The 230,686-nt window shown below is 51.8% G+C and carries 182 protein-coding genes, 2 tRNA genes and 1 pseudogene (2 of these 185 running past the window's edge); 96 read left to right on the plus strand and 89 right to left on the minus strand.

Going from position 1 to position 230,686, the window contains the following annotated elements:
• The 11 genes and pseudogenes from hoxE to ACOQPM_RS18190 all read left to right on the plus strand — a co-directional run.
• Positions 1-263: the 3' portion of a bidirectional hydrogenase complex protein HoxE gene (hoxE, locus tag ACOQPM_RS18140; RefSeq protein WP_420631672.1), read on the plus strand. Its footprint begins 244 nt before the window's first position; 263 of the gene's 507 nt are visible here — the last part of the coding sequence; the start codon falls outside the window, past its left edge; it ends in the stop codon at positions 261-263.
• The gene (nuoF, locus tag ACOQPM_RS18145) at positions 253-1,899 is read left to right on the plus strand and encodes an NADH-quinone oxidoreductase subunit NuoF (protein WP_420631673.1); all 1,647 of its coding nucleotides are present in this window, start codon (positions 253-255) and stop codon (positions 1,897-1,899) included. The genes hoxE and nuoF overlap by 11 nt, the downstream gene beginning before the upstream one ends.
• Positions 1,896-2,624 (plus strand): bidirectional hydrogenase complex protein HoxU, encoded by a 729-nt coding sequence (gene hoxU / locus ACOQPM_RS18150; RefSeq protein ID WP_420631674.1) that lies wholly within the window; start codon positions 1,896-1,898, stop codon positions 2,622-2,624. Before nuoF ends, hoxU begins: the two co-directional genes overlap by 4 nt.
• Entirely contained in the window at positions 2,621-3,154 is a 534-nt protein-coding gene (locus ACOQPM_RS18155; RefSeq protein ID WP_420631675.1) for an NADP oxidoreductase, read from the plus strand. The genes hoxU and ACOQPM_RS18155 overlap by 4 nt, the downstream gene beginning before the upstream one ends.
• 92 nt (positions 3,155-3,246) lie before the next feature.
• On the plus strand, positions 3,247-4,671 hold the full coding sequence (locus ACOQPM_RS18160; protein WP_420631676.1) for a Ni/Fe hydrogenase subunit alpha: 1,425 nt from the start codon (positions 3,247-3,249) through the stop codon (positions 4,669-4,671).
• A gap of 121 nt (positions 4,672-4,792) precedes the next feature.
• On the plus strand, positions 4,793-5,242 hold the full coding sequence (locus ACOQPM_RS18165) for a hydrogenase maturation protease (protein ID WP_420631677.1): 450 nt from the start codon (positions 4,793-4,795) through the stop codon (positions 5,240-5,242).
• Between the two features lie 117 nt (positions 5,243-5,359).
• A tRNA-Asp gene (locus tag ACOQPM_RS18170) sits at positions 5,360-5,432 on the plus strand.
• A gap of 214 nt (positions 5,433-5,646) precedes the next feature.
• Entirely contained in the window at positions 5,647-5,889 is a 243-nt protein-coding gene (locus ACOQPM_RS18175) for a hypothetical protein (RefSeq protein ID WP_420631678.1), read from the plus strand.
• The gene (locus tag ACOQPM_RS18180; protein WP_420631679.1) at positions 5,868-6,368 is read left to right on the plus strand and encodes a hypothetical protein; all 501 of its coding nucleotides are present in this window, start codon (positions 5,868-5,870) and stop codon (positions 6,366-6,368) included. Before ACOQPM_RS18175 ends, ACOQPM_RS18180 begins: the two co-directional genes overlap by 22 nt.
• Before the next feature lie 160 nt (positions 6,369-6,528).
• Positions 6,529-6,732 (plus strand): hypothetical protein, encoded by a 204-nt coding sequence (locus ACOQPM_RS18185; RefSeq protein WP_420631680.1) that lies wholly within the window; start codon positions 6,529-6,531, stop codon positions 6,730-6,732.
• 50 nt (positions 6,733-6,782) lie between these two features.
• Positions 6,783-7,094, plus strand: a pseudogene (locus tag ACOQPM_RS18190) (hypothetical protein); the annotation flags it as partial.
• Here ACOQPM_RS18190 and ACOQPM_RS18195 read toward each other — a convergent pair.
• The 3 genes from ACOQPM_RS18195 to ACOQPM_RS18205 form a co-directional block, all read right to left on the minus strand.
• Complete coding sequence (locus ACOQPM_RS18195) at positions 6,983-8,122, minus strand: potassium channel family protein (protein ID WP_420631681.1); 1,140 nt, start codon at positions 8,120-8,122, stop codon at positions 6,983-6,985. The pseudogene ACOQPM_RS18190 and the gene ACOQPM_RS18195 overlap by 112 nt on opposite strands.
• Positions 8,123-8,697: 575 nt before the next feature.
• Positions 8,698-11,532 (minus strand): glycosyltransferase family 39 protein, encoded by a 2,835-nt coding sequence (locus ACOQPM_RS18200; protein WP_420631682.1) that lies wholly within the window; start codon positions 11,530-11,532, stop codon positions 8,698-8,700.
• Positions 11,529-14,450: an ArnT family glycosyltransferase gene (locus tag ACOQPM_RS18205; RefSeq protein WP_420631683.1), complete on the minus strand. Its 2,922-nt coding sequence runs from the start codon at positions 14,448-14,450 to the stop codon at positions 11,529-11,531. Before ACOQPM_RS18205 ends, ACOQPM_RS18200 begins: the two co-directional genes overlap by 4 nt.
• Before the next feature lie 213 nt (positions 14,451-14,663).
• Between ACOQPM_RS18205 and ACOQPM_RS18210 the strand changes: the two genes are divergently transcribed.
• Both ACOQPM_RS18210 and ACOQPM_RS18215 read left to right on the plus strand, forming a co-directional pair.
• Positions 14,664-15,815 (plus strand): 30S ribosomal protein S1, encoded by a 1,152-nt coding sequence (locus tag ACOQPM_RS18210; protein WP_420631684.1) that lies wholly within the window; start codon positions 14,664-14,666, stop codon positions 15,813-15,815.
• A gap of 217 nt (positions 15,816-16,032) precedes the next feature.
• Positions 16,033-18,525 (plus strand): ATP-dependent Clp protease ATP-binding subunit, encoded by a 2,493-nt coding sequence (locus tag ACOQPM_RS18215; RefSeq protein WP_420631685.1) that lies wholly within the window; start codon positions 16,033-16,035, stop codon positions 18,523-18,525.
• 74 nt (positions 18,526-18,599) lie between these two features.
• Here ACOQPM_RS18215 and ACOQPM_RS18220 read toward each other — a convergent pair whose 3' ends face one another.
• Entirely contained in the window at positions 18,600-18,986 is a 387-nt protein-coding gene (locus tag ACOQPM_RS18220; RefSeq protein ID WP_420631686.1) for a LysM peptidoglycan-binding domain-containing protein, read from the minus strand.
• Between the two features lie 385 nt (positions 18,987-19,371).
• Here ACOQPM_RS18220 and ACOQPM_RS18225 point away from each other — a divergent pair, with 385 nt between their 5' ends.
• On the plus strand, positions 19,372-22,026 hold the full coding sequence (locus tag ACOQPM_RS18225) for a protein kinase domain-containing protein (RefSeq protein WP_420632425.1): 2,655 nt from the start codon (positions 19,372-19,374) through the stop codon (positions 22,024-22,026).
• A 22-nt stretch (positions 22,027-22,048) separates the two neighbouring features.
• Here ACOQPM_RS18225 and ACOQPM_RS18230 read toward each other — a convergent pair whose 3' ends face one another.
• Entirely contained in the window at positions 22,049-22,324 is a 276-nt protein-coding gene (locus ACOQPM_RS18230) for a hypothetical protein (RefSeq protein WP_420631687.1), read from the minus strand.
• A gap of 81 nt (positions 22,325-22,405) precedes the next feature.
• Between ACOQPM_RS18230 and lysW the strand changes: the two genes are divergently transcribed.
• Genes lysW through ACOQPM_RS18255 form a run of 5 tightly spaced genes read left to right on the plus strand, consistent with a single transcriptional unit; the run spans position 22,406 to position 27,690 of the window.
• Entirely contained in the window at positions 22,406-22,576 is a 171-nt protein-coding gene (gene lysW / locus ACOQPM_RS18235) for a lysine biosynthesis protein LysW (protein WP_420631688.1), read from the plus strand.
• A 6-nt stretch (positions 22,577-22,582) separates the two neighbouring features.
• Positions 22,583-23,491, plus strand: a complete 909-nt coding sequence (gene lysX, locus ACOQPM_RS18240; RefSeq protein WP_420631689.1) for a lysine biosynthesis protein LysX — start codon at positions 22,583-22,585, stop codon at positions 23,489-23,491.
• Complete coding sequence (gene argC, locus ACOQPM_RS18245; protein ID WP_420631690.1) at positions 23,481-24,509, plus strand: N-acetyl-gamma-glutamyl-phosphate reductase; 1,029 nt, start codon at positions 23,481-23,483, stop codon at positions 24,507-24,509. Before lysX ends, argC begins: the two co-directional genes overlap by 11 nt.
• Positions 24,510-24,541: 32 nt before the next feature.
• Positions 24,542-25,372: a [LysW]-aminoadipate kinase gene (locus ACOQPM_RS18250; RefSeq protein WP_420631691.1), complete on the plus strand. Its 831-nt coding sequence runs from the start codon at positions 24,542-24,544 to the stop codon at positions 25,370-25,372.
• Positions 25,369-27,690, plus strand: a complete 2,322-nt coding sequence (locus tag ACOQPM_RS18255) for a [LysW]-lysine hydrolase (protein ID WP_420631692.1) — start codon at positions 25,369-25,371, stop codon at positions 27,688-27,690. Before ACOQPM_RS18250 ends, ACOQPM_RS18255 begins: the two co-directional genes overlap by 4 nt.
• On the opposite strand, the gene ACOQPM_RS18260 is transcribed toward ACOQPM_RS18255, so the two are convergent.
• From ACOQPM_RS18260 to hemH, 5 genes are all read right to left on the minus strand, one after another.
• The gene (locus tag ACOQPM_RS18260) at positions 27,676-29,145 is read right to left on the minus strand and encodes an O-antigen ligase family protein (RefSeq protein WP_420631693.1); all 1,470 of its coding nucleotides are present in this window, start codon (positions 29,143-29,145) and stop codon (positions 27,676-27,678) included. The two genes, ACOQPM_RS18255 and ACOQPM_RS18260, sit on opposite strands and share 15 nt — an antisense overlap.
• The gene (locus ACOQPM_RS18265) at positions 29,145-29,453 is read right to left on the minus strand and encodes a hypothetical protein (RefSeq protein WP_420631694.1); all 309 of its coding nucleotides are present in this window, start codon (positions 29,451-29,453) and stop codon (positions 29,145-29,147) included. The genes ACOQPM_RS18260 and ACOQPM_RS18265 overlap by 1 nt, the downstream gene beginning before the upstream one ends.
• Positions 29,454-29,478: 25 nt before the next feature.
• The gene (locus ACOQPM_RS18270; RefSeq protein ID WP_420631695.1) at positions 29,479-31,851 is read right to left on the minus strand and encodes a glycosyltransferase family 39 protein; all 2,373 of its coding nucleotides are present in this window, start codon (positions 31,849-31,851) and stop codon (positions 29,479-29,481) included.
• A gap of 105 nt (positions 31,852-31,956) precedes the next feature.
• Positions 31,957-33,276, minus strand: a complete 1,320-nt coding sequence (locus ACOQPM_RS18275) for a hypothetical protein (protein WP_420631696.1) — start codon at positions 33,274-33,276, stop codon at positions 31,957-31,959.
• Positions 33,277-33,572: 296 nt separating this feature from the next.
• A complete protein-coding gene (hemH, locus tag ACOQPM_RS18280) occupies positions 33,573-34,664 on the minus strand; it encodes a ferrochelatase (protein WP_420631697.1) in 1,092 nt (363 codons plus the stop codon).
• Between the two features lie 399 nt (positions 34,665-35,063).
• On the opposite strand from hemH, the gene ACOQPM_RS18285 reads away from it, so the two are divergent.
• Positions 35,064-36,140, plus strand: a complete 1,077-nt coding sequence (locus ACOQPM_RS18285; RefSeq protein ID WP_420631698.1) for a hypothetical protein — start codon at positions 35,064-35,066, stop codon at positions 36,138-36,140.
• Positions 36,141-36,158: 18 nt separating this feature from the next.
• Positions 36,159-37,277, plus strand: coding sequence for an SEC-C metal-binding domain-containing protein (locus ACOQPM_RS18290; protein WP_420631699.1), 1,119 nt, complete (start codon positions 36,159-36,161; stop codon positions 37,275-37,277).
• Positions 37,278-37,281: 4 nt separating this feature from the next.
• On the opposite strand, the gene ACOQPM_RS18295 is transcribed toward ACOQPM_RS18290, so the two are convergent.
• From ACOQPM_RS18295 to ACOQPM_RS18340, 10 genes are all read right to left on the minus strand, one after another.
• The gene (locus ACOQPM_RS18295) at positions 37,282-38,481 is read right to left on the minus strand and encodes a glycosyltransferase family 4 protein (RefSeq protein ID WP_420631700.1); all 1,200 of its coding nucleotides are present in this window, start codon (positions 38,479-38,481) and stop codon (positions 37,282-37,284) included.
• A 104-nt stretch (positions 38,482-38,585) separates the two neighbouring features.
• The gene (locus tag ACOQPM_RS18300; RefSeq protein ID WP_420631701.1) at positions 38,586-38,930 is read right to left on the minus strand and encodes a hypothetical protein; all 345 of its coding nucleotides are present in this window, start codon (positions 38,928-38,930) and stop codon (positions 38,586-38,588) included.
• 22 nt (positions 38,931-38,952) lie between these two features.
• The gene (locus ACOQPM_RS18305; RefSeq protein ID WP_420631702.1) at positions 38,953-39,888 is read right to left on the minus strand and encodes a glycosyltransferase family 2 protein; all 936 of its coding nucleotides are present in this window, start codon (positions 39,886-39,888) and stop codon (positions 38,953-38,955) included.
• A gap of 55 nt (positions 39,889-39,943) precedes the next feature.
• Positions 39,944-40,723, minus strand: coding sequence for a TatD family hydrolase (locus tag ACOQPM_RS18310; protein ID WP_420631703.1), 780 nt, complete (start codon positions 40,721-40,723; stop codon positions 39,944-39,946).
• Between the two features lies 1 nt (position 40,724).
• On the minus strand, positions 40,725-41,186 hold the full coding sequence (locus ACOQPM_RS18315; protein WP_420631704.1) for a PaaI family thioesterase: 462 nt from the start codon (positions 41,184-41,186) through the stop codon (positions 40,725-40,727).
• A 111-nt stretch (positions 41,187-41,297) separates the two neighbouring features.
• Entirely contained in the window at positions 41,298-42,716 is a 1,419-nt protein-coding gene (locus ACOQPM_RS18320; protein WP_420631705.1) for a phosphoglucomutase/phosphomannomutase family protein, read from the minus strand.
• Between the two features lie 80 nt (positions 42,717-42,796).
• Entirely contained in the window at positions 42,797-43,771 is a 975-nt protein-coding gene (gmd, locus tag ACOQPM_RS18325) for a GDP-mannose 4,6-dehydratase (protein ID WP_420631706.1), read from the minus strand.
• A gap of 152 nt (positions 43,772-43,923) precedes the next feature.
• Entirely contained in the window at positions 43,924-45,672 is a 1,749-nt protein-coding gene (locus ACOQPM_RS18330; protein ID WP_420631707.1) for a DNRLRE domain-containing protein, read from the minus strand.
• A gap of 3 nt (positions 45,673-45,675) precedes the next feature.
• Positions 45,676-48,690, minus strand: coding sequence for a PQQ-binding-like beta-propeller repeat protein (locus ACOQPM_RS18335; RefSeq protein WP_420631708.1), 3,015 nt, complete (start codon positions 48,688-48,690; stop codon positions 45,676-45,678).
• A gap of 393 nt (positions 48,691-49,083) precedes the next feature.
• Positions 49,084-50,001, minus strand: coding sequence for a hypothetical protein (locus ACOQPM_RS18340; protein ID WP_420631709.1), 918 nt, complete (start codon positions 49,999-50,001; stop codon positions 49,084-49,086).
• A 96-nt stretch (positions 50,002-50,097) separates the two neighbouring features.
• On the opposite strand from ACOQPM_RS18340, the gene ACOQPM_RS18345 reads away from it, so the two are divergent.
• Positions 50,098-50,370: a PqqD family protein gene (locus ACOQPM_RS18345; RefSeq protein WP_420631710.1), complete on the plus strand. Its 273-nt coding sequence runs from the start codon at positions 50,098-50,100 to the stop codon at positions 50,368-50,370.
• Between the two features lie 6 nt (positions 50,371-50,376).
• The gene (locus ACOQPM_RS18350) at positions 50,377-50,868 is read left to right on the plus strand and encodes a lasso peptide biosynthesis protein (protein WP_420631711.1); all 492 of its coding nucleotides are present in this window, start codon (positions 50,377-50,379) and stop codon (positions 50,866-50,868) included.
• 65 nt (positions 50,869-50,933) lie between these two features.
• On the opposite strand, the gene ACOQPM_RS18355 is transcribed toward ACOQPM_RS18350, so the two are convergent.
• Positions 50,934-52,622: an ArnT family glycosyltransferase gene (locus tag ACOQPM_RS18355; RefSeq protein ID WP_420631712.1), complete on the minus strand. Its 1,689-nt coding sequence runs from the start codon at positions 52,620-52,622 to the stop codon at positions 50,934-50,936.
• 9 nt (positions 52,623-52,631) lie between these two features.
• Between ACOQPM_RS18355 and asnB the strand changes: the two genes are divergently transcribed.
• Both asnB and ACOQPM_RS18365 read left to right on the plus strand, forming a co-directional pair.
• Entirely contained in the window at positions 52,632-54,494 is a 1,863-nt protein-coding gene (asnB, locus tag ACOQPM_RS18360) for an asparagine synthase (glutamine-hydrolyzing) (RefSeq protein WP_420631713.1), read from the plus strand.
• Between the two features lie 90 nt (positions 54,495-54,584).
• Positions 54,585-55,337 carry an endonuclease/exonuclease/phosphatase family protein gene (locus ACOQPM_RS18365; protein ID WP_420631714.1) on the plus strand — a complete coding sequence of 251 codons (753 nt, stop codon included), beginning with the start codon at positions 54,585-54,587 and terminating at the stop codon, positions 55,335-55,337.
• Positions 55,338-55,380: 43 nt separating this feature from the next.
• On the opposite strand, the gene ACOQPM_RS18370 is transcribed toward ACOQPM_RS18365, so the two are convergent.
• From ACOQPM_RS18370 to ACOQPM_RS18395, 6 genes are all read right to left on the minus strand, one after another.
• On the minus strand, positions 55,381-56,685 hold the full coding sequence (locus ACOQPM_RS18370) for an HlyD family secretion protein (RefSeq protein WP_420631715.1): 1,305 nt from the start codon (positions 56,683-56,685) through the stop codon (positions 55,381-55,383).
• Positions 56,686-56,831: 146 nt separating this feature from the next.
• Positions 56,832-58,208: an HlyD family secretion protein gene (locus ACOQPM_RS18375; protein WP_420631716.1), complete on the minus strand. Its 1,377-nt coding sequence runs from the start codon at positions 58,206-58,208 to the stop codon at positions 56,832-56,834.
• Between the two features lie 150 nt (positions 58,209-58,358).
• Entirely contained in the window at positions 58,359-59,387 is a 1,029-nt protein-coding gene (locus tag ACOQPM_RS18380; RefSeq protein ID WP_420631717.1) for a dihydroorotate dehydrogenase-like protein, read from the minus strand.
• Positions 59,388-59,465: 78 nt separating this feature from the next.
• Entirely contained in the window at positions 59,466-63,056 is a 3,591-nt protein-coding gene (gene nifJ, locus ACOQPM_RS18385; protein WP_420631718.1) for a pyruvate:ferredoxin (flavodoxin) oxidoreductase, read from the minus strand.
• Between the two features lie 251 nt (positions 63,057-63,307).
• Complete coding sequence (gene ppdK / locus ACOQPM_RS18390; protein ID WP_420631719.1) at positions 63,308-66,064, minus strand: pyruvate, phosphate dikinase; 2,757 nt, start codon at positions 66,062-66,064, stop codon at positions 63,308-63,310.
• A gap of 502 nt (positions 66,065-66,566) precedes the next feature.
• Positions 66,567-68,504 (minus strand): ABC transporter ATP-binding protein, encoded by a 1,938-nt coding sequence (locus ACOQPM_RS18395; RefSeq protein ID WP_420631720.1) that lies wholly within the window; start codon positions 68,502-68,504, stop codon positions 66,567-66,569.
• 110 nt (positions 68,505-68,614) lie between these two features.
• On the opposite strand from ACOQPM_RS18395, the gene ACOQPM_RS18400 reads away from it, so the two are divergent.
• Both ACOQPM_RS18400 and ACOQPM_RS18405 read left to right on the plus strand, forming a co-directional pair.
• A complete protein-coding gene (locus ACOQPM_RS18400) occupies positions 68,615-68,761 on the plus strand; it encodes a hypothetical protein (protein ID WP_420631721.1) in 147 nt (48 codons plus the stop codon).
• Positions 68,762-68,949: 188 nt separating this feature from the next.
• Positions 68,950-69,198, plus strand: a complete 249-nt coding sequence (locus ACOQPM_RS18405) for a zinc ribbon domain-containing protein (protein WP_420631722.1) — start codon at positions 68,950-68,952, stop codon at positions 69,196-69,198.
• A gap of 71 nt (positions 69,199-69,269) precedes the next feature.
• Here ACOQPM_RS18405 and ACOQPM_RS18410 read toward each other — a convergent pair whose 3' ends face one another.
• Positions 69,270-69,578: a hypothetical protein gene (locus tag ACOQPM_RS18410; protein WP_420631723.1), complete on the minus strand. Its 309-nt coding sequence runs from the start codon at positions 69,576-69,578 to the stop codon at positions 69,270-69,272.
• Between the two features lie 208 nt (positions 69,579-69,786).
• Positions 69,787-70,677, minus strand: coding sequence for a hypothetical protein (locus ACOQPM_RS18415; RefSeq protein WP_420631724.1), 891 nt, complete (start codon positions 70,675-70,677; stop codon positions 69,787-69,789).
• 231 nt (positions 70,678-70,908) lie between these two features.
• Between ACOQPM_RS18415 and ACOQPM_RS18420 the strand changes: the two genes are divergently transcribed.
• The 3 genes from ACOQPM_RS18420 (at position 70,909) to ACOQPM_RS18430 (ending at position 74,276) form a co-directional block, all read left to right on the plus strand.
• The gene (locus ACOQPM_RS18420) at positions 70,909-72,264 is read left to right on the plus strand and encodes a DHHA2 domain-containing protein (protein ID WP_420631725.1); all 1,356 of its coding nucleotides are present in this window, start codon (positions 70,909-70,911) and stop codon (positions 72,262-72,264) included.
• Between the two features lie 50 nt (positions 72,265-72,314).
• Complete coding sequence (locus ACOQPM_RS18425; RefSeq protein WP_420631726.1) at positions 72,315-73,514, plus strand: McrC family protein; 1,200 nt, start codon at positions 72,315-72,317, stop codon at positions 73,512-73,514.
• Positions 73,515-73,637: 123 nt separating this feature from the next.
• Complete coding sequence (locus ACOQPM_RS18430) at positions 73,638-74,276, plus strand: sulfotransferase (RefSeq protein WP_420631727.1); 639 nt, start codon at positions 73,638-73,640, stop codon at positions 74,274-74,276.
• 62 nt (positions 74,277-74,338) lie between these two features.
• On the opposite strand, the gene ACOQPM_RS18435 is transcribed toward ACOQPM_RS18430, so the two are convergent.
• The 5 genes from ACOQPM_RS18435 to ACOQPM_RS18455 form a co-directional block, all read right to left on the minus strand.
• Positions 74,339-75,292, minus strand: coding sequence for a hypothetical protein (locus ACOQPM_RS18435; RefSeq protein WP_420631728.1), 954 nt, complete (start codon positions 75,290-75,292; stop codon positions 74,339-74,341).
• 342 nt (positions 75,293-75,634) lie between these two features.
• The gene (locus tag ACOQPM_RS18440) at positions 75,635-75,946 is read right to left on the minus strand and encodes a DUF1360 domain-containing protein (RefSeq protein WP_420631729.1); all 312 of its coding nucleotides are present in this window, start codon (positions 75,944-75,946) and stop codon (positions 75,635-75,637) included.
• A gap of 14 nt (positions 75,947-75,960) precedes the next feature.
• Entirely contained in the window at positions 75,961-76,953 is a 993-nt protein-coding gene (locus ACOQPM_RS18445; protein WP_420631730.1) for a hypothetical protein, read from the minus strand.
• Between the two features lie 97 nt (positions 76,954-77,050).
• The gene (locus tag ACOQPM_RS18450) at positions 77,051-77,734 is read right to left on the minus strand and encodes a hypothetical protein (protein WP_420631731.1); all 684 of its coding nucleotides are present in this window, start codon (positions 77,732-77,734) and stop codon (positions 77,051-77,053) included.
• Positions 77,735-77,874: 140 nt separating this feature from the next.
• On the minus strand, positions 77,875-79,248 hold the full coding sequence (locus ACOQPM_RS18455; protein WP_420631732.1) for an AfsR/SARP family transcriptional regulator: 1,374 nt from the start codon (positions 79,246-79,248) through the stop codon (positions 77,875-77,877).
• A 440-nt stretch (positions 79,249-79,688) separates the two neighbouring features.
• On the opposite strand from ACOQPM_RS18455, the gene ACOQPM_RS18460 reads away from it, so the two are divergent.
• Entirely contained in the window at positions 79,689-82,064 is a 2,376-nt protein-coding gene (locus tag ACOQPM_RS18460) for a heavy metal translocating P-type ATPase (RefSeq protein WP_420631733.1), read from the plus strand.
• 86 nt (positions 82,065-82,150) lie between these two features.
• Here ACOQPM_RS18460 and ACOQPM_RS18465 read toward each other — a convergent pair whose 3' ends face one another.
• From ACOQPM_RS18465 to ACOQPM_RS18490, 6 genes are all read right to left on the minus strand, one after another.
• Positions 82,151-82,654 carry a hypothetical protein gene (locus ACOQPM_RS18465; RefSeq protein WP_420631734.1) on the minus strand — a complete coding sequence of 168 codons (504 nt, stop codon included), beginning with the start codon at positions 82,652-82,654 and terminating at the stop codon, positions 82,151-82,153.
• Positions 82,647-83,066 (minus strand): hypothetical protein, encoded by a 420-nt coding sequence (locus ACOQPM_RS18470; RefSeq protein WP_420631735.1) that lies wholly within the window; start codon positions 83,064-83,066, stop codon positions 82,647-82,649. The genes ACOQPM_RS18465 and ACOQPM_RS18470 overlap by 8 nt, the downstream gene beginning before the upstream one ends.
• A gap of 21 nt (positions 83,067-83,087) precedes the next feature.
• Positions 83,088-84,245 carry a M20 family metallopeptidase gene (locus ACOQPM_RS18475; RefSeq protein ID WP_420631736.1) on the minus strand — a complete coding sequence of 386 codons (1,158 nt, stop codon included), beginning with the start codon at positions 84,243-84,245 and terminating at the stop codon, positions 83,088-83,090.
• Between the two features lie 69 nt (positions 84,246-84,314).
• Positions 84,315-84,920 (minus strand): YdcF family protein, encoded by a 606-nt coding sequence (locus tag ACOQPM_RS18480; protein ID WP_420631737.1) that lies wholly within the window; start codon positions 84,918-84,920, stop codon positions 84,315-84,317.
• A 2-nt stretch (positions 84,921-84,922) separates the two neighbouring features.
• A complete protein-coding gene (locus ACOQPM_RS18485) occupies positions 84,923-85,516 on the minus strand; it encodes a shikimate kinase (protein WP_420631738.1) in 594 nt (197 codons plus the stop codon).
• Between the two features lie 20 nt (positions 85,517-85,536).
• Positions 85,537-86,238 carry a hypothetical protein gene (locus ACOQPM_RS18490; protein WP_420631739.1) on the minus strand — a complete coding sequence of 234 codons (702 nt, stop codon included), beginning with the start codon at positions 86,236-86,238 and terminating at the stop codon, positions 85,537-85,539.
• A 323-nt stretch (positions 86,239-86,561) separates the two neighbouring features.
• Between ACOQPM_RS18490 and ACOQPM_RS18495 the strand changes: the two genes are divergently transcribed.
• Positions 86,562-87,506 (plus strand): IS110 family transposase, encoded by a 945-nt coding sequence (locus ACOQPM_RS18495; protein ID WP_420627234.1) that lies wholly within the window; start codon positions 86,562-86,564, stop codon positions 87,504-87,506.
• 168 nt (positions 87,507-87,674) lie between these two features.
• On the opposite strand, the gene ACOQPM_RS18500 is transcribed toward ACOQPM_RS18495, so the two are convergent.
• Together ACOQPM_RS18500 and ACOQPM_RS18505 are read right to left on the minus strand one after the other, a co-directional pair.
• Positions 87,675-88,598, minus strand: a complete 924-nt coding sequence (locus tag ACOQPM_RS18500; RefSeq protein ID WP_420631740.1) for an alpha/beta hydrolase — start codon at positions 88,596-88,598, stop codon at positions 87,675-87,677.
• Complete coding sequence (locus ACOQPM_RS18505) at positions 88,588-89,838, minus strand: M20/M25/M40 family metallo-hydrolase (RefSeq protein WP_420631741.1); 1,251 nt, start codon at positions 89,836-89,838, stop codon at positions 88,588-88,590. The genes ACOQPM_RS18500 and ACOQPM_RS18505 overlap by 11 nt, the downstream gene beginning before the upstream one ends.
• 263 nt (positions 89,839-90,101) lie before the next feature.
• Here ACOQPM_RS18505 and ACOQPM_RS18510 point away from each other — a divergent pair, with 263 nt between their 5' ends.
• Both ACOQPM_RS18510 and ACOQPM_RS18515 read left to right on the plus strand, forming a co-directional pair.
• Complete coding sequence (locus ACOQPM_RS18510; RefSeq protein ID WP_420631742.1) at positions 90,102-91,691, plus strand: gamma-glutamyltransferase; 1,590 nt, start codon at positions 90,102-90,104, stop codon at positions 91,689-91,691.
• An 80-nt stretch (positions 91,692-91,771) separates the two neighbouring features.
• The gene (locus ACOQPM_RS18515; RefSeq protein WP_420631743.1) at positions 91,772-92,149 is read left to right on the plus strand and encodes a response regulator; all 378 of its coding nucleotides are present in this window, start codon (positions 91,772-91,774) and stop codon (positions 92,147-92,149) included.
• Between the two features lie 123 nt (positions 92,150-92,272).
• Here ACOQPM_RS18515 and ACOQPM_RS18520 read toward each other — a convergent pair whose 3' ends face one another.
• Positions 92,273-95,206 carry a clostripain-related cysteine peptidase gene (locus ACOQPM_RS18520; protein ID WP_420631744.1) on the minus strand — a complete coding sequence of 978 codons (2,934 nt, stop codon included), beginning with the start codon at positions 95,204-95,206 and terminating at the stop codon, positions 92,273-92,275.
• Positions 95,207-95,356: 150 nt separating this feature from the next.
• On the opposite strand from ACOQPM_RS18520, the gene ACOQPM_RS18525 reads away from it, so the two are divergent.
• Positions 95,357-96,493 carry a DNA cytosine methyltransferase gene (locus ACOQPM_RS18525; RefSeq protein WP_420631745.1) on the plus strand — a complete coding sequence of 379 codons (1,137 nt, stop codon included), beginning with the start codon at positions 95,357-95,359 and terminating at the stop codon, positions 96,491-96,493.
• Here the strand turns inward: ACOQPM_RS18525 and ACOQPM_RS18530 are convergent.
• Complete coding sequence (locus ACOQPM_RS18530) at positions 96,450-97,166, minus strand: hypothetical protein (protein ID WP_420631746.1); 717 nt, start codon at positions 97,164-97,166, stop codon at positions 96,450-96,452. The two genes, ACOQPM_RS18525 and ACOQPM_RS18530, sit on opposite strands and share 44 nt — an antisense overlap.
• A gap of 3 nt (positions 97,167-97,169) precedes the next feature.
• Positions 97,170-97,400 carry a helix-turn-helix domain-containing protein gene (locus tag ACOQPM_RS18535; RefSeq protein ID WP_420631747.1) on the minus strand — a complete coding sequence of 77 codons (231 nt, stop codon included), beginning with the start codon at positions 97,398-97,400 and terminating at the stop codon, positions 97,170-97,172.
• An 89-nt stretch (positions 97,401-97,489) separates the two neighbouring features.
• Between ACOQPM_RS18535 and ACOQPM_RS18540 the strand changes: the two genes are divergently transcribed.
• Positions 97,490-97,711, plus strand: a complete 222-nt coding sequence (locus tag ACOQPM_RS18540; RefSeq protein WP_420631748.1) for a GNAT family N-acetyltransferase, cg3035/Rv0428c family — start codon at positions 97,490-97,492, stop codon at positions 97,709-97,711.
• A gap of 175 nt (positions 97,712-97,886) precedes the next feature.
• Positions 97,887-98,111 (plus strand): GNAT family N-acetyltransferase, encoded by a 225-nt coding sequence (locus ACOQPM_RS18545; RefSeq protein ID WP_420632426.1) that lies wholly within the window; start codon positions 97,887-97,889, stop codon positions 98,109-98,111.
• 29 nt (positions 98,112-98,140) lie between these two features.
• Here the strand turns inward: ACOQPM_RS18545 and ACOQPM_RS18550 are convergent, their stop codons facing one another.
• From ACOQPM_RS18550 to pyrE, 5 genes are all read right to left on the minus strand, one after another.
• Positions 98,141-98,770 carry a response regulator gene (locus tag ACOQPM_RS18550; protein ID WP_420631749.1) on the minus strand — a complete coding sequence of 210 codons (630 nt, stop codon included), beginning with the start codon at positions 98,768-98,770 and terminating at the stop codon, positions 98,141-98,143.
• The gene (locus ACOQPM_RS18555) at positions 98,767-99,957 is read right to left on the minus strand and encodes a sensor histidine kinase (protein ID WP_420631750.1); all 1,191 of its coding nucleotides are present in this window, start codon (positions 99,955-99,957) and stop codon (positions 98,767-98,769) included. Before ACOQPM_RS18555 ends, ACOQPM_RS18550 begins: the two co-directional genes overlap by 4 nt.
• 105 nt (positions 99,958-100,062) lie before the next feature.
• Positions 100,063-100,767: a CPBP family intramembrane glutamic endopeptidase gene (locus ACOQPM_RS18560; RefSeq protein ID WP_420631751.1), complete on the minus strand. Its 705-nt coding sequence runs from the start codon at positions 100,765-100,767 to the stop codon at positions 100,063-100,065.
• Positions 100,768-100,945: 178 nt separating this feature from the next.
• On the minus strand, positions 100,946-103,696 hold the full coding sequence (locus ACOQPM_RS18565) for a GNAT family N-acetyltransferase (protein ID WP_420631752.1): 2,751 nt from the start codon (positions 103,694-103,696) through the stop codon (positions 100,946-100,948).
• 178 nt (positions 103,697-103,874) lie between these two features.
• A complete protein-coding gene (pyrE, locus tag ACOQPM_RS18570; RefSeq protein WP_420631753.1) occupies positions 103,875-104,477 on the minus strand; it encodes an orotate phosphoribosyltransferase in 603 nt (200 codons plus the stop codon).
• Between the two features lie 119 nt (positions 104,478-104,596).
• Between pyrE and ACOQPM_RS18575 the strand changes: the two genes are divergently transcribed.
• From ACOQPM_RS18575 to ACOQPM_RS18630, 12 genes are all read left to right on the plus strand, one after another.
• Complete coding sequence (locus tag ACOQPM_RS18575; protein WP_420631754.1) at positions 104,597-105,814, plus strand: trans-sulfuration enzyme family protein; 1,218 nt, start codon at positions 104,597-104,599, stop codon at positions 105,812-105,814.
• 75 nt (positions 105,815-105,889) lie between these two features.
• Positions 105,890-108,364, plus strand: coding sequence for a GcvT family protein (locus ACOQPM_RS18580; protein ID WP_420631755.1), 2,475 nt, complete (start codon positions 105,890-105,892; stop codon positions 108,362-108,364).
• A 69-nt stretch (positions 108,365-108,433) separates the two neighbouring features.
• On the plus strand, positions 108,434-109,675 hold the full coding sequence (locus ACOQPM_RS18585) for a hypothetical protein (protein ID WP_420631756.1): 1,242 nt from the start codon (positions 108,434-108,436) through the stop codon (positions 109,673-109,675).
• A 266-nt stretch (positions 109,676-109,941) separates the two neighbouring features.
• Entirely contained in the window at positions 109,942-110,445 is a 504-nt protein-coding gene (locus ACOQPM_RS18590; protein WP_420631757.1) for a hypothetical protein, read from the plus strand.
• A 28-nt stretch (positions 110,446-110,473) separates the two neighbouring features.
• On the plus strand, positions 110,474-113,059 hold the full coding sequence (locus ACOQPM_RS18595) for a tetratricopeptide repeat protein (RefSeq protein WP_420631758.1): 2,586 nt from the start codon (positions 110,474-110,476) through the stop codon (positions 113,057-113,059).
• Positions 113,060-113,195: 136 nt separating this feature from the next.
• Positions 113,196-113,447, plus strand: a complete 252-nt coding sequence (locus ACOQPM_RS18600) for a hypothetical protein (protein ID WP_420631759.1) — start codon at positions 113,196-113,198, stop codon at positions 113,445-113,447.
• Between the two features lie 89 nt (positions 113,448-113,536).
• The gene (locus tag ACOQPM_RS18605) at positions 113,537-114,490 is read left to right on the plus strand and encodes an AAA family ATPase (protein WP_420631760.1); all 954 of its coding nucleotides are present in this window, start codon (positions 113,537-113,539) and stop codon (positions 114,488-114,490) included.
• Positions 114,491-114,492: 2 nt separating this feature from the next.
• Positions 114,493-115,470: a DUF4129 domain-containing protein gene (locus ACOQPM_RS18610; protein WP_420631761.1), complete on the plus strand. Its 978-nt coding sequence runs from the start codon at positions 114,493-114,495 to the stop codon at positions 115,468-115,470.
• A 3-nt stretch (positions 115,471-115,473) separates the two neighbouring features.
• Complete coding sequence (locus ACOQPM_RS18615) at positions 115,474-116,121, plus strand: hypothetical protein (RefSeq protein WP_420631762.1); 648 nt, start codon at positions 115,474-115,476, stop codon at positions 116,119-116,121.
• Complete coding sequence (locus tag ACOQPM_RS18620; RefSeq protein WP_420632427.1) at positions 116,121-117,398, plus strand: DUF58 domain-containing protein; 1,278 nt, start codon at positions 116,121-116,123, stop codon at positions 117,396-117,398. Before ACOQPM_RS18615 ends, ACOQPM_RS18620 begins: the two co-directional genes overlap by 1 nt.
• A gap of 80 nt (positions 117,399-117,478) precedes the next feature.
• On the plus strand, positions 117,479-118,006 hold the full coding sequence (locus tag ACOQPM_RS18625) for a hypothetical protein (RefSeq protein ID WP_420631763.1): 528 nt from the start codon (positions 117,479-117,481) through the stop codon (positions 118,004-118,006).
• Positions 118,003-118,731 (plus strand): carbon-nitrogen hydrolase family protein, encoded by a 729-nt coding sequence (locus ACOQPM_RS18630; RefSeq protein ID WP_420631764.1) that lies wholly within the window; start codon positions 118,003-118,005, stop codon positions 118,729-118,731. Before ACOQPM_RS18625 ends, ACOQPM_RS18630 begins: the two co-directional genes overlap by 4 nt.
• A gap of 66 nt (positions 118,732-118,797) precedes the next feature.
• Here ACOQPM_RS18630 and ACOQPM_RS18635 read toward each other — a convergent pair whose 3' ends face one another.
• The 3 genes from ACOQPM_RS18635 to ACOQPM_RS18645 all read right to left on the minus strand — a co-directional run bounded on the left by ACOQPM_RS18635 (position 118,798) and on the right by ACOQPM_RS18645 (position 121,429).
• Positions 118,798-119,529, minus strand: coding sequence for a sulfotransferase family protein (locus ACOQPM_RS18635; protein WP_420631765.1), 732 nt, complete (start codon positions 119,527-119,529; stop codon positions 118,798-118,800).
• 32 nt (positions 119,530-119,561) lie between these two features.
• Positions 119,562-120,482: an aminotransferase class IV gene (locus tag ACOQPM_RS18640; protein ID WP_420631766.1), complete on the minus strand. Its 921-nt coding sequence runs from the start codon at positions 120,480-120,482 to the stop codon at positions 119,562-119,564.
• A gap of 92 nt (positions 120,483-120,574) precedes the next feature.
• Positions 120,575-121,429 (minus strand): aminotransferase class IV, encoded by an 855-nt coding sequence (locus ACOQPM_RS18645; RefSeq protein WP_420631767.1) that lies wholly within the window; start codon positions 121,427-121,429, stop codon positions 120,575-120,577.
• A 256-nt stretch (positions 121,430-121,685) separates the two neighbouring features.
• Here ACOQPM_RS18645 and ACOQPM_RS18650 point away from each other — a divergent pair, with 256 nt between their 5' ends.
• The 6 genes from ACOQPM_RS18650 to ACOQPM_RS18675 all read left to right on the plus strand — a co-directional run bounded on the left by ACOQPM_RS18650 (position 121,686) and on the right by ACOQPM_RS18675 (position 131,857).
• Positions 121,686-123,404, plus strand: coding sequence for a DUF3352 domain-containing protein (locus ACOQPM_RS18650; protein WP_420631768.1), 1,719 nt, complete (start codon positions 121,686-121,688; stop codon positions 123,402-123,404).
• 302 nt (positions 123,405-123,706) lie between these two features.
• Complete coding sequence (locus tag ACOQPM_RS18655) at positions 123,707-127,279, plus strand: lamin tail domain-containing protein (protein WP_420631769.1); 3,573 nt, start codon at positions 123,707-123,709, stop codon at positions 127,277-127,279.
• A gap of 218 nt (positions 127,280-127,497) precedes the next feature.
• Positions 127,498-128,028 (plus strand): hypothetical protein, encoded by a 531-nt coding sequence (locus ACOQPM_RS18660; RefSeq protein ID WP_420631770.1) that lies wholly within the window; start codon positions 127,498-127,500, stop codon positions 128,026-128,028.
• 210 nt (positions 128,029-128,238) lie between these two features.
• Entirely contained in the window at positions 128,239-130,149 is a 1,911-nt protein-coding gene (gene dnaK / locus ACOQPM_RS18665) for a molecular chaperone DnaK (protein ID WP_420631771.1), read from the plus strand.
• A gap of 97 nt (positions 130,150-130,246) precedes the next feature.
• Positions 130,247-131,206: a DnaJ C-terminal domain-containing protein gene (locus ACOQPM_RS18670; protein WP_420631772.1), complete on the plus strand. Its 960-nt coding sequence runs from the start codon at positions 130,247-130,249 to the stop codon at positions 131,204-131,206.
• 165 nt (positions 131,207-131,371) lie between these two features.
• The gene (locus ACOQPM_RS18675) at positions 131,372-131,857 is read left to right on the plus strand and encodes a DUF2062 domain-containing protein (RefSeq protein WP_420631773.1); all 486 of its coding nucleotides are present in this window, start codon (positions 131,372-131,374) and stop codon (positions 131,855-131,857) included.
• On the opposite strand, the gene ACOQPM_RS18680 is transcribed toward ACOQPM_RS18675, so the two are convergent.
• Positions 131,841-132,092: a GlsB/YeaQ/YmgE family stress response membrane protein gene (locus ACOQPM_RS18680; protein ID WP_420631774.1), complete on the minus strand. Its 252-nt coding sequence runs from the start codon at positions 132,090-132,092 to the stop codon at positions 131,841-131,843. The two genes, ACOQPM_RS18675 and ACOQPM_RS18680, sit on opposite strands and share 17 nt — an antisense overlap.
• Before the next feature lie 701 nt (positions 132,093-132,793).
• On the opposite strand from ACOQPM_RS18680, the gene ACOQPM_RS18685 reads away from it, so the two are divergent.
• Both ACOQPM_RS18685 and ACOQPM_RS18690 read left to right on the plus strand, forming a co-directional pair.
• Positions 132,794-133,240 (plus strand): CBS domain-containing protein, encoded by a 447-nt coding sequence (locus tag ACOQPM_RS18685; RefSeq protein WP_420631775.1) that lies wholly within the window; start codon positions 132,794-132,796, stop codon positions 133,238-133,240.
• Between the two features lie 103 nt (positions 133,241-133,343).
• Entirely contained in the window at positions 133,344-134,237 is an 894-nt protein-coding gene (locus ACOQPM_RS18690; RefSeq protein ID WP_420631776.1) for an alpha/beta hydrolase, read from the plus strand.
• A gap of 6 nt (positions 134,238-134,243) precedes the next feature.
• Here the strand turns inward: ACOQPM_RS18690 and ACOQPM_RS18695 are convergent, their stop codons facing one another.
• Entirely contained in the window at positions 134,244-135,467 is a 1,224-nt protein-coding gene (locus ACOQPM_RS18695; protein WP_420631777.1) for a hypothetical protein, read from the minus strand.
• A gap of 225 nt (positions 135,468-135,692) precedes the next feature.
• On the opposite strand from ACOQPM_RS18695, the gene ACOQPM_RS18700 reads away from it, so the two are divergent.
• The 8 genes from ACOQPM_RS18700 (at position 135,693) to ACOQPM_RS18735 (ending at position 146,666) form a co-directional block, all read left to right on the plus strand.
• On the plus strand, positions 135,693-137,255 hold the full coding sequence (locus ACOQPM_RS18700) for an efflux RND transporter periplasmic adaptor subunit (protein ID WP_420631778.1): 1,563 nt from the start codon (positions 135,693-135,695) through the stop codon (positions 137,253-137,255).
• An 80-nt stretch (positions 137,256-137,335) separates the two neighbouring features.
• Positions 137,336-138,967, plus strand: a complete 1,632-nt coding sequence (locus ACOQPM_RS18705) for an efflux RND transporter periplasmic adaptor subunit (protein ID WP_420631779.1) — start codon at positions 137,336-137,338, stop codon at positions 138,965-138,967.
• Between the two features lie 65 nt (positions 138,968-139,032).
• Positions 139,033-139,698, plus strand: a complete 666-nt coding sequence (locus ACOQPM_RS18710; RefSeq protein ID WP_420631780.1) for an ABC transporter ATP-binding protein — start codon at positions 139,033-139,035, stop codon at positions 139,696-139,698.
• Between the two features lie 75 nt (positions 139,699-139,773).
• On the plus strand, positions 139,774-140,994 hold the full coding sequence (locus ACOQPM_RS18715; protein WP_420631781.1) for an ABC transporter permease: 1,221 nt from the start codon (positions 139,774-139,776) through the stop codon (positions 140,992-140,994).
• 92 nt (positions 140,995-141,086) lie between these two features.
• Positions 141,087-141,800, plus strand: coding sequence for a response regulator transcription factor (locus ACOQPM_RS18720; RefSeq protein ID WP_420631782.1), 714 nt, complete (start codon positions 141,087-141,089; stop codon positions 141,798-141,800).
• Positions 141,797-142,897 carry a sensor histidine kinase gene (locus tag ACOQPM_RS18725; protein WP_420631783.1) on the plus strand — a complete coding sequence of 367 codons (1,101 nt, stop codon included), beginning with the start codon at positions 141,797-141,799 and terminating at the stop codon, positions 142,895-142,897. Before ACOQPM_RS18720 ends, ACOQPM_RS18725 begins: the two co-directional genes overlap by 4 nt.
• A 200-nt stretch (positions 142,898-143,097) precedes the next feature.
• Positions 143,098-144,423 (plus strand): DUF58 domain-containing protein, encoded by a 1,326-nt coding sequence (locus tag ACOQPM_RS18730; RefSeq protein WP_420631784.1) that lies wholly within the window; start codon positions 143,098-143,100, stop codon positions 144,421-144,423.
• A complete protein-coding gene (locus ACOQPM_RS18735; RefSeq protein WP_420631785.1) occupies positions 144,420-146,666 on the plus strand; it encodes a transglutaminase domain-containing protein in 2,247 nt (748 codons plus the stop codon). The genes ACOQPM_RS18730 and ACOQPM_RS18735 overlap by 4 nt, the downstream gene beginning before the upstream one ends.
• 12 nt (positions 146,667-146,678) lie before the next feature.
• On the opposite strand, the gene ACOQPM_RS18740 is transcribed toward ACOQPM_RS18735, so the two are convergent.
• Both ACOQPM_RS18740 and ACOQPM_RS18745 read right to left on the minus strand, forming a co-directional pair.
• Complete coding sequence (locus ACOQPM_RS18740; protein ID WP_420631786.1) at positions 146,679-147,212, minus strand: transposase; 534 nt, start codon at positions 147,210-147,212, stop codon at positions 146,679-146,681.
• Positions 147,213-147,282: 70 nt separating this feature from the next.
• Positions 147,283-148,005 (minus strand): histidine phosphatase family protein, encoded by a 723-nt coding sequence (locus ACOQPM_RS18745; protein ID WP_420631787.1) that lies wholly within the window; start codon positions 148,003-148,005, stop codon positions 147,283-147,285.
• Positions 148,006-148,211: 206 nt separating this feature from the next.
• Here ACOQPM_RS18745 and ACOQPM_RS18750 point away from each other — a divergent pair, with 206 nt between their 5' ends.
• Both ACOQPM_RS18750 and ACOQPM_RS18755 read left to right on the plus strand, forming a co-directional pair.
• Positions 148,212-148,982, plus strand: coding sequence for a TetR/AcrR family transcriptional regulator (locus tag ACOQPM_RS18750; protein WP_420631788.1), 771 nt, complete (start codon positions 148,212-148,214; stop codon positions 148,980-148,982).
• Positions 148,983-149,031: 49 nt separating this feature from the next.
• Positions 149,032-151,707 (plus strand): phosphoenolpyruvate synthase, encoded by a 2,676-nt coding sequence (locus ACOQPM_RS18755; protein WP_420631789.1) that lies wholly within the window; start codon positions 149,032-149,034, stop codon positions 151,705-151,707.
• 6 nt (positions 151,708-151,713) lie between these two features.
• On the opposite strand, the gene ACOQPM_RS18760 is transcribed toward ACOQPM_RS18755, so the two are convergent.
• Positions 151,714-152,457 carry a DUF427 domain-containing protein gene (locus tag ACOQPM_RS18760; protein ID WP_420631790.1) on the minus strand — a complete coding sequence of 248 codons (744 nt, stop codon included), beginning with the start codon at positions 152,455-152,457 and terminating at the stop codon, positions 151,714-151,716.
• A 259-nt stretch (positions 152,458-152,716) separates the two neighbouring features.
• Here ACOQPM_RS18760 and ACOQPM_RS18765 point away from each other — a divergent pair, with 259 nt between their 5' ends.
• Both ACOQPM_RS18765 and ACOQPM_RS18770 read left to right on the plus strand, forming a co-directional pair.
• Positions 152,717-154,582, plus strand: a complete 1,866-nt coding sequence (locus tag ACOQPM_RS18765) for a tetratricopeptide repeat protein (protein WP_420631791.1) — start codon at positions 152,717-152,719, stop codon at positions 154,580-154,582.
• On the plus strand, positions 154,575-154,952 hold the full coding sequence (locus tag ACOQPM_RS18770) for a response regulator (protein ID WP_420631792.1): 378 nt from the start codon (positions 154,575-154,577) through the stop codon (positions 154,950-154,952). The genes ACOQPM_RS18765 and ACOQPM_RS18770 overlap by 8 nt, the downstream gene beginning before the upstream one ends.
• A gap of 85 nt (positions 154,953-155,037) precedes the next feature.
• Here ACOQPM_RS18770 and mscL read toward each other — a convergent pair whose 3' ends face one another.
• Positions 155,038-155,406 (minus strand): large-conductance mechanosensitive channel protein MscL, encoded by a 369-nt coding sequence (mscL, locus tag ACOQPM_RS18775; RefSeq protein ID WP_420631793.1) that lies wholly within the window; start codon positions 155,404-155,406, stop codon positions 155,038-155,040.
• 128 nt (positions 155,407-155,534) lie between these two features.
• A complete protein-coding gene (locus tag ACOQPM_RS18780; protein ID WP_420631794.1) occupies positions 155,535-158,687 on the minus strand; it encodes a DNA polymerase III subunit alpha in 3,153 nt (1,050 codons plus the stop codon).
• Between the two features lie 176 nt (positions 158,688-158,863).
• Here ACOQPM_RS18780 and ACOQPM_RS18785 point away from each other — a divergent pair, with 176 nt between their 5' ends.
• From ACOQPM_RS18785 to ACOQPM_RS18805, 5 genes are all read left to right on the plus strand, one after another.
• A complete protein-coding gene (locus ACOQPM_RS18785; RefSeq protein ID WP_420631795.1) occupies positions 158,864-159,295 on the plus strand; it encodes a pilus assembly protein CpaE in 432 nt (143 codons plus the stop codon).
• A 31-nt stretch (positions 159,296-159,326) separates the two neighbouring features.
• Positions 159,327-159,827: a hypothetical protein gene (locus ACOQPM_RS18790; RefSeq protein WP_420631796.1), complete on the plus strand. Its 501-nt coding sequence runs from the start codon at positions 159,327-159,329 to the stop codon at positions 159,825-159,827.
• Between the two features lie 24 nt (positions 159,828-159,851).
• Positions 159,852-161,240 carry an L-seryl-tRNA(Sec) selenium transferase gene (gene selA / locus ACOQPM_RS18795; RefSeq protein ID WP_420631797.1) on the plus strand — a complete coding sequence of 463 codons (1,389 nt, stop codon included), beginning with the start codon at positions 159,852-159,854 and terminating at the stop codon, positions 161,238-161,240.
• Positions 161,241-161,266: 26 nt separating this feature from the next.
• Positions 161,267-162,280 carry a tRNA (adenosine(37)-N6)-threonylcarbamoyltransferase complex transferase subunit TsaD gene (gene tsaD / locus ACOQPM_RS18800; RefSeq protein WP_420631798.1) on the plus strand — a complete coding sequence of 338 codons (1,014 nt, stop codon included), beginning with the start codon at positions 161,267-161,269 and terminating at the stop codon, positions 162,278-162,280.
• 134 nt (positions 162,281-162,414) lie between these two features.
• Positions 162,415-164,532 (plus strand): GAF domain-containing protein, encoded by a 2,118-nt coding sequence (locus tag ACOQPM_RS18805; protein WP_420631799.1) that lies wholly within the window; start codon positions 162,415-162,417, stop codon positions 164,530-164,532.
• A gap of 103 nt (positions 164,533-164,635) precedes the next feature.
• Here the strand turns inward: ACOQPM_RS18805 and ACOQPM_RS18810 are convergent, their stop codons facing one another.
• Positions 164,636-172,027, minus strand: a complete 7,392-nt coding sequence (locus ACOQPM_RS18810; RefSeq protein ID WP_420631800.1) for an SDR family NAD(P)-dependent oxidoreductase — start codon at positions 172,025-172,027, stop codon at positions 164,636-164,638.
• 188 nt (positions 172,028-172,215) lie between these two features.
• On the opposite strand from ACOQPM_RS18810, the gene ACOQPM_RS18815 reads away from it, so the two are divergent.
• Positions 172,216-173,325, plus strand: a complete 1,110-nt coding sequence (locus ACOQPM_RS18815) for a LysM peptidoglycan-binding domain-containing protein (protein WP_420631801.1) — start codon at positions 172,216-172,218, stop codon at positions 173,323-173,325.
• 49 nt (positions 173,326-173,374) lie between these two features.
• On the opposite strand, the gene ACOQPM_RS18820 is transcribed toward ACOQPM_RS18815, so the two are convergent.
• Positions 173,375-175,357 (minus strand): ATP-binding protein, encoded by a 1,983-nt coding sequence (locus tag ACOQPM_RS18820; RefSeq protein WP_420631802.1) that lies wholly within the window; start codon positions 175,355-175,357, stop codon positions 173,375-173,377.
• Between the two features lie 189 nt (positions 175,358-175,546).
• Between ACOQPM_RS18820 and pepF the strand changes: the two genes are divergently transcribed.
• Positions 175,547-177,364, plus strand: a complete 1,818-nt coding sequence (gene pepF / locus ACOQPM_RS18825; RefSeq protein ID WP_420631803.1) for an oligoendopeptidase F — start codon at positions 175,547-175,549, stop codon at positions 177,362-177,364.
• Positions 177,365-177,397: 33 nt separating this feature from the next.
• On the opposite strand, the gene ACOQPM_RS18830 is transcribed toward pepF, so the two are convergent.
• Positions 177,398-178,453 (minus strand): hypothetical protein, encoded by a 1,056-nt coding sequence (locus tag ACOQPM_RS18830; protein WP_420631804.1) that lies wholly within the window; start codon positions 178,451-178,453, stop codon positions 177,398-177,400.
• Complete coding sequence (locus ACOQPM_RS18835) at positions 178,453-179,889, minus strand: MBOAT family O-acyltransferase (RefSeq protein WP_420631805.1); 1,437 nt, start codon at positions 179,887-179,889, stop codon at positions 178,453-178,455. The genes ACOQPM_RS18830 and ACOQPM_RS18835 overlap by 1 nt, the downstream gene beginning before the upstream one ends.
• 66 nt (positions 179,890-179,955) lie before the next feature.
• Here ACOQPM_RS18835 and ACOQPM_RS18840 point away from each other — a divergent pair, with 66 nt between their 5' ends.
• Positions 179,956-181,359 carry an MFS transporter gene (locus ACOQPM_RS18840; RefSeq protein WP_420631806.1) on the plus strand — a complete coding sequence of 468 codons (1,404 nt, stop codon included), beginning with the start codon at positions 179,956-179,958 and terminating at the stop codon, positions 181,357-181,359.
• Between the two features lie 79 nt (positions 181,360-181,438).
• Positions 181,439-183,478 carry an AMP-binding protein gene (locus ACOQPM_RS18845; protein WP_420631807.1) on the plus strand — a complete coding sequence of 680 codons (2,040 nt, stop codon included), beginning with the start codon at positions 181,439-181,441 and terminating at the stop codon, positions 183,476-183,478.
• Between the two features lie 29 nt (positions 183,479-183,507).
• On the opposite strand, the gene ACOQPM_RS18850 is transcribed toward ACOQPM_RS18845, so the two are convergent.
• Positions 183,508-184,341 carry an IS982 family transposase gene (locus ACOQPM_RS18850; RefSeq protein ID WP_420627622.1) on the minus strand — a complete coding sequence of 278 codons (834 nt, stop codon included), beginning with the start codon at positions 184,339-184,341 and terminating at the stop codon, positions 183,508-183,510.
• Positions 184,342-184,505: 164 nt separating this feature from the next.
• On the opposite strand from ACOQPM_RS18850, the gene ACOQPM_RS18855 reads away from it, so the two are divergent.
• The 3 genes from ACOQPM_RS18855 to ACOQPM_RS18865 all read left to right on the plus strand — a co-directional run bounded on the left by ACOQPM_RS18855 (position 184,506) and on the right by ACOQPM_RS18865 (position 185,762).
• A complete protein-coding gene (locus ACOQPM_RS18855; protein ID WP_420631808.1) occupies positions 184,506-184,946 on the plus strand; it encodes a pyridoxamine 5'-phosphate oxidase family protein in 441 nt (146 codons plus the stop codon).
• 100 nt (positions 184,947-185,046) lie between these two features.
• Positions 185,047-185,361 (plus strand): type II toxin-antitoxin system Phd/YefM family antitoxin, encoded by a 315-nt coding sequence (locus tag ACOQPM_RS18860; protein WP_420631809.1) that lies wholly within the window; start codon positions 185,047-185,049, stop codon positions 185,359-185,361.
• A complete protein-coding gene (locus tag ACOQPM_RS18865; protein ID WP_420631810.1) occupies positions 185,358-185,762 on the plus strand; it encodes a type II toxin-antitoxin system VapC family toxin in 405 nt (134 codons plus the stop codon). The genes ACOQPM_RS18860 and ACOQPM_RS18865 overlap by 4 nt, the downstream gene beginning before the upstream one ends.
• A gap of 6 nt (positions 185,763-185,768) precedes the next feature.
• On the opposite strand, the gene ACOQPM_RS18870 is transcribed toward ACOQPM_RS18865, so the two are convergent.
• The 5 genes from ACOQPM_RS18870 to ACOQPM_RS18890 all read right to left on the minus strand — a co-directional run bounded on the left by ACOQPM_RS18870 (position 185,769) and on the right by ACOQPM_RS18890 (position 192,455).
• The gene (locus ACOQPM_RS18870) at positions 185,769-187,094 is read right to left on the minus strand and encodes an aspartate aminotransferase family protein (RefSeq protein ID WP_420631811.1); all 1,326 of its coding nucleotides are present in this window, start codon (positions 187,092-187,094) and stop codon (positions 185,769-185,771) included.
• Positions 187,095-187,234: 140 nt separating this feature from the next.
• Positions 187,235-188,803 carry an aldehyde dehydrogenase family protein gene (locus tag ACOQPM_RS18875; protein ID WP_420631812.1) on the minus strand — a complete coding sequence of 523 codons (1,569 nt, stop codon included), beginning with the start codon at positions 188,801-188,803 and terminating at the stop codon, positions 187,235-187,237.
• Between the two features lie 206 nt (positions 188,804-189,009).
• The gene (locus ACOQPM_RS18880) at positions 189,010-189,585 is read right to left on the minus strand and encodes a histidine phosphatase family protein (protein ID WP_420631813.1); all 576 of its coding nucleotides are present in this window, start codon (positions 189,583-189,585) and stop codon (positions 189,010-189,012) included.
• A 50-nt stretch (positions 189,586-189,635) separates the two neighbouring features.
• Positions 189,636-191,024 (minus strand): C39 family peptidase, encoded by a 1,389-nt coding sequence (locus tag ACOQPM_RS18885; protein WP_420631814.1) that lies wholly within the window; start codon positions 191,022-191,024, stop codon positions 189,636-189,638.
• Positions 191,025-191,114: 90 nt separating this feature from the next.
• Positions 191,115-192,455, minus strand: coding sequence for a C39 family peptidase (locus tag ACOQPM_RS18890; protein ID WP_420631815.1), 1,341 nt, complete (start codon positions 192,453-192,455; stop codon positions 191,115-191,117).
• Between the two features lie 66 nt (positions 192,456-192,521).
• Here ACOQPM_RS18890 and ACOQPM_RS18895 point away from each other — a divergent pair, with 66 nt between their 5' ends.
• Both ACOQPM_RS18895 and ACOQPM_RS18900 read left to right on the plus strand, forming a co-directional pair.
• A complete protein-coding gene (locus tag ACOQPM_RS18895; protein ID WP_420631816.1) occupies positions 192,522-192,701 on the plus strand; it encodes a hypothetical protein in 180 nt (59 codons plus the stop codon).
• 86 nt (positions 192,702-192,787) lie between these two features.
• Positions 192,788-193,282, plus strand: a complete 495-nt coding sequence (locus ACOQPM_RS18900) for a universal stress protein (protein ID WP_420631817.1) — start codon at positions 192,788-192,790, stop codon at positions 193,280-193,282.
• Positions 193,283-193,378: 96 nt separating this feature from the next.
• Here the strand turns inward: ACOQPM_RS18900 and tilS are convergent, their stop codons facing one another.
• Both tilS and ACOQPM_RS18910 read right to left on the minus strand, forming a co-directional pair.
• Positions 193,379-194,842 (minus strand): tRNA lysidine(34) synthetase TilS, encoded by a 1,464-nt coding sequence (gene tilS / locus ACOQPM_RS18905; RefSeq protein ID WP_420631818.1) that lies wholly within the window; start codon positions 194,840-194,842, stop codon positions 193,379-193,381.
• Positions 194,843-194,893: 51 nt separating this feature from the next.
• Positions 194,894-194,976, minus strand: a tRNA-Leu gene (locus ACOQPM_RS18910).
• A 383-nt stretch (positions 194,977-195,359) separates the two neighbouring features.
• Between ACOQPM_RS18910 and ACOQPM_RS18915 the strand changes: the two genes are divergently transcribed.
• The 10 genes from ACOQPM_RS18915 to ACOQPM_RS18960 all read left to right on the plus strand — a co-directional run bounded on the left by ACOQPM_RS18915 (position 195,360) and on the right by ACOQPM_RS18960 (position 206,473).
• Entirely contained in the window at positions 195,360-196,193 is an 834-nt protein-coding gene (locus ACOQPM_RS18915; protein WP_420631819.1) for a DUF4388 domain-containing protein, read from the plus strand.
• 98 nt (positions 196,194-196,291) lie between these two features.
• Positions 196,292-196,834 carry a GTP-binding protein gene (locus tag ACOQPM_RS18920; RefSeq protein ID WP_420631820.1) on the plus strand — a complete coding sequence of 181 codons (543 nt, stop codon included), beginning with the start codon at positions 196,292-196,294 and terminating at the stop codon, positions 196,832-196,834.
• A gap of 248 nt (positions 196,835-197,082) precedes the next feature.
• Complete coding sequence (locus ACOQPM_RS18925) at positions 197,083-197,901, plus strand: alpha/beta fold hydrolase (protein WP_420631821.1); 819 nt, start codon at positions 197,083-197,085, stop codon at positions 197,899-197,901.
• Positions 197,901-198,539 carry a V4R domain-containing protein gene (locus ACOQPM_RS18930; protein ID WP_420631822.1) on the plus strand — a complete coding sequence of 213 codons (639 nt, stop codon included), beginning with the start codon at positions 197,901-197,903 and terminating at the stop codon, positions 198,537-198,539. Before ACOQPM_RS18925 ends, ACOQPM_RS18930 begins: the two co-directional genes overlap by 1 nt.
• A 21-nt stretch (positions 198,540-198,560) precedes the next feature.
• Positions 198,561-199,847, plus strand: a complete 1,287-nt coding sequence (locus ACOQPM_RS18935; protein ID WP_420631823.1) for a multidrug transporter — start codon at positions 198,561-198,563, stop codon at positions 199,845-199,847.
• 92 nt (positions 199,848-199,939) lie between these two features.
• A complete protein-coding gene (locus tag ACOQPM_RS18940; RefSeq protein ID WP_420632428.1) occupies positions 199,940-201,076 on the plus strand; it encodes a shikimate dehydrogenase in 1,137 nt (378 codons plus the stop codon).
• Positions 201,077-201,095: 19 nt separating this feature from the next.
• On the plus strand, positions 201,096-201,989 hold the full coding sequence (locus ACOQPM_RS18945; protein WP_420631824.1) for a response regulator: 894 nt from the start codon (positions 201,096-201,098) through the stop codon (positions 201,987-201,989).
• 86 nt (positions 201,990-202,075) lie between these two features.
• A complete protein-coding gene (locus ACOQPM_RS18950; protein WP_420631825.1) occupies positions 202,076-205,165 on the plus strand; it encodes a GAF domain-containing protein in 3,090 nt (1,029 codons plus the stop codon).
• Between the two features lie 46 nt (positions 205,166-205,211).
• The gene (locus tag ACOQPM_RS18955) at positions 205,212-205,613 is read left to right on the plus strand and encodes a response regulator transcription factor (protein ID WP_420631826.1); all 402 of its coding nucleotides are present in this window, start codon (positions 205,212-205,214) and stop codon (positions 205,611-205,613) included.
• Between the two features lie 71 nt (positions 205,614-205,684).
• Complete coding sequence (locus ACOQPM_RS18960; RefSeq protein WP_420631827.1) at positions 205,685-206,473, plus strand: alpha/beta fold hydrolase; 789 nt, start codon at positions 205,685-205,687, stop codon at positions 206,471-206,473.
• A 513-nt stretch (positions 206,474-206,986) separates the two neighbouring features.
• Here the strand turns inward: ACOQPM_RS18960 and ACOQPM_RS18965 are convergent.
• The 16 genes from ACOQPM_RS18965 to ACOQPM_RS19040 all read right to left on the minus strand — a co-directional run bounded on the left by ACOQPM_RS18965 (position 206,987) and on the right by ACOQPM_RS19040 (position 227,343).
• Entirely contained in the window at positions 206,987-207,163 is a 177-nt protein-coding gene (locus tag ACOQPM_RS18965) for a hypothetical protein (protein WP_420631828.1), read from the minus strand.
• Between the two features lie 283 nt (positions 207,164-207,446).
• Entirely contained in the window at positions 207,447-209,093 is a 1,647-nt protein-coding gene (pgm, locus tag ACOQPM_RS18970) for a phosphoglucomutase (alpha-D-glucose-1,6-bisphosphate-dependent) (protein WP_420631829.1), read from the minus strand.
• 205 nt (positions 209,094-209,298) lie between these two features.
• Positions 209,299-211,911 carry a tetratricopeptide repeat protein gene (locus ACOQPM_RS18975; protein WP_420631830.1) on the minus strand — a complete coding sequence of 871 codons (2,613 nt, stop codon included), beginning with the start codon at positions 211,909-211,911 and terminating at the stop codon, positions 209,299-209,301.
• Positions 211,912-212,014: 103 nt separating this feature from the next.
• Positions 212,015-212,941 carry a hypothetical protein gene (locus ACOQPM_RS18980; protein WP_420631831.1) on the minus strand — a complete coding sequence of 309 codons (927 nt, stop codon included), beginning with the start codon at positions 212,939-212,941 and terminating at the stop codon, positions 212,015-212,017.
• 83 nt (positions 212,942-213,024) lie between these two features.
• The gene (locus ACOQPM_RS18985; RefSeq protein WP_420631832.1) at positions 213,025-213,885 is read right to left on the minus strand and encodes a hypothetical protein; all 861 of its coding nucleotides are present in this window, start codon (positions 213,883-213,885) and stop codon (positions 213,025-213,027) included.
• Positions 213,886-213,932: 47 nt separating this feature from the next.
• Positions 213,933-214,586, minus strand: coding sequence for an ABC transporter substrate-binding protein (locus ACOQPM_RS18990; protein WP_420631833.1), 654 nt, complete (start codon positions 214,584-214,586; stop codon positions 213,933-213,935).
• Positions 214,567-215,697, minus strand: coding sequence for an endolytic transglycosylase MltG (gene mltG / locus ACOQPM_RS18995; RefSeq protein WP_420631834.1), 1,131 nt, complete (start codon positions 215,695-215,697; stop codon positions 214,567-214,569). Before mltG ends, ACOQPM_RS18990 begins: the two co-directional genes overlap by 20 nt.
• A 138-nt stretch (positions 215,698-215,835) precedes the next feature.
• On the minus strand, positions 215,836-216,267 hold the full coding sequence (gene ruvX / locus ACOQPM_RS19000) for a Holliday junction resolvase RuvX (protein ID WP_420631835.1): 432 nt from the start codon (positions 216,265-216,267) through the stop codon (positions 215,836-215,838).
• Positions 216,264-216,818 (minus strand): NUDIX hydrolase, encoded by a 555-nt coding sequence (locus ACOQPM_RS19005; RefSeq protein WP_420631836.1) that lies wholly within the window; start codon positions 216,816-216,818, stop codon positions 216,264-216,266. The genes ruvX and ACOQPM_RS19005 overlap by 4 nt, the downstream gene beginning before the upstream one ends.
• Positions 216,819-216,991: 173 nt before the next feature.
• Positions 216,992-218,569 (minus strand): baseplate J/gp47 family protein, encoded by a 1,578-nt coding sequence (locus ACOQPM_RS19010; RefSeq protein WP_420631837.1) that lies wholly within the window; start codon positions 218,567-218,569, stop codon positions 216,992-216,994.
• A 64-nt stretch (positions 218,570-218,633) separates the two neighbouring features.
• Positions 218,634-221,318: an alanine--tRNA ligase gene (alaS, locus tag ACOQPM_RS19015; protein WP_420631838.1), complete on the minus strand. Its 2,685-nt coding sequence runs from the start codon at positions 221,316-221,318 to the stop codon at positions 218,634-218,636.
• A gap of 326 nt (positions 221,319-221,644) precedes the next feature.
• A complete protein-coding gene (locus ACOQPM_RS19020; protein ID WP_420631839.1) occupies positions 221,645-222,796 on the minus strand; it encodes a hypothetical protein in 1,152 nt (383 codons plus the stop codon).
• 18 nt (positions 222,797-222,814) lie between these two features.
• Positions 222,815-223,798, minus strand: coding sequence for a lipoate--protein ligase (locus tag ACOQPM_RS19025; RefSeq protein WP_420631840.1), 984 nt, complete (start codon positions 223,796-223,798; stop codon positions 222,815-222,817).
• Positions 223,799-223,922: 124 nt separating this feature from the next.
• A complete protein-coding gene (locus ACOQPM_RS19030) occupies positions 223,923-225,161 on the minus strand; it encodes a peptidoglycan DD-metalloendopeptidase family protein (protein ID WP_420631841.1) in 1,239 nt (412 codons plus the stop codon).
• 187 nt (positions 225,162-225,348) lie between these two features.
• Complete coding sequence (locus tag ACOQPM_RS19035) at positions 225,349-225,891, minus strand: hypothetical protein (RefSeq protein WP_420631842.1); 543 nt, start codon at positions 225,889-225,891, stop codon at positions 225,349-225,351.
• A gap of 618 nt (positions 225,892-226,509) precedes the next feature.
• Positions 226,510-227,343, minus strand: a complete 834-nt coding sequence (locus ACOQPM_RS19040; protein ID WP_420631843.1) for an IS982 family transposase — start codon at positions 227,341-227,343, stop codon at positions 226,510-226,512.
• A 427-nt stretch (positions 227,344-227,770) separates the two neighbouring features.
• On the opposite strand from ACOQPM_RS19040, the gene ACOQPM_RS19045 reads away from it, so the two are divergent.
• The 3 genes from ACOQPM_RS19045 to ACOQPM_RS19055 all read left to right on the plus strand — a co-directional run bounded on the left by ACOQPM_RS19045 (position 227,771) and on the right by ACOQPM_RS19055 (position 230,523).
• The gene (locus ACOQPM_RS19045) at positions 227,771-228,562 is read left to right on the plus strand and encodes an ABC transporter permease (RefSeq protein WP_420631844.1); all 792 of its coding nucleotides are present in this window, start codon (positions 227,771-227,773) and stop codon (positions 228,560-228,562) included.
• Between the two features lie 101 nt (positions 228,563-228,663).
• Complete coding sequence (locus ACOQPM_RS19050) at positions 228,664-229,473, plus strand: ABC transporter permease (protein ID WP_420631845.1); 810 nt, start codon at positions 228,664-228,666, stop codon at positions 229,471-229,473.
• A gap of 63 nt (positions 229,474-229,536) precedes the next feature.
• On the plus strand, positions 229,537-230,523 hold the full coding sequence (locus ACOQPM_RS19055) for an ABC transporter ATP-binding protein (protein ID WP_420631846.1): 987 nt from the start codon (positions 229,537-229,539) through the stop codon (positions 230,521-230,523).
• Between the two features lie 53 nt (positions 230,524-230,576).
• On the opposite strand, the gene ACOQPM_RS19060 is transcribed toward ACOQPM_RS19055, so the two are convergent.
• On the minus strand, positions 230,577-230,686 hold the 3' end of the coding sequence (locus ACOQPM_RS19060) for a DUF2268 domain-containing protein (protein ID WP_420631847.1). Its footprint extends 793 nt past the window's final position; 110 of the gene's 903 nt are visible here — the last part of the coding sequence; its start codon lies beyond the right edge, outside the window — the gene reads right to left on this strand; its stop codon occupies positions 230,577-230,579.

Here is a 230,686-nt window from a genome sequence, read left to right on the forward strand (position 1 = left end):
CGGGCAAACATAGCTGCGTTGTTTGCACTGGTACCGCCTGCTACATCAAGGGTGGGCCAAAGCTGCTGGCTCAAGTCGAGGAGAGTTACGACATCAAGCCAGGTGAGACAACGGCAGATGAGCAACTGTCGTTGCTAACGGCTCGCTGCGTCGGCGCGTGCGGATTGGCTCCGGTGGCGGTGTTCGATGGCGAAGTTCTCGGCAACCTAACACCGTCCAGAACGTTGGAAACCCTGCGGAGGTGGTCAAACAATGATGTATGAACGATTTGAAAAGATAACAGCAAAAGAGCAAGCTGCCACTGCCAAATTAGATCACACCGTTCAGGTTTGTGTGGCGGCTAGCTGTCTTTCTGCCCAAAGTGATAAAGTTCTGGAATCGGTACAGGCAGAACTGAAGGAAGGGAATCAAAAAGGCTGCCAAGCCAAAGGCGTAGGCTGCATGGGGCTTTGCTCACGTGGCCCGCTGGTAAATGTGCTGCACAAGGATGAATCGCTGGGCGAAACTTTGTACCAGGATGTGACAGCAGACGACGCGCCAGCCTTGGTAGCAGCCACGTGCGCGGGCGAACGGCTGAATGAGCGCGTTTGCCAGACCGATGTCCCTTTCTTCCAGCGACAGACCAAAATTGTGTTGGAAAACAGCGGCCGTATAGACCCTGAACGCATCGAAGAGTATGTGGCGGTTGGCGGGTATGAGGCATTGCTAACGGCCGTTACCGAAATGACCCCCAGCGATGTAATTGACGAAGTGCTACGCAGCGGCCTACGCGGGCGCGGTGGTGGCGGCTACCCGACTGGCCTCAAATGGACTACCGTGGCCAAAGCCGATGCCAATCAGCGCAAATATGTCATCTGCAACGCAGACGAGGGCGACCCCGGTGCCTTCATGGATCGCTCTGTGCTGGAAAGTGACCCCCACCGCATATTGGAAGGAATGGCACTAGCTGGCTACGCCATTGGTGCCCGCAAAGGCTATATTTATGTACGCGGCGAGTACCCGCTGGCTGTGGCACGGTTGAAGAAAGCGATCAACCAGGCGCGGCGGCTCGGCGTGCTGGGCGACGGCATTTGCGGAACCACCTTCAACTTCCAAATTGAAATTCGCTTGGGTGCTGGTGCATTTGTTTGCGGTGAAGAAACAGCACTCATTGCCTCGGTAGAAGGCAAGCGGGGGCAACCCCGCCCCCGGCCACCCTACCCCGCCGAACTAGGCTTGTGGGGTGAACCAACGCTCATTAACAATGTAGAAACGTTTGCCAACGTCGCGCCCATCGTCCGCAACGGTGGTAATTGGTACGCAGGCATCGGCACAGATAAAAGCAAGGGAACCAAAGTGTTTGCTCTGGCAGGCAGCATCGTCAACACAGGTCTCATCGAGGTACCAATGGGCATTCCTCTCAAAGAAATTGTCTTCGAGATTGGTGGTGGCATCCCCGGCGGGCATCAGGTGAAGGCGGTGCAAACTGGCGGCCCATCGGGCGGCTGCATTCCCGCCAAATACTTTGACACCCCTGTTGATTATGAGTCGCTCGTAAAGCTTGGCTCCATCATGGGGTCAGGTGGCATGATTGTAATGGATGAAACGTCTAACATGGTGGACGTCGCTCGCTTTTTTATGGAGTTTTGCAAAACAGAGTCGTGCGGCAAATGTGTGCCATGCCGGGTAGGCACAGTGCAAATGTATGATTTGCTCGACAAAATATATCGCGGTGAGGCCACCAGCCACGATCTTGAGCTGCTGGAAAAGTTGTGTACGATGGTGCGCGAAATGAGCCTGTGCGGTTTAGGGCAAACGGCACCCAACCCGGTGAACAGTACGCTGCATTATTTCCGCAATGAGTACACCGATTTACTGCGCGACAAAAATGAAATGGAAACGGCAGAGGTGCAATCATGAGACGATCCCGCATTATCACCTTCAAAATTGACGGGCAAGATATTGGTGCGCGTGAAGACGAAACCATCCTGGAACTAGCCCGTGAAAACGGCATCAGCATTCCGACCCTCTGCTACCTCGAAGGCGTATCGGCTTATGGGGGCTGTCGGCTGTGCATGGTCGAAATCAAAGGCTCCAATCGTCTCTTCCCGGCCTGCACCACCTACCCAGACGAGGGAATGGAAATCGTTACCAACTCAGACAAGCTAAAAACATATCGCAAACAAACAGTGGAGCTGCTCTTTTCTGAGCGCAACCATATTTGCGCCGTTTGTGTTTCTAACGGCAACTGTGAACTGCAAGACAAAGGGTACGAGCTAGGCATGACGCACGTCAGCGTTCCCTACCTGAACCCAAATTTGCCCGTAGATGCCAGCCATCCTTACTTTGGCCTGGATCACAATCGGTGTATCTTATGCACCCGCTGCGTGCGCGTATGCGACGAGATTGAAGGCGCCCACACCTGGGACGTGATGGGGCGTGGTGCCGAGGCTCGCATTGTGGCTGACCTAAACCAGCCGTGGGGCGAAGCACAAAGCTGCACGAGCTGTGGCAAATGTGTACAGGTTTGCCCCACTGGGGCACTGTTTGAAAAAGGCACGTCGGTAGCCGAAATGAGCAAAAAGCATGAGTTCTTGCCCTACCTGCGTCTGATGCGCGAAGGGCGAAACGGAGGTGAACAATGAGCAAGGCAAAAATGGCTACCGTCTGGCTAGATGGCTGCTCTGGTTGCCATATGTCTTTCCTGGACATAGACGAACGGCTAATAACCGTTGCCAAACTGGCCGACTTATTGTATAGCCCGTTGGTTGATACGAAAGAGTTCCCGGAAATGGCAGACGTGACGCTGGTGGAAGGCGCAGTGAGCAGCGAGGAAGATTTTGAAAAAATCAAGAAAGTGCGGGCTCATACCAAGATTTTGGTGGCGTTGGGCGACTGTGCCGTGACGGCAAACGTGCCGGGAATGCGGAATCCGTTCAAACCAGAGGCGTTGCTAGACCGCGCTTACATGGAAAATGCAGATGAGAACCAGCACATTCCGGTGAAAGTGATTCCACCATTACGCGAGATGTCCGTGCCCATTCACCAGGTTGTACCAGTAGATGTGTTTGTTCCCGGCTGCCCACCCTCTGCGGATACCATTTTTTATGTGGTCACAGAGTTGCTGGCCGGGCGTGAGCCAGACTTGACCGGTATGACGCGGTTTGGTGCGTAAAATGTAATTGGGTAATTTTGTAATCAAGTAATTGGCCTACCCAATTACTCAGTTTCCTAATTACGCAATTACTCATGATAGGATAAATTTCTATGAGTAAAACAATCACAATTGACCCTGTAACTCGCATTGAGGGACACAGCAAAGTTACGATTCAACTGGGTGACGATGGTAAGGTGGCAGACGCACGGTTTCATGTAACTCAGTTTCGTGGTTTTGAGAAGATGACGGAGGGACGGCCGTTTTACGAGATGCCTGCCCTCACCGCCAGAATTTGTGGGATATGCCCCGTGAGCCACTTGATGGCCTCTGCCAAGACAGGTGATGCTTTATTGGCGGTAAAAATTCCAGAAACGGCCGCAAATCTACGCCGCATCATGAATCTGGCCCAAATCATCCAATCCCATGCGCTTAGTTTTTTCCATCTTTCTTCGCCAGACTTTGTGATGGGCTTCGATGCTGATCCCGTGGAGCGCAACATTTTTGGCGTGATGCAAAAGCAGCCAGACCTGGCCAAAGACGGTATTGCCCTACGTAAATTTGGACAGTCCATCATCGAGCTGTTGGGCGGCAAGCGAATTCATCCGGCCTGGGTCGTGCCTGGGGGCGTCAGCGCCCCCTTAACAGATGAGCATCACAGCAGCATCATGGCGCTAGTACCAGATGCTTTGGATCGCATCCAGCGCACGCTCACTTGGTTCAAGGACATTTTCGGCAACTTCGATCCTGAAATTCGTAGCTTTGCCAATTTTCCCACGCTCTTCATGGGTTTGGTTGGGCCGGATGGCGAACTGGCAATGTACGATGGCAAGCTGCGGATTGTAGACGCGGTGGGCAACATTGTGGCCGACCAGCTAGACCCAACCAAGTATGCTGACTTTATTGCGGAAGCCGTGGAGCCAGACTCTTACTTAAAGTCACCGTTTTATAAACCAATGGGCTACCCTAACGGTATCTACCGCGTTGGGCCGTTGGCTCGGATGAATATTATTTCTCGCTGCGGTACGCCGCTGGCAGATCAGGAATGGGCAGAGTTTCGCATGTTGCAGCGCGGGGCGGTATTGAGTTCATTCCAATACCATTACGCACGTTTGGTTGAAATTCTATATTGCATCGAGCGCATTGAGCAGCTACTAGGCGATCCAAGCATTTTGAACAAGCACGTGCGTGCTCATGCAGAGCCAAATGCGTTTGAAGGCATTGGCACGTCTGAGGCACCGCGCGGTACGTTGATGCACCATTACAAAATTGATGAAAATGGGCTGATTACCTGGGTGAACTTAATAATTGCTACGGGACACAATAATTTAGCGATGAACAAAGGCGTGCTGCAAGTAGCTCGTCAATTCATCCGTTCGGCAAAAATAGAAGAACCGATGCTAAATCGAGTTGAGGCGGTCATCCGCACCTTCGATCCCTGTTTGAGCTGCTCGACACATGCCGCTGGACAGTATCCGCTGGATGTGCAGTTGTTGAGCCCAGACGGGGAGCTGATTGACTCGGTACGGCGCGGGTAAGCTGGGGTTGGTATTCAGTGATCAGTATTTGGTGATCAGAGAACGGTAAGAGATAGGCGAGGTAGGTGGCTTACAGGTAAAGCGAGGATAGTTGCCGCGCTCTTTTTTTCCTGAAGGTACGATGGACGAAACGATTGTTGTTGGCATTGGCAATCCGCTACGCGGGGATGATGGTATTGGCTGGGCAGTGGTGGATAGGCTGTTGACAGAGCCATTTGAGGGAATTACGGCCGTACATACGCATCAACTTTTGCCAGAACTTATAGACCGATTCCACGAGGCGGCACAGATAATTTTTGTGGACGCTAGTATGGTTGGGAAGCTAGGAAATGTCACGGTAACGGCCGTTTCGCCCGCGACGGATGGAACAACCGCCAGCCATCATCTGCATCCGGGGGTGTTGTTGGCGTTGGGAGTGAAACTGTACGGCCGTATGCCGCCTGCTCATCTCGTTACCATCACCGGACACAACTTTGGCTATCGGGAAGAATTATCTACACTCGTGGAGCAAGCAATCCGGGTCGCCATCAGTCAAATCAAGCAGCTCGCTGGCGTTCCCACATCTCTTTAATAGGGAACATTTCCCCTAAGAGCATGTTTACATTTTGAGCCAGAAAAAAACTGAGTGTTTTGCATCAAATTTTTGACAGTTTACCTAACATTTGCTATCATCTCGTTCGCTTAATTAGGGGGCGTGGTGTAGTGGTTAACACGCTGGCCTGTCAAGCCAGAGATCGCGGGTTCGATCCCCGTCGCTCCCGTAGAGTCCAAAATACAATAAAAGTCCTCGAACATTCGAGGGCTTTTTTGTTTCAGCCGATCGCGGGAACAACCATCTTCGCTCCCGCGATCAATGATTCTTCAACTTAATATTCGTTCTTCCTGTCTATTGCTGCCTCACTTCGCCCACCTTATCTGTTTACGTTAAACTAAAAGGCGATACAAGTGTCCAGCCATGTTTGAAAGCGAGAGTCTATGTTTACCACGGATCAATTGCTAGATCGCATCTTTCGTGACCCCAAAGTCAAATACAAATTAGACCTGTTCACAACCCAAGAAAAGAAACGCTTGCAGATGTTCGAGAAGAACGGCCGTGTCCGCATTCGCTGCATGGTACGGGATCGGGATTATATTGCCAAGTCAGAGGAAGTGGTGCGGCAATTGATGATGTACGCGAGCCGATTCGCAAAAAGGATTTGCAGCCAGCAGAGGATTTAATTGACCTAGTGTTGCAAATGCAGGAAGAGGTTTTAGCCAGTGCAAGCGTGGACGTGTTTGAAGAAGTTTTCAAACTCTTTTTTGTAAAAGTCTGGGATGAGGAAAATGCTTCCGATGATCCCAATGATGACAGTTCCATTTGCCGCTTCCGCGTGACGGCCGATGAGCCAGAAAAGCAATTTGACCGTTTAGAGGCTTTGCTAGATGAAGCCTGCGATACCAACGTGTACCACATGAGCAGCTTAGACCCGCGGGAGTGGAGGCGGGACTCCAACTACCAGAAAAACGTTGCCAACAAATCATTCGACATCATCATGACCAATCCGCCGTTTGCCGGGACAATTCGCCACCGGTTCCCAGATTGGGAGGCTGAAATGGCTTTGTGGCCAGAAATGATCGCCACCCTCGTTGACTTCGGTCTGTCACGCAGCACAGCCCAACGGCTGGTGGCGAACCCCATGTCACGCAAGATATGGTAAATCGCTGGGTGCATTATTGCTAGCTACGCGGCCGTAGTAGCCGACACGGCAACAATGCCTTCTTCATCACCCGCCTCCCCCGCAACGACATCCCCGCACCCTCCTGGGGTGCATTACGCCGCTTGGAAAATTATTTGCAACCACAGCAGGAGACCACGCCATGAGCAGCTACGATTTAGATCAACTTCTCCGGCTGTGGTCAGCAGAAAAACTCACCAATGAACAAGCCATCGGCCAAATCTTGTTGCAAATTAAAGCACTAACCAAGCGCATCGGCGACCTGGATGAGGAACAGGAGCAAGCACGTCGAGCAGCAAAATTGACGATTCTGTGTATCTCGGCCGACACATTCAACGCCAAATGATTCTAAAATTTCTTTGACAAGTTGAAAGAGAGTAGTCTGGCCGCGAATTTGCCCACATTCATCCTGAAGGTAGTTTACATGCGCCTTTACCCTATGAGCGTGCTTTGGAAGTTGCCAAAAAAGGGTGGAGCGGACGGCATCCGTGGACAGATGAACGAGAAGGGTGGGATGGGCTAGTGATGCTTTTTATGCCCCAATCTATGAGTGTGCAAAGTTTTCATAGCTGTGGCTCCTGTGGTTCATACATCTTTCATTTAAGGTTATTGCCGATGACGATTAGGACATCATCAGCATGGATCACCTCTTCTGGCGCTGGCATATGCCTAAATTCCCCATTGCGGCGAATGGCAATGACAAGTTGAGCCAATTTTTGTCTTAATTCATCTGCTGTCCAGCCAACAATATCTGGATAGTCACGCACATGCATATCGCCAAACCGCAGGTTTTGACTCTGCTGAAAAAGCATATTGTCCCAAAATTCGGCCGCATCATGGTCGAGCATATTTGAAGCGAGATTGAAGCCCCCCATTATATTGGGTGAAACAACCCGATCCGCTCCAGCTAAATAGAGGGTGTGCATATTCATTTCATCCCCAGCGCTGCCAACAATTCGCAATTTTGGATTATTTAGCCGTTTCCCCATATCTCTGGCGCTCAGAATAATCGTTGTGTTGTCTCGGTCATCTTCCATGGCTGCCACAATGCCATAAGCACGATGCACGCCAGCCGTCCGCAGCTGTTGTTCTTCAGTTGGGTCTTCGAGCATGTAAAGAATCCCCGTGTCCCGTGCCAGCTCATCAATGCTCATGCGCTCCTCAATGCTCCAATCTACCTCTTCCAGGCTTTCATAGTGGCGAATCCTTTTATCAACGTAGGATTCGTGCATCCAGAGCAAAGCACGTTTGAGCTTTTCTTCATCTGGCTCAATGATGACAAATGGAAATTGGCGGCGCTTAAATTCACCTGCCGCCCGATTGCCAATAATGCTGCCCCCGCAAACAATAATGTGATCTGACAATTTTGATATTTCGTTCATACGTCGCTCGAATTTTCTTTTTTCACGATTTTGTTGTTGCGTTTCAAATAGAACCGCCGCCGCGCTTGAAATGGCATACCCTGCCAAGCCGATGGCGAAAAGAGTAAAGAAGATGGCAAAAATACGGCCGCTTTGTGACTGAGGTGATAGATCGCCGTAGCCGACTGTCGTGATGGTGATGATGGTGGCATAAAGCGAATCAAATAATGTCCATTCTTCAAGGATTGAATAGACAACCGTTCCAATCAATATTAGTAGCAAAAATGGCAGTAGCAAAGGGAGTAAGCTTGAACGATGTAGCTGTTTCACTTCGCCCAAGACAGAACTGATTGAGGCAACAATCCAAGTTAACATCTATTGAGTTTATATAAGTTTGGCGGGATAGGCACGCTTTTATGCGTTCAAATAACGTGAAGGGCACAACAAACTATATCATGGAAGGTATCAAGCAGCAGCCCAATCACAATAATCATCGTTTCATAATGCTCCAATCAACGTTTCGTCACGTAATCGTCGCTGAGGGGAAACGGCCGCCGAATGAAACGACTCTCAAGCGAAAGCGATCATTTGACAAAATGGGCTTTCTGGAGCAGGCACATCTTCAATCCTTGATGTTGTATTCGGGGTTTCTGAAGAACGTCGCCCTTCGGCTGTTAGTCCCTTATCTGAAGAAGAACTAAAAGCCTACTTTGGAACGACCAAGCCAACTCACGAAATTATCATTGAAACAGATGAATATTACCATGATCTCCATCGTGGTGAAGGCATTTATATCATTGTATATATGCGCTTTGGATTGCCCGTCCCAACCAAGGTGAAATCCAAGTGTCGCTTGATTTCCTCAACGGAGAAGCTCCAGTTGATTTGAACCACATTTTTGGCATAGGTTCCTGCTGCTGGTATTGGGAACGCACCGATTCAGAGTAGCTTTACTCACCTACAACGGTTAGTGGCACAGGGAGAGCGAAAGCGTCACGGCCGTTTGGCAGCGTTAATCTTTCACCCGTAGCTGGATCATACAATCCCACAATAATTTGACCTTCTCCGGTGAAGTTCATTTCTCGCCAGCGCAGTTGGTGGGCATCCTGAATGTACTCACCTTCAACCCAGCCTGTGGTGGGGCGGCGGCCGTTGTTTGGGGCGGCATCGTGTTGAGCAACGAGACGGCCGTCTTCGACCGCCAGCACCTGGGCAAACACCGTGTAGCTCACCGGCTCTCCTGTACCCAGCGCTTGCCAATACAGCGTCAGCGGGATGGGCTGGCCTGTAGGCACCTGCGTGGGCGGCGGATCAACACCCACCAGCCGCGCCACGTCACCAAAAGTCACATCTAGCGGCACCTGTGGCGCGGGTGGCACAAAGGTGCGCTCATCCACGATGATTTGCACCTCGCCTAGGGCAAAGCTGGTGTCGCCTAATTCCGCAAAGAGCGTTGCTGCGCCAGAAACGGCCGTTGCAGGTACAGTCATCAAACGCTGTTCCCACACAAATTCACCAGCTCGCCACAAATTGGTAGGGTACTGATCCTGCGAGGGTGCGCTGTCATCTTGCGCTAGCGGCTGGCCATCCTGCCGCAGCACAAAGTTGGGACGCAAATCGGGCAGCGGCTGGCTACTTTGCCAACCAAGCTGCACGCCCAACGCCTGCCCTGGTCGCAAAAATGTAGTGGTGAGCAAAACGTGGGTTAACTGCAAGCCATCCGCCAGTTGGAGCGGTTCCGGCAGCGGCGGGTAGGGGTGCTCTGCGCCGTAAACGTGGGCTTGGTTGGGCAACGACCGTTCCACCTGCACCTGCCCCAACAACAGATTTTGCCCCAACGGTGTGCCTTGATTGTTGATAAAGTCCAATGTCTGCACTTCCCCCCGAACGATGTAAACGCGCAGGTTGACATTGTAGGCCAGCGGCGGCGTGCCGCGCTTGAACGGCACAAAATGGTACGTGGTCACAACTTCGCCCACCTCCCAGCGGTTGGTGGCACGGCCGTTGAGCGTTACCAACTGATCATCCCGGTCAGCCAGCTCAAGCCCCGTACTGTCTGTCACGTCCAGCACAATGGCATAGTTATGCGTCACCGAAGCCAAAAGCTGCCATTGCAGAGCCACCGTCACGCCATCGGCAGCGGTGGCGGTGGGCACCACCCAGCTACCGAGAAAAGAAACGTCACCGAAACGGCCGTCTCGCGGCAGCAATTCCGGCTCAGTCACAGGGCGATCCAGCCGATACTGGCTCAGTGTCAAATCATCCACACGCCAGCGCCGTACCAGGTTACCTGCGCTTTCCAATGCAAACGGTACCATTCCCTGCCAATCGTAAAAATTGTCAGCGTAATCCACCGTGTAAACGTGCGTGGAGCCAGCAGTCCAGTTCGCCAAATCAAGCCACGTTTGTTCCTGATGAAAAGCATCGGCCATCTGAATCGGTGCGTCGCCGTCGTACACAAACGGCATGCTCCAGTCGGTTAGCGGCACCAAAATCAGATCGGATGGCTCGGTCTCGGCTTCCAAAATGGCGGCGATTTGGCGCATGTCGTCTTTGGCAAATGCGGGGTCAAAAAAGTAATGTTGCAGCCCCCAGCCAGAAATCCAAATGAAGAGAACGGCCGTCACCAGGCGCATCCCGTTCGCCAAAAAGGCAGGCAGCGTCCGCGCGCCAATGCGAGGCGTAAGCAAATAGGCTAGCAGCAGCAAAAAACCATAGGCAAACATAGCGATGTAGCGCGGATGAGAAAATGAACGCAGCAGCCAGAGCGAGAAACTCAAAAACAGCGGCAGCAACCAAACCGTAAATAGCCACACCCCCCACTGATTTTGCCGCTGTAGCCAAACCCACACCAGCAGCAGCAGAATTAGCACAATCAGGCCAATGGCGGCCAACTGGACGCTCGGCTTCGCCAGCACATTCACCAGGCCAGTTAGATGAAAGCCCCAAACCTGAGGCAGCACAAAATCCCACGCTGGCGGCTGGTCTGAGATGTTACCCAGGTTGCTGGTGGCCCCTCCGCTGAGACGGTTGAGGAGAACGGCCGTTACCCAGGGCAAACTCGCCAATCCCACGCCTACCTGCATCTTGAACCAGTTCCTCAAAGCAGGGGTTTGCCGCGAATTACGCGAATTTGCGCGAATTTTTTGCGATAATTCGCGGCCACTCGCTTGAAATCCTGAAGGTAACAAAAATCTGGCAAGCAGCCAACCATTCACAAAAATCAACAAAAAGAGTGTGTTGTAGTGCAGGTGCAGTGCCAGCCACTCAGCCAAACCAAACGCTAACCAGATTCGGCGCGTCGGTTGTTCAAAGGCAACGCGGTTTGCTAGCAGCAACAAAAGCAGGTACGTCAGTGGCAAAAAGGCGTAAACCCGCACTTCCTGCCCGTACACCACCGAGAGTGACCAAACGGCCGTTAGCACCATGCCGATTACGGCCGTTCGCTGTCCAAACCAATCCCGCAGCACCGCATACACCAGCGCCACCTGCAAAAAGCTAGCCAATGCGGAAAAATAACGTGCCGCAAACGGCGTTGTTCCCGTCAGCAACACCCAAATTTTGAGCAGGAAGAAATAAAGTGGCGGGTGAATGTTAGCCGCGCGATTGGCGGCAATCTCGGCAAAGCTGGCCGTGGCTAAATGTAAGCTGATGCCCTCGTCCCACCACAAACTTTGGCCGTCTAGCAAAAAAATTCGCAACCAGAAGGCAGGCAGCAAAATCAACAGCAGCAAAAACAAACGCTGCAGCTTGCTCATGCCGGAGGCTGTGGCCAGTGTCCTCACCGCGCCACCTCTAGCAATGGCAACACAAATTGGTCACTGGGCAGCACCGTGCCATCTTCTGCCAAAATGGGCAGACGCAGACCGGTGGCTACCTTATACAGCCCCAGTACGATTTGGTAGCTGCCCGTCGGGGCATCGTCTGGCAGTTGAATGGCATATTCATCTATGATCACCTGGCCTGCGGCCCAGGTGTTGCTGGGCAAACCGCCCGGCCACTGATCCCCCTGAACCACAATTTGGCCATCCGGCCCCACAAAATGCACAAATGTAGAGAAAATTCCAACTGTCTGGCGGTCTGCCTGCCAATACAAAGTTAGCTGAATGGGGTCACCAGGGCTTGTGCTGGGCAAAGTCGAAGTAACGGCTGTTCTCGCCTGCAAATCGTAACCGCGCAATGAAATCAAATCGCCAAAGCGCAGCAAAACCGGCTGGCCAATATCGTCTGGCAGACTAAACAGACGGTCTGGCGATACCACACTCATCGTGCCTAAACTGATTAGTTCTGAGAGGGAACGGCCGTTGCCATCCAAAATGTCTACACGAAGATCGTGTGGCCCTGCTGCCAACTCTGCCGGAACCGCCACACGGTATTTTTCATGGATCACCTGCCCGGGCCGCCACAGCGCTGTGTCGAAGCGACTTAGTGGAAGCGTCATCAGCGGCAACTCATTGGCCCAAAACTGAAGCTGAAGGTCAGCGGACAGATCAGCCAACCCCTGCCAATATAAATCCACTGTGAAATTGCTCGCCGCTAGGATGCTCTCTGGCAAATCAGCTTGCCCTAAGAAAAGCAAAGTATTGTCCAGCAACGGTTGTGGTTCCGACTGAAGCGACAGCGGTGCGGTTTGGAAGAGTGGCGCGGGGACAACATCCAACTCGGCGATGGGTTGCACCACGCCTGCAAAACGGCCGTCTGCCCCCACCACGGGCAGCTGCGCCCCACTTTCATCGGCAAACAGGGATAGCTCCATACGGTATTGAGCAGGCAGCAAACCAGGCGGCAATTCCAGCGGATAGTGCCAGATAGGTTGCTCATCCGCCTGCCAATCTTCCGGGTAAAAATAGATTTCATTTAACAGCGGCATTTCCAGTTGTAACCAAAGCTGGTCGTTTTCATCCAGTAGGCGGATTTGGACGTTGAAACGGCCGTCTGTCGGCTGCACCAACTGCCACTGCACAAAAATATCCAGTTGATCATCTTGAACGGCCGTACCCGCAGCCAGCAACTCAATCTGCCCACCAAACTGAACTGTCTGCGCCCGCCACACAATTTCTGGCTCAATTGGATCATTATTTGCATAAATCCACGCCTGAATCTCGCCATCGTACCGAATACAATGAACTAATCTTGGCCCCGAACAAGGATTATAACGAAAGTGATCTACTTGTAGATTGGCTAATGTACCCACAATGAAATCAGCTTCTTGCCGATTATTCTCGACATTTATTAAAGTGCGGCCAGGGAAAAATGGGGCAAAAGCCGGGCCAATGCTCACAACGGCCGTTTTCTCCGCTACACCAGGCTGTTCAGCCAGCCACTGCGCGGCTGCGCTCACTCCTTCCCCCCAGCCCAGCGGCATGATGTGTTTGGCCGTTAGCGTTCCACCCGCAAGTGGATTATAGGCATTGAGCAAGTAGGGAACGGCCGTAAGCAAATACACCAGCGCAGCAGCGCTCCCGCCAACCACCACATGCCGCGTCAAGGACGGCCGTAACCGGAGCAACTGTCCCCAACCCAACGTACCCAGCAGATAAAGCAGCGGAAGCGCAGGTAACAGGTAACGATCATACTTTTTGGTCGCTTGCGCCAGAACAATAATGAAAAAAATCGGCCAGAATAGGGAAATCCACAGAAACGGCAGTTGCCACCAGCCTGTGGGCAACTGCTTCCAGCGCAGGCCAAACAAAGCAGCCAACAGCAGCCCCGCAAACGGTATCGGGTTCAGCCGAAACAGCAGCGCCACCGGATAAAAAACAGAACCGTGTTCCTGCTTATAAAAACCGGCAAAAAACGTTCGCGGGAGAGCTTCCTCAGTTTCATGAAAAATAGTGCTAATAATTGTTTCATAACTGCCTGCAGGATCTGCCCATAAAGCAGGCAGCAACACAAACTGAATCGCTATCATGGCTGCCAGCCAAATCAGCCCAAGTGCCACGCTCCTTCGCCACTGGACTCGCCAAGCCAGCAACGCTACAACAAATGCCAACCCAGCAAACGGAATCAACGTTAGCCCCGCCGATTTGGCTAAAATGGCACAACCAGCCGCCGCTCCAGAAACGGCCGTAAACAGTAATGGGACGCGGATGGACGCGGATGGATGCGGACTTTTTGGGCTGGTTAGGGCAATTGCTAAGGCAAGAAGAGAAATTGTGGTGAAGGTGGTCAGCAGACCATCCACATGTAGCAAGCCAGACAAACCCGCCACAAATGGATCGAGCGCCAGCAAACCTGTTGCCACCGCCGCCGCCCAGTCACCTGCCAATCGCCGCGCCAGCCCAAAAATGGCGAGCAATCCCAAACTATTGACACCTGCTACCGCAATGCGCCCAGCACTCAAAAAGGTGGCTAGTTGGGGAAATGCGGCCGTATTTTCCGGGGCCAGCCAAGCCAGATGGGTAATCCAATCATAAACGGCGATGTCAGTCGGCCGTAGCCATAGCTGCACCTGAATCCCTAACGCCCCAAACCAGGTGGTTAGCACCCCCGGATGCCCCGTGGTCAACGTAGCCACCCACTCACCCTGCCCCAACGCCTGATGGAACAGCACCGAACGATGCACCCAATTGAGCTCGTCGGGCGTAATGTAGTTACCCAATGCCGCCAAACGTGGCAAAAGCGCAGCCACAAATAGCAAAATTGAAAAAATGGTGGCTTGGCGGGAAGATAACGGCCGTTGCCACTGCAAGAACAGTTTCATTACCACAATCATATCCCAAAGCGGGTTAGGTGGATACTTATTTTGTGGGGGCTAGATGGGGAGAAACGGCCGTTGCGGAAATATCACCAACCATTTCATCTGTTACCATATGAACATCATTAACAGGAGTAATGTTATATTGCCAGCAACATCAAACCCAGTATAATCGGAGAAAATGCCCAAGTGGTAAATTGAAAGTGAGGATGAAGAGTTTTGAGTGACAATGTAGCAAATTTAGGAGGGGGCGAAAAAAGCCACCCAATGGAATTCCTGTTGGCCGAGGAATTAAACTTACCCTCAATTGGAGAAACACGACAAGGATGGGTAATTGAACATCGTAACAATGCAATATTGATTGATATCGGCGCCAAGTCTGAAGGTGTGATTTCTGGTTCCGAATTGCAGCAGATGGATGACGAAACCCGTGCACTGCTTTCTGTTGGTAATGAGGTGTCTGTTTACATCGTCAATACAGAAGACCAATACGGCAATGTCATTGTCTCGTACGCCAAAGCGGCAGAAGAGCTTGACTGGAATAAAGCAGAAGCGCTGATGGCATCGCAGGATGTGTATGAAGGCAAGGTCATTGGCCAAAATAAAGGCGGTCTTTTGGTTAAATTAGGTCAATTGCGCGGATTTGTACCCAACTCCCAAATTAGTCGCCGTCGCAACTATGGCGAAAAACAAAATGGCAAACTTACCAACAGCATGATTCAAACCAAAGTCATTGAGGTAGATCGTAAGAGAGGCCGTTTAATCTTATCTGAGAGAGCTGCTGAAAAAGAAGCCCGTCAAGCCAAACGTGCCGAAATTTTAGGGAAGCTCAGCGAAGGCGATGTCCTGAAAGGGCGCGTTATCAATTTAGCAGATTTTGGGGCATTTATTGACGTTGGCGGCGTTGAAGGCCTTGTTCATTTATCAGAACTTAGCTGGAAGCGTGTAAACGCCCCGGCAGACATCCTGAAAGTTGGGGATGAAGTAGAAGTTTATGTTCTCAACATTGATGAAGATCGCGAACGGTTGGCACTGAGCCTGAAGCGTATGGAGCCAGACCCGTGGACCATCATTGATGAGTATTATTCCGTCGGGCAGTTGCTAGAAGCAACCATTACCAAGATCACTAAATATGGTGCCTTTGCCCGGCTAGAAGATGATTATGCCCTGGAAGGTTTGATTCATATCTCAGAGTTGTCTGAGAATCATGTGAATCACCCGCGAGATGTAGTACAACCTTCTCAAACGGTAACAGTCCGCATTATTCGTGTGGATAAAGACCAACGACAGTTGGGCTTGAGCATAAAACAAGTTGTTTCTGACAAGTTCGTTGAGGCAGACCTGGAAAAATTAACAACTATCCAGGAGTAGTGGGAAATAGTGGGGAGCCGTACACAGTAACATAGTATTGGAAACGGCCATCGCTACTAACACTGGAAAGTTGTTCACCCAGTCTGCAATCACGAATGTGAATAACCTATTCCAAATTGCCTTTAAATTTGTGAATGGGCCTAAAGTAACCGTTCGATTTCGATACGGCAGTGTAATCTTTATATCGAACGGTTACCAAGAACCGAGGTGAGCACCGGTGAACTCTAAAAATTGGGAACGTTTTACACAACGCGCCAGACGCGTTTTGAGTTTAGCTCAAGAAGAAGCTGAACGTTTAAATCACAACTACATCGGCAGTGAACATGTCCTCATTGGCTTGCTGCGTGAAGAAGGTGGCGTCGCGGGGCGTGTGCTGCGTGAACTAGGTCTGGATGCAGTGCGCGTTCAGGCAATGGTCGAGCGACTGTCAGGTGGCCCTGGCACCCGAACCCCCTTCACCAAAATTGAACTTTCCCCTAGTACCAAGCGCGTTTTGGAATTAGCCGTAGAAGAAGCCCGACGAATGGGGCAGCATTACATCAGCACCGAGCATTTGCTGCTGGGCTTGGCACGGCAAAATGAAGGCTTGGCGATTGATGTTTTGCGTAAATTTGGCATTAGCGCAGAGCAAATTCGGCGGCAAACCCGCCGCATGCTGCGCGAAAGCCCAGTTGCAGCTAGCGAAAGTAGCAGTTCCACTCCCCGCCGTGCTGCCAAGAAAGAAAAAAGCAAAACCCCAATGGTGGATCAATTGGCAACAGACCTGACCGCTCTAGCAGAGGAGAATAAGCTAGACCCAGTTATTGGCCGCAGCATGGAAATCGAGCGGGTTATCCAAATATTGGCACGTCGCACCAAAAACAACCCAGCGCTCATTGGGGAGCCTGGTGTTGGCAAAACTGCCATCATCGAGGGTTTGGCCCAACGCATCATAGACGGCCGTGTCCCCGACATTCTCCATAACAAGCGAGTCTTGCAGCTAGACGTAGGCAGCTTAGTGGCTGGCACCATGTACCGAGGTCAGTTTGAGGAACGCCTCAAGCGCGTCATTGAAGAACTTAAATCCAGCGATGCCATCATGTTCATAGACGAGGTGCATATGCTGGTTGGGGCCGGTTCTGCTGGCAGCTCTGTAGACGCCGCCAACATTTTGAAACCTGCGCTGGCGCGCGGTGAGTTGCAAACGATAGGCGCCACCACGCTGGAAGAGTACCGCAAATACATTGAAAGTGACGCTGCTTTGGAACGTCGCTTCCAACCCATTCATGTAGACGAGCCAACTCCTGAAGAAAGCATTGAAATTTTGCACGGCATTAAAGGTGCTTACGAAAAGCATCACAATCTTTTTATTACTGAAGAAGCAATTGAAGCGGCCGTTAATCTTTCCACACGGTATGTCACCGACCGCTTTTTGCCAGACAAGGCCATTGACCTGATAGATGAAAGCGCATCACGGGTTCGCATGTATCGCGTTCCGCAACCTGCGGACATTCGTGAAGCCTATGACACGCTGCGAGACCTCCGCACCGAGCGAAAAATTGCAGAGGATGAACGCCGCACCGAAGACGTGATGCACCTAAATGAACGTGAAGAAGAAATTCAGCGTCAACTAGATCAGCTACGCGCCGGCAGTGCTGAACAAGAGAATTCAGTTAGCGTAACGGCCGAAGATATTGCTGAAGTTTTGTCCATGTGGACCGGCATTCCGATTTACCAATTTACCCAGGAAGAGTCAGCCAGGCTGCTGGAAATGGAAGATGAATTGCATAAACATATCGTCGGGCAGGGCGAGGCAATTGAAGCGATTGCTAAAGCTGTTCGGCGAGCGCGTGCTGGTTTAAAAGACCCACAACGCCCAATTGGCTCTTTCATTTTCCTCGGCCCAACAGGCGTGGGGAAAACCGAACTCACGAAGGCATTGGCCAAATTCCTGTTTGGCAGTGAAGATTCACTTGTGCAGCTAGATATGTCTGAATTTATGGAGCGGCACAATGTGGCTCGACTGGTTGGTTCGCCCCCAGGATACGTTGGCTATGAAGACGCTGGGCAGTTGACGGAAGCGGTGCGGAGACGGCCGTATTCCATTGTCGTCTTTGATGAAATTGAAAAGGCCCATCCTGAAACGTTCAACATTTTGCTGCAAATTATGGAAGAAGGTCATCTGTCTGATGCCAAAGGGCAAAAAATCAACTTCCGCAATACCATCATCATCATGACCTCCAACGTTGGGGCAGACACCATTCGGCGTGGGCCAAACCTGGGGTTTGCCTTTCAGCGGGATGACGCCCAGGTTGAGCAAGAGCAGCACCGCGAAATGCGTAAAACGTTGATGGACGAGCTAAAACGGCAGTTCCGGCCTGAGTTTATCAACCGGGTGGACAGCATTGTGGTGTTCCGCCAACTAAGCAAAGAAAATATTCGCCAAATTGTAGATATTATTCTGAGCGAAGTGAATGAGAGATTACTTGAGCACGAACTTTCAATTAGTGCCACTGATGCAGCCCGCGACTGGCTGGGTGAACATGGCTATGATGCTGAATTTGGAGCACGCCCTCTGCGCCGGCTTGTTCAAACTGAGGTGGAAGACCGTTTATCTGATGCTGTTTTAGCAGGTCATTTTACTAATGGTGATGTGGTAACGATTGACGTGGAAGACGATGAAATCGTTTTGAAAAATGTGGAAGAAACGGCCGTACCCGCCACTTCGTGATTTAGCACATAAAACGGTACAAAGATCAAAAAAGCCCTGGCGCTGATGCCAGGGCTTTTTTGATTTGTCATCAATTACTCGCAGGGCGGAATGTAAAGCACCTGCCCCACTTCAATTAAATGATAGTTGTAAATCCGATTTGAATCTGCCAAAAACTTGGTATCCACGCCGTACTTGGCAGCAATTTGGCTCATTGTTTCGCCAGCCTGCACAATGTGGAGCGTGCGGGTGCTAACGGGCGAAATATGCCCTGCGCGGCCCATTGGCTCTGGCGTAAATGTTGGTGGCAATGTAGGCGTGGCCGTCACTTCTACTCTAGGGGCCTCCTCCTCAGGTGATTCGGAATCCTGAGCCACCTCATTTTCTTCAGCACCGTCACTGCCACCACCAACACCTGGCAGCTGCGAGCAAGCAACAGTTGCCAATGCAAGAAGTAAGATAAAAAGTAAAATTTTACGCATGATGTCTCCTCATTTGTCTTGCAGAAGCCACATCCCTAGAAACCCCTGCTAGAAAAATGCCCCAGCTCATTCTGGGGTACTACAAAAATGCAGAAATGTTATGTCGCAGATTGTCTCAAAAATCAGATCAGTTAAACATAATCTTAATTATTATAGCAGAGACAATCCAATTTTTGAAGAAGCAATAATAACCTTAAGGTAACATAGCCATAATTAACCTAATGGGAGCCGCAAAAAAATCCCTATTAGCATAAAATTCTCACAAATTTTCTGGCTATTCTCCCTTTTTGGGCAGCATATTAGGACGGATGTACTAAACATTTACGTGAATAAGTCGCAAATACCCATTGTGTCTTGTCTGGCAGCGTCATTATAATTTTGCATGATGATACCTAAAACGATCGGTCGTTACCGAATCAAAGCAGAACTCGGTCGTGGCGGGATGTCAACAGTGTATCTGGCACATGATCCCCGTTTTGAGCGGGATGTTGCCATCAAACTGCTGCCTCTCGAGTTACTTCACCAACCCACCTTCCGTCGCCGTTTTGAACGCGAAGCTAAGGTCGTTGCTTCGCTGGATCATCCTGCCATCGTGCCAGTATATGATTTTGGCGAAGAGGAAGGCCAACCTTTCTTGGTGATGCGCTTTATGACGGGTGGCTCTTTGGGGGAACGGCTCAAGCAAGGGGCCATTTCTATTGCGGAATCTGCTCGCATCATGACCAAGCTGGCACCAGCGCTCGATGAAGTTCATCTGCATGGTGTCATTCACCGCGATCTCAAGCCTAGCAATATCCTTTTTGATCAGCGCAATGAGCCGTATATTTCTGACTTTGGTACAGCCAAGCTGAAGTACGCCCATACCAAGTTAACAGACACCGGGGGAGCAGTAGGCACCCCGGCTTACATGAGCCCAGAGCAAATTCAGGGAGATGGTGAGCTAGACGGCCGTTCCGATATCTACACGCTTGGGGTCATCCTGTTTGAGATGCTGACAGGCAAGCACCCATACCAAACCAATACACCTATTGCCGTGGCTGTTAAGCATATGTTTGAGCCGGTTCCCAGCCTACAAGATATGGAGCCACACTTGCCGCCCGCCTGCCAGGAACTCATCGTGCAGGCAATGGCCAAGCAGAAGGAGTATCGGTTCCGCACGGCCGTAGAGTTTGCCCAGGCGCTAGAAAAAGTGTCTGAAACAGTTGAAGATACCCACAAGCTAACATTGGCTGAAAAAGCACCTGGCCAACGTTTTGCGCTCATTATTGCCAACTATGAGTATGATGATCCGACGCTAGCGCAGCTGATCAAACCAACTGCCAATATTCACACCCTGGCCTACGTATTGCAGAATCCGGCCGTTGGCGGCTTTGTGGAAGTTAACACGCTCATCAACGAATCTGCCGATGGGGTGCGACGAGCCATCTCCCAATTTTTTGCCGATCGCAACAAAGATGATTTGCTGCTGCTCTACTTTATGGGGCACGCAGCTTTGGGAACGCGCGGGCAGCTGTACCTGACGGTAAAAGATACTGAACATGAGCTGCTTCGCGGCACGGCGATTCCAGCTCGTTTTATTGCGGATGAGATGGACAATAGCCTGTCTGAACAGCAAATCCTGGTGATGGATTGCTACTACAGCGACACCGTACCTTCTGAATCGGCAGGAACGATTGGCCGAGATGTGAATACATCAGATACGTTTGCTCATAATGGGTTTAAGCGTGTGGTGGTAACGGCCAACGACAGCACGCAGTACAACTGGGCAAAGGGCAATGTGCAAGGGGATGCCGAGCCATCCTTGTTTACTGAACATTTTGTGCAGGGGCTGTTGAGCGGCGCGGCAGATTCTGACCACGATGGCAAAATCACCATTGATGATCTGTTTGCCTACGTGAAGCAGCAGCTCACGGCATCGGTGGCAGACAAACCGTCGCAGGTGCCGCGCAAATGGGTACCGTATGCCTACCAGGATGCGTCTGATTTGGTGATAGCCTGCAATCCAAATTATGAGATTGCTCAGGTGATTGAACAGGAACATGGTTCTGCGATTATGCCAAGCGTTGTTCAGGAAAGGAGTGCGTTGGTGAAACGGCCGTATCTCCCCCTCTCCAAATTCACACAGCGCCCGGCCTTGTGGCTGGCTGGGTTGGCTTTGCTGGCCACGGCTTTTGTGGTGCTACTGGCGGGGCAACCGTGGCGTGTTGAAGCAGGTGATTTGGCGACCAACAATGCAACCAGCAGCACAGCTGCCATTGTGCAAAGCGGCACAACCAATCTGGGAACCACAACCACTAGCAGTAACGGCGTTACGGCGGTTGAAACCAAAGCATTGGCAACAGAAACAGCAACCAACCCGCCACCTACACCAACTGCCGAGCCAACCTCGCCACCTACGGAAACGGCTACTTCACCAACGCCTACTGACGAGCCAACAGTTGCGCCGACGGCCACGGTAATCACAGCAACCAGCGAAAGCGAGCAATCTCAGGTAACGGCGTTGCTCTCCTCTAGCCTGTACGTTAGCCCAAACAGCAATTCACAAGAAATTACGTTTGTTGGCGTGGGAGAAACCGTCACCGTGCTGGGGCGTTCCGAATTTGGTGAATGGCTTTACGTACAAAACGAAGCTGGGCAAGAAGGGTTTGTGTATGCGCCACGACTGGGTTGGGCGGGAGATTTTGAGGCGTTAACCGTTGTCACAGGAACGGCCGCTTCTAACATAACAACCAGCACATCCGGCAGTAGCTGCTCTGGTGCTGCTTGCCCAATACTCACCATGAACCTGTACCCGTTGCCCGGCACGCGCTGCGAAGTGGATGCCAAATATCGCACCGTTTTTATTGAGGGGATCGGCGGAAACGGCCGTTACACCTATTACTGGAACGATCAGAAAGTGGGTGGCCCCGTTAGTGAAGGGTTTGCCTTTGAAGTACAAAGCAATGATGGGGCTGCGGTTATTGGCATAGGCAAAATCATTTCTGGTGATGGCCAAATTGTAGAAATGGAACTGTTTGTTGGTGATTTTAGCTGCAATTAGTTGACAATATCATCTCACCTTGTTAAACTGCCGCCCGATGAAGATAAAAATGAGCACAATCACCTTGAAAAAGGCAAAGAAGCAAAACGGAGACCAAAACGTCGTCTGGTAGTTGTGCTTGCTTTGTAAAGATTGTTAGCGCCCCACCGATGACGGTGGGGCGTTTTTTATTTATCCAAAACAAAACTGAACAATGAATCAGCAAATTATCATCAAGAAGCAAAACAAGAAAAACAAGCCAAAGCAATTTTGGTGAGTCTTGTTTGCTGCAAATTTGTTGCAAAAAAAATGTCTTCACAGGCGGGCTTACCAGAAAAAGGTGAGGCCGCTTTTTTATTTTTATGGCGAATGAAGCCAAAACAAACTGGAGGTTTAAATCATGAATAACGTCAATTGTGTGGAATGTGCAGGGGAAGTAGAGGTCGCTGATGATGTGATGGTTGGTGAAATCGTAGAATGCCCAGAATGTGGGGCCGAGCTAGAAGTTATTGGCACCAACCCTCCTGCGCTGACCCTTGCGCCCGAAGTTGAAGAAGATTGGGGGGAATAGCGAATTATGCGCGTCGGCATTTTATTTTCACGAATCAGGTTAGAAGAAAAGCTAATCGTCCAGGCAATTGAGGCACGCGGCGTTTCTTACGAGATGATCGATGTGCGCGATGCCGTGTTTAACCTGAATGACCCGTCGTCCTGGGAACGATACGATGTCATTCTGGAACGATGCGTTAGCCATTCGCGGGCGCAGGCGGCACTGCAAATTTTGGGTAGCTGGGGGATTCCATGCGTGAACAATGCCCATGTAGCCCAGGTTTGCGGCAGCAAGCTAGAAACATCGCTGGCGTTGGCTGCCGCTGGCATACCTGTGCCTCAAGTAAAAATTGCCACAACAGAGGCTGCTGCACTGGAAGCGATTGAGGAATTAGGCTACCCGGTTGTGCTAAAACCAGCCGTTGGCTCCTGGGGGCGGTTACTGGCTAAGGTGAACGATCGGGAAGCGGCAGAAGCAATTTTGGAACATAAAAGTACGCTTGGTTCCTATCAGCACTCTATCTTTTACATTCAGGAGTATATTGCTAAACCAGATCGGGATATTCGCAGCTTTGTAGTGGGGAATGAGACAATCTGCGCCATTACCCGCCACTCGGCTCACTGGATTACCAATACGGCGCGGGGAGGCTCTGCCGTAAATTGCCCAGTCACGCAAGAGATAGATCACCTGTCGCAGGCGGCGGCTCAGGCGGTGGGCGGTGGTGTGGTGGCGGTGGATTTGCTGGAAGATGCAAACGGCCGTCTCCTCGTCAACGAAGTCAATTACACAATGGAATTCCGCAACAGCATTCAGCCCACTGGCGTGGACATTGCGGCGCGCATTGTTGACTACACCTTACAACTGGCTGATGAAGGAGTCCGTGCGCCAATTGGCACAGTACCTGCCCTAGCCAATGGGGGCCACTATGAGCGTTAGGGTTTCAATCGTGGGCGGCTCTGGCTATGTGGGGGGCGAACTACTGAGGCTGCTGCTGGGCCACCCTCATGTGGCCGTGCAGCAGATCACCTCTCAGCAGCACGCGGGACGCTTTGTGCATGGGGTGCATCCTAATTTGCGTAGCGCAACGCGGCTCAAATTTAGCCCTATCGAGGCGCTAGAGCCGTGCGATCTGCTGTTTTTGGCCTTGCCGCACGGCCGCGCTGCGGCACAAATCGAACAGTTTGCCGCCCTAGCCTCACGCATTATTGATCTCTCGGCAGATTTCCGTTTGAATGACCCGGTGGCGTATGAAGCCCGGTACGGCCGTTCCCATCCCGCTCCCGAATGGTTAAGCAAATTTGTTTATGGTTTGCCAGAGCTACACAGAGATTCACTACGCGAAGCAAATTATGTGAGCGGGGTTGGCTGTAATGCAACGGCCGTTAATTTGGCTCTGGCTCCTTTGGCTCGTGCAGGACTCATCCAGCAAGCGGTCATCGAGGTGAAAGTGGGATCTTCTGAAGGCGGCAACAGTTTTAGCGCGGCCAGCCACCACCCGGAACGAAGCGGGGCATTGCGCTCGTTTGCTCCCACTGGCCATAGGCACCAGGCAGAAATGATCCAGACGTTAGGGGACTTTGAACTGCATTTTTCGGCAACGGCCGTTGAACTGGTGCGCGGCGTTTTATGCACGGCACACGTTTTTTTGAGCCAGAATTTGGATGAAAAAGAGGTTTGGCAGCTCTATCGGACAACATACAAAAACGAGCCTTTTGTGCGTATTGTCAAGGAGCGCAAAGGCATCTACCGCTACCCAGAACCCAAAATTCTGGCAGGCAGCAACTTTTGCGACGTGGGCTTTGCCAAAGACGAGCGTAGCAGACGGCTGGTAGTGCTGAGTGCCATTGACAATTTGATGAAGGGGGCAGCGGGAACGGCCGTTCAGGCCATGAACCTGATGTTGGGCTACCCAGAAACGACGGCTCTCACTTTCCCTGGCCTCCACCCAATTTGAAAAAATCTATAGCTGAGTTAAGGAGAATAATTATGATTATTGTGAAAGTTGGCGGCGGCGAAGGGATCAATTACGACGCTGTTTGCGACGACATCGCCCAGCTTTGGCGCGAGGGGCAGCAGCTTATTTTTGTACACGGTGGCTCACATCGCACCAACCAAGTAGCCGAAGCATTAGGCCATCCGCCTCAGTTTGTTACCTCCCCCTCCGGTTACACCAGCCGCCTGACGGATCGAGCCACGCTGGAAATTTTCCAGATGGTATATTGCGGTCAAATCAACAAAACGTTAGTAGAGCGACTGCAGCGGCGCGGCGTGAACGCGGTGGGATTGTCTGGAATTGACGGCCGTATCTGGCAAGGTCCGCGCAAAAAAGTGATTAAAGTGGTAGAGAACGGCCGTATCCGCGTCTTGCGGAGCAACCTTACTGGCAAAGTCACACAAGTGAACCACAGCCTCCTACAAAACTTGCTACACGCAGGCTGCTTGCCCGTACTCACCCCACCTGCCATCAGCTTTGATGGAGAAGCAATGAACGTGGATGGAGATCGCGCTGCTGCGGCCACTGCTGCAGCCTTCCGTGCTGATGAACTGCTTATCCTCTCCAATGTCCCCGGCGTTCTGCGCCAATTTCCCGATGAAAACAGTCTCATCTCCCAAATCAGTGCCGACCAGATTGAGTGCGTGTCCAAAGAATTTGCCGAGGGGCGAATGCGTATCAAATTGTTGGGGGCGCGAGAAGCGGTGACTTCTGGTGTGCGGCGCGTGGTGTTGGGGGATGCGCGGGGCAGGCAGCCAATTTTACGTGCGCTGGATGGCCTGGGAACAGTCATCATTCCAACACAAGCAGAGGAAGCAGCATGAACAATATCTTTCAGCAAGAAGACAGCTTTGGCAGCGGCGTTTACGCAAAACGGGAAACGGCTATTGTGCGCGGGAGCGGCGCAACAGTTTGGGACGAAAACGGCCGTTCCTACCTTGATTGTGCTGCAGGCATTGGCGTAGCCAACGTTGGCCACTGCCACCCGCAGGTGGTAGCAGCTATCACCGCCCAGGCCAGCCAGCTCATCACCTGTCAGGAGATGTTCTACAACGACCAGCGTGCTCAGTTCCAGGCACAGTTGGCTGCTACACTGCCCGGCAACCTAAACCGCGTTTACCTGTGTAACTCCGGTACCGAGGCGATAGAAGCGGCCATCAAATTTGCCCGTCTTAGCACCAGACGCCCCGGCATTGTAGCTGCAATGCGCGGCTTTCATGGGCGAACGCTTGGTGCACTTTCCGCCACGCACAACAAAAAGTATCGCCAGCCGTTTGAACCGCTAGTGAGTCATTTCAGCCATGTGCCGTTCGGTAACAGCTCCCGGCTCGATGCGGCAATTACGGAGCAAACGGCCGCTGTCATTCTGGAAATAGTGCAAGGCGAAGGGGGTGTTCAGCTGGCGACGCCTGGCTTCTTTCACCGGGCGCAACAACTCTGCCAAGAGCGGGGAGCATTGTTGATTATTGACGAAGTGCAAACGGGATTCGGCCGTACCGGGGAACTATTTGCCTGCGAACATTATGATTTGGTCCCTGACCTCATCTGCTTGGGCAAGGCAATGGCTGGCGGGATGCCGATGGGAGCAGTGGGTATCGGCTCGCGCGTGCAAAATTTGGCACCAGGGCTGCACGGTTCCACATTTGGTGGGAATCCTTTGGCCTGTGCCACAGCAACGGCCGTACTCAACATCCTCCAGCAACCTGACATAGCCAGCCGCGCCGCCAAGCTGGGCGACCAGTTCCGCCACCAAATTGAAGCACTCAACCTGCCGCTGGTGCGTGACGTGCGTGGCCTGGGTCTTATGATTGGTATTGAGCTTCGCCAGCGAGCCATGCCCTATGTCCAGGCACTCATGGACAAAGGCATCGTCGCCCTGACAGCCGGAAGCACTGTCATTCGGCTGCTCCCCCCTCTCACTATCACTGCCGAAGAGCTGGATCGAGTGGTTGTTGCGCTGGAGCAAGTTCTGGCAGCCAAAAAAAGAAGCAGCGGTGCTGTGGCCGGTCTTCTGACCGTGCCATCGAGTGTCTCGGCGAGGACGTCGGCCACAGCAGCAGATCAAGCAGTCTCGCTAAAAAACGACGTGGGAGCGGTAGGATTTTTACGGCGGCTGGTGGAAATTCCGAGCTTGTCTGGTGAGGAAACGGCCGTTGCCAACTTCCTCATCCAGCAAATGAACCAATCCGGCTTCACCGCCTACGTAGACGCCGCAGGCAACGCCGTCGGCGAGCGCAGTTGCCCGAATGCGGCTGGGCAAATCACACAGGAAATTGTGCTGCTGAGCCATATGGATACCGTCCCTGGCGACATTCCCATGCGGCAAGAAGATGGCAAACTGTACGGCCGTGGCAGCGTGGATGCCAAAGGACCACTGGCCACCTTTATTATCGCCGCAACCCGCGCCAATCTGCCACCCGGCACGCGCCTCATCGTGGTTGGCGCGGTGGAAGAAGAGTCTGCCACCTCCAAAGGAGCCAGGTTTGTTGCCAGCCAATACCAGCCAACAGCCTGCCTGATCGGCGAACCCAGTGGCTGGGACGGCATTACTCTTGGCTACAAAGGGCGGCTGCTGATTGACGCTTGCTTTACCCAACCCATGAGCCACACTGCCGGAGCCGATTCTGGCGCAGCCGAGCTGGGGCTAGAGTGGTACAACAACATTGTAGCGTACATCAACCAGTTCAACGCCGAAAAACCGCGCCTGTTTGACCAACTGCTGCCCTCCGTCCGTGAGCTGCACACCAGCAGCGACGGGCTGGAAAATCGGCTGGAGATGAAGCTGGGAATTCGGCTGCCGCCTAATTTCGATGTGACCATCTTTGAACGTTGGCTGCGGGAAGAGGCGGGGGATGCTGGCACGATACGCACCTACGGGTATGAAACGGCCGTTCAAAGCAAACGCACCAATCCATTGGCACAGGCACTCAATCGCGCCATTCGGCAGGCTGGAAGCGTCCCAACCTACAAGCACAAAACAGGCACGTCAGACATGAACGTGGTAGAGCCAGTGTGGAACTGCCCCATTGTGGCCTATGGGCCAGGAGATAGCAAGCTAGACCACACGCCAAACGAACACATCATCATCGCTGAATATTTGCAAGCCATTCAGGTACTGGAGACAATGCTAACCAATCTTTGATTGCGAAAGGCCAAGGCGGGTAACGGCCGTTGCCAATCCTACCAGCAGCCAAAACGCCGTCACCGCGTGGTGAAACTCTAAATTAAAGAGGTAATGGTCAAAAATGCCGGCGGCCAATCCACCGACGATGGCAGCGTGCAAGCCCAGCCAGAGCGCGTCTAGCTCCTCATTGGCCTTCAATATGTTTCGATGAGACAGGCCATAGAAAAAGAGCGTGCCAATGACCGCAAAGAAGGCCAGCAGCCCCACAACACCCATCACCTGGGCAATGGTCAGGTAAACATTGGCCACACCCAGGTAAATATCAATGTCTGGCGTACCGGCAAAACCAACGCCAATGAGGGGATACCGTCCGATGAGCGTCAGCGCATCCTGATATTCGCCAAAACGCATTTGGGTCGCCAAATCTTGCCCCTGAATGCCCTCGACGAACCGTTGGATGTAGGTTTGAGCGACGGGCAGCAGTAACAACAGCAAGCCACCACCCAGCATGTAAGGAATGAGTCGTCGGTAGCGCAGGATGGCAATGAAGCCCAAGCCTGCCGCTAGCCCAAACATGGCTCCGCGTGAAAACGTCAGCACGACACAGATGAAAATGGAACCAACGATGCTCCAGGTGAGCCAACGGGGGAACAACGGCCGTTTTGCCACCAACTGCGGCCCTGCCAATGACCCAATCATCAAGAGCAGCCCACCCAGCACGTTCGGATCCACCGAGGTGCTGATGGCTCGTTCAGATAGCTCTGGGTTCTCTTCGATGTAGCGAATGACCCAGCCACCTGGGTAGCCAACCCGTGTGAGGAAATTGAGGATGGTGTTGGTTGTATCTTCCGGCAAGAGCCAGAAAATGATGCCCAGAACGGCCGCACCAGTCCCAGCCAGCAACACCACCTTCACCATGCGCTCCAGCCGCACCTGCGTGCGACAATAATCCACAATAATGAAGACAAAGCCTAAACTCAACAGCAGCTCAGCAAATTTTCGCAGCAGCGTAGAGGTGAGCGTCCCGTTACTCAAGCCAAAAATGAAGGCAAAGATGGCCACCAGCATGAAAACAAGCAGCGGCAAGGCGATGGGCGCAGTCACTAAATCCCGCTGCGCCCCAGTGACGATGCCCAGCAGCCAAACGCCAACCACCGCCCCCAGTGCCAGATCAAGAAACGTGGGCGTGAGACCGATGTCTACGGGTAGTGTGGCAAATGGGAGCAAGCACACCACAGCCACCACGCCCCAAAAGCCAATCTCGATGTCTCGCAAAACGATGTAGGCGGTGACAATGGCGATAATAAATGCAGCCCCAGCCAGCGGCCCGCCAAAACCGAGAATGACACCGCCGAGAACGGCCGTTCCACCCAGCAATGCCCCCAACGCCCACCTGGATTTAGTGGGATTGATCGCGTCGGCGTTTCGGAGCCATCGTTTTTGGGGTTTAGGTTCCTGCGTGACGGTTGCCATCAATCAATAAATCCTTCTGCCTGCAACCGCTTGTGCGACTGCTCAATTGAGTTAGCGAGTTCAGCTTCAATACCGTAATGAATTGCCAGGGTAAGCGCACAGCGCAGCACGTCCTGCACCTCTTTGGCCAGCTTGATTGTATCTGGTTCGCCCAATTTTTGCCGCTTGACGCCGCTATTCTCAAAATGATTTACCTGCGATGCCAACTCGCCACACTCTTCCGCCAGGCGCGTCATCATTTGGAACGGATCATTACCATCGGGGAATCGCTTCATGAGACCGTGAGTGATTTTGTACAGTTTTTTCATAATTTGTAAGTTAGTGCCTGGCACTTTAGTCGTTGACGCGCAACAATGTCAGGCGCAGAAAATCGTCAGTGGGACGGCCGTCTTCCGCAATAATTTGCAGGCGATTAAACTGGCCATCGTCCACCGTGTACAGGCCGATGATGACGGGGTACACCTTACTTGGCGTGTCTGGGCTAAGAGGTAAGGACATTTGCACGGTTTGCAGCTCACCTTCTGCCCACGAAGACGTAGGTTGGCCTAAATCCTGGCTGGCCCAGCGGGTGGTGTCATCATCCACAACTTGGGCAAAAATGGTGTAGTCGGTGGTTAACGGCCGTTTTGCCCGCCAGTACAAAGTTAAATCCACAGTTTCACCGGCTGCCGCTTGCCGGAGGTTCAGTTCAAAGCCAACCAATTCCAGCTCATTGTCAAAATTAACTAAGGTCGGATTTGGCACATCACCAGCCGCAGGCTCTAAAGTAAGCGTAGCCAGCACCACCGAATCTGCGCCGTCGGTTAGGGGCAGGCGCTCAAAATTGGCAAAATCGTATAGACCAACGGTGAGCTGGAGGTTTGCGGGAGCAACGGCCGTTTCCGGAATCACAAGCTGGTAATGGTTAAAAATCGTCTCGCCCGGTTCCAGTAGCGAGGTAGGCCGCAAACCCTGATCTAAAAACATATCCCGCTGGGCAATGGGCACGCCAATGACTGGATCATTTAGATGCACAAAGACGCTCCAGTTGCGATCCATTGACTCTAAAACTTCCCATTCCAACAGCAGATCAACCGTGTCTCCGGGCTGGTAGGTGGCTTTTTGTTGGGCTACGGCTACTTCGGCTGCGCTCAGCACAGGCGTTTGCCCAATCTCGTACCCCACCAGCCGCAGCTTGCCATCAAAAGTGGCATTCATTGGCTGCTGTTCCAACCAAGGGGCTGCCGTCTGATGATGTGCGTAGGCGGGGCGAATCCAGGCAAGCGGAGCCAATGCTGCCAACACAAAGAGGAACCCCGCCACACCCAAAATGAGCCGCTGACCAAATCTACGCGGCAGCCAGCCAATCAGCCCCGCTACCAGCAGCACGTTAATGGCCGACATTGCCGTAAACACCAGCCGCCCTTGTGACGACCAGGTAGTCGTTGCCCATTGGATCAGCCCTACAATGACAGCGGCCATAAAAAGCAGGCAAACGACAAGAGCAAATTTTGCCGCAACGAAATTTAAGAGATTGGAGATGAGAGACTGGAAACTAAAACCGGTCTCCAATCTCCAGTCTATAATCTCTTTTACAAAATAAACCACAAACCCTAAAACCCCTACAACCACCACGCCATTCAAAACATGATAAAGCCACAATGGCATGGGCACGTTGACGCCGCCAAACAAGCCCCAGTAAGAGAGCATGAAGCCCCAGCGTTCGCTCCACAGCTGCGCCAATGAGGCAGGATGCGCCCGCTGCCCCAGGACAGCAATAAAGGCATTCCAGCCCAAAAAATCGCCATACAGCACAATATTGCGCCAATACCACCAACCCGCAATTAAAATAACCGGGATGAGAAGGATGAGGAAGGAAACGGCCGTCCGCCCCAACATCCTCGCAATCTCTCCCCAAAACTTTTCTCCGTTCCCCTCTGTGCCTCCTCCGTGCAACTCCGTGTTTCTCTTTCCCCAATTAGCAATAAAAATCGCTCCCAACGCCAGCGGCAGCAACGCAAACGCCCCCTGCTTCGTCAGAATCGCCAGGCCGATGACCACACCAATTTTCAAGTAAGCAGTTCTCCGCTGACTTGCCGAATACTGTTTACTGACCGCTCGTATCATCAACAAAACCCCTAACGAGGAGAGTGGAATCGCTAAATTATCATTGTTCACCGCGCCGCTGATGAAGAGAAACATGGGCGTGAAGGCGTTGAGTGCAGCCGCACCCAGGGCAATTTCTGGCCGGACGAGAGCCAGCTCTTTGCCGATGAGATAGGTTAGATAAACGGTAGTCGCGCCCAGCAATACCGAAAAGAGACGCACAATTCGCACCGCCAGCAGCGTGCCTTGCCACGGGCTCCAGGCTGGGTTTTTGATGGTGAGGTTGATATTGCCATCGGCGGTGAGGATACCGTTGTCTACATGCGGATTTTCCCAGCGGACGGTTTCCATATCGTTAGTATCTATCCAAAAGGTGAGCGCTGCGCCGAGATAGTAGTAGAGTGGTGGCTGGCTCGCTTCTTGCTTCCAGGGGCCAGCCTGGGCGGGGTCAAACACCTGCACCGGCAGTGGATTGCCGTCGGCCAAATGGCGGATCATGGGATAGTGCCAAAGCTCGTCTGAGGCTTCAAAAACAGGGGTAACGAGGGCATACATCCCGCCCAAAATGATAAATAGCCCCAGAATTAGGCGTAACCAGCGTTTTTCTTGTTTCTCTTCCATCGCGGCTGATTGTACCTATCTGGGGCTGTGCCGCCACCTGCGTTCAGGCTACTTTTTCGGTACGGCCGTTTTTTCAGTAATCAGTATTCAGTGGACGGCGATCAGTTAGGGAACGGCCGTCCAGGTTACTAATTGCAAATCGGGGGGCAAGTTTAATGGCTGCAACGTGCGGCTGCCCAGATCAAATTGCTGATCGCCGAAGAGGATGGTACGGCCGTCTGGTGCAAAAAGGGTGGGTTGTGTTAATTCAATCAAACCAGCCACCGTTACAGTGCCATCTGCCAGACTTTCAATGAGCAGTTCGCCGGGGCTAACAAAACCATCAGCCGGTTGCCCCAAACTACGCACCGTCAAAAATGCGTCTGAGGCAATGGATTGAATAACGCGCTCACCAGTAAAAATAATAACCTGACCACTACCCAAATGAACATACGCGGTGCGATAATTCCATGCTTCTGAACTTGCCGTCGCCAAATCGCCTTGTGGAAATATAAGGCCATAAATCAGCAGATTGTCGTCGCCGACCCAGCGCATCGGCGGGATGTAGTTGTGATCGGCGGCAGAGAGGATGAGGTTGGGAATGGTGACGGCCGTTTGCCTCTCCAAATCAAACACCGCCACACCGAACTCGTATTCGTCAGGCACGTAGCCATCCCACAATTGGTAATTCTTAATCTGCCAGACCAGAAAACGGCCGTTGGGTGAAAATGTTGGATTACGCAATGAATATTGGGGATCGCCCAGCAACGGTAAACCATAATCGGCAGGATCAAACGGCCGTGCGCCCAACTCAAACTCATACAGCCACCCTTGCCCAGCAATATCAAAGGCAATCTGCTCCCCAGTAGGTGAAACGGCCGCATCGGTAAATTGCTGCAAAGCCGAGCCAAACTCAGGGATAAGCATCGTCGTTTTTAGAGCATCCAAATTTACAAGCGCGGGTAATCCGCCGCCAAACCAGGCATTTACATACGCTTGCGTTGGCGCGATGCTCAACAACGCCCACTGGGGTTCCTCCTCCCGCCAATCTCGCAGACGCGCATCAGCCAGCGGCTCAGAGAAAATTGGCCGACTTTCTCCTTGAACCAAATCCCGCAAATAGAGAAGATTATCGTTGAAATCCGTATAGATGAGATAACGGCCGTCTGGCGAAAAACTCAGCACATTGGTCTCAGGCTGCTCAAAGAGGGTGGCCAACTGACCGCTGGTATCAATGCGAAAATAGACGCCATCCTGTGAAAAAATCATGCCTGGCAGCAAATCATAAGCAGGTGCTGGCGTGGCAGTTGGCAAAACAGTTGCTTCATGGGTTGGTGTTGCTGCAGGCAGGGCGGTTGGTTGCAGGGTTGAACTGCTCGCTGGCACCACTGTGGCTGTTGGCAAGGGTGTGATAGTGGCAGGAACGGCCGTTTCTATCAAACTCACTGCCGCTGGCAAAGGTTCTGTAGCCTCTGGTAAACAAGCAGCTACGAACAGAAGGAACAAAAGTGGGAGAAAGATGCGTCGTCTCATCTTCTCACTTTACTCAATTAGAACACGCCAAGATGTACGGCCGTACCACGTTATTCCTGCGTTTGCTTGGCAGGATTGGCTAAATTAGCTCCTATCCGAATATTAGCCACAGAGAACACAGAGAGTTTTGAGGCGACGGTTTGTCTCTCAGATTTCTCTTTTTCCTGCTTCGGCTGCGCTCAGCACAAGCCTGTGGCTTTTTCAGATTCTTAGGGAAATACGTCCGCTTTCACCCCGGAACCGTTCTGATGGTCAGCAGGGAGCTTCTCTGGTGGCACTGCCCATCCTTGCAAATGCTGCTGTGCCAGAGCCGTAAATAATGCAATTTGAGCATCGCTGTCGTTGAGGCAGGGAATGTATTGATATTGCTGGCCGCCCCCCTCTAAAAAGCCATCCCGATTTTCCACCGCCATCTCTTCCAGCGTCTCCAAACAGTCCACGGCAAAGCCGGGGCAGATCGTATCCACGCTTTCCAGACCATCCTCCGCCCACTGCACCAGCGTTTTGTCGGTGTATGGTTGCAGCCACTCTTCTGGGCCAAAGCGGGATTGAAAGCAAACCTGGTATTCCTCTTGGCTCAATCCCAACTTTTCGGAAACGAGCTTTGCTGTTTTTTGGCAAAAGGATTGATAGGGGTCGCCTTTTTCAGCGTAACTTTTGGGGATGCCGTGGAAGGAGTAGAGTAGCTTGACGGAGCGGCCGTTCTCCGCCCAAAACGCCTGAATCGAATCTGCCAGAGCCTGGATGTACAGGGGGTTGTCATGGTAGCCCGTCACAGTGCGAAGCTCCGGCATCCAGCGGTAGCGGCGCAGTTCGTCAAACACTATGTCGTAAATGGTAGCGGTGGTAGTGGCGGAATATTGCGGAAAGAGCGGCAAAACCAAAATGCGCTGGACGTTGGCGGCGCGGAACTCTGCCAATTTTTCTGCGATGGATGGACGGCCGTATCGCATCGCCAATGTTACTCGAATCGTGTCGCCGCAGGCTTCCTGCAAGTTCGTCTGTAGCTTGTCGGCAATATTCTGCGAATAAATTAGCAGCGGCGCTCCGTCTTTCGTCCAGATGGATTCGTACAGCTTGGCAGACTTTTTAGGGCGCACATTGAGGATGATGCCGTGTAAAATTGGTTTCCACAACCAGGCGGGCCATTCAATGACGCGCGGATCACCGAGGAATTGGCGCAGGTACGGCCGTAACGCTTTTGCTGTTGGTTCCTCTGGCGTTCCCAAATTCACCAGCAATATGCCAATCCGCTGCGGCTGTTCATGGTCATAAGCCGCTCGTCCGATGTACTTTCCCATCCCTGTCCTCTTCGCAAATTGTGACAATAAACCGTCACAATTGTGATTAATTCTATGCAAATCTACCCATTTTTGGCTATTCTACTCAGAGTAAAAGGAGGCGTCAACCACAATTAGAAACAAAGGAGGAATGTCATAAATTCCACATGACCATGATAGTAAACAGGCTTGAATGTCTAAAAAGAGCACAGTGTTCCCTGAAGTTCGGCCTCATCATATAGGGTTAAGATCACTCTTACTGGAACATGGAAAAGCTTGAGAGATATTGCATATTCCTTTAAACTATTTTGAAGGAATTTTCTCTTTTTGTTAGTTAGACAACACTCAAAACAGAATTCAATTTTTCAACAACTGACTATATCCTCAATAAGGTAATAGATTCTTGACGGATGATTGAAGATGAATGTAACCAACACACAAGAAGTATTGAATTTAATTGATACTGCTCTAAGAAATAATAACCCACAGCAAATAGGAGAAGCCCTAGCAACGCTATCTAAATTAGAACCAGATAGATGGATAACGCTTCTTCATATAAATAATATTATCCCTGATGCCGATCAAAGAAACACAGAGTTAGCAGAGATTTTACCAATATTATTAGAAGGCCTGGCTTACGCAATGGCGGAACCAGGGTTTCCACTTGACGGTTTTACAAATCTTCTTTATCCCTTGCTTACACTAAATATTTCATTTTCATCAATTTCCAAAAGTCTTAACAGCCTGAATGTATGGGAAAAACCTGTCATTAATCTAATCGCTCGTATTGTAGGATTTCTAGAAGATCAAACTGACATTGCATTGGATCGGTCCAGCAAAATAACCGGCAAGAATGGATATCATGACACTAGATTTCTTTTAAGCGATGAAATAGATACGGTTTTTAATGGTCCAATGACGAATGTCGTAGCAGGATATGAAGAACACTGTGAAAATCTTCAACTCATCTTGGCGTATTCGATCTATCGGTACCGCACAGATTATTGGGGAGAAATCAAGATAAATAGAACTCCTTATGAAGATATCGAATTTTCCAAATTAGTCACCCTTGCAAGCATATGGAGAAGATACAAAGATCTGTGGGCAAAAACAAAATACTTTGGCTGGCGCGCAATCAAAATAAAGGGTATGGAAAATGAAATTCTGTTTATTCCCAAAGATGAAGAAGAGCAAATCCGATTTGAGATTGGGGGCATTCGAGCCCAATTTATTTTTGCAGAAATTTCAAGTTTCAGTTTATCAGCTGGCTTAGACCAATCTTTTAGCGACAACTATGACATTTTAAGCAAACTTGCTAATAACATAAACCTACCCAAAGTTGGCAAGCCGTGGAAGATCGAGCTTGACTCACAGATCTTCAAGAAAGTGACAAGTAACCTTTGGGATAAATTTTATTGGGAGACTATTTTTCAAATTGCCTATTTTCAAAAAATCATTGATTTAGTTCAAGTTGGGAGCAGAAAAAAACATATATAGTGGGCAGTTTATTGGAATTTGATCAGCGTACTAAGAATAATTGCTACAGTTTTACATATGCATTTAAGAGCCAAATTTCCAAATTTTGATACACAATCACCATTGCAAAAAATAATACTAATTGAAGCTATCGCACTTGCAGATTTCCTCTCTCAAAACACAGAATATGATAGTGAAATCTGTGCAACATTCATTGATTTGATTACCTTCAACCCTAAATTGCGATACATTGAGATTTGGGATACTCCGCTTATTAAAGCGGGCAAAGGTCTTTTATTCCTATCACCAGCCTTAATTTCTAATGGCAATCCAGTGCGTGCTGCTGAAAATTTCATATCGGAATGGAATGCACCTCTCTTTGACAAGCGGGGAAAGGTACTTGAGCAGGATCTATTCGAGTACCTATTGAATATACCCAAACTCAAAGTTCAACAAAATGTTAAGTTTATAAGTAATGAATCTCAAGAAATCGAATGTGATTTGGTTATATGGTGGGAAAAAACCCTCATATTAATCGAGGTCAAATGTAGAAAGTCAATATATTATCCATACGATGCCTTTCAAGCAAAACAACAAATTCAAAAGGCCATTGACCAGTTAGTTACACGTAAAGCTGCTATTTTGAATAACTGGGCTACTTTTAGCAATGCTGCATGCGACTTACTATTGCCGGAAGAAGTTGCCAACGATATAAAGTTAATCGCGGTCACAAACAACCCGCATTTCACTGGATGGCATGTAAATGATGTAATCGTAACAGACATATTTTGTCTCAAACGCTACTTTTCCAAAAACGAGATAGAAGCTTTTGTCGAAGGAGAAGCCATTGCGACAGTTGGACATATCAGAAGCTCTGAAAAGCCAACAGTCAAAGATCTTGTTTCGTACCTCAAGAATCCTCCCCAAGTACAAGTAGTGCGAAATGGTTTAAAAATAGACCCGTTACTTATACCAGTCGTTAAGGAAACAGACCCAACAATATATTCATTCCATATGAGCTATTCACCAGAGAGTTACGATTTGGGTGTAACAAGAAAAAAACTCACATCTGCCTCAGATAAAAAAGTGCGGCGAAATGATCCTTGTCCCTGTGGTAGTGGGCTAAAATACAAAAAGTGTTGCGCTTCTAAAAAATAAATTTTTAGAAACCATTACTAAGTAAGGTCTGGAAAAACACGGCCGTTTCCGCCGCAATCTTCTCCCAGCTAAACTGATCCGCTAACTTAGCCGCCCCATGCCCTAATTTTTCTCGCAATTCTTCGTCGTTGGTGAGGGTTTGAACGGCCGTTGCCAATGACCCCACACCTCCCACAGGCACCAAGTAGCAAGTTTCGCCGGATTGCAGCTGCGGCGTCGGTGTCGTGGGCGTGGTGGTGATGAGCGGACGGCCGTGTGCCAACGCCGCCATCAGCGTACCGCGCCGCAGGGAGGCACCATCCCGGTACGGCATCACCAGCATGTCTGCCGCCTGCAAGTGGGCCGACACCCGCGCATCGCTTAAAAAGCCAGTCCAATGCACCCGCTCATTTAGCCCCAGGCTCTCAATTTGCCTCCGCAGGCCGTCTAAAAATGCCTGGTTGTTGGCATTGTCGCTAGCACCAGTTTGCCCGCCGATGAAGATGAGATGGAAACGGCCATCTAGCTGCGCCAACGCCTCAATTAACACATCCGCCCCTTTGCTCTCATTCAAAAATCCAAAATAGCCCAACAACACAGCCGGAGGTTTAAGCCCCAGGCGACTGCGAATTTCGTCAATTTCGATGTGGTTGGTGGTGTGGGCGGTGATGTTACTGCCGATAGGAATGTTTACGACAGGAGATTGGAGATTGGAGATTAGAGATTGGTGGTCGGCGGGGTTGGTGGTGATGACGCCATTTGCTGAGCGTGCCAGGAAGTTTACGGCCGTTTGCCGCAGCCGCCCAGCTTTGGGGAACAAGTAAGGTACCCGAAGATCGTGGAAAGTAACGGCCGTTTTCGCCACATTTTTCAGCCGCCAGGGAAGAAAATTAATCGCCGCGCTGTTCATATTGTAAGCTGCTGGCTGGTATTGGATGTTCACCACATCCAGCTCATGTCGCAGCACAATATCGGCAATGACGGCCAGCGATGGCCAGCGCCAGCGGTTCAGCCGAGGATGCAGCTGGGCAAAGTCAATGGCAATTGGTTCCAGAGCCGAGGTGAATGTACGTGGTGCGTCTGGCGGACGGGCTTCCCGGCTGGTGATGATGTGGACGGTGTGACCCAGTTGGTGCAATGCTTTGGCCAATTCGGCCGTAAATGCCCCCACACCCCCCTCCATCGGTGGGAATTCCCCTGTTACCAACCCAATCTTCAAACCCATATTTCTGTATAAAATCAAAAATTACGCAAATTCAACAGATAAAAAATCTGAGCAATCTGCGTAATCTTTGAAAAACAATCAAAAATAGAAACAATAGTAGCCGTTTAGAACAGTTCGTAATGCTCAATGGGGTGGCCGCGCCAGCGCAATAGAGAGAGTGCATAAGTGCGGCGCAGTGAGACAAAGTCTGCTTTTTTGTAAAGCTGCCCTTTGCCTTCAGGCGAGGGCAGCTTGCCGTCTACCACGCTCATCAACGCTTTGTCACTCAGAGCGTTAAGGCTCAACAGATCTTTATGGAAGGCGGCTGGCACTTTACTGAGCGAAGGGGGCATACCGCTTTTAATACATTGCACGACGACCTCTTCGATGGGCCACTTACAGGCATCGGCAATTTGCTTCAGTAAATTGTAATCTGTGGCTGATAATTCCAGCGTAACCTTCTTTTTCATTCTGTCACCTCAAGAAAATGTTTCAATACCCTGCTGGTCGTAGCCCAGAACGTAAAACCATCCAGTAGGCTTTTACCCGCTGCCAGCGCAACTGCCGTTTATGCCCCACTGCTCCCTTAATGGCCTCCAAACTTAACTGCCAACCATAGCTTGCCAATAAAAACAGTCGCAAAATTGTTGCCGCAAAACGGCCGTGATATTTGCGAAAGTAGCGTAATTTGGCGCGATTAAAGTTGATGTGTCGGTGCGTTACCGCCTGCTCGCTGCTCTTGCCAGATAGGTGTGTTACTTGCACTTGCGGATAGTATACCACTTGCCAGCCCGCTTCGTGAATCCTACGACAGTAATCTAGCTCTTCGGAGTACATGAAGTAGGCTTCATCTAGGCCGCCCACTTGCTGAACCACCTCTTGCCGCGTTAGCAAACAAGCGCCCATCACCCAATCTACAACGGCCGTTTCCGCATCACCAACATCTCGCACATAATAATCATCTAAAACAGATTGCGGCGCATATGGTTGCAACCAGGTACTCTCAAAAAAGGCGGTACGCAGCGTGGGAAAGCGGCGGCGGGACGATTGCACCGTGCCGTCCTCATTCAACAGTTGCGGCCCCACCACGCCCACCTGCGGATTTTGCTCCAGGTAAGTCACCATCTTGGCCAGCGCATCCTCGTGAACAATGGTGTCGGGGTTGAGGAGAAGGATGGTACGGCCGTTAGCCCGTTCCAGCCCCAAATTATTCCCACGCGGAAAGCCAACATTCTGCTGGCAAGCAACCAATTCAACCTGTGGAAACTTTTCCGCCACTATCTCTGGGCTGCCATCCGACGAAGCACTATCTACCACAATGATTTGTAACGTCAGCCCCGTCTGCGCCAGCACAGAGCGCAGGCAATTTGCCAGCAACGCCCGCACGTTCCAGCTAACAATGATGATCGACAAGTCGGGTTTGGTCATCGGTAATCCGTGAACGGTAATCGGTGAACGGTAATCGGATACGGATTACTGTTTACTAATTACCGATTATTGGAAAAAGCCTCCTGGCGTTTTCATTGGTTTGCTGGGCAAAGACGACCGTTTCCACACCACGTTCCTGTGCCAACCGTTCGGCTACATACGCGACGTAAGCCGGTTCGTTCCGCTTGCCCCGGTATGGGTGCGGCGTCAAGAACGGCGCATCTGTCTCCACCAAAATGCGGTCATCCGGCACTTTTTTAGCAATCTCGCGCAGGTCACCTGCTTTTTTGAAGGTGACAGGGCCGGTAAATCCTAAATAGTAACCAAGATCGAGGGCGGCAACGGCCGTTTCCCAATCGCCAGAAAATGAGTGCAGCACACCAGGGTTCTCACGCCCCACCAGCGGGGAGTCCGCCAACATCTGAATTACGTCCACACTCGATTCCCGGTTGTGAATAATCACGGGTAAGTTTAATTCAGCCGCTAACTCAAGCTGCAAACCCAACGCTCGCTTCTGTACCTCCTTCGGTGATTTGTCCCAGTAATAATCCAAACCAATTTCGCCAATCGCCACCACTTTGGAATGTTGCGCTAAATCACGCAGCACGCCAATCCAGCTATCCTGCCACCCCGCCGATGAGTTCGGATGAACACCGACGGCCGCAAAAATGCCGTTATACTTTTCTGCCAGTGCCAAAACAGTGCGGCAATTTTGCAAGTCCAGCGCAGGCACAATAATTTGCAACACGCCAGCATCCGTTGCACGCTGCACAATTGCGTCTCGGTCTGCATCAAAACGGTCAAAATCCAGATGGCAGTGGGTGTCTATGAGCAATCTATTTGCCCCAATTTTCTGGCAAACGCACGGCAATCACTTCGCCCCGCACGCAAACTTCGCCTTCCGCCAGCAAATCAATTGCCACAACTACTTTGCGCGGCTTAATTTCTCGCACCGTACCACGAAGCTCCAACTCTGGCCCCAACGGCGTGGGGCGTAAATAATCTACTTTTAGCGATCCGGTAACAAAGCGCACAGGCGGCTCAGAGTCAATATCTCGGTCTTCGGCACGGGCAGCAGCGGCAGCGGCCGTTCCCGTCCCGTGGCAATCAATCAGCGAAGCCAGCAACCCGCCGTACACATAACCTGGCACGGCCATGTGCTCCGGGCGCGGCACAAACCGTGCCACCGACTGCTCGCCATCCCAGTAGCTTTTTATTTGCAGGCCGCTTTCGTTCAAACGGCCGCAACCATAACAGTAGCTCGTATCTTCCGGGTAATAATCCTGAAACGCTTTCATCTTTCACCAACAAAAAACAAATCACGAATTTATCGAATAAACGAATGACACGAATCTTTTTATAATATTCGTGTCATTCGAGAGATTCGTTCTATTCGTGGTTAAATAATTCTAGCGCAAACCCGCCAGCTTCATCCCATCCTCCAGGATGGCCTGCACCTTGTCCTCATAAGTCGTTTCGCAGTAAACGCGAATGACAGGCTCCGTGCCGCTAAAGCGCACCAGCAGCCAACCGCCGTCTTCCATCACAAATTGGTGGCCGTCAATCGTCACGATCTCCGTCACCTTCAAACCGCCAATGGTATCGGGGCGGGCACTGGCCACGTTGTTTTGGATTTCTGCCTTACGCTCGGCGTCAAAATAGGTGTCAATGCGGTTGTAAAAATGTGCCCCCACCTTATCAAACAAAGCCGCCAGCAGTTCCGATGGCTTCTTGCCCGTTTTCATCATCATGTCCAGCATGAACAACCCAGCCAAAATACCATCCCGCTCTGGCACATGCCCCTGGAACGCATAGCCGCCGCTCTCTTCGCCACCAATCAGCGCGTCTACTTCTACCATTTTAGGGGCGATGTATTTGAAGCCCACGCCCGTTTCATGCACAGGCACATCGTACAGCTTGCCCAGCTTGTTGAGCATTTTGGTAGTAGAGACTGTTTTAACAATGGGCCCACGTTCGCCGCGTACCTCCAGCAAGTAGTAACCCATCAGACCGTACACGCGTAGCTGATCCATGAAGTTACCGTTTTCATCGCCAAAACCCACGCGATCCGCATCGCCGTCGTTGATGATGACTACGTCGGCTCCCGCTTCCTGGGCAAAGCTCAGACCGTGATCTACGTTGGGCGGAATCGGTTCAGGGCGGGTCATGTAGGGGAAAATTGGGTTGCGCTCGTTGTGGACTTCTTTCACGGTGGTTTTGCCACCAGCCAGCAGCCGCGGGAACCAGCCAGCGCCGTTGCCCCACATGCAATCTACCAAAATTGTGAAGCCAGCCTCTTTAATCGCTTCGATATCTACCAGCCGATTTAGCTGGGCGATGTAGGCGGGGGCGGCGTCGAAAATCTCAACCAGCCCCTGCTTTTTGGCGGCTTCGAGCTTGGTGGTTTTTACGGCCGTAATCCCTGGTATTTCTGCCTCAATCTTCTTCAAATCATGGGGAGGAATCGCCCCGCCATTCACATCTCGCACCTTAAAGCCGCAATCCCAAGGTGGATTATGGCTGGCGGTGATGTTAATGGCACCAGCCGCCTGCTTATCTACCACTGCGTAGGAGATGGTGGGCGTGGGGGTCGCGGTCTCGGTTAGCCAAACGTGGATACCGTTGGCCGCCATCACTTCTGCGGCCGTTGCCGCAAAAAATTCCGCCTGGAATCGCTTATCGTAGCCAATCACGACTCCCTTTTCGGCCAATCCTTCAGTGTGTAAAAAATTGGCAAACCCCTGCGTACAGCAGCGCACATTGTCAAACGTATACTCTTCAGCAATACGGCCGCGCCAGCCATCTGTTCCAAATTTAATCGTCGTCATTTTGTTCTCCTGAGTGCAACCTCCCGCAGGCTTCCCATACAAGTTAGCGCTTAAGACAAACCTGCGGGAGGCTAAATTTATTAAACTGCTACCCGGCCAGCCTGCAATAATTTGATGTCTGCGTCAACCATCATTTGTACTAACTGCTCAAAGGAAACGGCCGGTTCCCAACCGAGTCTTTCACCCGCCTTGCTGGGATCGCCAACCAGCAAATCAACTTCGGCGGGGCGCATGAACCGTTCATCCTGCACCACATAATCGTGCCAATCAAGATTGACATGGCCGAAAGCCACATCGAGGAACTCTTCAACGGAGTGCGTTTCGCCTGTGGCGATTACAAAATCATCTGGCTGGTCTTGCTGAAGCATGAGCCACATCGCCTTTACATAGTCGCCAGCAAAGCCCCAATCTCTGCGGGCATCCAAATTGCCTAAGCGCAACTCATCCGTGAGGCCGAGCTTGATTTGGGCGACGTGATGCGTAATTTTGCGCGTCACAAATTCCAGGCCCCGACGCGGTGACTCGTGATTAAACAAAATGCCGGAGGTCGCGTGCATATCGTAACTTTCGCGGTAGTTGATGGTGATCCAATGGCCATACACTTTAGCCACGCCATACGGACTGCGTGGATAAAAGGGCGTTGTTTCACGTTGGGGAACCTCTACTACCTTGCCAAACATTTCGCTAGAGCTGGCCTGGTAGTAGCGTATTTTGGGGTCTACAAAGCGGATGGCATCTAGCAGGCGCGTCACGCCAAGAGCCGTCACGTCTCCTGTGAAAACGGGCTGGTTCCAGCTTGTTTGCACAAAGGATTGGGCAGCCAGATTGTAAACTTCGTCGGGGCGATGCTCTTCCAGCAGATGAATCATGGAAACCTGATCACCCAAATCGCCAGGCACCAATGTGACTTGATCTTGAATGTGGGCAATTCGGTGAAAATTGATTGTACTGGTACGCCGCACCATGCCAATGATGTCGTACCCGCGTTCGAGCAAAAATTCGGCCAGATAAGAACCATCCTGACCTGTAATTCCTGTAATTAATGCTTTGGGCATATGACCTTCCTAAACGTTATTTTGTTCGTTGGTTTGCTATCAATTGAGCGAGAGGATTATAGCCTAGCCGTTGGGTTGCGTAAACCAAAAGAGACGATTGCGCTGGGCAATCGCCTCTTTGTAGTAAAGGTAAATTGGCAATTATTTAGCTATCAGCGCTGGACGATGGGCAGGAAGGTTTGCGAACCATTTACCAGCAGGTAGAGCGTCACGGTGCGCTCAATGCCATCGCCGCTGACAGTGATGGGGACGCTGTACAGGCCGCCCGTCGTTTGCCCAGCATCGTTGTGGGTGATGGTGATGGTTTTGCTGCCTGGCGGCGTGATGCTGCCAGCCGGAATGTTGACTGAAACGCCGGGCGGCACGCTGTCGGCTTGAAAGGTAACGGCCGTATTAAACCCACCCGTTGGCGTAACCGTTAGCTCATACTGGGCAGAATTGCCGGGAACGGCCGTTTGCACCACCTGATCCACCGCCACCGCAAACCCATACGCCGAACCGTAGGTAATCTCCAGCGTCGGGCGGCGGTCTGGCACAAAGGTCTCGGAAGAACCAAAATATTTTCCGCTGTGGCGAGCGCTGTCTGCCGAGTAAAGTGCCAGGCGCAGTGGTTGTCCATTCTCGTACGCTTCGGCTACGGCCGCACTTAAATCCCAAGTGATAAATTGACCATCTCCGCCAATTGGTAACGGATCAACCCAAGTACGGGCCACATTTTCCACCGCTCGCGGAGCGTTGTTCCACACCAGCGTGTTCTCGTTCCAATCCTCATCTACCGTAAATACCTGAATCAGCGACGGCTGCGCCTCGGAGGGAAGCGAGTTGCCGAAATGGTACATTGTTAGATCTGCTGAGACGATTGCTTGACCAGCAGGCAAGGCATCTAGCGGAAAAGTGACGTAATATTTAGAGAAGCAGCCCCAATCCCCCAAATTCCACTGATTTTGGATGTTGATTTGGAAGTCACCTGCGTAATTGAAGTTACCCCAGGTGTTCCACAGCGGCGGGAAGCCGCCGCAGTTGGTCGCCCCGCCAACGTGTCCATCCGGCACATCTGCGCCATTTTCGCCGTGGCGAATGGTGGCGGTGTTGCTGCCAATCACGCCGCTGGGAGGTGTATAGCTGGGCAAGCCAAAGTGCATTTCTCCCCAAGTGGTGGGGCTGGTGCTGTTCAGCCCCTCTGGCCAGTAGCGGTCTTCGTGGGCAGTGCCGTCTTCATCGTGGGTGGTCAGCCCCAGCCCCCAGACAGTGCCTTGAGTCGGTGGGCCACTCAGCCCTAGGCTGCTCCAGGGAATGCGGAAGGTGATGTTCCAGCCTGCGTCGTCTTCCTGGTTGTTGAGTCCGGTGGTGGTTTGGGTGCCAACGGCCGTTTCAAATGCCAAATCCATCTCCGTCCAGCCAGACCCATTGCCCACATAGGCAAAATCGTAGGCGGGTCTTTGGTCTTGCTGGTTGGCGTTTAGCGCATCTAGCTGGCCAATGAAGCGATAGCTGCTACTGTCCGGCGCACCGCCGCTGTTGCCATCCAAATCCAGGTGCAGCGTGGCGGCGTCCCAGTTGGGCATCTCTGCGGCCGTGGGCGACGGATCATAATACATGAACCGATCAATGATGTGGAAAACAACGTGCAGCTTTTCGCTGTTGTAAATGATCCGCACGTCGGTATAGCTTTGGGTCGTCGGCCCCACTTCCCCGTACCACAAAATGGCTCTCTCTGCGGCGGGGATGTCTGGCTCAACGGCCGTTGTAAATGGAATGTTGATTCGGGGGGTTGTGGCTGCGCCTAATGGGTTGGCACGAACGGCCGTATCTCTCGATCCACTCTCTAAAACCAATCCAATTAGCAGGAACAGCAACAAGAACAAAAACAGTTTTGTGTTTTTCACGTTTTCACTTTTCATTGTTTATCGCCGCACAATGGGTAAGAATGCTTCAGTACCGTTAACCAGAAGGCGCAGCTCAATTGATTTTTCAACGCCGTCCCCCGTTGCCGTCACGTTGACCAAATACCACAGCGCTTGGTTGCCACTTGTATTGTCATCCAGCGTTACCGTAACGGAGCCAGGGGGATTGATGTTAGTTGAAGTGGGGCTGGCTACCAGCTCACTGTAGCCTTCTGCCACCTGAATTGTCACAGGGGCAACAAAACCACCCGTACCCACCACCGAAATCTCAAAGTCGAAGCTTTCGCCAGAATCTACATTGGCTACCACCGGATTGGCCGACAGCGAGAAGCCGTAGACTTGATTTTCAATTGCGGCTGATAACTTTTGAATATGGAACAGATCGCCCGTGGCAAAGCCCGGTTCATCCAAATATTGCGCCAATTCATCTCCAGTAGCTTCCAGAATGAGCGCTTTGGCCATAAAGATGGAATGTGCGTCATACAGCGGCACAATCGCATTTTCGGCATAGGCACCAGAGAAGAAAGTGACAAACCAGTACGGCGCAACCGTTTCATACTCTGCCAAAGCGTCATTCACATCACTCAGCGCATTGTTACGCAAATACTCAGCCAATTCAGGCACCAGGTAGATGAAGTTGCTAGCCACATTCAGCGTGCGGCAGTAAGGTCCGCCCTGAGACACTAACTGGTAAGCTGTGTCTTTGCTGAAATTGTTAGCCCGAAGGGCAAGCAGGCGGTTCAGCTCATTATTCACGTTGTTAGATTGGGGCTGACCAGCAAGCTGCTCCAGTTCCAGATAGCCAATGTAGCCAGCAATGTAAGCATTGTGAATCAGCGGCATGTTGAGCAGCAGCGTGTCAGACGGCTGCTGGTTAAATTCTTCAAAGAAAGCCGCCTGGCTTGCTGACCAAACAGCGTTGGCATTGCCGAACTCCTCAGCGTATTTCCAGAGGGCATACCAGGCAAACGGGTTGCGCCCCCAGATGCCTTCGCCGCCCCAACCACCATTGTTTTCCAGCGTGAAATTCTTGTTTTCTGGCCCGGTTAAGCTGCCCGCAATTTCCGGAGGCATGTTGTATGCTTCGCGGGGCGCACCGCTGTTCCAGCCCATGTGGTTGTATTGGTATGGCGGATAATTAGTGTACTCATCCTGCAAATAAGCCCGCACCGTCTGTTGCAATCCTGAGGAAAGATGGGGCAGCGCCATCAGCAAGGTGTACAGTGTGTCGGCCGGATTGCTCCAGTAATCTACCAGGTCGTCGCCGCAGGTGTTGCCTGCGCTGTTATCGAGCAGGCCGTGGCTCATAAACCCTGGCCGCAGATGGCCTGCTTCAACAATTTTTGTAATTTCAGCTTCCAGCTCCGCGATCAGTTCATCCTGGTCGGGAATATCCATGTTGGCTGGCGGCGGGAATCGCTTGGTGGCCAGCGGCAACCCGGTGGCCCCGTTGGCGCCAGTAGAGAAAGCCATGACGGTATTGCTGCGTAAGATGTAGACACGGCCGTTATACGGAATCGGCGGCGAGACATCCCCATGAAAGCCATAGACGCCGTTGACCGTGCCAAAATTGGAGTACGGCTTGGTGTAATTATCCGGCTGGGCGGCGTAAAACAGCGAGTTATAGCCCGGTGCCCAGGTGAGTAGATTGTAGCCGTAATAAATCCACTCGCGGTTGGGGTCTACGCCGCCATTGGGGAAGCTGCTGTTGGGCTGAGTGATGTTCACCGCGCCAGATTGCCTATCGCAGCACAGGTTCCAGTAGATGATGTTTCCCCCACCGGAAGCAGCGTGTGGTTCATCCACAGCCGCTACATCGCCACTGATGTTGGTAATGTAGGGATTGTCTGGCTGCCAGCCGGAAATGTGCCCACGCGCAATCGAAGCATCTGATGTGTAATTATTTTGCTGGTACAGGACGCCATCGGCTCCGATGACGGGCGGGTAGCGCGTACCGCTGGCGGTGCCTGTCCACAAAACGGGGGCGGTTGTTGTTTCTGCGCCATTGGCTTGGTTCAGCACAAAAACAGTGCGCCGCCACGGCTTGTCATCAAAGTAGTCGTAGATGCGATTGGCGTTGATGGTGGGCGTGCCGGATGCCCAATCCCCCGCTGCGGTGCTAATGCCGCCGATGGTGCTACCCGGCGGGATGCCTTGGTCGGTGTATAGCTCTTGCAGCTCTAGCTTTACCAACTGCCCGCTACCTGGCCAGGAAACGGCCGTGCTGTACGCATTGCTGCCAGAAAAGATCACCTTATCTTCATAAATGACGGGCCAGTACGAGTAAAAGCCAGCCCCCGGCAGCTTAGCAGACTTCCATACTAGGCTGCCATTGCTGGCATTTAGCGCGTAGGCAAAGCCGTCGTTTGAAGCAAAGTAAAGCGTGCCATTGTTGTAAGCGGCTGAATACAAAATGGGGCCACCCGTCTGGTAACTCCAATCCAGTTGGCCAGTGTTAGCACCAGAAATGGTGATGGCATACATGTTCCCGTCCCGGCTGCCTGCGTAGAGCGTGTCATCAATGATGAGCGGATTGGTTTCAAAGCCGCCGCTGCCGCTAAACGTCCACAAGCCCAGGCCAGAATTGACGTCAATGGCGTGGATTTTGTTGTCTAGGCCACCCACATAGGCCACACCGTTGTGGATGGTGGGGGAATGGCCCAGCGGCATTTCGGTGGCGTAGACCCACTTTTCTGCACCAGTTGTAGAGTCAATAGCATAGAGGCCACTCGCGGTAGAGATGTAGAGGGTGTTGTTGGCGGCAATGATTTGTACATGTGGGGGAATAAATGCCTCGAACGGTTTGTACCATTCAGCGCGGAGTTGGCCGCCAACTTCTTCTGGCGTCCAGGAGGTGCGCTGTGGATTGGCAGCCACCATCGGCCATTCGGCACTGCCTGCTGAAACTAGGGTTACGGCCGTTTCCCCTGGCTGCCCCATCAATATCAATCCCAATAAAATGGGAAATCCTGTTAACAAAAAGATGATTCGCTTCTTCACACTGGCAAGGTTCATAACAGTACTCCTGCTCGGCGACACAGTTTTGCCAAGCATAAATTTTCTTCTTCACCATCAAATGGGCTTCTTTGGAGTCCACCTCTCCCAAGGTTGGCTCAGACGGATACATTTCAACAGATCGGCCCCCGTGATTCAATAGTGCGAAAGTCCTAACTGGTACCTATTCACGCCCCGTTCACGCTCTTTGTTAGAGGTTTTGTCAGAAATTAGCGAATCCTGTTCCCTGACCCGTTTTTCTCGTTCCCACGTTCCGCGTGGGAATGCAATAGGAACGCTCTGCGTTCCAAGACGAGGAGCGTCAGGAGAGGTCATTCGACGCCTTGCGTGGAACGAGCCAGTTGATGTAGGGGCAGGCCTCCGTGCCTGCCCCTACCGGGAATATTGGTGGTGTTAGAAAATGGTTTGGATCGTGTGGGGGATGGTTAAAATGTCCGGGGATAGGTGCAAAATGTATGCTGGAGCCGCCTCCACAAGCTGACGCAAGGTTTGCAAATGTGCAGGAATCATGGCTTTATCCCACTGCTCCACAGCATGGGGCAGCAGGCGCGTTAGCGCAGCCGGTTTAGGCAGTGGGGTCAGGGCATGGTCGGTGCGATCTTCAATTTGGGGGAAGCAGATGGTGTGGACGGGTGCTTCATCTAGCCACACGTCTGGCCAGATGGATTCGGCCGTTACGCTGATTTTTTGACGGCCGTTCCCGCCTGAACTACTCATTGCCAATCCAAAATGGGCAAACGATTCTGGGTAGGCTGCCAGCACACCGGGGTATTGTTGGATACGGCCGTTCTTCACCACAATCGGCGAATCATTGGAAAGCAACTGCCAGCCTGCATTCAACAGCGACAGCCCTGTTGTTGTTTTGCCCGCACCGATGCCACCGACCAAAAGCACTGCCTGGCCACCATACGCAGCGGCAAAAGCGTGCAGCAAAAACTTTTGACGGCGGCGTAAATGGGGCGAGAGGCTGATGGCAATCAAATCTTCTAAAATTGCGTAGGTTTTGCCAGCGGCAGCAACTACTTTGCCCACCGTTTGCCCACTCGCCAAATCCAGATGTAGTTGACCGTATTTGGGAAAATGGGCAATCACTTGATCACCCTCTACAAAATAGTGCAGCAAATCACCTTGCTGAAAATCTGGGGGGCGATTGGGCGGCTCTGGAACGGTGACGGCCGTTTTGAAAGTAACCGTGAGATTGGGAACGGCCGTGCTCACCCGCAAGGAACCAAATGAATTCAACCAACCTTGCCACAAAGTTGCATCATCCGCATTCCCTTCGATAATTAGATCATGAAATTGCCATCGCATTGTGTTCATGCAAAAAGTATATGACTATAAGAAGTAATTGGGTAATTGGCTGATCAAATTGCCTAATTACCCAATTATATTTTATGGGAGAAACCATTGAATAAAGATTCCATCCTCCAACGCGCCGAAAATGTAACCTTTGAAGTGGTGGCGGACGAGGCCATTCTGATAGACATCAACACCGGCACCTACTTTTCTCTTAACGAAGTAGGTACCGAGTTTTGGGAAATGCTCGATGGGGTTCAAACCATCGAGCAGCACGCCACCATCATCGCTGCCAAATACGAAGTAGAAACGAGCATAGTGGTGGATGATTTGCTGGAACTAGCCAATGAAATGGCCAAAGACGATTTGATCATTATTCAATAATCGTTCATGCGTGCTTTTCTGACTCGCCTACGCCACTGGTCATTGGGACTGCACCTGCTACCTAGCTTGCTGGCCAACGCCCATCACCGCAAACTATTAACCGAAATGCGGTCGCTGGGTCAGCAACTTCCCACGCTCCTCAAACAACCACTCCCTCGGGCAATGGCTGAACTGGAAACGATGCAGGTGGAACGGCCGTTTCCCCTCCCACCAGAAACCAAAACCCGCCAACTAGCCGATCTCGCCGCCCTGCTAGACAGACGCTCACCGCTGGGGCTTTGTCTGCGCCGATCTCTCCTCCGTTATCGCTATTTACACGAACTTAAAGTGCCCGTCACGGTGCTGTTCGGAGCCAAATTTGCACCCGGTGAAACGCCGGACAAGAAAAAGATTGCGGGTCACGCGTGGTTGGTTTTGGGGGAACGGCCGTACCACGAAGACGACGAAAATTGGCAAGGGTACACTGTCATGCTGCGCTGGCCTGAGGCGAAGAAATAATCCGCAGATTATACAGATTGGCGCAGATTTTCTCTTCTCCCTCTGTGATCTCTGTCGCGGAATTTTTATTTTCGGGGGGTGTAGATGGTTAACGGCCGTATCACCGGATCATTCAAAGTGGGTGGTGATTGTTCTGGTGGCAGCGTTTCCGCAACTTTGTAATGGGTCAGCAACAGTTCCAAAAAAGCTGGCTCTGTCTCAAAAAAGTCACTTTCATCGGAGATGATTTGGGCAAACTGCCGCTGCTCGATTAGCGCAACTAAATCTGGTGGCAAAGGGTCAGCCCCGCGCTGACGGGCGTGCCAAAGGGTTTGTAGGTGGGTATACGGCCGTTTTCCTGCCCGCACCGCCACATTCGGGTGCATCAACAGCCACACCTCACTCGGTTCAGCTTCTACCCGCGCCACTAATGAATCGCCCGCCGTCCGCATTTCGGCCGTCGGCAAAAATTGCTGTGGCAAGCCACCATTCAACGGAAACGTCACCAGCCCAAACTGAATAAGCATTGCCCCCAGCCAAAGCCACTTTTTCATGTCATACCCGCGCAGGCGGGTATCCATTCCGGCAGTAAAAGTGGATTCTCGCTTTCGTGGGAATGACAAGGCTGGGATTAGGCAGAGGAAGGCATAACCGATGAGCATATTATTCAAATTGCCGCCAACCGTGCTGCGCCCTGCAACTGAGATGAATACGGCCGTTCCCACAAAAATCAGCCACGGATTGGCAGAGATTAGAGACTGGAGGCCAGAGACAAAAAATCTCCAATCTATAATCTCCAATCTCCTCAACCGCTGCACTACCAAAACGGCCGTCAACCCCACCAACACCCCCATCCCAGCCCCTAACTCCCATACAAAAATGTTCCGCAGCCGCCCCAAATCCAGCGGACTGGCATAGGCAATCGTCACCACGTAGTAGCTAAACCAGCCACCACTCACGTTTTCCAAAATCAAAACAGGCACCAGTGTAACTATCAAAAATGGAACAATAAAAAAGATGAGAATACGGATAAACCGTGACAACACGGATTTCTCTTTTTTCTCTGTGCCCTCTGTGGCAGAGAAATAGACCAAAGCAACGAAGGCCAAGAGCAGCCCGTTCTGCTTTGTCAAAAATGCTAGCCCCAGCAAAACCGCTCCCAAAACAACCCAACCCTCTGTGCCCCTCCGCGCCCCCTCCGTGTGACTCCGTGTTCCGCTTTTCCCCCCATAAACCAACAACACCAGTCCCGCCAAACTCAAAAACGTAAATAGCCCATCCACCCGCGCCAAATCGTACCAGCTACCCACCAACCGATAGCCGCCCAAGAACAAACCGCTGCCTACAAATGCGGCCGTTCCATTACCACTTTCTCGCCAGCCAATAATGAAAATGAGAACGGCCGTCCCCACCACACTCAAAAAAGAAATCAACCGCAGCGGCCAAAAGCCAAACCCCGCCAGACGCATCAGCTGCCCGCCCAGCAAGGTAAACAGCGGCATGTACACTTGTGGCACAAATTCCGCATTTGGCGCGATGAAAACGGGCAGGTTCTGCGCTACTCGCCATGCCTGCATCACCATCCCCTCCTCCACTAAATCCAGCGCATACGGATAAAACACCCGCGCCCACCCAACTCGCAAATACGCCACGCTGGTTACAAACGAGATGATCAACAAGACAACCCAAACAGCATCTGGAAAATTTGCGAAATCTTTGATATTTCTCTTCGTTTGATCCACTTCTTTGCCCATAGCCGTCAAATTGTATACCATCCTCAATTCATGTGTGGCATCACCGGAATCCTTTCTCCTAAAATCAATCGCGAACGGCTGGAAAAGGCTAACGACCTCCAGTTTCATCGTGGGCCAGACGACACGGGCATTTTTCTTGGCGATGGCGTTGGTCTAGCAGCGAGGCGTCTCAGCATCATTGATTTGGAACGTGGCCATCAGCCATTGTGCAACGAGGATGGCACTATCTGGATTACCTACAATGGCGAGGTGATGAACGCGCCCACGCTGCGAACAGAGCTGGAAGCCGCCGGACACCAGTTCCGCACCCGCACCGATACCGAAACCATCGTCCACGCTTACGGAGAGTGGGGTACCGACGCCTTTGTGCGGCTGCGCGGCATGTTTGCCTTTGCCCTGTGGGACGGCCGTTCCCAAAAACTCATCCTCGTCCGCGACCGCTTCGGCATCAAACCACTGCACTACGCCAAAGTTGGCAACGAACTGGCCTTTGCTTCTGAGATACGGCCGCTTTTCCACCTACTCCCCACGCTCACCAAACGCACCAACCATCAAGCACTCACCGCCTTGTTCCAGCATGGATTTATTCCCACGCCCCACACCATGTTTGCCGACGTGCACAAACTCCCTGCCGCTCACATGCTCATCGTGCAAAATGGGCAGTGTGAGATACGGCCGTACTGGCAGCTCACCTTCCCAGCACACAACAACTACCGCCAACTCAGCGAAGCTGACGCCTTAGAGGAATTCATGGCCCACCTGCGCGACGCCGTCGCTGCCTGGCGCATGAGCGACGTGCCCGTTGGCTCCCTGCTCAGCGGCGGCATTGATTCCAGCGCATTAGCCACCCTGCTCACAGAAATTAGCGGCCAGTCCATCCACACCTTCCACATCGCTTTCAGTGCTGCTAGCCACGATGAATCTACCTACGCCCAAGCCGTCGCCGAACGCATCGGCAGCCAGCATCACACCCTGCATTTTGACCCCGAAGCGTTTAATCTGCTGCCGAAAATCATCACCCAGCTTGAAGCACCGCAATGCTCCGCCACCAGCCTACCCATCTATATGCTGTACAAAGCGTGCCGCGAGGCGGGCTTCAAAGTAATTCTTACCGGCGAAGGGGCAGATGAACTGCTGGGTGGCTACCATTGGTTTGATGGGGATCGGCGGATACGGCCGTTCCTCCACATCCCCCAACCCATTCGCCAACTGCTCCGCCACCTTCCCCTGCCCGGTTCCGCCGCCGGGCAACGCGTCCTCACCCACGCCACCCACGACCCATTTGCCAGATTTGCCTTATGGCATCAAGTTACACCGCATGCGCTTCTGCAACAACTTCTTAACCGCGGAGAGCGCAGAGGACGTGGAGAAGAAGAAAAAAACTCTGCGCTCTCCGCTCCCTCCGCGGTAAATTCTTACCATCCACTAAACCAATTATTTGCACTTGAAGCCCAAACCCGGATGGTGGATTTTATTAACTTTGAGGTCGATCGAATGAGCATGGCCAACTCGGTTGAGGCGCGGCCACCTTTTTTGGACCGTAAGTTATGGGAATTTTGCGCCCAGTTGCCGCCGAATTTCAAGCTTAATGCCAAGCTGAACAAAGTTTTGCTGCGCCGGGGGATGAAGGAGCTGTTGCCAACGGCCGTTACCAACCGCGCCAAACAAGGACTTGCTACACCACACGCCGCCTGGTGGCGTAGTGAAAAACTGCCCGCTTGGGCGGAAGAATGCTTGCAGCCAAACTCGCTACGCGAAACTGGCTATTTTAATTTTGAAGTTGTGGAAAAATTGAGGAGAGAGCATCGGAACGGCCGTGCCGACCATAGTCGCATCCTCACCGGCATCCTCACCACCCAACTCTGGCACCAAGCCATGGTGATCAGCGATTAACATCTAAGTGCCAGTCACGGGGCGGGAAATTTACACTTGTGACACCTGTGCGTCCCGTGACTGGCACTTCAAATAAGACTCAATCACCCAATGAAAATTCTCACCTACAACCTCGAATTCGGCGGACGCAAGCAGCTAGAGAGCATCCACACCGTCCTCGCCCACATCAATGCCGACGTGATCGGGCTAACCGAAGCCGACGATCAGGACATCGTCAAAATATTGGCTGAGCGGCTGGGAAGGCATCATGCCTGGGGACATGGCAGCGGCGAACGCCACATCGCCCTACTCTCCCGCTACCCCATCCAGCAGTGGCAAATTTACAACCAGCCGCCGCTCACCCAAGCTGTGCTGAAGGCAAAATTAGCCCTGCCCAGCGGGCCATTCACCATCTACAACGTCCACTTTTTGCCATTTTTGCTATTACCATTTGAGATTCGCCGCTGGCAGGCGGTGGGGAAGCTGCTGCAAATCATTCGTGCCAAGTCGCCCACGCCCCACCTCATCATTGGCGATCTGAACGCGATTGGGCCAGGCGACCGCGTATTGCAGCACAAAAATCCCGTGCGAATGCGACGGCTCATGCTGCTCCAGTTCCGTCTAATCTTCCGGCTGGCCATCCCTCGGCTGCTGCGTGCAGGCTACACCGATTGCTTCCGCCATCTGCACCCCCACGCCGACGGCTTTACCTGGTGGACCATCAACCCCACCACCCGTTACGACTACATCTTCGCCGACCAGCACATGCTGCCCCACCTACAAAGCTGCCGCGTCGTCGCCGACCACCCCGCCATTCGCCACGCCTCCGACCACTTCCCACTCCTGGCCGAATTCGATTTGTAGCCGAGGTTTCCAAACCTCGCTTTTTCGCGCTAAGAAAGCGCGGCTACTGGGAGGCAATATCCACAAACGCCGTCATGCCCCAGCGCAGGGGAAGATCGGCCGTTTCCAGCAAATCAATCGTCACGGTGTAAACTACATCTCCCCGCGACAAATTTGGGACGAGGGCAACGGCCGTAACAACCCCACCTAATTCCACATCAGGCAGTGCATCCACCCGCACCGTCACGGGCGCGCCTGCGGCTACCAGGGCCACGTCCAGCTCCGTCAAATCAATCGTCTCGATTTGCCACGCGCCAAAATTAGCCAGCGTGACCACCGGAAAGCCCGGAGCCGCTAGTTCGCCTTCATTTAGGGCCACAGAAACCACCGTGCCGTCAAACGCCGCTCGTAAAAAGGTGCGCTCCAAAGCCAGTTCCGCACTTTCTATCGCAGCTTCGGCTAGAGAAACGGCCGTTTCTGCCACAGCCACCGCCGCCACAGCCTGATCAATTCGCACTTCTGCTTGCTGCACACCCACTTGGGCTTGCTCAACCGCCACTTCCGCCAGACGAATCTGTTCTGGCGTAGCCCCAGCCAGCAGCAAATCCAGCTGCGCCTGGGCGATGGCCAAATTCGCCTGCGCCACACCGATTTGGGCATTGGCCGCCTGCTGCTGGGCGGGCGTGGCTCCATTTTGCAACGCTTCGAGTGCCGCCTGTGCCGCCTCCTGGTTCAGGCGAGCAGCGTCAAGCTGCTGCCGCGTCTGCTCTTCGACTGGGCCAAACAGGGGGCAAACTTCCCCTTGCGGCGTGTCGAAACAGCTATCCAGAATTTCCTGGTACGCTTGCTCAAGCTGCTGTACGTCTGCTTGAGCGGCGGCAACGGCCGCTTCGGCCGCCAAAATATCAGAGGCATCTGCAATGTCTAACGCGGCATCCCGACTACCAATCGCTTGGGTAACGGCCGCTTCGGCAGCAGCCACTCGGCTCGCGGCAGCAGCGATTTGCTCTGGCTGGGGCTCAGCTTCTACCAATGCTAAATTTGCTTGCGCGACGTCTAATCGGGCCTGAGTGGTTTGAATGGTCGCTTCTGCCAATGTCTGTTCGTTTTGCGCCGCAGCCAAGCCACTCTGCGCCGTGGCCAGCCGCGCCTGCGCCTGCCGCAATCCAAGCTCAGCCGCTGCCGGGTCTAGCTGTAGCAGCGGATCGCCAGCTTGAACTGCATCCCCTTCGGCTACAAAAACGGCTTCCACGGTGCCACCAATCTGGAAAGCCAAAGCAATCTGCTCCTGCGGGACAACCTGCCCCTCGGCGGAAATGATATTGCTACTGGCTTGGGCTTGAACGGCCGTTCCAGGACTTGCTATCAATAAAATAATGATCCATGTAAGCAAAATTTTGTTACACAGAGTTTCACGGAGGAGACACAGAGAACCACTGAGAACTCTCCGTATAACTCCGTGCATTCTCTGTGTAACTCCGTATTCCTTTTTAAAATCTCTCATCTTTCTCCCCCTCACTGATTCCGCTCAATAGTAACAAAGACCGACATGCCCCACCGCAGCGGCAAATCGCTCTCCGGCAAAGCCAACGTCACCGCATATGTCTGATCGCCACGCACTTCGGCGGCAAGCTCGCTAATTTCTACCACGCGCCCGGTCAGCGGCTGTTCGGCGAAGGCATCCACCTGAATCTGGGCGGCATCATCACGCGCAATTTCCACGACGTCTGCCTCGATCAAATCCGTCGTTTCCACCTGCCAGCCAGACAAATCGGCCACAATTGCCACTGGCTGCCCGGCCGTCACCGTCTCGCCCACGTCCACCAGCACATCGGCAACCGTGCCGCCAAACGGAGCCACTAGGCTGCGTTTTTCCAGGGCTAGCTGGGCAGCATCCACCTGGGTTTGGGCTTCTTGCACGGCCGTTTCTGCCTGAGTAACGGCCGTTTCTGCCAAATCCACCTGCAACGTCACCTCCGCCAATAGCTGCTGCGCTGCCTCGATTTCCGCCTGGGCAACTGCCAATCGCTCAGCCTGCGTACCGGATTGCAATAATGCCAATTCCGCCTCGGCAGCGGCCTGCTCATTTTGAGCCGCCTGTACGCCCCCCGCCGCCGCAGTTTGGGCCGCACCGCTGGCACCCGCTAGTGCCTCATCCAACGCAGCCTGGGCAGATTGCAAATTGGCCAACGCGGCATTAAGTTGTAGCTGCGCCTGTTCACGATCCTCGGAGAGCGCATTTTCGTCCTGCGTCACCGGCTCGTACGCATCACGCGCCGTGATGTAGGCTACTTGGGCAGCAGCCAATGCAGCTTCCGCTGCCCGAATTTGAGCATCGGTGCTGCCTTCCAACGTCACGCTCTGATTCCCCACGGCTAACCCAACATTCGCTTCGGCAGCCCCTACCAACGCTTCATTCAATGCCAACTGAGCTTCCGTGGGATCAGCAGCTAGAAGGGCATGATTGGCTTCGGCTATCGCTACACCAACTTCTGCGGCAGAAACGGCCGTTTCTGCCGCCAACACCCCCGCCTCGGCCATCTGCACATTGGCAATAGCCTGTGCCAAAGCCGCTTCTGTCTGCCGCAACGCAATTTCTTGTTCGGCCGTATCCAGCGTCAGCAACGTCGTGTCTTTCTCAACAAAATCCCCCGGCTGCACAACAACTATTGTAACCAAGCCACTGCCAACAAAGGTTAGATTCGCCTGTGCCAGCGGCACAATCTGCCCCTCGGCGGTGATGGTGGTGGGCGTTTGGGTGGTGGTTGTAGGGACGGCCGTATCCCCCCCATTTTCTGTACCTGGTGCCAAATATTGCAGATAGCCCCAATACCCCAGCCCGCTCAAGACCGCCACAATGCCAATTGAAAGTAATATTCGCTTCGTTGTCATTAAATCGTTCACCTCAACCATTTATTATCCCAACACCTGACCCAAATACAACAAAAACTGCCACCTGAACAATCAGGTGGCAGAAAACAGGAGGTAACAAACATGAAGCAAGCAACTTGCCAATTGTACAAATTTGCTTGCAGAAAAAGTTTAATCAAATGATACGGGCATGGTACGACGGCCGTAATCGTCGGCGTAGCTGCTGAGAACACGCATGTAGTTGGCCCGTTCAAAAGCGGCCGGTTCAGCACAGTTAATCTGGCTCAAGCTGCCACGCAGTTGGTCTAACGATTCGTACTCGTTTTCTTCCAGCCATTGCACGATGCCTTCACGCAAAACTTGTAAACGGCCCACACCGTTCCGCAACAGTTCAGATGCAATCATCGTTACTGATGCACCAGCAGCGAGACCTTTCAGCACGTCCGTCACGTTGTGTACACCGGACGTGAGGGCAATGTCGGCTTGGATACGGCCGTATAAAATAGCAGTCCAGCGCAATGGTAAACGCAGTTCAGTTGAGTTGCTCAAAACCAAATTCGGCACAACTGCCAAATTCTCCAAATCCAGGTCTGGCTGGTAAAACCGATTGAACAACACCAAACCATCCGCGCCACCTTCAACTAGCCGTTTGGCCATGTTGCCCATCGCGCTAAAGTAAGGACTCAACTTCATAGCCACAGGAATTGAAACCGCCTCTTTCACATGTGCCAATGCTTCCAAATACATCGCTTCCACTTCAGCGCTGGATTCATCCAGACTCGTTGGTAAGTAATAAATATTCAGCTCCAGTGCGTCAGCACCTGCTTGCTCAATGTCCCGCGCATACCGAATCCACCAACCATCAGATACGCCGTTCAGGCTGGCAATGATTGGAATATTCAAAGCATCTTTAGCACGCCGAATATGGTTCAGATACACGTCCGGGCCATGCTTAAACTCAGGGGCTTCGGGGAAATAGTTCAACGCCTCGGCAAAACTTTCTGTCCCTTGCAGCAAATGCTCATTCAGCGTGTGCGTTTCATGAAGAATTTGCTCTTCAAAAAGTGAATACAGCACAACCGCACTCGCGCCAGCATCTTCCATTTGCCGCAAACCATCCAGCGTACGAGACAAAGGAGAGGACGACGGCACCAACGGGTTTTTCAGTTCTAAACCCAAATATTTTGTCTTTAAATTCATTTTATCCTCCAATCAGGATACCCCTCCCTAGCCTTCCCCTTGCGAGGGAGAGGGCTGGGGTGAGGGTGGTTTCTGATATTAGCCAGATTTGCCGTTGATGCCAGCCAACCGTTTGTACGTTTCCCAAGTGTCAGCTACATCTTGCTTTGCAAGTTCAAGCAATCGTTCTGCCGCTTGCGGGTTGCTTTGTTGCAAAATGCGGTAGCGTCCTTCGCGGTAAATGTAGCTTTCTAGCGACTGTTTTGGTGGCCGACTGTCTAAAGTAAATGGATTCTTTTCGGAACTAGCCATATCCGGGTTAAAGCGATAGAGTGGCCAATGCCCGCTGCCAACGGCCGCTGCTTGCTGCTCTAAGCCAAACTTCAGGTCGTAGCCATGTGCAATGCAGTGGCTGTAAGCAATAATCAGTGAAGGGCCATCGTACGCTTCTGCTTCTTGGAAAGCACGCACCGTTTGGGCATCCTTCGCGCCAAACGCCACCCGCGCCACGTAAATGTTGCCATAGCTAATGGCCAGCAGCCCCAAATCCTTCTTGGGCATTGGTTTACCAGCCGCCGCAAATTTGGCAACTGCGCCACGCGGCGTTGCTTTAGACATCTGACCACCGGTGTTGGAATAAACTTCCGTATCCAAAACCAGCACGTTTACGTTACGACCCGAGGCCAACACGTGGTCTAAGCCACCAAAGCCAATGTCATAAGCCCAACCATCACCACCAACAATCCAAACACTCTTCTTCACAAGAATGTCCGCCATGCTGAGCAGGTTTGCCAAGCGACCCTGGAAGTTGCCGACGCCAGATTCTTTGCCAGAAAGCAAATCCTTGATGCGCTCCTTTAGCTCTTCTACACGGCCGCGTTGGGCTTCAATGTCTGCATCGGTCATTTGGTCAGCGAAGAGAATGCTGTCTACCAAAACCGAACCCAGTACATCTCGCATCTCGCGTAAGGTGTGGGTCGCTGCCTCTAGCCGCTGGTCCAGCGCCACGCGCATCCCCATGCCAAATTCGGCATTGTCTTCAAACAGGGAGTTGGACCAAGCTGGGCCACGGCCGTTTTCATCTTGAGACCACGGTGTTGTGGGCAAGTTCCCGCCGTAAATGGAGGAACATCCCGTCGCGTTGGCAATAACAGCTCGGTCGCCAAAGAGGCGGCTAAGCAAACCAAGATAGGGTGTCTCCCCACAGCCAGCGCAGGCACCAGAGAACTCGAACAGCGGGTCAAGTAGCTGGTTGTATTTCACCTGATTCAGCGGGATGCTGGTGCGATCCACCTTTGGCAAGTTGAGGAAGTAATCCCAATTTTCGCGCTCTGCTTCGCGCAGCGGTGCTTGGGGTGCCATGTTAATCGCTTTGAATTTTGGCTGACGCTTGTTTTTAACAGGGCAAACTTCAACGCAAAGAGTACAGCCGGTGCAATCTTCTGGTGCTACCTGTAGCGTAAAGGCTTGGCCTTTGAACTCTTTGTAGCGAGCGTCAGTAGATTTGAAGGTAGCCGGTGCGTTTTCTAGTTCTGCTTTGTCGTAAACCTTCATCCGAATGACGGAGTGTGGACAAACAAAGGCACATTTACCACATTGGATACAAATATCCGGGTCCCACACGGGAATTTCTGTCGCAATATTCCGCTTTTCCCATTTAGTGGTGCCAGTGGGGTATGTGCCATCAATTGGCAATGCGCTCACGGGCAGTTCATCCCCCAACCCTTCGATAATGCGAGCGGTGACGGATTGAATAAACTCTGGCGCGTGATCTGGCACGATAGACGGCCGTTCAAAATCACTTGTCACGCTACCTGGCACCGTAACCTCGTGCAGGTGTGCCAGAGCAGCATCCACAGCTGCATAATTTTGGTTTACCACCGCTTCGCCGCGCTTGCCGTAAGTTTTCTTAATGGCAGTTTTAATCGCTGCAATGGCCTCATCTGTCGGTAACACGCCACTAAGGGCAAAGAAACAAGTCTGCATGATGGTGTTGATGCGGCGACCCATCTTGGTTTCTTTGGCCACCTGGTAGCCATCCACCACGTAAAATTTCAGATTCTTGTCAATAACCGCTTGCTGCGTGCTGCGCGGCATCTTGTCCCAAACTTCCTCTGGGCCGTAGGGGCTGTTGAGCAGGAAGGTTGCGCCCGGTGCCGCCAGGCGAAGCACATCGTACCGTTCTAGAAAGGTAAATTGATGCACCCCCACAAAACTGGCAGTTTCGATGAGGTACGGTGCGTGAATTGGCTGCTTGCCAAACCGCAAATGCGAAACCGTGACTGAGCCTGCTTTTTTGGAATCGTAAACAAAGTAGGCTTGAGCATGGTTCGGAGTATCTTCACCAATAATTTTGATGGAATTTTTGTTTGCGCCGACGGTACCGTCGGAACCAAGACCGTAGAACACAGCGCGAACCACATCATCTGGCTCAATGTTGAACGTTTTGTCCCACGTCAGGCTAGTGTTAGTCACATCGTCATTGATGCCGACGGTGAAATGATTCTTGGGATTTGGCTTAGCCAATTCATCGAAGACTGACTTGACCATGCCGGGTGTAAACTCTTTGGAGGAAAGTCCATAACGGCCACCAACGATGCGTGGCATTGTTTCAAATGGTGCTTTGCCTTCGGCCACAGCCTCAACGACGGCAGACATCACATCGAGATAGAGCGGTTCACCAGATGCGCCGGGCTCCTTGGTGCGATCCAAGCCAGCAATTGCTTTTACGGTTGGTGGCAGCACATTCACAAAGGCGTCAATTGAAAATGGCCGGTACAGTCGAATTTTGACAACACCCACTTTTTCACCTTGACCAGCGAGGAATTTAGCGGTGGATTCGGCCGTTTCGGCACCAGACCCCATCAACACAATCACACGCTCGGCATCTGGGGCACCAACGTACTCAAACAGTTTGTATTGGCGGCCCGTCAGCTTTGCAAATTTGTCCATTGCAGATTGCACAATATTCGGGCAAGCGTCATAAAAAGGATTCACGCTTTCCCGCGCCTGGAAGAATACATCCGGGTTTTGGGCTGTTCCGCGAAGGACGGGATGATCCGGTGTCAGGCCACGCGCACGATGCGCGCGAACCAGATCGTCGTTAATCATGGCGCGTAAAACATCGTCGCCTAATGGCTCAATTTTGCTAATTTCGTGTGAGGTGCGGAAGCCGTCAAAAAAGTGCAGGAATGGCACCCGTGCTTCTAAAGTCGCCGCCGAAGAAATCAAGGCAAAATCAGTTACTTCTTGTACAGAGTTGGCAGAAAGCAAAGCAAACCCCGTGTTTCGTGCCGCCATCACGTCAGAGTGGTCGCCAAAGATTGAGAGAGCCTGAGCTGCAACGGAACGGGCGGCAATGTGGAACACCGTCGAGGTCAGCTCCCCAGCAATTTTGTACATATTGGGGATCATCAGCAGCAGGCCCTGGGAGGCAGTAAAGGTTGTGGTTAGTGCCCCGGCCTGCAGTGAGCCATGTACAGCACCAGCCGCCCCACCCTCGGCCTGCATTTCTACAACCAGCGGCGTGGAGCCCCAGATGTTGGGCTTCCCTTCCGCTGACCATTGGTCAGCCCATTCACCCATTGGTGACGAGGGGGTGATGGGGTAAATGGCAATGACTTCGTTAATTTTGTGGGCGACTCTGGCAGCCGCCTCATTGCCATCAATGGTTATCATCTGTTTGGTCATGTTGGTTCTCCTTCGTTCTTGGTAAAACGGAAGTGATTGTGCGGTTTGGGGCAATCATCAGTGGGAAAACAAAAATCTATTAGTGCGATTACTGTTCAAAGTATCCTGAAAACGGCCGTCCCCCTGTAGTGACAAACTACCTTTATGGGAATGCAGAATGTCATTAAGGAAAAAATAAAGGAGTGGCTCATAAAAAGCCACTCCTCTAATTAACATAAGTAAACCTTATCTCTTCCTAAATTCAGCTTGCTTTATTTGTCTGCCAAAGCAGCATGGGCAGCAGCCAACCGAGCAATCGGTACACGGAATGGCGAACAGGAAACGTAGTTCAGGTTCAGATTGTGACAGATCGCAATGCTCTTGGGGTCACCACCGTGTTCACCGCAGATGCCTACTTCTAGATCTTTGCGGGCGGAACGGCCGTCTGCCACCGCAATCTCCATTAACCGACCCACACCATTCGGGTCAATCGAGGCAAATGGATTGTCTGCCAAAATACCTTTTTGCTGGTACTCCATCAAAAATCCAGATTCCGCATCATCACGAGAAATACCAAACGTCGTTTGCGTCAAATCGTTGGTGCCAAAAGAAAAGAACTGCGCTACTTCGGCAATTTCGCCAGCGGTTAAAGCTGCCCGTGGAATCTCAATCATCGTGCCAAACTTGTAAGTCACTTCGATGCCTTGTTCTTCCATCACAGCTTTTGCTTCAGCTTCAAGCGCCGCTTGCTGGGTTTTCAGCTCGTTCACATGAGAAATCAACGGAATCATCACCTCAGGATGCACGTCTACCCCTTCCTTGGAACATTTACATGCCGCTTCAAAGATAGCCCGTACCTGCATCTTGGTCAGTTCTGGGATGAGGATGCCCAAGCGAACGCCACGCGTACCGAGCATCGGGTTCATCTCGCGCAAAGCCTCAACACGTTCCAGGTAATCTTGCTTAACGCGAATTTCTGCTAAAGCCGCATCAATTTCGCTCAGCGTGTGGTAATGCTGCGTCCGCACTTTCAGGTCGGCCAAATCTTGTACTAACTCTTCAAATGAGGGTAGGAACTCATGCAATGGCGGGTCAATCAGACGAATGATAACCGGCAATCCGTCCATTGCCCGGAACAAACCTTCAAAATCGCCCCGTTGCAATGGTAATAGCTGATCCAAAGCTTCTTTGCGATCGACAGCATGTTTAGACATGATCATCTTCTGCACAATGGGCATACGCTCAGCTTCAAAGAACATATGCTCTGTGCGGCAGAGGCCAATGCCCTGTGCGCCATATTCACGAGCACGTTCAGCGTCACGGGGGTAGTCGGCATTTGCCCATACACCCAGCTCACGAATTTCATCTGCCCAGCCCAGCAATTTAAGCAGGTAAGGGTTCTTAAAGTCAGGAACCACGGTGGGTAGTTGGCCGAGGTAAACAATACCCTGTGTACCGTCTAGGGAGAGCCACTCACCTTCGTAAATCTCTAAATCTTCACCAACCGTCATCTTACGGCCGATTAAGTCCAGTTCCAACTCGCTTACACCAACTACGGCTGGTTTACCAAATTGACGGGCAACCAACGCTGCATGACTGGTACGGCCGCCTTTGCTAGTTAGAATACCCTCGGCAGCCAACATGCCATGAACATCATCTGGTTTGGTTTCTGGCCGCACCATAATGACCTTTTTACCTTCTTCTTTGGCCCATTTTTCGGCCGTGTCAGCATCAAATGCCACTATACCAACGGCCGCACCTGGGGAAACGTTCAGCCCGGTAGCAATTTGCGTGGCTTCTTTAACCGCTTCACCATCCAACTGTGGATGCAAGAAGAAATCAACCTGCTCTGGCTTCACGCGGCGCACGGCTTCTTCTTTGCTGATGAGCCCTTCTTCAACTTGGTCTACTGCAATGCGAACTTCTGCTTGTGCCGTGCGCTTGCCGTCGCGTGTTTGCAAAATCCACAGCTTACCGCGATCAATGGTAAATTCCATATCCTGCATGTTACGGTAATGCTTTTCCAGCTTTTGAGCAATTTCTTCAAACTGGGCGTAAATGTTCGGCATTTCTTTTTGGAGATCGCTGATAGGCTGGGTGATGCGAATACCGGCTACCACGTCTTCACCTTGGGCATTCATCAAAAAGTCGCCTTCAAGCTCTTTTTCGCCTGTGGAGGCGTTACGAGACATGGCTACACCGGTACCAGCATCGTCAGAGATATTGCCGTAGACCATTGTTTGGATGTTTACGGCCGTTCCCAAATCATGTGGAATACCAGCAGCATCGCGGTAAGCAAAGGCACGTTTACCATTCCATGACTTAAAAACAGCCTCCGTGGCTCGCTTCATCTGCTCAAGCGGGTCTTGAGGGAAATCTTCGTTGGTGTACGTCTTGTAAATTTGCTTGAATTGTTCCGTGATGACTTTCCAATCGTCAGCACTCATTTCCGTGTCGCTCTTCACGCCGGCCGCCTTGCGCTGCGCTTCAATCACAGCCTCAAACACCTCGTCCGGCACGCCCATCACCACGCCGCCAAACATCTGGATAACACGACGATAAATATCGTAAACAAACTTGGGGCCAGTGCGCTTAATCATTTCCTCGGCAACAGCATCATTCATGCCAATATTCAATACGGTGTCCATCATGCCGGGCATCGAAAATTTAGCCCCAGAACGGCAAGACACGAGCAGCGGCTTCTGTAAATCGCCAATCTTTTTGCCCATTGCCTTTTCAACGTCTTTGATAGCTTCCAACACCTGTTCCCACATGCCATCTGGGAACTGTTCGCCAGCCTCAAGATACGCATTGCACGCTTCGGTAGAAACGGTGAGCCCTGGCGGTACCGGTACGCCCAAGCGCGTCATATCGGCCAGGTTTGCACCTTTACCGCCTAATAAGCTACGTACACCTTCCCACGAGCCGCCCATTTTTTCTTGAGCCTGATCAACCTCATTAAAAAGATACACATATTTTTGGTTTGATTCTGTCTTCAGCTCTTTTTCTGAAGCCATTGCAATAGTCATGAGTCTATTCCTCCCGATGGAATAATTTCTTGGTTTCGTATTCTGTGCTTTGCTTAACGTGCGAAAGGGGGAGATTGAGTGGTGGGATGGTGTGCCTGTTTTACTCCCCCAGAAAATTGGGTTAACACAACCTTGTCCATTGTAGGGAGCAGAACCATTACCAGACAGTGACAAAGTACATTGTCACCAATGACAAACATCACCGTTTGCATTGCGCTTTTTTTCGCAAGAACAGCAGAAGGGATTCGCCCGCATTTTCAGTTGTTTTTCATCAGGGCTGGTCTAAAATTGAGGCAATATTCAAAGAAGAGAAACTTCAAGGAGGTTAAGCAAGATGGATCCAATTGGCCGGATTTTTTTAATTGTCATCCTGCTACTGGTAGTGGCAGCAGTTATCATCCCCCAACTGCAAAATCGAGGGGAGTAGCTAAGTGTGCAAGTAGCAAGTATGCAAGTGCAGTACTTTTACTTGCATACTCGCAGACTTGCCTACTTGTAAACTTTATTCGGTTGGCTTGAACTGGGTTTCGTACAGATTTGTGTACAGGCCACCCCGTGCCAGTAATTCTTCATGAGTGCCTTGCTCAACAAGTTGGCCTTTTTCCATCACCAAAATTTTATCGGCAGCCAAAACGGTTGAGAGTCTGTGAGCAATTACCAAGCTGCTGCGTCCCTGCATCACTTTGCCTAACGCTTCTTGAATCAACGCTTCGGACAGTGAATCCAGGTGGGAGGTAGCTTCATCTAGCACCAGGATGCGTGGATCTTTTAGCACCACGCGGGCAATGGCAATGCGCTGGCGTTCACCACCGCTTAAGCGATAGCCTCGTTCACCCACAACGGTATCGTAGCCATCGGGCAAATCGGCGATAAAGTCGTGGATGTTGGCGGCTTTGGCAGCAGCAATCATTTGCTCATCAGTGGCGTCGGGGCGGGCGTAAAGCAAATTAGCGCGAATGGTGTCATAAAAGAGGTAGGTTTCTTGCGTGACCATGCCAATGTTGTGGGCCAGGCTGTTGAGGGTAACATCGCGCAGGTCGTAGTTATCAATGGTGATACGGCCGTTCGTCGGATCATACAATCTTGGAATCAAGTAAGTAATCGTCGTCTTGCCTGCACCGCTAGGGCCAACCAGGGCAACCAGTTTGCCTGGCTCAATGTTGAAGTTAACGTCTTGCAAGGCCCAGCGTTGTTCAAGCTCTGGGCTGCTTCCATTTTCGCTGGCATCTCCGTTTTGTTTGGCCTTGCCCCGCTTGAGGTGGGCTGCGCCGCCACCACGCCAGCTAAATCGGGCAATTTCCTGTAAGCCACCTGGGTTCTCATCATTCGTGTAGGTGAATGAGACGTCTTGGAATTGGATACGGCCGTCTACCTGCGCTAACTTCTTTGCCTCTGGCCTCTCTGCAATTTCCACAGGAATGTCCAACGCTTCAAATACGCGCTCGAAGCTGACCATGCTTTGGGCAAACTCCACCGGGGCGTTGGTTAACGCCATGAGCGGCCCGTAAAGCTGAGACAGGTAACTACCGAAGGCCACGATCGTTCCGATAGTAAACGCATCTTCCAACACCAGATAGCCACCCACCCAGTAAACAACGGCCGTACCCACCGCCCCAATAATGCTCAACATCATAAAAAACCAGCGACCAATCACCGCCGAACGCACCCCAATGTCTCGCACATCGGCCGCATCGTCGGCAAATCGCTTCATCTCACGATCTTCGCGGCCAAACAGCTTCACTAGCAACGCCCCGCTAACGTTGAGCGTCTCGTTCATCGTCGCATTCATCTCCGCGCTAATTTCCAGCGATTTGCGCCGCAAATCGCGCAAAGTGCGCCCCACGCGCCGTGCAGGCAGCACAAACAGCGGCAAGATGGCCAGCCCCAGCAGCGTCAGTCGCCACTCCAACGTGAGCAAAATTGCCAACGTACCTACCAGCGAGATAATGTTGGAAATAATCGTCACAATCGTGTCGCTAATCGCCCGCTGTGCGCCGATGACATCGTTGTTCAGCCGGGACATCAGCTCACCAGTACGGGATTGGGTGAAAAAGCGGAGCGACATGCGCTGCATATGTTCATACAATGCACGGCGCAAATCGTAAATGACACCCTCGCCAATTTGGGAGTTGAGACTGCGCTGAAAAACGCCAATGCCGCCGTTGACGATGGGAATAGCAACCATGCCCGCCGCCAGCAGCGTCAGCAGCCGAAAATCTTCGTTGGGGATGGCGTTATCAATTAACGAACGCACCAAGAGCGGTGACACCAAGGTTAGCCCGGTGATAAGCAAAATTGTTATCAGTAAAAAGATAATTTTTAGGCGATATGGTTGGGCAAATTCCCATACCCGCAAGAGCAAATCGCGCGTAATGGCTGGACGCTCCTGCTTTTCGTCGTGGGAGATGTATGCCCACCAACCGCCACCGTGAAAACCCATAAATTCCTCCGAGAAAGAAATCCACAGATTACGCAGATTGTCACAGAATTTTGCCCAAATCTTTAGCTTTTTTCTCTAAACTCTCTGTGTGCTCTGTGGCTAATATTTTGATGAAGTTCAAGTATGGCGCAGAACGGCCGTTTTGGGTACTGGTCAATCGGGCAGGAACCACCTGGCAAGGTTGGCAGCCTGTCGTTGCGGAAAAACTTCATAAGCGTTGCCGTTTGATGGAAGCAACAAAGTGGCTAAAAAAATGAGATGCCTCAAGAGCAGGCGCTCATGAGGCATCTCTCGGGGGGGAGCCAAGCACAGTGTAACAAATTCCAAATGTAACGCAACAATGTGAATTTTGTTACAGATTCAACTTGTTTGCTTACAACATTTTTGCCAGCCTTGCGTAAAGTTTTTCAAGATTTGATATTTTGATGCACAAACGGAGTGTGTGATGAGCAAAGCAAATGTAGAAAAATTATTGGCAGATGAATTTGTGTGCAGCCATTGCAAAAGTAGCGGCGCCCATGTAGAAAAATTATCAATGGCAGGCACTGGCATCTCGCGCTTTTTAGAAATTCAGCCTTACCGCTACGCTTTCGTTTCCTGCCACAACTGCGGCTTTACAGAAGTGTTCAATCTGAAAATGCTTGAGGGCAAAGATGATTTAGGCACCTTCCTGGACATTTTGTTTGCCAACTAAAGCATCTTTTGCACGCGATCAAAAAGAGGACACTGGCCGGTGTCCTCTTTTATTTTGAGTTTGGGTTTGCGCTAAACGGAATACTCTACGGCCGTATCTTCCTCATACTCATTAGCCAACCGATGATAAGCAAACACGCCCTGGACACCGCGAAAGAAAAAGTACGCAAAAACGGCCGCAATCGGTATCCCTAAAAACACACCGTAAAAAATCCAAACATAGATTTTGCCAACAACATAATAAACAAACAGCGTCACGGCACTGGCGCGGTGTTTTTTGTACACACCATATGTCAGGGCCAACATCAAAACAATGTCTACCCAGTTCCACCAATCTACCTGCAACAACGAGCCGCCGCTAGCATACACTAACGTCAGCATAACAGTTACCAAGATTGAAACCAATGACATTTTCCAGGCAATTCGGATGGATGTATTTGCTTGCTCAAGATTCACGGGCGTGCCTCCTTCTCATTTTTTGCTTTCAAGCACCAAGTATGGCTAGCCTTACTATTTGTCGTAGTGACAAATTTCATTTCGAAAACATGCCGATTGTCATATATTGTGGAGTCAGTTGGGTAACAATCGCTCATTCAACTGCCTCTGGAATGAGTTTTTCCCAATCGCTGCGCTCTGGGAACAGATGCCAAATGTTGTTATCTAACGCCTTCAGGTAAATGTGGTTGTATTTGAAGTAAGAGGTCCGCTGCACGGCCGTATCCCCCCCAACCTCAAACGCCAAAGCCCAACCCAATCGCTCTCGCACCTGGGGCTGCTCACGCCACACTAGGCCAAAGCCCCGCTGCGGCTGGTAAAAACCAGGCGGCGGCACAATGAACGGATCATCAATCGGATCGCCATCTTGCCAAGTATCTTCATATGCGTTCCAGCCATCCGTGTACATAGTGTCGTCAAACAGCACGTAAATGCGATCTTCCTCAGCAACCCAAATCATCACCCCATGCTCAAACTGCTGCTCTGCCGAAGCAGAAAGAAGCACAGCATCTTGCGCGCAAACATCTGGCGCTGGCGTAAAGAACCAGGCAAATGGACAAGTGAGCGGCACAGTGAGCGAAGCAGACATATATGGAAAATCATCACTACTGGCATACAAGGCGAATGATTCACTATTTCGGCTGCCGCTGCTAATGGTGTAGGTCATGCTGCCGGTTGGTTCTACGAACCAAAACGTGCCCAAAACGCCACCAAACAGATGGTACAAAGTGACAGTTGTCGCATTGCTGGTTTTCCAACTGAGCGTGATCGTGTCGCCGGGGTCAGCAATGGGAACCGTGGCGGTGAAGCTGAGAATTTGTGGGGGCTGGGACGGTTTGGCAACCAATGGCAAGTAGAGATGAGTGTCTTCTTGAGACACGGCCGTTTCTGCCAGGGGCAACGCTGCCTTTGCCCAAAAAATGCTGCTTAAAACGGCCGTTGCCAACACAAAAGTGACCAGTAAAATACCAATACGCTTCATCATGAGAGGCCTCCTGCACTGTTGCACACAACATCTACACCCTTATCATAATCAAAAGTGCGGCGAAACAATAGTGACAAACCTCAACTTTCTCGCTTTTACAGAGCGAAATACGAAAGGGAATTTGACAGGAAATCTGCCTATAATCCCGCTGGCTGACAAACAACCAGCCACCTTCACAGCAAACAACCCACATTTCCAAAAATAAATTCCATCCTAGAAGAGAGAACAAACATGGCGAAAAAAACCAGCGGTACGTACGTTATTGGCCACATAAACCCAGATACAGATTCAATTGCAGCCGCGATGGGCTACGCCTGGCTGCTGCAAAACCAAGCTGGCGAAGAGATCATTCCAGCCCGCGCAGGCCACCTAAACCCACAAACCGCTTGGGTGCTAGAGCGGCTCAATCTAGAGCCACCCATCCTGTTGCCCGATGCTTCTCCTCGTTTTGAAAACGTAGCGCATCGCTTCAACACCACCACCCCAGACCGCCCCTTGCGGGATGTGTGGGCCATTGCCAACCGCACAGGCGGCATCGCCCCGGTGGTAAATGAGGATGGCACGCCTTACGGCTTGGTGACGGTTCTCAGCCTGTTCCGCTTTTTGAAGGAGTCTGTAGGGGCGCACCCCCGGCGGGAAGAGATGCGTATTGCCGAAATTATGGAACGGCCGTGTTCCGAAGCGTGCGATACTAACGTTCCCAGATTTGTCGCCAACACGCGCATTAGAGACGTATTGCCTCGCATTTTGCATGAAGAGCGCAGCGAGTTCTGGGTGGTAGATGAAGGTGGCCATTACCAGGGCATTTGCCGCCAACGGGATGCGCTAAATCCCCCACGCTATCGGCTCATTCTTGTTGATCACAATGAATATGGTCAGGCGCTTGGCGCGCTAGACGAAGCCGATCTCATTGAAGTGCTAGACCACCACCGACTGGACAACGCCCCTACCCGCACGCCCATCCGCTTTACCATTGATGTGGTGGGCAGTACCTGCACGTTGGTCAGCGAGCGGATCAATGAGGCTGGCCTAAGTGCGCCCCCGGCACTGGCCGGGCTGCTGCTGGCAGGTATCATCTCCGACACGCTCATTCTCAACTCTCCCACCACCACCGATCGGGATCGTGAGGCAACTGAGCGGCTGCTGCGCTGGGCAAAAGTAGGCAATTCACCACTCGCTGACGAGACGGTGCAATCGTTTGGTGAACAGGTGCTGCAAGCTGGTGCAGGGCTGGCCTCGCGCACACCGGAAGAAGTTGTGAATGCCGACTTCAAACAATACGAGGCGGCTGGCCTCAAGTTTGGCATTTCGCAGGTTGAGGTAACAAACCGAAGCCAGCTCTCTGAATATACAGATGCGCTGAGCAATGCTCTTATGAATCAGCGAGACAGCAACAGCCTGGACTTTGCCATGCTCATGGTGACAGACGTGGTACGACGAGGCAGTCGCCTACTCATCACCGATGACATTCCAGCCCTGGAAGGGTTGCCATACCCTCGGCGTGAAGATGGCACGCTGAATGCAAACGGGGTAGTCTCCCGCAAGATGCAGCTATTGCCAACAATTCTGGGTGCGCTGGAAGGATAGCTCCCCTTCCAAATGTTTGATACCATCTTCTCATGAGCAATACGGGGACAATGTCCAAAACGATCCACCTCACTGAGTACCAAACGCTTTCTTTACCGGAGCACGCGCTGCCCGCCTGGGTTGGTACGCAACTGTGGCGTATGTTGGATCAAGCTGGTAAGAAACTGCTCGTCGCCTTTCCTTCTCCCAAAACAGATGGCGAATGGCAACTGACGGCCCAGGGCTGGGTGGGGCAAATTCAGATTCCGCACCAACTTACGCTACGCATTGTGCCTAAAGTGCCTATGGCCCGTATTTTTCACCTGTGGGATGCAGCTTACGACTTGCGCCTGGCAGAACTGAGTGATGGGGTAACGGCCGTTTCTACCATTTCCGAATTTTTTAGCCTGCTCGCCCACATTTTGGCCCAGCGTGTTATTCGGCGCGGGCGGCAAGGCTTCCAGAAAGCGTATTTGCAAAAAACCGATCCCTTGCCCTACGTCCGCGGCAAGCTGCTGCCACCACAAACGTCCGCCACCCACCCTACCGCACAGCTCACCTGCCGCTACGATGCCCACACCGCCGACATCCCCGACAACCAAATTGTGGCCTACACCCTGCACCAGATTGCTCGCAGCGGTCAATGCAGCCCGGCGGCACAAACGGCCGTTCGCCAAGCGTACCATCTGCTGCAACCGTTGGTCACGGTACGGCCGTTCCTGCCCAGCGACTGCCAAAACCGCAGCTACGGCCGTCTCAACCAGGATTACGCCACTCTGCATGCCCTCTGCCGCTTCTTTTTGGAACATACCGGCCCGCATTTAGCCACAGGGGAACATTTGCTCATGCCTTTTCTGCTCAACATGGCACAGCTATATGAGCGCAGCATTGCCAACTGGCTGCAAGCCAATCTACCTCGACCCTACCACATCAAAGCCCAAGAAAACACGACTATTGGCCCCAACGACGAACTGCGCTTTCAAATTGACCTGATGCTGTATGATAAAAACGGCCGTCCGCTGGCCGTACTGGACACCAAATACAAAACGCCAGACAAACCCAGCCAGGCAGACATCAGCCAGGTGATCACCTACGCCAAAGCCAAAGGGTGCCACCACGCGCTGCTCATTTATCCGCAGCCACTGCCCCAACCGCTCCACGTCAGCGTGGGAGATTTGCAGCTGCACACGCTTTCTTTCAGTCTGGATGAACCGCTTGACGTAGCTGGTCGGCGCTTTTTGCAGCAACTTCAGGCTCGCCTACATCTTTAAGCTTGGCCTTAAGTGGCAGAAGGTATAAAGGGAACGGTCGTCTCACAACCTTCCCATTTTCCATCCCACCCACCTGTGTTACGATTGCTCTGTGTCTAAACAAAAACTGAGAAGGAATATTGCATGAAAGGTATCTTCAAAAAATTATTTGGTAGCAGCAAACCCGTCGTCACTGTGGTTAGCGGACTGCCCCGCTCTGGCACCTCTATGATGATGAAAATGTTGGAAGCTGGCGGCATTCCCCCAGTTACCGACAAAATTCGCACCGCCGATGATGACAACCCCAAAGGGTATTACGAATTTGAGCGCGTTAAGCAGATGGACAAAGGCGACACCGCCTGGATGGAAGATGCCCAGGGCAAATCAGTAAAAGTCATTTCGCAGCTTCTCCGGTACATGCCAGATGAGTACGAATACAAAGTCATCTTCATGCGGCGCAACATGTCAGAAATTTTAGCCTCACAAAAGAAAATGCTCATCAACCGTGGCGAAGACCCAGAACAAGCAACCGATGAAGAAATCTCAGCCCTGTTTGAAAAGCATCTCAACAGCGTGATGGATTGGATGGCTGCACGACCCAACGTTTCCGTCATCTACATTCATTACAGCGACATGCTGGCAAACCCTGCCCCCCAAGTGGCCCAAATCAACGAATTTTTGGGCGGCAACATGAACATTCAGGCCATGAGCGAAGTAGTAGACCCTAACTTATACCGCAACCGCAAAAATCGGCTACAAAAAGAAAAACCAGCCTCTAGCTAACGAAAAACGGCCGTCTGGCGAGACGGCCGTTCTTCTCCACAACCCACTCTGGAAGATTCCCTTCACGGATTTACTTTAAACCTGGGTCCCTTGTGCTCGGCCGTCACATTTTTGTCTGCCACTGTCAGCGTAACCTGGCTTCGCAGCTCATAATGCCCCACACTTGGCATTGCAAATTGGTGTTCGCCAGTCCCAGTAAAAAGTTGCGGCTTTATCTGCTCTGTGGTTGAGGCAATGGTTATTGCCTCTTCGCTGGCCAAATCTACCGCCCGAATTTCAAATTTAAGCGGAAGGCTTTCATCCTCTTCACACTCGGTTCCTGTTAGCTGAAAACGAACCTTGGCTATCAGTTGCTTGTCATTTTGTTTCGGGTCAGGCTCCGCCAGGTCAACATCAGCCTCAATAATATTCAGCTTGATTTCTTTGAGAGCTTTTGCTGGAGGCGTTTCGGCTTTGGGCGGGGAATGCTCTTGAGCTATGGTTGGCAACCGTTGGGCTATACCAGGCAGGTTGGCCTGGTATAGAATCCAATTTACCCAGACGGCCGTATCCTCAATACCTCGGTAATCAAGCGGATCATCATTGTAACCCTGTTCATGAACAATATAGGTGCGCCAGATTTTTTGACCATCTTTGTCTAGTTTGAATTCAAAAACAAGATCGAAGTGGGCGTGTTCTTGCCATTCTTCCTTGGTTGGGTTGGGCACGGCTGTTTCCGCCTTAGGCTGCCTTGGCTTATCCTCCACCTGCTGCACAAGCTGTCTGGCCTGATGTACCCAATTTCCTTTCTCGCCTTTCTCATTCTCAATTCTCTCCAGCGGAATTGATGCCACCCCCTTCTCTAACAAAAAATTGTGCAGATCGGTAGGGGCTTTGAACCTGGCTAAGTCTGCAAAGCGGTAAATTCCGGCTTCATTTAGACCTTTTTCACTTTGTTTTCCCAGCCCTTCAATAACCGATAAATCATCGTGCCGGGTGTTGGGCTTTACGGCCGTATTTTTATTTTCTCCTTTCATTTTTGACTCTCCTCGTGTCATAGATGACGAAACGGGCATCTTGCCCTAGGTGACATTTCTGACCTGTCGCAACAGTTTTACACGCCTCAAAGCGTGCTTGTCTTTGGGGTCTACAGCCACAGTCGCCCCTAAACCGTCAAAGCGGTACGGTTTTCGCGTCTTTGGCCCCATGACCGTCAATCTTTTACTGCCCAAATATTGAAAATAGACCGTGGCACTCCCTTTTTTATGGGCTGGCAAAGCGACGGTTGCCTTGCCACCAGGTTTAGAAGCTCGCCGAACCTGACTGGCTTGGCGTATTTTCTTTCTTTTTCTCTTCTTACCGCAACACATTTTGTCCTCTCATTCCTCAATAAAAAAAGCTGGCTCGTCATCATACCCATTGGCAGTAGCACGCTCTAGCAAGATAGCCCCCGCAGACAAAGCAGGCCAAAGCAAGAGTCGTTCATCCAGTTTTTGCCCCAGGTAAATGGCAAAGGGAGCCGCAATCCATATACTTAAACAGTAAAAGCAGTCAAGAACCTGTCCCCAAAACCCCTCACCAGCTCCGTGATGCAACTTAACCACCACTTCTCCAGGGCCATCTTCTGCGTGAAGTAAGTGCGTAATGCGCCAAACGGACAAGGTTCCTACTAGCAGCCTAAAAAATTGCATCGCAACACCTTTATTCAGGGCAAGTTTAAGTTCAAGGCATCTAATATCGGTCGCATATCTATTGCCAGTGCCCGATCTGGGCGATTGCTGCCGGCAAAATGCAAGCCAACGGCGCGCATTGTCTCTTCATGCAGCCAAAAAGAGCCGGAATCGCCGCCCGCGCTTACATCATCCTCACCGGGTCTGGGTACAATCGTTATCACCTGGCGAATGAGCCTTTTCACGCCGCTGTATGATAGTTTGATCGTTCCTTCGATACCTGTCACCAAGCCATAGGTGACGCCGGTTTTTCTGCCTGATTTGGCCACTTCCATGCCCAACTGTGCCCAACCAGCACCCGTTACCGCCCCCAGCCCAAGCTGCTCATTGATCAGTTGACGACTTCCCGTGAGTTTAGCAACGGCCGCATCCAGATTAACATCCATCCCATGTCGGGATAAGGTAGCTACCGTGTCCGCAGCCCTGCCACCATCCCCGCGACCGGGCTGATAAACAGGCCACCCTTCCCTGGCATACCAGCGACCAGCCAACACATGCCAATTGCTCAGGATCATTGGCTCGCCACTTTCACGGTCAGTCACCTGACCACCTAGCGTGCCAAAGCCCCGCAAGCGGGCATTGGCAATACTAATCCCGCCCGGCATGGGCGCATGACGCCGCGCCCGTAAATTCGCCTTTTTCCGCCGCGAACGAGACCACCAACCACCCCACCAGCCAGGATGAAAGGCATATTTCCCTTTAGGAACATCAACGGGAATTCCCGCAATCGCGGGTGGTATTTCGCCACGCGTTTGCCCAGCCGCCTCTGCTATTTGGAGCGAGGAGCCAGGGGCAAACTTTTTTATGACATGAACACGAATACATTCTTCATTTTCTACTAACTGGCCATCTCTTTCGCGCAGCCCATAATCTATAAGCATCACATTGGGATCGTACAACCAACCACGTGCGGCCTCCGCCAATGCTGTTCGGATATTTATCCACTTTTTCTGCGACATGTTACTCATGCGTCTCTCCCCAATAATTTAGTTGGCAGCCACCTGATGGGCGGCTGCCAACAAATGAAGTCTCATCCGATTGGTTATTGAATCAAGATGAAGCTAACTATGGAATAGGCGGTAACTCACCCTCTTCACACGCTTCTGTGCATTCACAGTTGGTGTCATCCTCATTGTTGTACACCAGATAGCGAATTGGGTGGTCAAACGTAAAGGCCGGTTCTGACGGGAAGAAGGCATCGAAGTCTAGCATTGGCACCCATCTTACAAAGGCAGCATAGCCGGGAACAGCTTCGCCATCACAGTTGCAAACACGGGCACAAATATTGGTTTCTAAAATACAAGCAGCTTCGGAGGGCACAAATTCCCAAACATGCACATAGAATGAGCCAACACCAGGCCAGACCAGTGCCGGAGAACCGGGCTCAAAGCAACAGTGATAGTTCATGTCTGGAACTGGCTCCATCGTTTGCTTGTTGGCGGTAAAGTAACTGAGTTGAATCTGACCCGCCAATCCGCTTAAATTGGTATCCATAAATGGATTGAGCCAAACAACGGTGGCAATGTAGGCAGTATCATTTAACTCAATGATCCGGCCCGGTTCCAACCCTGGGTCTTGATAGGGGCCAACAGCAAAGACTTCCCAAGCACTTGGATCGGGTGCTTCAGCCAGTTCAGTAGCTGCCTGCTCAACCATGGCCGTCAGCTCGGCCTCTACCCGTGCTTTCAGCTTTTGGGCATCAGTCACTTTCTGACCTCTACTAAATTCTTTATCCTTATCCTCTGTCATGATATTTTCTCCTTACAAACTAACGAAACAAACTTGATAAGTAAAAGCGGCCGTACTCTACTAAGCCCCGCTCAATTTTGACTCAGTTCAGGCTCAATTTTGTCGCTCAATTAAATTGATTTTGGTAAAGATGGGGCTTTTTATTGGATTGTTAGCTCATGGAAAAGAGCGTTTGTCTCTTCAGAAGGAGAAATATCAAGTTCGGCCTGCAATATTTCATGGCAGTTATGATATTGGCGGATAGCTGAATGACGTTGATTTTGGGCTAAATAGCAGCGCATGAGCAAACGGTGAGCACCTTCATAGCAGTTATCTTGGGCAAGTATCTTCCGACATATGGCAATAGCCGCAGCATATTCATTTTGTTGGAAATAATGCTCACTCAATCGATCGGCAATATCAAGGTAATCGCGTCGAAGCTGTTCTCGCATTGGTTGCGTCCAATCTTCATAAATATCTTCGGGTAAGAATTCGCCCTGGTAAAGTCCCTCCGCAATGCCGTATTCGGCCATAGCTTGCCGCGTGGCGTTGTTGCGCTCTAACTGCCGCCCAGTACGGACATACCGCTGGAATTCCTCGTAATCTAGCCACACGGCAACATCCGGGTCGAAACTATAACAAGCGTTCTCAAATCGTATGGCGCGGATATTTGAGTCATCTATTTTAAGTGTTTTACGTAAAGTATAAATGGCCTGATGAAGATTTCGGCGGGCTGCATCCCGCTCAATTTCCGGCCACATTAGCTCCATTAAAACATCTTTGGGCACCGATTTTCCGCGTCGGGTAACTAGATATTTGAATATTAGCTGGCCTTTCAGGCCACGCCAGTGATCGATTATGTTGGCATTGTAATAAACGCGAAAAGCTCCCAAGCAGTAGATAATTAAATTTGGCTCACTTATTTTTTGTGCAGACGTTTGCTGCTGAATCTGCCCACTGTTTTGGTCAGAGCCATCTCGTGGTTTTTGTTGAGGCGGGTCAGTTGTGCTCTGAGCTTCTGGCTGAGTTAGGGGGGCGATTACTGGCTCTTCAGGAGGGCAAACGGCCGTCTCCACCACGTCCGGTTTTTCTCCACGGAAAAATGTGCTAACGCGCTGCCAAATCGTGGGTGCTGCGCTGTCTGAAAAAGTAGAAGCAGAGACGGGTTCAGGATGGGGATCGGGTAAGATTGTGGGAATAGTGTTGGGGGGAGAAACGGCCGTCTCCAGCGGCGTCCACAAAACAGAAATCAGGTTCTTTAGCTCTAAATTCAGATTTGCCTGACGGGCTTTAGATTGATGATGGGCTCGCTCATGAAAAGCCACTTCTTGTTGCAGATGCCTACAGCTTGCACAAACTTGAATCGCCGCCAGCAACAGCGCAACTTGACTCAAATCGTTGGCGGCAACTGCCTGCTGCCGAGCTATCTCCAACTGAACCGCCAGTTGTTCATACTGTTTATTTACCAGCAAAGCATACAATGAATGACGCTGCTCTTCAGGTCTGTCTACTGCTACCCTCTTTGCAGGACTCATCGCATCTTACCCAACTGCACGGATGCCAACTCACTATTGTGAGTTTCAAAATATGGCACAAAATGTAGAAATCTTCACAATTTACAAGCTAAATTCTGTTGGGGAGATCAGTGTAGTGGCTCGCGTATACCAATCAAAATTACACTATTCATCATAGCATAAAACAAGGGGGAAAAGATAGTTTTTTCGCCCTCCCTCACAGAAATAAACGAACCAATTATCTTGTTTTCCATCGTGGCAATCGGCCACTATTTATTTCAGCTCTGGGTCAGGCAGGATCGAATACTTAACCTTGGTTAATTTTATATTGCAACTAAGTTAAGTTTGATTATAACTCCCGTTCATATTATAATTGGCGTTAGTTAATACTGGAAGATTGTCATATCAAATGAAACCAAATATCACTGCCAAATAATCGAACAAACAATAGGAACTTTCTGATGTCACAAGAACAAAATGAAAATTGTGCTGAACTTATCAACGAGGCGATTAGCGAACAAGACGGCATTGTGCAGGTTAGCTTGCACCCGCAAGACGGCCGTCTTCAAATAGAGTACGATCCGCAAAAACTGTCTGAACCAGCGGTAGAAAAAGTAGCCGAGCAGGTAAGCCCCATTTTGCAGGAACGCTGGCACACCTGCACCATGCGGCTGGGCAAACATGGCGGCCGCGCCTGCGAATCCTGCGCGGTGGGGCTAGAGCGGCAGCTAGGGCAGCTCCCTGGCGTGCGCCGCGCTACCGCCAGCTTCATGGGCGGCGCACTTTCCGTCACCTACGATGACCAAATCATCTCCCCTGATGAAATTTCACTGCATGTGCAAAAAATGGGCGTCTCAGTGGCTCCCTCGGCGGCAGCGCTGCAAACGGCCGTACCCACACCCACAACCCCCACTTCACCCCTGCGCCGCGCCTGGAAGTGGTTGGCAGACGGCCGTATCGAAGCCATCTTCACAGCCATCACCTTCATCACCATGATTGGTGGCCTCATTGCCGAACGGCAGGAAGCGGCCGTTGTTGCCACCGTGCTGTTTGTGATTGCCTACATCGCGGGCGGCACCTTTGGCTTGCAGGGCGGTTTGGAGTCGCTCCGCAACCGCACCATTGACGTAGACTTGCTCATGATTTTAGCCGCCATCGGCGCAGCCATCGTCGGTGAGCCGTTTGAAGGCGCCATGCTGCTCTTCCTCTTCTCCCTCTCCAACGTTTTGCAAGATTTTGCCCTGGATCGCACTCGCAACGCCATCAAAGCACTCATGGAGCTGCGCCCGGCGCAGGCCCTGGTGCGGCGCGGTGACAACAGTTACCTGCTGCCCATCGAAAAAGTGGTGGTGAGCGACCGCATCCTGGTGAAACCGGGTGAACGAATTCCGCTGGACGGTGTGATTGTAGACGGCCGTTCCGCCATTGACCAATCCTCCATCACCGGAGAATCCATGCCCGTCAGCAAAGAAATTGGCGATACGGTGTTTGCCGGAACGATTAACAAAAACGGCAGCCTGGAGATTCGCGTCACCAAGCTAGCAAAGGATTCTACCCTGGCCAAATTGATCCAGATGGTGGAAGAAGCCCACAGCGAAAAGGCCGAAACGCAGCGCTTTATTGACACCGCCGAGCAATATTACGCCATTGGCGTCATTGTGCTGACCGCACTCGTCGCCATTGTGCCCATGCTTTTTTGGCAAGAGGCGTTTAGCGAAGCCTTTTACCGTGCCATGACGGTGATGGTGGCCGCCTCGCCTTGCGCCATCGTCATCAGCACCCCCGCTACGGTGCTTTCGGCCATTGGCAACGGGGCGCGGCGCGGCATTTTGTTTAAGGGTGGCATTCACGTAGAAAACGCCGCCACCATCAAAGTGGTCGCCTTCGACAAAACCGGCACGCTCACCAAAGGGGAACCGGAAGTCACCGACATTTTGTCGCTGGATGGGCAAACCATCGAGGCTGATTTGTTGGCTTTAGCCGCTGCTGTCGAAGCCAAATCAGAACATCCGCTGGCGCAGGCCACGGTGAAAGCCGCCCAGCAGCGGCAACTAAGCTGGCCTGAAGCGACCGATTTTGCAGCCACCACCGGGCAAGGCGTGTGGGCAACTGTCTCTGGGCGGCACATTTGGATTGGCAACGGCCGTTTCTTCACCAAATTCAATCCAGTCGGGCTAAAAAACGCCGAGGCACAGCTAGAACATCTGCAACAAATGGGCAAAACGAGCGTGCTGGTGGCCGAGGTGGATGAAAGGGCCGGAACGGCCGTTCTCCTGGGTATCCTGGCCTTTGCCGACGTGATCCGCCCGGATGCGCCAGACGTGGTGCGTGCCCTTCATGCCAACGGGGTCGAGCACGTGGTCATGCTCACCGGGGACAATGACGCCGTGGCTAAACAGATTGCTGATCAGGTGGGTGTGGATGCTTGCTTTGCCGATTTATTGCCTGAGGATAAGGTAACGGCCGTTAAAGAAGTGCGTCAGCAGTACGGCCCCGTGGCCATGGTGGGCGACGGCGTCAACGATGCCCCCGCCCTAGCCACCGCCGACATCGGCATTGCCATGGGCGCCGCCGGTACCGACGTGGCTCTAGAAACGGCCGATATTGTGCTGATGGCCGACGACTTGAACAATATTCCTTACACCATCGGCCTCAGCCGCAAAACGCGGCAAACGCTGCTGCAAAATCTGGGATTCGCCATCTTCATGATTGTGCTCATGCTGGGAACTATCTTCTTCTCCGGGCTAGCCCTTCCCGCCGCTGTAGTGGGTCACGAAGGCGGAACAGTGCTCGTTTCACTGAACGGTCTGCGCATGTTGGGGTACAAACAGAAGTAATTGTGAATTGTGAACGACCGTAACTAACAATTCGCCGTTCACAATTCACAATTTGTAGAGACTGGGCACAATCACATCGCTATCTGTTATTTTTGCAAACGGCCGTTCACCGCCTCTGCCCACTTATCTACCCAAAAGCCGCCGCTATCTGCCAAAATCGAAACCACCACCCGCCCTTGACGGAAATTCACCATGCGAAAGCCCGTGTTTTGCAAAGCACACACCTCTTGCCCGACGACCGGTGGCTCTGCTTCCTCCATTTGCGGTGCTATGCAGGTGCGAGCCAGCATCTCAATGGCGGCTTCTTCATCCGCCATCTCGAACAGGTCACAAAACGCGGAGGTGTTGGTAAGCTGGTTCTCGATCAGCGCAACGCCGTAATAATTTTCAATCTGGTCAGCGAGGAAGGTTTCGGGGGGAACGGCCGTACGCACATCACCAACAACAAACGGCGGATCGGCAGTTACATCCTCTGGCTGGCAGGCCACATCCGAAAGGACAATTTCCGAATTGTTTTGACAGTCAATTAGCAAAATAATCAAACAGCCCAAAACAACGAGCCAAAAGAGATACTTTTGACTCTTATACATTCAAACCTTTCTTTCTATGATTGCCAAACCAGCGGGCAAAGAAGATTCTGTTTGAGCCAATCACTAAACGATAAGAAAAGAAAACTAATATCAAATATGGAAAGCAAAGAATCAAAAAATTGTCCTGCAATTCTTCAATGGATAAAAGCATCCAACCGCTTATGAGGCCACAAAAAATCCAGAACTGTAGCACAAACAAAGCGTTGAGAGCAGAGATTGCAAAAGCGATCCATGACTTTACTTCATACTCTGCCAACACACTCCTACCGCCAGTAATTACATAAAACGCAAATATGAAAACAAAACCCCAATACCCGATCTCAACATCAACTAAAGCCATCAAAAAAATGCTAGCTATTCCAAGAAAACCTAATAAAAAAACACTTGACAATGAAGCTGAAGAGCCATTCATATTGCCCACCTGCAAAGCCAGTTAGTAGTTTTTTATCAACTCAACATGCCCACGCAAACTTTCGGCCATTTTAGGGATTGAAATGTACTCATCCACCACATGCGCCTGGCTTTCTTCGCTGGCGGCGTAGCCGATCATGCTGAGGCCGTGGGGGACAAAGTGACGGCCGTCCGTAGCAAACTGGTAGCTGCTCAACGCCGCCTCACGCCCCATGCCCGCACCGATGAGTGCCTGCGCCCGCTGCACTTTTTCGTCGGTGGGCGAGGTGTAGAAACCGTAAATCGTCTCGTCGGCATCGGGGAAAGGGGTGGGTGTGGTGCAAAAACCATCTTCCAACACGACGGGCTGGTCACCAGCCACTTTTAGCACAAACGCTTGCAAGCTCTGGGGGCTTTCACTGGCGGTGCGGAAGTCCAAGCAGACGCGCGTCCAGGCGGGCGTCACATTGGTACTTTTGGTGTCCACCTCGACGATGGTGGGTGAAACGGTGGTTGGCCCCAGCAATTCATGCGCCGACAGCTCACTTTTTGCAACCTGCAAATCCTGTAAAAATTTAGCGAGAGCATAGTTGGGATTGACACCTTTTTCTGGCACGCTGGCATGGACGGAACGGCCGTTAAACTGCACCCACATCTGCGCTATCCCCCGATGACCCAGGGCGATCTTGTTATCCGACGGCTCGCCCAAAACCACCAAATCCACGTCATAATCCAGATTTTCTACCCAATGCTTTGCCCCAGCACCGCCAATCTCCTCCTGTACCACACCACTAAAAACCACATCCCGGCGGGGGCGGATGCCCATTCGCAGCAGGGCGGCCATGCTGTACACCTGCACCGCCAGCGGCCCCTTGATGTCGCAGGCGCCACGCCCCACAATGCGCTCGTCCACAATTGTGCCGCCGTAGGGTGGCACTGACCACAGGCTTGGCTCACCGGGATCAACGTGATCGAGGTGCGTGTTTAGCACCAGTGCGCCTAAGGATGGGTCGGTGCCTCGGATACGGCCGTTGACATTCCCAATTTCATCAATCCACACCTGATCAAAGTTGAGCCGCTGCAACTCGGCCGCCACTAGCTCCGCAAGCTGTGCCTCCTCAAACGGCATACTCGGCGTCTGAATCAAACGCTGGGTAAACTCAACACAATCTTGTAAAAGGGTGTCCCAATCGAGACTCATTTGTTTATCCTTTAATGGATGCTAGTGGTTGGTAAGAGGAACAAGCCACCAACAACTAACAACCAGACACTACCCTAATTTCAAAAAATAGACAGAAAACGCAACCACTTCCCGTACGTAGGAAAAAGTTCGGGTGGCGTTGTTAATCCAGCGAATGGAGCGTGTGGGCGAACTGTACGCTTCCATGTTTAGGCTATCAGCAACGGCCAGCGCTCGGCGCATGTGGTTAGGGGTACTGACAATGAGAAACGTTTCCAGGCCGTTTTGCTGGGCAACCAGTTGGGCATTTTGTAAATTTTCAAAGGTGGAGGTTGAGGCTGTTTCAACCAAAATATCGGCAGGCTTTACACCACGCGCAATGGCATAGTTGCGTCCCACCTCCCCTTCGGCCAGTTCGTCACGATTGCCAACGCCACCTGTAAAGATGAGCTTTTCCACGGTGCCGTCCTGGTAAAGCTGAATGGCGTGGTTGATCCGCTCCCGAAAAACGGCCGACGGCCGATCTCGCACCACAGCCGCCCCTAGCACAATGGCCGCATCCGCCGAGCGCGTTTCATCTCGCAGCGAAAACAAAAACACGGTCATCGCCGCATACCAACCAAACAAAATAATGAGGGCAACGATTCCTGTAAAAACCCGCGCCAAAAAGCGAACGGCCGTTTGCAAAAACCTCATTTCTATAATCCTGTGTAGCCTTGCGAGGTCAGCCATTGCTTAATCTCAGCACACGTCTCATCCGGCGTCTTATCTTTGGTGTAAACTGTATGCTTAGCCAAAAGATAATTGGATGGATGCCTGACAAACTGCTCATTGAGTTGCAATAGCTCATTGTTGGCTTCCACCCCCTCTGAAGCTAACATCTCAACAAATCGGCCGTTCAAAATTGCCACCGACTCATTTTTGTCTGGAGATGGCAACAATAAAATGACAAAAGGATAGGGTGCTAATGCCATTTGAACGCGCTTAAACAAATCCTCATCATTGTACACAGAGTGACCAGCACCAAAATCAATCACGCCTGCATCATGGTCAGCCAATATCCTGACCACCGTGTGTGCTTCAAACGGTTTCCAATATTCGAGCAACCCTGTTATCCCCTGGGATTGTCTAATCTCCCCAGCCAGTGCGTTGTCATATCCAATCTCTTCATAATAACCCCAGCGCACGTCATCCACTGAAATTCGAGGACAGCCAAGTGCCTCAACCAATAAGGTAGCCACACTGCTTTTGCCCGCGCTAATCGGGCCAATAAGAATAATCGTTGAGTCCATTCTTTCCTTTTGTTGAAACCTTAGCTACCAACTTCAACCAACTCTCGCTGCCAAAACCAACGCGCCAACCACAGCCCCCAGATGGGAATGAGTAGGATCGCAAATCCACCGATGCCAGTTTCACCAACCGTGTATGCCAGCGGTGGCGGGATTAATGCCTCAATCAAAGCGAGAAGTGTCAACGCCACGCCAACCACGTTTGTAAACTGCCCAAACCGAAGGGAATGGGAACGGAGCTTGCCAGCCAGCCAAATGAGCCACAAGCCCATAAACGCAAAGCTAATCGTTTTCAGCCCGCCATCTCGAATTGGTTCCATGTACTCCCAAATTTGGGCCACAAACAGGGGGTTGCCTTGTGCAAAGCGAGCCACCACGGGGGTGCCTAGCTGGTCAACCAGGCTGGCAACCAAGCCAAAAACGACCCCGACAATGCCGATAGTTGTAAATCCGCGAGCGCATTTGTCGCCCGCGCCCAATTCTGCTAAATGACTTACGAGGAAAACGGCCGTACACAACCCCACCGTCGTCCCCACATGAAAAGCACGCCAAGAGATCGCATTTTGGCGAACAAACGCCAAGAAAAGCTCGCTACTATCCCAAAAGCCAGGCGGCAGCGCCTGAATTTGTGGAAACCAAACAAAAAGGTTAATGCCGACCGCCACCAACCACCCCAGGGTCAACACGCCGGCTGCTAAAGTTCCCAATCTATTGTAGGACATCATTCATTCCTTCTACCTGCTTTCTCGCCTGAAATTAATGCGTCGGCACCGTCTGTCATTAGTATGATAAAGCAAAGACGAAAGGCCGACTGTCATTAGGTGCAAGAAACCGTGCGGGAGATGTGGCCCATCGTGAAAAAGATAAAACAAGCAGCCAAAAAAGCGACCATTTGTTAGGATTGCTCCAGCTTGGTAGGCCGATGTCATTGGCAACCAGCCGCGCAGGAGCGCAGGTCACCGAGCCAAGAGATTCAGCGAGAACCCGAACAGTTGTTGGGACATTGCAGTCCGTATCATTGCTAGTGCGGGTCACAAAGGAGTACCTGATGGCAAAGCAAACCGAAGAAACCTTTTTTGGCATTGACGTTTCCAAAAACCACCTGGATTTAGCCCAGTGGGGAATCGAAGAAGTGTTGCGACACGATAATGACGCAACCGGTATCGCCACCCTGGTGGAAATAATGTCAACGAAAACGGCTGTCACCTTGATAGTGGTTGAGGCCAGCGGTGGATTCGAGCAAGTTATGGTTACAGAACTGGCCGCTGCCTCTCTGCCCATTGTCGTCGTCAACCCGACACGAGTGCGTAACTTTGCTCGTGCCAAAGGGCAAGTAGCTAAGACAGACAAGATCGATGCCCAGATGATTGCCAGCTTTGCCCAGGCGGTCCGTCCAGAGGTACGTACTTTGAAGACGCAAGACCAGCAGCTCATCAAAGCATTGGTCACGCGTCGTCGCCAACTGATCGATATGCAAACAGCCGAGAAGAATCGGCACACCACGGTCAATCCAGAATTGCGGCCTCGTTTGGAGAAGCACCTGGATTGGTTAGCTACTGAATTAGCTGAAATTGAGGAAGACCTCAATGATTGGATCAACAAAAATGCCCAATGGCGCGAAAAACGAACCAGTTTAGAAAGCGTGCCCGGCGTGGGCCAGGTCACCTCCTTTACGTTGCTGGCTGAATTGCCCGAATTGGGTACATTGTCTCGACAAAAAATCGCCGCCTTAGTTGGCCTGGCTCCCTTCAATCGGGACAGCGGCTGTTCTCGCGGACGACGCCATATTTTTGGCGGACGTTCAGATGTTCGTTCTGTTTTGTACATGGCTGCTCTTTCAGGCATTCGTTATAACCCGGTTCTCAAAGCCTTTTATGACCGTTTGATTGCGAAAGGAAAACTCCCCAAAGTCGCTCTCACGGCCTGTATGCGTAAATTGTTAACCATTTTGAATGCCATCGTCCGTGATGGCTCTGCTTGGATATCAGCTTAACGAAATGCGCTTTTTGCTCTTGACTTTTATCACAGTTGCTCCCGCGCAGGCGGGAATCCACTTGCGTCACACTTTGGATTCCCATTTTCACGGGAATGACAAGTTCATATTGATCTGTTTTGTGAAAATTCGGGCAAATTCAATGCAAAACACTACTCAAGTTTGATTTTACGGAAGATGTTCTGCCAAAAATGCCCGCATTTGTTCTGTAAACGTATCTGGATCAATTGTGAAAATATTTAGATGCCCCGCACCGGGAATGGTGTGCAGCTGCTTGGGTTCATTAGCAGCAGCAAAAATAGCGCGCCCCTGTGCCACTGGCACAATGCGATCCTGCTCGCCGTGCAGAAGCAGAAGTGGCATATTTAGATTTTCCACAATCGCAACCGTCCGAATCTCGGTGAGCGGCTCATCCGTGGCTGAATCAATCCGGCTGAATACGGTAGCGGCTAAAAAGCCGGGGGCGCGAGCAATGCTTGGCATAATGTTGGGCATATTTTCTTCCAGACTGGCGTAGGTGCTTTCCAGCACTAGCACAGCTAACTCTGGCAGTTGGGATGCCGCCAAAGCTGCCGCCGCTCCGCCCATAGATTTGCCCACCAAGCCAATACGGGTCGAGTCTACCTCTGGGCGGGTCTGCAAATATTCAAAGGCAGCAACCAGGTCTCTAGATTCAGCCTGCCCCCAGGTGGAGATGGCGTCGCCACTCTCGCCGTGATTCCGCAAATCAACCAGCAATGAACCGTAGCCTGCCTGGTGCATGGCAGCAGCCTGCGCTAGCAGCGCACCCCGGTTGCCGCCAAAGCCATGCGCGTAGATGAACACTGCTCCGTTGCCATCTTCTGGGGGCGGCACAAACCAGGCGGCTATGGTGATGCCATCGGCCGTTGTGAATCGCACTGTCTCGGCGGCGAGATCAAAATCGGCTGGGGTTTGGCTGGGTTGACTGCGTCGTGGATAGAGCAGCCTGTCTGCACTTTGCCCAATGAGCCGATTACCATACCAAACGGCCGTTCCCACCCCCACTACCAACACACCAAGAACTATCCAACCAACAATGCCCATACGCCCTCGCCTTTTGCTACGACTCATCAAACGCTCCAATCAAATTGAGTACCGCCATCGTATTCAACGTTGCTTTCGGTACAAATGAACTGACCTTCACATATTCCTGATCTTTACTGCCATCTTCGCTCCGTTCGGAGCAGTGGGCATTGCCGCCAGAAGGCCCAAGCCCATCAATGCAAGGCACTTGCTGCCAAAAATGGTTGCCATCGCTCAACCCGCCCCGCTCCTCAGGCAAAATGGTGAAGCCCAGCGACTCGCCCGCCTCTTTCCAAACGTTAAACAGGCGATCCGTTGCCTCATTCCGCGCCCACGGCGGCGTCTTACGGTACAGGTTCACCGCAACCGAACAGGCGTAGCCATCCAATGGGCTATGCACATCAGATTGCCCGTTTAGAGCCAAAATCTTATCTACCGTCTCGCCAAAAACAGTTGGCTTAAAGGTTCGCATTTCCAACCAGGATTCTGCCTCGTGCGGCACGCGGTTGGTGACGACGCCGCCACGCATGGTGCCCACGTTCACCGTCACCTGCTGCTCGTAGTTGGTTATGTCGGCCAGCTTGAGAATGGTATGGGCCATCTGCACCACGGCGTTGGCACCGTTGGGATGAAAGCTGCCTGCGTGGGAAGCCCGACCTTCTGTTTTTACCTGGAAGATGGCCATACCCTTGCGCGCCACCACAATTTGGAAGGTATCGTCTACCTTGCTGCCGCCTTCAAAAATAAGGCAACCTAATGTGTTGGGACCAGTCAGCCGCTCGGTACACAAACGGCCGAAATCTTCTGCCTCGGCCTCTTCAGAGGCGTCAATGAGGATGACCCAATTGATGGCGTCAAACTGCTCTGGAGCATGCTGCTGCAATGCCTCTAGCATCATATAGATGAGCACCGTGCCGCCTTTGATGTCTACCGTGCCTGGGCCGTAGATGCGGTCGCCTTCTTGGCGCCAATGGAAGTTGTTGCGCTCTTCTTCATGAGCAGGAAAAACGGTGTCGTGGTGGGAGACGAGGCCGATTTTTTTGTTGGTACGGCCGTTCCGCGTGAGAACTAAATGCTTGCCGTAATGTAAAATGGCGGATTGGATAAATTCTGCTTCAAAACCAAGCTGGGCAAACAGTTCGGCCGTCATCCGTCCCAGCGCATTCACGCCAGTGGCGTTGGCGGTAAAGCTATTGATGTCTACCATTTGGTGGAGTGTGTCTAAATAATTGGGTAAGTTTGCTTCAAAATGTGCCTGCAACGTGGCGGGCAACGTAATGCGATTCATGCGACCTTCCTTAATGAAATTGCCACAGAGCACACAGAGAATTTAAAGATTTTAGCAAGCATATTGTTCAGTACGTTCTGTAGCAAAAATTTGTTTGGTCTTTCTATCACGATCCCCCGTTTTAGGCGAATTGGTTATACCAATGGGCAAGCAGTCCAAAATTCGGGTAAACTTAGCGGCTGATAGTTTTAGTTGCTGGTGATTAGTGGCTAGTTATGAGTATTAGCCACCAGCAACTAGCCACCAACTTTGGAGTGAAATTTATGCGTGGAGTGATTGCTGCTGGAGATGCAGGAACGGCCGCTGCCGGACAACAGATTTTGCAAGCGGGAGGTAACGCGGTGGATGCTGCCGTCGCCGCCGCCTTTGCGTCATTCATAGCTGAAATTGGGGTAGTGCATCTGGGCGGTAGCGGCATTGCCCACCTGTACGACCCGCAAAGCGGCCGTTCGCTTGTCTACGACTTTTTCAGCAATACTCCTGGTTTAGAAGGGACATCCCCCAATCCACTAGACTTTCATGAAGTGACCATTGATTTTGGGGCGACAACGCAAAATTTCCACCTGGGGCGGGCGTCGGTAGCAGTGCCGGGCAACATTGCCGGGCTGTGCCAAATGGCGGCAGATTACGGCCGTCTCCCGCTAGAAACTCTCCTCCAACCTGCCCTCAAGCTAGCCAAAGATGGCCTGTCCATCGCCCCTTTCCAAGCAGAAACCTGCGCTTTGCTGCAACCCCTGTACACTTACACCGCCGGGATGCGTGCTATATTTTCGGCAAACGGCCGTATGATCCGCGCTAACGAAAGATTGTACGTACCCAACCTGTACGACACTTTGCAAACCCTCGCCCGCGAAGGAGCCGCCTTTGCCCAAACGGGCGCATTGGCGCAGGCGCTGGCTGCTGACCAAGCTCAAAACGGTGGGCTACTCACGCTAACAGATCTGGCCAATTATCGTGTCCAGAAGCTCCCTTCCATTCGCTTGCCCTACCGCGAATACGAAATTTTGCTGCCGCCGCCCAGCTCCACTGGGGGGGTACTTACCGCCTTTACGCTCAAGCTACTGACCCATTTTGATATGCAAAAACGGCCGCACGGCTCCGCCAGCCATCTGCAACTGCTATACGAAGTTATGGTGGCAACCAACCGCGCCCGAAACCTGTGGGAAGATGCCAGCGACGCCCTGCCGGTGGAAGAAGCAATCGGCCGTTTTCTGGATGACCGCTTTGTGAAGGGGTATGTAGAAGAAGTACAAGACGCCCTCATCAGCAAAAGTGCCTCGCCGTTTGCCCCGGAACCGCCCGCACCGAACAACACCAGCCACCTCAGCGTGGTAGATGGCGACGGGCTAGCCGTGAGCCTTACCACTACGGCAGGCGAATCTGCCGGGTATGTGGTGCCAAGCACCGGCTACATCCCCAACAACATGATGGGCGAGGCAGATTTGCACCCCAACGGCTTCCACACCCGCCCTGTTGGGCAGCGACTGCCCACTATGATGACCCCCGTTGTAGTGCTAAAAGATGGGCAGACGCGGCTGGTGTTGGGCAGCGGTGGCAGTATACGCATTCGTAGTGCTATTATGCAGGTACTCAGTAATTTGCTAGATTACCGAATGTCGCTGGACGATGCCGTGAACACGGCACGGGTGCATGTGGAGGATGGTGCGCTTCAGTGTGAGCTGGGCTATCAGCCAGAGGCGGTGGATGAGCTAGAGGGAATGGGGTATCCGGTCAATCGGTGGCCAGTACGCAGTATCTATTTTGGTGGGGCACACTCAGTTTCTCGCAAGACAAACGGCCGTTTGGTGGCCGCTGGTGACAGCAGACGAGGTGGCGCAACGGCCGTTGCCTAAAATGGCAATTTGTGACACAAATGAACGCTTTGCGTCTAATAAGTTGCCTTGCTTATCAACCACACATCGAGGGGTTCCAAATGAAGGTACCACAAGCACTAATCGTTGAAGACGTTACCGACTTGGCCGTGATTTTTGCCCAAGCAATTGCAGCTGCTGGGTATGAAGTAACCACCTTGGCTGATGGGCTCTTAGCCCAAACCTACCTCAATGAGACAGTGCCCGACTTGATCCTGCTGGACATTCATCTGCCCCACCTGCGCGGCGATAAACTATTTCAGCACCTCCACCGAGACCCGCAATTTAATCAAACAAAGATCATCATTGTCACGGCCGATTCCCACCGGGGTGAAGAGCTACGAGAAGAAGTGGATTTGGTACTTCTTAAGCCCATTAGCTATTTACAACTGCGCGACCTAACAAGCCGTTTAGCCACCGTCCAAAAATCGCCTGGCTAAACCAACAGATTACGCAGATTTTCCTGATTGCCCTTCATTTTTATCAGGAAGATCAGGGCAATCAGCGTCCTCTTTACGAAGAAGAGAAATTTCTCCCTGCAATCAGAATGACAATTGTAAATATCAGTGTAGTGAGAGGTCAGCAATCATCGTGAGAAAGACGCTATTTTCTAGCTGGTTGTACTGGTTAGCTGGTGCTTCTGCCCAGGCGACAATGTCTTGGCCATCTTCCACTCGCGCCATTAAAAAGCCCCAGACCGTACCGGCCTCCGGGTCGTCGTAGCTAAAATCAACCCGCAGCCAAACCAATCCGCCCAGCGGGAAATCATATGGTTCACCAACCTCAAAGTTTTGCACATCTGCGCCTGCATCACGCGCCAATGAGGTAACGACACCAAGCGTATCCAGCGTGGTCGGCTCTGTGCGGAGGGCAACAAAAGTGGTTGCCCCAGCACCAAACCATTCCCAACTACCTACTTGCTGGTAGGCAAAGGTGGCAGGCTGCGCCACCGTGAAGTCGTCTAGCGAAGCAATCGGCCAGCGCCCAGGTTGAAGGCCAATGCCTACGTCACGGTAAGCCCAGCTTTCGGCGATGGTTTGCACGGCTGCCTGGGTGGTTGCTTCGTCGCTAGACAATCCATCCACATCTACCACAAAGCCAGTACCGTTATGCACAAAGGTGAGAAAGATGCCGGTGTGTTCACCATCCTCCGGCTGATTGTAACCGTAAACAGTCCGCAAGCCGGGCTGCCCCGCTACCAAAATCTCATCTTCAAACAAAATGTCTACCGCGCCAAACTGCTGGAGCGTTTGCGCTTTGAGCGTTTCGGGAGTGATGGCTGTGTCTAGATTGGGATAAATTGTGACCTGGAATTGGGTACTGCCTTGCCGTTGGCTCGTGTAAAGCAAGGTGTCCTGGTAGCGGGGGTAAAACCACGCTTCGGGGTACAAGAATTGGAAACCCAGGTAGGGGTCCAGGTAGGCTTCGTAGCTGGGGGTGAGGACACTGTTGTCCACAATGAGATCAATAAAGGAAACGGCCGTCTGCCCCGCCACATTCTCCGCCTGAAAACCAAAAAAGTGACGGCCGTCTGGCAATGGTCGCCACTCAAAATAAAGTGCACGATTGTCATCGAAGAAGAGGCTCGTGCCCGGTTCGCGCAAAAATTCTCCATCAGCGTAGAAAAGGGTGTATAGCTGGAACTCATCGCCCGGCTGGGGTAACAGTTCCGCAGGCGCGTCGGTGGCGTCTGACTGCACTGTCCAGACCCGCGTGAAGCTGGCGGTGCGGTGGTCAAAAACGAGATTGGCGTCCACGTAATTCTCGCCGTTGGCCCGGCGGTAGCGGCCCTGTACTGTGAACAGGGTGCTACCCGGCTTGGTGGGCCACATCACCACAAAGTCGCCGTTGTCGAAGCTGTCGTACAGATAGGTTACTTCCGTTTCCCAAACGTAAAAATCATCATGCACGCCGTCGCGCCACTCCACAATTTGGCTGCCATCGGGCAAAAAGGTGGGTTCCGGGTTGAGGTGGTCGTACTCTAGCAGGAGTTGACGGCCGTCTTCCAAATAGCGTCCGGCAATGAGGGCCACGTTTTCCACATCGCGGCCAATTACCTGAAAGTTGATAAAGGCGGGATTTTGCAGCCCAGCCACGGGAGCCTGCGCCGCGCTAAGATTCACGGCTGGCGGTGGCAGCTCTGCCTGGCCGACGGCGTGGTACGTTTGTAAGAAGGCGTCCCAGGCGGCGAGTTGGGTGGTTGTGCTGTAATCGGTGTCGTAAAAACGGCCGTTCCGAGGAAAGTATATCGCTACCCCCTGGCTATTTTTTAGCCCTGCCCCGGTGCCGTTGGCAATGACGGCATTGCTGACGGCAGCCATAACCTCATTTGCCGCATTGACAACGGCCGTATCCGGGCTGCGCTGCGCCAGAATCGAGGCAAAATGGTACAAATCAATGGCGGCGTACTGTTCAAAACTGTCTGGGTAGACGCGGGCAAAGGCGGCTGCGCCACTGCGGGCATCACCTACCGCGCTGGCAACAAAGGCGGGTTCCACGATGAGGGCGTTGGCTAGCTGCTCAACCGCCAGCGTTACCCCTTCTAGCTGGCTCAAATCAACGGCCGACATGGTGACAAAATCGTCGGGCTGTACGGCCGTGTAAAAGTTGAGAAATTCCTCTACCATGCTGCTGGCCAGGGAACGGCCGTCTACGGCAGGATTGGCGTACAGGGTGCGGAGCAACGCTTCGTAATCCCAGCCTAGTCCGGGGGTAAGTTCTTCTGAACCGACGGCGTAATTTGTGAACGGCCGTACCGCTTGAAACACATCCAGCTGCCCCATCAAGCAGGCATCAAAGCCAATCACATCTAGTTTGGACACCCCCGCTTCGGCCAAACCAATCTCCAATGCACCTTGCAAATCCGGCAGGCTGATGTGGTCGCCATTGTCAAAGGTCGGTGCGTCCCCATCGTAGGCGATGCCGCTCCAGCCCGCCCCATGATCCCACACAATGAGCGCGTACCGATTGGCCGGAAAGCTCTGAATCCCCCAGCTAATAAAATCAGCCAGCACCGCCGGATCGCCCATGTTTTGCTCACCCAAGCCTTGCAGCGGCTCAGAGTTGAGCAAGTTGCGGTCATCATCCCCCAAAATGCGGTAGCGGCGCGTGTCGCTCCAATCGCCATCAAGACTGGTTTCTCCCAAAGCGCGGTCAATCTGCACGATGACATTGACTTGCTCGCTGCTGCCCGCCGCTTCCATCTCATTCAGGTCCAGCAGCCCTGGCAGCTCCAGATTATTATCCGCGTCCATGTAGATGAGGATGGTCCAGTCGTCCAAAGTAGCGTCATAGGTGGCCGTGGGCAGCGGGGCACTAGTGGGTGGCGGCGTGGGGCTGGGCAAGGCGGGGGTCGGTGGGTTGGGGATGGATTGGGAGGTTGGGAGGAGTGGAACGTTTGTAGGCAGAGGCGTCGCCTGCTTAAAACCATCACACCCAAGCAAAACCAAGGAAACCAACCACAAAACAGCAATTAAACGCATTCGCAAAACACACATACAGCAATTATCCACAGATTGCGCCAATTGACGCAAATTGGGCAAATTTTCTTTTCTCGCGATTGACTTAAAGAGCACGCAGCTTGAGCAAATAAACAGACAAAAGAAAAAGAATTTGCACAATCCAGGCGAATACTATAGTATTCTGACATGGAAGACTATACAGTCATTGATTTATTCAGCGGATGTGGGGGAATGTCTTGGGGGCTCCATAAAGAAGGTTTCAAAGTATTAGCTGGAATTGATAACAATCCTGCAGCGATAAAGACATTTCAATTGAATCACCGTGAAGCCCAAACCTATTTACAAGATATTACACAATTAGATCCAACTACAGTAAAACAAGACCTTGGTTTAGGACTAGGTGAACTAGATTGTCTTATTGGCGGTCCTCCATGTCAGGGCTTTTCCAAAAATGTCCCCGCAGCTTATAGATTTTTGGAAGATCCACGTAATCAATTGTTTCGTTATTTTTTAGATTTCGCAAGAACTTTAATGCCAAAAGTAATTGTAATGGAGAATGTTGCACCTATTTATAAAGCCTATAATGGCGCAGTAAGAAATGAAATAGTCGAAACGCTCGAAGATTATGGCTATAAAGTTAATGTGAAAGTTTTGTGGGCACACAAGTATGGCATTCCTCAACGTAGACAGAGGTGTTTCTTTTTTGCATCCTTAACTGAGAAAACACCAGGGTTTCCGTTGGAAACACATGGCGAAAAAGAAGAGTGGACATTATTTTCTAAAAAACAAAAATATCGATCTGCTTGGTCTGCTATTTGCGACCTACCTGTACTACAAAACGGGGAAGGTTACGAGCCATTGTCCTATACAATCGAACCGCAAAATGGATATCAACAAATAATGCGAAAAGACAGTCTCGAGCTTTACGATCACATAACCCGCAAACTCAGAAAGGTTCAATTTGCTCGAATCTCATCAATAGGCCCCGGAGAAGGGCTTAAACAATTGCCCGCTGAAATTCGTCCGAAGTCAGGTTACAGTGGTGCATATGGAAGACTTGATTACGAAATGGTTTCTCCCACTATTACAAGATGGTTTTTTCATCCGGGTTCAGGGCGATTTTGCCATCCAAGAGAAGTTCGTCTAATGACCATACGGGAGGCAGCAAGAATACAATCCTTCTCAGATGATTTTAGATTTACTGGCACGTATATAGAAAAATCACATCAAGTTGGCAATGCGGTTCCTCCATATTTAATGCAGGTACTTGCCCCTGAAATTAAGAGTTGTCTAGTTGATGAGCCAGAAACTGTACAACATTAGCTAGAGGCAATCTACGCGGCTCCAAATAAAAAACAGACGCTTGGCTGGAAACTTGAAACCTTTCAAAAAATTGCTTTTGGTTCGGATACCAACGATATACAACAAATCCATCAGAGTTTCTAATACCTTGCAATCCAGTTTTGGAAGAATCCGTCCATGACCATGTCAATTCCGTATGACCGTAAATCTCAATGTCATTCTCATAATAAATATATTCTTTGCGGTTATTTGACTTTATAAGGACACAAACTCTTTTTGAATTGATATTTTGAGTTACTGCATCTTCATTTATTTTCAAATGCCAATGTCTTGTTAGAGCTTGCCCAAGCAAGGATGAGGGAGAATTAACAGAAAGTTGGTCAAAACCCAACATTTGTGCTTTTTTGAATATATCTGCTCTCTGAATTACCAATTCAAATTCAATTGGTGCAGCAAGAGATTTAGTTTTCTGTAATGCTTTTGCCGACCATCCAATATGATTGTTTTGATCAACAACATCATATAACAGTTTGCTACGAGTGTTTTTGAGTGGATCAACGATTGGTACGTCTTTTACATAGCTGAAAATTGCTTCCCAGATAAAACTGGTTATATCATCTATAAATGGTATGGCATAGGCAGCTCTAATGCCTTCGAGTAAGCGAACTTGTTCTTCAGATCGAAGTTGATACACAAACTAATCCTTTTTTTCTTGTTGCTTTTCAATGAGTGTCATAATCTCTGAAAGTGGAACTTCTAAGACGTAAGCAATTTTATAAAGTGTTTTTAGTGATGGGCTTTTTAAACCACGCTCAAGCTGACTAACATATGTTCGGTGAATACCAACTTCTTGGGCAAGAGATTCCTGGCTAAAGCCTTTGCTTACTCGTAATTCGCGTAATACCTTTGCAAATGCCTCGTCAATCATTTGTAGATTTTACAGCATTGAATACTATTGCTCTACACACTAAAGTATTCAAGATTGCTGTACTGGGCAGCGTTTGATAGGAAATTGCTATGAAGGCAGTAAGGTTTTGGGAAGAAACAAACGCAAATATTTGGCCAGCATTCGATTATTTGCATTTTGATGGTTGGCTTCTCAGGATTACTCGCGGCTATTCCAGAAACAGCAATTCAGTTTGGCCTCTGTATGATGGTAATTTGCCGTTAGCGCAAAAGAGAAGATTTTGTGAGCAACAATATTCAGATTGGGGAATGAGAGGATGCAAATATAACTGAATTGCCACTAGATGAGTGGCTAGATACGATCTATGTTGTTCATCCGGCAGATGATCCCAAAATGAAAGAATGGGAACGGCAATTCTTGACGAAAATCAGCTTGCCCAGCCGATACGCCATTGTTATGAACCAGTGAGAAGCGCATGGATACGGCCGTTCCGTCCTTCAAGGAAACATTTTAAATATTGAGAATTTGTGGGCTCATCCCGAGCGTCGTAAACAAGGCTTGGGCACACAACTGATTCAGGGGCTGTTACAAAAAGGTTATGAAGATGGCGCAAAAATGGCCTATTTGACCGTCAACCAATCGAACGAAGATGCTCAACGTTTGTACGCTCGGCTTGGATTTGAAGTAAAGTATTCATATCGCTACTTGGTGCCAGGCAGCGAAGCAGATTAGGAAAAATTATTGCTCCACTGCAGCCGACGTTAGATTAGTCGGATAATTTTTCTTTTCAGGGCCACCGTGACGGCCGCTGTGCGGTCATCAACCCCCAATTTGGTAAAAATATGGACGAAATGTGATTTGACCGTGGCTTCGGTGATGTGCAGTTTACTGGCAATCGCTTTGTTGGTGTTGCCCTGGGAGGCCAGTTCCAAAACCTCAACCTCGCGGTTGCTTAACGCCCGTTTTGGCGTGTTGGTCAGGTGACGCGTGATTTTCGCAGCAACCTTTGGGGCGTAAGCGACTTCACCTCGTGCTGCGCTCTGGATGGCGTTGAACAAGGCTTCGGGAGGGGCATCTTTAAGCAAATAACCAGTGGCTCCGGCCTTGAGTGCGGGCATGATGTCGGCGTCGGTGTCGTAGGTTGTTAGCACGATAATCCGTGCTTCTGGCTGCTGGGCACGGATCTGATGGATTGCCGTTAGACCATCCATCACAGGCATTTGTAAGTCCATCAAAATAACGTCGGGGGCATTGGCCAAAGAGTAGGAAACAGCTTCCTCGCCATTTCCAACCTCAGCAACCACTTCAAATTCGGGTTGCGAGTTCAGCAGCGCCACGAGGCCGCTGCGGACAACGGGATGGTCGTCAGCGATCAATATCTGAATAGTCATAATTCCTCTGCAATAGGCAGCGAAACGGCAACGGCCGTTCCCTCACCCAACTCACTTTCAATCGTCAACGTGCCACCCAGTTCCTCCGCTCGCTCGCCCATCGTTTTCAGGCCAAAACCACGGCCGTTTCGTCTTGATGTGTCGAATCCCTTGCCATCATCCGCAATGTCCAGAGCAAGCAAATCGGGCATGTAGGAGAGCGTGATGTTGACAGCTTGGGCCCTGGCGTGTTTTTTGATGTTGTGCAATGCTTCTTGGGTGATACGAAGCAGAGCGGTTTCGATAGATTCGTCGAGGGGGTGGGGGGAGCCAGTAACGGCCGTTTCCACCTGAACCTTGTTCTCTGCCGACCAGCGGGCCACCACCCCCTCAATACTCTCCACCAATGTCGCATCCTCAAGCAGTTGTGGGCGCATATCCCAGATGATACGGCGCGATTCGTTGAGGCCTTCCCGAGCTGCCTGTTCCACCTGCTGCATATGTGTCTGTAGAGCGGCCGTATCACCCAAACGCGCTGCCGATAGGTGCATAATGATAGAGGTGAACTGCTGTGCCAGCGTGTCGTGGATGTCGCGTGCTAGCCGTTGTCGCTCAGCCAGCATACCTGCTTCACGCTCCGCTTTTAACAAGCTGGCCCGAGTCTGCGTCAATTCATCCAAAAGGCGCTGACGCTCCATACTTTGACCAGCAATAGCCGAGATAAAATAGCCCATCAGGACGGCGATGAACAGCAACACCAACACAGTCACGACGATGATCAACCAATTTTCTGGGGAGTAGCGCAGCAGATAGAGTAGGAGGAAACCGACTGTGAGGGAAATCATGATACCGATTGCCCAACGGATGGGGAAGCGGGTGAAGATCATGGGGTTGAACATCGCTGCCAGCATCAGGGAGGTCACATTTAAGGCAAGCAGTCCGCCCCACAATGCAAAACCAATAAGAAAATACAATAGCCCATGTCGAGGCGCATTCCACCAACGCGCAATGGGGGTGGCTACGAAGGGAATGTACCATAAGGCCACCAGTGCTGAGAGCGTTAAAAAGAGGGGGAGCGAATCACCAAGCTGACCATCACGGAGAGCAATAACGACATTGATCGCCAGCGTAGCATAGCCTGTCAGATGCCAAACCCAATCCCACTGTTCCCATACTTCGCGCTTAGGGAGTGTCTCGTTTTCTATCATACAAATAGTATAACCCGTAACCTCAAGAATCCTGAAGTTACGGGTTTTAGACCCTATCAATGTGATAGTCACTTTTTGAAAATGACAGTCACATTCTATTGCTGTTTACAAATTCGGTACCAAGAAGATTATCATTGAAGCAAATGGTTCGGCAAGGAATACAGCAAGGGCGTGTGCGATGATGACGGGGGTGAGGCTGCGTTTGCCCCACAAAAACAAGCCAGACAAAATTAACCCAAGTATGATGCTGGCGATGAAGGCGAACACGTTAAACCCAGCCAATACGGTGTGGTAGAGGGCAAAGAGAAGCGCCGAGGCTACTGCTTGCATCCAATTGGGAATCTGTATATCTCGCAGTTGATTCATAAACCAGCCGCGTGTGATGATGTCTTCAAGCACGACGCCTATGGACGCTAAGAGTACCGTCAATATTCGAAAACCGTTAATTTCAGCGACATTGGTTTCGGGCGCAAATTGGAGAATATTGCCATAGAATGAGGCTGCCAGCAGTAAGCCAACAATCACCGCAACAATATTTGGCCATATGCGAGAGGGAGCACCCATACCAACATAACTCAGTAGTTCTCGCAAGGAGATGCTGCTTAGCCGCAAGATAACGGCGATGATGATGCTGAACCCGACCAAAAACCAAATCAACATCCCGATGATTGACCCTTCAAGAGAAAGACTTTGCCGCAATGTTAAGGGGATGGGGCCAAAGTTCGGCCCAATTAACAAGAACAATAGGACGGTTACGATACCAAGTCGTCGCCAAACAGTATTTTTATCAACTACAATTGCACTATCCATTTTTTTGCCTCCAGAAGATTAAGATGAGCAAAGTATAGATCGATTACTCCTGGCGCATCATCTAGCTCCTGATGGATTTTACTATCCAACTTTTGATGGATAGGCAATTGTTGACGACTATATACGGTTCATCGTGGAAGAAGCGGGAGGCAAGATTACTCAAACCGATGGCTCCCCATCAGTCTAGATCAATAATTGCCTTAATCAGTTCCGCCTCACGTTCCAGGCGGAAACCGAGCTTGAGGCAAATAGCCCGCATACCGCGATTTTCTGCCAGCATGTAGGCCACCACGCGCTTGACCCCCTCCTGCTTGCCAATCTCCAGCAGGTGCACCAGCATAGCCGTGCCAACGCCCTGCCCCTGGTAGCGATCGCTCACCAACATGGCAAATTCAGCTTCGTCGCGCCCTCGCTCTTTGGTCAAACGTCCGGCAGCGATGATCTCATCCTCATCAGTGCGCTTATTTGGCGCTGTAACCACCAACGCCATGACCCGATCATAATCCACAAAGCAGATGCGCGTCAGTCGCTCATGCTCTACCCGCTGATCTAGCTGGAAGGCGCGGAAGTAGCGCAAGTAAACTGAGCGTTCAGACAGCGTTTCGTGGAATTTCACCATCATTGGCTCATCTTCGGGGCGAATGGGGCGAATAACGGTCTGGACCCCTTCCTCGGTTGTGAACGCTTTGATGTATTGGGCGGGATACGGCCGTATCGCCAACTCCGGCAGCTCCTCTTCCGTTACTTCTGGCTCATACAGCACCACCCGGGCATCCAGGGCAATAAGCTGGTCTGCCGAGGCAAACAGTGGATTGATGTCAATCTCCTTGATCCAGCGCTGATCCGCCACCAACTGGCCAAAACGCACCAGCAATGCCTCCATCCCGGCCAAATCTACCGGGTCGCGCCCACGCACACCTTGCAATGCCTTGTAAATCTTGGTGCGCTCCATCATGCGGCGGGCTAACGTGGTGGTCAACGGTGGCAATCCCAAATAACGATCTTTGAACACCTCCACCAGCGTGCCGCCCGTGCCAAACAGCAACACCGGGCCAAACTGCGGATCAGGGCTAGAGCCAATTATCAGTTCATACCCATCGTTCAGACGCAGCATCGGCTGAACCGTCACCCCAAGGAAATCTTCCGCGCTATATTTCTCACTCACCGATGTTTCCATGGTGGTGTACGCATGGCGAACCTCGCTTTCTGTGGCCAGGTCCAGCCGCACGCCGCCCACATCGGTCTTGTGGGTGATTGTTTCGGAGTTCAGCTTAAGCACCACCGGGAAGCCGATCTCTTCGGCAATTTGCACAGCTTCATCGGCCGTTTTTGCCAGGCGCGTTTCTACCGTGGGAATGTCGTAAGCTGCTAGCACCTGCTTCGATTCGTACTCGGTGAGGATGGTGCGCCCCGTGGCCCGCACACGCTCCAGCATTTGGCTAACTTCGCCGATTTTCTGGGTGCTTTCCTCTGTTTCCTCGGGCAAAAATGGCGTTTCGTATAAACTTTGCAGCCGATTTTGGTAACGCCACATATATTGGAAGACGCGGGCGGCCGTATCCGGGAAGGCGAAGGTGGGAATGTTGGCCTGGTTCAGGATGGCTTCACCGCTGGCAATGTCTGCGCCACCCATCCAACTGGCCAACACGGGCTTGCCGTACTGGTATTGTGGGGGACGGCCGTACAATTTCTTTAGCTCCTGCGCGGTCTGGGTGGGGTCTGTCATCGCCTGCGGGGTCAGAATCACCAACAGGCCATCGCTGTTCTCGTCATTGGCCGCAACCTGGATTGATTTAGCGTACCGTTCGGCATCTGCATCCCCCAAAATGTCAATCGGATTGTTGTGGCTCCAGTGCGGCGGCAAAAACTCATTTAGTTCTACCACCGTCTTCTCAGAAAGCTCCGTCAGCTCACCCCGGTTGGTGATGAGCGAATCGGTTGCCAGCACGCCAGGCCCACCGGCGTTGGTCACAATCGTCAGGCGCGGGCCACGCGGGCGAGGCTGCTTGGCCAACACCTCTGCCATGTTAAACAGATCGTCAATCGAATCCACCCGGAGAACCCCAGAACGACGGAAGGCTGCGGCCAGCACCTCATCACTGCCCGTCATGGAACCGGTGTGGGAAGCCGCTGCCTGCGCTGCCGCTTCGGTGCGCCCCGGCTTAATGACGATGATCGGCTTGGTTAAGGCCACATCCCGCGCTGCGGAGAGGAAAGAACGAGCATTGCCAATGGACTCCATGTAGATGACGATGCTTTTGGTGCGCGGGTCGTCACCCAGATAGTAAATCAGATCGCCCCAATCCACATCCAGCATCGAGCCAATGGAAACAAAGGAGCTAAAGCCCACATTTTCGCGGTAGCTCCAATCTAAAATAGAGGTAAGCAACGCCCCGCTTTGGCTAATAAAGCCAACGCTACCAGGACGTGCCATTGAGCTGGCAAAGGTGGCATTCAGACCACCAATGGGATTCATTACACCCAGGCAGTTGGGGCCGATGATACGCATTTGCCCTCGCCGCGCTTCCGCCAGGATTTCCTGTTCCAGTTTCACACCTTCAGGCCCAATTTCTTTAAAACCAGCCGAAATAACAATCGCACCCTTCACGCCCGCCTCTACACATTCCCGGATAATGCCGGGTACGGTGCGGGCAGGTGTAACGATAATGGCTAAATCTACTTTCTCTGGCACCTCGCTAATGTTGGGATACGCCTTGATGCCCATGACGCTCGTACGCTTGAGGTTAATGGGAAAAATAGTCCCGCCAAACGAGTTGGTCATAAGATTCCACAAAATAGTGCGTCCCACGCTGCCTTCGCGCTCGGTGGCACCAATGAGCGCCACACTTTTAGGTGAAAAGATGACGTCTAGAGGGTTTTTGTTGTAGCTAAACACATCATGGGCGGTGCTACGGGTTAAGTCAGTCATGGGTTGCTCCTTTGAAAATTATGAATTAGGAGGGATGAATTATGAAAAATCCGCGAAAATAGTTCGGCTATACGCAATACAATGCTGAACTGGTCAATCTCCCAGTATCAAATTATCAAGATTCTGGTTGCTGTGTGGTTACAGCCCCCCGGCTGATGCAGGCAAAGTTATGAGAAAATTATTTGAGCGATTTCAAGACTTTATCGCGCTCTTTGCTGGTAATGCGCTGATGGGCTTCCAAGATTGAGAGAATACGGCGGATTGACATAGCGGCGTGTAGCTTGTAACCATGATCCTGCATGTTGGCTACCCCACCTTGTTCCCGATCAATCAGTACAACAGCCTCATTCACCTGCAATCCAGACGCTTTTAGCGCTACGATGGCTTGCAAAAGGGAGTCGCCAGAAGTGATGAGATCATCAATGATGACGGCCGTATTGCCAACTTGCCACACGCCTTCAATCTGTTTGCCCGTGCCATAACTTTTGGCAGTCTTGCGTGGATAGATGAGCGGCTTGTCCATATCCAGACAGAGGGCAGTTCCCAATGGCAAACCGGCCAGTGGTGTTGCCGCCAGCACGTCAAACGAGAGGTTATCGAGCAGTAAACGATACGCAGCCACCGCCTGTCGCAGCGCAGCAGGGTAAGAAACCAGCAGGCGCAAATCCAGGTAAATGCGGGATTTTTTGCCGCTATGTAGCTTGAATTTACCTAATTGAACAGCACCGATATCGTACAATGTCAAGGCTAGTTGTTCCAGAGGGGGCAAGGTCTTGCTCATGGGATGCGATCTTAACACGAATTCAGGATTCAGTAAACTCATTTTGGTTCGCCGATACAGGGGATGTTGTGATAAAGTCAGGCGTGGTTTGGAGATTGGAGACTGGAGGCTTGTCCTGAGTGAAACCGAAGGATTGGAGATTGGAAGAGAAGCGGTTTATTACACGCGCTGTTCATGCTGGTGAACGTACCGATTTAACAGAAATCAACCCTGTTGTGACACCCATTTTTCCCTCGGTAGGGTACACCTTTGCCGATTCGGCGCAGCTAGATGCGGTCATTGGTGGTGAACAACCTGGGTATGTCTACTCGCCTCGCTATGCGAATCCGACGGTGGCTGCTTTGGAAACGGCCGTTGCCAACTTAGAATCCGCCGCAGCCGCCATTGCCCTCCCCTCCGGCATGGCGGCGATTCATTTGGCACTGCTGGGGGCTGGGATGCGGACTGGTAGCCACGTCATTGTGGCAGCGGATGTGTACGGGGCGACTTACTCGCTGGTGCAGGGGATTTTTGCCGAGCTGGGGGCGACGGTGCATTTGGTGGATGTGCTGGATTTGGCGGGGATTGAGGATGTTTTGAGTGGGGTGCGGGTTACGGCCGTTCTCGTCGAAACCATCTCCAACCCGCTCATGAAAGTGGCCAACTTGCCCCGCCTGGCCGAGCTTGCCCATGCCCACAACGCTCTGCTGCTGGTAGATAACACCTTCTGCTCCCCGTACCTGTGCAATCCCATCCACTTTGGTGCAGACATGGTCATCCATAGTGCGACCAAATTTATTGGGGGGCATGGTGACGTGATGGCAGGCATCGTCGCCACCAGTGCCCCATTGAAAGAGGAGATGGTGCGGCTGAACAAGCTGCTGGGCAGCAGTCTTGGCCCATTTGAAGCCTGGCTAGCCCATCGCGGCCTCAAAACCTTACCCTTGCGGATGCGCCAGCAGTGCCAAAACGCGCTCAAAATCGCCACCTGGCTGCAAAATCACCCAAAAATTAGCCAGGTACACTATGCCTTCCTGCCCAACCATCCCCAATTTGAACTGATGAATCAACTCAGCAACGGCAAAGGCGGCGGCGCAGTCCTTTCATTTGAAGTGAAAAATGCTGGCAAGCCAGAAATCTTTGCCTTGCTGGACGCACTCCAGCTTATCCAGCCTGCCACCTCGCTGGGCGACATCTACTCGCTGATGCTCTACCCTGCCATCTCATCCCACCGCACCCTCACCCCCGCCGAACGGCACAGCCTGGGCATCGGCGACGGCCTGCTGCGCCTCTCCGCTGGCATCGAAGACGCAGCCGATATTCAGGCCGACTTAGCGCAAGCGTTAGATTTAGTTTGATAGTTGCTAGTGGTTAGTGGTTGGTAAGAATGACTAACCACTAGCAACTAACCACTATTTACAGGAGAAATTCACATGACCCATCACGCACAAGTTGTCATTATCGGTTCCGGGATTGTCGGCTGCGCGGCAGCGTATCACCTAACAAAGTTTGGCTGGAAGGACGTTCTGGTTATTGACAAGGGGGAGCTGTTTGAAAACGACGGCTCGACCTCGCACGCGCCGGGGGGCGTCGTGCCACTGAGCCACAACAAGCTGCTAACGCAATGTGGCCTCTACACGGCCGATCTCATCGCCAGCCTGAATCATTTTAGTGGGGAGCAAAATACCTACAATCGCACTGGGCAGCTAGAACTTGCTATCTCCGAAGCGCGCTGGCAAGATTTGAAGCGGCTGCACGGCTCGGCCAAAGCCTACGGCGGCGAATCCCACCTGCTCACGCCGCAAGAGTCGGCTGAAAAAATGCCACTGCTCGACCCGAATCAGATTGTGGGTAGTTTGTTCGTTCCGGCAGGCATGATTGTGAAGGGGTCGCACGTTACCGGGGCATTGGCGCGGGATGCCGAAGCCACCGGCGGGGCTAAATTTGTAGGCCACACGGCGATGACGGATATTGAGGTGAAAAATGGGCGGGTAACGGCCGTCCTCACCAACAACCCTGACATGCCCCGCATTGAGTGTGAAAATGTGCTGCTGGCAGCCAACATCTGGGCACCCGCGCTGAGTGAAAAGTTTGGCATCTACCTGCCGCTGATGGCCTTCGAGCATCAGTACGTCATTAGCAACGGGCTGACGCGGCTGGCCGATTTTGACCCGGCCAACAAAGACCACGAAGTCACCTTCCCCACCATGCGCGAGCTGGATTCCACGATGTATTATCGGCACCATTGGCAAGCCTATGGTATCGGCAGCTATTATCACAAGCCACACATGGTACGGCCGCAGGATGTGAAAAAGACAGCCATTCACGACTTCACGCCCGATGACTTTTTTGGCGAGCCCTGGGCGCAGGCCAAGCGGCTGCTGCCAATGCTGCAAGAGGCAGACAGTGTCGGCTGGCAGCGGCAGTTCAACGGCATGTTTGCCTTCTCCATTGACGGGATGCCGATCATTGGGGAGTCGCACATCAAGGGATTTTGGACGGCCGTTGCCAGTTGGATTACGCACGCAGGGGGTGTAGCCAAATCGGTGGCCGAGTGGATGACCTACGGCGAATCGGAATGGGACATGCGTCAGGCGCACCTGCACCGCTTCCACCAATTCCAAACCACCGAAGCCTACAACACCGTCATCACCAAGAAAAATTACCGCGAGGTGTACGATGTCGTGCATCCCCGGCAGTCCATCACCGAGCCGCGCAACGTGCGGCTGAGCCCGTTTACCCCCCGGCTAAACAATTTGAAAGCCCAATACACCGCCTTTGCCGGGATTGAGCTGCCCAACTGGTTTGAGGAAAACGGCCGTCTGCTGGAAAAGTACGAAGACCAGATTCCCCAACGCAGCGGCTGGGCGGCGCAATATTGGTCGCCGATTCAGGGAGCCGAACATCTAGAAACGCGCCACAACGCCGCCATGTTTGACCTGACGGGTCTTTCCATCATCGAGGTGAAAGGGCCGGGCGCGGCCGAATTTAGCAACACTCTGTGCAGCAACCAGATGGACGTGCCGGTGGGGCGTGTGGTTTACACCACATGGCTCACGCCCAAAGGGGGCGTGAAGCGTGATCTCACGGTGGCGCGGCTGGCGCACGACAAATATTGGCACTTTGTGGGCGAGGGGACGCTGCCGATGGACTTGGCCTGGGTGGAACAACACGCGCCCAAGGATGGCTCGGTGGTGGTGAGTGATGTCTCTGCGGCGTGGACGGGCGTTGGCCTCTGGGGCCCCAACGCGCGTAAAGTGATGCAAAAAGTCACCAAGACGGACGTGAGCAATGAAGCCTTCCCTTACTTCACCGCCCAATGGATTGAAATTGGGCTGGTTCCCGTCTACGCCATGCGGATTTCTTACGCAGGTGAGCTGGGCTGGGAGCTGCACTTCCCCATGGATATGGCCTTGCAAGTGTGGGATGCCCTCTGGGAAGCAGGCCGCGAGGTGGAGATGATTGCCGCCGGGATGGGCGCGTTCGACTCGCTGCGACTGGAGAAAGGATACCGGCTGTGGGGCGGCGACGTTTACACCGAATACTCCCCCTACGAATCCGGCCTGGGCTGGACGGTGCGCCTGAAAAAAGGCAACTTCATTGGCCGCGACGCCTGCCTGAAGTTGAAGAACCAACCCCTCAAGAAGAAGCTGTGCTGCCTCACGTTTAACAACGGCGGCATGGCGCTGGGCTACGAAGCCCTCTTTGCCAATGGCGAATGCGTCGGACACACGACCAGCGCCAACTACGGCTACAGCGTGGGTAAATTGATCATGTACGGCTACCTACCCGTGGCCCACACCCAGCCCGGTACGCAAATCGAGGTGGAATATTTCGGCGAACGCCACATGGCAACGGTGGTGGATGAGCCGCTGTATGATGCGGGGATGGTGAGGTTGAGGGGGTAGTAGTGAAGGAAAGCGGCTATAGTCAATGTGAACTTCTGTATTACAAAATACCTTGTGAGGAGGAGAATAATGGCTATGCGCTGGAAAAAAGGATGCCAGCCTGAACATATCTTGGATAAGATTGAATCAATTCGAAGAGTTGATCCCGAAGGCAAGGTACAGTTTCAAGGATTTGGCTTCAAGGAATACGAAGCTATTCTTTTTGGTTTGATAGATTTCGGTGACAATTTTCCTGAAGCAGAAGCAAGGTACATCCTTTGGAGAGCTCTAGTGACAGTTGGAAAAACTGGTGTATTGACACAGAAGAAGTTAAAGGCCGAGATAAACAAGCGGGTGGCGGCTTATTTACAGACACCGACATTACGGTATGCGCTTTTAACTTCTCTATCAATTCAATCTAAAAAACCACTTGAAAGAATTAGAATCGGACATGATCATTTGATATTCGATAATGTTCCGTCGAGATTCCACAAAGAAGCCAAACCATTACTTGATAAAGCAAAATATTCAGTTTTTGGAGTTCCGCCCGATAATTATTTACCTGTAAGAATACACGTTTCGTCTCGTTCAATTCATGAAGCAGCAGATTTAGCTCTAGATCACCTTGACCTAATTCGAGCCATTTGGAACTTATTTTTCAATATGAGACAGTCATTTAGATGGTCATATGGGGGTAAATCGAAACCTGTAAACAAAATTATCACGGGGCCAATTCATACATTACATCATACCAATGGTAAATTATTGTCAAAAGACATCTGGTGGTATGATCCTTCATTTATTGAAGCAGTTCCTCCCCAAGATATTCACAGTGATGTAGATAAACTCAACGCTTTCACAAATCTTGTCTTGAGTAAGCTTTCCAAAACTGATTATGCACTCGTGGTCAAAGATGCACTTCGTAGATATGTAAGAGCGCTTGATGAACGAAATTTGAGCAATGCTTATATCCATCTTTGGAGCGTACTTGAAACACTGACAAATACTTTACACGACAGATATGATGTCACAATACGTCGTGCTGCGTTTATTTTCGAGGAAAGAGATTATCACTATCAAGTCCTACAAAATCTTCGAGAATATCGGAACAGATACGTTCATCACGGCGCTTCTGACTCGGGAGTTGAATCTTATCTTTACCAGCTCAAAAACATAGTAGAAGCCCTGCTTCGATTCCATCTCAATAATAGTTTTAACTTTACTTCAATAAAGGAGGCAGCAGAATTTCTAAGCCTGCCTTACGAAGAGAACAGTTTGAAATCAAAAAATATAATGATAAAAAATGCCATAAAGTTCCGTAGATATGAATAAAGCAAGTTTTCCCCTGCTCTAGGCGGATATTCTTTATTTTTGAGGGCTGTGGCTTGTCTCACCTCGGCTTCGCTCAGTGCAGGCTCTGGCAGCGCCACTTGCCTGGCCTGGTTTGCGGTTGGCGTGGCAAAGGGCTGTGTGGCTGGTAATGGAAACGGGGAACAACAAATTTGAGTAGAGAGCCAATTTTTGGCTGTGCTTGCTGGATGATGGTTAGGTACTGAATCAGTTTGTCCTTTCTTATTCGTATGCTTTGGAGGGTTCATATGGAAACGCCGAACAATATCAATGAAATTTCAAAGATTCAGAAAGATCTGTGTTGGGGCTTATATCAGGATGTACGCAGCCACTCCCGCCATGCAGAAACGCTGCGATCTAGTGCAGTTAACTATATGCTCGTCGTGGCATCCGCCCTAATAACTGTGATCACGTTCGACGACCATATCAATCGTTTTGACCTACCATTATCCATAATCGTAACGGTTATTGGCCTAATCAGTGCCTTTTTCTCTGCCTCCTACACAGAACTATATTATCGAAACAGGGAACGAGCTGGACACATCCGCAAGCACCTGGATAAAACATACTTTAAGGACCAAGCGCCAACCTCACTCTCTCAGATTCTTGAAGAAGCGGATGCCGACCATCATGATACCAAGATATACCGCTGGAGTAGAAGAATCACAGGTAGCACACATTTATTTTGGCTGGTACCTCCATTAATGGTTTTAACGATAGGAATTGTGTTAACCGTCTTGTCACTGCAATAATCTGAGAACACGGCTAAATGATTAAGGTATGAGCGAAGATTTTCTTGCATTCGTCGCTGAACTTCAACGGCAAATTGATTATTCTTTTAACCTCGCTGAAATAAAGACGCTTTGTCTTGACATTGGTATTGATTACGAACACATTGCTGGCGTCAGCAAACTTCCCAAAATACAAAACCTAATTCTACATATGGCCATGCGCGGTCAAGCAGATGATTTGGTGCGTGCCTGTCATCGCAACAGACCCAGGTTTTCCTGGCCAGAGGCACCGCCTGTTGTTGAGCAAATCAGGCAGGCTCAACTGATGGAAGAACAAGCCTCTCCACAAAAAGAGGCACAACCACCGCTATTTATCGGGGTACCGTCCATGCCCAACCGCTTTCTTGGGCGAGATGGACTTATCCAAAGGCTAACTGAGCAGCTAACCAAAAGGGCGGGAAGAACCGTCTCTGCTGAAGGCCTGCCAGGCGTGGGTAAAACCACCATCGCCGTGGCTCTGGCTCATGTCAAGGATATTCAAGAGCATTTTAACGATGGGGTGCTTTGGGCTGGTCTGGGCCCTCAAGCAAATGTGACCAGCATATTAAACCTCTGGGCAGACGCGCTGGCAGTTAGGGTCTCGCAAAAAATGTCTGATCATGAACGAAAAGTAGCGATTAAGAACGCCATCGGTCAGCGCGCCTTTTTGTTAATCATTGATGACGCTTGGGAAATTGAGGCTGCGGAATTGCTGAAATGTGGTGGACCCAACTGCTGCCATTTTGTTACCACGCGCTCCAAAGATTTGGCCTATAAAGTCGCAAGCCAGGATGCCGTCTTGTACATTCCCACCCTAGACAAAGCATCTGCTTACCACCTCTTATGCTCAATGGCCAAGGCCACTTGCGAAGCGAACCCGGCCGCCGCTAAAGCGTTGGTGGCAGCCGTCGGTGAGCTGCCGCTTGCGATTGAATTGTTAGGTGGCTATCTTGGTGAAACGCGGCGCAGCCTGCGCCCCAGGCTAAGAGAGAAAGCCCTGGCTGATATGGCCGAGGCAACCAAGCGCTTACAGCAGGCACAAAGGCGACTCGGTTCAAACAGTGGACAAAAAGAAACCTTGGCGGAGGCAATCCTGCTCAGTTTGGAGGGGCTGCAGGCAGAAGAAGACGGGGAGGAAGCCATAAAGGCATTTTACACGTTAGGGGCTTTTGCCCCCAAACCAGCTTTATTTAGCTGGGAAGCGGCTGTTGCCGTCTCAAATTATGAAGAAGACATGATTGCCTGGTTGGTGGAACGCAATTTGCTAGAGGAAATTGATGAGCAGTTAGCCATCCACCAAACAATCTCTGATGTGGCGCAAACCAAGCTAGAAACGGCCGTTACCGACCAACATCGCAACCATTATCTGGAAATCGTCAATAAGGACAGAGAAGATTGGCAAACAATACAGCGCATCTATGATCAACTCCAGTGGGCGTGGCAAAACACTGCAGAAAATGAATCACTGTTCGATCTTGCAGAGGCATTAAAAATCTACCAGAAACGCCAGGGCTTGAGGCAAGATTCCATTCACTGGTATCAGCGGAGCTTGGCAATAGCTAGAAGCAACAAATTGCGGCAAGAAGAAAGTAAAATCTTGAACGATCTCGGCGAGGTTTACATCAGCATAGGGCAACCTGACACAGCCCTGGACTACTATAACCAAGCACTGCCTTTACTGGAAGAAATTGGAGATCGGGCAGGGCTGGCTACCATCCTCAACAACATAGGGCAACTTTATTTCCGCGTGGGGCAACGAGATCAAGCACTAGACTACTATAATCGAGCAACACCCATCCGAGAAGAGATAGGTGACCAGACTGGGCTGGCTACAACACTTTCCAACATTGGGCTAGTCTACGACAGGCAAGGGCATCGAGACAAAGCTCTAGACCACTACAATAGGGCACTAGCCATCCAAGAAGGCAGCAGTGACCGAACCGGGCTGGCCATTACGCTCTCCAGAATTGGGGGAAACTACAACAATAGGCATCAACCCAAAAAGGCATTGGTCTATTGCAAGCAAGCGCTGACCATACAGGAAGAGGTGGGAGACCTTCAAGAAATGGGGAACACTCTAACCTCCATTGGAATTGCCTATTATGGACTGGGGCAATCAGACAAGGTCTTAGATTACTATAACCGGGCGCTTCGGATTGCTAAAGAAATGGATGACCGGCCAAGTGAGGGCGCATTGCTATCCAACATCGGTTCGACCTATAACAACCTTGGTCAGCTAGACAAAGCGCTAGACTGCTTCAATCAGGCACTGGCAATTCATCGAGCTGTGGTTTTCCGATCATTTGAAGCCTACACCCTTCGTAGCATTGGGACTGTTTATCGCAAACTGGGGCAGCCTAACGAGGCCAAAAATTATTTTAACCAAGCCTTGCCAGTTTACGAAGAAGTTGGCGACCTTGATGGAGAAAGAACTACCCGCTGGTGGTTGGCCCAGCTATACCATGCAGAGGGAAATTTCACTGAAGCAGCTAAAGAAATGTCTCAAGCTATTAAGTTGGCAGAACTTATCAAAAGCCCCGCTCTTGACCAGATGCAAGAATTCCTGACAGAGATACAGGACCAGTTTCCAAGCTAAATTTAGCCAAGAACGAGGTGTCAGTAAAAACGAATCTTCACTTGTGCCGCCGACTTACATTTGCTATGCTTTTGCCAGTTGTCAGGCTTATTCCAGCACAAGTTCAGTTGCAAAAGAATTAGGGGAGGTGTAACCGATGAATTCTACCCAGATTAGAAAACCACAAGTATATATTTTCGGGGGGTTGGCTGGCATTCTTATTGGTGCTGCGCTGCTGTTTGTTTTAGAGTATTTTCTCACAGCACCTGATCAAGCAAACCTGATCTATCGACAAATGATTCTTGCGTTTCCTGTTTACGTGCTGCTGCTTGTTTCTTTTTGGGCAATTTTGCGGGGGCTTTCCTTGGCCTATCATTTGCGGCGGTACGTGGATGAGGAACGGCCGTAACACCCACCATAATTTCACCAAAACGCCACCTAGTTGACAGGTTGGCACTCCACAGGTAAAAATGCACTAAATACCCTGTGGAGCAAGCTATGGAGATTCAACGTGTCGCCGAGCGCAGTCAGCGCGTGGTGGTAGAAGTAGAAAAAGCAATCATTGGCAAGCGAAATCTGCTGCGCCAAATTATGACGGCCGTTCTTGCAGGTGGCCACGTTTTGCTAGAAGATTTCCCCGGACTAGGCAAAACATTGTTAGCCAACAGCTTCGCCACCGCCCTTGGCCTGGCCTTCAAGCGCATTCAGTTCACCCCCGATCTGCTGCCCGGCGACATCACTGGAGGCTACGTTTTCAACCGCGCCAGTGGTGAGTTTGAGCTACGCACCGGGCCTCTCTTCGCCAACATTGTGCTGGCCGACGAAATTAACCGCGCTTCCCCCAAAACACAATCCGCCTTGCTAGAAGCGATGCAGGAGTACCAGGTAACGCTGGAAGGAGAAACGATGCTTTTGCCACGGCCGTTTCTCGTCCTGGCCACGCAAAACCCCATCGAATACGAAGGCACTTTCCCCCTGCCAGAAGCCCAGCTAGACCGCTTCCTGATGAAACTCTCGGTAGGCTACCCCAGCCCGGACGAGGAGCAAGAAATTTTGCGGCGGCGGCGGGAACGGCAGCAAGACAACGTCACGCTCAAACCCATCACCAATGCCAAAGAGCTTTCTGAAATGCGGGAGGCCGTCGAGCAGGTATATGTGGACCCGGATATTGAACAGTACATGGTGGCGTTGGTGACGGCAACGCGCAAAGACAGCCGCATTGCCGTGGGCGCCAGCCCCCGCGCCTCGCTAGCCTTTTTGAAGCTGGCGCGCGCCTGGGCGGTGCTAGACGGCCGTTCCTACATCATTCCCGATGATGTGAAGCAATTTATCACGCCCGTGCTGGCCCATCGGCTCATTTTGCAGCCCGACTTGTGGATGAAGCGGAACGCAGCGCAAGATGTCATCCACAAAGTGACCAGCGCCGTGCCTGTACCCGTTATTGAGGTGTAAGAATGCGCCAATTTATTGCAGAACGGCCGTTGCTGCAACGCCTACTCACCCTCGGCACGATGCTGCTCGTTGTTGGGACGCTGCTGCTGCTGGCTAACACCCTCACCAATGCTGAATTCCAGCGGGGCAACGGTTTATCTGACCTGCTGAATGGCATCCTCGCTCTGTTCACCGAACGATCTGCCCCAGAACCCCTCGTTTTTCCACCTGTCGTTTGGGACATTATAACGGCTGTGTTCTGGCTGCTCTTTTTGTTTTCTACTGGGTATTTGATTCTCACCCGCGACGGCCGTCGTGAAATTCCCCGTCTGGTGAGATTATTTGCTCGTGGGTTTATCTTGGCTTGGGTTGTATTTTTGGTATTGCGATTAGACAATGCCGCCACCGAGGAAGTTGAAGAAGAACAAAAAACCAGTGGTGAACGAGCCGATCTGCCATTTGACGATCTTGAAACAGTGCAGCTAGCAGAACGGCTTGAAGATTTTGCCTTAGTATTACCTGAATCTCCTTCTGCTCAGACAGCTCTACGGGTCATTGGCGTCATTTTTACCGTCGTATTGCTCTTGCTCATTTGGCGCTGGTGGAACTACCAACAGGAACTCAAAGCATTTTCTGAGCTACCTTTAGATGAGCTACGCCTGCGCGCATTGGAAGCATTACTTGAGTTACGCGAAGGAGACGTTCCGTTGACTGACCTCATCCGCCGCTGCTACCGAGAAATGGTGCAAACGGTGCAGGAACAGCGCGGCGTTTACCGTGAGCGGCATATTACGCCGCGTGAGTTTGAGCAACGATTGCTTAGAAGCGGGTTTCCTCAGCCGCCCGTGCAGCGGCTGACGCGCCTGTTTGAACAGGTGCGCTATGGCAACAGTAGCGTAGGCGAGCGGGAAAAGCGGCAAGCAATTGACAGTTTGGAAGAAATTGTGGCCGCTTGTGAGCAGCTAGGAACCAGAAGGCGATTGCCACAAAATGTGGCTTAGGTGATGATGCAAAGAAACAGGATGCCGGAACCGAAACGGCCGTTCTTCTCCCCGAAGGTCATGCCCCTGCTTATTTTATTGCTGCTGGCGGCATTACTCTCAATCGCTCTGCCCGACTTCTTCCGCCAAGTGATTTTAGCCCCGATCTTGTCCCGCATCGTGGTGCTCTACGGCATCTACCGGGGCTTCCCCCAAAACGTCATGTGGGGTTTCTTTGTATTCGCCGCCCTGGCAATGATGCTGTACGCCACCCGCCCCAAGCTGAACCAAAGTGAAGAGCCTTTTGAAGAAACCTACACGCCCAGCCGGTTGCAGCAGCTTATAGCCATCGCCAACAATGCCACCAGCGGCCAACATGCTCAATGGCAGTTCGCGCACGAAATTCAGCGGCTAACATTAGAAATGATGCAGCTAGAAACGACTGAAACGCCAGAAACGCTACGCCAACGCATTCAAGCTGGCCAACTACCCGTTCCCCCAGAGATTGAACAGTTGCTGGATGTTTGCGCCAACCTGCCCAATTACCGCAGCTTCTTAGAAGCGCGGGATGCCCAACCCAACCGCCGCATCCCGCAACTGGTAGCACTCAACCTGGATGCCACTGTAAATGCCCTGCTGCAATGGCGGCAAAGCGGCCAGGAGGGTGTGTGATGCGTCCGGTAACGGCCGTTTCCCTCACACTATTTTTGCTGCTGGTGGCTGGCTTTGGGCTAGTCAACGGCAATATCGTACTGCTGGCACTGCCGTTTGTGCTGTACCTTAGTCTCAGCCTGCTTGCCGCGCCGGAAGCCGCCAACTTAGACATTCAGCGCACCCTCTCTAGTATCCGAATGCCTGCCCACAGCGAGATCACCATCACGCTTACCATTACCAATAACGGTGGCTCCATAAGTGAACTGCTGCTTGAAGATGCCGTACCAGAAGGTCTCATCCTGACGGACGGCGCAACGCGACAACTGCTGGCGCTGCCCGCTGGCGCCAGCCACGGCTTTAGCTATACGGTTGAGGTGCCGCGTGGACAGTACCAATTTTCGCAGGTAACGGCCGTTGTACGTGAATCATTCGATTTGCGTCGGCGTCAATTCACGTGTGAAGTGCCTGGCAATCTATTTGCCTACCTGGTGCCCCGCGCCAGCAATCTGAAGCAGGTTGCCATCCATCCTCGCCGCACCCGCGTTTACTCTGGCATTGTACCTGCGCGCGTTGGCGGCGAGGGGCTAGATTTCTTTGGCGTGCGCGATTACAGGCAAGGCGATTCCCAGCGGCGGATTAACTGGCTAGCCGGGGCACGACATCCCGGAAGCCTGTTCACCAATGAATTTGAGCAGGAGCGCGTGGCCGATGTAGGTCTTATTTTAGACGCGCGCGCCGCCAGCAACATCCCGTACGGCAACCAATCGCTGCTGGAATACAGCATTGAGGCAATTACGCTGATGGTGGATGCCCTAATTAACCAGGGCAACCGAGTGGCGCTGCTAATTTACGGCGGAGCAGTGAATTACACGCTTCCCGGCTACGGCAAGTTGCAAAGAGAGCGCATTTTGCAGGCACTTTCTGGGGCACAGTTGCAGAGCAGCCATGTGTTTGCCCAGCTACGTGCCCTGCCCACGCAGCTTTTTCCGGCCCAGTCACAAATCGTTTTTGTCAGTCCGCTGCTGCCGGAAGACGTGCCTTTTTTACGCCGCCTGCGTGCTTACGATTATGAGGTGCTGCTCGTCTCGCCAAACCCAATCAGCTATGAAAGTCGCCTAATGCCCGACGCGCCAGCACTGGCGTTGGCGGCAAAGCTGGCGCAACTGGAACGTGAACTTTTGCACACCGAACTGCTGCAGGCAGGCATTTTTGTACTGGATTGGGACGTGGCACGGCCGTTTGACGACGTGGCCCGTGCTCATCTGCAAACCACGCGGCTGACTCGCCCAGTGTGAATTAGCCACAGATTTCACTGATTAAGCAGATTTTTTGTTCCTAATCCATAAAATCCGCCAAATCCGCGGCAAAATTATTTATGACAAATTCTTTGATGAAACCCGTGTTGTTTGGATTGCTAGGCGTTACTGCTTTGTTGCTGAGCGTAGCGTTTTTTGTGGCAGAACGGCCGTGGGGCATCCCCATCGTGCTGTTGCTTTGTGGCCTGTGGGGGGTGTTGCTGTGGCAAGACGGCCGTTTCGCCCCCAACTGGCCCACCCTGCTGCTGGCCTTTACTGCCGGATTGAGTCTGGCACCCATTGGGCCGATTACGCCGGAACGGCCGTTAATTTGGGGCTACTTGGGCATCATTACTGTGTTGCTTTTGTGGGATTTGAGCCGCTTTTGGCAACGCCTGCAAGACGTGGCAGATGACAAAGCCGCCCAACCGCTCATCACCGCGCATTTGCGCCGGCTGGGTTTATTGTTAGTAGTCGCGTTAATCGCTTTTGCCATCCAGCAATGGCTACCGTTCACCTACAATTTCGACACGATATTGATCAGCGGGCTACTGCTCATTTTTGGTCTAAATGCCCTGCTCAATCGCCTCCGTTCTGAGCAAGTATGAAAATCTGCCTCGCCCAAACGCATCCAGCTAGGGGAAACATTGCCCAAAACATCCAGAGGCATCGGCAATTTGTGGAGAAGGTCGTAGCCCATCAGGCTGATCTCATTCTCTTTCCGGAACTGTCGCTAACGGGCTATGAACCAACGCTGGCTCAATCGCTAGCCATCCCGCCAGACGACCCGCGCTTGGACGTTTTTCAAGCGCAGGCAGATGCCGGTGCCATCACCATTTGCGTGGGTGCGCCCACCCGCGGCCGGCCACTGCCTGGTATTAGCCTGCTCATCTTCCAACCGCAGCAGCCACGTCAGGTTTACACCAAACAGTTTTTACATACGGATGAACTCCCATTTTTCACTGCTGGCTCACAAAGGCTAGAACTCATCGGCCCACACAATAATGTTGCATTGGCAATTTGCTATGAGCTTTCTGTGCCGGAACATGCCCAGGTTGCGGCCAACAGCGGAGCGCAGGTTTATTTGGCAAGCGTGGCTAAATTTGCGCGGGGGGTTGGGGAAGCAAACGACCGTCTCAACCAAATTGCCCAAACCCACAAAATGACCATCGCGATGGTCAACTGCATCGGTCTGGCAGACGCGGGGATATGTGCGGGAGGAACGGCCGTTTGGAACCGCAACGGCCACCTGTTAACGCAGCTAGACGGTCACGGCGAGGGGATTCTCATCTTTGACATAGCTACTGAAGTGGCTGGTGTGGTATCTGTGTGATGCGAAACGGCCGTTGTGGATAAGTGCTTTTTCCTCAGATTTCTCTGCGACTATTTTGCAAAGATTTTAAGCCTGGATGGCCAGATCAGAAAGTTTTTCGTAGTATGGCTGGCATTCGGCGAGCAACGACCGTAACTCCTCTGGAAATGTTTCCTCTTTGCGGCTGTACGGTTGGAACCCAGTAGAGCGATGCAACGTGTGGTACCAATATTTAGCCCAGGAACCATCCTCAGGGCGTGCCCCGGCTGGCCAACTAAGCATCGCCTCGTCAAAAGGAATGCCAATCTGGTCGCAAAGCTGGCTTAGAACGCCGCGAGGATTGAGCAAAGTTTGTTTAGAATCTAACACCGGCGGATTTTGGCCGATGCTGTGCAGGTAATCCAGCAAATCCAAGTGTAGCGCATACCCCACATCGTGCAGGGCGGGCTGCTTTACCTGCTTGGCGTACGAGGGCAGCATATCGTACGGGTCGCGGGTGAGGATGATATTCACTGTTTGGCGCATAAAGCCCCAATCCAGGTCGTTCAGGTGGTGGGTCATATGTTTGAAGAAGAGCACTGGCGCATCCTCATTGCCCAAAATGAGGTCTTGCACCACTTTTTCGCCATCGTTTTCCATCTCGGCGATTATTTCTTCTGCGCCAGGATGGTAGTGGCGGGCAGGGGTTTTGGAAAGGTAGTGGGCGTAGAGAGGTTCATCGTAGACGGCCGTATCCTTCCGCTGGGCAAAACTGTACATCAACGCCGTCGAAATGTTGCGTGGGCCACTCCAGAGGCAAATTCGTGTTGGTTGGATCATCGTTCCTCCTTTTTCCGTAATCGGTAATCAATCTACCGATTACCGATAACCGTTTCATGCACCAACGCTTCATACAAGCCTTGCAGCCGCTGTGTCATGGGGCCGTAGCTGCCGTTGCCGATGGTACGGCCGTCCACCTTTGTCACCGGCGTCAAACCCCCAAACGTGCCCGTCACAAACGCCTCATCAGCACCATACACATCGAACAACGAGAAATTTTTCTGAAAGCAAGGAATGCCGTGCCGCTGGCACGCCTCGATTACCTTGCCCCGTGTGATGCCATTCATGCAATATTGCCCGGTGGACGTCCACACCTCGCCATCTTTAACCATGAAGAAGTTAGTGGCGTTGCAAGTGGCTACAAAACCATGAATATCCAGCATCAGTGCCTCATCTGCGCCTGCTTCCAGCGCCTGTACTAGTGCCATCACCTCATGCAGCTTGCTGTGGCAATTCAAACGTGGGTCTAAATAGTCGGGCGAGCCGCGCCGGATGCTGCTAGTGAACAGCGTCACGCCTCGCTCGCGGCTAGCTGGATCCGCCAGCTTATGTTCGGCAATGATGACCAAATTTGGCCCGCTAATCGTCAGGCGCGGGTCTTGCGAAGGCGTTTTTTTGATGCCACGGGTGAGCATGAAGCGCACATGCACGTTGTCGTGCATCTCGTTGGCCTGGATTGTTCGCCAAAGCGCATCCGTTAGCTCTGCGCGGCTCATGCCTACGTCCATCCCAATGGTTGCCGCACCCTGCCACAGCCGATCCAGATGCTCGTCCAGAAAAACCAGCACGCCCTCATGCAGCCGTAACGCTTCCCAAACGCCATCTCCCACCAGATAACCGCTGTCAAACACAGAAATCTTGGCCTCATTGCGGGGAAACAGCTCGCCATTCACATAAATTTTTACATTTTCATTCCGCACATCATGCACGGCGTTGTGGGTTCCGTGGATCATTTTCTCTCCAAATTTTTTGCCACAGATTGCGCGGATTTTTAAGGATTTCTTTTAAAAATCTGTGTAAATCTGTGAAATCCGTGGCTAGTTTCTTAAACGGCCGTTTTCACCTCGCGGGCCACAAACTCATTGTAAGCTGCTAAAATTTGTTGGCAGATTGGGCCAGGACGGCCGTTACCCACCACCTGATCCCCAATTTGCACCACCGGCAGCAACGCACGCGACGAGCTACTCAGCGCCGCCTCACTCAGTTGAGAAATTTGAGCCACCGAAATTGGCTTTAGGCAAATGGGGATTTTGAGCTGCTCGGCCAGCACCAGGATAATCTGGCGCGTGACGCCAGCCAACACGCCTTCACCTGCGGTATAAAACACGCCATTCAGCACGCCGTAAAAATTGGTGCCGGTTCCCTCCAGAATCTCACCCTGCTCGTTTAGCAGCAAAAAATCATAAATCTCGCCGCCAACTTGGTAACGGCTACGCGTCTTGGCAAAATCGGCCGTCTTGGCCAGAGGTGTGTGACGTGCCAGGTCAGGCGCAAAAGCCGCCCGAACCCCCTGCTCGTACAATTCTGGCGTGGGCACCGACAGCGGAATGAGCGCAATGAGCATTCGGCTGCTGGTTCCCAACAACTCTGCTGGTTCAGCCAAAAAATCAAACCGGACGCGGGCATCTGGCAGCGGATATTGGGTACACGCTTCGTGCAGTCCCTGGCGCAATAACGCTTCGTCCAGTTCATCTACCCAACCCAGCAGCGCAGCCGAACGCTGCGTACGCTGGATGTGGTGTTCCAAACAGAGAAATTTGTTATGCTCAAACGTCCGTAAGGCGGAGTAAACTCCTAGTTCCAAACCATCGTACAGTTGGTCGAAGCGAGTAACGTTTTGGGGGACGGGTAACGGCCGTAAACCACCTTGTTCTACGGCAAAAAGTTGCACTGTGTTCATGCCGCCAATTGTAGCAGCCACCCTATTTTTGACGACAGCCACATTGGGTTAGTTAGCTTTCAGGCAGCTTGTAAAATGGGTAACGGCCGTTTCACTTGGATCGTTTTAGGATCGTTTCGCCAGTAGACTGAAAAATAATTGGTTAAATTTGCCAAATTATCTGCCTAATATTTATGCTATGATTGTTGGAGCTGTTTCATCAATCAAAGCCAAAACAATGATTTTCATAAACTTTTTCATGTATGGAGGGTATTAAATGACTGAACAAACCCAAGTAACAAACCAACCACAGAAATCTGGCGGCGGTAGCAACCGAATGTTGATCATCGGCGGACTTGTGGGTCTGGCAGTGGTCGCCATTCTCGTTATTGGTGCCATTTTTCTACTTCCTCGCCTCTTTGGCTCCGACGAAAACGCCATTGCCAGTGTCATGCCACCGGAGACCAGCATTCTGGTAGAGCTCAATGCGCTTAACCTGGCTTCCGAAGACGCCAGCCGCGTTGCTCGCGCCTTTGAAGACGCCTTTGACGCCGCCGATGTTGAATTTGATGGCGACGATCCGGCAAGTGCGTTGGAAGAGCTAGATGACCAGCTGGATGAAGAGATAGGAATGACCATCACCGATGATATATTGCCCTGGATTGGCCCTAATTTGGGAATTGGCCTCGTGGAATTGGATGCTGAAGCATTAGATGGTAATGAAGTACCGAAAATTGTTTTTGCCGCCACCATTCGTGACACCGAGTTGGCCGACAACTTCATTGAAGATCTCATTGATGCTATCGAAGATGAGAGTGACAATCGAGTAGATGAAGTTGAACATGGTGGCGCACTCGTGTTTGAAATTGATAGTGATTTTGAAGATGAGCAATTTGCATTCGGCCGTTCCCAAGAAATCTTCTTCATTGCCTCCAACATAGATACACTAGAAGAAGCAATTGACGCCCAAAACGGTGATAATTTAGCCGATGTTGCTGAATATCAAGATACCATCGCCGATCTGCCTGGTGATCGTGCCGTTACCTTTTACATGAGCGGCGAATCAATTCAGGATTTGGCCAAAGCAGCCGAAGACAGTAACGAATTTGAAGGATTCGATTCAGACATTATTGAAGACCTCGGCTTTATTGGCTTGGGCATGGCAGCAACCGTTGTTCCCGAAGGAATCCGCTTTGACTTTGTAGGCAATTACGAAAGCCTAACCGAAGAACAGCAAGAAATGCTGGACGCCCAAACGGATGACATTCAAACGCCTGAATTCCTACCGGAATCCACTTTTGTTTTCTTGGTAGGGCAGCGGCTGGATCTGGCGTGGCAAACTGGGCTGGATTCCCTGGAAGCCTCCGGCGTCAGCGAAGATGATTTTGATGAAGCAATGGATGCCTTTGATGACATGTTTGGCTTCAACCCCAGCGATGACCTGATTCCGCTGCTCAACGGCGAATACAGCCTTGCCGTCGTGGATAGCGATGAAGGTCTGATTGCTGAAGAGTTTGAAACAGACCTGGGCGTCGTCATCATGATGGGTGCTAGCGATAATGAAGCAATGGTTGAACTTGCTGAAGACTTCACCGATGGTCTGGAAGATCAGGATTTGAATGTAGATGATTCTGGTGATGATGAATTGACCATTTACGAAGTTGAAGACCCCAATGGTGAGATGATCGGTGCCTATGGTGTTAGCGAAGATTACCTTGTAGCTGCTACCAGTGGTGAAACTTTAGAGAACTTGTTTGCCGGCGAAGCCAATCTTGCAGACAGCGATAAGTTCCAAAATGTATGGGACGCCTTCCCACGCGGCACGGTTCCGGTTATGTACATGGATATTGATGGCTTGTTGGCTGCCTTGGAAGATGCAGACTCCTCAGTTGAAGATGTAATGGATGTTAACCCAGTATACGCTTTTGCTATGGGTACAAATTATGATGACACCACAACCCAATCAACTATGATCTTCTTCATCGCTGGTGAGTAAGTGAAAGTAAACTTTAGACCTTAGAAGCAAACATAGGGGCTTGCGAAATGCAAGCCTCTTTTTTATTATAAACTCAGCGTTCGTAAGCTTTTTGGTAAGGTTGACTGTAACTTGGTATAAGTACAGTTTAACTCGTGGCATTTTGTCTTTTGCGGAAGTTCCAATAGAAAGCCTGCATAAACATCTTTTTCTGGTACCCCTCAAACAGGTTATACTGAATATTTTGCCAGAATCTCATTGCCACCAGCTTTCTAGGAACACCCCACCTAGCGTGCCTTCGGCACATCATCTTGGAGGAAACATTGAGAAGGTTGAAACATGTTTTATTTGTTCTGGCGGCTGTGTTTATTTTATTAATAGGTACAGCAGCGCCCTCACGAGCAATCGCCACCGATTTGCTCATCTCCGGTGTTATTGATGGTCCTCTCACCGGTGGTATTCCTAAAGCAGTTGAACTTTATGTTGTAAATGATATTCCTGACTTGAGCATCTTTGGCATTGGTGCCGCCAATAATGGTGGCGGCACAGATGGTGAAGAGTTCACTTTCCCGGCAGATTCTGCTACGGCCGGTGATTTTATCTACGTAGCTACCGAATCAACTGCATTCAATGATTTCTTTGGCTTTACGCCGGATTACACAGACGGCACGGCCGTTTCCGTTAACGGTGATGATGCTATTGAGCTGTTTGAAAATGGTAGCGTCATTGATGTATTTGGTGACATCAACACCGATGGCACTGGTGAGCCATGGGAATATCTAGACGGTTGGGCGTATCGCGTTTCTGGCACCGAAGCCGACGGCACTATCTTCAACCTTGCCAACTGGACTTTTAGCGGCCCCAACGCTCTGGATGGCGAGACGACCAATGATACGGCCACTACCCCCTTCCCGCTCGGTACTTTCATGCCGTTGGATGGGGATGCTGCGCCCAGCGTGGCCAGCACCGACCCAGCCAATGCAGCGACTGGTGTGGCGATTGATGCCAATATCACCATTAACTTTAGCGAAGATGTGACTGTAACAGGCAGTTGGTTTGATATTGCTTGTTCAGTGAGTGGGGCGCATACGGCCGTAGCCAGCGGCGGCCCCGCCAGCTACACCCTCGATCCCGACACAGATTTCGCCAATGGTGAGAACTGTACCGTCACCGTGTTTGCCGCCCAAGTAACCGACAACGACACTGACGATCCACCAGATGCCATGTCTTCCGACGCTAGCTTCAGCTTCGATACGGTTAGCCTGGAAATCACAGACGTAGTCATCAACGAGTTCCTGGCTGATCCAGCGGCCGACGACCCCGGCGATGCCAATGGTGACGGCACCCGCGACAGCAGCGATGACGAATTCATCGAAATCGTCAACGTTAGCGGGGCAGACCTGGATGTAAGTGGCTGGTCCATCAGCGACGCAGTGCAAGTTCGGCATGTTTTCCCCAGCGGTAGCGTTATTCCAGCCGACTGTTCCCTCGTTGTCTTTGGTGGCGGTACCCCAACCGGCAGCTTTGGTGGCGCAGTTGTGCAAACCGCTTCCGATGGCGCATTGGGCTTCAATAACAGCGGCGACACCATTACATTGGATGATGGCGGTTCCAGCACATTGGAATATGTTTACGGTAGCGAAGGTGGCAATAACCAGTCCATCACCCGTGACCCAGACATCACCGGCACGTATGTGGAACATAGCACCGCTTCCGCTTCTGGTGGCGCACTCTTCTCGCCCGGTACTGGCCTGGACGGCACACCCTTCTCCGGCTGTACGTTTGGCACTCCAGTTACCATTATGGAAATCCAAGGTGCTGCTCACTTGTCAGCCTACGAAAGCCAATCCGTGCAAACGGACGGTATCGTAACGGTTGTAACTGGTAACAGTTTTTACCTACAAGACCCGACTGGCGACGGCAATGATGCCACCTCTGATGCATTGGTTGTTTTCACTGGCTCCACACCTACCGTGGCCGTTGGTGATGCTGTTACCGTTATTGGTACTGTTGACGAGTTCTATCCAGGTGGTTTTGGCACTGGCAACCTTTCAGAAACCAACCTGGTTGGTCCCACTGTCACCATCAACTCTAGCGGCAATGCGCTGCCTGCTCCAATTGTCCTGGGCAATGGTGGCCGCATTCCGCCAAGCACCATCATTGACGATGATTCAACAGGTGACGTAAACAGCACACTCACCTTCGATCCTGAAAATGACGGTATTGACTTCTACGAAAGCGTAGAGGCAATGCTGGTGCAGGTGAACGACGCGCAAGTTGTTGGTGGTACGCGCTTTGGTGAAATTGCCGTCGTGGGCGACTTTGGTGCTAATGCAACTGGCTTGACTGCCCGTGGCGGTGTTGTCATCAGTGCTAATGACTTCAATCCAGAACGCATCATCATTGATGATGGGCTTGTTTTTGACGAGCCAGATGCCAGCGTAGGAGACACCTTCACAGCACCCATCGTTGGCGTGATGGATTACACCTTTGGCAACTTCAAGCTGCTGAACTTTGATCCGCTGCCCGCCTTAAACAGCAACTTCACAGCAGAAACCACTAGCCTCTCCAATGCAGGCTCATCGCTCACCGTCGCCTCTCTCAATGTAGAAAACCTTGATCCTTCTGACAGCCAGGACAAGTTTGATGCGCTGGCCAGCCAAATTGTGAACAATCTTGGCACACCAACCATCATTGGCGTGCAAGAAGTGCAGGATAACACCGGTTCCACTAATGACGGCGTGACCGATGCCAGCATGACCTACCAAATGCTGATTGATGCTATTCAGGCAGCAGGTGGCCCGGTTTATGAGTATCGTGACATTGCACCGCTGGATCTGACAGACGGTGGCCAGCCCGGTGGTAACATTCGCGTTGGTTTCCTGTTCCGCCCGGATCAGGTCACTTTTGTAGACCGTGCAGGCGGTGATGCCACAACGGCCGCTACTGTCTCCCTCGGTGCGAACGGTGTTGAACTCAGTGTTAGCCCAGGGCGTGTAGACCCAACCAACGTAGCTTGGGATGATAGCCGTAAGCCATTGGCTGCTGAATTTATCTTTGGTGGTCAAACAATTATCGTGGTGAATAATCACTTCAACTCCAAAGGTGGTGATGATTCGCTGTTTGGTCGCGTTCAGCCACCGGTTTTGGATTCTGAAGTACAGCGGCTCCTGCAAGCAGCAGTAATCAACGGGTTTGTCCAAGACATCCTGGCCCTAGACCCGAATGCCAATGTAATCGTGATGGGTGACCTGAACGACTTCCAGTTCTCTGCACCCGTAGATTTGCTGGAAGGCAGTGAGTTGAACAATCTTTTGGAAACGCTGCCAGCTAGTGAACAATATACGTACCAGTTTGAAGGTAACTTGCAAATTCTGGATCACATTCTGGTTAGCGACAATCTGTTCAATAACTTCTGGGTGGGAGTTGACGTGGTTCATGGCAATGCTGAACTTGACACAGATTTACGCTTCACGGATCACGATCCGGTGATTGCCCAATTCACCTTCCCGTACATCATTAACGCTGATGGTTGTTACGTCGTTGCCCTGGAAGGCAGCCCGTTTAACGGGCCTGCGACTATCGTTTCTGTAGGCGATCCGGGTTATAACGGCTTCCGCTTCCATGCAGGACGCTGGGGACGGGCACAAGGGTTTGGTAACGATACCTGCTATGAAGTACACGGAACAGACAACAGCGAAATCATTACTGGTGGCCTCACCGATGACCTCATCTTTGGCTACGACGGCGATGATTTCCTGATTGGTTTGTTTGGCGATGACACCTTTAGTGGCGGTGCTGGCGCGGATTTCGTCAACGGTAACAATGGTCTGGATGAAATTCTGGATTATGAGCCAGGTGTTGATTTCTTATTCAACGTGGAGCTCGGATACTAGTAATCTAGCTTTCACTAACTTGTAACAGAACCCTGCCAGAGCATGACTTTGGCAGGGTTTTTTGTTGTCTGGTCACATTGATAATATGACCTGGGCATGACTTCCGGCACATCCATCTATTAACGCAATTTACTATACTGAGGCCATAGTTGATTAAGGAATAACAAATTGTGGTGCAGTTGGTACATACAATTTAACAAATCATGTGGAGGAAGATCATGAAACAGCAAAAGAAAGATTTGACGGGTGGTTTGGTTCTATTGGCAATTGGTTTGATTGCTTTGGTAGGGCAATTTATAACGATTTCTGTACCAGGTAATTTTGGTCTGCTCATTGTGCCAGGGCTGGGGGCGTCATTCCTAGCGTGGGGAATTTTAAGCCGCAATGCTGGCTTGGTCATTCCTGGTGGTATTTTGAGCGGCGTTGGTTGGGGCATTTATGCGATTGCTGGCCCATTTTCAATCTGGCAAGGCGACAATGAGGGTGGTGTTTTTCTCATTTTCCTGGGTCTGGGATTTGGGCTGATTACGGTGGTAACGGCCGTTTTCACAAAAGAAACACACTGGTGGGCACTCATCCCCGGCGGGATCATCGCCTTCATCGGCATCTCTATTTTATTTGGTGGCGCCCTGTTGACAGTAGTTGCCTTCCTGGGCAAGCTGTGGCCTGTGATTCTCATTCTGCTGGGCATCAGCATTTTGGTAAACGCTAATCGTGAAAAATCACCAGAAGAAAAGTTTGTTCCCTAGACCACACGCAAAACAGGTAGCTAATTCCCAAGAGGCAGGCGCTGGATGACACCATTCAGCGCCTGTTTTTGGTTGTGCATATGAACCTCTTACGGCCGTCTTACACAAATCATATGCAAATTAAGCAAAATACCATTCGGGTTTTTATGCAAAACCCGTCCAAATTTGTATGTATCGCCAAGGCGAAATTGTATTGAGAGGAGCATAAGCATGAGTAAAATAATTGGTATAGACTTAGGAACAACCAACTCTGTCGTCACCGTGATGGAAGGTGGCGATGCCGTTGTCATTCCATCTGCCGAGGGGGGCAACACGACTCCATCCATCGTTGCTTTCAACAAAAAAGGAGAACGATTGGTGGGCCAAACCGCTAAGCGGCAAGCCGTTGTGAATCCAGACAACACCATCTACTCCGTAAAGCGGCTAATAGGTCGCCATTTCGATGCTGAAGAGACGAAGCGCACCCAGAAAATGGTACCTTATGAAATCGTTGCCGGCGCACAAAAAGATGCGCGCGTCAACGTACCAATGGTGGACAAAAATTTCTCCCCGCAAGAAATCTCAGCATTCATTTTGCAAAAATTAAAGCGAGATGCTGAAGCGTATTTGGGCACGACCATCACCCAAGCCGTCATCACCGTGCCTGCTTACTTCAACGACAGCCAACGGCAAGCCACCAAAGACGCGGGTAAAATTGCGGGACTGGACGTGTTACGCATCATCAATGAGCCAACGGCCGCAGCCTTGGCTTACGGATTAGATAAGAGCGAAGATCAAACCATCCTAGTGTTTGACCTAGGTGGTGGCACTTTTGATGTTTCCGTACTGGAAGTAGGCGACGGCGTGGTGGAAGTGAAGGCTACCAATGGTGACACCCATTTGGGTGGCGACGACTGGGACGAGCGCATTGTGGCCTGGATGATTGATGAGTTCAAGAAGGACCAGGGCATTGATCTGAGCCAGGATCGGCAGGCATTACAGCGACTGCGCGAAGCGGCCGAAAAAGCCAAAATCGAGTTGTCTTCCCTGATGCAGACCGAGCTAAATCTGCCGTTCATCACTGCCGACGCAAATGGGCCAAAGCATTTGCAGATCACATTGAGCCGTGCCAAATTCGAGCAGCTAACCGAAGATTTGGTACAGCGTTGCCGCCAGCCGTTTGAGAAAGCATTGGCCGATGCTGGGCTTTCTGCCAATGAGATTGACGAAGTCGTGCTAGTCGGTGGCTCTACCCGGATGCCGATGATTCAAGAATTGGTTCATAGTCTGACAAGCAAAGTACCCAACAAGAGCGTGAACCCGGATGAGGTTGTGGCTTTGGGCGCAGCTATTCAGGGTGGCGTGCTGGCTGGCGATGTGAAAGACGTGCTTTTGCTGGACGTGACGCCGTTGAGCCTGGGGCTGGAAACGCTGGGAGGCGTGATGACACCGCTCATCCCGCGCAACACGACGATTCCCACCCGCAAGACGGAAGTATTTAGTACGGCCGAAGATAACCAAACGGCCGTTGACGTACACGTCTTGCAAGGTGAGCGCCCAATGGCAGGGGATAACAAAACCCTGGGCATGTTCCGCCTGGACGGGATTCCTGCCTCGCCGCGCGGATTGCCGCAAATTGAGGTAACATTCGACATTGATGCCAACGGCATTTTGGATGTGACTGCCAAAGACAAGGCCACTGGCAAGGAGCAAAAGATTCAAATCACCGCTTCTACCAATTTGTCTGAAGCTGAAGTTGAAGATATGGTAAACGCTGCCAAGCAGCATGAGGTAGAAGATGCCAAGTTGCGCGAACTCATCCAGGCGCGTAACCAGGCAGACCAGTTGATTTACGCCACAGAAAAGAGCCTGAACGAGCTGGGTGACAAGGTAAACGAGGCTGAAAAGAGCCGGATTGAAGGGATGATTGCTGAACTGAAAACGGCCGTAACCACCGAAGACACCACTCAAATCAAAAACCTGACAGAACAGCTACAGCAGGCCAGCTATGCCCTCAGCCAGCAGCTATACCAAAGCCAGGCAAATGGCAATGCCAACGGAAGCGCATCCAATGTAAATGGCAGCAGTAACGGACAAGAAAATCCAGATGACGTCGTAGAAGGCGAATTCCAGGAGATGTAATTACACAAACCTGTAGGGGCGAGGCAGATGGGCAAAACCTTCGCAAAGCAAAGAAGCAGCATGCCATCTGTCTTGCCCTCTGATTTAGGAAGGGCCAATGGATTACAAGGATTATTACAACATCCTCGGCGTACCCAAAACCGCCAGCCAGGATGAAATCAAAAAAGCATACCGCAAACTGGCCCGCAAATATCACCCGGACCTAAACAAAGATGATCCGCAGGCTGAACAACGCTTTAAAGATATTAACGAAGCGAATGAAGTGTTGTCTGATGCCGAAAAGCGGAAGATGTACGATCAGTTTGGTTCCCAATGGCAGCAATACCAGCGCGCCGGCGGCCGTGCTGATGATTTCTGGTCGCAATGGGCTGGTCAAGGATATGGCAATCAGGGTGCTCGCACTGTGAATTCAGATCAGTTTGAGCAGATGTTTGGCGGCAGTGGCGGCTTTTCTGACTTCTTCGAGGCGTTATTTGGGCAGATGGGAGCCCGTGGGCCAGGCGGCCAGCAGGTTAACTTTAACGATGTTTTTGGTCAGCAAGGACAATCGCTCCGGCGCAGCCGCGACGTGGAACACATGATTGAAATCTCGCTGGCCGAGGCGTTTTATGGCACTAGCCGCACCATTCAGTGGGAAAACGGCCGTTCCATCGAAGCCAAAATTCCGCGTGGGGTCAAAACTGGCTCTCGTGTCCGGTTGAAAGGACAAGGGCAAGATGGGGGTCATCTTTATCTGAGCATCAAAGTGAATCCCGATCGTCAACTTAAGCGAGATGGCGACAATCTGCGGGCAAAGGTTCCTGTTGATTTGTATACGGCCGTTCTCGGCGGCCAGGTAGATGTGTCAACCATCGATCGCACCGTCAAGCTCACCATTCCTGCCGGAACCGCCAACGGCAAGCAGTTTCGCCTGCGCGGTCTAGGAATGCCCAATCTGAAAAATCCAGAAGAGCGAGGCAACCTAATTGCTACCTTAGACGTGCAGCTGCCTACAGACCTCAGTGACGAAGAAAAAGAACTGTTCGAGAAATTAAGAGAAATCCGGAAATATAAGTGAAAGGGCAGAGCCGAAACCTGCCCCAAAATCACAACTGTAAAACGGCTAACATCGCGCGATGTTAGCCGTTTACGTTTTTAAACCTAGCGTCAGGTTTACACTGAGATGGCGTATGGTTTCAGACCATTTTCTACGATTTAGATTTTATATACTGTAAGCATGGAAATGAAAGTTGATTTGTCCCTGAACCGCATAAAAGCTGCCCGCCTTTTCCAAACTGCAAAGGAAAAAGCAACCACGCTACTCAAGGCAGAAGCATCTGCCCAAAATCAGGCGATGGGTTTTGCCGTAGGCACCTTTATCAGCCTACTGCCAACGCCTGGCTTTAACTTTGCCCTGGCGTTGCTGTTGGCAAGCTGGTTCCGGCTACACAGAGCAACGGTGATGCTCTCGTTAGCCATCTGGAATGTATTTGTGACCGCGCCACTTTTTGCGTTGAGCTATCGTCTGGGAAATTGGTTGTTCCCTGCACCTGCTACCGTTTCTGTTGCAGAACAGTGGCAGGCACAGGTAATTTCATTTGTACAGGGGTTTTTAGTGGGGAATTTGATTGTAGCTGCGGTGGTAACGGCCGTTTCCTACACCATTGTTTTCTTAATTGCCTGGGTGATTCGGGAAAAGCGTAGCCAGGCAGCTACTTCCGTTTTGTAGCACCCGTAGCCACCAGCAAAATTATTGCCCCAACAACGGCCACCAAAAAACTTCGCCAATCAAAGCCAAAGCTAAATGGTTCGCCAGTGATAAACTGCATAATCAGGCCACCTAAAAAAGCACCAACCACCCCTATAACAATGTTATACAAACAGCCAGACCGTTTGCTGCCGGCAATTAGGCCAGCAACGCCGCCAGCCAATGCACCAAAAATAATCCACGCTAAGATACCCATTCTAAAACCTCCTTATAGGTTGGTAAAAGCAAAAAGTGCTCAAAATAACTATCATTGCCCCAATTGCTTTTCATTTATTTCTAATATTGTAGCAAACCACAGAAAGAATTTTGAAAAACGAAAGGCGGTTTCTTTGTAGTTCTTACAGTAACGCTATACGTAAGGAAAATGGATTATGTTTCTTATCAACATATGATTCCCCTAAACCTTTCTTGATTTCTCCTTTTCAAAATGGTGCCTCTTTTGAGGCACTGTTTTGTTTAAGCAGCTATGCGACGTAACCCATGTTGTAAGTGAACCATCCTACAATTTTTTTATAGAGCAGCGCCACACAACCTCCTCTCCCAAGGTTGTATGATGCTCAGGATACGGCTTCATCTTTGTTTGTGGCGCTGCTTTTTTCTTCCCTACTTTTCATTGTCAGATGGTTCGTAAGAAATTGTTTTTACTGTATGAATTAACTTCTTCACGCTTAATTAAAGCTTATTCTGCTCCAGACGCCGTGCTCCCGCACGGCGTCTCCTCTTTTAGCAACCTCAACTAAAAAATCTGACCGCGTTTCGCTAACCTTGCAAGCACTATTTGGATACGGCCGTTGCAGTTGTCATTTAGAACCCGTGACTTTTGTTACTGCGGCGTTTCGTTCATGAAAGGTACTATTAGCTTAGAGACACAAGCAAAAACGCACAGGAGTTGTCCCTATGAAAAAAGAGTTAGTCCGCAACTGGATGACCCAAGATGTAATCACTGTAAAGCTGCAAACCTCCTTACCTGAAGCCCATCAAATCATGATGGATGAAGAAATTCGCCGCCTGCCAGTGGTAAATGACAACAATTTTCTAATTGGGATTATTACGCTGGGTGATGTTCGCGGTGCCCAACCTTCGCCCGCTACCTCAATGAGCATTTGGGAGCTAAACTATCTGCTTTCTAGCCTGAGTGTAGAAAAAATCATGACGCCGCAACCCATGACCATTAAGCCCGATGCGACCATCGGCGACGCTGCGCGTACCATGCTAGAACACCGCGTCAGTGGGCTGCCGGTTGTTGACGACGAAGGCAAGTTGGCTGGCATCATCACCGAATCTGACATTTTCAGCATGGTTGTGATTCATGAATGGAGCGAAAGCGAAGCCGAACCAACTTAAGTAGATCAGAATTAGATTCTGCAACTGTCAAGCACGCGGGTGGCTCTTTTTTGGGATACAGGGGGTGGTGGTTACGGCCGTTTCCAACTAACGTATTCCCATCATGCCCAAACCCGATTTCAAACACCTCACCATATTTATTTTTCTGCTGCTGCTTGCCCTGGCTGGCTTCATTCACAGCCGCGCCCGACGGCTGGTAGTCCCGCCCCGCACATTTACCCGAGAAACCCCTAGCGATTTTGGCATTCAAAATTGGGAAGAGGTGACCTTCACCACGGAAGATGGCCTACAGCTTGCTGGCTGGTACGTGCCGCCACAGGCAGACGTTGGCACTGTCTTGATTTTTATTCACGGCCTGGGCAGTCATCGGGGCGCATTGCTGGATCAGGCAGCGGTGTTAATCGAACAGGGGCACGGCGCATTGCTGTTCGATTTGCGCGCACACGGCCGTAGCGAAGGGCGCAAAAGTAGCTGGGGATTGGCTGAAGTGGCCGATGTGGCAGCGGCACTGCACTTCTTACAAGCCCAACCGGAAGTTGATCCAAACAAAATCGGGCTGGTGGGGCATTCGATGGGTGGCGCCATTGCCATCCGAGCGGCGGCACAGCTACCAGAGATTCGCCTGGTTGTGGCTGAGAGTGTTTATACAAATTTTGCCGATAATCAGCAGCGACTCACCGTCGCTTTTGCCCGACTGCCAGAGTGGACAGCCCCGCTCATCATGCCGTGGGCCGAGTGGATTGCGGGCGTAGATAGCGACGAACTGGAGCCGCTGCAAGAGGTCGCTTTGCTATCGCCCCGCCCCATTTTGTTCATCCAAGGTGGCCGCGACAAGACGGTGCATGTGAGTAACGGCTCTACTTTGTATGAAACGGCCGTTGCCCCCAAAGAACGCCTGCTCATCCCCAACGCCGACCACACCAACCTCTTTGATACCAATCCCGAACTCATGACCAAGCGACTGCGACGGTTCATAAGTCAATATTTGTTTTCGTAAATTGAATCACGGATTTAGGGTATAGCTATACAATGTGTTCTCGACTACCATCCACAAACGATGCTGGTCATCCTCAATTATTTGCGCGCCTTCGCTTGTAAACCAGCAGCCTTCTTTCGTTACTGGTTCAAACCACGCAATGCCGCTTCGCAAGGTTTTCCACTGGTTTGAACGGTAAATCCTAAACCAAATACGGCCGTCAGAAGTCTCCATAAACGGATCTGGGGGACTATAAAATCGCCAGTTGTTAAGGGCAACAGTTTGCCAACGCCAAATGAGCGGATCGGGGTGGAGTCTGTGCCAATTACCATCTGGCTTACGCCAGCCATAACCATCCGTAAGCCAAAAATTCCCACTGTTATCAACAAAACTAATACCTTGATAATATTCATTTTCAGGAAGATCGATTTCTGTTAACTTATCCTTAGAAAAAGAAAAGTAGCCTGTTCTGCCAAAGCCGTTGATGATGAAACCTCCCATTGGATTTAATTGCACGGAAGATATTGAGGTGTATTCCTCCAGGGAATTGTGCATGCTTATTTGTTCTGTAAATGGATCAATACTGTAAATTGCATCGCCAGCTGAGAAAATCCAAAATTTTCCATCAGGTGTCCATAAAGCCCCACTAAAATCTGATAGATTATGGTTAAATGAGTCAGCAAAAAGATTCCACGCTGCAGGGATCTCAATCACTTGCTGTTCAACAAAATTTCCTGTTCCGTCCTCAAAAAGTGAAATTACGAAGCGTCCAGCCCTAAGGCCAACACCCCATACAAGTTGGTCATCAGAAATAAATACCCTTTCAACAATTGTTGAACTTCCTTCAATCTTCGGGTCAATCTGTAACCATTTCTGCTGCCCTGTTAGATAAAGAAGCAAAATAATATCTTGGCCAACATCAATACGAAAATTTGTAAACCAAATTTCATGATTTCCATTTGCGTGACGGGTGGCAATAACCTCGAACCTGTCACCCGGTTTCCGATCAGAAATTTCTGATACTTTGGAAACTTCTTCCCAAGGTGGAAGAGGTAAAATTAATTCTTGAGTCGCTCCATCATGGCTGGGAAAAGTAAATGCAAATGTATCGAAAGAAGCAATACATTGGTCATTTTCTGGCAATTGCGAAACAAATTGGAACTTCTCAAAGAGAAAAATTGATAATGAGACGAGTAGCACAAAAATCAACATGATCTTTTTGAGAGAAAAAGAAATCAGAACTCTTTTCATACTGTCCTCTTGTCCTCCGTGCAACAATCTTATCAGCTTGTTAAAAGTGGGTGTTATTTGGCAAGCTAATTCTCATAACTCTCTATGCTCTCTGTGGCCAATATTCAGACAGGTACTAAACCTGCAAACTGTCTGCCACATTTCTCCATAACTTCTCCAGAATTGCCAGGTAAGCTATTCATCGTATTGATTTTTTATCTGAAAAAGATTTTGAGGAGCATCACGATGAATAGAAAACGATGGTTGGCCGTGGGCGCAGGTGCTGCCATTTTGGTAGCCGTCCTGCTTTTTACAGTCAATCGGAATGCAACCAACAATGAAGCAGAGGCACAAGAGGCAGAAACGGCCGTTGCCGTCATCGGCGACCTGTCTGCTAGTGCCACCGCCAGCGGGCAGCTTTTGCCCCAGCGGGAAGCCGTTCTTGCCGCCAATACCACCGCCAGCATTACCGAAGTGGCTGTGCGGCTGGGGGACGTGGTGCAACCTGGCGACCTGCTGGTACAGCTAGACACAACTGATTTGCAGTTCGATGTGGCCAATGCCGAACAATCTCTGGCGCTGGCACAGGCACGGCTGGACGACTTATTAGCGCCTGCCGCAGCGGCCGACATCGCCAATGCCGAGGCAGCATTGGCCAGCGCCCAGGCCCAGCTAGACGACCTGCTGGCTGGCCCATCTGAAACCGAAATCGCTCTCAGTGAAGCGGCGATTGACTCTGCCGAGGCACAGCTTTACACCTCTGTGGCAGATTTAAACAGCAGCCAAAATAGTATTGACCAATCTCAAATAACGGCCGCACAGGCAAACTTACTGGCTGCCCAGCAGCAGCTAGACCGCGCCGTCGAACTCAACGAAGAAAACCCGACTGAAGCCAACCATCAGGCGCGTATGCAGGCAGAACAGGCTGTGGCCAACGCCCAGGCACAACTCGATGCGCTGCTGGCTGGCCCAGATGTGGCCGCCTCGCAAAACAGTGTGGCTGCGGCCAATGCCCGCGTGGAAGGCAGCGAGATCGATCTGGACAGCACGCTGGCAGGTGCCACCGCCGCCGAGATTGCCAATGCCGAAGCGGCCGTTGCCCAACAACAAGCCAATCTAGCTGACTTGCTGGCCGGCCCCACTGCTGAACAAATTCGCGCCGCCGAGGCGGAAGTAGCGCAGGCAGAACTCAATCTGGCCGATGCTGAAGAGGCGCTGGCTGAGGCTTCAATTGTGGCACCATTTGCCGGGGTAGTAACGGCCGTTTACGTCAGTGAAGGTGAAATTGCCAGCGGCCCAGTCATTGAACTGGTAGACAGCAATAGCCTGGAGCTGGTATTGAGCGTGGACGAGGTGGACATTGGCAGCTTCGACGTAGGGCAGCCCGCTATTGTGACGCTAGAAGCGTGGCCAGAGCGGGAATTTGAGAGCAAAATCGTGACGATTGCCCCCAGCGCCAGCGACGAAAATAGTGCCCTTGTCACTTACAACGTGCATCTGGCCTACCAGGCAGACGACCTGCCTACGCTCATTGGCCTCACCGCCAACGCCAACCTGATTACCGCCCAGCGAGACGACGTGCTGCTGGTTCCCAACGCCGCCATCACGCCAGACCGTGCTGCGGGTAAATATTTTGTGGATGTGCAGCAAGCCGACGGCACTTTTAGGCAGGTAGAAGTAGCAATTGGGCTGCGCGACGGCGAGAACACCCAAATCACGGCTGGTTTGGCCGAAGGCGACATTTTGCGCCTGGTCACTAGCCAGCCGACAGAAGAAATTGACGGCCCAGGACCATTTGGTGGAGGCTAAACCCTAAGGGTTTCCCTCATCAAACAGATTTCTAAACCGAGCAAACCCTTAGGGTTTTAGACACAGGAATAATCTATCTAATGAATAAGTTACGGCAAAATAAATGGATTTGGATCACAATTGGCATCGTGTTACTCATTGTTACCTTCTTTTTTGTACGGCAGGGGCAGCGCAATGCCAACGCCCAAGCACCGCAAACGGGCGACATCGTGACCGCCTTTGTGGGGGATTTGTCTGCCAGCGCCACCGCCAGCGGCAACATTCAGGCCGGGCAGCTTGCTGAACTGGCTCTGCTGCGCGGTGGCACTGTTGCCGAGATTTATGTGGCCGTAGGTGATACGGTGACCGCGGATGATCCACTTTTGCAACTAGAAACGGCCGAACTCGAACGAAACGTAGCCAACGCAGTGCAAGCTGTCGTCATTCAGGAAACGAACCTGGCAACGCTGCTGGAACCCGCAACTGAGGCCGAAATTATCGCGGCAGAAGCGGCCGTTGCCAGTGCAGAAGCCAATTTAGCCGATTTGCGCGACGGGCCGGATGCCAACGCCATCGCCGCTGCCGAAGCAGACGTGCGTGCCGCCCAGGCAGACCTCAACGCCGCCTACGCCCGCTTGTCTGACCTGACGGCCGTAGCGGATGCCGACGAAATTGCAGCAGCGCAAATTGAGCTAGAGCTGGCACAGGTTGCCGCCACCCAAGCCGCCGAGCAGCACAGCACCGTCCTGGTTACAGAGCCAGAAGGGTTCATCACCCAAGACACGCTGGACGACATGGAGCTCTCGGCACGAACGGCCGCTTTGCAAGCCAACGCCGAACTCCAAGCAGCTCAAGAAACGTTGGATGAGTTGCTCAACGGCAATCCCAACTCAATTGCATCAGCCCAAGCGTCGGTGAGTTTAGCTGCCGCTTCGCTTAAAACGGCCGAACTGCGTCTGCAACAGGTGCAAGAAGGTGCTTCTGACATGCAGATTGCCCAGGCAGAGGCATCGCTAGCTTCGGCTGAAGCCACGCTGGATCGGCTGCTGCGCGGCGCGTCTGACGCACAAATTACCATCGCCGAAGCCCAGCTTGTTCAAGCCCAGACCAATCTGGCTCGTGCTGAACAAAATCTGGCGAATGCGACGCTCACTGCGCCTTACGATGGGGTGATTACGGCCGTAAACGTCAGCATTGGTGAGCAGGCCAGCGGGGTCGTTGTGGAGATGTTCAACCCCGACAGCCTGGAGCTTGTATTGGATGTAGACGAAGTGGACATTAGCAACATCATCCTAGGGCAAGAAGCCATCATCACGCTGGAAACGTGGCCGGATGAGGAAGTTGAGGCCACCGTTGTCTCGATTGCGCCACGCAATACGGCCGCCCAAGGCAGTGGCCTCGTCACTTACGACGTCTACCTAGCGCTGGGCGAAACCAACCTACCCATCCGCGTGGGCACGACGGCCAACGCCAACCTCATTACCGCGCAGCGCAGTGACGTGCTGCTGGTTCCTAACCGGGCCATCACGCCAGACCGGGCAGCGGGTAAATATTTCGTTACCCGCGCCAGCGGCGAGGTGGTAGAAGTGACCATCGGGCTGCGCGACGGGGAAAATACGCAAATTACCTCTGGCTTAGAGGCTGGGGATGAGCTGATTGTTGAAACAGCTCAGCCAGTAGAAGATGTACTGGCTCCCGGCGGTGGTGGCTCCGGCCCGTTTGGTGGCAATTAAGTAATTGATAATTAGGTAATTACTCAATTACTTAATTACCCAATTACCTTTTTGAGGAAATTATCATGATCGAACTAACAAACATTACCAAAACATACGAAATGGGCGAGATGCTGGTTCACGCCCTGCGTGGGGTGGATTTACATATCGCCGAAGGTGAATTTGTAGCCATCATGGGGCCATCTGGCTCTGGCAAAAGCACCTTGATGAACGTCATTGGCTGCCTGGACGCACCCACCGACGGCAACTACACGCTAGACAGCATTGACGTGAGCCAAATGACAGACGATGAGCAGGCCAGAATTCGCAATCAGCGCATTGGCTTTGTCTTCCAGCAATTTAATTTGCTGCCGCGCACAACGGCTGAAAAGCAGGTGGCGCTGCCGCTGATGTATGGCGGATACGGCCGTACCGAACGCGCTGACCGCGCCACAGAAGCCTTAGACTCGGTTGGGCTAGGAGATCGCATTGACCACAAGCCAGATGAGCTATCTGGCGGGCAGCAGCAGCGCGTGGCCATTGCCCGTGCTCTGGCTCCCAAGCCCAGCATCATCCTGGCCGACGAGCCAACGGGGGCGTTAGACACCCAATCTGGCAATGAAATCCTGAACATCTTCAAGAAGCTGCACGGCCAGGGAATGACTATTGTGATGATTACCCACGACCCCGAAGTGGCCGAACACGCCCAGCGCACCATCTGGATTCGGGATGGGGTGATTGTTGCAAATTAACAAATATTGCGTAGTGCGTATTTCGTAGAAGAAAGCGAATACGCACTACGCTCTACGAAATACGGAACAGATATCATGAACCTTTCAGAAAGTTTTTTAACCGCGATTGACAGCCTGATGGCGAATAAAATGCGCTCTATTCTAACCATGCTGGGCGTGATCATTGGGGTAGCAGCCGTGATCGCCCTGCTGTCTATTGGCAACGGCGTTACCGCCTCCGTCACCGACGAGATTCAATCTATTGGCACCAATCTACTGGTAATCAGCACCGATTTTGAGAACAGCAACGGCCGTTCCTCACTCAGCATTGACGACGTAGAAGCCCTAGCAGACCCTCTCAATGCCCCAGCCATTGGCGAAGTGGCGGCCAGCAGCAGCGGTATGCAGGAAATTGTTTACAATGGCGTGTCTCAAAGTGAAGCCGTCACAGGGATCACGGCCAATTACTTTGCCGTCAACAATCTTACTGACTTTGCTGCGGGCGACGGGCTTACTCAGGCAGACATTGACACCAGTGCCCGCGTAGTGGTGCTGGGGGCAACGGTAGCCGACGACTTGTTTGGGGACGCATTCCCAATCGGCCGTTCTGTAAAAATAAATGGCGTTAGCTACGAGGTAGTCGGCGTGCTGCAAGAAAGCGGCCAGGGAATTGGCGATAATCCCGACATCACAGCCTACATTCCCATTACCACCGCCCAAACCCGCCTTTACCCAGAACGTACACGCTCCGGAGCCAAAGCGGTAAATACAATCTACGCTGAAGCCATCAATGAAGACGTGACGGACGAAGCCACAACCCAGGTTACAGAGATTTTGCGAGAGCAGCATCGTATCACCTACGCTGGCGAAGACGACTTTTCTATCTTTAGCCAAACGGACTTGCTATCCACGCTAAATACAGTGACGTCTACGCTAACCGCCTTTTTAGGCTCGATTGCCGGGATTTCTTTGCTAGTCGGCGGCATTGGCATTATGAACATTATGCTGGTGAGCGTTACCGAACGGACGCGGGAAATTGGCATCCGCAAGGCGGTAGGGGCACTTAAGCGGGACATTTTGGCACAATTTTTGCTGGAATCCTTACTGTTGAGCTTGCTGGGCGGCGGTTTGGGCATTGCCTTGGGGCTGCTCATCGCCAATCTGTCTGCGTCTGCCCTGGAAATCATCACGGTCATAGATGCTGGCACCATCTCGTTGGCCACTGGCTTTGCCGCTGGTGTGGGGCTACTATTTGGCATTTATCCCGCCTGGCGCGCGGCTGGCTTACGGCCGATTGAAGCCCTGCGGTATGAGTGATATAGTCTGGAAGTGGGCAAGCAGCAAGTCTGCAAGTGGCAAGTTAGTCACTTGCAAACTCGCCCACTCGCAAACTTGCATACTGAATAACCATGCTCAAGCAAAAGATTTTGGTAGTAGACGACGATAAAGAGATTGTCCGGCTGCTGCGGGGGTATTTGGAGAAGGCGGGGTTTGGCGTTTTGGTGGCGCACGACGGCCGCACGGCCGTTCACACCCTGCGCCGCGAAAAGCCAGACCTCATCCTGCTGGATTTGATGCTGCCAGACATGGATGGCTACGACATCACCAGAATTGTGCGGAATGATGCCGCCTTACAGCAAATCCCCGTTATTATGCTCACCGCCCGCGTGGAAGACAGCGACAAAATTGTGGGGCTGGAGCTAGGCGCGGATGATTACGTCACCAAGCCGTTCAATCCCGCAGAGGTGGTGGCGCGGGTGCGGGCGCAGCTGCGAGCCAAAAGTCGGTTGATGAGCGGGGGAGATGGGTTGGAGGCGGCCGTTTACCGCACAGCAAACATTCAAATGGACACGGGCAGGCGCGAGGTGAAAATTGATGGCAAGCTGGTTGAGCTCACCCCCACCGAGTTTGGCCTGCTGCAAACCTTGCTGGAGAACCCCGGCTTTGTCTTTACCCGCAGCGAACTAATTGAGCGCGGCCTGGAGCAGGAATACATCGGCATGGATCGGACTCTGGATAGCCACATTAAAAATTTGCGGCACAAAATTGAGCCAGACCCCAAAAACCCCACATTTATCCAAACCGTGTACGGCATTGGCTACCGATTGGCGGAGGACAAATGAACCGCTTACGCACCCGCCTCATTTTGGCCTTTGTAGGCATCATCCTTTTGGTGACAATTTTGCCGCTTAACTTTTCCTTCCTGGGTCGCTTTTTGGGCGTTTTGGAATCTGACCCAGCTATCGTTGCAATCGTGGATGAGCTCCCACCCGAATCTGTTGCGCGTATCGAAGCCTTTTTTTTGGAAAGCATCCCTCGCCAAATTGGTCGCCTAATCATCCTGGGCGCTCTGGTCGGAACGATAGCCGGACTGCTGATAAGCCGAACCTTAACGGAACCGCTGAATAAGCTGGCCGAAGCTGCCAAATCTATCAATTTTCAAAATTTGGGTCGTCGCGTAGAAGTGCGTGGCACTGAGGAGGTTGTGGCTGTAGCGGATGCGTTTAACGAGATGGCTGAACGGCTAGAAGAAGCTGAAACGTTGCGACGCAACCTGTTGGCTGATGTGGCCCATGAGCTTCGCACGCCGGTGACGGTGATTCAGGGCAATCTCCGCGCCATTTTGGATGATGTGTACCCGCTGGAAAAAGAAGAGGTGGCGCGACTGTACGAACAAACCCGGCTGCTCACCCGTGTCATTGACGATTTACGCGAATTGGCCCAGGCAGAAGCATCGCAACTTTCGCTCAACATTACAGAGGTAGATGTGGCGGCTTTGGTGAAGGAAACGGCCGTATCCTTCCAACCTATCGCCAAAAAACAGCAAGTTGAACTCCATGCCGAGCTGCTGGGAGCGTTGCCAACGCTCCATGCGGATGCAGCCCGGCTGCGACAAAGCCTGCACAATCTGGTAGACAATGCCCTGCGCTACACGCCAGCCAACGGCCGTATCCTGTTAGACGTAGAACAGGTAGATGAAACCGTTCAGATTCGGGTGCGGGACAGTGGGCAAGGCATGCTGCCAGAGCAGATCAGCCACATCTTCGACCGCTTCTACCGCGCCGACCCCTCCCGCAGCCGGGAAAGCGGCGGCTCTGGCCTGGGGTTGGCCATTGTGCGGGCCATTGCCAAAGCGCACGGAGGAACGGTAACGGCCGTTTCCCCAGGGCTCAATCAGGGCAGCACTTTCACCCTCACCCTGCCTGTCACCACAGAATAGAAAAATCCGGGTTTATGCTGTTGAAAACAATCCATAGGGTTTTTCAATTGTCGCATTTTAGGACGCGGACGAGCGCGGGTGACGCGGAAAATTGTTAATAATCTGCGCTCGTCCGCGTTCATCCGCGTCCCATTGGGTTGCGAATCGGACTTTTGAAAAACCCTTCCCATTTCCCCTCTTATCTTTGCGACTTTGGGTGATTGTGTGAAAATGACAGCATGGACGAACGGCCGTTGCCCTTCCCCACCGAAGAAAAAGTTGAAATTAAGCTGCGGCTGCGGCTGCCATTGATTGGTTTTCTATTTTTGCTAGCGGCGGCGCTGCTGCTGCCGCACAAAGTGTGGAATACCCTGCTCGTTGGGCTGGGTGGGCTGTTTGCAGTAGGGTACGTGTGGGTGCGGCAACTGGGGGCGCATTTGCACGCCCAGCGGCGGCTGCGCTACGGTTGGGTAGCGGTGGGCGACCAGCTAGAAGAGCAGTTTACGTTGGTAAACCGCAGCATCGTGCCTGCTCTTTGGGTGGAAATCATTGATTACAGTAACATCCCAGGCCACAAAACGGCCGTTGTCCGCAGCGTGCCCCAAAATCAACAGGTGCGATGGCGAGAAACGGCCGTTTGCCAGCAGCGCGGCCAATTTTTGTTAGGGCCCTGGGCCATCCGCAGCAGCGATCCGTTTGGCTTGTTCCAAATCACCCATTTTTATACCCAAACAGAAGAAATCATCATCCATCCCCCGGTGCATGGGCAACTGCCAATCCCCTTGCCCACAGGAACCAGCAGCGGTCAAGCGCGGGTGCGGCAGCGCAGTTGGCAAGCCACCACCAATGCCGCCTCGGTGCGCGACTACCAGCATAGCGATCCGCTACGCTGGATTCATTGGCCCAAAACAGCCCATCGGGACATCCTCACTGTGCGGCAATTTGACCAGGATGCAACTGGCGACATTTGGATATTGCTGGATTGTGAGGCTGCCGTGCAGCTAGGCAGCGGTGCTCAAGGCACGATTGAACAAACTGTTTTGCTTGGCGCTTCGCTGGCGGCACGGGCTGTACGCCACAATCGGGCAGTGGGGCTGGCTAGCTACGGCCGTTCGCCCCAAATTGTGCATACTGGCAAAGGCGAGGGGCAGCAGTGGCGCATCTTGCGGGCATTGGCCTTGCTAGATGCCAACGGCAGCGCGCCACTTCGTACTGCACTGCAAGATTTGGCGCATCTGGCACGGCGGGGAACGGCCGTCATCATCATCACCCCCACACCCAACGCCGATTGGCTACCAGAGCTTGTGCGCCTGACCCAGCGAGGCATTGAGAGCAACGTGGTGCTGCTAGACCGGCAAAGTTTTGGCAGTGAGGAGAATAGCGACGGGTTGGCAACGGCCGTGCGGCAGTTGGGGTTTCCTTGCCGGCTTATTCAGCAAGGCGAAGTTGGCACGCCGCTGGAAGCACAGCAAAAGCGTGGCTTTTGGGAATTTCGCGTCACCGGTACGGGCAAGGTAGTTGCTGTGAGAACGCCGGGGATGCCATGAAGCAACTCACTTTCAAAACTTACGAACCGCAAGAGAGCTGGCTGACGTTGGTGTTGCTAACGGCCGTACTCTTCTGCCAGGTGGCGGCCGTGCTGGACGTTGGCTGGGTGCCGGAGGATGGCATCGTTGTTTCGGCCACAATTGGCGGCTTGCTGCTGGGTGGCGTGTTAGCCAAACGGCCGCTGGGCACACTCCCCGCCTGGGCACTCATCACCCTTTACGGCTTACTCATTCCGCTGATGGGATTGGCAAATTTATGGCCAACCTGGGCAGCTCTGCGAGGCGGCTGGGGCTCTTTACGGCCGTACTGGTTGCAAAATGGGGCGTTGTTTTTAGATCGGGTAGCTGGTTGGGGAACGGCCGTCTTCAACAACCAAAGCAGCCAGGAAACGGTGGTGTTTGCCCTGGGGCTGGCCTTGCTGAGCTACTTTTTAACCGCCTTCGCCTGCTGGCAGCTATTCCGACACAGACGGCCGTTTACTGGCCTGCAGGCAATCGGGCTGGGGCTGGCGCTCAATGGCTACTTTGGCGGGGCAGATATTTGGTGGCTGGCTCTGTTTGTGGGGCTGACGGCAATTTTAACGGCCGTTATCCACTTCATCACCCTGTCCGAAGGGTGGGAAGCACACCAGGTTGATTATTCCGACGAAGTGCAAATTGATTTGTTCATTTACGCCACAGCAATTGCCACAATTTTGCTTGGGCTGGCGGTGTTCATTCCCAATTTCAGCATTCAACGGCTGGTAGATTTTTTTCAGCAGCAGACTGCGGTGCAGCAAACCGAAGCGGCTCTGGAACGCGCCTTTGGCGGCGTGGCGGCCAGTGGTGGCCAGCCACGGGGGCAAGACGGCGTAGGCGGCAGCGGCATTTTGCCGCGTGACTTTTTGCTTGGCGATGCACCTGAACTGTATGAAACGGTGACAATGACGGCCGTTGTGCAATCCGAGGCAAATTTAGCTGGCATCCATTGGCGGGCGCTAAGCTACGACGTGTACACGGGGCGCGGCTGGGCCTTGTCTGAGGAGCGCATAGAGCCAATTGCAGCCAACACGTCAATCCCTTTGCCCCAAGTGGCAGCCACGGCAACTGTGTCCCAAACGGTTTACTGGCTGCAAGATACACGCTTGGCGCGGTACACGCTGGGGCTGCCGCAGCAGTTCAGCCAGGATGTAGCTGTCCGGTGGCGGGGGCAAACTGATCTGGCGCGGGTGAACGGCAGGGGGCAGATTTATACGGCCAGCTCCCAATTCTCCCTGGCAAGCCCAACAATGCTGCGGCAAACGGCCGTAGCTGATGTGCCACCTGCGCTGCTAGCACGCTACACCGCCCTGCCAGAGGACGTACCTCAGCGCGTGCTTGATTTGGCGCAAGAGGTGGCGGGTGGACAAACCAATCCATATGACCAAGCGCGGGCATTAGAGGAATTCTTGCGACAGTATCCGTACTCTTTAGAAGTGAGCAGTCCGCCTGCCAACGCAGACCCGGTTGAGCACTTTTTGTTTGAGGAGCAGGCGGGCTACTGTGATTTTTATGCCTCAGCGATGGTGGTGATGGCGCGCGCCGTTGGGCTGCCTGCCCGCATGGCCATCGGCTACCTGGCGCAGCTCCCTGCTGCGAGTGTACAAACCATCTACCAAATTAACGGCCACTCCTGGGTGGAGGTCTATTTTGCTGAATTTGGTTGGGTGGAGTTTGAGCCTACGGCCGCCTTCACCAGCCCGCACAGCAACCGCAGCAACCTGGCTCAGCCTCCTGATTTTGGCGAACCGGGCGCACTGCCATTTGAAGAATCAGTCAATCTTAATCTACCACCCATACCAGAAGCGGAGAAAGCACGGCCGTTTCCGTGGCTACCGCTGCTGGGTGCCGGTTTGTTGCTTGCTTTGGTCTGGCGAGGGTGGCGGCAAAGTCGGTTGCCAACTGGGGCAGATGCGGTTTTGTGGAGCTACGGCCGTTTGCAACAAGCCGCCGCCAAATTGGGATACTCGCCACAACCACAGCAAACACCAGCGGAGTTTTTAGACGCATTTCAGGAACATTTGGCAGGATACGGCCGTTCTCCCCGAATCGCCAAACAGATCACCAGCGTGCAGCCCCATGTGGCACGTCTCACCCAGCTTTACGTGCAGCGTTGCTATGCCGGAGATGCACAATCTGGACGACTGTTGGCTTGGGAAAGTTGGCAGCGGGTGAAACGGCCGTTGTGGCTGCTGCGAATCATTCGGTGGTTTGTCAAAATCTAGCGCCTTCAATTATCAATCCGGCAAGTACAAATCGTCTGAGATCCAATTGGCTGGATTGTTATGAATGTATTGAGTAACGGCCGTAAGATGACGTTCGTTACGAATAATTTGCTCGTAATAGTTGCGTTGCCAGATGGGGCTATTATCGTTACCAGGAAAGCGCCGAAACCGCTTCGTCACCTTAGATTTAAATTGCCCAATAATGGCTCCCAAAGAACCCGATTGTAGGGGCGACCCGGCGGGTCGCCCATCTGGGACATTCATATCTGCGCTATTGAGAAAAATCACAATAATGCCATGCAAATGGTTTGGCATGACCACAAACGCATCGAGATGAATATTTGGCCGAACAACGGCCGTTTTCTGCCACTCGTAATAAACTAGCTGCCCCAACAAAGAAAGTTTCATCTCGCCATTGACAATTTTGCCGAACAAGGGCTGCCGCTTGTACGTACAAATTGTCACAAAATAAGCTCCAGTTTGAGTGTAATCATATCCTTTCAAGCGGATAGAGCGACGGTGATGTTTATATGGATCGTATGACATGATGTCCCTCCTAATTCCATCATGTCGGTAGGGGCGACCCGACGGGTCGCCCCTACTGGCCATCGTCAAACTATGTAATCAACTCATCTGGTAAATGATCCAGCCGGTTGAGGTAGAGCAAATCAACTTGCCTTTCGCTAAAGTTTAGCCGGGTGATGGAGGTGTTGTGGGCGTGCAGCCAAATACGGTTGGCGCTTTCGTTGTTACGTAGCGTATTAAAGCCAAACAGTGTACGCAGCACGGCCACAAAAAAGCCGCCATGGGTCACAATGGCTACCCGATCATCCGGCTCATGCCGCTGCCGTAGTTCATCCAGGAACAGTTTCGCTCGCTCCATTGTTTGCTTGCGTGGTTCAAACGGCCGTTCCCACCACCCCGCCTCACCCAAAGAATCTGGCAAAACCAACTGTGGATAATGTTGGGCAAAATACGCTCGGTTTGGCCCCGGCAAACCGACACGCTCATTGGTCTCCAAATGACGCTCAAAAATGCCGCCAGTTTCATGAACAATCTCCCAAGCCACCAGCGGAATAGCCACTTTTTTGGCAATCGCGCTACCCGTATCCACTGCACGCACCATGAGGCTGCAATATAGATGCGTAAAGTTAAACCCCTTGCGATTGTGTGAATCATTTGCCGGGTCTGCCTGCTGCCAATTCTTGGCAATATGCTGCCCTAGATGACGTGCCTGCTGCTGTCCAATTTCTGTTAAGCGCGGGTCTGGAGAACGCCCGATACTGCTGCCTGTCCGCGCCCAAAGCGCGTTATTTTCCGATTGTGCATGTCGAATCATATAAAGTTGCATGGGCAAATTGTAGGGTTGCCCTGCGCTCTCGGCAAGCCTAAAAATCCTTTGTGAATAGTGTGAGGACGGAACACGCAATACGCCATACGGTTTTCATTCATGCCTATCAGCCTAGCGGGTAAAGCCCCCTGGCAATTTGCAGGCAATTGAATTACTTATTGACAATAAACGATACGATAGATAGAATATCTATCATGTCATCTCAAAGCGATTTAGCAGTTGAGCAGCGAATAATGGGCGCGGCGAAAGCGTTGGTGAAGGAAACGGCCGTCTCCTTCACCATGGATCAGCTAGCTGTAAAAGCTGGGGTCTCCCGCGCCACCATTTACCGGCAGTTCGGCAGCAAAAAAGCAATTCTAAAGCGTCTGGCAGATGAGCATGGCCTGGACAATCTTGCCCAGCCAGACGCACCCAGCCGCATTTTGCAAGCCGCCCGCACCCTTTTTGCCCAGCAAGGCATGATGGGGCCGACCATGGAGCAAATCGCCGCCGAAGCCAACGTCGGCGTGGCAACCGTGTATCGTCACTTTGGCGACAGGTCTGGGTTGCTGCATCACTTTTTTCAGGCATATCAGCCAAATCTGCCGCTTACCGCCAAAGAAATCACTGGTGATTTGGTCAAAGATTTAACCCAACTGGTTGCCGTCCTTATCGCTTTCATCGTGGAAAACCAGGACATTGTTCAACACAACTTTAGCAATGCACTGGAATGGCGAGACGAGATGATTGGTGTGCGGCCGTTCCAGCAACGCAGCCTCACCCGTGTAACAACCTTCTTGCAAGAGCGAATAGACGCGGGCCAACTCCGCCCCACCGACCCGCAAAAAGCTGCCGCTGCCCTGCTGGGCATGATATTGTCGTTTAGCTTGGTGATACCCATCTATTACAAAACGCCGAATCCAAAGCCACAGGAAACGGCCGCATTCATCACCAATCTCTTTCTAGACGGCCTTAAACAACCATAGAGCATACTGCGTAAAGAAAACAGAACACGCAATTTTTTTAGAGGAAACAATGAAAAGTGCATCCTATACTCTGCCCTTTAGCCAGATTTCAGCAGCCGATTTGCCGCTGGCCGGCGGCAAGGGAGCTAACCTGGGCGAAATGAGCCGCGCCAACTTCCCCGTGCCGCCCGGCTTTTGCATCATCACCCATGCTTTCCGCGAATTTGTAGCCGCCTGCCCGCAAATGCCGCACTTCCACGCCGCTTTGGCGGCAATTCCGCCAGACGATTTAGTGGCTACACGCAAAATTGGGAAGGAAATCCGCCAAGCACTGCATGAAACGCCCATTCCTGATGCGATAGCAATGGCCGTTGCCCACACCCTCCATCAACTTGACTCCAACGCCGCCTACGCCGTCCGCTCCAGCGCCACTGCCGAAGATTTGCCCGACGCCTCCTTTGCCGGGCAGCAAGACACCTACTTGAACTTGCGCGGTGAGGGAGAAATTTTGGACGCCGTGCGCCGCTGCTGGGCCTCCCTCTTCACGGATCGCGCCATCCTGTACCGGCAGCAAAATGGCTTTGCCCATCAAGACGTTGCCCTCTCCGTTGTGGTGCAACAGATGGTGTTGCCAGACATCTCTGGCATTTTGTTCACCGCGGATCCGGTGAGCCAGCACCGCCACATTTGCTCCATTGATGCTAGCTACGGGCTGGGCGAGGCCCTGGTAGCCGGGCTGGTCTCTGCCGATTTGTACCGAGTAGACAGCCGCACCAACCAGCTCATCGAAACAAAAATTGGCGACAAAAAGTTGGCAATACGGCCGTTGCCCAAAGGCGGCACCACGCAAGAAACCCTCAGCGACGACCAACGCCATGCCCAAGTCCTCAATGAAGCCCAAGCCATTGCCCTGGCCCAACTAGGCAAGCAGATCGAAGCCCACTACAATCAGCCGCAAGATATCGAATGGGCGATTGCTGAAGGGGAACTTTATCTGCTGCAAACCCGCCCCATTACCACCCTCTACCCCCAGCCCACCCCGCAGCCACAAGACGACGCGCTCCACCTTTTCGTGAGCCTGAACCACGCCCAGGTGATGCTAGACCCCATCAAGCGGCTGGGGGTAGATTTTTGGCGGCTGATGTTCCCGACCCGCAAATTGGGCAGCCCCACTGGCCGCAGTCAAAGCCTGACCAGCGCAGGTGGGCGCATGTACATGGACGTCACCCCACTGCTCAGCCTGCGGCTAGGGCGCAAAGCCGTGCCGCTGTTTCTTACGATGGCCGACGAGCAGATTGCCGCTGGCATCCGGGAAACGATCCAGCGGCAATCATTTCGTCAGCGATTAGCCCATCTGCGCCCCAAAACGCGGCTGCGAGACGTTTTAGCCTACCTCGGCCCCGTCCTCAAAACGACGCTCAGCTTCCTCTTCCGGCGCGATCCGGAAACGACGCGGCAGGAATTAACTGACCGAATGGACAGGCTGGTTGCCGCTAGCCAGCAGCGTATTTTGGCCCAACCAGCCGGGGCGGCTCGCCTACAGAAAATCGAAAGAGAGTTTGGTGACGCGTTTGTTCACTTATTGCCCGATTTCCCGGCATTGGTAGCAGGTGGCATTGTGTCGCAAAGATTGCTGGCCAAAGTGGTTGGTCGTCGCGCCAACCCGGATGATTTAACGGCCGTTGCTCGTGGACTCAGCAGCAATGTGACGACAGAAATGGACCTCGCTGTGGGCGATTTGGCAGATTTGGTACGTCAATCGCCGCAGCTTGTGACCCACTTTCAGCAAAATCCACCCACGCAGGCATTGGCAACCGCCGCCAGCGTACCTGGCAGCAGCCCGTTTTTGGCAGGCTGGGCCGATTTTCTGGCGCGCTACGGCATGCGCGGACCATCCGAAATTGATATTTCGCGCCCGCGCTGGCGTGAAGACCCCACTTCGCTGCTACAATTTGTGGTGGGCAATTTGCACCACGCCGAGCCAGGCAGCCACCGCAGCCACCATGCCGAATTCACCGCCGCAGGCGAGGCAGCCGGTGAGCGACTCATCGCTGTCGCAGGCCAGGGCGTGCTGGGCTTTATCCGTCGCCCGCTGGTGCGCCGTCTGGTGAAAACGGTGCGCGGTTACACATCGGGGCGGGAGCATCCCAAATTTTTCCTTATCAAGCTGCTGGGCATGATAAAGTTGATTTTGCTGGAAGAGGCAGAGGCGTTAGTGGCAAACGGCCGTCTTCATCACCCCGAAGATATTTTCCACCTAGACCTCACCGAGCTGATCAATGTTGCAGCAAATCCAGAGGTAGATGTACGACCGCTTATCGTCCAGCGAAAGGCGGAATTTGCCCGCTTTCACAAACTCACGCCACCCCGCTTGCTTACCAGCGACGGCGAAATTGTGCAGGCAAAACTTAGCCGGGATGGACTGCCAGAGGGGGCTTTGGTGGGCAGCGCAGCTTCCAGCGGCACCATTGAAGGCGTTGCCAAAGTGGTGCTAGACCCCAACAAGGATGTGCTGGCCAAAGGGGAAATACTGGTGGCACCCTTCACCGATCCGGGCTGGACACCGCTATTTATCAATGCGGCCGCACTGGTGATGGAAATAGGTGGCCTCATGACGCACGGCTCAGTCGTCGCCCGCGAGTACGGCATCCCAGCCGTCGTGGGCGTTGCGGGGGCAACACAACAAATCAAAACGGGGCAGCAGATCCGCGTGCATGGGGATGCTGGATTTGTTGAGATTTTGTAAGCTGAACTATGACCACGCGGTGATCGGCCGCTCTTCCTTGACGCCATCCACAAAAATGTCTACCTTCTCGTTGTAAAAGCAAAGCAAGCCTTTTATTTTTGGCGCTTCGGCAATGGGGTCTGGATACCCCCATACAAGGTCTTTGTAAACATTTTCCCCAATTTTTATTGACCAGTAAGAGGCGACGCCTTTGTAAGGGCAAACGGTTTGGCTGTTGGTTGCCTCTAGCAAAGCCATGTTCACATCTTCGGCGGGCAAGTAATAGCGCGTGGGCAAATTGGTCTCAAAGAGTAAGTACGGCCGTTCTGACTCGGCCACCGTCACCCCATCTACCTCCACCCGAATGTGGCGCGTGCTGGGCACAGTATCTACACGATGATAGGGATCACGCGGATGCACAAAGACCTCTTCATTCTCCTCGAACCATTTATCCATTTTGTTCCAGCGAAAGGCAACGTACCCTTCAATGCCGTTCAACCCTTCTGGAGCTTGGCTGTAGCTCCAGGCGGCATTGTTTACTTGGTGATTGTCCACTTTTACATGCCAACTCATGCGCCCTTTGCCGCTCCGCCCAGTATCTACCAAAAACTCTTGGCGCACATCTTCTTCGGGGAAATAATAATGCAGGCGCGGGCCACCTCCTTCCCACACCAGCAACGCTCTGCGGCTGTCGGCCACAAATTCGCCATTCAACTCTGCCCGAATCCACCGTGGGGTGGGTTCCCAATGGTATCCATTTTGTGATTTCATCGTTCACCTCCACCTTTTCAGATGCAATTTGGAGATGTTTCTTACGTGTAGTGGGAAAAAGCAAAACGGGGCAGCACATCCTGTGTAAGGGAGTGTCGGGTTTGTTGGGATATTGTAGACAGGCCAATTTTTAGCAATCTTTCCTATTCTGCACAAAACCCCTAGCAATTGTCGCGCCAAAAATTTATACTCAATTTATGAAATAGTTTTTTACGGCCGTTATGAAAAGCAATCCGTTTGTTATTCATACGATGAATACATGACCCAAACGCTAGAAACGCTTCAGGTTCACGCAGAAAACGCTGAAACGCCCCAGCAAGCAATCAATGCTTTGCTGAATTTGGCCGATCACCTTAGCACTTACGATTTTCAGCAAGCCATTTCCTCTCTAAAAGAAGCACAAAAAATCATAGAAACCAATGCTCTTGACCCCAAACAACTTATACACATTTTTAGCCAAATTGGCAGTTTACTAAATGATTTGCGCGATAATGATTCAGCCATTCACTATCTGAAAAAAGCAATTACATTAGCAGAAACCCATCAAGAAAACCTGCACAAAGCCAACGCCCTAAGGCTGATGGGCTTTGTGCAAATGGAATTGGGCAACCTAACTGAGGCTTTATCCCACTACCTGCACGCTCTGGAGCTAAGCCGCGCTGAGTGTCACCTCCATGCTGAAGTAAACGCACTCGGCGGCATTGGTCTCGTCTATGGTGAGATGGGCAACAGTGAGCAAGCTCTGTTGCATCTAAACCAAGTGCTGGAACTAAAAGAAGCGAACAATTTGGACGACATTGACAAAGCCCTAAACAACTGTGCCATAGAGCACATTAAGATAGGAGATTTTGACAAGGCTCTCGAATACGGTTTGCGAGCTTTGGAAATTACAAAGGCTAAAAATGATCAATTTAGCGCTGTGTTTTCCAGAAATCGCATCGGCGAAGCCTACATGGGCTTAGGTGAACTTGAGCAAGCAGACATTTACTTGCAGCAAAATTTAGATTTTCTACAGACAGAGAGCCTAAAACCACGTCGCCTGCATCCCCTACGCCACATGGGAACGCTACGCATTCTACAGAAGCAATACCATGCGGCAATTCAATACCTGGAAGAAGCGTTAGAAATTGCCAAAACGTCAGAAGGTAAACAGTTCATTTACGAAGTTTATGAAAAACTGGCAGAAGCTCACAAAGGAGCAGGTAATTTTGAACAGGCTCTGCATTACTTTGAGCAGTTTCACACGCTCAAAGAAATTGTGTTCGATGAACGATCTAAAAAAGCAAGGCATGATCTGGAAGTAGCCTACCGCACAGAAGCAGCACAGCGTGAGGCTGAATTATTGCAGCAAAAAGCAAAAGAATTGGAGCATGAAATACAAGAGCGAAAGCGAGCAGAAGAGAAAGCTTCCCAAGCTAGCCAGGCTAAAAGCAGATTCCTGGCAACGATGAGCCACGAGCTGCGAACCCCGCTTAACTCCATTATTGGATTTGCTGAATTGATCGAGCTAGAGCTGACAGAGCAGCAAAATATGACATTGGTAGAAGATGTTCAGCGCATTCACAAAAATGGACTGCACCTGCTTAATCTAGTCAATGATGTATTGGACATGGCCAAGGTTGAAACTGGCAAGCTGGTTATTTACCCGGAGCTTGCGTCTCCCTGGCTCATCGTTCACGAGGTAACACAGTCAGTTGCATATTCAGCCAAAAGTGGTGTCGAATTTATTGTCAAAGCTGATCCAGAACTGTCCCATTTTATGATTGACACATTACGCATCAAGCAAGTTTTGCTCAATTTACTTAGCAATGCGTTCAAGTTTACGGACGAGGGTTGGGTGAAGTTGTCTGCTGAAGCAACGGCCGTTTCCATCCAGTTCATTGTCGAAGATAGCGGCATTGGCATCCCCGCCGATCAAACGTCTGCCTTGTTTGAAACCTTTGCCCAAGTGGATACGCCTAAAAATCGAACATTGCGTGGAACTGGTCTCGGGTTGCCCATCTCGCGCGACCTAGTTCGTTTGCATGGCGGCTCAATCAGTGTAGAAAGTGTCGTGGGGCAAGGCTCAAAGTTTGTGGTCACGCTACCGCGCAATCTGCCGGGAACAGATACGCTTGATGAGTAAACACCAAATCTTGTATATCGAAGACAACGATGACAACTTCCGATTGGTTGAGCGTATTTTAAAACGTTTAGGATTGGAACTAGATCGGGCAACAACGGCCGCTTCTGGTATACAAATGGCTCAAACGAATCAGTATGCGCTCGTCCTGACCGATATTTTGCTGCCAGATAACAGCATTGACGAAGTACATTACCATCTTCTCTACCCATTGCGACAGCAAATTGGCCCCAATGTGCCGTTGGTGGCGGTTACCGCCCATGCCTTCCACTTTGATGAAGCATTTTTACTTGCCCACGGCTGTGACTATTTTGTGGCAAAACCACTTCACGTTCTTGAGTTTCAAACGCTGATCACGCAGTTGCTGGCATAGCTGGCTACTTTAGCCAAATAAAAGCAAAACGGCCGCTTCCGGTGGAAACGGCCGTTTGCCTGTATGGGGGTATTAGCTGCTAAATTTAGTTCTGCTTTTTCAACAAATCACGGATTTCTGTTAGCAAATCCTCTGCCGATGGGCCTGCTGGCGGCGCAGGCGGCTCTTCCTTCTTCATATTGTTCGCCTGACGAACAATTAAGAAAATGACAAAGGCAATAATTAGGAAATTGATGATGGCTTGAATGAAGTTGCCGTAGGTGATGCTCGCATCCCCCACTTCAATCGCCAAAGTCGTAAAATCTGTGCCGCCTAAAATTGCGCCAATGAGCGGCATGATGATGTCGTTTACCAACGACGTTACAATTGCCCCAAACGCACCGCCGATAATGACTGCTACGGCCAAATCCAGTACATTGCCTTTGGCAACAAATTCCCGAAACTCTTTAATCATGTTACTTTTTCCTCCACTTACTCAATAAAATTTATGCGCTTATCGCTGCATCCGGTCGTTAGAACCCCCTTGCCTTACATAAGTCACAAATTTTACAGTTCTTTTATGAATTTGACAGAAAGAATCTCCTAACCCAACGTAGCAGACTTTACTGCCTCGAACCAGCCACCACCCCAAGGGTCTTTTCGCCAAAATCCAGTTAAACGGTACGGTAGCCATAATTTAGGCTTGCTTTTGGCAACGGCCGTTTCCGCCAACCGCACTATCTCAAAACTGTCACCATCACCAAAATAGAAACCCCGTCCGCCCGTCCAGCCCGGCAACCGCACCCCAGCGATAGTTGTTTTTTGGTTCTTCAACCTGGGCAGCAGGCGCAGCGGCACATCGTCACTAGTTTGCTCTTGCACCACCGCCAACGGATTAGCTGAAACGGGCCAGCCCAGAACGGCAGTTTCCCACGCTAACTGCTCCGCCACACTTTCTGCCTCAGCCTGGGGCTGCAATCCCAAATCGAAGCCAAGCTGGTGGGCACTACCCGCTCGCGCCACATCGGTAGCCTCTGCCAACAGGGCTGCGCGGCTCTGGCCCAGCCCCGTGAGTGCGCCACACTGAATCAGGTGCGTCACTTCCCTTTTTTGTAAATCTACCCGACTCAGCAAATCACGCAGGCTGGTAAACGGCCGTTCCACCCTTTCTTGCACAATTGCCCGCACCGCCGCCCGCCGCAAATCCCGCACCTGCCCCAATCCCATCCATAAAATGGGGGATTGGAGATTAGAGATTGGAGATTTTTGCGGCTCAATCTCCAATCTCCAGTCTCTAATCTCCCCCGCCGTCAGCGTAAACTTCCGCCCGCTAAAATTTATGTGCGGCGGACGCACCCCAATGCCGAGCCGCTGGGCTTCGGCAATGTAGATGGCTGGGTGATGAAAACCGCCGTAGTCACGCAGCCGCGCACACAAAAATTGGGCAGGATAATGTGCCTTCAGGTACGCCGAACGATAGCTGACATCTGCGTAGGCAGTGGCGTGTCCCTGGTTGAAGCCATAGCCTGCAAAAGCCATCACCTGCTCCCACAACGTTTCTGCCTGTGCCTCAGTAAAATCGCTTTTGGCTTGGCAACCACCCACAAACCGCTGCTTCATTGCCGCCATTTCCGCTGCTTTGAATTTGCTCATCCCGCGCCGCAAATGGTCAGCTTTGGCCCAACTCAAGTGGGCAATCTCGGTGGCTACACGCAAAATCTGCTCTTGGAACAGCAAAACGCCCTGGGTGCTGTTTAAAATCGGCTCTAATGCCGGGTGCAAATAGCGCACCTGCTCCTCACCTCGGTAGCGGCGGACGAAGGCCTGCGCCATGCCGCCAGTGGCCGGGCCGGGCTTGAAGAAGGCATTGGCCACCGCCAAATCGCGCAAATTGGTAGCTTTTAGCTGCCGCAGGGTGCGCCGCGCCCCGGAACTTTCACATTGAAAGACGCCGATAGTGTCGCCCTTTTGCAGGTGAACGGCCGTTTCCTCATCGTCCAGCGGTATTTGCAGCAAATCAAAATCGGGGTCAAGCGTGGTGCGAATGGCTGCGGCCGTATCTGCCAGCACCGTCAGCGCCCGAATGCCCAGCAAATCAATCTTGGGCAGCCCAATTTTCTCCACGTCCCGATGGTCATACTGCGTCGTCAGGAACCCTTTAGGCGCAAGCTGCACCGGTACAAAATCGGTCATTGGCCCCGGCGAAATTACAATGCCGCCTGGATGAATGCTCATGTGGTGCGGCTGGCCAATAATCTCGAACGCAGTTGCCAAAATGTTCTGTTGGGCCACATCTTTCACTTGAGCCAGCAAATCTTCCAACGCTTTTTTGCTGCGGCGGCGCGGATCGGGATGCCAGCCACGCGGCAGTAGCGCCGTTAGCGCTTTGATTTCTGGCTCGGCCAAACCGTGTACTTTAGCCGTCTCGCGCACGGCCGATTTGGGCTGCATGGTGCTAATGGTGGCCACCAGAGCCACCCGGTCTTCACCATATTTTTGGCGCACATAATTCAGCACCTCGTCGCGGCGGCGGCTACAAAAATCGAGGTCAATATCGGGCAGATTGGCGCGGGCAGGGTTGAGAAACCGCTCGAACAGTAGCTCGTTGCCAATGGGATCCACGTTGGTGATGCCCAGGCAGTAGGCTACCAGCGAGTTGGCCACGCTGCCGCGCGTGTTCACCGGCACGGCCGTTTCGCGGGCAAAGCGGGTAATGTCGGCCACCAGCAAAAAGAGTGGTGCAAAACCCTGCCGGTTGATCAAATCCAGCTCTTGGGTTAAACGTTCAGTAATCGCTTTTTTGGGGGAACGGCCGTATTTTTGCTGCAGGCCCACTTGGGCAGCCTCAGCCAGCACGGCCTCCACCGTTTGCTCCGCAGGCAACGCTAATTTTGGCCAGATGGGACTGCCGTCCGGCAACGCAGGTTCGCACTGTTCCACAATCGTGCCTACCGTGGGCACGGCCTCTGGCAGCTCGGCAAATCGCTCCGCTACCGTTTCATGAGGCAGCCAGTGCAGTTCTGCATCGGGCGCACCGCCGCCGGGCAGCGTCTCTGCAGGCACCTCGTTCATGTGGCAGTTCTGATCAATGGCTGCTAGCAGGCGCAGGCGGGTGGCTTCGGCTGGTTCCAGGCAAAAAACAGGCTGGAGCGCCACCGCCTGCAAGCCAAATCGTGCCGCCACGCCAATGCTCGCTTGTGCCAGGGTAATGTCGTCAGGTCGTTGCAGGGTCACGCCCAGGTAAGCATCTTCCTCAAACAGTCCCACCAGTCGGGATGCGTGCCGCGCTGCCTGCTTGTGCTGTTTGGCAGCAACTAATCTTGCCAGCCAGCCGGTTTTACCACTGTCTATGGCAATGAGATTTTGGGTAAACGGCCGTAGCGCCTCCCAAGCCAATCCATTTTTCAACAAATATTCCCGCTGTGTGCTGCCCTGCACCAACGAGGAGAGGCCGCACAGCGAACGGTAGCCCGCTGCCCCTTTGGCCAGTAGCACCAGTTCGCCCCAGCCCAACCCCGGCAAATTCACCGCTTCTGGCAGCGTAACCCGTAGGGTTAGTCCCACAATCGGCTGGATGTTGGCGGCGCGGCATGCTTCGTTGAAGGCAACGGCACCGTACAGCACTGCGCTATCAGTGAGGACCAGCGCAGACAGTCCCTCAGCGGCGGCATGGGCAACAAGCTGCTCCACCGTTGCAGTTGCGCCTAAGAGGGTATAATGGGAGTGGACACGTAGATGAGTGAAGGTCTCGTTCATGTGTTTTGGATCATATGTTCGAGTAAGCTTGTTGGCAAGCCCTTTTTCTGTGCAAAATTGCTCACAGGGAGCAAACTCCTTTGCCTGTCGCTCCCGCGCAGGCGGGAATCCAGAAAATAGACTCCCGCCTGCGCGGGGAATGACAAGCGAGAGGTTTTACAAAAAAGGATATCCGGATGATTTCTCAGGCGTTGGCCGCTCAATTGAAGGATGCGGGGTTGGTATGGCACACCTCGGTGCATGATTTTTTTGCCATTCCAGACCGGGATTTGGACGGCCGTATCTTTGTGCTGTCTGACATGATGGTGACGATGCAGCTACTGCGCGGCTGGCCTGCGGTGGTGTTCCACGGCACGTCTGAGTGGGCATTGGATTATTTGTTCACGCATGAAGCAATCTGGTTACCCACCGAAAGCCAACTTCGGGAAAAGTTAGAGGAGGAATTGGCAGCGCGGAACGGCCGTTTCCATCAGCTCCAGCGGCAAGAAGCAGGCTACGTTTGTGAGGTTGCGCTGGATGGCGAAAGATTGGCATTTACGGCCGTTGACCCCAGCGAAGCCTACGGTTTGGCACTGCTAGACCTGCTGCAAAGACCAATGCTTAAATGAAAATGCTACAAAGCAGGTATAATTAACCAGTATGGAAGGAAATGATCGCTTTGGCTTTTTCTCTGCCCTGGTGTTAGGCGTTCTTTTGGTAGCCATTGGGCTGCTGGCTATGGAGTATGTCGTTAATAACTGGTGGCCCATAGATATCAATCGGCTAGATTTGGTGCGCGCAGCTGCCGAAGGCCGCGCCGATGCCGTCTCGCTGCTAGAGGCGGCCAACTTTGAAATCATTTTGGTTTTTTTGGCAACGGTGTTAACGGCCGTAACTGGCGTCGCCCTCCCCATTGCTTACCTGCTCAACCGTCGCTTCACGGCCTTCACTGACCGTCGCTTTGGGCGTATCGAATCCTCTCGATTGATGGTGGCCCTGCGCCAGGCAATGGCCGCAGGCATTTGGGTGGCGTTTTGCATCTGGCTGCAAATGAACCGCTCCTTTGGCCTGGCCGTGGCCTTGTTGGTAGCCGTCGTCCTTATTTTGTTTGAAATTCTGCTGCAAATTCGCAGCCGCACCGCGCGGGCGAATTTGCAGTAACCAGTAATTGGTAAACGTTAATCAGTGACGCAAGAAAACACACAAAAGCTGCTGCGCGAACTTCCCAGCGTGGATCGTTTGTTAAATAGTTCGATGGCGGTAGAGATGGAATTGGCTTACGGCCGTACCCTCACCCTAGAAAGTTTGCGCCAAAGTCTAGAGGTGGCTCGCCATTCTATTCTCAGCGGCCAGGCCAGCTACGCACCCATGAACGCCATTCTGATAGACGAAGCGCGACTTTGGCTAGAAAAGCACCTCGCCCCCACTTTGCAACCCGTCATCAACGGCACAGGGGTGATTGTGCACACAAATTTGGGACGCGCCCCGCTGAGTACGGCCGCTCGCCAAGCAGTTGAAAATGCCGCCAAAGGATACAGCACGCTAGAGTATGATCTAGCCAGTGGCCAGCGCGGCTCCCGTGCGGTTCATGCAGAGCAGCTCATCACCCGGCTCACCCAGGCAGACGCGGCGCTCGTGGTGAATAACAACGCAGCGGCCGTTTTGCTCATGCTCACCGCACTCTGCCAGGGTAAAGAAGTGATTATCAGCCGGGGACAGTTGGTAGAAATCGGCGGCGGCTTCCGCATTCCAGACGTAATGGCCCAATCTGGTGCAAAACTGATTGAGGTAGGCACCACCAACCGCACTCATTTACGCGATTATGCCAATGCGATTTCGGAAAATACGGCCGCTCTCCTTGTCGCCCATCATTCCAATTACAAAATCGTCGGCTTTAGCAGCGAACCAACGCTTGCTGAACTCGCCGAATTAGCCCATGAACACAACTTGCCCCTGCTGTACGATCAGGGCAGCGGTGCCCTGCTAGACAGCAGTCCGTATGGCCTGGAGCCAGAACCGACGGTGCTGGATGGCCTTGTGGCAGGAGCAGATGTGGTGGCTTTCAGTGGCGATAAGCTGCTGGGCGGCCCCCAAGCGGGCATTTTGGTAGGGTGGCAAGAGCTGATTGCCCAACTCAAAAACCATCCACTGGCCCGCGCCGTGCGTGCAGACAAGCTCTGCCTGGCGGCACTTGCTGCCACGCTCACCCACTACCTCACAGACAAAGCGTTGGAAGAGATTCCTGTTTGGCGTATGATTTCGCGTCCACTGGATGACATTGGCTCAGACGCAGATACCTGGGCAGCGCGGTTGCAAGAACAAGGCATTCGGGCAGAGGTGGTAGACGGCCGTTCCACCGTCGGCGGCGGCAGCTTGCCCGGAACCAGCTTACCCAGCCGCGTGGTGGCCATCAGCCACGACAATGTGGATGCGTTGGCAGCCCGCCTGCGTGATGAAAAAGTGCCGGTCATTGGTCGCATTCAGGACGGCCGTTTCCGCATTGACCCACGCACCATCTTGCCTGACCAAGTTGAAATATTGCTACAATCATTGATAAACTGTTCCAAAAAGTAAATGTTACCAACCATTTAGGGATGGCCATGAGTGAAACAAGCCAAAACAGCCGAATATTAGCTATCGAAACCTCCTGTGATGAAACCTCTGCGGCGGTGGTGGAAGACGGCCGTACCATACTTAGCAACATCATCGCCAGCCAGGTAGATTTGCACGCCCAGTTTGGCGGCGTTTTCCCTGAAGTTGCTTCCCGGCGGCATATTGAGGTCATTCATGCAGTCGTGCAACAAGCGTTGGAAGAAGCACACATGGGTCTGGACAACATGGATTGCATTGCCGTCACGCGCGGGCCGGGGCTCGTTGGCTCGCTGCTGGTGGGAGTAAACATGGCCAAGGGGCTCGCGCTGGCCCGAAACAAGCCATTTTTGGGCATCAATCACATCGAGGGGCACATTTATTCGCTTTGGCTCACAGAGCATGTGGATGAAATTGAATTTCCCATTCTCACCCTGGTGGTCAGTGGCGGGCATACGGAACTGTACCTGATGACGGATCATGGCCAGTATCAGCATCTCGGCGGCACGCTGGATGATGCTGCGGGTGAAGCGTTCGACAAGGTGGGGCGGCTGCTGGGCTTGCCCTTCCCCGGTGGCCCTGCCATTGATAAATTGGCTCCGTCTGGCAGCGCAACGGCCTACAAATTCCCCCGCGCCGTGATGGACGATGGCTACAATTTTAGTTTTAGCGGACTGAAAACGGCCGTTTCCCGACAAATTAAGCATTTCGATAAAGCCAGGCTGCCAGTGGAAGATTTGGCGGCTAGCTTCCAAACGGCCGTCGTAGACGTGTTGGTTGCCAAAACAGCCCGCGCTGCCGAAGCATATGGCGTCACCGCTGTCCATCTTTCCGGGGGTGTTTCTGCTAACAAAGAACTGCGGGAGACGATGCAAACGCAACTTCCTTTGCCCGTACGGTACCCTCCTCCTATTCTCTGTACCGATAATGCGGCTATGATTGGGGCAGCGGCACATTGGCATTTTGTAAACGGCCGTCGAGACACCCTAAACATTGATGTTATCCCCAGTTTGCAACTGATTTAACAGTTTAAACATTGTGAGCGTACTCTAAAACGGCCGTATGCAATCATGAATTTGCCTCACATCGGCACACAAAGCAGGCCGATTGTAAACTGGTTAGTAGTAAAATTGATGCGTATCGTGGTATCATGTTCCAAATGGATCACTCTATTCAAGATGCAGAATACATGCCAGAGCTGAGAGACAGTGAACGGCTTCATACCCTGTATGTGGTAAACCATATGCTCAAACAGGTTGAAGCTGATGGCCTGAATATTAAGCTCATGCTTCCCAGAGTGCTGAATCTCTCTGTCCAGCAGCTAGAAGCAGATGATGGCAGCATCATTGTTGTAAACGAGACGCAAAAAGTAGAACATGCCTGGCTAACAGGAGAAACCACACAGCCGATTCAATCCGAAGAGTTCCTGGAAACTATCATGAATAGCGGCGTTGCTGGCTGGGTCATTCGCAACCACCAGCCGCTCATTATCCACGACACCCAAAACGACGAACGGTGGCTACCACGTCCTGGCCACACGACCAGCCATCAACCCTGGTCTGTTATTTGCACCCCCTTCTCTGTGCGTGACCGCGTTATTGGAGCGATAACCATTCACAAGTTAGGCACAAACCAGTTTGATGAACGTGATTTGAGCCTACTAACCGCCATTTCTAATCAAGCAGCCAGCAGTATTGAAAACGCACGCCTTTTTGAAGCCTCCCAGCGACAGCTAACAATTTCAGCCCTGCTCAATGAAGCCAGTCGTGTTATTAACTCGTCGCTGGATATTAACGAAATCATGCAGTCGTTGCTGGCGCAAATGAATGATTTTCTGAATGCTGAAGCAATTTCTATTGCGCTGGTAGATGTACAAACAAATGAACTGGTTTATCAGGTAGCTGAAGGTATTGGGGCAGAAGAGATTGTTGGCTTGCGCTTACCCAGCAACCAGGGGCTGTCTGGTTGGGTGATGCAGCATTCTGAACCGGCTCTCGTTGCCAATACGCGCCTCGATCCCCGTTTTCATCACCTTGGAGATAAGCGAACGGGGTATTCTACCCTGGCAATGATTTGCGCTCCGATGATCTTCAAAGGGGATGTTTTAGGCACTATTCAAGCAATAAATCCAATTGACGGTACCTTTACGGAACAAGATTTAGATGTTTTGGTAAACCTTGCCAATATTGCCAGTACTGCCATTGCCAATGCTCAACAATACGCACGCACCGTGGCCGCAGAGTCTCGCTACACAAGCCTGTTCCAGGACAGCGTTGATCCCATTATTCTGACAGATTTGCGCGGCCATATAGTAGAAGCGAATCGGCGAGCCTCAGACTTGTGGGGATTTAGCCGCTCTGATTTGCTGAATATGTCTATTCAGGATTTGCACCCGGAAACGGCCGTTCTGCCCAAAGCCAAAAAAATCCGTTCCGACAAAGTCATCATGTTCCACAGCAATGTACGCACTAAAAATGCCAATCCTATCCCCATGGAGGTATACACCAAGCGCACCAGCCATGGGGAGGGTCAATTGCTGCAATGGATTCACCATGACATTAGTGAGCAAGTTGAGTTAGAAAAAATGCGGGAAGATTTAACCGCGATGCTGTTCCATGACCTGCAAAGCCCCCTCGGTAATGTCATATCCAGTTTGGAGCTTCTCGCCTATGAAATTCCAACAGAGGCCGCTAATTCGCCACTGTATGCCATGCTGGACATTGCTCGCCGCAGCAGTCGCCGCCTAGAAACCCTCATTCGCTCCTTGCTAGATATTAACCGCCTCGAAGCCGGTCAGCCCATCATGGAACAAGTGCGGGTAAATATGAACGATTTGGTCAATGAGGTGTATGAAATTGAATTCCCCAATTTTGAGCAGCGGCGTGTTCATTTTGCCAACGCCCTGCCGGATGAGCTACCCCATGTTTTTGTAGAAGAAGATATGATTCGCCGGGTGCTGGTAAATTTGGTCAACAATGCCCTCAAATACAGTTCTGAAGACCAAACAATCACGCTTTCGGCACAGGTACAGCCTGAAAATGACCGAATGCACCTATCGGTAAGCGATGAGGGTCAGGGCATCCCCAAGCAGTATCGAGAATCTGTTTTTGAAAAGTTTGAACGTATCCAAGCCAAAGACAGCAAAGCCAAAGGGCTCGGTCTGGGTCTTGCTTTTTGTCGGTTGGCTGTAGAAGCACACAACGGCCGTATCTGGGTAGATGATGCGCCATCTGGTGGAGCCCGGTTCAATTTCACCTTACCACTTGCTACAGATTAACCCCCTCTTCCCTTCCTAAAGGGAGGTGAGGCTGAGGCGTCAACCACAACACACACTGTCTTCCCATGTAGAAAATTGACCTACTAGTGTGGTTTGGCATTTGTCACCGACTAATCTTGTCAAGCAGTTTGCCTACCTCTTTTGCCAAAACCTGCACACTGGGTTCTTCCATAATTGACATGTGCGACCCTGGCACAGGAATCAGTTCCACACCCCCCTGAGCCAAATGATTCCAACCATGATACCCACGATCTTCTGTGGCAGCGTAAAAGGTGATCTTCCCGGCATACGGCCGTGGCAAATATTTATGCGAGAGCGCCAGATTATGCTTGATCATCTGATTCATTACCTTGCTGGTTTCGCTATCATCGTACGGATTTTTATCGTATCGCTCTGCGGGTTTACGGCGGTCGTAAACTCGGTCGCCACCAGTTACAATTTCGCTCATGTAAGTCAGCCGATCGCCAGTTGAAAGATCGCTCATTCTTCGGGCATGAAACGCCTGTTTTTCTTGCAGGCTGCTAACAAGATGGACTGCTTTACTGCGTAAATCTAAGGTTTCATTGTACAGCGGCAGTTCGGTCGCCTTGCCGTCAAATAGAACAAGCGCCCCAATGGGTAGGTTTTGTTCAACCATTTGGCAAGCCATTTCATAGGCGACGTACGAGCCGAATGAATAACCCGCAACCACATACGGGCCATTTGGCTGATGGGCAACCATCGCATCAATATATTGGGCCGCCATTGCCTCAACGCTATCCAAACGAGATGCTTTCCCATCCAGTCCCTGCGCCTGAAAACCGTATAGCGACTGTTTTGCATCCAAATGTCTGGCAAGCTTTACCATTCTCATGGTGTGCCCACCTACGCCGTGAACGCAAAACAGCGGAACGTTTGTACCATCCGACTTCATCGGCACAATGGGCGACCATTTTTTCTCAACGACGGGTTCAGGCGCGTTCGTTGGTTCAGTTTCTTCAGATGCCGGTTCGTTGGCAGGTGCGGCCGTTTCTTCCACTTCCACTGATTTTTCTTCTGCGGACGCAGGTTGGCTTTGGGCACCTAGCAAATCTGCCATGTAGGCAATGCTAGGATTGCTCAGAAACTCGCTCATTGGGACGTCTACCTGCAAGTCTGTGGCGATGCGGTTGCGAAGCTCAATAGCCATGAGCGAATCAATCCCCATTTCATCCAGCGCGTGATCCAGCTCCAATTTTGATTTTTCCATCCCGCCAATTCGGGCAATTTCTGTTTGGACGTAATCTACCAAAATCGTTTCGCGCTCGTCGCCAACGGCCGTTTCTAATCGAGCCAGCACTTTTGAATGGGAATCGGCCTTCTTTGCCGATTTTTTAGCAACTCCATCCTCTTTTTGCGCCAGTTCCGCCAGAAAAGTTTGCTGCACATCAGCGGAAAATTGCTGCACGTAACGCGACCAGTCGGCAGGAATCACGCCAACCTGTGGCGCGTCGGCATGAAGGATTCGGTTGAGGATATTCATGCCTAGCTCTGGCGAGATTTTGCCCATGCCAGACAAGGCCCGGCGACGCTCAATCGCCTCGCCCATGTCGGCAGCCATACCCACTTCTGACCAGGCACCCCAGTTGATGCTAACGGCCGTTAAGCCCCGCGCCTGGCGATAATGGGCCAATGTATCTAAAAACGCATTGGCTGCCGCATAGTTGCCCTGCCCTGCCCCGCCCCACAACGATGAAACGGAAGAAAAGAGAACAAAGAAATCCAGCGGCAGATGCTCAGTGAGCCGGTGCAGATTCCAAGCCCCGTCTACCTTTGGCGCAAACACTTTGGCAAAGCTTTGCCAACTTTGCTGCTGCAAAATGCCATCTGCCAGCACACCAGCCGCATGAATGACCCCGCGCAAAGGCGGCATCATTTCGTTCGCTTCGGCCAAAACTTTTTCCAGTGCTGCCATGTCGGCAACATCTGCCTGGGCAGCCACGGCGTTGACGCCTCGGTTTTGGAGATCGGTGAGGGCTGATACGGCCGTTTCCGACGGCGCACTTCTACCCAACAGCAACAAGTGATCGGCTCCGTTGTCTGCCAACCAGTTGGCAACTTTCAGGCCAAGTCCACCAAGACCACCGGTGATCAGATACGTCCCGTCGGCATGAATACGCTTGTGATTGACCACTGTCTGATCGTCGGTAGGTAGTTGGTGTGTCACCACCACCTTGCCAATATGCTTGGCCTGAGACATAAAGCGGAAGGCGTCAATCGCCTCCTGAATTTGGAAGCTGTAACGTGGCAATGGTTTATACGCACCTGTCGCAAACTGTTCGGCAACCTGTTGGAACATTTCCTGAAAGAAGTCTGGCTTTTTCTGAGCAACCGATTGACCCAGGTGGAACCAATGGTAAGCTACGTCTGGCCGCACGGCAGCCATCCTATCCTCATCCCACACGTCTGTGGCACCAATTTCGATGAAACGGCCGTTTTCAGCCAAACAGTCCACGCTCTTGGTAATAAAATCACCGGCCAGCGAATTCAGCACAATATCTACGCCTTTGCCATCTGTCATTTGCATAATGTCATCGGCAAAGTCCAGCGTGCGGGAGTTCAAAATATTTTTGAGACCCAAAGAGCGCAAATAGGGCCATTTTTTCTGGCTGGCGGTGGCATAAATTTCTGCGCCACATTGCTGGGCTAGCTGAATGGCCGCATGCCCCACGCCACCTGAGGCGGCATGAATCAGAACCCGGTCACCCGGCTGCATGTTGGCCAGCGTGTGCAAACCGTAGAACGCCGTCAAGAACACCATCGGCACGGTGGCGGCTTCAGCAAAGCTGAGATGCCTCGGTTTGGGCACCACGTAATGGGATTTGATAGTGACGTAGCTGGCAAAACTTTCTGCAGCAATCGCCATCACCTCGTCGCCAACCTGCACGTTGGACACATCTTCGCCGCAGGCCACAACCACACCACTGCACTCACGCCCAATCACGTCCTCAAAACGCCCCAGCGCAATGAGCACATCCCGGAAGTTAAGCCCGGTGGCGCGAATTTCAATTTCAACTTCATCCCGTGCCGGGGTGCGGCGGGTCATCGGCTCCAGATTTAAGCCATCAAACGTGCCTGGCTCCTTGCTCTCCAACCGATACATTTTTGATTCTGGCAATTCCAGCAGGCTGTTTTCGGCCGTTTCTTTAGCAAAATGGGGAACCAATCGGGCCACAAAGCGCGTATCGCCCCGCAAAGCAATCTGCTTTTCTTTGTTTGCGGTAGTTAGCTCTGCCAAAATGGATTCAAAATCATCTGTGGCGGGATCAACGTCTAGCAGCGTGCAATCTAGTTCTGGATGCTCGCGCACAATTACTTTGCCTAGCCCCCACAGGGTGGCTTGAGCCACGCTAAACGGCCCCGGCTGCCAGCCCGCGGGCTGTGAGCCTTGCGTCATCACCCACAGTTTGGGCGATGGCTGGTCGCTGGAAAAGTTGCGCGTCAGTGACTGCACGAGCTGCATGAGGCCGCCAACGGCCGTTTCCTGCTTCACAATCACGGAGTTAGGGTCTGTTGGGCCAAAATCAGCGGAATCAATACCCCAGCCATACAGAATGCCAGTTTCTGCACCCTGTTTGGCAGTGGCAATTTGCCTAAACAACCCATCAAGCTGCTCATGGTCTTTTATTTGAACGGCCGTAGATTCATCACCATTCAAATTAGAAGAGCCAGCCGGGACGACGAGCTGCGTTGTGTGGCCCTGCGCTTTTAATGCGTTAGAAACGGCCGTTCCAACCCCACTGGCATCTGCAAAAATGAGCCAGTGCTGCGGAACGCGCCCTTCGACGGCTTCGGCCTCTGCCAAACGCTGCACCTGCCACGCCAGCTGATGTTGCCAATCTTTTTCGGGATTTACGGCCGTTCCTTGCAGCAAAGCGTCACGACGAGCCCGCTTAAAGTGCAAACCACGCACCTGCGCCACCAACTGGCCTTCGCCATCAAACAGTTCCAGGTCTACGGAAAACAGTTCTGCGCCAGGAGCAATCTCGCCTTTTATTTTGGCATGGCTCCACAACTCATGCGGCACCGGGGCAAAAAAGCGAATTTGCTCCCAAACCATCGGCAAATAAAGCGCATCCGATTGGCCGTCTGTGGGCAAGGTTGCGCCGCTAATCTGAATGCAGGCGTCCAGCAAAGCTGGGTGCATCCGATATTGATGCTGGCCAGACCGGGCAATGCGCGGTAGGCGAATCCAGGCCAATGCCTCGCCATCGGCCCGCCAAACCTCACGGACGCCCCGGAAGGGCAAGCCGTGGAAAATGCCCTTGTCGCGCTTTTCCTGATAAAAGTCGTCAATCGGGAGCTTTTCGGGTAGGCGAGCCTGAACGGCCTCCGGTTCCAGCAGTGCGTCGCTGTCGGCTTGTTTCTGCCCTATCACCTTGCCACCAACGTGTAGCGTCCACGTCGTTTTTTCGCCATGTTGCAGACTGTACACCTTAAACTCGGCTTGCCCGGCATCACCGGGGAGCAACACAAGCTGCACGGTTTGCTCGTCGCCATCGGGGAAGAGCAAGGCTTGGTGGATGACCAAATCTTTAATCTGAATGTACGGCCGTTCCGCCCCAAATAGTTCCGACGCAGCGGTATGCACCATCTCCACATACGCCGTAGCGGGCAGGGTAATTTGCTCAAAAGCGCGATGCTCCTGCAAAAATGGCAATGTTTCGGGGTTGAGTTCGGCCAAATATTGCGTTTCGGCCAGCGGGGAGTGGAGACGCCGCCCTAGCAGAGGATGGCTGTCTGCACCAAATAGATTGGAGGAAACGGCCGTTTCGCCTTTATCCACCGTCCGCTCAATCCAAAACCGCTTGCGCTGGAAGGGGTATTTCGGCAGTTCGATCCGCCGGGCTGTTTCCAATGGATACACCGTCAGCCAATCAACCGTTGCCCCATTCACATACAGCTGGGCTAAACTTTGCCGCATTTGCCGCCAGGCATCTTGCCCTTTGCGAACCGACGGCAGCCACAAGCCCGCCAAATCGGGCAAACAGCGGCGGGCCATGCCTAACAAAGTGGGATTTGGCCCAATTTCTACAAAGGTGGTGCAGCCAATCTCTGCCAGATAATCTACCGCATCAGCAAAACGAACCGCGTTGCGAACGTGGTTGCGCCAGTAGGTGGCGGTGGGGAGCGAATCTAGGGCTAACGGCCGTCCCGTCACGTTAGAAATCACGGTCAATTTTGGAGCCAACTCCTGAACGCTGGCCGCAACTTGCTCAAAATCATCCAAAATCGGTTCCATCAATTGGGAATGGAAGGCGTGGGAGGTGGTTAACGGCCGTGTGCGAACATTGTCTGCTTCAAATTTTGCCACCACCGCTTCAACCGCCTCGCGCACGCCAGAAATCACAATGTTGCTGGGGCCATTCACCGCCGCAATTGAAAGCTGGCTGGCGTAGTCGGCCATCGCCTGCTTTACCTGCGCCTCGCTGGCAAAGATGACGGCCATTTTGCCTTCCTGGGGCAAACTTTGCATGAGGCGGCCACGCTCGGCAATCAGCTTGAGGCCATCTTCCAAGCTCATGATGCCAGCGACGCAGGCGGCTACATATTCGCCCACGCTGTGGCCCATCACATGCGTTGGCTGAATGCCCCACGATTGCCACAGGGTTGCCAATGAATATTCCACGGCAAACAGGGCTGGCTGGGTGTAGGCGGTCTCATGAATCAGCGGATTTTCGCCTTCTGCCGGGTAAATCACGTCGAGCAGCGGCACTTCCAGGTAAGGCTGCAACAGTTCCGCGCAGTGATCCATCATTTCACGGAAAAGCGGCTCAGCTTCATACAGCTGCCGCCCCATGTCGTTGTATTGTGCGCCTTGCCCGGTAAACAAAAAGGCGACGGGATTCGGTGCTTCTTCGCTTTCTCCACGATAGCTGTCAATCGGCATCTCATCGGCAACGATTTCTGCTAATTTCTCGCCCATCTCAGCGGCAGATTTTGCCATGATTGCCAAGCGATGATTGAAGTGGGAACGGCCGTTGCTCGCCGTAAAGCAAACATCAGCCAAATTGGCATCTGGATTGTTCTCGAAGAAATGTTGGTACGCTTGCGCTAAATCACGTAAAGCATCTTCATTTTTAGTAGTGAGGGTGAGGGTGTATTCGGTATCTGGGGAAGCGGCCGTTTCCGGCAAAATGGGCGCTTCTTCCAAAATAACGTGGGCATTGGTACCGCCTACCCCAAATGAGCTAACCCCAGCGCGGCGCGGCGTCTCGCCTTCTGGCCAGGGGCCATATTCCATGTTCACAAAAAATGGCGAATTTTCAAAATCAATCCTTGGATTTGGCTCGGTAAAATGGACGGTGGGCACCAGAGAGCAATTTTGCATCATCAGCGCAACCTTGATAACGCCTAAAACACCCGCCGCTTGAACAGTATGCCCAATGTTCGATTTGACAGAGCCGATCGCACAATATCCTTTTTCAGCGGTATTTTCCCGAAATGCGGTTGTCAGCCCCGCAATTTCAATGGGATCGCCTGCGGCCGTGGCCGTGCCATGCGCTTCAATGTAAGAGATTGTGTCCGGGGCAACGCCTGCTTTCTCTTGCGCTTCTAAAATGACGCTTGCTTGTCCCTTCACGGTGGGGGCTGAGTATCTGGTTTTCTCGCCGCCGCCGTCATTGTTAACGGCCGTGCCGCGAATCACTGCAAAAATTTGGTCGTTATCCGCAAGCGCATCTTCCAGCCGCTTTAGGGTGATGACACCTACGCCACTACTAAAAATGGTGCCACTCGCCTGGGCATCAAAGCTGCGCGTGTGCCCATCGGGGGAAAAGATCATGCCTTCTGAAAAGACATACCCTGCCCGCTGCGGCACGCGGACAGTAACACCACCAGCCAAAGCAATATCACTTTCACCCACCAACAAGCTTTGTACAGCTAAATGAATCGTCACCAACGATGTTGAGCAGGCCGTTTGCACCGTCATTGCTGGCCCACGTAAATTGAGCTTGAAGGAGGCACGCGTTGCCAGGAAATCTTTGTCGTTGGCCCAATGGCGCTGGGTCACCACAATGGGCGATTCTGTCGTAAAGCCAACCTGGTCAATTGGATCCTGGTTGAACATTAGGTATTCGCTGGAGCGCATTCCAGAATAAACACCAACGTTGCCTTCATACGTCAACGGATCGATGCCCGCGCTTTCTAATGCTTCCCAAGCACATTCCAAAAAGAGGCGCTGCTGTGGGTCTAGCACTTCTGCTTCACGCGGAGGCACATCAAAAAATTCAGCATCGAAGGACGTGACATCTTTCAGGATGGCATTGGCTTTTACATAGCGTGGATTATCCAACCAGCTTGAGTCTACGCCGGCGTCTAGAAGCTCTTCATCTGTAAAATGGGTGAGCGATTCCACACCATTTGCCAGATTGTGCCAAAATTCCGCGATATTTTCTGCGCCGGGAACGCGGCAAGACATGCCAACTATAGCTATCGAATTAGCCGGTATGTTTGTGTTTAAATGGTTATTTTTCAATTGAGCTTTCCTTATTCCTATGATCTGTTGCTGCTCGCCCGGAAAGGGTGTTGAAAAGGGTAATTTCTTGATACAGTAGGAATATTTCGATTCATCTTGCGGTTCTAGATGCCTGTTTGACATAATTCGAATTTGCACCTACCATTTTGCCAAACAGAGCATTAAGATAGGTGATACAAGGTGAGATTGTGAAGCGATATGGAATCTGGCTATTTATAGTAACAATTTTGGTGGGAACGGCCGTTGCCTGTACCAGACCTACTTCCCAAAACAATCAACTTGTGGTTCTCCCGCCAACAGCAACATTTGTTCCGTTGCCTCAAGATACAGTTGAGAGCCAACCCTCCCCCACATCAGAATCTTCAGCAAGTCCAACGGCTACAGCAACTATCACTCCCACGCTGGCAGTTTCTGAGGTCACAACCTACACCGTTCAGCCTGGCGACACGCTTGTGATTATTAGCGGCCGTTTTGAAGTGCCAGTTGAAGAAATTGTTGAGGCAAATGATCTATCAAATCCAAATGTGATTGCGGCTGGAGAAACGTTGCTGATACCACAGGAAGTAACCCCCACCAACACACCTACACCCTTACCTCCCATTACTCCCTCACCCGAAGTAACTGAAGAAGCTGAAGATGGGGGCGGAACCCCCATTCCGCCAGATGAGTTGGCACCAACTGGCCGCCTGGAACTCACCCACCCACTCACAATGGTGGTTGAAGAAAGCGGCGTCATCACCGTCGAGCTCATTGCCGACCCAGAGCTGGCACAAATTGGCGAACATGAGCCGCACGTCACGGGCGTGGTTCGCATTGACGCCAGCTACGACGATGGCGAACGCTCATTCTATGAACAAACCGTTGCGCTATTCCCACTCATGTCGGCCGAGCTAAATGCCCCTGCGTTTGAGGTGTTCCCCTCCGGCGGCGACAACGTACGCCTGCCCCGCGTTATCAGCACCACACTGCCTGCAGTGTGGACCTGGGACATCATTGCTACCACTGCTGGCGAGGCACAGGTCATTACAGTGAATCTGTACAAAGAGCCAGATTCAGCCACGGAAGTCCCTGTTCTCACCCAGAGCATCTCACGCAATATCGCGGTAACTGCCAAAAGCCGCTGGAGCCAATTTGTGGATGGCTTGGCAGATAACGTGCTGCTATTGCTAGGCACTGGTGGGCCGCTGGGGCTGCTGTTGGCATACCTCACTTATCGTACCACTAGGGAAAATCAACAGCTTAGAGAAAAGGTGGCAAACACTGAACGCAGGGAAACGGCCGAAACCAACCAGGTATGAGACAAAATCGTGGATGCCCGCCTTCGCGGGCGTGACATGGTAAATACTCTTATTCTGGCTGCATGACGGGCAAAAGGATGTGGAATTGGCTGCCGGGGAGTAAATCTTCGTCGTGGCCGCTGCTTTCTGCCCAGATACGGCCGTTGTGCGCCGCCACAATTCCCTTAGCAATGGCCAAGCCCAGGCCAGCGCCGCCCCCCTTAAAGCTGGTTTTGCCTGAGGAGTGCAGCATTACCTCGCCCGTCTGGTAAAACTTCTCAAAAATCAATTCGTGCAGCTCTGGCGCAATGCCTACGCCGCTATCAGTGATAATGATTTCAACTTCACCAGCATCGTCTGGATTTTTACTAGCTGAGGGATGGAAACGGCCGTCTACCCGCACCGTGCCTCCATCTGGCGTATATTTAATGGCATTGACCAAAATCTGGTAAAAAACCTTCTGTAGCGCCTCTACGTCCCCCTCAACTTCAGGCAAATTGGCCAGGTCGCCCCGCTGCAAGACAATGTTTCGTTCTGCCAATGCCTCTTTGAACCGATTGCCAACCTGCTTCAGCAAAAAAGGCAAATCAACCGAAGCCAGGTACAGATCAAGCGAACTGCTGTCAATTTTCGCCACGTCCAACATGCTCTGCACCACCTCTTCCATGCGCGCCGTCCCGCGGCCAATGCCCTCTGTCCATTTTTTGTGGTAGCTGTTGGCCATAATTTCTTCATCGTCCAGCAACATTTGGACATTAAAGTTGACAATCGTGAGCGGCGTCCGCAGTTCATGGGAGGCGATGGTGATGAAGTCGGTTTTGGTTTTGTCCAGACGTTCGAGACGGCCGTAAGCCTCCTGCAATGCCTGCGTCCGTTCCGCCACTTTTTGCTCTAGCTGCTGGTTAAACCGCTTGATTTCGGCATATAGTTGGGCATTTTCCAGGGCAATGGCTACCTGATCGGCCAGAAGCTGAAAGTTGGGAATTTCACTAGGTGAGAACGCGCCCAGTTCATTGCTTTGCAAATCCAACACGCCCAGCACTTTGTCTCCCATTTTCAGCGGCAGCAAAATTTCAGATTGGGCATTGGGTGCTTTTTCATCTGCCTGGTAGCGGAAGTCGCGGGTGATGTCGTCTATGCACAACGGCCGTCCGTTAGCCAGCACCCAGCCCACCAGCCCCTTCAGCCCGGCGCGTAGCTGTAATCCACCGTCAGGAACGCCACTGCCTGCTTCGGCAACGGCCGTAATCCCCAACTGGTTCTGGTCAGGCAAAAAGACCCCCACGTAATACGCTGCATATTGCTGGGAAATGAGCGTGGCAATCTGAGCCAGCAAGCTATCTAACTCCAAAATTGAGGTGATGCGCTGGCCCACTGCGTAGCTGGTTTGCTGCTGCACCGTGCGCTGCACCAGCTCCTTGCGCTGGCGTCGCTCTACAAACCGAAAAATCTCAGCCTGCCGCAGTGCATGAATTCGCACACCATACGCCACCAGGCCCGTGAAGGTGGCTACAAAAATCATCACGGCAAAGTAAAGCCATTCGGGATGCTCAGGATTGCGCTGGTAAATGCCCCACCAGGCCAGCCAGCAAAAAATCTGCATGGCCACATACCAACGCAAGGAGGTAAACATGACCCCCGCGCCAAACAAAAAAAGTGCCAAATTAGCCGATTGGTTGGGCAACGGATTATAGTAAAAACGGAGCAAAATAGTGAACAAGATGACGCTGGCGACAACGGCCGTTCCTCGTTCAGCATATTTTGCAGGCACATACCCACGCATCAACACAAAAAAGCCAATGAGTAAGAAAAAGCCGCTTCCCACCGCCACAGCCACCATCGTTGCCTGCCCATTTTCTGCAAGCAAACATTGCTGAATGGCAGCATAGACAAAAAACATGATGGCAAAGCTGCCGTAAATAAACGGTAGCCCATCCATTTGCGTTTTGTGCAACGCCTGCTGGATTTTCTCTTTGGGAACGCCCATCTGCTCTACGCGAACCAGATTGTTGAACCGCTGCCGCAGCAGTTGGGCAAAAGTTGGCTTTGTCATGCACACGTCTCCACTGAATAGCAAGATTATACCTGAGGTCTGGCAGAATTCGCAGTCGCCATTTTGCCCATTTCGTGCTTCAATTGGGAAAAATCAAATCACGAATCCTACAAATTTAACGAATTCGTCAAATTCGTCCATTCGTGATATTCGTGATAAAAAAGCCACTAACCGCAAGGAGAAGCCCCTATGTCCACTGTTGCTCGTAAGCGTGAAGAAATCCCCCAACAATATAAGTGGGATGTTGAATCTATTTTTCCAAACCCAGAAGCGTGGGAAACGGCCGTTTCCCAATTCCAGGAGCAGCTCAAAGAAATAAGCAAATTCAAGGGTCGCCTCAGCGAAGGGCCGTCTGTTTTGGGGGATTATTTTGAAGCGGTGGATAAGTTGGCAACGGCTGTTGGCAAAATCTTCGTCTACGCCAGCCTGAACTACAGCGTAGACACCACCAACCAAGAAACGGCCGCCCGCCACGACCGCGCCCGCGGGCTGTTTGGCATGACGATGGCCACCATCGCCTTTGCCCAGCCAGAGATGCTAGCCATTGGTTTCGAAACGCTGCGGGAATGGCTTACTCAAGACGAGCGGCTGGCAGATTATGGCCACTACCTGAACCAGTTGGAAAAGCAGCAGGAACACGTCCGCTCTGCCGAAGTGGAGCAGGTACTGGGCATGGTGCGCGACGCCTTCAGCACCGCCTCTGCCACGCACGGCATTTTGGCCAATGCAGACCTGAAAATTGAGCCCGCCGTAGGTAGCGACGGCCAAACCTATGATGTCACTCAGGGTACCATCGGCGGCCTCACCACCCATGCTGATAGAGAAGTGCGCCGCACCGCCTGGGAACATTATGCCGATGCCCATCTCGCCTTCAAAAACACCATGGCCAACGCGCTGGCTGCCGGCGTAAAGCAAGATGTGTTCAACATGCGCGTGCGCGGCTACAAAAATTCGCTAGAAGCCGCGCTCTCCAGTAACTTCATCCCCACCGAAGTTTTCCATAACCTCATAAACACCTACAAGGCAAACTTGCCTACCTGGCACCGTTACTGGAATATCCGCCGCCGAGCGTTGGGCTACAAAACGCTTTACCCATACGACGTGAAAGCGCCTCTCTCGCTCAATCCGCCGAATGTGCCGTATGAAACGGCCGTCGAGTGGATTGCCACCGGTATGCTGCCACTGGGTCAAGAATACGCCGCCACGTTACGCAGCGGCGCATTAGAAAACCGCTGGGTAGATGTTTACCCCAACCAGGGCAAACGCATGGGCGCATTCTCATCCGGTGTCAAAGGTACCCATCCCTTTATCATGATGAGCTACACGGATGATCTGTTTGGGTTAAGCACATTGGCACATGAGCTAGGCCACTCGATGCACTCCTACCTGACCTGGCAAAATCAAAACGTCCTCACCTACAGCCGCTATGGCCTCTTTGTCGCCGAGGTGGCCTCCAACTTCAACCAAGCCATGGTCCGTGCCCATCTGCTAGAAGCCAACAGCGATCCAGAGTTCCAGATTGCTGTCATTGAGGAAGCGATGTCTAACTTCCACCGCTACTTCTTCATCATGCCCACGCTGGCGCGGTTCGAGCTGGAAATTCATGAGCGCGTTGAACGCGGCCAGGCACTTAATGCCGATGGCCTAAACAACCTGCTGGCAGATTTGTTCAGCGAAGGCTTTGGGGATGAGGTTGTAGTGGATCGTGACCGGGTTGGCATTACCTGGGCGCAGTTCCACACGCACATGTACGCCAACTTCTATGTGTACCAATATGCCACCGGCATTTCGGCCGCACACTCGCTGTCTCAAAGCATTTTGGCGGGAAATGAGGGCGCAGTGGACAATTACCTAAGCTTCCTCAAAGCGGGTAGCTCCGTCTTCCCGCTGGATGCAATAAAAATTGCGGGGGTAGATATGACCTCCCCAGAGGCGGTTGAAACCACCTTTGGCGTCCTGGCCAGCTATGTAGATCTGTTAGAAGAGTTGGTGGGGCAGCGAGGATAGTTTTATCATTTGGAAACGGCCGTCGCTTAAGGGTTACGGCCGTTTCTCTTCAATTTCAGCCGCAATTATTCCCGTATACGTTTTTGCTGCCTCAAAAATCAGATGATCCACATTTTCCATTTGATTGGCAGGAAAAACAGCAAGCGTCTCTAACAAATGGAGTTGTTCGCTTTCGTCTGCAAAGGCTTGTAATTCAGCACGCACCTGCTGAAAATATAGTTGAAAACGAGCATTCTCTACCACTCCCTCATAAAGCGGCCCAAAAGCCAGATATACGTCAATATCGTGTGCCTCAGCTAACACAATTAACTGAGACAATGCTTGTTGATTGATTGTAGATAGCTCAAAACTGTTGAAGGCGACATATTTCAAATGTTGCTGCATATCTGATTCAACCCGCGCGGCTTGGGGTGATATTTCAACCCGCATAAAGCCATCAGCCTGTAGCTGATACCGTTGTGCAAAAATTGGCCGTTGCGAATAAACCCAACCGCGAATGAGGCGAGCCAAAGAGACATTGTCTGTGTAAAGCGGAAAATAACGCGCCAGCCAGGCATCCATTTCTTCTTGTGCCGTTAAAGAAACACGGGGCTCAAACTTGTTTTCCCAGCTTTGCCAGGGGATTGGCATCTTCGCTAAAAAAACTGGCTCAATGTCGCGGTGCCAAACCTGATAGGTGTGAACAATGAGCAGATGCGGTGGCGGTCCATGTTCTTCAATATATGCCTCTAACATCCATACATCATCTAATGCAGCCATGCTACCGACTGTGTTCAGGTTGACGGCCGTACCGCCCAACTGCTCAGTCAGAACCTCTGGCACAATGCCCTGATTGCCTGTGGAATCACCCAAAATCAACCACTCCACTGGCTCTGGCAATGCGTAAAGGCGTTCCCATTTCTGCGCCATAAGCCAATAGCCACGATTGTAAGGATACGCTTTTTCCAGCCAAAGTACGCCCCAATTTAGTAAGAACAGCAAAAAAAGTGTCCCCAAAATCAAAAAGGCAACTTCTGTACCGCGAACCGGCCTGACCTTTTCACGGGTTAACTGCTTGTACGGTGTGGTTTCTGTCTTCAATGGCATCATTAAAATTGGAAGTAAATAAACTCTAAAGATTCGCGGACGCCAAAGATGAGCGTCCAGGCAATAATCAGTGCATAGACCAAAACACGAGCTATTCTGGGCAGGCGCGTAAGCAATAACAAATCACGGGTCGCATATTGGCATAGCTCCACCAGCACCATTGGGAGTGCATAAAATGTGATGTCTTGAAGCAACTTTACGCTGAAGTCTGACGTTTGCCACGAAACATGGGAAAGTATGTACGAAATTTGGTCTACAGACCGGGAACGGAAAATCAGCCAGCCAACCAGAGTTAAGCAAAACATGAATACCATTCGCCCCACAACAAGAAGCTTGTTGTACGCACCGCTCCAAGGGTCTTTGTGAATCGGCCGTTTTTCAAGCAATCGATAGATAATCAGAATCGTGCCATGAAATCCGCCCCAAATCACAAAGTTCCAAGCAGCTCCATGCCACAATCCCCCCAACAGCATCGTTAGCATCAAATTGCGGTAGGTTTTCCACTTGCCATGTCGGTTCCCACCTAGTGGAATGTATAGATAATCACGCAGCCAAGATGAGAGCGAAACGTGCCATCGTTGCCAAAAATCTGTGGGATTCAGGGCAAAATATGGCAAACGGAAATTTACCATTAAATCAAAACCCATCAGTCGAGATAGACCACGGGCAATGTTTGAGTAACCTGAAAAATCACCATAAATTTGCAGTGCAAAAGCTAAAACACCAAGGAAAACAGTAAGCCCTTCATGTTCAGTGTAGTTATTAAATACCGAGTCCGCCAATAACCCAACGTTGTCGGCAACAACCATCTTCTTAAAGTAACCCCAAATTATCAGGTAAACGCCGGTATGAATATGTTCGGGCGTCATCTGGCGGGGCTTTGCCACCTGTGGCAGCAGGTTAACAGCACGCTCAATTGGCCCGGCAACAAGCTGCGGGAAAAAGGCAACAAACACGGCAAAGTTCAATATACTTTGCGTCGGCTGTAGCTTCTCTCGGTAAATGTCAATGGTATAGCTCATGGTCTGAAAGGTATAAAAGCTTATACCAACAGGCAAAATAATCTTGAGCGTAATCGCGTCAGCTTGCAAACCCGCCAAATTCAATAAATCTGTGAAACTCGCCGCAAAAAAGTTGAAATATTTGAAGAAGCCCAAAATACCTAAGTTAACAATCATCGAAACGGCGAGTAGCTGCTTCCGCCGTGTGCGGTTGGCAGGTGAATCGGTCGGAATGGCCCCGATTGCACGACCTACATAAAAATCTACTAGCGTGGAGATAAGAATTAGGGAGAGAAAACGCCAATCCCAACGGCCGTAAAAATAGTAACTCGCCACCAGCAGCAAAACATTTTGCCAGCGAACATGCTTATTTAGCAATAAATATAGGGCATAGACAATGACAAAAAAACCGAGAAATATGCCCGAATTAAATAACAATCCTATGCCTCCCAAAGCATTTTTGTAGAAATTGACCTGAAGATTGCCACAGCCAGTTATACCAAAATGTGTCTCAAAAAAATATGCTCCCTTTTTTGTCTCCAGCCGTTTCCCGTGTACAATATTTTCAACAACCCAGCAGAAGAGGAAACCCCCATGACAACTGTCCCCCTACAGACCCAAACAACCGCCACTCGGCGCGAGCGGTGGGCCTGGTATTTATACGATTTTGGCAACTCAGCCTATGCCTCCGTAGTGCTGCTAGCCGTCTATTCTGCCTACTTTCAAGGCAGCATTGTCGGCGGCGCAGAAGGCACCCGGCTGTGGGGGCTAGCCGTCGGCATTGCCATGCTCGTTGTTGCCCTTACCTCCCCCATTTTAGGCACCATCGCCGACTTTTCTGGCTCAAAGAAAAAGTTTTTACTGTTTTATACCGTGATGGCCTGCATTTTTACCGCAGGCCTTTTTTTTGCAACACCCGGCAACGTGGCCATTGGCATGAGCTTCTTCATTTTGGCAGAAATTGGTTACCGTAGCGCACAAGTATTTTACAATGCCTTGCTGCCAGAAATTGCCGAACCGCATGAAGTGGGACGCGTCTCTGGCAATGGCTGGGCCATCGGCACCGTCGGCGGCATTCTTTGCCTCATCATCATCCTGCCGTTGATTGTGATGATTGAGGGAGATTTGATTATTCGGGCATCTTTGGTGATAACGGCCGTATTCTTCGCCATTTCTGCTACCCCCATCTTCCTTTGGCTGCCTGAACGTGCCAAAGGCAAAGCCCTACCCCCCGGCGAAAACTATTTCAGCGTCGCCATCAAGCAGATTCGCCAAACCATCAAAACCGCCAGCCAATTCAAAGAGTTCCTCAAATTCATGGCCGCCTTCCTCATTTTCAACGATGGCGTCATTATGGCTCTGAACTTTGCCGCTATTATCGGCGCAGTTTTGTACGGCATGGATCAGCAGCAACTCATCATCTTTGTCATCATTGTGCAGGTGAGCAATGTTGGTGGGGCCTACGCCTTCGGCGCTTGGGTAGACAGGCTTGGCGGCAAACGCTCACTAGCTCTATCCATTGTTACCATGATTGCGGCCGTCATTTGGCTATACCTAAATCAGTCTGCGACTGGCTTTTATATGCTGGGCATTCTGGCAGGGTTTGCCATGGCTGGCATCCAATCCGTTAGCCGCACCATGGTGAGCTTCCTTGCACCACCAGGGCGCAGTGCTGAATTTTACGGCTTCTTTGCCGTTGCTGGGCGCACGTCTTCATTTATCGGCCCCACCGTCTACGGCTTTATCGCCGCCGAAGCAGCAATCTGGTACCAAGCGCAAGGGGAAACCATCACCTCCGCTGAACAGCTAGGGCAAAAGCTCGCTATCCTGTCTATCGGCGTCTTTTTGTTGGTTGGCCTGATTGTCCTCAACTTTGTAAACGAGAAAAAAGCCCGCGCATTTGAATAAAGGCCACAGAGATCACAGAGTAAAAAGAGGCTATCCCATAATATACGCTGTGATCTCTGTGGCAAAATAAGGAGTTGCCATGATCTTCAATAGCCCGTATCCTGATGTGGAGATTCCTGACGTGCCGCTAACCGAGTTCGTCTTGAGCCGCACCCAGCAGTTTGGTGACAAACCTGCGCTGATTGATGGGCCAAGCGGCCGTACCATCACATACGCCCAATTAGGCGGAGCCATTCGGCTGGTGGCTTCTAGCCTAGCCCACCGCGGCTTTGGCAAGGGGGATGTTTTTGCCATTTATAGCCCCAATGTGCCGGAGTATGCCGTTGCCTTTCATGCCGTCTCCTTGCTGGGTGGCATTGTTACCACCGTCAATCCGCTCTATACGGCCGATGAACTGGCACGCCAGCTAAACGATGCAAATGCAAAATATTTACTAACAATCTCCCTGTTTCTGGAAAATGCGAAAACGGCCGCTTCCCAAAGCAAGGTCGAGGAAATTTTCACCTTTGACCTAACCGAGGGAGCCACGCCATTTGCCACCCTGCTGCAAAGTGATGGCTCGCTACCCGAAATCAATATCAATCCTGCCGAAGATTTAGTTGTTTTGCCCTACTCCAGTGGCACCACCGGCTACCCCAAAGGCGTAATGCTCACACACCGCAACATCGTTGCCAACATCGTGCAAGTAGAAGGCGTTACGGGCATTGATCTGGTTGATGAAGCAGACACGGTCATGGGCATCCTGCCATTCTTCCACATTTACGGCATGGTGGTCATCATGAACATGAGTCTGGTAAAAGGTGCTACTGTCGTTACCATGCCCCGCTTTGATATGGTGCAATTCCTGGAGCTGGTACAAAAACATAAAGTAACCCGCGTGAATCTGGTGCCTCCTATTTTGGTAGGCCTCGCTAAACACCCCATCGTAGACCAATACGACGTCTCCTCGCTCGTCGAGCTATTTTCTGGCGCGGCCCCGCTGGGCCAAGCATTGGCCGATGAGGTTAAGGCACGTTTGGGCTGCCGCGTGGTGCAAGGGTACGGTCTCACTGAGACCAGCCCCGTCACTCACGTCTATAATCGCACCATGACAAAGAGTGACAAGCTTTCATCCGTTGGCCCAGCCATCCCTAACACGGAGGTGATGGTGGTAGATGTAGCCACCATGGAACCGCTAGGTCGCAACAAAAAGGGTGAAATCTGGATGCGTGGGCCACAGATAATGAAAGGGTACCTTAACAATCCAGATGCAACGGTCGCCACCGTGGATGAAGAAGGTTGGCTACACTCGGGCGACATTGGCTTCATTGATGATGAAGGCTTTTTCTACATTGTGGATCGGCTCAAAGAGCTGATTAAATACAAAGGGTTTCAGGTGGCCCCGGCTGAACTAGAAGCCTTGCTGCTGTCCCACCCTGCCATTGCCGATGTAGCCGTCATCCCCAGCCCCAACCGAGAAGTAGGCATTGCCAAGGGACGCATCAAATGGCTATCTGCTTTGGCAAATCTCGAAAACAAAGATGAATTTGAGGAACAAATAACATCCCTCGAAGATGTTCTTAATCGCATTACCAACTTGACCATTACAGCACCGCTTACCTATGAAGATGTTACAAAAGCAATTCCTATAAATGAGCTGCTAAACACCTACTTGGAGCGACAATGGAAGCACGCACGCTTTAGACACATTTTCTTGTCACTCGATCTGCGACCTGACTTAGACAAATCAAGTTCTGTTTGGGCAAGTCCTGAATGGCTTCGCCGGGGCTTTGAGCTAATTGTTGATAATGCTGTTTTGGCCATGCAAGAAGCAGGTACGCCAGACCCAAAAATTTGGGTGACAACCCGCTCAAAAGACACCGAAGTACTGATTACTATCGAAAACAACGGCCCTACAATATCAGACGTAGTCCTTGAGCACTTCCGCCAAGGGCGGGCAATACCTAAGAATGATGGAGACCGAGGGTCAGGCATTGGCTTACAACTCACAAAAACCATCTTCGAAACGTACCGAGGCACTATGCAGATAGAAAAAAGAGAGCCGCAAGGAGCGTCCGTAACTTTCACGTTGCCAAAATTTCAACCTAACGAAGCAAACAAGAAAAAGAATGCAGAATAATCTCATAAGCATTTTTAATATTGCTTAACTCAAGTTGCTACCTTAAAAATATGGCTGACACTCTCAGCCAGAACAAATAATGCGATTTTCAGCTCAAAGCCTGCGGCTGTGACTGCATGAATGCTCCTCGGCATCCTGCGTGCAATGGATGACCCTGTCGTCTCCACAATCTTGCGATGCAGTTTTATCCAATAAGTGCGCCACGGTGGATACGGCCGTTTGCTGTTTTTCTTGCGTACAGGACATAGTTTCACCTGTCTTGTCTCATTGATTAAGTCTTCCATGGCATAATCATTGTAGATTTTGTCTGCATAGATTTCTGAACCCGTCGGTAGGTCAAACTGAAAGGAGCGCAGGTGAGTCACATCGCTTTCAGAACCCGGTGTTAGGAAGAACTCAACTGGTTGACCCTGACTGGTGACCATCAAATGTAGTTTGAGTCCATAGAAGTAGCGGCGTTTGCTCGCAATCTTGCCGCGATACTTCTCTTCTCGATAGAGACGACAGCGGCGAATGCGCCAATTGTCACACACCACAATAGGAAAGGTATCGATCACGTAAATCGAATCGCTACTGACCCCTTTCCAGTGGGCGCCCAACATCTCGATAAAGGTCACGATGTAATGGCTCACTCGATGCAGACGACGTGAATACCGACTTTTGCTCAACATGGTTGGTATGTAGCCGCCTTGATGCAAGAAGGCACGGGCAAGTTCATAATTGCCGCTAAAAAACAGAGCAGCCACGATTGCTGTGGTGATGACCTCGGAATCGTTCATGCGGCATTGACTGTTTTCATGATGACCTAAACCAAGCAAAAGGTCGTTAACCAGCGTGTAAATCGCTACAATTTGTTCGTCCATGATTGTCCTCGTAAAAATGGTTTGGTGGTTCAAACCCACTTTACTTGGCTTTCATGGACTTCACCATTTTTGACTGTTAAGGTAGCAACTTAGGTTAATTACAATTGTGGAAGGCTCAACATGAATTCTTTAACAGAAACTGCTCCCGCTTTTCTTTTATTGAGATGGCACATCAGATTGTGTGGGCTAGCGTGGCGACTGTGGACAAAAACGGCCGTCCCCGTTCTCGCATCCTCCATCCAATTTGGCAGTGGGATGAGGGGCAGCTAACTGGCTGGATTGCCACTGGGCCGACGGCCGTTAAACGCGCTCACCTGGCTCACAGCCCGTATGTCTCAGTAAATTACTGGACACCTGCCCAAGACACGTGTGTCGCTGAATGTCGCGCAACCTGGGCATTTGATGACGAAACGCGCCAAATGGTGTGGGATATGTTCCTTAACGGCCCTGAACCAGTCGGGTTTGACCCCAAAATAATACCCGCCTGGACAAGCCCAACGGTAGATGCATTTGCTGTATTGAAGCTTGAGCCGTGGCGGCTGCGTGTCTTCCCTAGCTCGGTTTTCATGGGGCAAGGCGGCGAAATCTTAACCTGGCAGGCGTAGGCGTGCGGGTCTTTTGACTTGAAAACCAGGAGGAAATGTGGTATATTTTGCATCATATTTTGTATAATTTCATAATTAGTGCAACAAATAAGGTACAGTTATGAGCACAAACATTGTCCCAATTAGCGATTTACGCCGAGAAGCCAGCCAGGTTGTGAAAATCGTGCGCGAAGGTAGAGATGTAGTTTACATTACCCAACACGGCCGTCCCGCAGCGGTGTTGGTCAACTACGAGCAGTATGAAGCCCTGATTGCAGAGCTACAAGCCTTAAAACAACAGCAATCCAAAACAGCCTACACCATCGCAGAGCAAAAAGGCACCTTCGCCACCCTTGCCGACATGGCGCAAGATTTAGGGGCCGATGATTTGGCTGAGCAGCATGATCACTACTTATACGGAACTGACAAGTCGTGAAGCCAGCAATCTTCATTGATACCAGCTACTTTCTTGCCCTCGTAAACAGCCGAGACAAGTATCACCAGCAAGCAAAAAGCGTGGCAGAGCAAATATTGCCTCCCTTTGTTACCAGTGAAGCAGTGTTGTATGAATTGGGCAACGCTTTGGCCAAACCGCCCCACCGTATGCTGGGGATTCAGGCACTGCGGCAAATCCGTCAGGACAGGAATATTGAAGTTGTGAATATTGGGTCTGATCTGTTTGCTCAGATTGTCACGTTTTATCAATCACGGCCAGACAAAGCCTGGGGGTTAACAGATTGCTCATCCTTTGTGATTATGCAACAGCGTCGGCTACATGAGGCATTAACGGCCGATAGACATTTTGAGCAAGCGGGTTTTATGCGCTTGCTGCAGTGACCTCTGTTACTTCTTAGCAAGTACCTCATGAATCGCTTCGGTTAGTATGCCCACCATGTCGTCAAGCTGAGCTTCGTTAATGATGAGAGGTGGCCCCAGCATAATCACATCCCCATTTTGGCCATCGGCGCAGCCCTGCGAATAGTAAACGATGAGCCCCTTATCAAACGCCCGTTGCCAAATATCCCAAGCAAGATGACGCGCAGCCGGAAACGGTATCTTGCTCACTTTGTCTTGCACCAACTCCACACCCCAAAACAAGCCTCGCCCGCGTACTTCACCCACATTGGGATGCTCGCTCAGAGCATCTTGCAGCATTTGACCCAATTTCTGACCCAGCGTGGCTGAATTTTCTACTAATTTTTCAGTTTTCATGATGTGCAGCGTTGCTAACGCGGCTGCACAACCCACCGGATGATGGCTAAAGGTGCCGCCATGATTCCAATCACCTAACTTTTGTCGGATGAGCTCAACGTCCTCTGTTTTGGCGGCAATAAACCCTAGCGGGAAGTAACCACCGGCTAATCCTTTGGAAGTAACCATGATGTCTGGCTGAACCTGCCAATGATCCATGGCCCACCATTTGCCAGTGCGCCCCATGCCTACCAGCACCTCGTCGGCAATGAGCAACACGCCATATTTGTCGCAGATTTGACGAACAGCAGGCCAATAATCATCCGGCGGCACAACGGCCCCCAGGCTAGCCCCGCTGATAGGCTCGGCAATGAAGGCGGCAACCGTCTCTTCCCCATAGGCCAATATGGATTCTTCCAGCCGACTGGCTATTTCCTCGCCAGAGGCTTCAAATCGGTAAGGATACGGCGGCCGCACATGGGGCATATTGACCATCATGCCCATGAATGGTTTGCGTAAACCGGGACGGCCGCTTACTCCCAACGCCCCCAACGTCATGCCATGATAACTCAGGGAACGGCAGGTGATGATGTCGCGCATGGCGTGGCCGCGTGCCTGCTGAATTTGCCGCGCCAGCTTGATTGCGCCTTCTACTACTTCAGACCCGCTGCTAAGGTAAAAAAAGCGTGGGTTGGAAATGGGAACCAGCGCTGCCAACTCGCTGGAGAGCTGCTCGGTGGCCTGGTTTGTGAACATGATGGCGTGGACGTAAGCAGCCGCTTCTGCTTGCTGAGTCATGGCGTTGATAACTTCGGAACGGCCGTGTCCCACATTCACCACCAGTGGCCCACCCGATCCGTCTATATACTTTTTGCCACTTTCATCAAATAAATAAATGCCCTCCCCATGTGAAATTTTAGGGCGGGCATGGTCCATCTTGCGATAAAAGACGTGTCCGTGCGGATGTTTGTATGTCATTGGGATACGGCCGTTTCCAACCGCCTCTTTTTCTATCTATCAAAGATTTCGCAGATTAGCCAGATTTAATCTTTTTAATCTGCGAAATCTATTGACTTAAATATTGTTGATGTTGTTCACGCCTTAGTGGGAAGATAAAGTTAGCCTACGATGGTTTGGCTTTGCTCTTTCATATATTGCTGAACGTAGTAGAAGCTGCCGGCCGCCTTGCCCGTAGAGCCGCTGCCTTTCCAGCCACCGAACGATTGGTAGCCCGGCCAGGCACCAGTCGTCGCGCCACTAGAGCGATTCACGTAAAGCACACCAGCTTCGATGTTATCTAACCACCATTGCACTTCGTCGTCATCTTCGCTAAAGAAACCGGCCGTCAGACCATATTCCACATCGTTGGCCATCTTCATCGCTTTGTCCATGTCCTCGTAGCCTGTCACGGTAACGATTGGCAGGAACATTTCTTGCTTCCACAAGCGATGGTCAAGGGGCAAATTATCAACAATCGTTGGGGCTACAAAGTAGCCGTTGCCCAGTTCTTCCAATATTTTACCGCCAAAGACGACATCTCCATTAGCGTGCAAATCAGCCACAAATTCTTTGTAATCTTCATAGGCACCCATGTTGGCCACGGGCCCCATCCAATTATCTTTTACGGTGGGGTCGCCAACGTTGATTTGCGAGGTGAGGTCAACCAGCTTGGTCATGAATTCATCTTTAACGTCGTTGTGAACGTAGACGCGAGAGCAAGCAGAGCATTTTTGCCCCTGCAAGCCAAAGGCAGAGCGCATCACGCCCATCGCCGCTTTGTCAATATCTGCCTTTTTGCTGATGATAGTGGGGTTCTTGCCGCCCATCTCGGCAATAACAGGGCGCGGATACCGTCCCTGAGCAAACGTCCGCAGAATGTGCATCCCCACATCGTAACTACCGGTGAAGGTAACACCAGCCACGTCCGGATGATCAACCAGGGTTTGGCCCACGGAGCGGCCGCCTCCCGTGACAAAGTTAAACACGCCGGCCGGCACACCAGCATCCCGGAAGCATTCTGTGAGCAGCCAAGCGGTGTACGGGGTATCGGTCGCGGGTTTGAGCACGACGCAATTGCCAGCTACCAAAGCAGCCCCGGCAGGGCCACCGGCCAACGCGCCGGGGAAGTTGAAGGGGGAGATGACAGCCCACACGCCATATGGCTTGAGGACGCTGCGATTGTGATGCTTGTCGCTTTCAGAAAGAAGGGGTCGGCTGAAGTTATCGTTTTGCTCGATGGCATCGCAGTTGTAGCGGATCAGATCGGCCGTTTCTTCAACATCACCCAACGCTTCCAGCCGATTCTTGCCAATTTCCAGACTCATGACTGCGCCCATGTGGAAGAGACGCTCACTGATCAGGTCGGCGGCTTTACGCATAATGGCAACGCGCTCTTGCCAGGGACGGCCGCTCCAGGCAAGAAAGGCAGCTTTGGCAGTAGCAACGGCATCATTTACGTCTTCGGCCGTGCCTTTTTGGAAGTAGCCCATCACCAAATCAAGGTCAACGGGGCTGCGCTTTTCAAACGTTTGGCTTGCAGTGCGCTCTTCGCCATTTATGTACATGGGGAATGTTTTGCCAAACCCAGCTTTGGCTTCTACAACCGATTCATCAAAATATTCGTGCAGCAGCGGGTCTGGGCTGGCCAATGTGGAATAGGTAACTTTAATATGTTTGCGTTCTGACATACGTGCCTCCAAGGGAAATTTAGGTAAAGGTATTGAGCAATTGCTGTGTTAACTTTGTTAGCAGGGATTTATAAGGTCCTGTGGGCTTCAACAATTCCTCAGATTATGGAATCGCAGATGAGGATTCTGCCAAATATTATACCCACGTTTGGGCAATGAGACAGGTAGATGTTGATCATGATTTTTGGGTGACTTCCTGCTTGAGATTAGGGCTTTAGATACAAACTTTGGACAAGCTGTTTGCCTGGCAAAGTGAGAATAAAGGCGCAAGGCAACGTGAGTGCTTGCCAAAATGCAAAAGGAGTCAATTGGGGATTGTGTTGGCAAATGTAAAGGGTGAGAATGGTGCCGTGGCTGACAATGGCAAGGTTGCCTTGAGGCTGCGCGGCCAGTTGGTCATTTACTGCCTGGGTAAAGCGCGTGAGAGCCTGCACGGCCGTTTCATTCCCAAACACCAGCTCGTCCGAGCGAGCAAATAGCTGGGCAACGGCCGTTTCAAAATCCGCCTTGTTGGCAAAATAGGGCACACCTCGCCGATCATGTTCTTGCAAACCAGGAACCGCCTCCGTTGGCAGCGGCAACACATCTGCTAAAGCCCTGCCGGTTGTCATTGCTTTTGGCTCCTGGCTTGTGAGGATGCGGTGAGGGTAATATGGTTTTAGTTGATGGGCGAGTTGGTGAGTGGCGGAACGGCCGTCTGGCGAAAGTTGCCATTGGTGGCTATCTATTTTAGGGTTTATTTGAACGGCCGCATGACGTACAAGGATGAGTTGAGAAGACATTTGGAGGTTAGAAATTGGAGATTTTTAGTCTCCAATCTCCAGTCTCTTCCTTAACCGCCGCCCGTGAGCGCATCTAGCGACCACTGGGCATAGTAAGCATTTTCATTCACACCGAGTGCCGCTTCGTAATTGGCAATCGCCTCGCTGATATTGCCTTGCGATTCCAGCGCCAACCCTTTGTACCAGTAGGTTTCCTCCACGTTGCGCCCGCCCTGGGTTGCCAGGGTGGCATCTGCCAGGGCAATGACATCATCATGTCGGCCAACTTTCCAGTATGCCATGTACGGGCGGAATTGATACCACAACATGCGCGGCGGCAAGCCTAGCTCACGCGCTTGGTCATACGCCTGCGCTCCGCCCTGATAATATTGCGCCTCACCCGTTCGCACGCCCATTTCGGTCAGTGCAGACCCTAAATTAAACCAAGCAAACTCATTTTCCGGATCGGCGTCAATTTCTGCCTGGGCGCGAGCGGCAACCATGCGCCACATGTCCATTGGCTCAACCAGCTCTGGTTCCAATATTTCCTGCACTTCGGCCTCCTGCGAGGGGAAATATACGACGTAAAAGGTGTAGTTGAACTGCTGCCAATAATATTCAAACTCGTCATAGCTGTCGGTACGGCCGCTGCCGTCCCATGGCCCTAAAAAGCTGTCCTGACTGTAAAAAATTTCCTGCTCATCATCATAGCCAAATACGGTGAGGTAATGCCCCCACCAACCCTGACCAGGCAAATCGTACCCTTTTTCTATGACGACAGGATAACCCGCAACAATGAATTCCTTGATCAATTCCATCGTGCCACCGCTGTGGGCACTGGCCTTGAAGGCATTGCCAGTAAAGCCGTTGACATAATCAGCAATTTGCCAGGGGCTTACGTTGCGGTCTTCGCTGTTTGGCTTCAGATAATCGGCCACATCTTCCTGGGTGATGTCGTACCCCATGAAGTTGAGCACCTGAGTGAGATTGGCCGGGCCACAATTATTAAACGATTGGCGAATGACGCCTACCCCGTCCAAAATGTGCGAGATGGGCAGCGGCTCCGGCGTGGGGGTGTTGGTGGGTGTGGGAATGGGCGTGTTGGTTGGCAGCGGCGTGGCCTCCGCATCTGGCAGCACTTCTTGTGTGGCTGTGGGTGCTTGGATAGGCTTGCTAGTGGCGGTGGGTTCGGTAACGGTCGTTACCGCAATCAACGCCTCAATATCCACCTGTGGTTCGTCAGCAGAAACTTCAGCTACAGGCAGTGCAGTTGCCACAGGAGCCACTTGGTCAATCACCCCTTCCACAATTTCGCTTAAAAACGGACTGCGTTCTCCCAAAGCCACCCGGTACCGCCCCGGAATAGCGCCAACGGCCGTTGGCAGCACCAGCAGCCCAATAATGAGCAAAATTTGTATCCCGGCCACAGCAAAAATTAGATTCTTCGTTCTTTTTCTCATACGCTCTTCTATCCGAGCCGGTAATCAGTAATCGGTTATCGGTAATCAGTCACGTTGCATAAATCTGAATACTGTTTACTAATCCACTGATTACTGACCACTGGTCAATTCAGCTAGTGCCACAACAGCGGGTGCAAAGTTGGGATTAAACGTGGCAGCTTTCTCTAGATTTTCTTCGGCTGCGGCCGTTTCGCCGGTGGCAGCCAGGGCTAATCCTTTGTAATAAAACGACTCTTCAAAATACGGCCGATCTTTCAACGTCACATCAGCCAGCAAAATAACATCTTCATACCGCCCCACCTGGTAATAGGCTTCGTAGGGGCCAAATTGATACCACAGCATACGCCAGGGCAAGCCGATGGCGCGTGCCTGGTCAAATGCGGTGCTGGCTCGTTCGTATTCGCCCACGGCGTTGTAGCTGGTTCCCAAATTAAACCAGTAAAAGGCATTGCCGGGGTCTGAAGCGGCTTCGGCCTGGGCCTGGATCAATGATTTGTCCCACATTGTGCCGTCATCTATATCTTCACCCACAATGCGCGCCACGGTTTCAGCCTGTTCTAGTTCATACACCGCAATGTAGCTGCGATTAAACTGGGGCCAGAACGTTTCTACTTCGGCGTAAGGCAGGTTACGGCCGTTCCGATCCGCATTCTCTAAAGGCACATCACTCGTGCCGAACCAAGAATCATACACAAAAAATTGCTCGTTGGCATCGTCGTAGGCCACCACCAGCAAGTAATGCCCATACCAGCCCAGCCAGCGGAACTCGCCCGGCGGCTCGATGCCAATTTCCACAATTACCGGAATGCCGTTGGCTACAAACTGCTTGAGCATTTCGATACGGCCGTTTACCCTGTAAAGTGCCTCATACTCTGTATTTTCATTCACATATGCAGCCATCTCGTGCGGGCTAACGTTGCGATCTTCAGGATTTGGCTTTAGCGCAGCAACCGTATCGCTTTGGGTCACATTCATGCCAAAATAGCTTAATGTCATCGCCATCGTTGCTGGCCCGCAATTGTTCCAATCCTGAAAATGGTGCTGGATGCCCTCTAACCGTGCTTCTGCTGGAATGGGAACGGCCGTTGCCGTAAGAATTGGTGTGGAGGTGGCTGTGGGCGGAACGGCCGTGGGCACTACTGTTGCCTCCACCGCCTCGGCTTGTGGCGTTGCCGTTGGCTGTACTACCTCGATAACAGGGGCTGCCAGCGGCGTGGGATCACCCAGCAAATTGCTGGCATCCAATGGTTGGGCCACCGTTGGCAAAATAGCCACTTCTTGCTGCGGTGAGGCAATCTCCAGCAATGGTTCTGGCAGCCAGCGGGCAGCATAACGTGGGGGAATGGCGCGAAGCAACGTTGGCGCAGTCAGCAAACCCACCAAGAGCAAAATTGCAAAACCCGCAAAAACTTTCTTCCACTTTCCCATCATTTAATTGATTTTCCTAAATTCCCTACAGCGGCGACAAGTATAACCATTGTCACCCCTTCGCCAAGCATGATGAACGGCCGTTTACCCAACTCTAACATCCTGCCAGCCTTTACACTGCATACCATAGCCTCGGTTGTAAGTGCGGTTGGTGAGCCACCTTACACAGCCAAAGCAACAAATGACATTTATCGTTCGCGGGCATGGGCATTGTCACTGGCAAACGGCCGTTTGTGCATGGCACACTGAACACAGAGAAAATCAAGGAAAGCAGTGGAGAAGTTCAGCTTTTTGCAAAAGTTGAACTTCTAAGGAAACATATTAGGAGGCCAACCATGTTCAACCATATTTTGGTTCCCCTCGATGGCTCACATCTGGCCGAAGCAGCTTTACCCCCCTCCCTGGAACTGGCCAGCAAATTCAATAGCGAGTTAACGCTCACTTACGTCATCCAGCCCCCGCACCTCATCATGACCGCCGCCAACGGCAGCGTTTATTCTCAACTGCTCACCGAGATGCGTAACCAGTCGGAGCAGGATGCCGAATCATATCTGCGCTCCCACAAAGGCTCTTTGCAACAGCAAGGCTTCACTGTCCACGCCCAGATTACCGAAGGCGAAAATGTGGCTGATTCTCTGCTGGATGTGGCCGCTAACCTCGATATAGACACCATTGTGATGAGTACCCACGGCAGAGGCGGCATAAGCCGCTGGGTCTTTGGCAGCGTGGCCGACAAGGTGCTGCGCTATGCCAATGTGCCCGTGCTGTTCATCCGCGCCAAGGAAGAAACGGCCGATTATCAGCGCCCACCGCTTGAAGTAACCATCTAACCAACGACCAGTCATCGAGAAATCGGGATTCTACCCATGAAACATTTGGTCATGACCTCATGTAGAACTCTAGAACTCCGAATTCATCGTCCACCGTTATACGCCCTCGTGTTGCGAGCAACGTAGCTTCACAACACGAGGGATTTTTTCTGCCACTCGCGCCCGGTCATCCAAATGCTGGCCCACAATCCAAACCGGGTGCTGGCTGGTAGCCACAATTGGCCAAAACGGCCGTCCCGCCTGAGGTACTTTTCGATTGCTTAACAAATCGGCAATTTTTTGCGACTGTCCCCCCATCCCCAGCGGCTGAAATCGCTCATTGGGTTGGTACGGCCGTACCCACAAAACATCCCCCTCATCCAATTTCACAAATGCTTGCCACACATCCTTATTCCGCTCAATTTTCTCAAACGAGACATCGTCCACAGCTTCCGCCGAAATCGCCCAACCGTTGGCTAGCCAAACCTGGCCAGGTGCGGACAAAGTAAGCGGCTGCTCATCAACGAGCTGCGGCAAACGCGCTAATTGCGCCTCGCCGGCATCGCCAAACGCAACCGCATCTGCCGCCACCCGCATCACCAATGCCCCTGGCAACCACGCCTCCGTGCCAGACTGATTTTCTAAAATGAGCGTCCGGGCAGCTTCAATTGTTTGGAAGCTCATTTCAGTAACCAACGGCCGTAGCACCTGCACAGCACGCCGCAGTGCCAGCCGCTGCCAAGCCACCGCCAATGCCTGAAATCGCAGCCGATCCAGCAACAATGAATCATCTGCCTGATCTAGCAGCACCAACGTCGGCCAAATTTGCTCAAACTGCTCCTGCAAAACGGCTAATTCATCGGCGGTAACGATGGCAAGTTGTCGCAATTTATCTTGAATTTGGGGGTTGTACGTTTGCAGCAGTGGCAACAGCTCGTGCCGAATGCGGTTGCGGGTAAAGTTCACATCTTCGTTACTAGCATCTTGCCGCGGTGTAAGCCCATGCCGGGTACAGTATTCTTCAATTTCGGCACGACGGGTGGTGAGAAACGGCCGTAACAAAACCATCTCTTCACTTCCTGGCACTACGCCCACCGGGCCCATTCCTCGCAACCCACCGCTACCCCGCAGCAGATGTAGCAATACTGTCTCCGCCTGGTCATCTGCATGATGCCCTACCAGCACCGCTTCTGCCCCCACCTCTGCCGCCTTGCCCGCCAAAAACTGGTAGCGTGCCAAGCGCCCGGCCGCCTCTAGTGATAAACGAAATGTTTCGGCAACAGTCTGAACTTTAGCCGTGCCAATTTCACATGAGATACCCCAAGAAGCGGCCGTTTTGGCCACAAATGCCGCATCCGCATCCGCCTCTGGGCGCAGTTGGTGGTTTAGATGTGCCACAACCAGCCGATTTGCCCCCAGTTGCTGCCACAACAGATGCAGCAACGCCAAAGAATCTGCCCCACCAGACACAGCAACGAGCAGTTTTTTGTGAGAAGTGGTGAGGGGAAACGGCCGTATCGTCTGTAACACCACCCGCCACAACCGTCTTCCTACCAGATGATTTGAGCCAGATGCTTTCATCAATTACCCAGATAAACAAAAAATGCCCCAAAAAGGGGCAAAAAACGTGAGTAGGGCGGGTGGGATTCGAACCCACACGGACTGACGTCCGGCAGATTTTAAGTCTGCTGCGTCTACCATTTCGCCACCGCCCCATATTTTAACGATACAACAACAACTTCCCATTTTGTGAAGGATAGTTACTCAAGGTAATCCACAAATCCAAATCACTTTTTTGTAGATGACCCCAAAGCTCGTCAATTGTACACTTGAAAAGAACCGCAAACAAGCTACGGACGCTTACCCCGTAAATTGGCCGCAAAACCAGACCATTATGTGACATAAACTTGTTTGACTTGATAATTTTCACCATGTATAATGCTCAAGTCAACGACTTACAAACATAAATGCACCTGCTTACCAAAGGTTTCATAAGAGGTCAACCGTATTGTTTACAACATAGGCACAACTTGAAACAGTAAGTTCGCAATATTGGTAAAAACATTGCCATCCAAACCAAGCAGGAAGAAAAACAACTATGGCCCTGAAAGGCAACCTGCGCGATTTCTCAACAACACAACTACTCAATCTCATTAACCTGGCTAGAAAAACAGGCACCCTGTCCATTCAAACAGATTCAGAAAGTGCCCGAATGTCTTTCCGTGAAGGCAAGTTGATCTATGCCTACATGGGAAACGAAAACGGTAACCACTTGGCGCAAATCTTGCAAAATAGTGGCAAATTATCCGCAGAGCAAGCCCAGGTTATTCAGTCGCATGCAGAAGGCAAAAGCGATAAAGAAATTGGGCATCTTCTGGTAACGGCACGCCGCGTAACCCAAAACGACATCATTCAAAGCGTGCGCCAGAACGTCCTGGATACCGTTTACAAGCTCTTTACTTGGGGGGAAGGCTTATTCCGTTTTGATGCTAACAAACTGCCAAGCAGTGGTTACATTACCATTCCCATTGATCTGGAAAGCGTCATCATGGAAGGCAGCCGTCGCCTAAAAGAGTGGGAAATTTTGCAAGACGAATTGCCAGACCTCGATGTCACCCTTCGTTTTACAGACCGCCCCGATGCCAGATTACGCAACATAAATTTAACAGTTGAAGAATGGCGGGTCGTTTCGTTTGTGAATCCTCGTAATTCAATTCGTCAAATTGCCAAAGCAAACAATCTTAGCGACTTTGAAATTCGCCGCATTGTTTATGGCATGTTGCAAGCGGGCTTGGTTGAATTTGTTAACAAGCCAAAACCCGCACCCGAAAAACGTGCGTCCACCGCAAGGCAAAAAGGCGCTGCCGAACCATCACCAGCGGTTAAACGCTCTGTTGTCGTCCGGCTAATTGATCGCATTCGTGGTTTGTAGGATTGACCTACCAGCAATAATTCTCGCATTCGCTGCCCCAAATTGGAAGCCGCTAAACAACAAAAATCAAACCATCGCTCAAAGAAGGTAGTAACTTTATGCAAGCAGTCAAAATGGTAATCACTGGCCCATTCTCTGCCGGTAAAACACAATTTATTGGGTCTGTTAGTGAAATTGATGTGGTTTCTACAGAACGCAAAATCTCTAGCGCTGCGGAAAAAGTGAAAGAAAGCACCACTGTGGCCATGGATTTCGGCCGTATTACCGTTGGGGACGACCTGGTTCTTTATTTATTTGGTACGCCAGGACAACGTCGCTTTGATTTTATGTGGGACATTCTCTCACAGGGGATGTTGGGCTTTGTGGTAATGGTGGACAGCACCAAGCCCGAAACTTTTCGGGAAGCCAAACGCATTTTGGAAACATTTGAAAGCTATGCCTCTACCCCATTTGTAGTTGCCGCCAACAAGCAAGACATGGAAGATGCCTGGGAGCCAGAGGATTTACGCATCATTCTACGCTTACGGCCAGATGTAAAAATCTTGCCTTGCGTTGCCACTGACAAGGAAAGCGTTAAGAATGCCTTGCTAGAATTACTTTATTCAATTTTGGACCAATTGGATGAAGAAAATGGTGAGTAGCTGTTTAACGTGACCTTTACACCTCATTTACCAGCTTTTCACAGTTTTGCTAATTGCTAAATGTTAATATTTTCGGTGTGCATATGTCCACGAAATTATGCCGTCAGCGCGCACCAGCTCTTCATTAAAAAAATGGGCCGCCAGGCATCAGCATTCTTTTTCCAGACGTCGCATACATAGTTTTTATTAACGCAGGAACATAACACCTTCCGCCGTCTGGCGTTTTCATGGGGGTAATTGAGGTAAGTGTGAGTTCTATTGTTACCGAGCAAGGGATTCTACATTACGAATCAATAGGGCGGGGCCAGCCCATTATTCTATTACATGGCTGGATTAATTCTTGGGACGTTTGGCGCGACCTGATGATTAGCCTGGCCAATACCAAGCGATACCGGGTGTATGCACTAGACTTTTGGGGCTTTGGTGACTCAGCAAAAGGATCGCAGGCTCAAACGGCCGCTTTCCAAATTGACAGCTATGTTGAAATGGTACACCAGTTCATGGATTCGCTTGGCATCCAAAGTGCGCCCATTTTTGGGCACTCCATGGGCGGCACCGTAGCGCTGCAGATCTCACTCGCCCACCCAGACCGTGTAGAAAAAGTGGCATTAGTTGGTTCACCGATAATCGGCCGTTCTTTGCATCCTTTCTTACAATTGGCTGGGTATGGTTCTATTGCCAAGCTCGTTTGGCGGTATCCTATTGTGCTACACTCTATCATGCGTATTTTGCTAGCCAAAGATTCTAAAGAAGTGCGGAACATGATTTTTAGGGATGTTCAGAGAACGACCATTGAATCCTTCTTCCGTAGCATTGGCGACCTGCGGGATACAGACCTAAGCAAGCAATTGCCAACCCTCAACATTCCAACCCTAGGAATTTATGGAGCCAAAGACAATATCGTTTCCCCCACAAATGCTGATTTGCTAAAAAATGGTGTCAAATCTGTTGAAGTGCAAATGATGCCGCAATCGCGCCATTTCCCTATGACCGATGAGCCAGAACGCTTTTTAAAAACAGTAAACAGCTTTCTAATCAATCATTCCAACGGCCAGGCAGTGCAGTGATGAACCAAGAAGTGGCAATCGAGGAAGAATATTTTTATCCTAATAAAATGGGGCGTATTGTTCTTGTCGCCATGGAAGAGATCATGGGGCATCACGGGGTGAACGCCGTACTGAATTTAGCAAAGCTCTCACACCTGGTAAACAATTACCCACCAAATAATTTACAATTAGGATTTACATTTTCAGAATTTAGCGTCATTCAACAAACGTTGGATGATATGTATGGTGAGCGTGGCGGCCGCGGATTGGCTTTACGCGCTGGCCGCGAAACCTGGAAATATGCACTTAAAGAATTCATGCCTGTTTTGGGTATTACAGATTTGGCCATGCGAATGTTACCATTGGGGATTAAAATAAAGATAGGGTTGGATGTTTTTGCTGAAACATTTAACAAATTTAGCGATCAGAGAGTGCGTTTAGGGGAAGATGCAGAGCATTATTTGTGGATCATCGAGCGTTGCCCGATTTGCTGGCAGCGCGTTTCCAAAACGCCATGCTGCCATCTGGCGATTGGGCTGTTAGAGCAAGCTCTGGGGTGGGTTAGTCGAGGGCGGCGATTTAAGGTTGAACAAATTAGCTGCATTGCCGCAGGTGATGAAACCTGCACCATAGCCATAACCAAGCAGCCGATAGTCTAATTTTGTAGCGGTACAGTTTTTATGCGAAGAATAATCATCAACGAGACGAGCTTTATTGCGCCATTTAATGAACCAGCGCGTGATCTGCGCGTGCAAAATAAACCATTGTGGCTTTGGCAACGCGATCTGCTGGTGAAGCACGCCAATGAAGAACGTGAATATCCCGATTGGGAGATCGCTCGTCAACTGGAAAATGAAGAAGTAGAAAGTCTGGTGCATCGGGACAATCTCTTTTTTAACCAGTTGTTGATTGATGATTTCATTAAGCAAGCTCGGGATGGCAAGCGTCCCGTTCGGCTGGCTTTTCACAAGGATGACCCAGCGATTGCTAAACATGTACGGCCGTTAACCCACTCGTTTATGCAAAAAGACGACCTGCTGTTGGCAGATATGTGGTATCTACCGAAGGGATTATCCCAAAGTCTGGAAGCCGAGCCGCTGGTTATAAACACAGAATCCAGAGAACGGGGCTATTATCACATTCCGCCCTACATGGCCACTGAGTTTGGCGATCTGGTTTATCAGCTACCCAAAAAGGTTTTTGTGCTCGTAGAAAATTGGGTACATCTATTTGTAGCCGACATTTTGCTGGGCGTGTTTACCCAGGGAGCCAATGAAGAAGATCACATTGCTGGCAGTATACAGTACAAGTTAAAAATTTTGGCACGGTCGGTGCTTGAGCAAAAGCGGGTTTTATCCAGCTCAGAGTTGGTAAAAGTGGGGAAAAATGTACATATTGACCCTACGGCCGTTATCCACGGCTACACGGTTATTGGCGACAACGTCACGATTGGAGCCGGCGCAGTCATTGATAATTGCATTATTGGCAATAATGTCACCATTTCCCAGGGCTGCCAATTGCTACTAAGCGTCGTCAGCGACGGCTGCTTCCTCCCCTTCCGAGCCGCCCTGTTCATGACAACGCTGATGGAAAATACATCAGTGGCGCAAAACACTTGCTTGCAACTATGCGTGGTTGGGCGAGACTCGTTCATTGGTGCAGGCAACACCTTCACCGATTTCAATATTTTGGGTGGTCCGCTTAAAACAATGAACCATGAAGGCAAGCTGGAAGCAACCAACCTGTTGATATTGGGAGGCTGTGTTGGGCATCATTGCCGCATAAGCTCTGGGGCAATTATTTACGCCGCCCGTACCATTGAGTCGGATGTGGTTTTGTTAGCCTCAGACGATCGACAATTTATTACCAAAAATGTCACTTACGAACAAAGCGATCATCACCCGCATAAAGAACGATATCCTTACCCGCGCCTTTATCCAAGAAAGGGGGAAACCGGCTCGTGGTAGCTGGCCAGTGCCCCAACTTGGCGGAAAGTAGCATTGTAAGGGACAGAATTACCATTGAACAGAAATTCATACCGGCTACACTCAACTTTATTATGCAGGACAGTTTTGCCTTTATCATTCATCCGTTAAACCCAAAGCGCGATGTGAGTCGCAAATATCCTGCGTTGGGTAAGTTACCTGCCTGGCTCATTGAATTTCTATCCATTTTTTACCCTCCTGTCCTGGTTTCAGAAATTGAAGGGGTGCAATCGGTAGAAAACGGCCGTACCCTCAAAGGTTGGTTCGTCGCTTGCCCGCTCACGCCAAATATGATGCTACGCCTCCCCACCAGGCTGGTTTACCGCAAAATTGTGCAAACTGGCAAACTGGCAGAAAAGCTGGGCGCACAAATCCTGGGGTTAGGCGCATTCACCTCGGTTGTGGGGGATGGCGGCAAAACCATTGCCAAATCGCTTAACATCCCCGTAACAACCGGGGATAGCTATACGGTAGCACAGGCGGCCCATGCGATTCGGGAAGCGGCCGTTTTGCTGGAAAAACCGCTGGCGGAATCAACCGTTGCTATTGTGGGTGCTACCGGAGCCATTGGTTCCGTTTGTGCCCAACTGCTTGCCCGAGATTGCGGCAAGATACTCCTGATTGGTCGCCGGCTTGAGAAACTAAATGAAGTGGCTACAGCCGTTCGCCAGCAAGGTGGCAAAAACGTGCAGGTATCGGCAAACATTGATGATATCGCTCAGGCACATTTCATCATCACAGTTACTAGTGCTGTGGATGCCATTATTGAACCTCAGCATTTGCGTCAGGGGGCTGTAGTATGCGATGTATCTCGCCCCCGCGATGTCTCTAAGCAAGTGTCAGAGCAACGCCCCGATGTGCTAGTCATTGAAGGCGGCATGGTAGAAATTCCCGGCCCCGTTATCTTCAATTTTGACTTTGGCTTCCCGCCAAAAATGGCATATGCCTGTATGGCAGAGACAATGGCGCTTGCACTCGACAAAAATTACGTTTCTTTCACGCTAGGTAAAGACATAAAATTGTCGCAAGTTCAGACAATTGATACAATCGCCAAACGGCATGGTTTTAGGCTTGGCGGCTTCAGAAGTTTCGAGCGCGCCGTAACAAGTGACAAAATAGCATTTGTCAAAGCTGCCCATTTATCTAACCAAAATGCTGTCTCTGCCGTTCCGTACCTAGACCCAAATAATCTAGAATCTGTAAATCTTTGATCTGCCAAGGAAAAAGCTCATGAGCAACGGCCGTATTTTAATAGTAGAAGACGACTTTGATATTTCGAACATGCTTCGCATCTTCTTTACCGGGCAAGGTTACCACGTAGACGTGGCTGCTCGTGGCAACGATGCCCTGGAGATTTGCCGCAAAAAGCTGCCAGATCTCATCGTGCTGGACATTATGCTGCCAGACATGAATGGGTACGAAGTGTGCAAAGTGATGCGAACCACCACCCGCACCAGTCACATTCCCATCATCTTCCTCACCCAAAAAGATGAAAGGAGTGACCGCATCGCTGGTTTGGAATTGGGCGCGGATGATTACATCACCAAGCCGTTTGATATTGAAGAGCTAAAGCTGCGCGTGCGGACCGCCATCAATACCTATAAGCGTCACAACATGACAGACCCCATCACGGGCCTGCCCAGCAGCCGCCTCATTGAAGATCAGCTACGGGCGTTAATGCGAACCAAAGATTGGACTTATTTGCAAATTGGCATTGATCACATTGAGCCATTTAGCGATGAGTACGGCTTCCTGGCCCGCGATGAGGTGCTTCGCTTCACCACCTTGTTGCTCAATGAGGTAGATGATGAGCATGGTACGCTAGACGATTTTGTGGGCCATGCTACCAGCAACACTTTTGTTTTGGTCACCAAGACCGAAAATATAACCTCTATGGTTAATGAGCTGCGCCAGCAGTTTGACGAAGGCATTCTCTCCCATTACAGCTTTATCGATCGTGAACAGGGAGGCATTATGCAGCCAGACGGTAATTTGGTGCCGTTGATGAAACTTTCAATTGGGATTGTTTCTGACAAGACACAACGCTTTTCAGATATTCGCGAAATCACAGAAACAGCCGCAGAAATGCGTCGTTTGGATAGAGATAAACAAGCCCAGCAATAGATAACTTATCACTGGCATTGCCCGCTTTTGAGCGGCATCCGGCGATCGTGTAAAGCAGAAGTAACGGCTGAGGTTTGATACACAAGATGGAAAAAGAATTAACCTCAGCTATGATTTGGAGTTTGTTTGACAGCCTTCATGAAGGCATTCTCATAGCTGAGACGGACGGCACGATTTTATATTTCAATGAATCCGCAGGCGCATTACTTGGCCTGGCGTCTGACGTTTCATCACTGCAAGCTGTTGATCATTTGATTGTTTCTGCTGACCGCTGGCTAGATTGCCTGGAACCCCCTTTTGTCACCACAATTTCGGTTGGGAACGGCCGAACCCTTACCCTTCACAGCCACACTGTTGAGCTCAACAGCAACCGCCTGGTACAAATCGTTCTCTCGCCACAACTACCCGCTGCTGATGCTGACCATCAGCAAAACAGCCAGCTCTTTCAGCAAGTGGTAGACCGCAACCGTGACTTTGAGCTGCTGCTCAACAGCAGCAATGCCTTCTCTAGCACGCTAGACAAAGAAACCATTTTGACAACGCTAGCTAACCAGGCAATTGAAGCAATAAACGCCACTGGCTGCACCATTTACCAATGGCTGCCAGCCCAGGACAAACTGGTGGTGTTAAAAGAAGCAACGGCCGCGCCAGAAACGGCCGTTGCTACCCCAGGCAGCCATTATCCCATTCCCAACTCAGCCACCTTGAGCCAGGTATTAAATCGCCAACAAACCATGACCGTGCGTTTGGTAAACGAGGCGGCCGCAAACCTGCCCCTGCCGCAATGGGCAACCAACTCGATGCACTGCACATTGGTTCCCCTGGTGCTCACGGGCGAGACATATGGTTTTATTCAGTTACTCAGTGCAAACGGCCGTCTGCCCAGCACCACCCAGCACGAACGCAAACTACTCACCGCCCTGGCTAACCAAGCCGCCTCTGCCCTGGAAATCGCCTTCATTTTTGAAGATACCTACGAACGAGAACGGTTTTATGGCGCAATGGGCAACGTCAGCCTGGCGCTCAACTCCAGCCTGGATCGAGAAACCGTGCTCAACCTCATTTGCAGCGAAGGGCGTCGCATCTTCAACGTAAACGGAGCCTATATTTGGCAGCTTGAAGGAAACCAATTTGTAGGCAGCGCCGCCGCTGGACACGGTGCTACCGAATTCACTGGCACCACGCTAGACAAAAATGATGCTGCCAGCTTTGTGGCTCAGCTTGCCCAAACTGGCGAGCCGACCTTCATCAATCGGCTCACAGAAAAAGACCAAACTGAGATACGGCTGCCAGAGCCAGAGCGCATTCAATCAGTGTTGGGCGTGCCGCTACAGCGTGAAGATGATCTGGACGGGATTTTAATTTTGGCAGACAGTCAGCATCCGGTGCGGTTTACCAACAAAGACGTCAGTTGGGCCACCACGTTTGGGGTGCAAGTAGCCATTGCCCTGCAAAATGCCAAGCTATTTGAAGAGCAGCGTGCCTTTAACGAAACGCTCGATCGGCGCGTGGAGACACGCACCCAGGCACTCAACGATGAAAGTAACCGCGTTAAGATTCTGCTACGCATTACGTCCGAACTATCCGTTAGCCTGGATCAGGATCGGGTACTGAACCAAGCATTAAATCTGGTCAACGGTGTGGTGAACGCCACCGAGGGCGTTATTTTGCTTATAGACCAGGAATCGGGCGAAATGATCTTCCAGGCGGCCATTGGCAACGAACGGCCAGTGCCGCCCGGCGGCATCCCCAGCGGCATGATGCGTAATGAAGGGCTGGCTGGATGGATGATGGAAAACCGTTCGGCCGTCATTGTGCATGATGCCCTTGAGGATTCCCGCTGGCTAGAGCGCGAAGCCAGCCGCAAGCATCGCTCTGTGTTGGGCGTCCCGCTCATCTCCAATGAAGATGAAGAAGTGATTGGCGTGCTCATGATGTTCCACCCGGAGCCAAATGCCTTCACCAATCAGCAGCTAGACCTGGTTGAAGCAGCCGCTATTCAGGTAGCCAATGCCATTAACAACGCTAGCCTGTACAAACTAATTTTTGAACAAGCAGAGCAGCTCGGCTCTATGCTGCGTACTGAAATCATCCAAAAAGCGAATCTGGAAGCAATTTTGGAAAGTATTGCCGACGGCGTAATTGTGGCCGACAGTCACAACGAGGTAGATATTGCCAATTTGCCCGCCTGCAATATTTTGGACATTCCACGCCATCAGCTTTTGGGCAAGTCAATCAATGAGCTGCTGGGACTTTACGGCCATTTTGGCGAATCGTGGATTCACACCATTAACGATTGGGCCAACAATGCGGATCGAATTGAGCAGTGGACGTATCTGGCTGACCAATTAGTGATTGAAGACAAATTTGTAAGCGTCCACCTTTCACCTGTGTTGTCTGACAATCAGTTCTACGGCACGGTTTCTATCTTCCGAGACATCACGAAAGAAGTAGAGGTAGACAAGCTCAAGAGTGAATTTGTTTCTACGGTATCTCATGAGCTACGCACCCCAATGACTTCTATTAAAGGATATGCTGACCTAATGCTGATGGGGGCTGCCGGACAGATGACAGAGCCGCAAATTCGATATTTGCAAGTGATTAAGAATAATGCTGACCGGCTACACATGTTGGTAAACGATTTGTTGGATATTTCGCGAATCGAGACGGGCAAAACGGGGCTGGATTTACGGCCATTAGACATCCCACAAATCATCGAACAGGTGGTAGATGGACATTTAAACGGCCGTATCCAACACGAAGCCCGCATGATCCAAGTGGACACAAATATCGCCCCAGGGCTGCCATTGGTCAATGCCGACCACGCCCGTATTACACAGGTTCTAACCAATCTGCTAGACAATGCGCTGAACTACACACCGGACAACGGCCGTATCACCATCGGTGCCAAAGCCACCCACAGTTACGTACATATTAGCGTCACAGACACCGGTATCGGCATCGCCAAAGAGAATCTAGACAAAATCTTTGACCGCTTCTACCGCGCCGAGGATTCAGAAGTGCAGCAAGTGCCTGGCACTGGTCTGGGGCTGGCCATCGTTCGCAGCCTGATCGAAATGCACGGTGGGCGGCTGCGCGTGGAAAGCGAAGTGGGAAAAGGCAGCACCTTTACGTTTAATATTCCGGTCGTCATAGAAGATAGCGACCCAACCTAGCAATTTTTTCAATCATGCGTAAGTTGCTCAATTGGAAAGAAACATTATGACAAAAATTTTAATAGCCGAAGATGATCAAGATATTCGCGAACTGGTTGTGCTAACCCTCCAGTTCAGCGGTTTCGATGTAACCCCCGTTGAAGACGGTTCTTTGGCAGTTGAAAAAGCAAAAACGGAAAATTTCGACCTGATATTGATGGACGTACGCATGCCCCGAATGACTGGCTACGAAGCGTGCCGTCGCCTGAAGGCGATGGATGCGACGAAAGATATTCCTATTATTTTCTTATCGGCCAAAGGGCAAGAGCAAGAAATACAAACTGGATTAGACGTGGGCGCAGCCGATTACATTTTAAAACCGTTTGCACCGGACACTTTGGTCAACACCATCAACAAGGTTCTGAACGAAAACCCTTCTGAGAAAGCCACAGAGGAAAAAGAGAGCTAAGAGGATTTAAGCCTAATCTCATCAATCTCTGTGAACATTTGCACAGATATTAAGGTAAAAACTGGCTAAACATGAGCATCACTACCATTGACAGCCAACTGATTCATTACGAAGTGCTTGGGCGCGGCCAGCCGCTGATTTTCATTCACGGCTGGGTTGGCTCCTGGCGCTACTGGTGGCCGTCAATGCAAGCCCTCTCCGCCCATTACCGCACCTTCGCCTTTGATCTGTGGGGCTTCGGCGATTCCAGCAAAGTGCCAGATGCTTACTCGCTGGATGATTATGTGAAAATGGTAGACCAGTTCATTGATAAGCTGGGCGTGGCTCGCCCGGTCATTTTGGTGGGTCATGGGCTCGGTGCGGTGGTGGCGCTGCGCTATACGGCCGCACACAAAGACAATGTCCACAAAGTGGCCACCATTTCGCTGCCAGTGGCTGGCGATTACCTCACCAACAAGCTGCAAGGCGCAGACACAGGCTCGATGATTAGCCGCGTTTTGGGTCGTGAAAGCTTCAGCGAGCTAGACAGCGAAATCCGCAAGGTAGACCCAATGGCGGTCTCCAAATCTATGGAAGAAATCAACAGTCTGAACTTTGTTCCTGATATTACTGCCCTGGAAACGCCGTTGCTGATGGTATACGGCCGTCAAGATAGTCTTGTGCTGCCCCCCAACGGTCAGTACAGCTACCTCCAGCAATCCATCAACGACCGCTTTTATGTGGAGCTAGACCTGTGCCACCACTTCCCCATGCTGCAAGAAAAAGCCAAATTCAACCGCCTCCTCCTCGATTTCATCATCGCCAGTGCCGACCTCACCGAACTCACCATCAAAGAGTATTGGACCCGGCGTATTCGCTAATTCCCATTCCATCTTGTCACCCTTTACCAAAGTCAACTACTACCGGCTTGTAGCCTGTATCAAACCCTTTTATGCTTTCCGTCCATTGTGGGGTTGAAAACGGCCTGCCTGAAAGGCAGGGGGTTTTACCCTATTTACAGACAATAAGATGATGTCATTCCCGTTTTCACGTTGAGGGGAGGACATGTTTTAAGTAAAACGGAAATCAGGATAAAAACAAAGACCGACAAACACACCAAATCTTTGCACTTGTTCAAAAAAGAACGCGATTCCCTCTTTGAAAAGACTCCAATAGCGTCGCAATGTCCCGTCAGTGCGTAAAAGCGGTTTTCGAGCCTTGCCTAGTTGTACAGCGACACTGCCCAGCGCTAAACACCAACCATAAGCGATGGCCAAGATGACCAATAACCGCTCCACGTGAGCCGGACAACGGATGCGGCTTGTGCGCCATTGCTAGCCACCACTCTTGAGGTCGAGGAAGCCCCGCTCTTCCCAGTTTCGCTGGGCGTATTCTCAGCCGGAGAGTGACGGGTCGTTCGTCACCAGAGCCCAGGGTTCTTTGTGTTCGGCATCCCATAGCGCATGCGCCCAGCCAGCCAGACCGCCTGTCGAGATAAAAAGCGTGCCCTCTACAGAGCGACATTGACCCCGGTCAACCAACTCCACAATTCTGAGAGTCGCTTCAGGCAAAACGATCTTGCTGTTGGCCGGACCCGGAACAAGTGGTACCAACCCAATCGAATAATGGCTCGGCACAGGTCTGACGAGTTGCCAATCCCACGGTCAGCTAACACCACAACCTCGCAATCTGGTGGAAGACCCGCTTGAACATGCCGTAGTACGCTTTCAATTACCTTTGAAGTGTCCTTGATGAACGTTTTATTTCAAATCAAACGTGTCCTCCCCTCAACACGCAGGCGGGAATGACAGGTTAAGATCATTTGTTCCCTAAAAGTAGCCTCCATAATACAACCTAAGCGCTATCAAACGCAGCTTGCACAATTTCTTTAGCTTCGGCCTGGATTTGGCGTAGGTGGTCTTCGCCTTTGAAACTTTCGGCGTAGATTTTGTAAATTTCTTCAGTGCCAGACGGCCGTGCTGCAAACCAGCCATTCTCCGTCACCACCTTCAGGCCACCGATGGCTGCGCCGTTGCCCGGTGCGTGGGTCAATTTGGCGGCGATGGGCTCGCCCGCCATTGTGCTGGCACTCACCATCTCCGGCGACAGATTGCTGAGAATCGCCTTTTGCTCACGGCTGGCGGGGGCGTCACTGCGCTGGTAGACGGGGCTGCCAAATAGGTTTTCCAGTTCTTGGTATTGGTCGCCGGGGTCGCGTTGGGTAACGGCCGTAATCTCCGCCGCCAATAAATTCAAAATGATGCCATCTTTGTCGGTGGTCCACACGTTGCCGTTGTGCCGCAGGAAGGACGCGCCCGCACTTTCCTCGCCGCCGAAGCCAAACGAGCCATCCACCAAGCCATCCACAAAATATTTGAAGCCGACCGGCACCTCCGCCAGCCGCCGCCCCAGATGATTGGCCACGCGATCAATCATAGAGCTAGAGACGAGCGTCTTGCCAATGGCGGCATCCGCTGGCCAGCTCGGACGATGCTGGAACAGATACCAGATTGCCACCGCCAAATAATGGTTCGGATTGAGCAGCCCAGAACTCTTGGTGACAATGCCGTGCCGATCCACATCCGGGTCGTTGCCAAAGGCGATGTCAAAGTCGTCCTTGAGCCGAATGAGGCTGGCCATCGCATACGGCGAGGAGCAATCCATGCGGATTTTGCCGTCTTTGTCTACGGTCATGAAGCGGAAGGTGGGGTCAACGGCCGTATTCACAATCGTTAAATCCAGTCCATATTTCTCTGCAATCGGCTCCCAATAATCAATTGCCGCACCCCCCATTGGATCGACACCAATTTTAAGGCCAGCCTGGGCAATCGCCGCCATATCAATCACGTTTTCCAAGTCGTTAATGTACGGCATCATAAAATCGTAATGATGCACATTGCTGGCCTGCATGGCTTGCTTTAGCGGCAGTCGCTTCACGGTTTTCAGCCCGTCGGCCAAAATTTCGTTGGCGCGATCCTGGATGGTTTTGGTGGTTTCTGAGGGAGCTGGCCCGCCTTCGGGCGGATTGTATTTGAAGCCACCGTCGTCTGGTGGATTGTGGGAGGGGGTGATAACGACGCCATCGGCGCGGGTTCCAGAACGGCTGTTGTTAAACGTCAAAATGGCATGTGAAATCGCAGGCGTGGGTGCATAACCCAAATCTGCCTGAATGAAAAGCTCCACCCCATTGGCAGCAAACACCTCAACGGCCGTTGCCTGTGCTGGTTCTGAGAGCGCATGGGTATCCATTCCCAAATAAAGCGGGCCACGAATACCCGCTTTTTGGCGATATTCGCAAATGGATTGACTAATCGCCAAAATGTGGGCTTCATTGAATTTAGTCGCCAACGATGAGCCACGGTGACCAGAGGTACCAAAACTCACTTGTTCATCGAGGTTGTTGGCGTCAGGATGGGTGGTGTAGTAAGCAGAAATCAATCGAGGGATATTGACAAGCATGTCGCTGGGGGCTGGCTTCCCGGCGAGGGGGTGCAAGGCCATGAGTCGCTCCTTTTTTGAACAGGACACTGATTCGCAAACCTGCTTACATCTGTCATTCCCACCTGTGCGGGAATCCATATACTTGCCCAATAGTGGATTCCCGTTTTCACGGGAATGACAGTGGCAAAGACGGCAAGTTTCTTGAAGTAGCGCGAATAAGTCCCTGATGTATTAACCAGATGCGGCAATTATACCAGCGGTTGCCTTACTCGCTGTACAAAAAGTTGTAGATTACGAAGCCGACAAAAATGCGCTCGATGTAGAGGCGGGTTTCGGGGAAATTGACTGTCTCGACGAACAGATCCAGGTCGTCACCGGCCTGGTCATACCAGCGAGCAGCATTGCCGGGGCCGCCGTTATATGCCGCTAAAGCGGCGTGGGCGTGGCCATCGAAGCTGTTGAGCTGCTGGCTTAGATAAAATGCACCAAAATTGAGTCCGACATACGGTTTGTACAAATCATCATTCACAAAATTGGGCCAGTTGAGCAAGTTTGCGATGTACAAGCCCGTATCTGGAATAACCTGGCTGAGTCCTTGCGCGGCCGCGCCGGAGCGGGCAAAACTCTCAAACAAACTCTCCTGCCGCACGAGGCTAAATTGTAGGCGGGGGTCAAAGTCGTACTGCTCGGCCAGCGGCAAGATGAGATCGGCGTAGTAAACCGGATAGGCTAACTGCCCGATAAATTCAGGTACTTCAAACACGGTTTGCCCGGACAAGTTGAGCACGCTCATCGCCGCCAAAATCGAGGAGCGGTAAAGGCCAACGTCGCGGAAGTAAAGGGAGAGTTGGTAACTGAGCAGCGCATCATCGGCTACAGAAACGCGCAGATTTTCGAACTCGGTTTTGGCTGCTTCAAACAAACCCGCATCACACAACTTTTGGCCCACAATCAGCCGGGGATCCCCGGCAAGGCTTGCGTTAAGCTGGCTAACCGAGGCATCTTCATCCAGCAACAGCCAATCCCGCAGCCAAGTTTCAGCTTCTGCCTGCAAACTTTCTTGCTCAAAGGGAGTTGGTGGGAAGAAAAGGCCGTTTCCCGCAAAAGCCCTCTGCTCATCCTCATCTGCCAACCCCTCCGCCCGCAGCCAGTAATAATCCACCTGCCGATTGGTGAGGAGCAGCCGCCGCACGTCGCTGGCGATGTCGTCTGGAGCAGGTGGGGGAACGGCCGTTGCCGCTGGCGTTCCTGAGGGTGTGACTGTGGGTTCAATGGTCACGTTTGGATTGAGGGTGGGGGTAGGGGTTGGAACGTACTCTGGCAGCGTGCGCTGGAGCCAGACCATGCCCGCACCGCCGTACTCAGTTTGCGGATAGTTGAGGATGAGCTGATGCCAGCGATCCAGTGCAGTTTCCACATCCCCGCCCCCGTGAGCCAGCCAACCCGCCAGAAACAGTGCTTCGGCAGACTCTTCAAAATTTGGGTAATCGGTGCCGAGAAGTGTGTAGAGGGAAACGGCCCTTTCCACATCTCCCACATTTACCGCCGCATTCGCCCCGCGCCACGCCGCCAGCGGTGCCTCGGCCCCTTCTGGGAACTGCGCCAAATATTCCTGGTAGCGTGCCAGGGCGGCAGCCGCTTCCCCAGCACGGGCGCGAAGATTGGCTTCTTCGTACAGGCCAAGGGCGGGTCTGAGTGCTGAAAATTGTGCCATTGCCGCCAATGCCGCCGAGCCGCTGCCCAACGCTTCGTAGCTCCAGGCAATGTACAGATGAGCGTCGGCAGGAAAATCATCTGGATTGATGGCAATAGCCCGCTCGAAGGCAGCGATGGCGGGCTGGTACGATTGGGCATGGAAGTTAACGACGCCCCGCTGGTACTCATCCACAATCACGCCAGCTTCCACCAACTGCACCAGCCCCAGGTACGTTTCGTAGGCGCGAGGGTATTGCGTGAGGCCGAGTTGGAAACGGCCGTACGCCGCTTCTGTGTCTTCCATCGCCAAATAAGCCATCCCGGCTAGGTAGTTCATCTGTCCTTTGGTGAATTCGGTACGGGCCAGGTCGCGGATGGCGTTGTATTGGCGGATGGCTTCGCTGAAACGGCCGTTTTCCACATAAAGCTGCGCCAGCCGCTGCCGATTGGCTACCTCTTTCAGCCGCTGCGCCGGAGCGGCCACCGCCGCCTCGTAAGCGGCCACCACCGAGGCAGTTTCGCCATTGGCGGCGAAAATTTCGGCCAGCAGCGGCTCCACGTAAGCCGCCATCTCCGGGTTTAGCCCCAGGTAAAATTGGTAGGCGGCAATGGCAGCTTCGCTATCCCCTAACGCACCGTGAAGCTGCCCCAGCCGCATGTAAACGTCGGTTGGCACAGAGTCGGGGAACTGGGCTTCTAAATCTTCAAAGGCGGTGATGGCTTCTGGAAAACGGCCGTCTGCCTGCAGCGCCACGCCCAACTGGTGCAAAATGTACATCTGCTGTGAGGTAGTGTAGCTTTCCTGGATTTGCTTGGCAGCGGTCAAATTTTCAATCGCGGCGGCAAAATCGCCGTTGTGTAGCTGTGCTTCAGCCAGCGTAAGCCGAATCTGCGGCGCGGGGGTTGGCGTAGGCGAAGGCAGCGGAGTGGCCGTAGGAATAGGTGTGACGGTGGGAATGTTGGAAACGGCCGTTCCCACCACCTCTTCTGCCTGATTTGGCTGTGGGGTTGGAGGTGGCAACGTTGGTAAACCGGATGCCAGTGTGGGGGTTGGCTGAATTGCTAAATCATTGGTTGGTTGGGGAACGTTGCTGGTAGCTGGAGCAGGTTTGCTACACGCAATCAGCCAGGCCAACCCAATCAGAGCCAGACCTACGTGCCAATATTTTCGCAATTTTTGCATATAAAAAATAGTTTCCTCCCACCCCTAACAAAATAATGAATTGTGAACAATGAATTGAGAATGGTGAATGAAATGCCACCTCACAATTCATTGTTAATTATTCTCAATTCATTATTTCATCGTTATTTTCTTTGGCCTCCTGCTCTTCAATTTCATCCAGCGCTTCTCCCACGGCTTCTTCAATAGATTCCTCATCCAGCACCGTGCGGGTCATCAAATCCCACCCCAGGTAAAGCAATGAAAATTGCAGAAAACCGAGCCAGGCAAACAAAATCTGCAAGGCAAGTTTAGCATTGCCTGCCTGTGCCTGAATGGTGCTTTGGGTGGTGCTTAATGTATTGCTGATGTTCTGGATCAGCCCCACGTAATCACCCAGCAGCGGATCTACTTCGGCGACACGGCCGTTTATAACCGCCAAATCATCCGAAACCGCATAAATATTTTCAGACACCGCTGCCAAATTTTCATTCGCATCTGTCAAACTGGGTTCTAGCTCCCGCAAACGATCGGGAAAGCCATCCAAGCTGCTACCTAATCCAGAAACCGTCTCATCGAACGGTACAGTGGGCTGGTAGTTGACACCGAGATCATAGTTCAACTCAAAGCCTAAAATTTCTTCCTCAATTTTGAAAGAGTTGAGCGTGAGCAAGGTATCATCAATCACACCGGCCACCTCTGCTACGGCTGGAATTGCTTCCTGTACCGATTCGATACTGTTAGGCGCATCTTCCCCGGTAATTTGAGCCACCTCTTCCAGCAATGGCTGGGTATCCTCGATAGTTTTTGCCAGGGAATCGGCCGTATCTTCCACCGTCACCAGGCTGGCATTCACGTCGCTAATGGTGGTGCGGGCCAGTGCCAACGTATCTTCCACCGTCGCCAGGCTGTCGCCCGTAAGCCCCAGCGTATCGTCTACCAGCATCACTACTGCATCCACGGCACGGCCACTGTAGACAATGCCACCAATGCTTAATAAAACGCCAATCAAGCCAATAACGAACAACACAAATCCTGAAATTCTGCGAAACATTTCCCTCTTCCTCCTAAATTTAGCCACGGATTTCGCGGATTTTTAAGATTATTTGTTTAAATCCGCGGAATCCGTGGCGGGTTTTACGCTTCTGCAATGATAGCGGGCGTTCCCCGCCGCCCGGTTATCAATTCCCAGCCTAAATAGAGCGGTGCAATTTGGGTTAGCGCCAGCCAAATCATGGCAAATGTAATGCCGCTTTTAACACGCTCGCTCTCTTCCTGAATTTGGGCGCGCATTTGGCGAGTGCTGTCGTTGATATTGGTGATGAGCATAAGATATTCGTCCAAAATGGGATCGAACTCGGTGAGACGGTCGTTTACCGTCTCCAAATCATCTGCCAGCGTGCGAATATCCTGGCTTACCGTCTCCAAATTGTCACTGGTGATGGTGATGTACGCTTCCATAGCGCGCAGGCTCTCTGGAATCCCTTCCAGACCATCACTCAGTTCGCGCACCGATTGGTCAAACGGAATCTCAGGCTCGTAATCAATGCCCAAATCATACTCAATATTCAGGCCAAAAATTTCTTCATCAATGCGAAAGCTGTTCAACGTGACCAATGTGCGATCAATGACTCCGGCAACTTGCTCCAGGCTGGGGAACGCTTCTTGAATTGTCTCCAGATTGTTGGGAACCTGATCTGAGGCCACAACAGCAATTTGGTTGAGCAACGGCCGTGTATCAGACACGGTTTCTGCCAAATTGTCGGCGGTGGTTTCGGCCGTCGTCACCACCGTGTTCACATCTTCAATGCTGCTTTTGGCTAGCAGTAGCGTCTCAGACACGATTTCCAGGCTATCCGATGTTTGCGCGAGCGTTTGGGCAAAGCTGGCCGCAACACGATCTACCAACTGATGCCCCATACGTGCCCCGATGATCGAAAACGCAATGCCGCCCAGGGCAATGATTAGCAGCAAAATGCCAATAAATCGTTGAAACATAGTCAACTCGCTTCTTCACGTAAGGAGGACTTACGCATAAACTGCTTTTAAGGCCGATAGACCGTTCCTACCAGCCCGTCGTATTTTAATGCAGTGAGCGCATTTGTCACGGAATCGCGGCTGATTGTGCCAGAATCCGCCTCACCAGCCGCCATTGCCTGGAATAGTAGCTGCATCCCGTCGTAGGTGGCGGCGGCGTAGGGGCCAGCCGTCTCGTCGAAGGGGGTCACATTGTTGTAGCTGGTTTGGAATTCCGTTGGAAGCAACGTTGGGTCTTGCGTGGTAAATGGCGGACTGCCCAGGGGTAGGAGTGGGAGATTGGCTTCGGCGTAGATCGGTTGGGCAACGGCCGTTGTTTCCCCCAAACCATGCCCAATCACCGCCACCACTGCCGGATCAATTGCGAGAGAAGCGGCCGTTTCCTGCGCCAACTGCTCATCTCCTCTATCATCCAGCGCCACCAACGCCACGCGATAGCCGCCAATACCGCCCGCCTCGTTAATTTCCTGCACCGCCAGCCGCGCCGCATAAATCGCATCATAACCCAGCTCCCGCTGCGCTCCCTCAAACGGTGCAACCAGTCCAATTTTGACGACAGGTTGGACGCTGGCGCATCCGGTAAACAGTAAACCGTAAACGGTAATCAGTAACCAAAACCGATTACTGATTACCGATAACCGATCACCGGCAACGTTGCACATTCGCCAAATGCTCCTCATAGGTAATGCTAAAGGCGTGGCTGCCAGCAACGGCCGCTTCACAATCCGCCACAAAAAAGATGAAATCCGTCTGGGTGGGGAACGCCACCGCCTCCAACGACGACAGGCTAGGATTGGCAATAGGGCCAGGGGGCAAACCGGTATAGCGGTAGGTGTTGTAGGGGGAATCCAGCTCCAAATCCTCTAGCCAGAGCGGGGATTTCCACCAGCTATCACTTTCTGGCTGGTAGCCCAGCGGATATTGCACCGTCGGGTCTGCCTCTAGCTTCATCTCCTGCGCCAGCCGATTGTAGAACACGCCCGCGATGATCGGCCGTTCTGCATCCACTACTGCCTCACGCTCCACAATCGCCGCCAACGTCACCGCCTGGTGCATGGTGAAACCTTGAGCCTGAAATCCCTGCTGCATGGATGTCGTCACCCGCTGCCCAAAGGTTCGCAGCATCAAATCTACTAAATACGCCGCATCGGCCTCTGGTGGTAGCCGGTAAGTATCTGGGAACAGGTAGCCTTCCAGCGTAGCCGTGGGCGGCAAATCTGCCAAAAACGGGTAGGGTGCCAGATCAAACACTGCCTGCCGCTGGGCAATCGCTAAAAATTGGGTGGCATCCACGTAGGCAATCGGGTTGTCCGCTAGATAATCGGCCATCTGCTCCAAACGCCAGCCTTCCACAAAACGCACCGTCTCTTCCTGCACCACCGCCTCGGTTAGCGTGGCTGCTATTTGGGGAATGGTTTGCTGTGGGTCAATGATGTATTCGCCTGCTTCCAGTTGGGCGTCTAAGCCGTGAAAGCGCAGGTAGTTGAGGAATAACTCTGTGTTGTTCAGTAGCCCGGCCGCTGCCAGATTAGCGGCAATCGTATCGGCCGATTCGCCGGAAGCGATGGTGAACGGCGCAGGGGTGAAACCATTGCCTGCAGGCTGCTCAAGTTCGTCAGCGTTGGCGGTGAGGTAGGTTTGCAGGTAGATGTCACGGGCTTGCAGGGAACGGCCGTTCCCCACCACATCATCCCCCAACCAGCGAAAGTAAAATAGCAACACCGCCGCCAAACAGGCCGTGAGCACGACCAACAGCAGAACCGACCGCGCCATACAACCCAACCTGCGCCGTTGGCGGCTCTTCGGTGGTTCCTGGTATGGGTCTTTACGACGCTGCGGCCGTACTTTTTGTGTTTCGATTATTCACCTCAAACTTTAGTAGCCGCGGAAAGAATCCGCGGCTATAGCTTTTTATTGGCGATGCGCGTCTAAGTAGCTTTGCAAAATGAAAGCGGCAGCGACGGCATCCACTTGCTGGCGGGCTTTTTTGCCGCGCTTGCCCCGCAGGCGTAAACTTTCTTCCGCCTGCACGGTGGTAAAGCTCTCGTCCCAAAATTCAACAGGAACCGCACACTGTTGGCTGAACTCGGCGATGTAATTACGAATCCAAACGGCCGTGTCACTATCCTCACCCTCGCTTGTGGTGGGCAAGCCCACCAGTAGCAGCGTCACCTGCTGCTCGGCCAAAATTTGCTGGTAGCGGGCAAAATCTTCCTCGCGGGATTTGCGCTTCACCACGCCGTACGATTTGGCAATGGTGCGCGTGGGATCGCTGATGGCCACGCCAATCCGCTTGCTGCCTAAATCCAGCGCCATGACGCGGCCAGGGTATGCTTCGCTCATGAACCCAATTCCCCCAAAACGTGAAGCGCAAAAAAGAGGGCGCTCTGCTGCACCGAATCCACAATTTCCCCCGCAAACAGCATCCTCTTCACCTCGGAGATTGGCAGTTTGAGCAGTTCCATCTCTTCGTGAGCGTCCCAAGTGGGAACGGCCGTTTCCACCACGCCCGTTGCCAAAAAGTAAAATGCGCGGCAGCTCATCCGCGCCGGGTCTGGTGAGCCGCTGCCGATGAGCCGCATGTCGGCGCAGTCGCAGCCAGTCTCTTCCAGCAGCTCGCGCCGGGCTGCTGCGAGCGGGGATTCCCCGTCGTCAACGAGGCCACCTGGCGTTTCTAGCAGCGTTTGCACCACGCCATGCCGGTAAATCCGCACAAACAAAATCTCACCCGCTGCCGTGACCGGGACAATGTTTACGTAGTCGCCACTTTCCATGATGTAGTACGGGTCTATGAGACGGCCGTTGCTCATCTCGCAGGTGTCTGCCCGTACGGAAATCCACTCATTTCGCAGTAAATATTCTGAATTTAATACTTTCCAATCTAAATGATTCATGTTTTTCTTTTGCCACAGAGGTCACAGAGGTTTTAGAGATTGATTTTAAACCGTTTGCTTCCTCGCTTTCCATTGTCTGGATTACGGCCGTTTTGACTTGCCGTTTTGCCTACGATTTACAGATAAAGTAAGCGAGTTTGCCAGTTTGCGTGCGAACATTTCTTCCACCCACGTTAAGGCTCAATTTCTGTTTGAATCCGCTCCGTCAAGTATGGCACACGGTCAAACCAGAGCGGCCAAATGTCCAATGTGGGGACGGCGCGGAGGGGGAGATTTTGGTAGAGGTAGGCTGCGGCCATTTCGGGAGATTGTCCGGTAACGGCCGTAATCGGATCATCCAATGCCAAATTTGCAGCCACCACCCCCTCGCCAATCATGGAAAAAGTAACGCGACCCGCTTCATCTACCGCCACCACCTCACCGCTGCTGAAGCGAATGCTGTCTGGCACCAGCGTAAAGCCAGCCGGCACGACCTGCCCCAGCGAATCAAAGGCTAAGCCAGAAGCAACCGTGGTGTCTACGGCCGTTCCCACCAATTCCGCCCGCATCACCAACGTCAGTTCGGCCGTTTGCTCCCCCACATCGTGCGAAAACGTTTCGTCCAGAATATTGACTACGCGAACTGCATCCTTCGACAAAAATTCCCGCTCGGTTAGCTGCGCCTCCATGTTGGCCAAGGCCACCGCTTCCAAAAATTGCAACGCCTGCGCCCGCAACCGCTCCTTATCTTCTAAAGAGACTGCGGCCGTTTCCCGCACAGCCCCGCCGCTCATCGGCTCCAAATTACGCACTTCTACCTGCAAATCCAGTGCACCCTGCACCCGATTCACCAAATTGGCAACCACATTCCCCTGCGGCCCCGGCACTTCGGCAATGACCTCCACTTCGGCCGTGCTGCCCACTGCTTCACCCAGCGTAACGTCCTCCAGCGTTTGGAAAGCCACGTTGCTGCCATCAGAGGTGCTCACTCGCGTACCGGCCGGAATGGTGACGGCTTGCGCCAACTGGTTAACAAACAGCACCATGCCCCGTGCTGACGCATCCGGCAACGCCACAACCCCCGTCGTGGCAACGCTAGTTTGCCACGACTCCGTAGTGGTCAGCAAACGTGCCGGAACGGTGTTCAACGCATAATCCACCGCTTCCACTGCCGGGTCAGCAATGACGGGGCGTTCTACCTGAACAGTTTCAGTTTCGGGCTGCAAAATAATGGTGGCGCTAGGCACGGCGTAGGTGAAGGCAGCATACAAAATTGCGAGGGTAAGGCAAAATAAGAAAATGGCGGCGTAACGCACGAGCCACAGCCGCAGCGTTGATTTTGGCGAGAGGCGGCGGTTCATTTCTTGGCGATCGGCGGGGTCTAGGGGAGGATACGGCCGTTGCACCAAACTCGTTGGCGTTTCCAACATCTCTTCCCAGCCACCATCTCCAACCGTGGGCAACCCTACCCGCTCACGCCGCTTACGGCCGCGCCACCACCCCCTGCGGCTCGTCTCCGCCACATCCACCGATGGAAAGACGGGCAATCCAATAGCCCGCGCCTGCCGCGTAATCGGCACATCGGGCGTTACCAGCCCCAGCTCCAGCCGCTGCCTGTCGGCAAAGCGACGCAGGCGCACCAAATCCAGCCCTTCGCGCAGCACACCGCCGCCCTCCGGCAGCACCAGCAATGCCTGCTGCGTCTCCGCCCAGGTCAGGCGATCACAGATGGAAATGATGTCGTCTGAATCGTCGAGGTGGATAATTTGCATATGGAGATTGGAGACTCGAGATTAGAGACTTTTCAGTCTTTAATCATCCAGTCTCCAGTTTCAATTAACCAATTGCCTTTTCAATCAATTTCGGCACTAGCGCCAGCGCCTCTGGTAGCTTGGCCGCATCTTTGCCGCCTGCCTGCGCCATGTCGGGGCGGCCACCACCGCCACCGCCGACCACTTTGGCAACCTCTCGCACAATGTCGCCAGCCTTAATGCCGCGCGGGATCAAATCTTTGGTAACGGCTGCAATGATGATTGGCTTGCCGTTGTTTACCGTGGCCAGAACGGCCGTTCCCGACCCCACATTGTCTCGGAACCGATCGGCCATCTGGCGCAGGCCATCCACCTGCACACCTTCAACTTGCGCCGTGAGCAGCTTCACGCCAGCCACATCTCGCGTCTGCGCCATGATGGAGTCAAATTGCATCCCAGCCATCCGCTGCTGTATCTGCTCAATTCTCTTTTGCGCCGCCTTCTGCTCCGCTTGTAGCGTTTCAATGCGGGACTCCAGCTCAGAAACCGGCACGTTTAGCTGCCCAGCTAGCCGGTCCAGCAGGTTCAGCCGCTCGGCGATGAGCTGCCGCGCTACGCGACCCGTCACCGCCTCCACGCGGCGCACGCCAGCCGAAACTGCACCCTCACTGGTGAAGCGGAACAAACCAATGTCGTTGGTTTCAGCAACGTGCAGACCGCCGCATAGCTCAAAGCTGTACGGCCGTTCACCTTCGTACCCAATTTGCACCGTCCGCACAATGTCGCCGTACTTTTCGCCAAAGAGCGCCATTGCCCCCTGGCCAATTGCCTCTTTTTGCCCCATGTACTCAATTCCCACGGGATAATTTGCCAAAATTGCATCGTTGATTTTCCCCTCAATTTCGGCCAGTGTCTCGCTATTGACGCCGCTTTCGTGGGTAAAATCGAAGCGCAGGCGGTCTGGGGCCACAAGCGAACCCGCCTGGGTGACGTGCGTCCCCAGCCGGTCGCGCAGTTCCTGGTGTAAAATGTGGGTGGCGGTGTGGTTGCGGCGAATATCACTGCGGCGCACGTTGTCCACCTGCAAGCGCACTAGCTGGTTCAGCTTAAATTCGCCTTGAACCACCTCACCCACCTGCACCACCAGGCCGTTGAGCGGCTGGCGCGTATCGTCTACACGAAAGATTGCGCCGCCGCCCAGCCCCAAAATCTGTCCCGTGTCGCTGACCTCACCGCCGGATTCCACGTAAAAGTTAGAAACGGCCGTTACCATCTCCACCACATCCCCCACCTTCACGCTATCAACCAATTTACCATCACGAATGAGGCCCACAATTTCCGACTCGGTTTCTGCGCCCAGGTAGGGGTCGTACTCTACGCCGTCTTCCAGTTGGCCAGTGGATTGGAGGTTTGTTAGGAGACGGCCGTAAACGCCAGTCTCGGCGCTGTATTCACCAAAAGCCCCCTTGCCGCTGGCAATAGCGTGGGCTTCACGCGCCTCGGTGTATCCTTTCTCATCCACGGTGAAACCACGCTCTTGCACCACATCGCGCGTAATTTCCAGCGGCAGGCCATGCGTCGCGTACAGATCAAAGGCCACCTCACCAGAAATTGCTTTCTCGCCCTTCTCGTTCAGATCGGCCATGATGTGGTATAGCTGCACCATCGCCGACTCCAGCGTGCGGGCAAATCGCTTCTCTTCCTGCGTCAGGGTCCGCAAGACGTGTTCCTCACGCAGCTTCAGTTCCGGGTACGCTTCACCCATCTGCCGGATGTACACTTTAGCAACCTCTGCCAAAAACGGACCGGTAAAGCCAATACTGTAGCCAAAACGCACCGCCCGCCGGATGATCATCCGCAAGACGTAGCCACCGCCCGTGCCGCTAGGGCGCACGCCGTCAGCAATCAAAAAAGCAGCCGCCCGCCCATGGTCGGCGATCACGCGGTAGCCCACCAGATTTTCCTGCCGCTGTTCGTCGCTATCGCCAAGCAGTTCCTGAACTTTATCCAGCACGCCACTGAACAAATCAGTATCGTAGTTGTTGTCGGTGCGCTGCATAATTCGCACCATGCGCTCCAAACCCAGCCCGGTGTCCACCGATGGCTTGGGCAGCGGTGTCAGGCTACCATCTTTTTCCCGGTTGAACTGCATAAAAACGAGGTTCCAGAACTCTAAAAACTCTTCGTCATCATCGGCGTTAAGGCGGCTGGGATCGCAAGTGGCCATGTCGCCCATGTAGAAAAACATTTCGGAATTGGGGCCGCAGGGGCCGGTTTCGCCCATCTCCCAAAAGTTATCTTTTTTGCCAAAGCGCAGGATTTTTTCGGCGGGTAGGTACCGCTGCCACAACTCAAATGATTCATCATCGTCGGTGTAAATGGTGGCCCAGAGGCGTTCTTCCTCTAGCTCCAAAACGCCCGTTACAAACTGCCAGGCAAAGTCAATGGCTTCTTTTTTGAAGTAATCGCCAAAGGAGAAGTTGCCCATCATCTCAAAAAAGGTGTGGTGGCGCGGCGACGGGCCGACGTTCTCTAAATCGTTGTGTTTGCCCTGCACGCGCATCACTTTTTGGGCGGTGGCGGCACGGGTATACGGCCGTTTCTCTCGCCCTAAAAAGAGATCAACAAACTGATTCATCCCGGCATTGGTAAACAGCAGGGTTGGGTTATCAATCTGCGGCAGTGGCGAACTGGCGACTACCTCATGATGCACCTCGTTAAAATAATCTAAAAATGCTTGGCGAATTTCGTTACTCGTTGTGGGTCTCATGTTCTCTCCGTTATCGGCTGTTACCGATTACCAATCACTGTTTACCGACTTACCGGAATTTTACCGTAGCAACAAAAAACCGCCAGACTGTAAACGTTCAGTCTGGCGGCTTGGGCGCTGCGCTTAAATTGTGGTGAAAACTCAGGCAGCAGCAATCGCCAGACTAGACATCTGGGCGGCTGCGGCGGCACCGGTGCACGTATGCAGTTGAGTGTTCACAAAAGTTATCATGAGGCAGAGGATAGCAAATCGGGCTGTGAGTGTCAACAAAAATTTGGTTACAAAAGTGGCACGGTCAGGAAACCGACCACAGCGTGAATCGCAAATCAGTTCGGGGGTGTCAACGGCCAAATGATTGGCTCACCACTGCTGATGAGGATAACGCTATTGCCATCCAGGTACCAGCCCACCAGTTGGGCATCGTCGAATTGCTCGATGAGGTCGGCCGTTTCAAACGCATCATCTAGCTGATAGATTGAAACAGAACTGCCAAACATGCCTTCAAACTCGGCGATGAGCTGGTTGGTAGTTGGGGAGTAGAGCATGGCAAACGGCCGTTCCGCAGGCAAAGGGGCACCATCTTCTGCTACAGGAACAATCGTTTGGCTTCCATCTTGCGCCACAATGGCAAATGGCAAATCAGCATAAAGGAGATAGCCTGAGTCGCCCAACCAAAGGGGTGCATCCCCAATCCAGCCACTGCTGGCATAAACACCGGATGCAATGGCAGGCACACCAGAATCTGAAGCGGCATCTGTAACAAACAGTTCGCCATCTCGCAGATAGGCGATTTGGCCGCCGCCTGGCGACCAGGAGAAGAAGGGATCAATATCTTCCACAAGCACCGTTTGGTTTTCTGGACCGCGCAAAAGCATAAGGTCAAAGCTTTGCCCATTATGAATCGCAGCCGCAACCGACGGAGGCCCATCCAACATAGTCAGTGGCGTAATGGCTGCCCGGCCAACTTGCTCTGCCCAGCGTTCATCTTCACCTGTGGCAAAATTGAATAAGTGCAAATTCGTCACAGATCGCTGATTCGCAGTAGGTTCCCAAAAGCTGCTGCCATATGCCAGCCAGCCAGCCTCATAACCAAAGTAAATTTCTACCTCTATTGGCAGTGGCTGTGGCTCTAACGCCTCATTTTCCAACATCAGAACCGGTTGCCCGTAATTGCCAGTGCCGTAGGGCAACCAAACCATAGCAGGTACATCCGGTGCTGGCGGTTCTGGCGTGTCGGTTGGTGGCGTTTCGGGAGGTGCGGCCGTTGGGCGTGGCGTTGGCGGTTCAGGTGTAGGGAGGCTGGTTGTTGGTTCTGGGGTGTCTGTTGGCTGTGGTGGTACGGCCGTTGCCGTAGGCACAATTTCAGCTTCGGCAATGGTTTCTGCGTGGAGTGTAGGGGTAGGCATGGCTGTTGGCTGGACAGTACGTCCGCAACCAAGCAAAAGCAGGGCGAACAGGTACCAAAATAATCGCTTCATGTCAGGAAATCCTTTTGCTTAAACCAGCAAATTGAGCAATGCCTCTTTTTCCAGCGGCCCAAAGTAGGGTGCTAAATCTGTGTCTGCCAAAGCCTGGGCAATCACATCTCGGTCATAGCGCAGCCCAATCAGTCTCATCTCTAGCTCGGCCACATCCTGCTGACCGGTAAAATCACCATAAATTTTGATGCTTTGAATGCGTCCTTTTTCCACCTCGGTGCGAACATCCACTTTACCTACTGAAAGTTTTTCGCTTTTTTGAACATTGAAGGCGGGGGTACGGCCGTAATTCCAATCCCAGGTCATATACCGCTGCGTTGCAATTTCACGAATCTGCTCCCAATCCTCATCCGCCAATGGGTAAGTGGGAATTTTCTCAGACTCAAAGATGCCGGTTAATAGTGTCTGCCGGAACGTCGCAACATCCATGTCGTCAGACAAATGCTCCCGAATATTGGTCACAAACGAGCGGATGGATTGCACTGCTTTCGATTCAATTCGAGCCTGGCGCGGATTGATCGCGCGCAGCATATTTTCCAAATTCGTATCAAACAAAATCGTGCCGTGACTAAACATGCGTCCTTGAGAAGCATATTGGGCATTGCCAGAAATCTTCTTGCCGTCCACAAACAGATCGCTTGTGCCATGCAACGCTGCAGCAACACCTAAACGTTGCAACACACCGACAACCGGGCGGGTAAATTTATCAAAATTGTGCAAATCCTGCCTGCCCTGCGTAATAAAGCTAAAGTTAAGATTCCCCAAATCGTGATACACAGCCCCTCCCCCAGACAGCCTCCGTACGACATGAATCTCACGTTTGCGTACAAAATCTGGATCAATTTCCTCAATGCTGTTCTGGTTCCGCCCAATGATGACAGATGGTGCATTGATGTAAAAGAGCAGCAATGGCTCCTCAATTTGCACGTTGCGTAGCAAATGCTCTTCAATGGCTAAGTTGAGTCGGGGGTCGGTCGTTTCCTGGTTATCAACAAATCGCATGGGTCAGTTCCTTCTCATGGAATCATTTGGGTGAACTGATTTTAGCGACTCCCCTTCATTTCCGCTATTTTCCGGGCGCAGCCTTTCACATTCAACGTCCAATTCATGGGACAGTTTAGAATGCTTAATTTTCTTCTGTAGGAACGGCCGTTGGCGTCGTTTCTGGCGTTGCGGTGCCCTCAGCGGTTGGTGTGGGCGTCTTGTATGGCTCCGTTACCAGTTCCACCGTTGTTAATTCACCTTCCACCACCTGTACTGGCTGCCGATACTCCACCCCTTGTAGCTTCACAAACAAGGTATACTCACCCGGCATCACATCCGCAAACACGAAGTTCTCCGCTAGCAGTTCATCTGGGTTGATGAGATTTTGCGGATCGCCCTGGTAGCTATAGGTGTTAATGAACAGTGGCTCGTCCTCACTGGCGTCAATGAGCGTGATTGTAACACCCTGCCACGGCCGTCCTTGCGGATCAACCAATCTCCCAGCCACTACACCCCGCGTGGGGCCGGGATGAATCCACAGCATCGGGTTGCGCGTGCTGCCAAACTCATTGGTTCCGACGCGCACTTCCAGATGCAAATGGGGCACAATGGCGGCTCCGCCCACCCCAACTTCGGCAATGGGCTCGCCTTGTGCAACGCGCTGACCAACTTCCACAGCCAAGCCAAGCACATGCCCGTACAGTACAAAAATGGGTTGCCCCTGCCATGTTTGATCCAGTTCCAGCACTATCAGATGCCCATACCAGTTGCACCGCCAGCCGTACAGGGCCGAATCGTCCGCTTGCGCCACAACCACTGTGCCATCGGCCACCGCCAATACGGGCAACCCTAGCTCGCCGGCAATGTCAATACCGTTGTGCAGCAAGTAACGGCCGTTGCCATCCGAGCCATACGGAAACGTTTTGTTGATAATGGTTCGCCCACCGCCAGGCACAGGTTTAATAAAGTTAAAATGAGCCATTGGCTCACCAACTGGCGTCGGCCAGGGGGTGGTGGCTAAAAAGTTGCGCGTGTAGTCAGGCCGGGCCGGGGATTCTTCTGGGCAGCGGCGGTTGATGGGAACGGCCGTTGGCGTTGGCGTCTCGGTGGCCGTCGGTGTTGCCGATGGCAACGCTGTCGGCGTGCTGGTTTGCGTTGGGGGAGGTGTCAACGTCGGTGGCACCGTCGTCGACGGTGTCCAGGTTAATGTAGGTGCAGGAATTGGCGTGCCGCTAGGAATCAACGTAGGCGATGATTCTGTAGCCTCAGCAGCAAAGGCAACGGCGTCATCGGTTGTGGTCAGTTCTGCTGTGTCTGCTTGTTGGCAGCTACTCCCCAAAACAATCAGCAACAGGCTGAAAGCGATAAATAGTCGTTTCATAATGCTCCAATCAGGTTTTCACCATGCAATTGTCGCTTAGGGAGAAACGGCCGTCAAATATATTGTCCAGGTAACTATTCACGTCCCAGAGGTGACAGTCACTTTGTTATGGTCTTTGATGTGCTAAAGTCCCTGGAAATAGTGACCGTCACCTGTACAGTTACTTGTAGATGATGGGGAGGTATGTTTAGTAGCCCAGGCTCGCTACCCACTCTGCTACACCAGCGCGTGTCCACAAATTGTCGTCCACGAGCTTAATCATCTCGTCAGCCAGGTTGTTGTGGCGGCCTGTGGGGCCAACAACCTGCCGCTCACCGATGTTAAAGCCAACGCGCTGGCTCAATCGCCAAATGGCCATGCTGTAAGAAAAATCTGGCTTTTCGATGGACTGCGGGCCAAAGGCGCCTGCATACGCCGCAGCCAGGGCACAAGTGCGCCACTCATCGCGCCGCTCATAGGCGTAATAGCCAATCTGCACCCGCTCTACAAAGGCGCTGCGGCACAGGGGATGATACAGGCGACCAATTTGCAAAAAGCCAGAGAGTGTGTCTGTTTTTTGCGCTGTCTCATCGGGGAATTGGGTAATGATAATGGGGTCAGGCTGTTGGGGGACGGGTAACGGCCGTTCTGGAAAAATAACTTCAACAGGATTGTGAATGGTTAAAGCGGTGGTTTCCACTGGGGCCGTTTTCACGCCTAGCAGGCTAGAAATAAATGTGCGGGTTTTCATTAAAATCAGGTTCTCCAAAATACAAGATGTGGGCAGCAAAGCTGCCATCATTTAAGATTCAATAGCTTAAGATAATTCTTTCGTCCCAGACGGGAATAAGCCATTGTGTCAGCGTAAAAAAGAAGCGATAGGCGTATTATTCACTGCCTCTTCACGGCAAGCGATAGGAATAACAGCCCAAAACGGCCGTTTTCATCTAGGACTATTGTTCATCTAAACCAACAAACGGAAGGCTCCCTAATCAAAGTACTTCTCAGAAGGGCAAGCAAGTTTAACACTCTTTTCAGTGGAACACCTGTAAATTCACATTTTTATCATCTCTTTTCATGTATTATTAAGTAGGTCGCCCTGCTCCTTACAGAGCGACCCAGTTGGGAAAAGAGACTGTCCTGATATCCTCTCAAAGTTTAAGGGTCAGTCTCTTTTTTTATTGCTAGTTGATATTGCCGATATTCCAACCATACTTCAGCAACTTGCGCTACGAAAGTCGCTACTACCAGTAACTCAACAAATGACACGTCTATCACCTCCTCTTTAAAATGGTTTTGTCTCTTATTCCAAATACAAGATGTGGGCAGCAAAGCTGCCATCATTTAAGATTCAATAACATAAGATAACTCAAGTTGCTACCTTAAAAATATGGCTGACACTCTCAGCCAGAACAAATAATGCGATTTTCAGCTCAAAGCCTGCGGCTGTGACTGCATGAATGCTCCTCGGCATCCTGCGTGCAATGGATGACCCTGTCGTCTCCACAATCTTGCGATGCAGTTTTATCCAATAAGTGCGCCACGGTGGATACGGCCGTTTGCTGTTTTTCTTGCGTACAGGACATAGTTTCACCTGTCTTGTCTCATTGATTAAGTCTTCCATGGTGTAATCATTGTAGATTTTGTCCGCATAGATTTCTGAACCCGTCGGTAGGTCAAACTGAAAGGAGCGCAGGTGAGTCACATCGCTTTCAGAACCCGGTGTTAGGAAGAACTCAACTGGTTGACCCTGACTGGTGACCATCAAATGTAGTTTGAGTCCATAGAAGTAGCGGCGTTTGCTCGCAATCTTGCCGCGATACTTCTCTTCTCGATAGAGACGACAGCGGCGAATGCGCCAATTGTCACACACCACAATAGGAAAGGTATCGATCACATAGATGGAATCATCACACAGTTCTTTCCAGTGATTGCCTAATATCTCGATAAAGGTCACGATATGATGGCTCACTCGGTGCAAACGACGCGAGTACCGACTTTTGCTCAACATCGCTGGGATGTAGCGGCGTTGCCGCAAAAAAGCGCGGGCAAGTTCATAATTGCCGCCAAAAAACAGAGCGGCCACAAGTGCTGTGGTGATGACCTCTGAATCATTCATGCGGCATTGGCTATTTTCATGATGACCAAGGCTGCGCAAAAGGTCGTTAACCAGCGTGTAAATCGCTACAATTTGTTCGTCCATGATTGTCCTCGTAAATATGGTTTGGTGGTTCAAACCCACTTTACTTGGCTTTCATGGACTTCACCATTTTTGACTGTTAAGGTAGCAACTTAGGTTAAGATAATTCTTTCGTCCCAGACGGGAATAAGCCATCGTGCCAGCGTAAAAAAGAAGCGATAGCCGTATTATCCACTGCGTCTTCACGGCAGGCGATAAGAATAACAGCCCAAAACGGCCGTTTTCATCTAGGACTATTGTTCATCTAAACCAACAAACGGAAGGCTCCCAGCCGAGACTGCTTCTCAACAGGGATTCCAACTGTAGCAACAACAATTTGGTAAAAACAGCATTGTTCTTACCGGGTGCTCATATTTTTCATTTGACATTCTCTCAAAATCGTAGAGAATCGCGGGTTCGTCTCAGCTTAGCAAAAACCAACAGGAAACCCATGCGACTTTTTTGGGAAATTGCGCTACGCAGCTTCCGCAGGCACCTCACATACCGTGCAGCAGCAATTGCCGGGCTGATTACCAACTTTGGCTTTGGCTGGCTGCGCGTTTCTGTGCTGCTGGCGCTGTACGACGGCCGTTCCGCCGTCGAAGGCATCACCCAAAATGACCTGTACGCTTATGTGGCCCTCACCCAGGCTGTCATTACCTATTTGGGAATCTTCGGCTGGTACGATTTGATGAATTCTGTATACACTGGCGAGGTCGGCACAGATTTGCTTAAGCCAATGAGCTTCTTTAACTTTTGGCTGGCTCAAGATGCAGGTCGGGCGGCGGTAGCGGTGCTGCTGCGGGGTGTACTCATCATGATTTTCTTTGGACTGGTTTTTCCCATGAGCTATCCAGCTTCGGTGGCACAGTGGGTTTGGTTGGCAACGGCCGTTCTCCTGAGCTGGCTGGTGAGCTTTACTTACCGCTTTCTCATCAACCTGGCCGCTTTTTGGACGCCCAACGCCAAAGGCATTAGCCGCTTTGCCTTCATTTTTGCCATGTTTTTCTCCGGCTTCCTGATGCCGCTCCGCCTCTACCCAGACTGGGTGCAAACCGTGGCGCAGTGGACGCCATTCCCGCACATGCTGAACACTGTTATGGAACTGTATCTTGGGCTATTGCAAGGGCCTGCGTTAATTCAGGCTTTGCTGACGCAGGCTGCCTGGGTACTCATTTTGGCGGTGTTGGGGCAGATGCTATTGCGAACGGCCGTGCGCCGCTTGGTCATTCTAGGAGGGTGAAGGTCGGTAATTCGGTAAACAATCATCAGTGACCCGTGACCATTGATCACCAAACACCGTGTGCGAAGCGGTCGCACAGCGACATTACTGATTACAAAAAAATGCGACACACCTTAGACATTTACCGCCGCCTGCTCAGTGTGCAAATTCGCTCGCAGATGCAGTACCGCGCCTCCTTCTTTTTTGATGCGCTGGCTAGTAGCCTGATCGTCCTGACGGAATTTGGCTCTGTGGCTCTGGTTTTGCAGCGATTTGAAAATATCCAAGGCTGGACATTGCCTGAAGTTGCATTTTTGTACGGCCTAGTAGAGCTTTCTTTTGGCCTGATGGATATGCTATTCAGCGGGTTTGACCCACCCCACTTCGCGCAAAAAGTGCGGCAGGGCAGCTTTGATCAGCTATTGCTGCGGCCTATCAACATCACCGCCCAGGTGCTTGGCTCCGACCTGCAACTTCGCCGCCTGGGTCGTATCACCTTCGGCATTGGCATCTTTGTTTTGGCAATGGCACTCAACGACATTGCCTGGACCTTAGCGAAGATCGCCTACCTGCCGGTGGTCATTGCCAGCCTCGTTGCCTTTTTTGGCGGCCTGTTTGTCATTGGCGGCACGATCAGCTTCTGGACAGTGGAATCTGTGGAAGTGATGAATATGCTCACCTATGGCGGCAGCTTCACCATCTCTTACCCGATGACTATCTACCCCAACTGGCTCCGCCGCTTTTTTACTTACATCGTACCCGCCATTTTTCTTAACTTTTATCCGGCGCTCTACTTTTTGGGCAGACCAGACCCGTTTAACTTTCCAGCCTTTGCCCCATTTGCTGCGCCGCTGGTGGGGTTTGGCACACTGTGGCTAGCGCTGCGCTTTTGGCATTTTGGTATTCGGCATTATCAAAGCACGGGGAATTGAATATATTGGGTATCGCGTATTCCGTAACAATTGTCCCATTAAAAATACGCAATTGGAAACTCTATGAATATTATTCAAGTCAAAAACCTGCAAAAACATTTTTCGGTGCGGAAGCATTTTTCTGGGCGATTTGGCGCCGTTCGCAGCTTTTTCTCGCGGGAATCCACGCTGGTGCGGGCGGTAGATGGCATCAGCTTTGGCGTGCAGCCAGGGGAGTTGGTGGGCTATTTGGGACCAAATGGGGCAGGCAAATCCACAACGATTAAAATGCTAACGGGGTTGTTGGTGCCGTCGGGAGGGGATGTGGTGGTGAACGGCCGTATTCCCCACAAAGAACGCCAGCAATACGTCGCCCGCATTGGGGTGGTGTTTGGCCAGCGCACCACGCTGTGGTGGGATTTGCCCGTTATTGAATCGCTGGAACTGCTGCGCCATGTTTACCAAATTCCAAAGGCTTTGTTCCAGCACAATCTGGCTGAGTTCACTGAGATGCTGGAGATGGGGCCATTTTTGCACACGCCCGTGCGCTCCCTCTCGCTGGGGCAGCGAATGCGAGCCGACATCGCCGCTGCCCTGCTGCACAACCCCGACCTGCTCTTTTTGGATGAGCCGACGATTGGGCTGGACGTGGTGGCGAAGGAGCGCATTCGCCAATTTATTCAGCATGTGAATGCAGAGCGCGGCACCACCGTGCTGCTCACCACCCACGATCTGGCAGATGTACAGCGGCTGTGCCAGCGGGTAATGATTATTGATCGGGGTAAGTTGCTGTTCGACGGCCGTCTCCAAGCCCTGCAAGATCAGTTCGGCGGCAAGCGGGAACTGGTGGTGGATTTTGCTGAGGAATATGAGACGGTGACGGTAGACAGCGCGACGGTTATGGAGTACCACGATTCCCGCGCTACTTACCAGTTCGAGCGTGGAGAAATTTCGGCGTCTGAGCTAATCGGCCGTATCTCTAACAAATACCGCGTACAAGACCTCGCTGTGCGCGAACCAGACATCGAAGCCACCATTCGCCGCATTTATGAGGAGAAGTTGTTGGCGTAGCCGCGGATTCTTTCCGCGCCAATCAAACGCAGTAAGAAACTGCGGCTACTCACTTACGCAAAAAATTGTGATTGGGCCACAATTTCATCAGCAGAAACGAAGGTAGCTTCTGCCGCGCTCATGCCTGTGCGCTGCAAAAATGCCTGCACCACATGGTAGCCAA

This window comes from Candidatus Leptofilum sp., from assembly GCF_965223525.1.
GTDB lineage: Bacteria > Chloroflexota > Anaerolineae > Promineifilales > Promineifilaceae > Leptofilum.

Excerpts from the sequence above, each read along its gene's own strand:
- nuoF (WP_420631673.1), top strand. The coding sequence starts at position 253 with ATGATGTATGAACGATTTGAAAAGATAACAGCAAAAGAGCAAGCTGCC.
- hoxU (WP_420631674.1), top strand. The coding sequence starts at position 1,896 with ATGAGACGATCCCGCATTATCACCTTCAAAATTGACGGGCAAGATATT.
- ACOQPM_RS18155 (WP_420631675.1), top strand. The coding sequence starts at position 2,621 with ATGAGCAAGGCAAAAATGGCTACCGTCTGGCTAGATGGCTGCTCTGGT.
- ACOQPM_RS18160 (WP_420631676.1), top strand. The coding sequence starts at position 3,247 with ATGAGTAAAACAATCACAATTGACCCTGTAACTCGCATTGAGGGACAC.
- ACOQPM_RS18165 (WP_420631677.1), top strand. The coding sequence starts at position 4,793 with ATGGACGAAACGATTGTTGTTGGCATTGGCAATCCGCTACGCGGGGAT.
- ACOQPM_RS18175 (WP_420631678.1), top strand. The coding sequence starts at position 5,647 with ATGTTTACCACGGATCAATTGCTAGATCGCATCTTTCGTGACCCCAAA.
- ACOQPM_RS18185 (WP_420631680.1), top strand. The coding sequence starts at position 6,529 with ATGAGCAGCTACGATTTAGATCAACTTCTCCGGCTGTGGTCAGCAGAA.
- ACOQPM_RS18195 (WP_420631681.1), bottom strand. The coding sequence starts at position 8,122 with ATGTTAACTTGGATTGTTGCCTCAATCAGTTCTGTCTTGGGCGAAGTG.
- ACOQPM_RS18205 (WP_420631683.1), bottom strand. The coding sequence starts at position 14,450 with ATGAAACTGTTCTTGCAGTGGCAACGGCCGTTATCTTCCCGCCAAGCC.
- ACOQPM_RS18220 (WP_420631686.1), bottom strand. The coding sequence starts at position 18,986 with ATGCGTAAAATTTTACTTTTTATCTTACTTCTTGCATTGGCAACTGTT.
- ACOQPM_RS18225 (WP_420632425.1), top strand. The coding sequence starts at position 19,372 with ATGATACCTAAAACGATCGGTCGTTACCGAATCAAAGCAGAACTCGGT.
- lysW (WP_420631688.1), top strand. The coding sequence starts at position 22,406 with ATGAATAACGTCAATTGTGTGGAATGTGCAGGGGAAGTAGAGGTCGCT.
- lysX (WP_420631689.1), top strand. The coding sequence starts at position 22,583 with ATGCGCGTCGGCATTTTATTTTCACGAATCAGGTTAGAAGAAAAGCTA.
- argC (WP_420631690.1), top strand. The coding sequence starts at position 23,481 with ATGAGCGTTAGGGTTTCAATCGTGGGCGGCTCTGGCTATGTGGGGGGC.
- ACOQPM_RS18250 (WP_420631691.1), top strand. The coding sequence starts at position 24,542 with ATGATTATTGTGAAAGTTGGCGGCGGCGAAGGGATCAATTACGACGCT.
- ACOQPM_RS18255 (WP_420631692.1), top strand. The coding sequence starts at position 25,369 with ATGAACAATATCTTTCAGCAAGAAGACAGCTTTGGCAGCGGCGTTTAC.
- ACOQPM_RS18260 (WP_420631693.1), bottom strand. The coding sequence starts at position 29,145 with ATGGCAACCGTCACGCAGGAACCTAAACCCCAAAAACGATGGCTCCGA.
- ACOQPM_RS18265 (WP_420631694.1), bottom strand. The coding sequence starts at position 29,453 with ATGAAAAAACTGTACAAAATCACTCACGGTCTCATGAAGCGATTCCCC.
- ACOQPM_RS18270 (WP_420631695.1), bottom strand. The coding sequence starts at position 31,851 with ATGGAAGAGAAACAAGAAAAACGCTGGTTACGCCTAATTCTGGGGCTA.
- hemH (WP_420631697.1), bottom strand. The coding sequence starts at position 34,664 with ATGGGAAAGTACATCGGACGAGCGGCTTATGACCATGAACAGCCGCAG.
- ACOQPM_RS18285 (WP_420631698.1), top strand. The coding sequence starts at position 35,064 with ATGAATGTAACCAACACACAAGAAGTATTGAATTTAATTGATACTGCT.
- ACOQPM_RS18295 (WP_420631700.1), bottom strand. The coding sequence starts at position 38,481 with ATGGGTTTGAAGATTGGGTTGGTAACAGGGGAATTCCCACCGATGGAG.
- ACOQPM_RS18300 (WP_420631701.1), bottom strand. The coding sequence starts at position 38,930 with ATGAAAAAGAAGGTTACGCTGGAATTATCAGCCACAGATTACAATTTA.
- ACOQPM_RS18305 (WP_420631702.1), bottom strand. The coding sequence starts at position 39,888 with ATGACCAAACCCGACTTGTCGATCATCATTGTTAGCTGGAACGTGCGG.
- ACOQPM_RS18315 (WP_420631704.1), bottom strand. The coding sequence starts at position 41,186 with ATGAAAGCGTTTCAGGATTATTACCCGGAAGATACGAGCTACTGTTAT.
- ACOQPM_RS18320 (WP_420631705.1), bottom strand. The coding sequence starts at position 42,716 with ATGACGACGATTAAATTTGGAACAGATGGCTGGCGCGGCCGTATTGCT.
- gmd (WP_420631706.1), bottom strand. The coding sequence starts at position 43,771 with ATGCCCAAAGCATTAATTACAGGAATTACAGGTCAGGATGGTTCTTAT.
- ACOQPM_RS18330 (WP_420631707.1), bottom strand. The coding sequence starts at position 45,672 with ATGAAAAGTGAAAACGTGAAAAACACAAAACTGTTTTTGTTCTTGTTG.
- ACOQPM_RS18335 (WP_420631708.1), bottom strand. The coding sequence starts at position 48,690 with ATGAACCTTGCCAGTGTGAAGAAGCGAATCATCTTTTTGTTAACAGGA.
- ACOQPM_RS18340 (WP_420631709.1), bottom strand. The coding sequence starts at position 50,001 with ATGCGATGGCAATTTCATGATCTAATTATCGAAGGGAATGCGGATGAT.
- ACOQPM_RS18350 (WP_420631711.1), top strand. The coding sequence starts at position 50,377 with ATGCGTGCTTTTCTGACTCGCCTACGCCACTGGTCATTGGGACTGCAC.
- ACOQPM_RS18355 (WP_420631712.1), bottom strand. The coding sequence starts at position 52,622 with ATGGTATACAATTTGACGGCTATGGGCAAAGAAGTGGATCAAACGAAG.
- asnB (WP_420631713.1), top strand. The coding sequence starts at position 52,632 with ATGTGTGGCATCACCGGAATCCTTTCTCCTAAAATCAATCGCGAACGG.
- ACOQPM_RS18365 (WP_420631714.1), top strand. The coding sequence starts at position 54,585 with ATGAAAATTCTCACCTACAACCTCGAATTCGGCGGACGCAAGCAGCTA.
- ACOQPM_RS18375 (WP_420631716.1), bottom strand. The coding sequence starts at position 58,208 with ATGACAACGAAGCGAATATTACTTTCAATTGGCATTGTGGCGGTCTTG.
- ACOQPM_RS18380 (WP_420631717.1), bottom strand. The coding sequence starts at position 59,387 with ATGAATTTAAAGACAAAATATTTGGGTTTAGAACTGAAAAACCCGTTG.
- nifJ (WP_420631718.1), bottom strand. The coding sequence starts at position 63,056 with ATGACCAAACAGATGATAACCATTGATGGCAATGAGGCGGCTGCCAGA.
- ppdK (WP_420631719.1), bottom strand. The coding sequence starts at position 66,064 with ATGACTATTGCAATGGCTTCAGAAAAAGAGCTGAAGACAGAATCAAAC.
- ACOQPM_RS18395 (WP_420631720.1), bottom strand. The coding sequence starts at position 68,504 with ATGGGTTTTCACGGTGGCGGTTGGTGGGCATACATCTCCCACGACGAA.
- ACOQPM_RS18400 (WP_420631721.1), top strand. The coding sequence starts at position 68,615 with ATGAAGTTCAAGTATGGCGCAGAACGGCCGTTTTGGGTACTGGTCAAT.
- ACOQPM_RS18405 (WP_420631722.1), top strand. The coding sequence starts at position 68,950 with ATGAGCAAAGCAAATGTAGAAAAATTATTGGCAGATGAATTTGTGTGC.
- ACOQPM_RS18410 (WP_420631723.1), bottom strand. The coding sequence starts at position 69,578 with ATGCTGACGTTAGTGTATGCTAGCGGCGGCTCGTTGTTGCAGGTAGAT.
- ACOQPM_RS18415 (WP_420631724.1), bottom strand. The coding sequence starts at position 70,677 with ATGATGAAGCGTATTGGTATTTTACTGGTCACTTTTGTGTTGGCAACG.
- ACOQPM_RS18420 (WP_420631725.1), top strand. The coding sequence starts at position 70,909 with ATGGCGAAAAAAACCAGCGGTACGTACGTTATTGGCCACATAAACCCA.
- ACOQPM_RS18425 (WP_420631726.1), top strand. The coding sequence starts at position 72,315 with ATGTCCAAAACGATCCACCTCACTGAGTACCAAACGCTTTCTTTACCG.
- ACOQPM_RS18430 (WP_420631727.1), top strand. The coding sequence starts at position 73,638 with ATGAAAGGTATCTTCAAAAAATTATTTGGTAGCAGCAAACCCGTCGTC.
- ACOQPM_RS18435 (WP_420631728.1), bottom strand. The coding sequence starts at position 75,292 with ATGAAAGGAGAAAATAAAAATACGGCCGTAAAGCCCAACACCCGGCAC.
- ACOQPM_RS18440 (WP_420631729.1), bottom strand. The coding sequence starts at position 75,946 with ATGCAATTTTTTAGGCTGCTAGTAGGAACCTTGTCCGTTTGGCGCATT.
- ACOQPM_RS18445 (WP_420631730.1), bottom strand. The coding sequence starts at position 76,953 with ATGAGTAACATGTCGCAGAAAAAGTGGATAAATATCCGAACAGCATTG.
- ACOQPM_RS18450 (WP_420631731.1), bottom strand. The coding sequence starts at position 77,734 with ATGACAGAGGATAAGGATAAAGAATTTAGTAGAGGTCAGAAAGTGACT.
- ACOQPM_RS18455 (WP_420631732.1), bottom strand. The coding sequence starts at position 79,248 with ATGAGTCCTGCAAAGAGGGTAGCAGTAGACAGACCTGAAGAGCAGCGT.
- ACOQPM_RS18460 (WP_420631733.1), top strand. The coding sequence starts at position 79,689 with ATGTCACAAGAACAAAATGAAAATTGTGCTGAACTTATCAACGAGGCG.
- ACOQPM_RS18465 (WP_420631734.1), bottom strand. The coding sequence starts at position 82,654 with ATGTATAAGAGTCAAAAGTATCTCTTTTGGCTCGTTGTTTTGGGCTGT.
- ACOQPM_RS18470 (WP_420631735.1), bottom strand. The coding sequence starts at position 83,066 with ATGAATGGCTCTTCAGCTTCATTGTCAAGTGTTTTTTTATTAGGTTTT.
- ACOQPM_RS18475 (WP_420631736.1), bottom strand. The coding sequence starts at position 84,245 with ATGAGTCTCGATTGGGACACCCTTTTACAAGATTGTGTTGAGTTTACC.
- ACOQPM_RS18480 (WP_420631737.1), bottom strand. The coding sequence starts at position 84,920 with ATGAGGTTTTTGCAAACGGCCGTTCGCTTTTTGGCGCGGGTTTTTACA.
- ACOQPM_RS18485 (WP_420631738.1), bottom strand. The coding sequence starts at position 85,516 with ATGGACTCAACGATTATTCTTATTGGCCCGATTAGCGCGGGCAAAAGC.
- ACOQPM_RS18490 (WP_420631739.1), bottom strand. The coding sequence starts at position 86,238 with ATGATGTCCTACAATAGATTGGGAACTTTAGCAGCCGGCGTGTTGACC.
- ACOQPM_RS18495 (WP_420627234.1), top strand. The coding sequence starts at position 86,562 with ATGGCAAAGCAAACCGAAGAAACCTTTTTTGGCATTGACGTTTCCAAA.
- ACOQPM_RS18500 (WP_420631740.1), bottom strand. The coding sequence starts at position 88,598 with ATGAGTCGTAGCAAAAGGCGAGGGCGTATGGGCATTGTTGGTTGGATA.
- ACOQPM_RS18505 (WP_420631741.1), bottom strand. The coding sequence starts at position 89,838 with ATGAATCGCATTACGTTGCCCGCCACGTTGCAGGCACATTTTGAAGCA.
- ACOQPM_RS18510 (WP_420631742.1), top strand. The coding sequence starts at position 90,102 with ATGCGTGGAGTGATTGCTGCTGGAGATGCAGGAACGGCCGCTGCCGGA.
- ACOQPM_RS18515 (WP_420631743.1), top strand. The coding sequence starts at position 91,772 with ATGAAGGTACCACAAGCACTAATCGTTGAAGACGTTACCGACTTGGCC.
- ACOQPM_RS18520 (WP_420631744.1), bottom strand. The coding sequence starts at position 95,206 with ATGTGTGTTTTGCGAATGCGTTTAATTGCTGTTTTGTGGTTGGTTTCC.
- ACOQPM_RS18525 (WP_420631745.1), top strand. The coding sequence starts at position 95,357 with ATGGAAGACTATACAGTCATTGATTTATTCAGCGGATGTGGGGGAATG.
- ACOQPM_RS18535 (WP_420631747.1), bottom strand. The coding sequence starts at position 97,400 with ATGATTGACGAGGCATTTGCAAAGGTATTACGCGAATTACGAGTAAGC.
- ACOQPM_RS18540 (WP_420631748.1), top strand. The coding sequence starts at position 97,490 with ATGAAGGCAGTAAGGTTTTGGGAAGAAACAAACGCAAATATTTGGCCA.
- ACOQPM_RS18550 (WP_420631749.1), bottom strand. The coding sequence starts at position 98,770 with ATGACTATTCAGATATTGATCGCTGACGACCATCCCGTTGTCCGCAGC.
- ACOQPM_RS18555 (WP_420631750.1), bottom strand. The coding sequence starts at position 99,957 with ATGATAGAAAACGAGACACTCCCTAAGCGCGAAGTATGGGAACAGTGG.
- ACOQPM_RS18560 (WP_420631751.1), bottom strand. The coding sequence starts at position 100,767 with ATGGATAGTGCAATTGTAGTTGATAAAAATACTGTTTGGCGACGACTT.
- ACOQPM_RS18565 (WP_420631752.1), bottom strand. The coding sequence starts at position 103,696 with ATGACTGACTTAACCCGTAGCACCGCCCATGATGTGTTTAGCTACAAC.
- pyrE (WP_420631753.1), bottom strand. The coding sequence starts at position 104,477 with ATGAGCAAGACCTTGCCCCCTCTGGAACAACTAGCCTTGACATTGTAC.
- ACOQPM_RS18580 (WP_420631755.1), top strand. The coding sequence starts at position 105,890 with ATGACCCATCACGCACAAGTTGTCATTATCGGTTCCGGGATTGTCGGC.
- ACOQPM_RS18585 (WP_420631756.1), top strand. The coding sequence starts at position 108,434 with ATGGCTATGCGCTGGAAAAAAGGATGCCAGCCTGAACATATCTTGGAT.
- ACOQPM_RS18590 (WP_420631757.1), top strand. The coding sequence starts at position 109,942 with ATGGAAACGCCGAACAATATCAATGAAATTTCAAAGATTCAGAAAGAT.
- ACOQPM_RS18595 (WP_420631758.1), top strand. The coding sequence starts at position 110,474 with ATGAGCGAAGATTTTCTTGCATTCGTCGCTGAACTTCAACGGCAAATT.
- ACOQPM_RS18600 (WP_420631759.1), top strand. The coding sequence starts at position 113,196 with ATGAATTCTACCCAGATTAGAAAACCACAAGTATATATTTTCGGGGGG.
- ACOQPM_RS18605 (WP_420631760.1), top strand. The coding sequence starts at position 113,537 with ATGGAGATTCAACGTGTCGCCGAGCGCAGTCAGCGCGTGGTGGTAGAA.
- ACOQPM_RS18610 (WP_420631761.1), top strand. The coding sequence starts at position 114,493 with ATGCGCCAATTTATTGCAGAACGGCCGTTGCTGCAACGCCTACTCACC.
- ACOQPM_RS18615 (WP_420631762.1), top strand. The coding sequence starts at position 115,474 with ATGATGCAAAGAAACAGGATGCCGGAACCGAAACGGCCGTTCTTCTCC.
- ACOQPM_RS18620 (WP_420632427.1), top strand. The coding sequence starts at position 116,121 with ATGCGTCCGGTAACGGCCGTTTCCCTCACACTATTTTTGCTGCTGGTG.
- ACOQPM_RS18625 (WP_420631763.1), top strand. The coding sequence starts at position 117,479 with ATGACAAATTCTTTGATGAAACCCGTGTTGTTTGGATTGCTAGGCGTT.
- ACOQPM_RS18630 (WP_420631764.1), top strand. The coding sequence starts at position 118,003 with ATGAAAATCTGCCTCGCCCAAACGCATCCAGCTAGGGGAAACATTGCC.
- ACOQPM_RS18635 (WP_420631765.1), bottom strand. The coding sequence starts at position 119,529 with ATGATCCAACCAACACGAATTTGCCTCTGGAGTGGCCCACGCAACATT.
- ACOQPM_RS18640 (WP_420631766.1), bottom strand. The coding sequence starts at position 120,482 with ATGATCCACGGAACCCACAACGCCGTGCATGATGTGCGGAATGAAAAT.
- ACOQPM_RS18645 (WP_420631767.1), bottom strand. The coding sequence starts at position 121,429 with ATGAACACAGTGCAACTTTTTGCCGTAGAACAAGGTGGTTTACGGCCG.
- ACOQPM_RS18650 (WP_420631768.1), top strand. The coding sequence starts at position 121,686 with ATGACTGAACAAACCCAAGTAACAAACCAACCACAGAAATCTGGCGGC.
- ACOQPM_RS18660 (WP_420631770.1), top strand. The coding sequence starts at position 127,498 with ATGAAACAGCAAAAGAAAGATTTGACGGGTGGTTTGGTTCTATTGGCA.
- dnaK (WP_420631771.1), top strand. The coding sequence starts at position 128,239 with ATGAGTAAAATAATTGGTATAGACTTAGGAACAACCAACTCTGTCGTC.
- ACOQPM_RS18670 (WP_420631772.1), top strand. The coding sequence starts at position 130,247 with ATGGATTACAAGGATTATTACAACATCCTCGGCGTACCCAAAACCGCC.
- ACOQPM_RS18675 (WP_420631773.1), top strand. The coding sequence starts at position 131,372 with ATGAAAGTTGATTTGTCCCTGAACCGCATAAAAGCTGCCCGCCTTTTC.
- ACOQPM_RS18680 (WP_420631774.1), bottom strand. The coding sequence starts at position 132,092 with ATGGGTATCTTAGCGTGGATTATTTTTGGTGCATTGGCTGGCGGCGTT.
- ACOQPM_RS18685 (WP_420631775.1), top strand. The coding sequence starts at position 132,794 with ATGAAAAAAGAGTTAGTCCGCAACTGGATGACCCAAGATGTAATCACT.
- ACOQPM_RS18690 (WP_420631776.1), top strand. The coding sequence starts at position 133,344 with ATGCCCAAACCCGATTTCAAACACCTCACCATATTTATTTTTCTGCTG.
- ACOQPM_RS18695 (WP_420631777.1), bottom strand. The coding sequence starts at position 135,467 with ATGAAAAGAGTTCTGATTTCTTTTTCTCTCAAAAAGATCATGTTGATT.
- ACOQPM_RS18700 (WP_420631778.1), top strand. The coding sequence starts at position 135,693 with ATGAATAGAAAACGATGGTTGGCCGTGGGCGCAGGTGCTGCCATTTTG.
- ACOQPM_RS18705 (WP_420631779.1), top strand. The coding sequence starts at position 137,336 with ATGAATAAGTTACGGCAAAATAAATGGATTTGGATCACAATTGGCATC.
- ACOQPM_RS18710 (WP_420631780.1), top strand. The coding sequence starts at position 139,033 with ATGATCGAACTAACAAACATTACCAAAACATACGAAATGGGCGAGATG.
- ACOQPM_RS18715 (WP_420631781.1), top strand. The coding sequence starts at position 139,774 with ATGAACCTTTCAGAAAGTTTTTTAACCGCGATTGACAGCCTGATGGCG.
- ACOQPM_RS18720 (WP_420631782.1), top strand. The coding sequence starts at position 141,087 with ATGCTCAAGCAAAAGATTTTGGTAGTAGACGACGATAAAGAGATTGTC.
- ACOQPM_RS18725 (WP_420631783.1), top strand. The coding sequence starts at position 141,797 with ATGAACCGCTTACGCACCCGCCTCATTTTGGCCTTTGTAGGCATCATC.
- ACOQPM_RS18735 (WP_420631785.1), top strand. The coding sequence starts at position 144,420 with ATGAAGCAACTCACTTTCAAAACTTACGAACCGCAAGAGAGCTGGCTG.
- ACOQPM_RS18740 (WP_420631786.1), bottom strand. The coding sequence starts at position 147,212 with ATGTCATACGATCCATATAAACATCACCGTCGCTCTATCCGCTTGAAA.
- ACOQPM_RS18745 (WP_420631787.1), bottom strand. The coding sequence starts at position 148,005 with ATGATTCGACATGCACAATCGGAAAATAACGCGCTTTGGGCGCGGACA.
- ACOQPM_RS18750 (WP_420631788.1), top strand. The coding sequence starts at position 148,212 with ATGTCATCTCAAAGCGATTTAGCAGTTGAGCAGCGAATAATGGGCGCG.
- ACOQPM_RS18755 (WP_420631789.1), top strand. The coding sequence starts at position 149,032 with ATGAAAAGTGCATCCTATACTCTGCCCTTTAGCCAGATTTCAGCAGCC.
- ACOQPM_RS18760 (WP_420631790.1), bottom strand. The coding sequence starts at position 152,457 with ATGAAATCACAAAATGGATACCATTGGGAACCCACCCCACGGTGGATT.
- ACOQPM_RS18765 (WP_420631791.1), top strand. The coding sequence starts at position 152,717 with ATGACCCAAACGCTAGAAACGCTTCAGGTTCACGCAGAAAACGCTGAA.
- ACOQPM_RS18770 (WP_420631792.1), top strand. The coding sequence starts at position 154,575 with ATGAGTAAACACCAAATCTTGTATATCGAAGACAACGATGACAACTTC.
- mscL (WP_420631793.1), bottom strand. The coding sequence starts at position 155,406 with ATGATTAAAGAGTTTCGGGAATTTGTTGCCAAAGGCAATGTACTGGAT.
- ACOQPM_RS18780 (WP_420631794.1), bottom strand. The coding sequence starts at position 158,687 with ATGAACGAGACCTTCACTCATCTACGTGTCCACTCCCATTATACCCTC.
- ACOQPM_RS18785 (WP_420631795.1), top strand. The coding sequence starts at position 158,864 with ATGATTTCTCAGGCGTTGGCCGCTCAATTGAAGGATGCGGGGTTGGTA.
- ACOQPM_RS18790 (WP_420631796.1), top strand. The coding sequence starts at position 159,327 with ATGGAAGGAAATGATCGCTTTGGCTTTTTCTCTGCCCTGGTGTTAGGC.
- tsaD (WP_420631798.1), top strand. The coding sequence starts at position 161,267 with ATGAGTGAAACAAGCCAAAACAGCCGAATATTAGCTATCGAAACCTCC.
- ACOQPM_RS18805 (WP_420631799.1), top strand. The coding sequence starts at position 162,415 with ATGGATCACTCTATTCAAGATGCAGAATACATGCCAGAGCTGAGAGAC.
- ACOQPM_RS18820 (WP_420631802.1), bottom strand. The coding sequence starts at position 175,357 with ATGACAAAGCCAACTTTTGCCCAACTGCTGCGGCAGCGGTTCAACAAT.
- pepF (WP_420631803.1), top strand. The coding sequence starts at position 175,547 with ATGTCCACTGTTGCTCGTAAGCGTGAAGAAATCCCCCAACAATATAAG.
- ACOQPM_RS18830 (WP_420631804.1), bottom strand. The coding sequence starts at position 178,453 with ATGATGCCATTGAAGACAGAAACCACACCGTACAAGCAGTTAACCCGT.
- ACOQPM_RS18840 (WP_420631806.1), top strand. The coding sequence starts at position 179,956 with ATGTGTCTCAAAAAAATATGCTCCCTTTTTTGTCTCCAGCCGTTTCCC.
- ACOQPM_RS18845 (WP_420631807.1), top strand. The coding sequence starts at position 181,439 with ATGATCTTCAATAGCCCGTATCCTGATGTGGAGATTCCTGACGTGCCG.
- ACOQPM_RS18850 (WP_420627622.1), bottom strand. The coding sequence starts at position 184,341 with ATGGACGAACAAATTGTAGCGATTTACACGCTGGTTAACGACCTTTTG.
- ACOQPM_RS18855 (WP_420631808.1), top strand. The coding sequence starts at position 184,506 with ATGGCACATCAGATTGTGTGGGCTAGCGTGGCGACTGTGGACAAAAAC.
- ACOQPM_RS18860 (WP_420631809.1), top strand. The coding sequence starts at position 185,047 with ATGAGCACAAACATTGTCCCAATTAGCGATTTACGCCGAGAAGCCAGC.
- ACOQPM_RS18870 (WP_420631811.1), bottom strand. The coding sequence starts at position 187,094 with ATGACATACAAACATCCGCACGGACACGTCTTTTATCGCAAGATGGAC.
- ACOQPM_RS18875 (WP_420631812.1), bottom strand. The coding sequence starts at position 188,803 with ATGTCAGAACGCAAACATATTAAAGTTACCTATTCCACATTGGCCAGC.
- ACOQPM_RS18880 (WP_420631813.1), bottom strand. The coding sequence starts at position 189,585 with ATGTCTTCTCAACTCATCCTTGTACGTCATGCGGCCGTTCAAATAAAC.
- ACOQPM_RS18885 (WP_420631814.1), bottom strand. The coding sequence starts at position 191,024 with ATGAGAAAAAGAACGAAGAATCTAATTTTTGCTGTGGCCGGGATACAA.
- ACOQPM_RS18890 (WP_420631815.1), bottom strand. The coding sequence starts at position 192,455 with ATGATGGGAAAGTGGAAGAAAGTTTTTGCGGGTTTTGCAATTTTGCTC.
- ACOQPM_RS18895 (WP_420631816.1), top strand. The coding sequence starts at position 192,522 with ATGATGAACGGCCGTTTACCCAACTCTAACATCCTGCCAGCCTTTACA.
- ACOQPM_RS18900 (WP_420631817.1), top strand. The coding sequence starts at position 192,788 with ATGTTCAACCATATTTTGGTTCCCCTCGATGGCTCACATCTGGCCGAA.
- tilS (WP_420631818.1), bottom strand. The coding sequence starts at position 194,842 with ATGAAAGCATCTGGCTCAAATCATCTGGTAGGAAGACGGTTGTGGCGG.
- ACOQPM_RS18915 (WP_420631819.1), top strand. The coding sequence starts at position 195,360 with ATGGCCCTGAAAGGCAACCTGCGCGATTTCTCAACAACACAACTACTC.
- ACOQPM_RS18920 (WP_420631820.1), top strand. The coding sequence starts at position 196,292 with ATGCAAGCAGTCAAAATGGTAATCACTGGCCCATTCTCTGCCGGTAAA.
- ACOQPM_RS18930 (WP_420631822.1), top strand. The coding sequence starts at position 197,901 with ATGAACCAAGAAGTGGCAATCGAGGAAGAATATTTTTATCCTAATAAA.
- ACOQPM_RS18935 (WP_420631823.1), top strand. The coding sequence starts at position 198,561 with ATGCGAAGAATAATCATCAACGAGACGAGCTTTATTGCGCCATTTAAT.
- ACOQPM_RS18940 (WP_420632428.1), top strand. The coding sequence starts at position 199,940 with ATGCAGGACAGTTTTGCCTTTATCATTCATCCGTTAAACCCAAAGCGC.
- ACOQPM_RS18945 (WP_420631824.1), top strand. The coding sequence starts at position 201,096 with ATGAGCAACGGCCGTATTTTAATAGTAGAAGACGACTTTGATATTTCG.
- ACOQPM_RS18950 (WP_420631825.1), top strand. The coding sequence starts at position 202,076 with ATGGAAAAAGAATTAACCTCAGCTATGATTTGGAGTTTGTTTGACAGC.
- ACOQPM_RS18955 (WP_420631826.1), top strand. The coding sequence starts at position 205,212 with ATGACAAAAATTTTAATAGCCGAAGATGATCAAGATATTCGCGAACTG.
- ACOQPM_RS18960 (WP_420631827.1), top strand. The coding sequence starts at position 205,685 with ATGAGCATCACTACCATTGACAGCCAACTGATTCATTACGAAGTGCTT.
- pgm (WP_420631829.1), bottom strand. The coding sequence starts at position 209,093 with ATGGCCTTGCACCCCCTCGCCGGGAAGCCAGCCCCCAGCGACATGCTT.
- ACOQPM_RS18975 (WP_420631830.1), bottom strand. The coding sequence starts at position 211,911 with ATGCAAAAATTGCGAAAATATTGGCACGTAGGTCTGGCTCTGATTGGG.
- ACOQPM_RS18980 (WP_420631831.1), bottom strand. The coding sequence starts at position 212,941 with ATGTTTCGCAGAATTTCAGGATTTGTGTTGTTCGTTATTGGCTTGATT.
- ACOQPM_RS18985 (WP_420631832.1), bottom strand. The coding sequence starts at position 213,885 with ATGTTTCAACGATTTATTGGCATTTTGCTGCTAATCATTGCCCTGGGC.
- ACOQPM_RS18990 (WP_420631833.1), bottom strand. The coding sequence starts at position 214,586 with ATGTGCAACGTTGCCGGTGATCGGTTATCGGTAATCAGTAATCGGTTT.
- mltG (WP_420631834.1), bottom strand. The coding sequence starts at position 215,697 with ATGGCGCGGTCGGTTCTGCTGTTGGTCGTGCTCACGGCCTGTTTGGCG.
- ruvX (WP_420631835.1), bottom strand. The coding sequence starts at position 216,267 with ATGAGCGAAGCATACCCTGGCCGCGTCATGGCGCTGGATTTAGGCAGC.
- ACOQPM_RS19005 (WP_420631836.1), bottom strand. The coding sequence starts at position 216,818 with ATGAATCATTTAGATTGGAAAGTATTAAATTCAGAATATTTACTGCGA.
- ACOQPM_RS19010 (WP_420631837.1), bottom strand. The coding sequence starts at position 218,569 with ATGCAAATTATCCACCTCGACGATTCAGACGACATCATTTCCATCTGT.
- alaS (WP_420631838.1), bottom strand. The coding sequence starts at position 221,318 with ATGAGACCCACAACGAGTAACGAAATTCGCCAAGCATTTTTAGATTAT.
- ACOQPM_RS19020 (WP_420631839.1), bottom strand. The coding sequence starts at position 222,796 with ATGAAGCGATTATTTTGGTACCTGTTCGCCCTGCTTTTGCTTGGTTGC.
- ACOQPM_RS19025 (WP_420631840.1), bottom strand. The coding sequence starts at position 223,798 with ATGCGATTTGTTGATAACCAGGAAACGACCGACCCCCGACTCAACTTA.
- ACOQPM_RS19030 (WP_420631841.1), bottom strand. The coding sequence starts at position 225,161 with ATGAAACGACTATTTATCGCTTTCAGCCTGTTGCTGATTGTTTTGGGG.
- ACOQPM_RS19035 (WP_420631842.1), bottom strand. The coding sequence starts at position 225,891 with ATGAAAACCCGCACATTTATTTCTAGCCTGCTAGGCGTGAAAACGGCC.
- ACOQPM_RS19040 (WP_420631843.1), bottom strand. The coding sequence starts at position 227,343 with ATGGACGAACAAATTGTAGCGATTTACACGCTGGTTAACGACCTTTTG.
- ACOQPM_RS19045 (WP_420631844.1), top strand. The coding sequence starts at position 227,771 with ATGCGACTTTTTTGGGAAATTGCGCTACGCAGCTTCCGCAGGCACCTC.
- ACOQPM_RS19050 (WP_420631845.1), top strand. The coding sequence starts at position 228,664 with ATGCGACACACCTTAGACATTTACCGCCGCCTGCTCAGTGTGCAAATT.
- ACOQPM_RS19055 (WP_420631846.1), top strand. The coding sequence starts at position 229,537 with ATGAATATTATTCAAGTCAAAAACCTGCAAAAACATTTTTCGGTGCGG.